This is a genomic window from Micromonospora sp. C28ISP2-4 (assembly GCF_030519385.1).
Classification (GTDB): Bacteria; Actinomycetota; Actinomycetes; order Mycobacteriales; family Micromonosporaceae; genus Micromonospora; species Micromonospora tulbaghiae.
The window spans coordinates 113,972-342,676 of the sequence record NZ_JAUMKG010000007.1 but is presented as its reverse complement, the minus strand read 5'-3'; the positions used below and the strand labels follow the sequence as shown (position 1 = coordinate 342,676).

210 protein-coding genes, 1 tRNA gene and 2 pseudogenes (2 of these 213 only partly in view) are annotated in these 228,705 nt (G+C 73.8%); 67 read left to right on the top strand and 146 right to left on the bottom strand.

Translation table 11 applies throughout. The features are described 5' to 3' along the window. From polA to Q3W68_RS25015, 11 genes are all read right to left on the bottom strand, one after another. Positions 1-2,163, bottom strand: partial view of a DNA polymerase I gene (gene polA, locus Q3W68_RS25065; RefSeq protein ID WP_302907784.1) — the 5' portion only. It extends 537 nt beyond the left edge of the window; 2,163 of the gene's 2,700 nt are visible here — the first part of the coding sequence; its start codon is at positions 2,161-2,163; the stop codon falls past the left edge of the window. Between the two features lie 72 nt (positions 2,164-2,235). Further along, positions 2,236-3,039, bottom strand: a complete 804-nt coding sequence (locus tag Q3W68_RS25060; RefSeq protein WP_302907783.1) for an amino acid ABC transporter ATP-binding protein — start codon at positions 3,037-3,039, stop codon at positions 2,236-2,238. Then, positions 3,036-4,007 carry an amino acid ABC transporter permease gene (locus tag Q3W68_RS25055; protein WP_302907782.1) on the bottom strand — a complete coding sequence of 324 codons (972 nt, stop codon included), beginning with the start codon at positions 4,005-4,007 and terminating at the stop codon, positions 3,036-3,038. The genes Q3W68_RS25060 and Q3W68_RS25055 overlap by 4 nt, the downstream gene beginning before the upstream one ends. Before the next feature lie 2 nt (positions 4,008-4,009). Next, entirely contained in the window at positions 4,010-4,921 is a 912-nt protein-coding gene (locus Q3W68_RS25050; RefSeq protein WP_302907781.1) for an ABC transporter substrate-binding protein, read from the bottom strand. 32 nt (positions 4,922-4,953) lie between these two features. Beyond that, the gene (locus Q3W68_RS25045) at positions 4,954-5,664 is read right to left on the bottom strand and encodes an ABC transporter ATP-binding protein (protein WP_302907780.1); all 711 of its coding nucleotides are present in this window, start codon (positions 5,662-5,664) and stop codon (positions 4,954-4,956) included. After that, positions 5,654-6,418: an ABC transporter ATP-binding protein gene (locus tag Q3W68_RS25040; RefSeq protein ID WP_176722847.1), complete on the bottom strand. Its 765-nt coding sequence runs from the start codon at positions 6,416-6,418 to the stop codon at positions 5,654-5,656. Before Q3W68_RS25040 ends, Q3W68_RS25045 begins: the two co-directional genes overlap by 11 nt. A gap of 73 nt (positions 6,419-6,491) precedes the next feature. Then, entirely contained in the window at positions 6,492-7,631 is a 1,140-nt protein-coding gene (locus Q3W68_RS25035; protein ID WP_302907779.1) for a branched-chain amino acid ABC transporter permease, read from the bottom strand. Further along, entirely contained in the window at positions 7,628-8,578 is a 951-nt protein-coding gene (locus Q3W68_RS25030; protein ID WP_091420555.1) for a branched-chain amino acid ABC transporter permease, read from the bottom strand. The genes Q3W68_RS25035 and Q3W68_RS25030 overlap by 4 nt, the downstream gene beginning before the upstream one ends. A gap of 105 nt (positions 8,579-8,683) precedes the next feature. Further along, positions 8,684-9,844 carry a branched-chain amino acid ABC transporter substrate-binding protein gene (locus tag Q3W68_RS25025; protein ID WP_302907778.1) on the bottom strand — a complete coding sequence of 387 codons (1,161 nt, stop codon included), beginning with the start codon at positions 9,842-9,844 and terminating at the stop codon, positions 8,684-8,686. 257 nt (positions 9,845-10,101) lie between these two features. Beyond that, the gene (locus Q3W68_RS25020; RefSeq protein WP_302907777.1) at positions 10,102-11,310 is read right to left on the bottom strand and encodes a hypothetical protein; all 1,209 of its coding nucleotides are present in this window, start codon (positions 11,308-11,310) and stop codon (positions 10,102-10,104) included. A gap of 39 nt (positions 11,311-11,349) precedes the next feature. Beyond that, a complete protein-coding gene (locus Q3W68_RS25015) occupies positions 11,350-11,970 on the bottom strand; it encodes an ANTAR domain-containing response regulator (RefSeq protein WP_013287522.1) in 621 nt (206 codons plus the stop codon). Between the two features lie 104 nt (positions 11,971-12,074). Here Q3W68_RS25015 and Q3W68_RS25010 point away from each other — a divergent pair. Together Q3W68_RS25010 and Q3W68_RS25005 are read left to right on the top strand one after the other, a co-directional pair. Continuing rightward, a tRNA-Leu gene (locus Q3W68_RS25010) sits at positions 12,075-12,148 on the top strand. Between the two features lie 35 nt (positions 12,149-12,183). Then, positions 12,184-12,933: a transcriptional regulator gene (locus Q3W68_RS25005; protein WP_302907776.1), complete on the top strand. Its 750-nt coding sequence runs from the start codon at positions 12,184-12,186 to the stop codon at positions 12,931-12,933. Between the two features lie 36 nt (positions 12,934-12,969). Here the strand turns inward: Q3W68_RS25005 and Q3W68_RS25000 are convergent, their stop codons facing one another. Beyond that, complete coding sequence (locus Q3W68_RS25000) at positions 12,970-14,145, bottom strand: PLP-dependent aspartate aminotransferase family protein (RefSeq protein ID WP_302907774.1); 1,176 nt, start codon at positions 14,143-14,145, stop codon at positions 12,970-12,972. A gap of 83 nt (positions 14,146-14,228) precedes the next feature. On the opposite strand from Q3W68_RS25000, the gene Q3W68_RS24995 reads away from it, so the two are divergent. After that, entirely contained in the window at positions 14,229-14,708 is a 480-nt protein-coding gene (locus tag Q3W68_RS24995; RefSeq protein WP_047894721.1) for an Lrp/AsnC family transcriptional regulator, read from the top strand. A 34-nt stretch (positions 14,709-14,742) separates the two neighbouring features. Further along, a complete protein-coding gene (locus Q3W68_RS24990) occupies positions 14,743-15,765 on the top strand; it encodes an LLM class flavin-dependent oxidoreductase (RefSeq protein WP_135241225.1) in 1,023 nt (340 codons plus the stop codon). A 167-nt stretch (positions 15,766-15,932) separates the two neighbouring features. Here the strand turns inward: Q3W68_RS24990 and Q3W68_RS24985 are convergent, their stop codons facing one another. The 6 genes from Q3W68_RS24985 to Q3W68_RS24960 form a co-directional block, all read right to left on the bottom strand. Then, complete coding sequence (locus Q3W68_RS24985; RefSeq protein WP_302907773.1) at positions 15,933-18,203, bottom strand: cellulose binding domain-containing protein; 2,271 nt, start codon at positions 18,201-18,203, stop codon at positions 15,933-15,935. 207 nt (positions 18,204-18,410) lie between these two features. Then, positions 18,411-19,433: a sulfite exporter TauE/SafE family protein gene (locus Q3W68_RS24980; RefSeq protein ID WP_302907772.1), complete on the bottom strand. Its 1,023-nt coding sequence runs from the start codon at positions 19,431-19,433 to the stop codon at positions 18,411-18,413. A 132-nt stretch (positions 19,434-19,565) separates the two neighbouring features. Beyond that, entirely contained in the window at positions 19,566-20,033 is a 468-nt protein-coding gene (locus Q3W68_RS24975; RefSeq protein ID WP_269704961.1) for an Rrf2 family transcriptional regulator, read from the bottom strand. Between the two features lie 71 nt (positions 20,034-20,104). Further along, a complete protein-coding gene (locus tag Q3W68_RS24970; protein ID WP_302907938.1) occupies positions 20,105-20,974 on the bottom strand; it encodes an acyl-CoA thioesterase II in 870 nt (289 codons plus the stop codon). A 64-nt stretch (positions 20,975-21,038) separates the two neighbouring features. Continuing rightward, positions 21,039-22,487, bottom strand: coding sequence for a pyruvate kinase (gene pyk, locus Q3W68_RS24965; RefSeq protein WP_302907771.1), 1,449 nt, complete (start codon positions 22,485-22,487; stop codon positions 21,039-21,041). Positions 22,488-22,765: 278 nt separating this feature from the next. Next, positions 22,766-23,131, bottom strand: a complete 366-nt coding sequence (locus Q3W68_RS24960) for a YciI family protein (RefSeq protein ID WP_013287532.1) — start codon at positions 23,129-23,131, stop codon at positions 22,766-22,768. A 164-nt stretch (positions 23,132-23,295) separates the two neighbouring features. On the opposite strand from Q3W68_RS24960, the gene Q3W68_RS24955 reads away from it, so the two are divergent. Both Q3W68_RS24955 and Q3W68_RS24950 read left to right on the top strand, forming a co-directional pair. Continuing rightward, the gene (locus tag Q3W68_RS24955) at positions 23,296-24,162 is read left to right on the top strand and encodes an aldo/keto reductase (RefSeq protein ID WP_302907770.1); all 867 of its coding nucleotides are present in this window, start codon (positions 23,296-23,298) and stop codon (positions 24,160-24,162) included. A 91-nt stretch (positions 24,163-24,253) separates the two neighbouring features. Continuing rightward, positions 24,254-25,846, top strand: coding sequence for a GMC family oxidoreductase (locus Q3W68_RS24950; protein ID WP_302907769.1), 1,593 nt, complete (start codon positions 24,254-24,256; stop codon positions 25,844-25,846). Positions 25,847-25,903: 57 nt separating this feature from the next. Here the strand turns inward: Q3W68_RS24950 and Q3W68_RS24945 are convergent, their stop codons facing one another. From Q3W68_RS24945 to Q3W68_RS24930, 4 genes are all read right to left on the bottom strand, one after another. Further along, the gene (locus Q3W68_RS24945) at positions 25,904-26,707 is read right to left on the bottom strand and encodes an alpha/beta fold hydrolase (RefSeq protein WP_302907768.1); all 804 of its coding nucleotides are present in this window, start codon (positions 26,705-26,707) and stop codon (positions 25,904-25,906) included. 165 nt (positions 26,708-26,872) lie between these two features. Further along, positions 26,873-27,136: a DUF6244 family protein gene (locus Q3W68_RS24940; protein WP_073830945.1), complete on the bottom strand. Its 264-nt coding sequence runs from the start codon at positions 27,134-27,136 to the stop codon at positions 26,873-26,875. A 153-nt stretch (positions 27,137-27,289) separates the two neighbouring features. Next, complete coding sequence (locus Q3W68_RS24935; protein ID WP_302907767.1) at positions 27,290-28,081, bottom strand: hypothetical protein; 792 nt, start codon at positions 28,079-28,081, stop codon at positions 27,290-27,292. After that, positions 28,078-30,594: an FtsK/SpoIIIE domain-containing protein gene (locus Q3W68_RS24930; protein ID WP_302907766.1), complete on the bottom strand. Its 2,517-nt coding sequence runs from the start codon at positions 30,592-30,594 to the stop codon at positions 28,078-28,080. Before Q3W68_RS24930 ends, Q3W68_RS24935 begins: the two co-directional genes overlap by 4 nt. A gap of 183 nt (positions 30,595-30,777) precedes the next feature. On the opposite strand from Q3W68_RS24930, the gene Q3W68_RS24925 reads away from it, so the two are divergent. Continuing rightward, positions 30,778-32,190: an alkaline phosphatase PhoX gene (locus tag Q3W68_RS24925; protein WP_302907765.1), complete on the top strand. Its 1,413-nt coding sequence runs from the start codon at positions 30,778-30,780 to the stop codon at positions 32,188-32,190. Between the two features lie 56 nt (positions 32,191-32,246). Here Q3W68_RS24925 and Q3W68_RS24920 read toward each other — a convergent pair whose 3' ends face one another. The 3 genes from Q3W68_RS24920 to Q3W68_RS24910 all read right to left on the bottom strand — a co-directional run bounded on the left by Q3W68_RS24920 (position 32,247) and on the right by Q3W68_RS24910 (position 33,640). Continuing rightward, on the bottom strand, positions 32,247-32,648 hold the full coding sequence (locus Q3W68_RS24920) for a hypothetical protein (RefSeq protein WP_121686179.1): 402 nt from the start codon (positions 32,646-32,648) through the stop codon (positions 32,247-32,249). Continuing rightward, positions 32,645-32,956, bottom strand: coding sequence for a hypothetical protein (locus Q3W68_RS24915; RefSeq protein ID WP_302907764.1), 312 nt, complete (start codon positions 32,954-32,956; stop codon positions 32,645-32,647). Before Q3W68_RS24915 ends, Q3W68_RS24920 begins: the two co-directional genes overlap by 4 nt. A gap of 90 nt (positions 32,957-33,046) precedes the next feature. After that, the gene (locus Q3W68_RS24910) at positions 33,047-33,640 is read right to left on the bottom strand and encodes a TetR/AcrR family transcriptional regulator (RefSeq protein WP_302907763.1); all 594 of its coding nucleotides are present in this window, start codon (positions 33,638-33,640) and stop codon (positions 33,047-33,049) included. 184 nt (positions 33,641-33,824) lie between these two features. On the opposite strand from Q3W68_RS24910, the gene Q3W68_RS24905 reads away from it, so the two are divergent. Continuing rightward, a complete protein-coding gene (locus Q3W68_RS24905; RefSeq protein WP_302907762.1) occupies positions 33,825-35,285 on the top strand; it encodes an MFS transporter in 1,461 nt (486 codons plus the stop codon). Positions 35,286-35,351: 66 nt separating this feature from the next. On the opposite strand, the gene Q3W68_RS24900 is transcribed toward Q3W68_RS24905, so the two are convergent. After that, positions 35,352-36,134, bottom strand: coding sequence for an SGNH/GDSL hydrolase family protein (locus Q3W68_RS24900; protein ID WP_302907761.1), 783 nt, complete (start codon positions 36,132-36,134; stop codon positions 35,352-35,354). Positions 36,135-36,331: 197 nt separating this feature from the next. Here Q3W68_RS24900 and Q3W68_RS24895 point away from each other — a divergent pair, with 197 nt between their 5' ends. Further along, positions 36,332-37,867 (top strand): M1 family metallopeptidase, encoded by a 1,536-nt coding sequence (locus Q3W68_RS24895; RefSeq protein ID WP_302907759.1) that lies wholly within the window; start codon positions 36,332-36,334, stop codon positions 37,865-37,867. 141 nt (positions 37,868-38,008) lie between these two features. Here Q3W68_RS24895 and Q3W68_RS24890 read toward each other — a convergent pair whose 3' ends face one another. After that, entirely contained in the window at positions 38,009-39,514 is a 1,506-nt protein-coding gene (locus tag Q3W68_RS24890; RefSeq protein ID WP_302907758.1) for a glutamate synthase subunit beta, read from the bottom strand. Next, a complete protein-coding gene (gltB, locus tag Q3W68_RS24885; protein ID WP_302907757.1) occupies positions 39,507-44,165 on the bottom strand; it encodes a glutamate synthase large subunit in 4,659 nt (1,552 codons plus the stop codon). The genes Q3W68_RS24890 and gltB overlap by 8 nt, the downstream gene beginning before the upstream one ends. Before the next feature lie 145 nt (positions 44,166-44,310). Here gltB and Q3W68_RS24880 point away from each other — a divergent pair, with 145 nt between their 5' ends. After that, complete coding sequence (locus Q3W68_RS24880) at positions 44,311-45,153, top strand: GNAT family N-acetyltransferase (protein ID WP_302907756.1); 843 nt, start codon at positions 44,311-44,313, stop codon at positions 45,151-45,153. 60 nt (positions 45,154-45,213) lie between these two features. Here the strand turns inward: Q3W68_RS24880 and Q3W68_RS24875 are convergent, their stop codons facing one another. The 5 genes from Q3W68_RS24875 to trpC all read right to left on the bottom strand — a co-directional run bounded on the left by Q3W68_RS24875 (position 45,214) and on the right by trpC (position 50,624). Continuing rightward, positions 45,214-46,401: an NAD(P)/FAD-dependent oxidoreductase gene (locus Q3W68_RS24875; RefSeq protein ID WP_302907755.1), complete on the bottom strand. Its 1,188-nt coding sequence runs from the start codon at positions 46,399-46,401 to the stop codon at positions 45,214-45,216. 11 nt (positions 46,402-46,412) lie between these two features. Continuing rightward, the gene (gene lgt, locus Q3W68_RS24870; protein ID WP_302907754.1) at positions 46,413-47,651 is read right to left on the bottom strand and encodes a prolipoprotein diacylglyceryl transferase; all 1,239 of its coding nucleotides are present in this window, start codon (positions 47,649-47,651) and stop codon (positions 46,413-46,415) included. Between the two features lie 100 nt (positions 47,652-47,751). Then, a complete protein-coding gene (gene trpA, locus Q3W68_RS24865; RefSeq protein WP_302907753.1) occupies positions 47,752-48,555 on the bottom strand; it encodes a tryptophan synthase subunit alpha in 804 nt (267 codons plus the stop codon). Between the two features lie 4 nt (positions 48,556-48,559). Beyond that, positions 48,560-49,786 (bottom strand): tryptophan synthase subunit beta, encoded by a 1,227-nt coding sequence (trpB, locus tag Q3W68_RS24860; protein WP_302907752.1) that lies wholly within the window; start codon positions 49,784-49,786, stop codon positions 48,560-48,562. A 34-nt stretch (positions 49,787-49,820) separates the two neighbouring features. After that, complete coding sequence (gene trpC, locus Q3W68_RS24855; RefSeq protein WP_030271968.1) at positions 49,821-50,624, bottom strand: indole-3-glycerol phosphate synthase TrpC; 804 nt, start codon at positions 50,622-50,624, stop codon at positions 49,821-49,823. A 443-nt stretch (positions 50,625-51,067) separates the two neighbouring features. Between trpC and Q3W68_RS24850 the strand changes: the two genes are divergently transcribed. Beyond that, positions 51,068-51,343, top strand: coding sequence for a hypothetical protein (locus tag Q3W68_RS24850; protein WP_302907751.1), 276 nt, complete (start codon positions 51,068-51,070; stop codon positions 51,341-51,343). Here Q3W68_RS24850 and Q3W68_RS24845 read toward each other — a convergent pair. The 5 genes and pseudogenes from Q3W68_RS24845 to Q3W68_RS24825 all read right to left on the bottom strand — a co-directional run bounded on the left by Q3W68_RS24845 (position 51,336) and on the right by Q3W68_RS24825 (position 55,224). After that, positions 51,336-51,893, bottom strand: coding sequence for a Trp biosynthesis-associated membrane protein (locus Q3W68_RS24845; RefSeq protein WP_302907750.1), 558 nt, complete (start codon positions 51,891-51,893; stop codon positions 51,336-51,338). The genes Q3W68_RS24850 and Q3W68_RS24845 overlap by 8 nt on opposite strands. After that, positions 51,890-53,443, bottom strand: a complete 1,554-nt coding sequence (locus tag Q3W68_RS24840) for an anthranilate synthase component I (protein ID WP_302907749.1) — start codon at positions 53,441-53,443, stop codon at positions 51,890-51,892. Before Q3W68_RS24840 ends, Q3W68_RS24845 begins: the two co-directional genes overlap by 4 nt. After that, entirely contained in the window at positions 53,440-53,853 is a 414-nt protein-coding gene (hisI, locus tag Q3W68_RS24835) for a phosphoribosyl-AMP cyclohydrolase (RefSeq protein ID WP_302907937.1), read from the bottom strand. Before hisI ends, Q3W68_RS24840 begins: the two co-directional genes overlap by 4 nt. Positions 53,854-54,033: 180 nt before the next feature. Continuing rightward, positions 54,034-54,684 (bottom strand): annotated as a pseudogene (locus tag Q3W68_RS24830) (phosphoribosyl-AMP cyclohydrolase); the annotation flags it as partial. A gap of 150 nt (positions 54,685-54,834) precedes the next feature. Then, complete coding sequence (locus Q3W68_RS24825) at positions 54,835-55,224, bottom strand: MerR family transcriptional regulator (RefSeq protein ID WP_013287558.1); 390 nt, start codon at positions 55,222-55,224, stop codon at positions 54,835-54,837. A gap of 111 nt (positions 55,225-55,335) precedes the next feature. Here Q3W68_RS24825 and Q3W68_RS24820 point away from each other — a divergent pair, with 111 nt between their 5' ends. Genes Q3W68_RS24820 through Q3W68_RS24810 form a run of 3 tightly spaced genes read left to right on the top strand, consistent with a single transcriptional unit; the run spans position 55,336 to position 57,403 of the window. Then, positions 55,336-56,058 (top strand): ABC transporter ATP-binding protein, encoded by a 723-nt coding sequence (locus Q3W68_RS24820; RefSeq protein WP_302907748.1) that lies wholly within the window; start codon positions 55,336-55,338, stop codon positions 56,056-56,058. Next, on the top strand, positions 56,055-56,810 hold the full coding sequence (locus Q3W68_RS24815) for an ABC transporter permease (protein ID WP_302907747.1): 756 nt from the start codon (positions 56,055-56,057) through the stop codon (positions 56,808-56,810). The genes Q3W68_RS24820 and Q3W68_RS24815 overlap by 4 nt, the downstream gene beginning before the upstream one ends. Next, a complete protein-coding gene (locus tag Q3W68_RS24810) occupies positions 56,807-57,403 on the top strand; it encodes a TetR family transcriptional regulator (protein WP_302907746.1) in 597 nt (198 codons plus the stop codon). Before Q3W68_RS24815 ends, Q3W68_RS24810 begins: the two co-directional genes overlap by 4 nt. A gap of 51 nt (positions 57,404-57,454) precedes the next feature. Here Q3W68_RS24810 and Q3W68_RS24805 read toward each other — a convergent pair whose 3' ends face one another. Next, complete coding sequence (locus Q3W68_RS24805) at positions 57,455-58,186, bottom strand: DUF2470 domain-containing protein (protein ID WP_302907745.1); 732 nt, start codon at positions 58,184-58,186, stop codon at positions 57,455-57,457. Between the two features lie 67 nt (positions 58,187-58,253). On the opposite strand from Q3W68_RS24805, the gene rpsD reads away from it, so the two are divergent. Continuing rightward, positions 58,254-58,862 carry a 30S ribosomal protein S4 gene (gene rpsD, locus Q3W68_RS24800; protein ID WP_302907744.1) on the top strand — a complete coding sequence of 203 codons (609 nt, stop codon included), beginning with the start codon at positions 58,254-58,256 and terminating at the stop codon, positions 58,860-58,862. 4 nt (positions 58,863-58,866) lie between these two features. Here the strand turns inward: rpsD and Q3W68_RS24795 are convergent, their stop codons facing one another. Both Q3W68_RS24795 and Q3W68_RS24790 read right to left on the bottom strand, forming a co-directional pair. Continuing rightward, entirely contained in the window at positions 58,867-60,648 is a 1,782-nt protein-coding gene (locus tag Q3W68_RS24795) for an ABC transporter ATP-binding protein (protein WP_302907743.1), read from the bottom strand. Beyond that, positions 60,645-62,495: an ABC transporter ATP-binding protein gene (locus tag Q3W68_RS24790; RefSeq protein ID WP_302907742.1), complete on the bottom strand. Its 1,851-nt coding sequence runs from the start codon at positions 62,493-62,495 to the stop codon at positions 60,645-60,647. Before Q3W68_RS24790 ends, Q3W68_RS24795 begins: the two co-directional genes overlap by 4 nt. Positions 62,496-62,712: 217 nt before the next feature. Here Q3W68_RS24790 and Q3W68_RS24785 point away from each other — a divergent pair, with 217 nt between their 5' ends. The 3 genes from Q3W68_RS24785 to Q3W68_RS24775 all read left to right on the top strand — a co-directional run bounded on the left by Q3W68_RS24785 (position 62,713) and on the right by Q3W68_RS24775 (position 66,387). Then, positions 62,713-63,342, top strand: coding sequence for a TIGR03085 family metal-binding protein (locus Q3W68_RS24785; RefSeq protein ID WP_302907741.1), 630 nt, complete (start codon positions 62,713-62,715; stop codon positions 63,340-63,342). Between the two features lie 129 nt (positions 63,343-63,471). Continuing rightward, positions 63,472-64,422: a terpene synthase gene (locus Q3W68_RS24780; protein WP_302907740.1), complete on the top strand. Its 951-nt coding sequence runs from the start codon at positions 63,472-63,474 to the stop codon at positions 64,420-64,422. A gap of 138 nt (positions 64,423-64,560) precedes the next feature. Further along, complete coding sequence (locus Q3W68_RS24775; RefSeq protein ID WP_302907739.1) at positions 64,561-66,387, top strand: long-chain fatty acid--CoA ligase; 1,827 nt, start codon at positions 64,561-64,563, stop codon at positions 66,385-66,387. Positions 66,388-66,445: 58 nt separating this feature from the next. Here the strand turns inward: Q3W68_RS24775 and Q3W68_RS24770 are convergent, their stop codons facing one another. Together Q3W68_RS24770 and Q3W68_RS24765 are read right to left on the bottom strand one after the other, a co-directional pair. Then, complete coding sequence (locus tag Q3W68_RS24770) at positions 66,446-67,753, bottom strand: low temperature requirement protein A (RefSeq protein WP_302907738.1); 1,308 nt, start codon at positions 67,751-67,753, stop codon at positions 66,446-66,448. A 78-nt stretch (positions 67,754-67,831) separates the two neighbouring features. Next, positions 67,832-69,283 (bottom strand): PLP-dependent aminotransferase family protein, encoded by a 1,452-nt coding sequence (locus Q3W68_RS24765; protein WP_302907737.1) that lies wholly within the window; start codon positions 69,281-69,283, stop codon positions 67,832-67,834. A gap of 59 nt (positions 69,284-69,342) precedes the next feature. On the opposite strand from Q3W68_RS24765, the gene Q3W68_RS24760 reads away from it, so the two are divergent. Continuing rightward, positions 69,343-69,978, top strand: coding sequence for a YitT family protein (locus Q3W68_RS24760; protein WP_302907736.1), 636 nt, complete (start codon positions 69,343-69,345; stop codon positions 69,976-69,978). Positions 69,979-70,094: 116 nt separating this feature from the next. After that, complete coding sequence (locus Q3W68_RS24755) at positions 70,095-70,556, top strand: hypothetical protein (RefSeq protein ID WP_091420710.1); 462 nt, start codon at positions 70,095-70,097, stop codon at positions 70,554-70,556. 8 nt (positions 70,557-70,564) lie between these two features. Here the strand turns inward: Q3W68_RS24755 and hisF are convergent, their stop codons facing one another. From hisF to hisD, 12 genes are all read right to left on the bottom strand, one after another. Then, positions 70,565-71,332: an imidazole glycerol phosphate synthase subunit HisF gene (hisF, locus tag Q3W68_RS24750; protein WP_302907735.1), complete on the bottom strand. Its 768-nt coding sequence runs from the start codon at positions 71,330-71,332 to the stop codon at positions 70,565-70,567. Between the two features lie 85 nt (positions 71,333-71,417). Next, positions 71,418-72,425, bottom strand: coding sequence for an NADP-dependent oxidoreductase (locus Q3W68_RS24745; RefSeq protein ID WP_302907936.1), 1,008 nt, complete (start codon positions 72,423-72,425; stop codon positions 71,418-71,420). A gap of 5 nt (positions 72,426-72,430) precedes the next feature. After that, positions 72,431-72,856, bottom strand: coding sequence for an organic hydroperoxide resistance protein (locus Q3W68_RS24740; protein WP_302907734.1), 426 nt, complete (start codon positions 72,854-72,856; stop codon positions 72,431-72,433). A gap of 1 nt (position 72,857) precedes the next feature. Beyond that, positions 72,858-73,304: a MarR family winged helix-turn-helix transcriptional regulator gene (locus tag Q3W68_RS24735; protein WP_302907733.1), complete on the bottom strand. Its 447-nt coding sequence runs from the start codon at positions 73,302-73,304 to the stop codon at positions 72,858-72,860. Between the two features lie 83 nt (positions 73,305-73,387). Next, a complete protein-coding gene (locus Q3W68_RS24730; protein WP_302907732.1) occupies positions 73,388-73,786 on the bottom strand; it encodes a RidA family protein in 399 nt (132 codons plus the stop codon). Between the two features lie 14 nt (positions 73,787-73,800). Beyond that, a complete protein-coding gene (gene priA, locus Q3W68_RS24725) occupies positions 73,801-74,529 on the bottom strand; it encodes a bifunctional 1-(5-phosphoribosyl)-5-((5-phosphoribosylamino)methylideneamino)imidazole-4-carboxamide isomerase/phosphoribosylanthranilate isomerase PriA (RefSeq protein WP_302907730.1) in 729 nt (242 codons plus the stop codon). Between the two features lie 19 nt (positions 74,530-74,548). Continuing rightward, entirely contained in the window at positions 74,549-74,869 is a 321-nt protein-coding gene (locus tag Q3W68_RS24720) for a hypothetical protein (protein ID WP_013475800.1), read from the bottom strand. Positions 74,870-74,915: 46 nt separating this feature from the next. After that, complete coding sequence (gene hisH / locus Q3W68_RS24715) at positions 74,916-75,536, bottom strand: imidazole glycerol phosphate synthase subunit HisH (RefSeq protein WP_302907729.1); 621 nt, start codon at positions 75,534-75,536, stop codon at positions 74,916-74,918. Beyond that, the gene (locus Q3W68_RS24710; protein ID WP_216936508.1) at positions 75,536-75,697 is read right to left on the bottom strand and encodes a hypothetical protein; all 162 of its coding nucleotides are present in this window, start codon (positions 75,695-75,697) and stop codon (positions 75,536-75,538) included. Before Q3W68_RS24710 ends, hisH begins: the two co-directional genes overlap by 1 nt. A 5-nt stretch (positions 75,698-75,702) precedes the next feature. After that, on the bottom strand, positions 75,703-76,314 hold the full coding sequence (gene hisB, locus Q3W68_RS24705; protein ID WP_043329493.1) for an imidazoleglycerol-phosphate dehydratase HisB: 612 nt from the start codon (positions 76,312-76,314) through the stop codon (positions 75,703-75,705). Further along, the gene (locus Q3W68_RS24700; protein ID WP_302907728.1) at positions 76,311-77,384 is read right to left on the bottom strand and encodes a histidinol-phosphate transaminase; all 1,074 of its coding nucleotides are present in this window, start codon (positions 77,382-77,384) and stop codon (positions 76,311-76,313) included. Before Q3W68_RS24700 ends, hisB begins: the two co-directional genes overlap by 4 nt. After that, positions 77,381-78,706: a histidinol dehydrogenase gene (hisD, locus tag Q3W68_RS24695; protein WP_302907727.1), complete on the bottom strand. Its 1,326-nt coding sequence runs from the start codon at positions 78,704-78,706 to the stop codon at positions 77,381-77,383. The genes Q3W68_RS24700 and hisD overlap by 4 nt, the downstream gene beginning before the upstream one ends. 108 nt (positions 78,707-78,814) lie before the next feature. Between hisD and Q3W68_RS24690 the strand changes: the two genes are divergently transcribed. Continuing rightward, positions 78,815-79,519: an LON peptidase substrate-binding domain-containing protein gene (locus Q3W68_RS24690; protein ID WP_302907726.1), complete on the top strand. Its 705-nt coding sequence runs from the start codon at positions 78,815-78,817 to the stop codon at positions 79,517-79,519. Here Q3W68_RS24690 and Q3W68_RS24685 read toward each other — a convergent pair. The 25 genes from Q3W68_RS24685 to mraZ all read right to left on the bottom strand — a co-directional run bounded on the left by Q3W68_RS24685 (position 79,485) and on the right by mraZ (position 105,842). Next, on the bottom strand, positions 79,485-80,354 hold the full coding sequence (locus tag Q3W68_RS24685; RefSeq protein ID WP_302907725.1) for a DUF2567 domain-containing protein: 870 nt from the start codon (positions 80,352-80,354) through the stop codon (positions 79,485-79,487). The genes Q3W68_RS24690 and Q3W68_RS24685 overlap by 35 nt on opposite strands. A gap of 48 nt (positions 80,355-80,402) precedes the next feature. Then, positions 80,403-81,950, bottom strand: coding sequence for an ATPase (locus Q3W68_RS24680; RefSeq protein ID WP_302907724.1), 1,548 nt, complete (start codon positions 81,948-81,950; stop codon positions 80,403-80,405). A 140-nt stretch (positions 81,951-82,090) separates the two neighbouring features. Further along, positions 82,091-82,939, bottom strand: coding sequence for a hypothetical protein (locus tag Q3W68_RS24675; protein WP_302907723.1), 849 nt, complete (start codon positions 82,937-82,939; stop codon positions 82,091-82,093). A gap of 2 nt (positions 82,940-82,941) precedes the next feature. After that, positions 82,942-83,886, bottom strand: coding sequence for an RluA family pseudouridine synthase (locus Q3W68_RS24670; protein WP_302907722.1), 945 nt, complete (start codon positions 83,884-83,886; stop codon positions 82,942-82,944). Then, positions 83,883-84,488 carry a signal peptidase II gene (gene lspA / locus Q3W68_RS24665; protein WP_302907721.1) on the bottom strand — a complete coding sequence of 202 codons (606 nt, stop codon included), beginning with the start codon at positions 84,486-84,488 and terminating at the stop codon, positions 83,883-83,885. Before lspA ends, Q3W68_RS24670 begins: the two co-directional genes overlap by 4 nt. Positions 84,489-84,554: 66 nt before the next feature. Beyond that, positions 84,555-84,974 carry a TraR/DksA C4-type zinc finger protein gene (locus tag Q3W68_RS24660; protein ID WP_302907720.1) on the bottom strand — a complete coding sequence of 140 codons (420 nt, stop codon included), beginning with the start codon at positions 84,972-84,974 and terminating at the stop codon, positions 84,555-84,557. A gap of 225 nt (positions 84,975-85,199) precedes the next feature. Next, a complete protein-coding gene (locus tag Q3W68_RS24655; protein WP_302907719.1) occupies positions 85,200-86,705 on the bottom strand; it encodes a potassium/proton antiporter in 1,506 nt (501 codons plus the stop codon). A gap of 22 nt (positions 86,706-86,727) precedes the next feature. Further along, complete coding sequence (locus tag Q3W68_RS24650) at positions 86,728-87,036, bottom strand: DUF167 domain-containing protein (RefSeq protein WP_302907718.1); 309 nt, start codon at positions 87,034-87,036, stop codon at positions 86,728-86,730. Positions 87,037-87,038: 2 nt separating this feature from the next. Then, positions 87,039-87,821, bottom strand: coding sequence for a hypothetical protein (locus tag Q3W68_RS24645; RefSeq protein ID WP_302907717.1), 783 nt, complete (start codon positions 87,819-87,821; stop codon positions 87,039-87,041). 72 nt (positions 87,822-87,893) lie between these two features. Further along, positions 87,894-88,697, bottom strand: a complete 804-nt coding sequence (locus tag Q3W68_RS24640) for a DivIVA domain-containing protein (RefSeq protein WP_302907716.1) — start codon at positions 88,695-88,697, stop codon at positions 87,894-87,896. Positions 88,698-88,738: 41 nt separating this feature from the next. After that, complete coding sequence (locus Q3W68_RS24635) at positions 88,739-89,044, bottom strand: YggT family protein (RefSeq protein ID WP_013287596.1); 306 nt, start codon at positions 89,042-89,044, stop codon at positions 88,739-88,741. Positions 89,045-89,072: 28 nt separating this feature from the next. After that, a complete protein-coding gene (locus Q3W68_RS24630; RefSeq protein WP_302907715.1) occupies positions 89,073-89,774 on the bottom strand; it encodes a cell division protein SepF in 702 nt (233 codons plus the stop codon). 193 nt (positions 89,775-89,967) lie between these two features. Beyond that, complete coding sequence (locus tag Q3W68_RS24625; protein WP_302907714.1) at positions 89,968-90,714, bottom strand: YggS family pyridoxal phosphate-dependent enzyme; 747 nt, start codon at positions 90,712-90,714, stop codon at positions 89,968-89,970. A gap of 9 nt (positions 90,715-90,723) precedes the next feature. Beyond that, positions 90,724-91,839 carry a cell division protein FtsZ gene (gene ftsZ / locus Q3W68_RS24620; RefSeq protein ID WP_030500246.1) on the bottom strand — a complete coding sequence of 372 codons (1,116 nt, stop codon included), beginning with the start codon at positions 91,837-91,839 and terminating at the stop codon, positions 90,724-90,726. Between the two features lie 228 nt (positions 91,840-92,067). Then, on the bottom strand, positions 92,068-92,886 hold the full coding sequence (locus tag Q3W68_RS24615) for a cell division protein FtsQ/DivIB (RefSeq protein ID WP_302907713.1): 819 nt from the start codon (positions 92,884-92,886) through the stop codon (positions 92,068-92,070). Further along, the gene (murC, locus tag Q3W68_RS24610; protein WP_302907712.1) at positions 92,883-94,364 is read right to left on the bottom strand and encodes a UDP-N-acetylmuramate--L-alanine ligase; all 1,482 of its coding nucleotides are present in this window, start codon (positions 94,362-94,364) and stop codon (positions 92,883-92,885) included. The genes Q3W68_RS24615 and murC overlap by 4 nt, the downstream gene beginning before the upstream one ends. Positions 94,365-94,395: 31 nt before the next feature. Further along, entirely contained in the window at positions 94,396-95,502 is a 1,107-nt protein-coding gene (gene murG, locus Q3W68_RS24605; protein WP_302907711.1) for an undecaprenyldiphospho-muramoylpentapeptide beta-N-acetylglucosaminyltransferase, read from the bottom strand. Further along, entirely contained in the window at positions 95,502-96,917 is a 1,416-nt protein-coding gene (locus Q3W68_RS24600) for an FtsW/RodA/SpoVE family cell cycle protein (RefSeq protein ID WP_302907934.1), read from the bottom strand. The genes murG and Q3W68_RS24600 overlap by 1 nt, the downstream gene beginning before the upstream one ends. Before the next feature lie 239 nt (positions 96,918-97,156). Then, positions 97,157-98,284 carry a phospho-N-acetylmuramoyl-pentapeptide-transferase gene (gene mraY / locus Q3W68_RS24595; protein WP_091331122.1) on the bottom strand — a complete coding sequence of 376 codons (1,128 nt, stop codon included), beginning with the start codon at positions 98,282-98,284 and terminating at the stop codon, positions 97,157-97,159. After that, positions 98,281-99,690, bottom strand: a complete 1,410-nt coding sequence (gene murF / locus Q3W68_RS24590) for a UDP-N-acetylmuramoyl-tripeptide--D-alanyl-D-alanine ligase (protein ID WP_302907710.1) — start codon at positions 99,688-99,690, stop codon at positions 98,281-98,283. Before murF ends, mraY begins: the two co-directional genes overlap by 4 nt. After that, the gene (locus Q3W68_RS24585; protein ID WP_302907709.1) at positions 99,687-101,249 is read right to left on the bottom strand and encodes a UDP-N-acetylmuramoyl-L-alanyl-D-glutamate--2,6-diaminopimelate ligase; all 1,563 of its coding nucleotides are present in this window, start codon (positions 101,247-101,249) and stop codon (positions 99,687-99,689) included. Before Q3W68_RS24585 ends, murF begins: the two co-directional genes overlap by 4 nt. A 52-nt stretch (positions 101,250-101,301) precedes the next feature. Continuing rightward, entirely contained in the window at positions 101,302-103,515 is a 2,214-nt protein-coding gene (locus Q3W68_RS24580) for a penicillin-binding protein 2 (protein WP_302907708.1), read from the bottom strand. Positions 103,516-103,518: 3 nt separating this feature from the next. Then, positions 103,519-104,100: a hypothetical protein gene (locus Q3W68_RS24575; protein WP_302907707.1), complete on the bottom strand. Its 582-nt coding sequence runs from the start codon at positions 104,098-104,100 to the stop codon at positions 103,519-103,521. Continuing rightward, positions 104,097-105,206 (bottom strand): 16S rRNA (cytosine(1402)-N(4))-methyltransferase RsmH, encoded by a 1,110-nt coding sequence (gene rsmH, locus Q3W68_RS24570; RefSeq protein ID WP_114921323.1) that lies wholly within the window; start codon positions 105,204-105,206, stop codon positions 104,097-104,099. The genes Q3W68_RS24575 and rsmH overlap by 4 nt, the downstream gene beginning before the upstream one ends. 204 nt (positions 105,207-105,410) lie before the next feature. Continuing rightward, complete coding sequence (mraZ, locus tag Q3W68_RS24565) at positions 105,411-105,842, bottom strand: division/cell wall cluster transcriptional repressor MraZ (protein ID WP_013287610.1); 432 nt, start codon at positions 105,840-105,842, stop codon at positions 105,411-105,413. Between the two features lie 355 nt (positions 105,843-106,197). Here mraZ and Q3W68_RS24560 point away from each other — a divergent pair, with 355 nt between their 5' ends. The 3 genes from Q3W68_RS24560 to Q3W68_RS24550 are packed head-to-tail and all read left to right on the top strand — an operon-like array spanning position 106,198 to position 108,870. After that, positions 106,198-107,445: a MurT ligase domain-containing protein gene (locus tag Q3W68_RS24560; RefSeq protein WP_128138608.1), complete on the top strand. Its 1,248-nt coding sequence runs from the start codon at positions 106,198-106,200 to the stop codon at positions 107,443-107,445. Then, entirely contained in the window at positions 107,435-108,157 is a 723-nt protein-coding gene (locus tag Q3W68_RS24555; protein WP_302907706.1) for a type 1 glutamine amidotransferase, read from the top strand. Before Q3W68_RS24560 ends, Q3W68_RS24555 begins: the two co-directional genes overlap by 11 nt. Then, positions 108,154-108,870 (top strand): TVP38/TMEM64 family protein, encoded by a 717-nt coding sequence (locus Q3W68_RS24550; RefSeq protein WP_302907705.1) that lies wholly within the window; start codon positions 108,154-108,156, stop codon positions 108,868-108,870. Before Q3W68_RS24555 ends, Q3W68_RS24550 begins: the two co-directional genes overlap by 4 nt. A 45-nt stretch (positions 108,871-108,915) precedes the next feature. Here the strand turns inward: Q3W68_RS24550 and leuS are convergent, their stop codons facing one another. Continuing rightward, positions 108,916-111,756, bottom strand: coding sequence for a leucine--tRNA ligase (gene leuS, locus Q3W68_RS24545; RefSeq protein ID WP_302907704.1), 2,841 nt, complete (start codon positions 111,754-111,756; stop codon positions 108,916-108,918). Between the two features lie 398 nt (positions 111,757-112,154). Between leuS and Q3W68_RS24540 the strand changes: the two genes are divergently transcribed. The 3 genes from Q3W68_RS24540 to Q3W68_RS24530 are packed head-to-tail and all read left to right on the top strand — an operon-like array spanning position 112,155 to position 116,992. Next, positions 112,155-113,210, top strand: coding sequence for a MoxR family ATPase (locus Q3W68_RS24540; protein WP_013287615.1), 1,056 nt, complete (start codon positions 112,155-112,157; stop codon positions 113,208-113,210). A 1-nt stretch (position 113,211) separates the two neighbouring features. Then, on the top strand, positions 113,212-114,510 hold the full coding sequence (locus Q3W68_RS24535) for a DUF58 domain-containing protein (RefSeq protein ID WP_302907703.1): 1,299 nt from the start codon (positions 113,212-113,214) through the stop codon (positions 114,508-114,510). Positions 114,511-114,526: 16 nt separating this feature from the next. After that, positions 114,527-116,992, top strand: a complete 2,466-nt coding sequence (locus Q3W68_RS24530; RefSeq protein ID WP_302907702.1) for a DUF3488 and transglutaminase-like domain-containing protein — start codon at positions 114,527-114,529, stop codon at positions 116,990-116,992. Positions 116,993-117,682: 690 nt separating this feature from the next. Here the strand turns inward: Q3W68_RS24530 and Q3W68_RS24525 are convergent. From Q3W68_RS24525 to Q3W68_RS24485, 9 genes are all read right to left on the bottom strand, one after another. Further along, positions 117,683-118,084, bottom strand: a complete 402-nt coding sequence (locus tag Q3W68_RS24525; RefSeq protein WP_128139017.1) for a DUF3040 domain-containing protein — start codon at positions 118,082-118,084, stop codon at positions 117,683-117,685. A 115-nt stretch (positions 118,085-118,199) separates the two neighbouring features. Further along, positions 118,200-119,459: a DNA polymerase IV gene (locus Q3W68_RS24520; RefSeq protein WP_302907701.1), complete on the bottom strand. Its 1,260-nt coding sequence runs from the start codon at positions 119,457-119,459 to the stop codon at positions 118,200-118,202. A gap of 190 nt (positions 119,460-119,649) precedes the next feature. After that, the gene (locus Q3W68_RS24515; protein ID WP_302907700.1) at positions 119,650-120,813 is read right to left on the bottom strand and encodes an alkaline phosphatase family protein; all 1,164 of its coding nucleotides are present in this window, start codon (positions 120,811-120,813) and stop codon (positions 119,650-119,652) included. Beyond that, positions 120,810-121,541: a methyltransferase domain-containing protein gene (locus Q3W68_RS24510; protein ID WP_302907699.1), complete on the bottom strand. Its 732-nt coding sequence runs from the start codon at positions 121,539-121,541 to the stop codon at positions 120,810-120,812. Before Q3W68_RS24510 ends, Q3W68_RS24515 begins: the two co-directional genes overlap by 4 nt. Positions 121,542-121,572: 31 nt before the next feature. Then, positions 121,573-121,752, bottom strand: coding sequence for a hypothetical protein (locus Q3W68_RS24505; protein ID WP_091420839.1), 180 nt, complete (start codon positions 121,750-121,752; stop codon positions 121,573-121,575). A 96-nt stretch (positions 121,753-121,848) separates the two neighbouring features. Beyond that, a complete protein-coding gene (locus Q3W68_RS24500) occupies positions 121,849-125,199 on the bottom strand; it encodes an error-prone DNA polymerase (RefSeq protein ID WP_302907698.1) in 3,351 nt (1,116 codons plus the stop codon). Positions 125,200-125,292: 93 nt separating this feature from the next. Beyond that, entirely contained in the window at positions 125,293-127,071 is a 1,779-nt protein-coding gene (locus tag Q3W68_RS24495) for a DNA polymerase Y family protein (RefSeq protein ID WP_302907697.1), read from the bottom strand. Further along, positions 127,068-127,829: a hypothetical protein gene (locus tag Q3W68_RS24490; RefSeq protein WP_302907696.1), complete on the bottom strand. Its 762-nt coding sequence runs from the start codon at positions 127,827-127,829 to the stop codon at positions 127,068-127,070. The genes Q3W68_RS24495 and Q3W68_RS24490 overlap by 4 nt, the downstream gene beginning before the upstream one ends. A 140-nt stretch (positions 127,830-127,969) precedes the next feature. Next, the gene (locus Q3W68_RS24485) at positions 127,970-128,473 is read right to left on the bottom strand and encodes an SAV_6107 family HEPN domain-containing protein (protein ID WP_302907695.1); all 504 of its coding nucleotides are present in this window, start codon (positions 128,471-128,473) and stop codon (positions 127,970-127,972) included. A gap of 507 nt (positions 128,474-128,980) precedes the next feature. Here Q3W68_RS24485 and Q3W68_RS24480 point away from each other — a divergent pair. From Q3W68_RS24480 to Q3W68_RS24455, 6 genes are all read left to right on the top strand, one after another. Then, positions 128,981-129,469 carry a YbaK/EbsC family protein gene (locus Q3W68_RS24480; protein ID WP_302907694.1) on the top strand — a complete coding sequence of 163 codons (489 nt, stop codon included), beginning with the start codon at positions 128,981-128,983 and terminating at the stop codon, positions 129,467-129,469. Further along, on the top strand, positions 129,466-130,194 hold the full coding sequence (locus Q3W68_RS24475; protein WP_302907693.1) for a monooxygenase: 729 nt from the start codon (positions 129,466-129,468) through the stop codon (positions 130,192-130,194). Before Q3W68_RS24480 ends, Q3W68_RS24475 begins: the two co-directional genes overlap by 4 nt. After that, positions 130,191-130,745: a GNAT family N-acetyltransferase gene (locus tag Q3W68_RS24470; RefSeq protein WP_302907692.1), complete on the top strand. Its 555-nt coding sequence runs from the start codon at positions 130,191-130,193 to the stop codon at positions 130,743-130,745. The genes Q3W68_RS24475 and Q3W68_RS24470 overlap by 4 nt, the downstream gene beginning before the upstream one ends. A gap of 116 nt (positions 130,746-130,861) precedes the next feature. After that, positions 130,862-131,665: a carotenoid biosynthesis protein gene (locus Q3W68_RS24465; RefSeq protein ID WP_302907691.1), complete on the top strand. Its 804-nt coding sequence runs from the start codon at positions 130,862-130,864 to the stop codon at positions 131,663-131,665. Beyond that, positions 131,662-132,789 carry a glycosyltransferase family 2 protein gene (locus tag Q3W68_RS24460; protein WP_302907690.1) on the top strand — a complete coding sequence of 376 codons (1,128 nt, stop codon included), beginning with the start codon at positions 131,662-131,664 and terminating at the stop codon, positions 132,787-132,789. Before Q3W68_RS24465 ends, Q3W68_RS24460 begins: the two co-directional genes overlap by 4 nt. 12 nt (positions 132,790-132,801) lie before the next feature. Further along, positions 132,802-134,289: an NAD(P)/FAD-dependent oxidoreductase gene (locus Q3W68_RS24455; RefSeq protein WP_302907689.1), complete on the top strand. Its 1,488-nt coding sequence runs from the start codon at positions 132,802-132,804 to the stop codon at positions 134,287-134,289. A gap of 133 nt (positions 134,290-134,422) precedes the next feature. Here Q3W68_RS24455 and Q3W68_RS24450 read toward each other — a convergent pair whose 3' ends face one another. Together Q3W68_RS24450 and metF are read right to left on the bottom strand one after the other, a co-directional pair. Beyond that, the gene (locus tag Q3W68_RS24450; protein WP_302907688.1) at positions 134,423-135,112 is read right to left on the bottom strand and encodes a CDP-alcohol phosphatidyltransferase family protein; all 690 of its coding nucleotides are present in this window, start codon (positions 135,110-135,112) and stop codon (positions 134,423-134,425) included. 44 nt (positions 135,113-135,156) lie between these two features. Then, on the bottom strand, positions 135,157-136,074 hold the full coding sequence (gene metF / locus Q3W68_RS24445; RefSeq protein ID WP_302907687.1) for a methylenetetrahydrofolate reductase [NAD(P)H]: 918 nt from the start codon (positions 136,072-136,074) through the stop codon (positions 135,157-135,159). Between the two features lie 228 nt (positions 136,075-136,302). On the opposite strand from metF, the gene Q3W68_RS24440 reads away from it, so the two are divergent. Together Q3W68_RS24440 and Q3W68_RS24435 are read left to right on the top strand one after the other, a co-directional pair. Beyond that, positions 136,303-137,754: a helix-turn-helix transcriptional regulator gene (locus Q3W68_RS24440; protein ID WP_302907686.1), complete on the top strand. Its 1,452-nt coding sequence runs from the start codon at positions 136,303-136,305 to the stop codon at positions 137,752-137,754. A 63-nt stretch (positions 137,755-137,817) separates the two neighbouring features. Further along, positions 137,818-138,900, top strand: a complete 1,083-nt coding sequence (locus Q3W68_RS24435; protein WP_302907685.1) for a polyprenyl synthetase family protein — start codon at positions 137,818-137,820, stop codon at positions 138,898-138,900. A 126-nt stretch (positions 138,901-139,026) separates the two neighbouring features. Here the strand turns inward: Q3W68_RS24435 and Q3W68_RS24430 are convergent, their stop codons facing one another. After that, complete coding sequence (locus tag Q3W68_RS24430) at positions 139,027-139,407, bottom strand: Rv2175c family DNA-binding protein (protein ID WP_302907684.1); 381 nt, start codon at positions 139,405-139,407, stop codon at positions 139,027-139,029. Positions 139,408-139,549: 142 nt separating this feature from the next. Between Q3W68_RS24430 and Q3W68_RS24425 the strand changes: the two genes are divergently transcribed. Both Q3W68_RS24425 and Q3W68_RS24420 read left to right on the top strand, forming a co-directional pair. After that, complete coding sequence (locus tag Q3W68_RS24425) at positions 139,550-141,535, top strand: Stk1 family PASTA domain-containing Ser/Thr kinase (RefSeq protein ID WP_302907683.1); 1,986 nt, start codon at positions 139,550-139,552, stop codon at positions 141,533-141,535. Next, positions 141,532-142,401: a deoxyribonuclease IV gene (locus Q3W68_RS24420; protein ID WP_302907682.1), complete on the top strand. Its 870-nt coding sequence runs from the start codon at positions 141,532-141,534 to the stop codon at positions 142,399-142,401. Before Q3W68_RS24425 ends, Q3W68_RS24420 begins: the two co-directional genes overlap by 4 nt. Before the next feature lie 10 nt (positions 142,402-142,411). Here the strand turns inward: Q3W68_RS24420 and Q3W68_RS24415 are convergent, their stop codons facing one another. From Q3W68_RS24415 to Q3W68_RS24400, 4 genes are all read right to left on the bottom strand, one after another. Further along, positions 142,412-143,440 (bottom strand): low specificity L-threonine aldolase, encoded by a 1,029-nt coding sequence (locus Q3W68_RS24415; protein ID WP_302907681.1) that lies wholly within the window; start codon positions 143,438-143,440, stop codon positions 142,412-142,414. Then, positions 143,433-144,839: a class II 3-deoxy-7-phosphoheptulonate synthase gene (locus Q3W68_RS24410; RefSeq protein ID WP_302907680.1), complete on the bottom strand. Its 1,407-nt coding sequence runs from the start codon at positions 144,837-144,839 to the stop codon at positions 143,433-143,435. Before Q3W68_RS24410 ends, Q3W68_RS24415 begins: the two co-directional genes overlap by 8 nt. A 57-nt stretch (positions 144,840-144,896) precedes the next feature. Continuing rightward, on the bottom strand, positions 144,897-145,427 hold the full coding sequence (locus Q3W68_RS24405) for a hypothetical protein (RefSeq protein ID WP_302907679.1): 531 nt from the start codon (positions 145,425-145,427) through the stop codon (positions 144,897-144,899). Between the two features lie 173 nt (positions 145,428-145,600). Next, positions 145,601-147,235, bottom strand: a complete 1,635-nt coding sequence (locus tag Q3W68_RS24400) for a glycosyl hydrolase family 18 protein (RefSeq protein WP_302907678.1) — start codon at positions 147,233-147,235, stop codon at positions 145,601-145,603. A 143-nt stretch (positions 147,236-147,378) separates the two neighbouring features. Here Q3W68_RS24400 and Q3W68_RS24395 point away from each other — a divergent pair, with 143 nt between their 5' ends. After that, a complete protein-coding gene (locus Q3W68_RS24395; protein WP_302907677.1) occupies positions 147,379-147,867 on the top strand; it encodes a glutathione peroxidase in 489 nt (162 codons plus the stop codon). Positions 147,868-147,939: 72 nt separating this feature from the next. Here Q3W68_RS24395 and Q3W68_RS24390 read toward each other — a convergent pair whose 3' ends face one another. The 13 genes and pseudogenes from Q3W68_RS24390 to Q3W68_RS24330 all read right to left on the bottom strand — a co-directional run bounded on the left by Q3W68_RS24390 (position 147,940) and on the right by Q3W68_RS24330 (position 159,466). Then, positions 147,940-148,743 (bottom strand): SGNH/GDSL hydrolase family protein, encoded by an 804-nt coding sequence (locus tag Q3W68_RS24390; protein WP_302907676.1) that lies wholly within the window; start codon positions 148,741-148,743, stop codon positions 147,940-147,942. Positions 148,744-148,794: 51 nt separating this feature from the next. Beyond that, the gene (locus tag Q3W68_RS24385) at positions 148,795-149,367 is read right to left on the bottom strand and encodes a GNAT family N-acetyltransferase (protein WP_302907675.1); all 573 of its coding nucleotides are present in this window, start codon (positions 149,365-149,367) and stop codon (positions 148,795-148,797) included. Between the two features lie 8 nt (positions 149,368-149,375). Beyond that, a complete protein-coding gene (locus Q3W68_RS24380; protein ID WP_302907674.1) occupies positions 149,376-149,726 on the bottom strand; it encodes a DUF2203 domain-containing protein in 351 nt (116 codons plus the stop codon). A 54-nt stretch (positions 149,727-149,780) separates the two neighbouring features. Next, entirely contained in the window at positions 149,781-151,421 is a 1,641-nt protein-coding gene (locus Q3W68_RS24375) for an ammonium transporter (protein ID WP_302907672.1), read from the bottom strand. Continuing rightward, positions 151,399-152,469: an urea transporter gene (gene yut / locus Q3W68_RS24370; protein WP_302907671.1), complete on the bottom strand. Its 1,071-nt coding sequence runs from the start codon at positions 152,467-152,469 to the stop codon at positions 151,399-151,401. Before yut ends, Q3W68_RS24375 begins: the two co-directional genes overlap by 23 nt. A gap of 16 nt (positions 152,470-152,485) precedes the next feature. Next, on the bottom strand, positions 152,486-153,403 hold the full coding sequence (locus Q3W68_RS24365; RefSeq protein ID WP_302907670.1) for an urease accessory protein UreD: 918 nt from the start codon (positions 153,401-153,403) through the stop codon (positions 152,486-152,488). Next, positions 153,400-154,029, bottom strand: a complete 630-nt coding sequence (gene ureG / locus Q3W68_RS24360) for an urease accessory protein UreG (RefSeq protein WP_013287653.1) — start codon at positions 154,027-154,029, stop codon at positions 153,400-153,402. Before ureG ends, Q3W68_RS24365 begins: the two co-directional genes overlap by 4 nt. 36 nt (positions 154,030-154,065) lie before the next feature. Further along, complete coding sequence (locus Q3W68_RS24355; protein ID WP_302907669.1) at positions 154,066-154,743, bottom strand: urease accessory protein UreF; 678 nt, start codon at positions 154,741-154,743, stop codon at positions 154,066-154,068. A gap of 18 nt (positions 154,744-154,761) precedes the next feature. Beyond that, positions 154,762-155,325, bottom strand: a complete 564-nt coding sequence (gene ureE, locus Q3W68_RS24350) for an urease accessory protein UreE (RefSeq protein ID WP_013475749.1) — start codon at positions 155,323-155,325, stop codon at positions 154,762-154,764. Positions 155,326-155,384: 59 nt separating this feature from the next. Continuing rightward, entirely contained in the window at positions 155,385-157,103 is a 1,719-nt protein-coding gene (locus Q3W68_RS24345) for an urease subunit alpha (RefSeq protein ID WP_302907668.1), read from the bottom strand. A 185-nt stretch (positions 157,104-157,288) separates the two neighbouring features. Continuing rightward, positions 157,289-157,624, bottom strand: a pseudogene (locus tag Q3W68_RS24340) (urease subunit beta); the annotation flags it as partial. A 43-nt stretch (positions 157,625-157,667) separates the two neighbouring features. After that, positions 157,668-157,970 carry an urease subunit gamma gene (locus tag Q3W68_RS24335; protein WP_013287657.1) on the bottom strand — a complete coding sequence of 101 codons (303 nt, stop codon included), beginning with the start codon at positions 157,968-157,970 and terminating at the stop codon, positions 157,668-157,670. 80 nt (positions 157,971-158,050) lie between these two features. After that, positions 158,051-159,466, bottom strand: a complete 1,416-nt coding sequence (locus tag Q3W68_RS24330) for a sugar porter family MFS transporter (protein WP_302907666.1) — start codon at positions 159,464-159,466, stop codon at positions 158,051-158,053. A gap of 139 nt (positions 159,467-159,605) precedes the next feature. On the opposite strand from Q3W68_RS24330, the gene Q3W68_RS24325 reads away from it, so the two are divergent. Beyond that, entirely contained in the window at positions 159,606-160,328 is a 723-nt protein-coding gene (locus Q3W68_RS24325; RefSeq protein ID WP_302907665.1) for a YoaK family protein, read from the top strand. A gap of 3 nt (positions 160,329-160,331) precedes the next feature. Here the strand turns inward: Q3W68_RS24325 and proC are convergent, their stop codons facing one another. The 4 genes from proC to Q3W68_RS24305 all read right to left on the bottom strand — a co-directional run bounded on the left by proC (position 160,332) and on the right by Q3W68_RS24305 (position 163,503). Then, positions 160,332-161,150, bottom strand: coding sequence for a pyrroline-5-carboxylate reductase (gene proC, locus Q3W68_RS24320; RefSeq protein ID WP_302907664.1), 819 nt, complete (start codon positions 161,148-161,150; stop codon positions 160,332-160,334). A gap of 80 nt (positions 161,151-161,230) precedes the next feature. Next, positions 161,231-162,259: a 6-phosphofructokinase gene (locus Q3W68_RS24315; protein WP_030273929.1), complete on the bottom strand. Its 1,029-nt coding sequence runs from the start codon at positions 162,257-162,259 to the stop codon at positions 161,231-161,233. Between the two features lie 178 nt (positions 162,260-162,437). Continuing rightward, positions 162,438-162,941 (bottom strand): pyridoxamine 5'-phosphate oxidase family protein, encoded by a 504-nt coding sequence (locus Q3W68_RS24310; RefSeq protein WP_302907663.1) that lies wholly within the window; start codon positions 162,939-162,941, stop codon positions 162,438-162,440. A gap of 58 nt (positions 162,942-162,999) precedes the next feature. Continuing rightward, positions 163,000-163,503, bottom strand: coding sequence for a polyadenylate-specific 3'-exoribonuclease AS (locus Q3W68_RS24305; protein WP_120568783.1), 504 nt, complete (start codon positions 163,501-163,503; stop codon positions 163,000-163,002). A gap of 247 nt (positions 163,504-163,750) precedes the next feature. Between Q3W68_RS24305 and Q3W68_RS24300 the strand changes: the two genes are divergently transcribed. Next, positions 163,751-164,443 carry a Crp/Fnr family transcriptional regulator gene (locus Q3W68_RS24300; protein ID WP_013287664.1) on the top strand — a complete coding sequence of 231 codons (693 nt, stop codon included), beginning with the start codon at positions 163,751-163,753 and terminating at the stop codon, positions 164,441-164,443. A 68-nt stretch (positions 164,444-164,511) separates the two neighbouring features. Here the strand turns inward: Q3W68_RS24300 and Q3W68_RS24295 are convergent, their stop codons facing one another. Beyond that, positions 164,512-164,667: a hypothetical protein gene (locus Q3W68_RS24295; protein ID WP_302907662.1), complete on the bottom strand. Its 156-nt coding sequence runs from the start codon at positions 164,665-164,667 to the stop codon at positions 164,512-164,514. A gap of 210 nt (positions 164,668-164,877) precedes the next feature. Between Q3W68_RS24295 and Q3W68_RS24290 the strand changes: the two genes are divergently transcribed. After that, a complete protein-coding gene (locus Q3W68_RS24290) occupies positions 164,878-166,098 on the top strand; it encodes an MFS transporter (protein WP_302907661.1) in 1,221 nt (406 codons plus the stop codon). A 51-nt stretch (positions 166,099-166,149) separates the two neighbouring features. On the opposite strand, the gene Q3W68_RS24285 is transcribed toward Q3W68_RS24290, so the two are convergent. Then, complete coding sequence (locus Q3W68_RS24285; RefSeq protein WP_013287665.1) at positions 166,150-166,392, bottom strand: hypothetical protein; 243 nt, start codon at positions 166,390-166,392, stop codon at positions 166,150-166,152. A 139-nt stretch (positions 166,393-166,531) separates the two neighbouring features. Here Q3W68_RS24285 and Q3W68_RS24280 point away from each other — a divergent pair, with 139 nt between their 5' ends. Next, positions 166,532-169,999 carry an adenylate/guanylate cyclase domain-containing protein gene (locus Q3W68_RS24280; protein ID WP_302907933.1) on the top strand — a complete coding sequence of 1,156 codons (3,468 nt, stop codon included), beginning with the start codon at positions 166,532-166,534 and terminating at the stop codon, positions 169,997-169,999. A 3-nt stretch (positions 170,000-170,002) separates the two neighbouring features. On the opposite strand, the gene Q3W68_RS24275 is transcribed toward Q3W68_RS24280, so the two are convergent. Further along, positions 170,003-170,698: a 1-acyl-sn-glycerol-3-phosphate acyltransferase gene (locus Q3W68_RS24275; protein ID WP_302907660.1), complete on the bottom strand. Its 696-nt coding sequence runs from the start codon at positions 170,696-170,698 to the stop codon at positions 170,003-170,005. Positions 170,699-170,884: 186 nt separating this feature from the next. Between Q3W68_RS24275 and Q3W68_RS24270 the strand changes: the two genes are divergently transcribed. Both Q3W68_RS24270 and Q3W68_RS24265 read left to right on the top strand, forming a co-directional pair. Beyond that, positions 170,885-171,724, top strand: coding sequence for a DUF308 domain-containing protein (locus Q3W68_RS24270; RefSeq protein WP_302907659.1), 840 nt, complete (start codon positions 170,885-170,887; stop codon positions 171,722-171,724). A gap of 173 nt (positions 171,725-171,897) precedes the next feature. Then, the gene (locus Q3W68_RS24265) at positions 171,898-173,316 is read left to right on the top strand and encodes a trehalose-6-phosphate synthase (RefSeq protein ID WP_302907658.1); all 1,419 of its coding nucleotides are present in this window, start codon (positions 171,898-171,900) and stop codon (positions 173,314-173,316) included. A 15-nt stretch (positions 173,317-173,331) separates the two neighbouring features. Here the strand turns inward: Q3W68_RS24265 and Q3W68_RS24260 are convergent, their stop codons facing one another. From Q3W68_RS24260 to Q3W68_RS24235, 6 genes are all read right to left on the bottom strand, one after another. After that, a complete protein-coding gene (locus Q3W68_RS24260; RefSeq protein WP_302907657.1) occupies positions 173,332-174,156 on the bottom strand; it encodes an alpha/beta hydrolase in 825 nt (274 codons plus the stop codon). Between the two features lie 55 nt (positions 174,157-174,211). Next, positions 174,212-175,621: an NAD(P)/FAD-dependent oxidoreductase gene (locus Q3W68_RS24255; protein WP_302907656.1), complete on the bottom strand. Its 1,410-nt coding sequence runs from the start codon at positions 175,619-175,621 to the stop codon at positions 174,212-174,214. A gap of 541 nt (positions 175,622-176,162) precedes the next feature. Next, positions 176,163-176,861 carry an endonuclease/exonuclease/phosphatase family protein gene (locus tag Q3W68_RS24250; protein WP_302907655.1) on the bottom strand — a complete coding sequence of 233 codons (699 nt, stop codon included), beginning with the start codon at positions 176,859-176,861 and terminating at the stop codon, positions 176,163-176,165. Position 176,862: 1 nt separating this feature from the next. Further along, positions 176,863-177,810 carry an ROK family glucokinase gene (locus tag Q3W68_RS24245; RefSeq protein ID WP_302907654.1) on the bottom strand — a complete coding sequence of 316 codons (948 nt, stop codon included), beginning with the start codon at positions 177,808-177,810 and terminating at the stop codon, positions 176,863-176,865. A gap of 73 nt (positions 177,811-177,883) precedes the next feature. Further along, positions 177,884-178,519, bottom strand: coding sequence for a hypothetical protein (locus Q3W68_RS24240; RefSeq protein WP_302907653.1), 636 nt, complete (start codon positions 178,517-178,519; stop codon positions 177,884-177,886). Between the two features lie 21 nt (positions 178,520-178,540). Continuing rightward, complete coding sequence (locus Q3W68_RS24235; RefSeq protein ID WP_302907652.1) at positions 178,541-179,017, bottom strand: SRPBCC family protein; 477 nt, start codon at positions 179,015-179,017, stop codon at positions 178,541-178,543. 166 nt (positions 179,018-179,183) lie between these two features. On the opposite strand from Q3W68_RS24235, the gene Q3W68_RS24230 reads away from it, so the two are divergent. From Q3W68_RS24230 to Q3W68_RS24210, 5 genes are all read left to right on the top strand, one after another. After that, positions 179,184-180,986 (top strand): long-chain fatty acid--CoA ligase, encoded by a 1,803-nt coding sequence (locus Q3W68_RS24230; protein ID WP_302907651.1) that lies wholly within the window; start codon positions 179,184-179,186, stop codon positions 180,984-180,986. 14 nt (positions 180,987-181,000) lie between these two features. After that, on the top strand, positions 181,001-182,695 hold the full coding sequence (locus Q3W68_RS24225; protein ID WP_302907650.1) for a GAF domain-containing sensor histidine kinase: 1,695 nt from the start codon (positions 181,001-181,003) through the stop codon (positions 182,693-182,695). Between the two features lie 7 nt (positions 182,696-182,702). Further along, positions 182,703-183,371, top strand: a complete 669-nt coding sequence (locus tag Q3W68_RS24220) for a response regulator transcription factor (RefSeq protein ID WP_013287678.1) — start codon at positions 182,703-182,705, stop codon at positions 183,369-183,371. A gap of 195 nt (positions 183,372-183,566) precedes the next feature. Next, positions 183,567-184,379, top strand: a complete 813-nt coding sequence (locus tag Q3W68_RS24215) for an SAM-dependent methyltransferase (RefSeq protein WP_302907649.1) — start codon at positions 183,567-183,569, stop codon at positions 184,377-184,379. Between the two features lie 76 nt (positions 184,380-184,455). Beyond that, complete coding sequence (locus Q3W68_RS24210; RefSeq protein ID WP_302907932.1) at positions 184,456-186,132, top strand: bifunctional diguanylate cyclase/phosphodiesterase; 1,677 nt, start codon at positions 184,456-184,458, stop codon at positions 186,130-186,132. Positions 186,133-186,189: 57 nt separating this feature from the next. Here the strand turns inward: Q3W68_RS24210 and Q3W68_RS24205 are convergent, their stop codons facing one another. The 4 genes from Q3W68_RS24205 to Q3W68_RS24190 all read right to left on the bottom strand — a co-directional run bounded on the left by Q3W68_RS24205 (position 186,190) and on the right by Q3W68_RS24190 (position 190,501). Beyond that, positions 186,190-187,314, bottom strand: a complete 1,125-nt coding sequence (locus tag Q3W68_RS24205; protein ID WP_302907648.1) for a glycosyltransferase family 4 protein — start codon at positions 187,312-187,314, stop codon at positions 186,190-186,192. Beyond that, positions 187,311-188,570 (bottom strand): M48 family metallopeptidase, encoded by a 1,260-nt coding sequence (locus Q3W68_RS24200; RefSeq protein WP_302907647.1) that lies wholly within the window; start codon positions 188,568-188,570, stop codon positions 187,311-187,313. The genes Q3W68_RS24205 and Q3W68_RS24200 overlap by 4 nt, the downstream gene beginning before the upstream one ends. A gap of 169 nt (positions 188,571-188,739) precedes the next feature. After that, positions 188,740-188,973, bottom strand: coding sequence for a hypothetical protein (locus Q3W68_RS24195; protein WP_302907646.1), 234 nt, complete (start codon positions 188,971-188,973; stop codon positions 188,740-188,742). A gap of 130 nt (positions 188,974-189,103) precedes the next feature. Beyond that, on the bottom strand, positions 189,104-190,501 hold the full coding sequence (locus tag Q3W68_RS24190; RefSeq protein ID WP_302907645.1) for an NYN domain-containing protein: 1,398 nt from the start codon (positions 190,499-190,501) through the stop codon (positions 189,104-189,106). 127 nt (positions 190,502-190,628) lie between these two features. Between Q3W68_RS24190 and Q3W68_RS24185 the strand changes: the two genes are divergently transcribed. The 5 genes from Q3W68_RS24185 to Q3W68_RS24165 all read left to right on the top strand — a co-directional run bounded on the left by Q3W68_RS24185 (position 190,629) and on the right by Q3W68_RS24165 (position 196,080). Continuing rightward, positions 190,629-192,383 carry a DEDD exonuclease domain-containing protein gene (locus tag Q3W68_RS24185; RefSeq protein ID WP_302907644.1) on the top strand — a complete coding sequence of 585 codons (1,755 nt, stop codon included), beginning with the start codon at positions 190,629-190,631 and terminating at the stop codon, positions 192,381-192,383. A 130-nt stretch (positions 192,384-192,513) separates the two neighbouring features. Then, entirely contained in the window at positions 192,514-194,301 is a 1,788-nt protein-coding gene (locus Q3W68_RS24180) for a bifunctional (p)ppGpp synthetase/guanosine-3',5'-bis(diphosphate) 3'-pyrophosphohydrolase (protein ID WP_302907643.1), read from the top strand. 39 nt (positions 194,302-194,340) lie between these two features. After that, on the top strand, positions 194,341-194,868 hold the full coding sequence (locus Q3W68_RS24175; protein WP_302907642.1) for an NUDIX hydrolase: 528 nt from the start codon (positions 194,341-194,343) through the stop codon (positions 194,866-194,868). After that, complete coding sequence (locus Q3W68_RS24170) at positions 194,865-195,740, top strand: NTP transferase domain-containing protein (protein WP_302907641.1); 876 nt, start codon at positions 194,865-194,867, stop codon at positions 195,738-195,740. Before Q3W68_RS24175 ends, Q3W68_RS24170 begins: the two co-directional genes overlap by 4 nt. A 52-nt stretch (positions 195,741-195,792) precedes the next feature. Further along, positions 195,793-196,080 (top strand): Lrp/AsnC family transcriptional regulator, encoded by a 288-nt coding sequence (locus Q3W68_RS24165; protein WP_302907640.1) that lies wholly within the window; start codon positions 195,793-195,795, stop codon positions 196,078-196,080. A gap of 61 nt (positions 196,081-196,141) precedes the next feature. Here Q3W68_RS24165 and Q3W68_RS24160 read toward each other — a convergent pair whose 3' ends face one another. From Q3W68_RS24160 to Q3W68_RS24140, 5 genes are all read right to left on the bottom strand, one after another. Next, entirely contained in the window at positions 196,142-196,810 is a 669-nt protein-coding gene (locus Q3W68_RS24160) for a DUF4142 domain-containing protein (protein WP_302907639.1), read from the bottom strand. Positions 196,811-197,020: 210 nt separating this feature from the next. Beyond that, positions 197,021-198,652 (bottom strand): cytochrome b N-terminal domain-containing protein, encoded by a 1,632-nt coding sequence (locus tag Q3W68_RS24155; RefSeq protein ID WP_302907638.1) that lies wholly within the window; start codon positions 198,650-198,652, stop codon positions 197,021-197,023. Further along, on the bottom strand, positions 198,649-199,737 hold the full coding sequence (locus tag Q3W68_RS24150; RefSeq protein WP_302907637.1) for a ubiquinol-cytochrome c reductase iron-sulfur subunit: 1,089 nt from the start codon (positions 199,735-199,737) through the stop codon (positions 198,649-198,651). Before Q3W68_RS24150 ends, Q3W68_RS24155 begins: the two co-directional genes overlap by 4 nt. Before the next feature lie 67 nt (positions 199,738-199,804). Beyond that, positions 199,805-200,638 (bottom strand): cytochrome c, encoded by an 834-nt coding sequence (locus Q3W68_RS24145; RefSeq protein WP_302907636.1) that lies wholly within the window; start codon positions 200,636-200,638, stop codon positions 199,805-199,807. Between the two features lie 72 nt (positions 200,639-200,710). Next, positions 200,711-201,310, bottom strand: a complete 600-nt coding sequence (locus tag Q3W68_RS24140; RefSeq protein ID WP_302907635.1) for a heme-copper oxidase subunit III — start codon at positions 201,308-201,310, stop codon at positions 200,711-200,713. Positions 201,311-201,436: 126 nt separating this feature from the next. On the opposite strand from Q3W68_RS24140, the gene Q3W68_RS24135 reads away from it, so the two are divergent. The 4 genes from Q3W68_RS24135 (at position 201,437) to Q3W68_RS24120 (ending at position 204,382) form a co-directional block, all read left to right on the top strand. Next, positions 201,437-202,372 carry a cytochrome c oxidase assembly protein gene (locus tag Q3W68_RS24135; protein WP_302907931.1) on the top strand — a complete coding sequence of 312 codons (936 nt, stop codon included), beginning with the start codon at positions 201,437-201,439 and terminating at the stop codon, positions 202,370-202,372. Between the two features lie 103 nt (positions 202,373-202,475). Then, a complete protein-coding gene (locus Q3W68_RS24130; protein ID WP_302907634.1) occupies positions 202,476-202,874 on the top strand; it encodes a hypothetical protein in 399 nt (132 codons plus the stop codon). Between the two features lie 80 nt (positions 202,875-202,954). Then, positions 202,955-204,001 carry an anthranilate phosphoribosyltransferase gene (gene trpD, locus Q3W68_RS24125; RefSeq protein WP_302907633.1) on the top strand — a complete coding sequence of 349 codons (1,047 nt, stop codon included), beginning with the start codon at positions 202,955-202,957 and terminating at the stop codon, positions 203,999-204,001. Between the two features lie 174 nt (positions 204,002-204,175). Further along, positions 204,176-204,382 carry a hypothetical protein gene (locus tag Q3W68_RS24120; protein ID WP_302907632.1) on the top strand — a complete coding sequence of 69 codons (207 nt, stop codon included), beginning with the start codon at positions 204,176-204,178 and terminating at the stop codon, positions 204,380-204,382. Positions 204,383-205,155: 773 nt separating this feature from the next. Here Q3W68_RS24120 and Q3W68_RS24115 read toward each other — a convergent pair. After that, a complete protein-coding gene (locus Q3W68_RS24115; RefSeq protein ID WP_302907631.1) occupies positions 205,156-205,584 on the bottom strand; it encodes a cytochrome c oxidase subunit 4 in 429 nt (142 codons plus the stop codon). A gap of 10 nt (positions 205,585-205,594) precedes the next feature. Further along, a complete protein-coding gene (coxB, locus tag Q3W68_RS24110) occupies positions 205,595-206,566 on the bottom strand; it encodes a cytochrome c oxidase subunit II (RefSeq protein WP_302907630.1) in 972 nt (323 codons plus the stop codon). 171 nt (positions 206,567-206,737) lie between these two features. On the opposite strand from coxB, the gene Q3W68_RS24105 reads away from it, so the two are divergent. Continuing rightward, entirely contained in the window at positions 206,738-207,889 is a 1,152-nt protein-coding gene (locus tag Q3W68_RS24105) for a cysteine desulfurase family protein (protein ID WP_302907629.1), read from the top strand. Then, the gene (locus Q3W68_RS24100) at positions 207,886-208,113 is read left to right on the top strand and encodes a sulfurtransferase TusA family protein (RefSeq protein WP_210897134.1); all 228 of its coding nucleotides are present in this window, start codon (positions 207,886-207,888) and stop codon (positions 208,111-208,113) included. Before Q3W68_RS24105 ends, Q3W68_RS24100 begins: the two co-directional genes overlap by 4 nt. 62 nt (positions 208,114-208,175) lie before the next feature. Here the strand turns inward: Q3W68_RS24100 and Q3W68_RS24095 are convergent, their stop codons facing one another. The 4 genes from Q3W68_RS24095 to Q3W68_RS24080 form a co-directional block, all read right to left on the bottom strand. Then, positions 208,176-208,721, bottom strand: coding sequence for an ATP-binding protein (locus tag Q3W68_RS24095; RefSeq protein ID WP_302907628.1), 546 nt, complete (start codon positions 208,719-208,721; stop codon positions 208,176-208,178). Further along, entirely contained in the window at positions 208,718-209,692 is a 975-nt protein-coding gene (locus Q3W68_RS24090; RefSeq protein WP_302907627.1) for a carbohydrate kinase family protein, read from the bottom strand. The genes Q3W68_RS24095 and Q3W68_RS24090 overlap by 4 nt, the downstream gene beginning before the upstream one ends. A 177-nt stretch (positions 209,693-209,869) precedes the next feature. After that, entirely contained in the window at positions 209,870-210,238 is a 369-nt protein-coding gene (gene erpA / locus Q3W68_RS24085) for an iron-sulfur cluster insertion protein ErpA (protein WP_282310691.1), read from the bottom strand. 140 nt (positions 210,239-210,378) lie between these two features. Next, positions 210,379-211,539, bottom strand: coding sequence for a glycerate kinase (locus Q3W68_RS24080; RefSeq protein WP_302907626.1), 1,161 nt, complete (start codon positions 211,537-211,539; stop codon positions 210,379-210,381). A gap of 43 nt (positions 211,540-211,582) precedes the next feature. Here Q3W68_RS24080 and nadA point away from each other — a divergent pair, with 43 nt between their 5' ends. The 3 genes from nadA to Q3W68_RS24065 all read left to right on the top strand — a co-directional run bounded on the left by nadA (position 211,583) and on the right by Q3W68_RS24065 (position 215,013). Beyond that, complete coding sequence (gene nadA, locus Q3W68_RS24075; protein ID WP_302907625.1) at positions 211,583-212,758, top strand: quinolinate synthase NadA; 1,176 nt, start codon at positions 211,583-211,585, stop codon at positions 212,756-212,758. A gap of 214 nt (positions 212,759-212,972) precedes the next feature. Further along, positions 212,973-214,328: a UDP-N-acetylglucosamine 1-carboxyvinyltransferase gene (gene murA / locus Q3W68_RS24070; RefSeq protein WP_120568748.1), complete on the top strand. Its 1,356-nt coding sequence runs from the start codon at positions 212,973-212,975 to the stop codon at positions 214,326-214,328. A gap of 79 nt (positions 214,329-214,407) precedes the next feature. After that, positions 214,408-215,013, top strand: a complete 606-nt coding sequence (locus tag Q3W68_RS24065; protein ID WP_302907623.1) for a DUF3043 domain-containing protein — start codon at positions 214,408-214,410, stop codon at positions 215,011-215,013. A 94-nt stretch (positions 215,014-215,107) separates the two neighbouring features. Here Q3W68_RS24065 and Q3W68_RS24060 read toward each other — a convergent pair whose 3' ends face one another. Beyond that, positions 215,108-215,416 carry an AzlD domain-containing protein gene (locus Q3W68_RS24060; protein ID WP_210897148.1) on the bottom strand — a complete coding sequence of 103 codons (309 nt, stop codon included), beginning with the start codon at positions 215,414-215,416 and terminating at the stop codon, positions 215,108-215,110. Then, positions 215,410-216,273 (bottom strand): AzlC family ABC transporter permease, encoded by an 864-nt coding sequence (locus tag Q3W68_RS24055; protein WP_302907622.1) that lies wholly within the window; start codon positions 216,271-216,273, stop codon positions 215,410-215,412. Before Q3W68_RS24055 ends, Q3W68_RS24060 begins: the two co-directional genes overlap by 7 nt. A gap of 67 nt (positions 216,274-216,340) precedes the next feature. On the opposite strand from Q3W68_RS24055, the gene Q3W68_RS24050 reads away from it, so the two are divergent. Further along, complete coding sequence (locus Q3W68_RS24050; protein ID WP_302907621.1) at positions 216,341-216,901, top strand: helix-turn-helix domain-containing protein; 561 nt, start codon at positions 216,341-216,343, stop codon at positions 216,899-216,901. Here the strand turns inward: Q3W68_RS24050 and Q3W68_RS24045 are convergent. The 4 genes from Q3W68_RS24045 to Q3W68_RS24030 form a co-directional block, all read right to left on the bottom strand. Next, on the bottom strand, positions 216,885-217,862 hold the full coding sequence (locus Q3W68_RS24045) for an ATP-binding cassette domain-containing protein (protein WP_302907620.1): 978 nt from the start codon (positions 217,860-217,862) through the stop codon (positions 216,885-216,887). The two genes, Q3W68_RS24050 and Q3W68_RS24045, sit on opposite strands and share 17 nt — an antisense overlap. Beyond that, positions 217,859-218,668 carry an ABC transporter permease gene (locus tag Q3W68_RS24040; RefSeq protein ID WP_302907619.1) on the bottom strand — a complete coding sequence of 270 codons (810 nt, stop codon included), beginning with the start codon at positions 218,666-218,668 and terminating at the stop codon, positions 217,859-217,861. The genes Q3W68_RS24045 and Q3W68_RS24040 overlap by 4 nt, the downstream gene beginning before the upstream one ends. 19 nt (positions 218,669-218,687) lie before the next feature. Beyond that, positions 218,688-219,539, bottom strand: a complete 852-nt coding sequence (locus Q3W68_RS24035; protein WP_368045765.1) for an ABC transporter permease — start codon at positions 219,537-219,539, stop codon at positions 218,688-218,690. 1,194 nt (positions 219,540-220,733) lie between these two features. Then, positions 220,734-221,447, bottom strand: a complete 714-nt coding sequence (locus Q3W68_RS24030) for a hypothetical protein (RefSeq protein ID WP_302907617.1) — start codon at positions 221,445-221,447, stop codon at positions 220,734-220,736. Between the two features lie 2,703 nt (positions 221,448-224,150). Here Q3W68_RS24030 and Q3W68_RS24025 point away from each other — a divergent pair. Next, positions 224,151-226,076 (top strand): WG repeat-containing protein, encoded by a 1,926-nt coding sequence (locus Q3W68_RS24025; RefSeq protein ID WP_302907616.1) that lies wholly within the window; start codon positions 224,151-224,153, stop codon positions 226,074-226,076. 70 nt (positions 226,077-226,146) lie between these two features. Then, positions 226,147-227,145: an aldo/keto reductase family protein gene (locus tag Q3W68_RS24020; protein WP_302907615.1), complete on the top strand. Its 999-nt coding sequence runs from the start codon at positions 226,147-226,149 to the stop codon at positions 227,143-227,145. A gap of 52 nt (positions 227,146-227,197) precedes the next feature. Here the strand turns inward: Q3W68_RS24020 and Q3W68_RS24015 are convergent, their stop codons facing one another. Next, positions 227,198-227,992 carry a site-2 protease family protein gene (locus tag Q3W68_RS24015; RefSeq protein WP_071098270.1) on the bottom strand — a complete coding sequence of 265 codons (795 nt, stop codon included), beginning with the start codon at positions 227,990-227,992 and terminating at the stop codon, positions 227,198-227,200. Then, a complete protein-coding gene (locus Q3W68_RS24010; protein WP_121682909.1) occupies positions 227,989-228,189 on the bottom strand; it encodes a hypothetical protein in 201 nt (66 codons plus the stop codon). The genes Q3W68_RS24015 and Q3W68_RS24010 overlap by 4 nt, the downstream gene beginning before the upstream one ends. A 266-nt stretch (positions 228,190-228,455) precedes the next feature. Here Q3W68_RS24010 and Q3W68_RS24005 point away from each other — a divergent pair, with 266 nt between their 5' ends. Then, on the top strand, positions 228,456-228,705 hold the 5' portion of the coding sequence (locus tag Q3W68_RS24005; RefSeq protein WP_302907614.1) for a bifunctional adenosylcobinamide kinase/adenosylcobinamide-phosphate guanylyltransferase. 1,772 nt of this gene lie beyond the right edge of the window; only the first 250 of its 2,022 coding nucleotides appear in the window; its start codon is at positions 228,456-228,458; its stop codon lies off the right edge, out of view.

Below are 228,705 nucleotides of genomic sequence, written 5' to 3'. Positions count from 1 at the left end.
GGCGGTGACGTCACCGACCTCGACTGTGAAGACCGACGACGCGGTGGCGGCGTGGAAGTCGTGCCCGGAGTTGAACGCCTCGATCAGCGCGTCGTCCGAGGACAGGTGCGCCATGATCCGCATCTCGATCTGGCTGTAGTCGGCGGTGAGCAGGCACTCGTAGCCCTCGCCGACGACGAACGCGCGCCGGATCCGCCGCCCCTCCTCGGTGCGGATCGGGATGTTCTGCAGGTTCGGCTCGGTCGAGGACAGCCGCCCGGTCGCCGCCACGGTCTGGTTGAACGTGGTGTGGATCCGGCCGTCGTCGGAGACCGACTTGAGCAGACCGTCGACAGTCGACTTGAGCTTCGCCACGTCCCGATGGCGCAGCAGGTGGTGCAGCAGCGGGTGCTCGGTCTGGGCGTAGAGCCACTGGAGCGCGTCGGCGTCGGTGGTGTAGCCGGTCTTGATCCGCTTGGTCTTGGGCAGGCCCAGCTCGGTGAAGAGGATCTCCTGCAGCTGCTTCGGCGAGCCGAGGTTGAACTCCCGGCCGACCACCTCGTACGCGCTCTGGGCGGCGGCCTTCACCTCGGCGGCGAAGTGCGCCTCCAGCTCGGAGAGGTAGTCGGTGTCGGCGGCGATGCCGGTGCGCTCCATGGTGGCGAGCACCCGCATCAGCGGCAGCTCCACGCCGGCCATCAGCCGGGCCGACTGCTCGCCGTCGCGGGACAGCTCGGCGTCGATCGCGTCGGCCAGGTCGAGCGTGGCGCGGGCCTGGAGCATGAGGTTCTGCTCGGCCACGCCCTCGTCGCCGAGCCCGTCGAGCGTGAGCTGACCGGTCTCCGGCGCGTCGACGCGCAGCTCCCGGTGCAGGTAGCGCAGCGCCAGGTCGGTCAGGTCGTAGGAGCGCTGGTCGGGGCGGGCCAGGTAGGCGGCGATCTGCGTGTCGCGGGCGATGCCCTGCAGCTCCCAGCCGTGCGCGGCGAACGCCAGCACCGCCGGCTTGCTGTCGTGCAGCACCTTCGGGCGCTCGGCGTCGGCGAGCCACCCGGCCAGCGCGCTCTCGTCGTCGGCGCCCAGGGCGCTCGGGTCGAACCAGGCGCCCGCGCCGGCGGCGGTGGCCAGCGCCATCGCGGTCACGGTGGCGGTGTGCCGGCGGTTGGGGCCGGTGTCGAGCGTGACCGCCAGGCCCACCGGGGCACCCGCCGGGGCGTGCGTGTCGAGCCAGCCCGCGAGCGCGCCCGGCTCGGTGAGCACCTCGCCGGCCAGGTCGAAGCCCGCCTCGGCCTCCGGCTCGACGGCTTCCAGGTATTGGTAGAGCCGGTCACGAAGGATGCGGAACTGGAGCGTGTCGAAGACCTGGTGCACCGCTTCGCGGTCCCACCCCTGCCAGCGGGCGTCCTCGGGGCGGACCGGCAGTTCCAGGTCGGAGACCAGGCAGTTGATCTCGTAGTTGCGGATCACGTCGGCCAGCCGCTCGCGCAGGCTGTCGCCGGCCTTGCCCTTGATCTCGTCGGCGCGCGCCACCACGCCCTCGACGCCGCCGTACAGGTTGATCCACTTGGCTGCGGTCTTCGGGCCGACGCCGGGCACGCCGGGCAGGTTGTCGCTGGTCTCGCCGACCAGCGCGGCCAGGTCGCGGTAGCGGTCCGGGGTGACGCCGTACTTCGCCTCGACCGCGGCCGGGTCCATCCGGGCCAGGTCGGAGACGCCCTTACGCGGGTAGAGGACCGTGACCCGCTCGCCGACGAGCTGGAACGCATCCCGGTCGCCGGTGGTGATCAGCACGTCCATGCCCTGGTCGCGGGCCTGGCAGGCGAGCGTGGCGATGACGTCGTCGGCCTCGTAGCCCTCCTTCTCGACCACCGGCACACGCAGCGCGGCGAGGACCTCCTTGACCAGGCTGACCTGGCCCTTGAAGTCGGTGGGGGTCTCGCTGCGGCCGGCCTTGTACTCGGCGTACTTGTCGGTGCGGAAGGAGCGGCGGGAGACGTCGAACGCCACGACGATGTGCGTCGGCTGCTCGTCGCGCAGCACGTTGATCAGCATCGAGGTGAAGCCGTACACGGCGTTCGTCGGCTGCCCCGTGGTGGTGGAGAAGTTCTCCACAGGCAGGGCGAAGAAAGCCCGGTATGCCAGGGAATGTCCGTCGACGAGGAGCAGGCGCGGCGTCGTAGCTGTCACGGCTGCGACTCTAGTCCGTACGCCCGACAACTCCGGCCTCCGGTGCGGCGCGCGCCGCACCGGAGGCCGAGGTCAGAGAACCTTGGCCAGGAACGCCTTGGTCCGCTCGTGCTTCGGCGCCGAGATCACCTCGCGCGGGTCGCCCTGCTCGACCACCACGCCGCCGTCCATGAACACGAGATGGTCGCCCACCTCGCGGGCGAAGCCGATCTCGTGGGTCACCACGATCATCGTCATGCCGTCGCGGGCCAGGTCCTTCATCGTGTCCAGCACCTCGCCCACCAGCTCCGGGTCGAGCGCGCTGGTCGGCTCGTCGAACAGCATCAGCTTCGGCCGCATGGCCAGCGCCCGGGCGATCGCCACCCGCTGCTGCTGGCCGCCGGAGAGCTGACCGGGGTACGCACCGAGCTTGTCGCCCAGACCCACCCGGTCCAGCAGTTGCGCGGCGTGCTCGCGGGCCTGCGCCTTCTTGGCCTGGCGCAGCAGCACCGGCGCCTCCATGACGTTCTGCAGCACCGTCATGTGCGGGAACAGGTTGAACCGCTGGAACACCATGCCGATGGCGCGGCGCTGGGCGGCCACGTCCCTGTCGCGCATCTCGTACAGCTTGCCGCCGCGCTCCCGGTAACCGATCAGGTCGCCGTCCACCCGGATCCGGCCGGCGTCGATCTTCTCCAGGTGGTTGATGCAGCGCAGGAACGTCGACTTGCCGGAGCCGGAGGGCCCGAGCAGGCAGCACACCTCGCCGGAGCGGACCTCCAGGTCGATGCCCTTGAGCACCTCCAGCGGCCCGAACGACTTGTGCACCTGCTCGGCCCGCACCATCAGCCCGGACTCGGCGGCCGGCGTCTGCGGGGAAGCGGTCATGTCCGTCATTGCGCCGTCCCACTCGTGGTGCTGCCGCTCTCGGCGGCGAGCCCTCGTAGCCGCTGCCGAGCCCGTCCGCTGCGTCCGAACCCCTTGGAGTAGTGCCGCTCCAGGTAGTACTGCCCCACCAGCAGGACGCTGGTCAGGAGCAGGTACCACAGCGTCGCGGCGACGTACATCGGGAAGGGCTGGAAGGTCCGCGAACCGACGGCCTTGAGCTGGAAGAACAGCTCCATCGACACCGGCACGAAGGCCACCAGCGAGGTGTCCTTGAGCATCGCGATGGTCTCGTTGCCGGTCGGCGGGATGATCACCCGCATCGCCTGCGGCAGCACGATCCGCCGCAGGATCTGCGCCCGGCTCATGCCCAGCGCCTGAGCCGCCTCGGTCTGCCCCTCGTCCACCGACTGGATGCCGGCCCGGACGATCTCCGCCATGTACGCGGCCTCGGACAGGCCCAGCGCCAGCATGCCGGCGACGAAGCCGGTCAGGATGTCGACCGCGCTGAAGCCGAACAGCCGGGCCTCGAAGTCGTGCAGTCCGAACAGGGCGCCGATCTGCCGGTCGAAGGGCAGACCGAACTCCAGCCGCGACCAGAGGATGCCGAGGTTGCCGAAGAGGATCGCCAGCACCAGCCGCGGCACCGCCCGGAAGAACCAGGTGTACACCCAGGCCACGCCCCGCAGCACCGGGTTCGGCGACAGCCGCATGATCGCGATGACGATGCCCAGGCCGATGCCGATCACCATCGACGTGATCAGCAGCAGGATGGTGCCGCGAAGTCCCTCGATGATCGGCGGACGGAACATCTCGTCCACCATGAACGACCACTGGAACGCCGAGTTCGTGACCAGCATGTGCACGAACATCGCGACCAGCACGGCGATGACCGCCACGCCGACCCAGCGCCCCGGGTGCCGCACGGGCACGGCCTTGATCGGTTCAGGCCGTGCCCGTTCGGATGTGTCGGCCGACATGGTCAGACCGACGGGTTCAGTTCAGCGTTGGTGATGGCGCCGCCCTCGACACCCCACTTGCTGAGCGCCGCCTTGTAGCTGCCGTCGGCGATGACCGCCTGCACGGCCTCCTTGAGCACCTCGGCGAACGCCTGCTGGTCCTTGTTCACCGCATAGCCGTACGGCGCCGACTCGTAGATGTCGCCGAGCACCTCCAGCTGGCCGTTGCTCTGCTTCACCGCGTACGCCCCGACCGGGGAGTCGGCCAGCATGGCGTCGTTCTTTCCGCTGCCCACGGCGGCGGTGGCGTCGCTCTGCGCCTGGTACTGGTCGATCTTGATGGCCGGCTTGCCGGCGTCGGTGCACTTCTTCGACCGGGCGGTGATGTCGTCGAGCTGGACCGTGCCGACCTGCACGGCGATCTTCTTGCCGCAGGCGTTCTCCGGGTCGACCCCGGCCGGGTTGCCCTTCTTGGTCGCCCACTGGGTGCCGGCCGAGTAGTAGCTCACCATGTTGACCGTCTTGAGCCGGTCGGGGTTGATGGTGAACGACGAGACGCCGACCTCGTACTTGCCCGAACCCACACCGGGCAGGATCGCGTCGAACGGCGCCGACTCGTACTCGGCCTTGAGGCCGAGCTTCTGCGCCACCGCGTTGAACAGCTCCACGTCGAAGCCGACAACGGTCTTGCCGTCCTGGTCGAGGAACTCGGCCGGGGCGTACGTCGAGTCGGTGCCGACCTTGATCACGCCGTCGGCCTTGATGGCGTCCGGCACCTTCGCAGCGAGGTTGGAGTCGGCCGTGGCGGACACCGACGGGCCGGAGCCCGGCTCGGCCGAGTTCTCCTTCTCGCCGCACGCGGCGAGGGAGAGCAGCAGGACGGCCGCACCGGCGACGCCGAGCGCCGCCCGCCGTCCGGGGTTGGGGTGGAACATGGCTGTACTCCTTATTGCGAGGGGTCGGCCGGTCAGGCCACGCCGAGGTAGGCCTCTTTGACCGAGGGGTCGTGCAGCAGGTCCGCGCCGGTGCCGCTCTTGACGATCCGGCCGGTCTCCAGCACGTACGCCCGGTGGGCGCGCGCCAGCGCCTGCTGGGCGTTCTGCTCCACCAGCAGGATGGTGGTGCCCTGCTGGTTGATCTCCGTGATGATCGTGAAGATCTGCTGGATCAGCATCGGCGCGAGACCCATCGACGGCTCGTCGAGCAGCAGCAGCTTCGGCCGGCTCATCAGCGCCCGGCCGACCGCGAGCATCTGCTGCTCACCGCCGGAGAGCGTGCCGCCGGGCTGCTTGCGCCGCTCGGCCAGCCGCGGGAACAACTCCAGCACCCGGGCCAGGTCCTGCGCGATGCCGGCCTTGTCCCGCCGGGTGTACGCCCCCATGTCGAGGTTCTCCAGCACCGACATGCCGGGGAAGATGCCCCGGCCCTCGGGTGCCTGGCACAGCCCGCGCCGGACCCGCAGGTCGGCCCGGAGCTTGGTGATGTCCTCACCGGCGAACTTGATCGTGCCGGAGGCGACCGGCCGGATGCCGGAGATCGCCCGCATGGTGGTGGACTTGCCGGCGCCGTTCGCGCCGATCAGCGCGACGATCTCCCCCTCGTCCACGGTCAGGCTGATGCCGTGCAGCGCCTGGATCCGCCCGTAGAGCAGGCTCACGTCCTCGATCTCAAGCAGCATCGTCCGGCACCCCCAGGTACGCCGCGACCACCTTCGGGTTGTCCCGCACCTCGGCGGGCAGCCCTTCGGCGATCTTCTTTCCGAACTCCAGGACCACGATCCGGTCGGTCACACCCATCACCAGGCGCATGTCGTGCTCGATCAGCAGCACCGTCACGCCCTGGTCCCGGATCTGCCGGATGAGCTGGAGCAGCTCCTCCTTCTCCGCCGGGTTGAAGCCGGCGGCCGGCTCGTCCAGGCAGAGCAGCTTCGGATCGGTGGCCAGCGCGCGGGCGATCTCCAACCGCCGCTGCTCGCCGTAGGACAGGTTGCGGGCGAACTCGTGCATCCGGTTGCTGATGCCGACGAACTCCAGCAGGCGCTCGGCCTTCTCCCGGCCCTCGCGCTCCTCCTTCCAGTGCCGCGGCAGGCGCAGCAGGGCGGAGATCACGCTGGTCTTGTGGTGCGCGTCCGCGCCGACCTGGACGTTCTCCAGCGCGGTCATCTCCGGGAAGAGACGGATGTTCTGGAACGTACGGGCCATGCCCATCCGGGTGATCTGGTGGCGCTTCTTGCCACTGATCTTCTGGCCCAGGAACCGGATCTGTCCCTCGGTGGGCTGGTAGATGCCGGTCATCGCGTTGAAGCAGGTGGTCTTGCCGGCGCCGTTCGGGCCGATCAGACCGAGGATCTCGCCCTTGTAGAGGGTGAAGTCCACGTCGTTGAGGGCCACCACGCCGCCGAAGCGCAGCGTGACGTGGTCGACCTCAAGCAACGGCTCCCGCTTGTCGACCGCCTCGACGGCGGGGGCCGCCGCCTGGACCGGAACCTTCGGGTTCTGCTCGGTGTCACTCACCGACGATCACCTCCTTGCGGCGGTCCTTGAACTCCGCCGCTCGTCGCCGGTTCGGGATCAGGCCCTGCGGCCGGAAGATCATCATCACCACGAGCACCAGGCCGAAGAAGAGGAACCGGTACTCGTACAGCTCGATGCCGAACAGCTCGATGCCACGGAACCGCTCGATCATGTACGCCACCAGGCCGCCGCCGACGATCGCGCCGACGATGTTGCCCGAGCCGCCGAAGATGACAGCGGCCAGGATGATGATCGAGTTGAGCAGCTCGAAGTTCTGCGAGTTGACGAAGTTCTGCTTACCGGCGAACAGCGCGCCGGCCAGGCCGGCGATGGCCGCGCCGGAGGCGAACGCCCACAGCTTGAACTTGAACGTCGGCACGCCCATGAGCTGGGCGGCGTCCTCGTCCTCGCGGATCGAGATCCAGGCCCGGCCGACCCGGCTGTGGGTCAGGTTCCGCACCCCGATCACCACCAGGATGATCAGCGTGAGCACCAACCAGTAGTACGGGCGGGCGTCGAGCACGCCGAACCACGGCCGGCCGTCGGCGTACTGGCCGGGCGGGTGCGGGATCTGGTTGAAGCCGCGCTGTCCCTTGAGGAACTCGGAGCTGACCGCCGCGATCCGGATCATCTCGGCGAAGCCGAGCGTCACCAGCGCCAGGTAGTCGCCGCGCAGACGCAGCGTCGGCGTACCGAGCATGACGCCGGAGACCATGGTCAGGCCGATCGCGATCGGCACCACCACCAGCCACGGCCACAGCGTCTTGAGGTCACTGCTCGGCGAGGTCAGCACCGCGACCGTGTACGCGCCGACGGCGAAGAAGCCGAAGTAGCCGAGGTCGAGCAGGCCGGCGAAGCCGACCACGATGTTGAGGCCGACCGCCAGCAGCACGTAGATCGAGACCGTGAACATCACCTGGGTGAAGTTCGCTCCCGGGGTCGGGATCGGCCCGAGGTACTGGTAGAACTCCTTGTTCGGCAGCGCGTAGAAGAACGCGATGACCGCGCCCAGCAGCACCCAGCGAACCCAGCGCGGCGCGTGGTGCCAGCGCTCCGAGATCGCGTGCCGGCCCTGCCGCAGCTTGTCCGCCGCCGTCTCCCGCCGCTCCGGCGGGTCGATGGTGGTCGTCATGCGCGTGCCCTCCCCAGTGATTCGCCGAGCAGACCGGTCGGCCGGAACATCAGCAGGACGACCAGCACCGCGAACGCGGCGAAGTCCTTCCACTGACTGCCGAACAGGCCCGCGGCGTAGTTCTCCACGACGCCGAGCAGCAACCCGCCGACGAGCGCGCCGCGCAGGTTGCCGATACCGCCGAGCACCGCCGCGGTGAACGCCTTGAGGCCCAGCAGGAAGCCGACGCTGTAGGTGAGCGTCTGGATCCGCACGTCGTAGAGCAGGCCCGCGACGCCGGCCATGGTGCCACCGGCGATGAAGACCATCAGGATGATGCGGTCCTTGTTGACGCCCATCAGCGCCGCCGTGTTGGCGTCCTGGGCCACCGCCCGGATGCCGCGGCCGGTACGGCTGCGGTTGATGAACTGGTCCAGCGCGAACATCATCACCAGCGCGGAACCGATCGTGAGCAGCTGCACCGCGTCGATCGGCACCCCGGCGATGTGGAACAGCGGTTCCGAGCTGACCAGGATGGGCGCGCCCTCCGGCCGGCGCCGGGTGTAGACGCCGAACGCCTCGGAGATGGCGATCGAGGCGCCGATGGCGGTGATGAGGAACGCCAGCGGCGGCGCGTTGCGCTTGCGCAGCGGCCGGTACGCCACCCGTTCGATCACAGTCGCGGTGCCCGCCGAGGCGATGGCCGCCACGATCATCGCGACCAGCAGGTAGAACAGGATCGAGCCGATGCCGCTGACCTGCGAGTTCTGGTCGAGTCCGAAGCCGTTCCAGGTCCAGATCGCGGCGAACGCGCCGGCGATGAAGACCTCGGAGTGGGCGAAGTTGATGAGCCTTAGCACGCCGTACACGAGCGTGTAGCCGAGCGCGACCAGGGCGTAGATGGCGCCCTGCGTCAAGCCGGTCGTGGTGAGTTCCCCGAAGTTGGAGAACAATCCGTCGAAGTCCAAGGGAGGGACGCTCCGTCGCTCAAGAGAAAAAGAGGGTGCGGCCGGGAGCCAGCTCCCGGCCGCACCCGCGATCACTACTCAATCGCCAGTCCAGCGATCGAACGCTCAGGACTTGGGGATCTCCTGGTCCGGGACGACCTTGCCGCCCTGCACCTTGAACGCCCAGACCTTGACCTGCGCCGGGTCGAGCTCGCCGCCCTCGACGAACTTGTAGCTGGCGGCAACGCCCTCGCCGCTGTAGCCCTTCACGAACTCCAGCAGGTCGGCGCGGGTGCTCTTGCCGGCCTTGATGCCAGCGAGCAGGATGTTCGCCGCGTCGAAGGCGGTGTCGCTGTAGGTGCCCGGCTCGGTGCCGTTGAGCGCCTTGAAGTCGGCGGCGAAGGTGCCGCGCGCCTCGGTGGACGGAGCGCAGGGGCAGGTGAGGATGGTGCCCTCGGCGGCGGCCGCACCGGCGGAGGTGATGTACGCGCCGTCGTTCACGCCGTCACCGGCGACCAGCGGGGCGGTGACACCGGCAGCGGTGAGCTGCTTACGGATCAGGCCGGCCTCCTGGTAGTAGCCGCCGTAGAAGACCGCCTTCACGTTGGCGGCCTTGACCTTGGTGACCACACCGGAGAACTCGGTCTGCTTGCCCTCGCCCTGGACCTTGTCGCTGCCCACGACCGAGGCGCCGAGAACCTTCTTGACCTCGTCGGCCAGGCCGGCGCCGTACGCGGACTGGTCGTCGATGACGTAGACCCGGTCGGCCTTCATCACGTTCTTGATGTAGTTACCGGCGGCGGGGCCCTGGCTCAGGTCGTTGCCGACCGCGCGGAAGAACGTCTTCCAGCCCTGCTCGGCGAGGCTGGGACGGGTCGCGGAGGGGGTGATGGTGACCAGGCCGGCCTCGTTGAACAGCGGGCCGGCGGCCTCGGACTCGCCCGAGTAGGCCGGACCCACGACGCCCAGGATCTTGGTGTCGTCGATCGCCTTCTGGGCCAGACCCGGCGCCTGGTCCGGGCTGCCCTGCGAGTCGAGCTCGGCAAGCTCCACCTTGCAGTCCGGGTTCTCCTTGTTGTACTTGTCGACGGCCAGCTTGACGCCGTTCTTCTCGTTGATGCCCAGCGCGGCCGAGCTACCGGTCAGCGCGCCGAAGAAAGCGATCTTGCTCCCGCAGGCGCTGCCCCCGGAACCCTCATCGTCGCTGCCGCTGGAACAAGCGGTGCCACCGGCGACGAGCGCCAGCATGGCGACCCCGCCGATCACGCGTGCGAGCTTCTGCCTCAAGGCCCGAACCCTCCTCCGTCCATGATCCGAACCACCCGCCGCTGATTGGCCCTTGCGGGGTGGACGAACCAAGACCGTCGTCGCCGGTCTGGGCCGGGACGTTATCCCACCGTGAGCGGTGGCGTAAGACCTGGAAAGCGGGGTTGACCGAACCGTTACACGCCGTGGCGGATTCAAGCCCATCGGCGTAAGAACCGAAGGCAGGCAAAGGCTTTCACCGACTATTCGGTGGTAACGGGCCATTCGTCCACCACCCGCTACCGATCGATCTCCGGAACCACCCCCCACCAGGCCTGGGACCTCACTCCACCGTCGGTGACCGCGAGCAGCACCTCGCCGTGGACGGCCACCACCATCGCGGTGTCGCCCCCGTCCGGCATCGACACCGGCGTGATCACCGGACGCCACGAGACACCGCTGTCGCGAGACGTCCAGAGCCCCCGTTGCGCCCCGTCCCCCGTCACCGCGACCAGCCGCCGACCCGACGCCGCGAGCGAGTCCACCGACAGCACCCCGGGTCCAGCCGCACCGAACCCGCCGACCCGCTGCCACACGTCCGCCGGCCCGGACGGCTGCGGGCCACAGCCGGCGCACGCGCGCCACACCGCGAAACCGTCGCCCACCGGACCCACCGCCACCGGCCCGCCGTCGAGCTGCGCCACCCGCTCCGCCGCCCCTCCCGCGCCCTCCGGCACCGGCAACACCGCCCGCCGCCACACCCGGCCGTCGGCGGACGACCAGGCCAGCGGCATCCGGGCCGCACCTCCGGGCGGCAGCAGCGACCCGACGGCCACCCACCCGGACCCCACAGCGGCGACGTCGTACGCCGCCGTCCGGCCCCGGCCGTCGCCGGCCAGCCCCGGGACCGCCTCGCGCAGGACGAACCCCTCGGCGTCCGGCGACGTCCACACCGCCGCACCCTCGGCCCGCGCCCCGGCGATCAGCCAGCCGCCCGGCCCCGCCGCCAGTCGCGACGCGCTCACCGCTCGCGGACCGCCGAACAGCTCGAACGACGCCGGCACCTCGCGCAACGGCCCGCCCGGCCGCCACACCCACGTTCCGGTACGCGGATTGCCGTGCACACCGCCGGCCTTCGCGCCCAGCGCCGCCATGCCGTCGTCCCGGCAGGCGACCGCGTAGAGCACATGCTGACGGCCGTAGAACGTCCGCGCCCGCACCGGAATCGGTGCCCAGGTCGCGCCGTCCGAACTGAACCAGGCCGCCGGCCGGGTCTCCCCCGCCTGGTCGACGAGCCCGCCCACCGCGTACCACCGGTCGGGGCAGCGCGCGACGTCGCGCGGCACCGGACGCCCTGTGGCGCCGACCGGAGGGGGCAGCTCCGCGACCCGCCAGTCCGGACGCACCGGAACCGGCTCGGCAGGCGGATCCGGGGCGTCACGGCAGGCCGCGAGCAGCAGCACGGCGGCCACAGCGACGAGCACCGGCCGGACGCGCACGGAGAACATGCATCCGATCCTATCGATCGGACGCCTCCCCCAGGGTGGTCAGGACGCGGGCTGCTCCACCTCGCCGCCGGCGGTCTCGGCGAGGATCCGCTCGGCGACCTCCTTCATGGTCATCCGGTGGTCCATCGCGGTGCGCTGGATCCACTTGAACGCCTGCGGCTCGGTCATCCCGTACGTGGTCATCAGCGCGCCCTTGGCGCGCTCGACGGTCTTGCGGATCTCCAGCCGGTCGGTGAGGCCGGCGACCTCCGACTCCAGCGCGGCGATCTCGGAGTAGCGGGACAGCGCGATCTCCACCGCCGGCACCAGGTCGCTCTTCTGGAACGGCTTGACCAGGTACGCCATCGCGCCCGCCGCCCGCGCCCGCTCCACCAGGTCACGCTGGCTGAACGCGGTCAGGATGATCACCGGGGCGATGCGCGCGCCGGCGATCCGCTCGGCGGCGGCCAGCCCGTCCATGATCGGCATCTTGATGTCGAGGATGACCAGATCCGGCTTGAGTTCCTCGGCGAGTTTGACGGCAGTCTCGCCGTCACCGGCCTCGCCGACCACCTCGTAGCCCTCTTCGACGAGCATCTCGGCCAGGTCCAGCCGGATGAGCGCCTCGTCCTCGGCGATCAGAACGCGCTTGCGCTCGGCGTCCGCCTGCATCTCGCCCACGAGCCACTCCCACCGGTTCGAGCCCGACACCCGCCCTGCCGGGTGTCGCCGCCCCTAGCGTAGTGGGTAACCTATGGCACGACGCGAGAGCGTCGCGCGAGCCTGTCCCCGTATTCCAACCGGTAGAGAAACGGAGCTCAAACCTCCGACAGTGTGGGTTCGAATCCCACCGGGGACACCGAAACTGTCGTACGCCCGTTCGAAGATGTCCTCGTGCACCCACCCGAGATTCGCGCTCGCGCACGTCAGGCCTTCCTGTCCGGGGCGACCGTCGCGGAGGCGGCCCGCGCCGTCGGCCTCAACTACCGCACCGTCTGGCACTGGTGCCGAGACCGCCCGACCGCCGCCGTTCTGGGCACCGCACTCCGGTGTTTCCGCTGCCGCGACGATGTCCGCGTTCCGACAGATCCGACGGCGTACGCCTACCTCCTCGGTCTTTATCTGGGCGACGGGCATCTCGTGACCAGAGCGCGGGTGCCGGTGCTCCGAATCTCCTGCAGTGACAGCTGGCCCGGTCTGATCGAGGCATGCGACGACGCCATGCGACGAGTCCTGGCGGACAAGGTGCAGCGCGTGCGGCATCCGGGGTGCGTCAGCGTGCAGAGCTACGGCAAGCACTGGCCCTGCCTGCTCCCGCAGCACGGCCCTGGCAAGAAGCACCAGCGCCCGATCGTCCTGACCGACTGGCAGCGCCCCGTCGTCGAGGCCCAGGCGGGCGACTTCCTGCGCGGTCTCTTCCACTCCGACGGGTGCCGCTTCGCCAACCGGGTCGTTGTCCGGGGCAAGGAGTACGTCTATCCCCGTTACATGTTCAACAACGAGTCGGCCGACATCATGGGCCTCTGCCAGCAGGCCCTCGATCGGCTCGGCATCGCCTGGCGGATGAACCGCCGCAACTCCCTCTCGGTGGCCCGCCGGGAAGCCGTAGCCGCCCTCGACCGGCACGTCGGCCCGAAGTCGTGACCGGACGACACCGCGGACGGGGGCGACCGGCCGCCGTCAGATCCGCGCCAGCGCCCGGGCGAGATCCGCCCGCAGGTCCTCCGGGTCCTCCAGGCCGACCGAGACGCGCAGCAGCCCGCCGCACGGCTTGGCGTCGCCCTCGACCGGCCGGTGGGTGAGCGAGGCCGGGTGCTGGATCAGCGTGTCGACGCCGCCGAGCGACACGGCGTGCGTGATCAGCTCGCAGGCGCCGGCGACCTCGGCCGCGGCGGGCGCGCCGCCGCGTACCTCGAAGGCGAGCAGGCTGCCCGTGCCGGACATCTGACGGCCGACCAGCCCGGCCGGGTCGTGCAGCGACGGGTGGTGGACGCGCTCGACGGCGGGGTGGCCGGCGAGCCAGGCGGCGAGCTTCTCCGCGCCGGCCTGCTGGGCGCGGACCCGCAGCGGGAGGGTCTGGATGCCGCGGTGCAGCAGGTACGCGCCGAGCGGGTGCAGGACGGCGCCGGTCACGGCGCGCACCTGGCGCAGCCGGGCGGCCCACTCGGGTCCGCAGGCGACGACGCCGGCGAGCACGTCGCCGTGGCCGCCGATGCTCTTGGTGGCGCTGTGCAGCACGAGCGCGGCGCCGTGGCGGGCGGGCTGCTGGAGCACCGGGGTGGCGACCGTGTTGTCGACGAGCAGCGGGACGTCACCGGCGGCGTCGGCGAGCGCGGCGATGTCGACCAGGTCGAGGCTGGGGTTGGCCGGCGTCTCGACCACGACCAGGGCGGTGTCGGGGCGGATCGCGGCGGCCACGTCGGCGGGCGCGGCCCAGGTGACTGTGGTGCCCAGCAGGCCGGTGGCGAGGACGTGGTCGGTGCCGCCGTAGAGGGGCCGGACGGCGACGACGTGGCGCTTGCCGTCGCGGGTGGCGGCGAGCAGGGTGGCGGTGAGCGCGGCCATGCCGCTGGCGAACGCGACGGCCTCGGCGGTGCCTTCGAGCTCGGCGAGCGCGGTCTCGAACCGGGCCACAGTGGGGTTCCAGAGGCGCTGGTAGACGGCGCTGCCGCCGGCCGGGAGCGTGCCGCCGGTGGCGAGCGTCTCGTAGTCGTCACCGCCGCCGGCGACCGAGGGCAGCGGGTTGGTGGTGGAGAGATCGATGGGCGGGACGTGGACGCCGAGCCCGGCGAGGTCGGCGCGCCCGGCGTGTACGGCTGCGGTGTCCACGGAAGTCATGCCGGAAGCGTCGAACATGACGACACTGTGAGGCAATAGCACCGAACAAGATTCTGGCAATCACGCTTTCCCCCGGCGGTGATTCGGTGGAGGATGGTCGCATGCCTGCCGCACCGAATGATGTACGGCCGTTCGCCGGCCTGGACGACACCGACCGCGCGATCCTCACCGAGCTGGCGGCCGACGGCCGGCTGCCGAACAACGCGCTCGCCGAGCGGGTCGGGGTGGCGCCGTCGACGTGCCTGACGCGTACGCGGGCGCTGCGCGAGTGCGGGGCGATCCGGGGGTTCCACGCCGAGGTGGACCCGGCGGCGGTGGGTCTGCCGTTGCAGGCGCTGGTCTCGGTGCGGCTGACCGCGCACGAGCGGGCGGCTGTGGACGCGTTCCGGGCCCGGTCGGTGCGGCTGCCAGGGGTGGTGTCGGTGTTCCACGTGGCGGGCGCGGAGGACTACGTGCTGCACGTCCGGGCCGCCTCCGGCGACGCGCTGCGGGACTTCGTCCTCGACCATCTCGCAGTGGATCCGGCGGTGCAGCACACGCAGACCAGCCTGATCTTCGAGCAGGCCCGGGGTATGGGGTAGCGCACCCGGCGGAACAATTCCGGCACGTCGCCTGTTGCACCACGCTGTGATCGACGTACCCATGTCTGTTCTTGACCTTGCCCCGGTGGCAGCGACCGGCAGTGCCGGCGAGGCGCTGCGGTACACCACGGAGCTGGCCCGCCGCACCGAGGAGCTGGGCTACCGCCGGTTCTGGGTGGCCGAGCACCACAACATGCCCGCCATCGCGAGTTCCGCGCCGGCGGTGCTGCTCGCGCACCTGGCGGCGAACACCAGCACGATCCGGCTCGGCTCGGGCGGGGTGATGCTGCCCAACCACGCGCCGCTGGTGGTGGCCGAGCAGTTCGGCACGCTGGAGGCGCTGCACCCGGGGCGGATCGACCTGGGTATCGGCCGGGCGCCGGGCACCGACCAGGTGACTGCGCTGGCGCTGCGCCGCACCATGGAGGGCCTGTCCGCCGAGCACTTCCCGCGTGAGCTGGCCGACCTGATGAACTACTTCTCCGGCGCGGAGCCGGGCCCGATCACCGCGACGCCGGGCCGCGGCCAGTCGCCGCAGGTGTGGCTACTCGGGTCCAGCGGGTTCAGCGCGCAGCTCGCCGGTCTGCTCGGGCTGCCGTTCTCGTTCGCGCACCACTTCAGTTCGCAGAACACGATTCCGGCGTTGCAGCTCTACCGGCAGAACTTCCGGCCGTCGCAGTGGCTGGACCGGCCGTACGCGATGGTGGCTGTGAACGCGGTCTGCGCGGAGACCGACGAGCGGGCTGAATGGCTGGCCGGGCCGTCCGGGCTGTCGTTCCTGAAGCTGCGGTCGGGCCGGCCGGAGCCGCTGGTCACGCCGGAGGAGGCGGCGGCGTACCCGTACTCGGAGTTCGAGCGGGAGTTCGTCGCCCAGCGCCGCGACGGCCAGGCGACCGGCTCGCCGGAGACGGTGGCCCGGCAGCTCGGCGAACTGCTGGAGCGCACCGGCGCGGACGAGTTGATGCTCACCACGATGGTCTACGACGTGGCCGACCGGGTCCGCTCGTTCGAGCTGATCGCCGAGAAGGTGGCGGGCGGTCTGCGCCGGGAGGGCTGAAACACGCTCTTCATAGCCACGTCACCGCACCGTCGCGCAGGACGCATAACTTAGTCCCCGGTGGTGGTACGGCATTCCCGGTCGGGACGGGTCGGGAATGCTGCGGTGTGGTGCACCGGGTCGCCGGCGGAGCGGATTCCGCGGCCGGCGACCCGGTGCCTGCCGTTTCAGCGCAGGTAGATGTTCGGCGCGGGCGGGGTGCTCATGCCGTCGCCGAGGAAGAAGCCGGGGTGCGGCGGCTGGTTGTAGGCGGTGTTCTGCCAGGCCACCGCCACCCGGTACTGCGGGTCGTGCATCAGCGTCGGCAGGCGCAGGCCGGTGGTCACAGGCGTGCTGTAGATCCGTAGCGCGGTGCCGTCGGAGGTGCGCCAGACGACCTCCTCGCGCCAGTCGCCGAGCAGGTCGGCCGAGAGCGCCGGGGTGGACTTGGTGCCGTTGTTCGAGGCGACGCCACTGCCGGTGAGCAGCCGCGTCTCGCCGCCGGTGCCGTACTTGTCGATCTTCGTGGCGTCGAGCAGCTCCCGGACCGGGTCGCCGTCCCACCAGATCAGGAAGTTCGCCGACGACGGTTTGCGCCCGACGTTCTGCCCCCTGGTGTTGAGCAGCCCGTCGACAGCCGACGACCAGGACTCCGCACCCGGGCTGCCGGCCCAGACGTCGGCGGAGACGCCCCGGCCGTTGTCGCCGCTGGGCGCGGTCTGCCAGATGATCTGCCCGGTGCGCGCGTCGGCCATCCAGGAGCTGGGCTTGCTGCCGTCCTCGTCGACCTTGAACACCTCCAGGCCCGAGCGGGCGGGGTCGAGGTCGCCGACGTGCAGGGCGTCGCCGTGGCCGTTGCCGGTGGAGTACAGCAGCCGGCCGTTGTCGTCGATGGTGGCGGCGCCGTACACGATCTCCTGGCGGCCGTCGTTGTCGACGTCGGCCACGGAGAGCTGGTGGTTGCCCTGGCCGGCGGCGGCGCCGTTGCCGGAGGCGTTCGAGTCGAACGTCCAGCGCTTGCGCAGCGTGCCGTCGCGGAAGTCCCAGGCCGCGACGACGGCCCGGGTGTAGTAGCCGCGCGCCATGATCAGTGAGGGCCGCTGCCCGTCCAGGTACGCGGTGCCGGCCAGGAACCGGTCGACCCGGTTGCCGTACGAGTCACCCCAGGAGGAGACGGTGCCGCGCGGCGGGTCGTAGTCGACAGTGGACACCGCTGCGCCGGTGCGGCCGTCGAACATGGTCAGGTACTCCGGACCGGCGAGCACGTAGCCGCTGGAGTTGCGGTGGTCGGCCGAGCCGTTGCCGATCACCTGGCCGGTGCCGGAGCGGGTGCCGTCGGCGGTCTTCATGGCCACCTCGGCGTCACCGTCGCCGTCGTAGTCGTACACCTGGAACTGGGTGTAGTGGGCGCCGGCGCGGATGTTGCGGCCGAGGTCGATGCGCCACAGCCGGGTGCCGGTCAGCGTGTACGCGTCGACGTAGACGTTGCCGGTGTAGCCGGACTGGGAGTTGTCCTTGGCGTTCGACGGATCCCACTTGAGCACGAACTCGTAGCGGCCGTCGCCGTCGAGGTCACCGACGCTCGCGTCGTTCGCGGAGTAGCTGTACCCCTCCCCGGACGGGGTGGTGCCGCCGGGCGGCGGCTGGATCGGCACGTCCAGGTAACCGTTGGCGAACTGGAGCGCCGGGGCGGACGCCGCCTGCTCGGCGCCGTCCACCACGGCCCGCACGGTGTACGCCGACCCGGCCGCCGCGCCGCTGTCCAGGTACGCGGTGGCGCCGGTGATGGGGCTGCCGTTGACCTTGGTGCCGCCCCGGTAGAGGTTGAACGCCACACCGGTGGTCTCGGTGCCGAGCAGCCGCCAGGAGACCAGGTTCCCGCTGCCGGAGCGGACACTGATCAGCCCTCGGTCGAGGTCCTCCATCTGCTTCGCACCGGCCGGCGGGGTGGTCGGCGGTGGCGTCGTGGTGGGCGGTGGCGTGCTGGGCGGCGGTGTCGACGGTGGCGGTGTCGACGGCGGCGGGGTGGTGGACGGCGCGCCGGTGCAGGTGGTGCCGTTGAGCGTGAACGCGGCCGGGACCGGGTTCGCCGCGTTGTTCCACGATCCGTTGAAGCCGAAGTTCGCGGTGCCGCCGGTGCCGAGGGCCGCGTTGTAGCCGGCGTCGCGGGCGCTCACCTGCGTGCCGGACTGGCTGACCGTGGCGTTCCACGCCTGGACGACCTGCTGGCCGGCGGCGAAGCTCCAGCCGAGGGTCCAGCCGTTGACCGGGTCGCCGAGGTTGGTCACTGTCACGTCGGCGCCGAAACCGCCGCTCCACTGGTTGGTGATCCGGTAGTCGACCCGGCAGGCGGCGGCCGCCGCCGCGGCGGTCATCGTGGTGAGCGCGCCGGCCGACAGGGTGACCGCCGAGGCCGCGGCGAGCAGCGCGATCCGGCGGCGAGGGGTGGTGGGGTGCACGGGAATGCCTTTCGCGGAGGTCAGGCACGCGACGAGGGCCGGTCTGCCCGGACCGGCGGCTACGTGCAGTGACGCGACGGCGACGTCAACACATCGACGTCGGTGATTCGGCTCCGCGCTCCGTCAGCCTAGGTCACCCCCGGCACGCCCACAAGCGCCGGGCTCAGCGAGCACGGCGCGCGGGTGCGGCCCGGGAAGCCTGGAGGTTCAGCTTTCGACGGCGGCGGCGAGCTTCCGCGACTCGGCGGCCTCGGACTCCCCCGGCGCCCCGGACTCACCCGGCTTGGCGAACTCCCCCGACTCCGCCGACGCGGCCGGCTCTCCCGCCGGAGCAGGGCCGGCGGCGAGGGCCGCGTCGACTGTGGCGCGGGCCCGGCGGGTACGGCGCAGCGCGCGCACCGCCAGCCCGACGGCGACCAGCCAGGCGGCGCCGAGCAGCGCGTACACCAGCACCGGCACAGAGCCGCCCACACCGCCGGCGCTCAGCAGCGTGCGGGCGTTGGTCAGCACGATCACGCCGCCGATCACGGCGCCGAGCAGCTGGGCGGGGACGATCCGGACCAGCCACGCCGCGATGGGCGCGGCGATCAGGCCACCGACCAGGAGCGCGGCCACAGTGGGCAGCAGGAAGCCCTCGGAGCCCAGGCCGATGAGGAAGCCGACGCTGGCCGCGCCGGCCACCACGAACTCGGAGGTGTCCACCGAGCCGATGACCTTGCGGGGTTCCATCCGGCCGGAGACCAGCAGCGCCGGGGTGGCGACCGGTCCCCAGCCACCGCCGCCGGTGGCGTCGACGAAGCCGGCGACCAGACCGAGCGGGGCGAGGAAGCGGCTGCGCAGCCGGCCGGCGGCGCGGTTGGCGCGCAACGGCCGAGAGAACCGCACCAGCAGGTACGCGCCGAGCGTGAACAGGATGGCGGCCATCCACGGCGCCGCCGCCTCGGTGGAGATCGAACTGAGGAACGTGGCCCCGGCGAACGCGCCGATCGCGCCGGGCAGCGCGATCCGGCCGACCACCTTCCAGTCGACGTTGCCGAAACGCCAGTGCGAGACGCCCGCGGCGAGCGTGGTGCCGATCTCGGCCAGGTGCACCGAGGCGGACGCGGCGGCCGGCGCCACGCCGGCGAACAGGAGAAGCGTCGAGGAGGTCAGCCCGTACGCCATGCCGAGCGCGCCGTCGACGAGTTGCGCGGCGAGCCCGACGAGGGCGAGGACCAGCAGCTTGCGCACGAGCGCCCCCTGACTTTTCGGTATCTCCTATCAACTTGGTCGACAATGCGGCACGGAGGCACCCCGGGTCAAGTCCTCCATCCGGTTGGTAGGAGACGCCGGACGGTGTGCCGGGGTGTGCGGAAGCTGCCGTCAGCTCCAGGCGCGCGGGTCGGCGGCCAGCTCGTTGACCCGGCCGGGCAGCGCGCCGGCGGCCACGTCGGCGATGGTGACCAGTTCGAGGATCTCCCGCTCGCTGGCCCGCAGCGCGATCCAGACGTCCTGCAACGCGCGGGCCGCGCCCTGGTAGCCGAGCTGCTCCGGCCGCTGCCCGCGTACGTGGGCGAGCGGACCGTCGATCACGCGGATCACCTCGGCCAGGGAGATCTCCCCGGCCGGCCGGGCCAGCCAGTAGCCGCCCTCGGGGCCACGCTGGGCGTGCACGATGCCGCCCCGGCGCAGTTGCAGCAGGATGCTCTCCAGGAACTTCGGCGGGATGTCCTGCGCGCGGGCGATCTGCTCGGCGGTCACCGGGCGGCTCCGCTCGGCGGTCCCGTCCGCGACGGAGGCCAGCTCGGCGGCCGCGCGAAGGGCATAGTCGACCCGAGCGGAGAGACGCATACGGCCAGGTTAGTCCGCTGTGGCGGGGACCTGTCGCCCGACCCGCGCCCGGACGATCACCGGCCGGGCGGTCAGCCGCCGACGCGCCGCAGCAGCCCTTCCTGGACGGCGCTGGCGATGTGCCGCCCGTCCGTGGTGAACATCCGGCCGGTGGCCAGACCACGGGCGCCGGATGCGGACGGGCTCCAGCAGTCGTACAGGAACCACTCGTCGGCGCGGAACGACCTGTGGAACCACAGCGCGTGGTCGAGGCTCGCGCCCACCACGCCGCCCGGCCCCCACACCTCGCCGTGCACCGAGAGCACCGAGTCCAGCAGCGTCAGGTCGGAGGCGTACGTGAGGGCGCACGCGTGCAGCAGCGGATCGTCCGGCAGCTTGCCGTCCAGGCGCATCCACACCCGCTGGTGTGGTTCGGCCGGGCGGTCGCCGGGGCGGACCCAGCCGGGCTCGCCGACGTACCGCACGTCGATCGGGCGCGGGATCATCCCCCAGATGCCGAGCCGCTCCGGGTAGCGGGAGAGCCGGTCGGTCATGGTCGGCACGTCGTCCGGGCCGGGCACGTCCGGCGGGAGCGGGGCGTGGTGGTCCAGCCCCTCCTCCTGGCGCTGGAACGACGCCGACATGAAGAAGATCGGCTTGTCGTGCTGCAGCGCCACCGAGCGGCGCACCGAGAAGGACCGGCCGTCGCGGACGTTCTCCACCTGGTACTCGATCGGCTCGGCCGGGTCGCCGGGGCGCACGAAGTAGCCGTGCAGGGAGTGCACGGACCGCTCCGCGTCGACGGTGCGGCCGGCCGCGACCAGGGCCTGGCCGGCGACCTGCCCGCCGTAGACCCGCTGCGGGCCCACCTGCGGGCTCATCCCCCGGAAGGTCATCTCCCCGGTACGGGCGAGGTCGAGCACCTCCAGCAGCTGGTCGACCGCCGCCTGCCCGGTGGCCACACCGCTCACTGTGTCACCTTCGTTCGCGACTGCGGGGCTCGCAAACCCGGCTCACTCCTCGCGCTCACTGGAGGGCTCGCGCCGAAGCGGCGTCGACCAGCGAACCCAGCTGGTGCACGCGCAGCGTGTTGGTGGAGCCGGGGGTGCCGGGCGGGCTGCCCGCCACGATCACCACGTAGTCGCCCGGGTTGGCCCGGTTGAGGCCGAGCAGCGCCTGATCGACCTGGCGGAACATGTCGTCGGTGTGCTGGACGAACGGCATCAGGAACGTCTCCACGCCCCAGGACAGCGCGAGCTGGTTGCGCACCTCCGGCACCGGCGTGAAGGCCAGCAGCGGCAGGTCGCAGTGCAGCCGGGCCAGCCGCTTGACGGTGTCACCGGTCTGCGAGAACGCCACCATGGCCTTGGCGCCGATGGCCCGGGCGATGGAGGAGGCGGCGACGGTGAGCGCGCCGCCGTGCGTACGCGGGTCGTGCTGCAACCGGGGCACGGCGATCGAGCCGGCCTCGGTGGTGGTGACGATCTTCGCCATGGTGCTGACGGTGAGCACCGGGTACTTGCCGACGCTGGTCTCGCCGGAGAGCATCACCGCGTCCGCGCCGTCGAGCACCGCGTTCGCCACGTCGGAGGCCTCGGCGCGGGTCGGGCGGGAGTTCTCGATCATCGAGTCGAGCATCTGGGTGGCCACGATGACCGGCTTGGCGTTCTCCCGGCACAGCTGCACGGCACGCTTCTGCACCAGCGGCACCTGGTCCAGCGGCAGCTCGACGCCGAGGTCGCCGCGGGCGACCATGACCCCGTCGAAGGAGAGCACGATCGCCTCCAGGTGGTCGACCGCCTCCGGCTTCTCCACCTTGGCCAGGACCGGGCGGCGCACGCCCTCCTCGTCCATGATCGAGTGGACGAGCTTGATGTCCTCCGGCGAGCGGACGAAGGAGAGCGCGACCAGGTCGACACCGAGGCCGAGGGCGAAGCGCAGGTCCTCCGCGTCCTTGTCTGACAGGGCCGGGACGCTCACCGCGACGTTCGGCAGCGAGACGCCCTTGTTGTTGGAGACCGGTCCGCCCTCGGTGACCAGGCACCGGATGTCGTTGCCGGTGACGTCGCTGACCTCGACCGCGACCCGGCCGTCGTCGATCAGCAGCCGGTCGCCCGGCTTCACCTCCTGCGGCAGCTTGCGGTAGGTGCAGGAGACCCGCTCCTTGGTGCCCACCACCTCGTCGCCGGTGATCACGACCGAGTCGCCGGTGCGCCACTCGTGCGGGCCGTCGGCGAACTTGCCCAGGCGGATCTTGGGCCCCTGGAGGTCGGCGAGCACGGCGACCGGGCGGCCCGCCGCCTCGGCCGCCTCCCGGACCAGCCGGTAGACCGACTCGTGGTCGGCGTGACTGCCGTGGCTGAAGTTGAGCCTCGCCACGTTCATGCCCGCTTCGACGAGTCCGCGGATACGCTCCGGGGACGCGGTTGCGGGGCCGAGAGTACAGACGATCTTCGCGCGGCGTGTCACGCCCATCAGGCTAGTCTCTCCTCCGGATCGGCCTCCCGGCCGACCCCTTGCGAGCTGCGGAACAGTTGTCCAACGACGCGCGTCAACCGCGTGGGCGGGCGGTAGGCGTACCGCACCGGAACGTCGTGTGGCGGGCATCGGCGACCGCGCGGTGAGAAATCGTACCGCTCCCCGTCACGGACCGGCCGGGGGCACTGTGGGACCGCCGCGCCCGGCCGGCGGGCCGCGGGCCGGCACCGGGTACGCGGCAGCGCGCGGGGTCGTCGCAGGGGTGCGCGGGAGCCTCAGCTCTCCGTCTTGACCAGCGGGAACTCCAGCGAGCCGGCCGGGCAGAGGAAGGTGAGCACCTCGACCCGGTAGAGCCCGGCCTGCACCGCCGGGTCGGCCTCCATCACGCTGCGGACGTCGTCCACCGAGCCGGTCCGGGCCAGGCCGAAACCGATCGGCGGGTCGGGTTCCCGGGCCGGGCCGTCGACGGACCCGTCCACGAGCACGATGCCGCGCCGTTGCAGCGCCCGCATGTGCTGGAGGTGCTCGGCCTGCAGCCGCTGCACGGTCTCGTCGGGCAGGGCCCGCCCCGAGGGCCCCGGGTAGAGCACGATGCACTCGTACGTGTCCAGCGCGAAGTCGAGCCGTGGCGTCGCGGCCATGCGCACCTCCTGACCACCGTCCCGCCCAGCCTCCCACGGCGGCCCGGTGCGCCGGGGCCGCTCGCCGCAACTACCGGTGCTTCGCCGCCCCGATTCGGGGCATGTCCAGGTGTCGGGGCGCAGCACGGCCCCGCGAGGCACGAACGAGCACAGGAGGACCGCGAATGGCCACCAGCACCCAGCCCGCGAAGGCGTCGGGCAGCTACCGGATCGGTGGCGACCTGCCGGTCGACCGCCTCGGCTACGGGGCGATGCAGCTCACCGGCCCCGGCGTGTGGGGCGACCCGAAGGATCCGGCCGAGGCGGTGCGGGTGCTGCGCCGCGCGTACGAGCTGGGGGTCACGTTCATCGACACCGCCGACTCGTACGGGCCGTTCGTCAGCGAGCTGCTGATCCGCGAGGCGCTGCACCCGTACGCCGACGACCTGGTCATCGCGACGAAGGCCGGGCTGACCCGCTCCGGCCCGGACGACTGGCGGCCGGTGGGGCGCCCGGAGTACCTGCGCCAGCAGTGCGAGCTGAGCCTGCGTCACCTGGGCCTGGACTGCATCCCGCTCTACCAGCTGCACCGCATCGACGCGAAGGTGCCGCTGGCCGACCAGTTGGGCGAGCTGGCGCTGCTGCGGCAGGAGGGCAAGATCCGGCACATCGGGTTGTCCCAGGTCAGCGTCGAGGAGATCGAGGCGGCCCGGGCGCTCGCGCCGATCGTGTCCGTGCAGAACCTCTACAACCTGGCCGACCGCAGCGCGGAGGACGTGCTGGAGCACTGCGAGCACCACGACCTGGCGTTCATCCCGTGGTTCCCGATCGCCACCGGCAACCTGGCCCGGCCCGGCGGCCCGCTCGACGCGATCTCGACAGCGCACGGCGCCAGCCCGGCGCAGCTCGCGCTGGCCTGGCTGCTGCGCCGCTCGCCGGTGATGCTGCCGATCCCAGGCACGTCGTCGGTGGCGCACCTGGAGGAGAACGTGGCGGCGGCCGAGGTGCAGCTGACCGACGACGAGTTCGAGGCGCTGGCGAAGGCCGCCTGAGCCGGCCGACGCACCTCCGCCGACCGGCCCCTTTCGCGGAACGTGACCGGGCAACTACTGTCGGAGGGATTCTCATGAGTGGGGGTCCCCTGTGGAGGAATTCGACTACGTCGTGGTGGGGGCCGGCGCGGCGGGATGCGTGCTGGCCAACCGGCTCACCGAGGATCCGGGGACGCGGGTGCTGCTGCTGGAGGCGGGCGGCTGGGACCGCAGCCCGTACGTGCGGGTGCCGAAGGCGTTCTCCCGGCTGATGGACGACCGGCGCACCGCCTGGCACTACCCGGCCACCACCGGGCCGGGCCGCCAGGAGATCTGGCAGCGCGGGCGGATGATCGGCGGCTCGACGTCGGTCAACGGCATGATCTGGAGCCGCGGCGCGGCGCGGGACTGGGACGCCCTCGCACCGCTGGGCTGGGGCTGGTCGGTCATGGGCCGGGTGTTCCCGCAGTTGGAGGACCATCCGCTCGGGCCCGCGCCGCACCGGGGCACGGGCGGCCCGGTGCGGCTGTCCATCGCCACCGGCACCGACCCCCTGGCGGAGGAGATGGTCGCGACCGGCGCCGAGCTGGGCTGGCGCCACGCCGACGACCTGGACGCCCACGACGACGAACGGATCGGCTACCCCACCGCCACCATCCACGCCGGACGCCGCGTCAGCGCCGCCGACGCGTTCCTGCACCCGGTGCGGCGCCGGCCCAACCTGACAGTGGAGGTCGGCGCCGTCGTCCTTCGGGTGCTCGTCGAGGGCGGCCGGGCGGTCGGCGTACGGGTGGCACGCGACGGCGGGGAGGTCGAGTACCGGGCAGCAGGCGAGGTCATCCTCGCCGCGGGCGCCCTCGCCACCCCGCACCTGTTGCAGGTCTCCGGCATCGGGCCGGCGGACACGCTGCGCGCGGCGGGGGTGCCGGTGCTGCTGGACCGGCCCCGGGTCGGCGCGGGACTGCGCGAGCACCGCTCGATGGTGCTGCAGTACCGCCTCACCGAGCCCGGCGGCCACAACATGACCATCGGCAGCCCGCTCGGGCAGGCCCGGGCGACGCTGCGCTGGCTGCTCACCCGGGGCGGCCCGCTCGCCCTGCCGGTGCTCGACGTGGCGGCCCACCTCAAGTCCCGCCCGGAGCTGGAACGTCCGGACGCGCACCTGCTGATGGCGCCGTTCTCGGCCGCCCCGCCGCGCCCCGGCAAGGCCCTCGAACTGGAACGGGAGCCGGGCGTGATGTGCCTGGGCACCGTCACGCGGCCGGACAGCGAGGGCAGCCTGGCGATCACCGACGCGGACCCGCGTACGCCGCCGGCCATCGTGGCGAACTACCTCGCCACCGAGCACGACCGGCGGGTGGCGGCGGACCTGTTCCGCCGGATGCGGGAGTTCTTCGGCACCGGTCCGATCGCGAAGCGGATCCGGGCCGAGACGGTGCCCGGGACGGCGGCCACCACCGACGCGGAGATCGTCGAGGCGGCAGTGGCGCGCGGCTACTGCGGCTATCACGCGATCGGCACCTGCGCGATGGGCGCCGGCGACGAGCACGTGGTCGATCCGCGGTTGCGGGTACGCGGCGTGGACGGGCTGCGGGTGGTCGACGCGTCGGTGCTGCCGGTGATGGTGGCCGGCTGGACCAGCGCCCCGGTGACCGCGCTGGCCTGGCGGGCCGCCGACCTGATCACGGGACGGGCCGCGGACTGAGCGACGGCCCGGCCGGACGTGCCCGGGCCCGCCGTCACGCGGGCCCGGGCACGTGTGTCAGACAGCGAGGCAGCTCGGCTGGACCGGGGCGCCGGCGAGCACCTGGCGCACCGCCGTGTACGTGGTGCCGTCCAGCACCAGCCCCAGATGGCCGACCACCCGCAGCGGACACCACGCCTGCACCAGGATGTTCGTCGCGCCGTCGGCGAGGACGGCGTTGGCCACCGGCCGGACCAGCTCGTCCTGCCAGGTGCGCACCGTGGCCCAGCGCACGGGGCCGGGCGTGTCGTCCCCGGCGTTGAGGTCGGCCAGGAAGCTCGACCCGATGGTCATCTGCTGGCAGGCGATCACCCCGGCGCAGCTGCCCAGCCCGAGGACGGCGACCAGGTTCGCGACGTACGTGCCGTACTGCGGGCTGCCCAGGCTGACGTACTGGTCGACGACGGCCGCGCCGCCGAGGTACTTGACGTACCAGCGGCTGACCAGGCCACCCTCGGAGTGGCCGACCAGGTCGACCCGGGCCGCGCCGGTGGCGGCGCGCACCCGGTCCACGTAGGACGACAACGCCCGGGCGGACTCGCGGATGTCGCCGAGGCCGAGGTTCGGCAACTGGAAGATCGAGACCCGGTAGCCGTCGGCGCGCAGCCGCCCGGCGATCGGCTCGTACGCGATGGAGATTCCACTCAGGCCACCGACCACGATCACCGGGTCGGCGGCCGCGGCGGCGGCCCGTTCCGCGGCGGTGGCGACGGTGGCCGTGTCCGACGGGGCGGCGGGTTCCGCGGCGGCGGCCTGAGCGGCGGCCGGGACGAGCAGGACGGTGGCGGCGGTGGTGGCGGCCAGGATCGTTCGGAGCAGCATGGGCTGCACCTCCGGGGGGAGGCATCCGGGCGGGCCCGGGGGGACGGGTGGGATCCGATCGATCGTGGACACGATGATGCGTGTCCGATTTCACACACGTCAATGGAAAGTTACGCAGCGGTAGCCCTTGTCGCGCCCTCCGCGCAAACCGGCATGCCGACCGGCTCAGTTGCCCAGCGCCTGGACCTTCGCGATGGTCTCCTGCACGTGCTGCCGGGCCGGCTCCCCGCCCTGCGCGGCCTGCGCCAGCGCCTGCCGGTAGGAGTCGATGGCGCCGATCAGCGGGCCCGCAGTGGCCCCCTCCAGCGCCCCCGCCACCAGCGCCCGCGCCTCGGCCGCGTCCTGCGCGGCAGCTGCGGTGCGCGCCTTGGCCTCGTCCAGCTTCTGTGCCGCCGCCGCCAGCCTGGCGATGATCTCCGCCGCGCTCACACACCCTCCCCCAGCTCACCGACCCCGCGCGAAGCCTACCGCCCCCTCCCACCCCCCACCTTCGCGATCTTGCACTTCCCGCCCGCCCGAAAGCCACAATTGCCGCATCGCAGGGGCCGAAAGTCCATGATCGACGGCGCGGTGAGGGCAGGGTCAGCGCAGGAGGCGGAACAGGAGCAGGTAGAGGCAGAAGAAGGACGGGGAGACCAGCGCGCAGATCACGAAACCCAGCGGCACGTAGCGCCCGGGCGGCGGCGCGTCGCCCTCCACCGCCGGGCGGCCCCAGCGGGCGAGCACGACCTGACCGGCCACGAAGGACATCAACGGCACACCCGCGCAGGACAACGCCGCCACCAGGTCCAGCCCGGTCACCGGCAGCGACGAACCCACTATCGCGATCAGCATCAGCAGCGAGCCGACCAGCGCGCAGCCCGCGTACACCACCACCGCCCGCGCCGGCGCGGACCAGGTCGGCAGCAGCACCGGCGTGCGGGCCAGCGCGTCGGCCTGCTGCCCGTACCCGTCGGCCTCCTCGGCGAGCCGCCCCGCCGCCGCAAGCTCCGCCGCCGGGTCGCCGGCCCGCGGCGCCGGAACACCCCCCGAGGGGTACGCCCCGACGTCCGGCCGCCCCGGCGCGTCGGCTGCGCCGCCGGTCACCCCGTCCCCCGGTCCGGGCGCGGGACCCGGCGCTCCCCCACCGGCCACCGTCACCGGTGCCGGTGCCGGTGTCGGCGCCTCCGCCGGGACCGAGGTCATCGGCACGCCGATCGCCTGCCCGAGCCGGTCGAGGTGCTGCCCCTGGGCGGCGAGCCGCTGCCCGAGCGTGTCGACGGCGGTCTGGAGGTTACGGCGGCGCTCCGCCTCGGCCGCGATCTCCCGCTCACCGCCGCGCTGCCGGGTGGACAGCTCCCGCAGCAGCGCCGCGTACTCGTCGAATCCACTCATGCGCTGTCCCCCCCGGCCGCGAACGGCACGATCAGCGCGGTGCGGTGCTCGTGCCGGTCGACGAGCAGGGCGCGCCCGTCGCGCGGGACGTAGGCGAGGTCGTGCACGCCGAGGTGCAGGCCCAGGTCGGCGGCGGCAACGTTCAGCGCGACGAGCGCGGTCACGTCGTCGCGGTGCCCGCTGCCGCCGAGGTCGTCGGCGAGCCGGCGCAGCCCGCGCCACCAGCCGAGCACGTGCACACCGTGCGACGGGCCCTGGCGCAGCACGGCGCGCAGGTCGTCGTACCCGGATCGGAACGTCGCCGGGTCGGAGGCGGCGAGCGCCGTGGCGGCGGCGTCCATCCCGAACACCACCAGGTACGTGCGCCCGGCGGCCGGGGCGTCGCCGGTTGCGGCCTCGGCGAGCTGGGCGCGCAGCGCGCCGGCGTCGAGGCGCCGGACCGGGTGCCCGGCGGCGGCGAGCGTCATGGCCAGGTCGTCGGCGGCGTCGGTGGTGCCGGGCGCGAGCGGCGCGAACAGGAACCGGGCGGTGCCGGGTGTGTGCTGGCGGGCCAGGGACAGGGTGGCCGACCGGAGCACGTCCGCGCCGGCCGCCACGGTGCCGACCACCGCGAGGTGCCGGCCCGGGCCGGCGTCGAGCGCGAACCCGGCCGGGCTGCCGGGAACGTCGACCATGCGGCCGACGAGCGCGTACGGCGGGTCGGTGCCGGGCGTCAGCGCCGTCCACCCGGGATCGTCGGTGAGCCGGGGCGTCTCGTGTCCCCGGAAGACGGCAGGTGGGCGCGACCCGGCCGGGCGGGCCGCGTGCAGTTCGTGGCGCAGGGCGGTGAGGTCGGCCGAGGCGGCGTGCGCGTCGGGGAACCGCACCTCGACGTCCGAGCCGGGCGCGCCCGCGCCGGTGTTCACCACTGCGGTGCCGACCGTGAGGCCGCGTGCGGCGTCGTTGCGCGGGTCCAGCACGGCGTCGCCGCCTGGTAGCGCGATCCGCAGCGGGAACTGCCCGAAGATGGCCTCGGCCCGGCCGTAGAGCGCCTCGATGCCGGTGGTGCTCTGGCTCGCCAGCACCAGGTGCAGGCCGTACGAGCGGCCCTTGCGGGCCAGCTCCTCGATCAGGTCGACCGCCTGGCGGGCCAGCGCGTCGTTACCGGCGAACAGCACATGGAACTCGTCGACGACTGTGACGATCCGGGGCGGCCGGGCGTTCGGCGGCAGGTCGGCCAGGCGGCTGACCCCGTGCCGTTTGAGCAGGTCGGCGCGGCGGCCCAGTTCGGCGCGCAGCTCGCGCAGCACCGCCACGCCGTACTCGCGGTCGGACTCGATGCCCACCGCGTCGGCGTGCGGCAGCCAGGACGGGTCGCGGTCGGTGGGCACGAACTCGGTGAAGCTGACGCCTTCCTTGAAGTCGAGCAGCATCAGCCGCAGCTCGGCCGGGGAGTAGCGGGCGGCCAGCCCGTAGAGCACGTCGAGCAGCAGGACGGTCTTGCCGGCGCCGGTCCGCCCGCCGATCAGCCAGTGCGGGGTGGCGTCGTCGAACGCCACGCTCAGCGGCCGGCGGCCGGCCCGGCCGAGCACGGTACGCAGCCCGGAGGCGGCGGACCCGGCCCAGCGCTGCGCGGGCAGCAGGTCGGCGAACGTGACGCCGTCCTGGCCGGCGGCCTCGGCGTACCGGCGGGCCAGCGCGGTCACGGTGGCGTGCGACGGGTCGCCGTCGAGCACCACGGGCGCGGCCAGCCCGCTGCCGTCGGTGCTGAACGGGCGCCCGGGCGGGTCGCCGACGAGCGTGTACCGCTCGGTGACGCGCAGCTGGGTGGTGGCGCCCAGCGGCGGCGCGGCGGACGGCCCGACCGGTGGGTGGCCGGCCAGCAGCACGCAGACCGCAGCGGCCGGGCCGGCGTGGGTGAGCGCGGCCAGGCGGGCGAGTTCCCGGGGCGGCGGCGCGGACGCGGCGACCACCACCAGCAGGTCGCGGTCCTCCGGCGCTGATCGCTGGGCGGTACGCGCGTGCCGCTCGGCCAGGTCGAGCAGGGCCGTCGTCTCCGCCTCGGTGGTCGCCGTCGCGGCGAGCACCCCGGCGTCGTGCAGCGGGCGCAGCGGCAGGAACGCCGCGCCGAAGGCGGCCTGGTCGATGCCGGCCACCCGGATCGCACCGGCCGGCGCGGCGGTCAGCAGCCGTACCACCACCGCCCGCAGCAGTTCGCCGACGCGCGGGTCGCGGGCGTCCGCGTCGACAGCCAGGTGCGCGCCCGCGCCCACCGGCACGAGCACCGGGAACGCGCCGTCGACTGTGGTCGCCGCGCCGAGGCGTACCGGAACGGGGTGGGTCGCGACGCGGGCCGTGCCGGGCACCGCGGCGGCCAGCTCACCGCCGAGGCGGGCCAGCCGCGCGACCAGCTCGGGGCTGCCCACGGGCGCCGGGCCCGCGGCGCCCAGCAGCCGCCGGGCCGCCTCCCAGTGCCGCACCGCCCGTCGATGCCGATCGACCGCCTGCCGGTACGCCGCCGCGAGTCTGCCCACCGTCCGCCCTCCGACGTTTGCGATCGAGGGGAACCCTAACGGACGCGCGCCGCACCGGCACGGGGCGCTCCGCACCGGGGATTCGCCCACTGTTCACCCGGGGCCGGACGGGTGCGCCGCCCGCTGTTCCCCCGGCCCGGCTTGCCTTCCCCCAGGCAACCGTGCGCACAGGAAGGCGACGACGTGACCACCTCACCTCTTTCCCGGCGGTCCCTGCTGCGCGGCGGCGCGGCCGGCGGACTCGGCATCGTGGTGGCCGGCAGCCTGGAGGCCATCGCCGGCCCGGCCGCCGCCCGGCCCGCGTGCCGTCCCGCCGTCGGCTACGGCGACCTGGCGCCGGACCCGGCGGGCCTGCTGGCGCTGCCGCCCGGCTTCTCGTACACAGTCGTCGCGCAGGCGGGCGCGACGCTGCTGGAGTCCGGGCAGCCCACCCCCAGCGACGCCGACGGCACCGGCTGCTTCCGCGGCCCGCACGGCTCGGTGCTGGTGAACAACCACGAGATCGGCGGCGACGAGCCGTACCCGGTGCCGGCGCTGCCGGGCCTCACCTACGACCCGGGCGCCCGCGGCGGCACCACCACCATCGAGGTGGACCGGCACGGGCGGCGGCTGCGCGAATACGTCAGCGTGGCCGGCACGCTCGACAACTGCGCCGGTGGCATCACCCCGTGGGGCACGTGGCTGACCTGCGAGGAGACCGAGCAGCGGGCCGGCGGGCGGTATCTGAAGGACCACGGGTACGTCTTCGAGGTCGACCCGCACGACAGGTCCGCCAACACCGACCCGGTGCCGCTGGCGTTCCTCGGCCGGTACTCGCACGAGGCGGTGGCCGTCGACCCGTACACCCATTCGATCTACCTGACCGAGGACGCGAGCGGGCCGAACGGCCTGTACTTCCGGTGGACGCCGCCGCCCGGCTTCCGGGCCGGCAAGGGCGCGCTGCGGGCGCTGGCCCAGCGGCCCGACGGCGGGACCGCCGGGAGCCTCGCCGCGATGCGCTGCCTGCGCGGCGACGACCACGTGGCCGACCTGTCCGAGGCCACCACCCCCGGAACCCGCTACCGGGTCCAGTGGGTCGAGGTGCCGGACCGCGACGCCCGCACCGTGTCGGTACGCAAGCAGTTCACCGACGCCGAGGTGACCCGCAGCCGCAAGCTGGAGGGCGCCTGGTGGGGCGACGGCGGCGCGTACTTCGTGGCCAGCTACGCCCGCCGCGACGACGGCAGCGCGAACGAGCACGACGGGCAGGTGTGGTTCTACGACCCGCGCCGGCAGACGGTCACGTTGAAGACCATCTTCGGGGTGAACACCGACCCGGAGGCCGACCACGGCAACTACGACGGGCCGGACAACATCACCGTCTCGCCGTACGGCGGGGTGATCCTGGCCGAGGACGGCGAGGGCGTGTCGCACCTGGTCGGCGTCACCGAGCAGGGCAAGGCGTACCCGCTGGCCCGCAACGAACTCAACGACAGCGAGTTCACCGGGCCGACGTTCAGCGCGGACGGGAAGACGCTGTTCGCCAACATCCAGTCGCCGGGGTACGTGTTCGCGATCACCGGACCGTGGGGGCGGCCAGGCAACGGGCACCGCTGACGGGACTGCGAGCCGCCGGCGGTTCCCGGGTGGGAGCCGCCGGCCGGCACATCGGGTCAGCCGGGAAAGGCGATGACGGGAAGGTCTCCCCCGTCGCCGTAGGCCTTGCCCTCGCTGGTCAGCACACTTGCGTCATGGTCGAGAACAGCCATCACCGCTGCCGCGAGGTCGACCCGGCCCGTGATCCTGCGCCAGTAGGCCAACTCCTGCCAGTCCTCGCCCCAGGTCGGCAGAACCGCGCAGGCGGGACGTTCCAACAGCCGGTGCAGCACCGCGCGGTCGCCCGGTTCGTCGATCACCGCCAAGGCCTCGGCCACGACGACCGCCGGCACGCCGAAGCGCACCCCGTCGTGCGCGACCTCGTGCAGCGGCTCGGCCACATGCATCGAACCGGCCACGTAGCCGACCAACGCCGACCGGTCCAGCACCAGGCGGACCGGCGGTTCCTCAGTGGTCATGCCGCCGGTGCCTGACGGTCGGTCTCGCCGACCATCTCCCGTGCCGCCCGGCGCGAACGCTCCCGCAGAGCCTGGCGGCGACCGGGTGACCACTCCTGCTCCACCTGCGCGCGCTGCACCCGGGCTCGTGCACGACCCTGGGCGGAAACGGTCATCCCGCGCAGGGCGAACTCGGCATCGAGGTCCTCGGCGCGCATCCGCGCCCGCACGGCGTCGACGACGTAGGCGCTGGCGTTCGGCTCGCGTTCCAAACGCTCCGCGACGTCCGCAGGCAACGAGAACGACTTCTTGCTCACCGATCCGGTCACACCCAGGATGCTATCGGATCGCACCAGCGGAGGACTGCGACACGCGGGATCATCGCGACGGAATCTCCCAGGCGGGCATCTTCGGCCATGCTAGGCCCGCGTCGATTCCGCTCCGGTCCGCGCACGCAGGCCGTCCAGCGCGATGGCCAGGACACGGTCGCGCTGGGCCGGGTCCGGGAACTGGTACGCGGCGAGCCCGCTGATCAGCCGGATCACGTCGTCGAAGCCGGCGTCCGGCCGGGCTTCCCCGGCGGCCTGGGCGCGCCGCAGCAGCGGCTCGCCGGTCGCGTAGATCTCGGTACGGCAGCTGCGGAACACCTCGGAGTCGTGCACCAGTTCCTCGGCCAGCGCCCGCTTGGTGGCCACGTAGGCGACGAACCGGTGCAGCCAGCCGACCAGGGCGTCCCAGGGCGGCTCGTCGGCCAGGTCGTCGGCGGAGGCGCTGAGCGCGCGCACCTCCTCGACGTAGACCGCCTCGAACAGGTCCCGCCGCGTCGGGAAGTTGCGGTAGAGCGTGCCGATGCCGACGCCGGCCCGGCGGGCGATCTCCTCCAGCGACGCGCCCGCGCCGTGCTCGCCGAAGACCTCGCGGGCGGCGGCGATCAGCGCATCGTAGTTGCGGCGGGCGTCGGCCCGCTTGGGGCGGCGGGAGAAGACCTCACCGGGCACGTCGGCGTCGGTCATGACGCGCGTCACCCCTTCCGTCTTGCAACCGGAGGCAACCCTCCGCTAGGTTAGTGGAGGCAAGCCTCCGGTTACTGACCGGAGCCACCCCTCCGGATAGCGTACTCCGGACGTCCGGCCGCCACCGCCGCAGGACCGCGCGAGCGGCCACCACTCTCGTACCGAAAACGGGGAGTTCTCCCACATGATCCACTCATCCCGGCGCGGGTCGCGCCGGATCACATTCCTCGTGCTGGCCGCCGGCACCGGATTCTTCGCGATGCTCCAGTCGCTGATCACGCCGGTGCTGCCCACCATCCAGCACGACCTGCACACCTCGCCCAACACGGTGACCTGGGTGCTCACCGCGTACCTGCTCTCCGCGTCAATCTTCACGCCGATCGTCGGCCGCATCGGCGACATGGTCGGCAAGGAAAAGACGCTCGTCTTCTCGCTCGCCGCGCTGGCGCTGGGCTGCCTGCTGGCGGCAGTGGCGCCCAGCATCGGCGTGCTGATCGCCGCCCGCGTGGTGCAGGGCATCGGCGGCGCCGTCTTCCCGCTGTCGTTCGGCATCATCCGCGACGAGTTCCCGGCCGCCCGGGTCAGCTCGGCGGTGGCGTCGATCTCCGCGGTCGTGGCCGTCGGCGGCGGGCTGGGCGTGGTGCTGGCCGGCCCGATCGTGGCCACCCTGGGTTACCGGTGGCTGTTCTGGATCCCGCTGGTGGTGGTGGGGCTGACCGCGCTCGCCGCACACCGGTTCGTGCCGCGCTCGCCGGTACGCACCCCGGGCCGGATCAACTGGCTCAGCGCCGTACTCCTGTCCGGCTGGCTGGTGGCGCTGCTGCTGCCGGTCAGCAAGGGCGCCGCGTGGGGCTGGGACTCCGGCCGGGTGGTCGGGCTGCTGGCGCTGGCCGCGGTGCTCGCGGTCGCCTGGCTGGTGACCGAGGCCCGTGCCGCGAACCCGCTGATCGACCTGCGGATGATGCGCCTGCCGGCGGTCTGGACCACGAACCTCGTCGGGCTGCTCTACGGCGCCTCGATGTTCGCCGTCTACGCGTTCCTGCCGCAGTTCGCGCAGATCCCGACCAGCGCCGGTTACGGGTTCGGCGCCAGCGTCACCCAGGCCGGGCTGCTGATGCTGCCGATGCTCGTCGGCATGTTCGTGGCCGGACTGCTGGCCGGACGGCTGGAGTCCCGGTTCAGCGCCAAGGCGCAGCTGAGCACCGGCGCGGTGTTCAACGTGGCGGCCGCCGCCATGCTGACCGTCGCGCACGACACCCGCTGGCAGGTCGGAATCGCCGGTGGCCTGGTGGGCCTCGGCATCGGGCTGGCGTTCGCCTCGATGGCCAACCTGATCGTGGCGAACGTGCCGGCCGGGCAGACCGGCGCGGCGACCGGCATGAACGCCAACATCCGTACCATCGGCGGCGCGATCGGCGCGGCGCTCGCCAGTGCCGTGATCACCGCGAATCCGCAGCCGAGCGGGCTGCCCCGGGAGGCCGGTTTCACTGCGGGCTTCCTGCTGCTCACCGGCATCTCGGTGGCTGCGGCGCTGGCCGCGCTCGCCGTACCCTCCGGCCGCCGCCGGTGGCCCCGGCGGCGCATCGGCCCGGCGGTGCCGGATCTGGCGCCGGTGCCGGCCGCGGAGCTGGCCCCGGCCCGCTGAACCCAGGGGGTACGAGCAGACGGGAGCCCCGCCCGGCGCGTGCCGGGCGGGGCTCCGCCGTGCCGGTCAGCCGATCGCGGCGGTCAGCGCGGCCAGGTAGCCGTAGCGGTAGCCGTCGGCGTTCGGGTGGTACGCCTCGATGACGCCGCTGACGTCACGGATCCACGGGTCGGCGGCGCACACGCCGTGCCCGGCGAAGAACGGCCGCGCGTCGACGAAGGTTCCACCGGCGGCGGCCCGGCCGGAGATGACGCCGTTGAGCGTGTCGGCGGCCTGGTTGAGGATGGTGCGCTTGTAGCTGCTCATGGCGAGCAGTCCACAGGAGCCGGTCTCGAACAGCCGCGGGTAGCCGAGCACCACCAGCCGGGCGTTCGGGGCCCGGTTGCGGATCGCGGCGTACGTGGCGTCGAGCCGGCCCGGCAGCGTCGCGGTGGCGAACGCCTTGGACTGGTTGACCGCGCTCTCGCAGCTCGACGTGCTGCCGAAGCGGCAACTGGTCATCACGTCGGCGAAACCGGCGTCGTTGCCGCCGATGGTGATGGTGACCAGCGTGGTGCTGCTGCTGAGCTGGCCCACCTGGTTGTTCAGGACGTCGGCGGTGACCGCGCCGCCGCAGGCCGGGAACTTGAAGCTGGTGACCGAGTGGGCCGCGGCCCAGAGCGGGGCGTACGACTTCTGGCTGCGCAGGCAGCTGGACAGGTCGTACGGACCGGCGCCGACCCCGGAGGAGTAGGAGTCGCCGAGGGCGACGTAGTTGACGGTGGCCGCCCGGGCGGCACCGGGCAGGAGCACGGCGCCGAGAACGGCCGCCAGTACGGCGGCGAGCGCGGTACGGACGCGACGGGACATGACAGAGCCTCCACGGGGCAGGGGTGGTGGAGCCCGTTGACCGCGCGCGTGGCCGAGGGATCGGTGCTGTTACTGGTCGGTAATGCTATCGAAACATTCGCAAGAATTGAATAGCCGAGATCGGCCAGGTGGGACAGATATGTTCACATGTGTCGATTAGTTTGGCGGTGACGACACCCGACGGAGGGAGTCCCACCGTGCGACGCGCACTCACGGCGGCCATCGCCGCCCTCACCCTCACCGCGACCGGCACCGCAGTGACCGGCGCACCCGCCCAGGCCGTCCCCGGCGGATGGGGCCGGCCGCAACCCGCGGCGGCCACCCCGACGCCGGGCAGCCCCGGCCTGGGCGACAGCTACTTCCCCGACTACGGCAACGGCGGCTACGACGTCGGCCACTACGACATACGGCTGCGCTACGAGCCGGCCACCGACCGGCTCAGCGGCACCACGACGATCCTCGCCACCGCCACCAAGGACCTGTCCCGGCTCAACCTGGACTTCGCACTCGACGTCCAGTCGGTGCGGGTGAACGGGTGGGTCGCCGGCTTCGCCCGGGCGGGCGACCACGAGCTGGTGATCACCCCGGCGCGGCCGCTGGCGAAGGGTCAGCAGCTCACCGTCGTGGTGAAGTACGCCGGCGTGCCGTCGCAGACCACCGTCTACGGCTACACCGCCTGGACCCGTACCGCCGACGGGGCACTGGCGGTCAACGAGCCCGAGTCGGCCTGGTGGTGGTACCCGAGCAACGACCACCCGAAGGACAAGGCCACCTGGGACATCTCGGTGTCGGTGCCCACCGGCGTCGAGGTGATCAGCAACGGCGTGCAGCCGCGCGACCCGCTGCCCGAGGCCGGCAACCGCACCCGGTGGAGCTGGCGCAGCGTCAAACCCGGCGCCACGTACCAGGCGTTCCTCGCCATCGGTCAGTACGACATCGTCACCGACACCGCGCCGAACGGGCAGCCGGTGGTTAACGCGTACAGCACCACGCTCGGCGAGCGCCTGCCGGCCGCGCGGGCCAGCATCGAACGCACCGCCGAGATCGTCGACTGGGAGAGCGGGCTGTTCGGCCCGTACCCGTTCGAGGCGCAGGGCGGCGTGGCGGGACCGGTCGACGGCATCGGGTTCGCGCTGGAGACGCAGACCCGCCCGGTGTACGGGCCCGGTTTCTGGCGGCGCGGCGCCAACCCGTACGTGGTGGTGCACGAGAACGCCCACCAGTGGTTCGGCGACTCCGTGTCGGTGGCCGACTGGCGGCACATCTGGCTCAACGAGGGCTTCGCCTCGTACGCCGAGTGGCTCTGGTCGGAGGAGCAGGGCGAGGGAACCGCTCAGGAGCTGTTCGACTTCACCTACGACAGCTACCCGGCCGACTCCGAGTTCTGGCAGGTGCGTCCCGGCGACCCGGGCCCGAGCGGGATCTTCGACGACGCCGTCTACGACCGGGGCGCGATGGCGCTGCACCAGATCCGGCTCGCCGTCGGCGACGCGGCGTTCTTCCGCATCCTGCGCACCTGGACCGCCAAGCGGCAGTACGGCAACGGCACCCTCGCACAGTTCCAGGCGCTCGCCGAGCGGATCTCCGGGCGGGATCTCGACGAGGTGTTCACCACCTGGCTGTTCACGCCCGGCCGGCCCGACGTGGTCACCGCCGCGCGGACGACCGCCGCGCCGGCACAGCCCGCCTCGTGGGCGAAGATCCGGGCGGCGCACGACCTGCTCGGCCGCTGACCCCCGCCGCCGCGCGGACGACGCCCCGCGCGGACGCCGCGCCGCGCGGACGCCGCGCCGCGCGGACGCCGCGCCGGGCGGCGGCGGATGTTAAGAAGGGCCCCCTCCTCTACCTGAGGCGTTAAGAGAGGGCCCTTCCTTTCACCTGGCGGCGAGCGGCTGGCGGGCCGGGTCGACCGGGGCGGGCAGCTCGCCCACCCCACCCAGGTACGTGTGGATCGCCGCCGCGGCGGCGCGTCCCTCGGCGATCGCCCAGACGATGAGCGAAGCGCCCCGGTGCATGTCACCGGCGACGAAGACGCCGTCGGCGGCCTGCCAGTCCGGGCGGGCGTCGACCGCGCCGCGGGCGTTGCGGCTCACCCCGAACTGGGCCAGCAGGGGCTGTTCCTCGGTGCCCTCGAAGCCGATGGCGAGCAGCACCAGATCGGCCGGGATCTCCCGCTCCGAGCCGGGCAGCGGGGTGACGATGCGGCGACCGTCCACCTTCTCCACCGTCACCTCGGCGATCCGGACCGCGCGGACCTGGCCGGTGCCGTCGTCCACGAACTCCTGCACGGCGACGGCGAACACGCGCTCGCCGCCCTCCTCGTGCGCCGGGTAGTTGCGCAGCAGCCACGGCCAGGTCGGCCAAGGGTCGCGGGCCGCGTCGCGCTCGGTGGGCGGCTGCGGGTAGAGGTCGAGCTGGTGTACGCCCGCCGCGCCCTGCCGGTGCGCCACACCGAGGCAGTCAGCCGCGGTGTCGCCACCACCGATGATCACCACGTGCTTGCCGGCGGCGTCGATCGGCGTGCCGTCGGGCAGCGTCGCCAGCGCGGGCCGCCCGGCCCCGGCGGCGGCCACCACCCGGTTCGCGGCGACCAGGTGCGCCATCGCCTGGTGCACGCCGCGCAGCGCCCGGCCGGGCGTCGCCGGGGTGTCCCGGCCCTGCAACGCGCCGCAGGCCAGCAGCACCGCGTCGTGCTCGGCGCGCAACCGCTCGGCGGTCACGTCGACGCCGACCTCCACGCCCGTCCGGAAGCGCACACCCTCGGCGGTGAGCTGGGCCAGCCGCTTGTCGATGTGCTGCTTCTCCAGCTTGAAGTCCGGGATGCCGTAGCGGAGCAGGCCGCCGATCGCGTCGTCGCGCTCGTACACGGTGACCGTGTGACCGGCGCGGGCGAGCTGCTGCGCGGCGGCCAGCCCGGCCGGGCCGGACCCGACCACCGCGACCGACCGGCCGGTCGGGGCGGAGGCGGGCCGGGGCCGCAGGCCGTCGCCGGCCACCGCCGCATCGGCGATCTCCACCTCGACCTGCTTGATGGTGACCGGCTGCTGGCCGCCGAGGCCGAGCACGCAGGCCGCCTCGCACGGCGCCGGGCAGAGCCGGCCGGTGAACTCGGGGAAGTTGTTGGTTGCGTGCAGCGACTCCACAGCGGCGTCCCAGTTGCCGGTGCGGACCAGGTCGTTCCAGTCCGGGATGCGGTTGCCCAGCGGGCAGCCGTCGTGGCAGAACGGGATGCCGCAGTCCATGCACCGGGTGGCCTGCTCGCGGATCAGCTCCTCACCGGCCGGCGGGTACACCTCGCGCCAGTCGGAGATGCGCACCGGCACCGGACGGCGGGCCGGCAGCCGCCGGTCGTAGCGCAGGAAACCGTTCGGGTCAGGCACGGGCCACCTCCTGGGCGACCGCCCGGGGCGCGGGCGGTACCGGCGCGGGCGAGAGGGCGCTCATCACCGCGTCGTCGACGTCTCGGCCGGCGGCTTCGGCGGCCCGCATGATCTCCATGACCCGGCGGTAGTCCCGGGGTACCACAGCGGTGAACTCCTCCACCGCCTGCGGCCAGCGCTTGAGCAGGTCCTCGGCGACCGCCGAGTCCGTCTCGGCGAAGTGCCGCTGGACCAGCTCGTGCAGCCGGTCGCGCTCCTCGTCGCGCAGTGGCGACAGGTCGACCAGCTCGGCGTTGACCAGTCGCTGGTCGAGCCGGTGCACGAACGCGGTGCCACCGGACATGCCGGCGGCGAAGTTGCGCCCGGTCGGCCCGAGCACCACGACGGTGCCGCCGGTCATGTACTCGCACCCGTGGTCGCCGAGGCCCTCGACCACAGCCACCGCGCCGGAGTTGCGCACCGCGAACCGCTCCCCCACCCGGCCGCGCAGGAACACCTCGCCGCCGGTGGCGCCGTACAGGATGGTGTTGCCGGCGATGATCTGGTCCTCGGCGCGGCGGCCCGGCTCGGCCTCGACGCCGACGAACGGCGCGGCGGCGTCCGGCCGGACCACGATCCGCCCGCCGGACAGTCCCTTGCCGACGTAGTCGTTGGCGTCGCCGTACAGGCGCAGCGTGACCCCGCGCGGCAGGAACGCGCCGAACGACTGGCCGGCGGTGCCGCGCAGCCGGAACTCGATCGTGTCGTCGGGCAGGCCGTCGCCGCCGAAGCGGCGGGTCACCTCGCCGCCGAGCATCGCGCCGACGCTGCGGTGCTCGTTGCGGACCTCGACCTCGACCCGGACCGGGGTACGGTCGCGCAACGCCGGCCCGGCCAGCTCGATGAGCCGGTTGTCCAGCGCCGCGTCGAGGCCGTGGTCCTGGGCGCGTACGCCCCGGCGGGCCGCGCCCTCGGGCAGCTCCGGCAGGTGCAGCACACGGCTCAGGTCCAGGCCGTGGCCCTTCCAGTGGTCGATCGCGCCGGCCACGTCGAGCAGCTCGGTGTGGCCGATCGCCTCGTCGATGCTGCGGAAGCCCAGCTCGGCCAGGTAGCCCCGGACCTCCTCGGCGAGGAAGAGGAAGAAGTTCTCCACGAACTCGGGGCGGCCGGTGAAGCGCTCGCGCAGCACCGGGTTCTGGGTGGCGATGCCGACCGGACAGGTGTCCAGGTGGCACACCCGCATCATCACGCAGCCCTCGACGATCAGCGGCGCGGTGGCGAAGCCGAACTCCTCCGCGCCGAGCAGCGCCGCGACCAGCACGTCCCGGCCGGTCTTGAGCTGGCCGTCGACCTGCACCGTCACCCGGTCGCGCAGCTTGTTGAGCAGCAGCGTCTGCTGCGCCTCGGCCAGGCCCAGCTCCCACGGGGTGCCGGCGTGCTTGAGCGAGTTGAGCGGGGACGCGCCGGTGCCGCCGTCGTGCCCGGAGATCAGGATGACGTCGGCCTTGAGCTTGGCCACGCCCGCCGCGACGGTGCCCACGCCCACCTCGCTGACCAGCTTGACGTGCACCCGGGCGGCCGGGTTGACGCACTTGAGGTCGTGGACGAGCTGGGCCAGGTCCTCGATGGAGTAGATGTCGTGGTGCGGCGGCGGGGAGATCAGGCCGACGCCCGGGGTGGCGTGCCGGGTCCGGGCGATCCACGGCCAGACCTTGTTGCCGGGCAGCTGCCCGCCCTCGCCGGGCTTCGCGCCCTGCGCCATCTTGATCTGCAGGTCGTCGGCGTTGACGAGGTATTCGCTGGTCACACCGAATCGGCCGCTGGCGATCTGCTTGACCGCGGAGCGCCGGGCCGGGTCGTGCAGCCGTTCGACGTCCTCGCCGCCCTCGCCGGTGTTGGACTTGCCGCCGAGCCGGTTCATCGCGATGGCGAGCGTCTCGTGCGCCTCCGCCGAGATCGACCCGTACGACATGGCGCCGGTGGCGAAACGCTTGACGATCTCGCTCGCCGGCTCGACCTCGTCCAGCGGCACCGCCGGGCGTACGCCGGTGCGCAGCGTGAACAGCCCGCGCAGCGAGCCCGCCTGCGCGGCCAGCTCGTCGACCTTGGCGGTGTACTGCCGGAACACGTCGTACTGGCGGCTGCGGGTGGCGTGCTGGAGCAGGAAGACGGTCTCCGGGTTGAACAGGTGCAGCTCACCCTCGCGGCGCCACTGGTACTCGCCGCCGACCTCCAGCCGGTCGCTGGCCTGCGCGCCGGGCGCCGGCCAGGCCCGGGCGTGCCGGGCCGCCACCTCGGCGTGGATCTCGGCCAGCCCGATGCCGCCGATGGTGCTCGGCGTGCCCCGGAAGTACCTGTCGACCAGGCGGGTGTCCAGGCCGACGGCCTCGAACACCTGCGCGCCGCAGTACGAGGACACGGTCGAGATGCCCATCTTGGACATGATCTTCAGGACGCCCTTGCCGAGCGCCTTCACGTAGTTGCGGACGGCCTTCAGCCGGTCGACGCCGGTCAGCGCGCCGGTGGAGATCATGTCCTCCACCGACTCGAAGGCCAGGTACGGGTTGACCGCCGCCGCGCCGTACCCGATCAGCACCGCTGCGTGGTGCACCTCGCGGCAGTCGCCGGACTCGACGACCAGCGCCACCTGGGTCCGGGTCTGCTCGCGGACCAGGTGCTGGTGCACCGCCGCGGTGAGCAGCAGCGACGGGATCGGGGCCAGGTCGGCGTTGGAGTCCCGGTCGGAGAGCACCAGGATGCGCACGCCGTCCTCGATCGCCTCGGAGACGTGCCGGCAGATCTCGGTCAGCCGGGCCTTGATGCCGGCGCCGCCGTCGCGGATCCGGTACAGGCCGGAGACCCGGACCGCCTTGAAGCCGGGCAGGTCGCCGTCCTCGTCGATGGAGAGGATCTTGGCCAGCTCGTCGTTGTCGATCACCGGGTACGGCAGCACGATCTGCCGGCAGCTCGCCGGGCCCGGGTCGAGCAGGTTGCCCTCCGGGCCGATGGTGGACGCCAGGCTGGTCACCAACTCCTCCCGGATGGCGTCCAGCGGCGGGTTGGTGACCTGGGCGAAGAGCTGATGGAAGTAGTCGTAGAGCAGCCGCGGCCGGGTGGACAGCGGGGAGATCGGGGTGTCCGTGCCCATCGAGCCGATCGGCTCCGCGCCGCTGCGGGCCATCGGGCCGAGCAGGATCTTCAGCTCCTCCTCGGTGTAGCCGAACGTCTGCTGACGGCGGCGTACCGAGTCGTGGGTGTAGACGATGTGCTTGCGCGGCGGCAGGTCGTCCAGCTCGATCAGGCCGGCGTGCAGCCACTCCTGGTACGGCTGCTCGGCGGCCAGCTCGGTCTTGATCTCGTCGTCGGAGACGATCCGGCCGTTGACGGTGTCGACGAGGAACATCTTGCCGGGCTGGAGCCGGCCCTTGGCGACCACTGTGGCCGGATCGAGGTCGAGCACGCCCGCCTCGCTGCCGAGCACCACCAGGCCGTCGGCGGTGTGCCACCAGCGGCCCGGGCGCAGGCCGTTGCGGTCCAGCACCGCGCCGACGATCTCGCCGTCGGTGAACGCGACCGACGCCGGGCCGTCCCACGGCTCCATCAGGCTGGCGTGGAAGCGGTAGAACGCGCGCTTGTCGGCGCGCATGTCGGGGTCGTTCTCCCACGCCTCGGGGATCATCATGAGCACCGCGTGCGGCAGGCTCCGCCCGGCCAGGTGCAGCAGTTCGAGCACCTCGTCGAAGTTGGCCGAGTCCGACGCCGCCGGGGTGCAGACCGGGAAGACCCGGCGGATGTTGCCGGGGATGCTCGGGCTGCGCAGCAGCGCCTCGCGGGCCTGCATCCAGTTGCGGTTGCCGCGGATCGTGTTGATCTCGCCGTTGTGCGCGATGAACCGGTACGGGTGCGCCAGCGGCCAGGAGGGGAACGTGTTCGTGGAGAAACGCGAGTGCACCAGCGCGATGGCGCTGACCACCCGCTCGTCGGTCAGCTCCGGGTAGAACGCGGGAAGCTGGTCCGGGGTGAGCATGCCCTTCCAGACCATGGTCCGGCCGGACAGCGACGGGAAGTACGCCGGTACGCCCCGCTCGGCGGTCTCCCGCTCGACCTGCTTGCGCAGGCAGAACGCCACCCGGTCCAGGTCGAGCCCGGTCAGCGGGGAGCCGGCCGGGCCGTCCGGCGAGCCGGTCAGCCGGTGTGCGGCCACGAACAGCTGCCGTACCCGGGGCATCGCCGCCAGCGCGGTCTCACCCAGGCCGGACGGGTCGGTCGGCACCTCCCGCCAGCCGAGCACGTCGGCGCCCTCGACCAGCGCGTACTTGTCGACGACCTGGCGGGCACGGGCCTCGGCCGCGTCGTCGTCGGGCAGGAACACCAGGCCGGTGGCGTACTGACCGGCCGGGGGCAGCGCGAAGTCGACGGTGGCGCGCAGGAACGCGTCCGGCACCTGGATCATGATGCCGGCGCCGTCCCCGGTGTTGTGCTCCGCGCCCCGGGCGCCCCGGTGGTCCAGCCGGCACAGTGCCCCGAGGCCGTTCGCGACGACCTGGTGCGAGCGCCGGCCGTGCAGGTCGGCCACGAAGGCCACGCCGCAGGCGTCGTGCTCGTACGCGGGGTCGTAGAGCCCGGCCGCCTGTGGGGCCGACTGCGGGCTGTGAGGGTACGGAAAGGCCACCGGGCCTCCTGTCGTCACTCAGGATGGATCATGATGGGGACGACGTCGGCCCTCTGCGGTTTATTGAGTCTACGTTAGGGCTTCCGGCGCAAGGCCAGTTCAGATTGATCACACTTCCAGATGCTGGGACGTGTAGTCTCGCGCGGTGGATCTCGCACGCGATGACGTACTCGACCGGTTGGAGCGGTTCTACGACGCGGTGCCCCGCGACGGGGCCCGGACCGAGGAGTACGGCGCCCTGGTGCTGTTCGTCCGGGACGGCGCCGGATGGCCGTTCTACGCCCGGCCCCGGCTCGACGCCGACGAGGCGCCCACGCTCGCCGACGTCACAGCCGTCCGCGCCCGACAGCGGGAGCTGGGCCTGCCGGAGGCGTTCGAGTGGGTGCACGAGCGCCAGCCGGACCTGCTGGCGGTGGCCCGCTCGGCCGGGCTCAGCGTGCTGGAGGCGCCGCTGATGCTGCTGGAGCCGGAGCGGCTGCCCGACCCGGGGACGTTCAGCGACGTACCGGTGCGGGTGCTGGACCCCGCCCAGCCGGGCTTCGCGGCGGACATCGCGCTGCGGCGGGCCGTCGCGGCGGTCGGCTTCGCCAACGGCGGCACCGCGCGCGGCGACGCCGGACCGGCCGATCGGGACGCCGCCCTCGCCCAGCTGGACGTGGCCGCGCTGGAGGAGGAGGCGACCCGGGTCGCCGACGGGCGGCGCATCTCGGTGCTCGCCGGCACGCCCGACGAGGGCGCGCTCGCCAGCGGGATGGCGATGCGGGTCGACGACGTGGCGGAGATCGCCGGCGTGGCCACCCTGCCGTCCGCCCGGCAGCGCGGGCTGGGCGCGGCGGTGACCGCCACCCTCGCGCGGGAACTGCGCGCCGCCGGCACCGACCTGATCTTCCTGAGCGCCGGCAGCGAAGACATCGCCCGCGTCTACCTGCGGGTCGGGTTCCGCCGGGTGGGCACCGCCTGCATCGCCGAGCCCGCCGCCGTCATCTGAGCACCGGCCGGGCCGTCGCCCCGGGCGAGGACTGCGCCGCCGAGAGTGGCGGCGGGACGGTCAGGACGGCGGCTGCCAGGCGGCCGCCGCCGCGGCGGCCGTGTTGCGCAGTCGCGGGCTGATCGTGCCCAGGGCCGCGTCCCGGGCGCGCAGCGCCAGCCGGCCCCGGGCCTGGAGGACCGCCGACATCCGCCGGGTCTGCCGGACCATCGTGGCCGCGCGGGGGCGGCGCAACCTGTCGTACGCGGTCACCGCGTCCGGCAGTCGCGACTCCCGCAGCAGCCCGGCCAGCGTCGCCGCGTCCTCGAACGCCAGGCAGGCGCCCTGCCCGAGGTGCGGCGGCATGGCGTGCGCGGCGTCGCCGAGCAGCACCACGCCCCCCGGGCCGGCCGGGAAGCCGTACGCCTTCGGCAGCGGGCGCAGCTCGCGGATCTCCTGCTGGACGACGTCCTCCGGGTCGGTCGCCTCCAGCAGCGTGCCGATCGGCGCGGGCCAGCCCGCGAACCAGCGTTTGAGCAGCGCGAGCTGGATCTCCGGCGGCTCGGGCCGGGGCGCGCCGGCGGCGGTGGCGACCCAGTAGACGCCGCCCCGGCGGGACGCGCCCGCGGTGCCCCGCTCGCCGAGTGAGGCGGCCAGGAAGCGGTACCCGGCGCCGAGCGTCTCGCCGTGCACCGGCTGGTCGTCCGGCAACTGCGGGGCCCGGTACCAGGGGATGACCGCTCGCCAGGCCGCGCACCCGGAGCTGACCACAGCCGTCTCCGGTGCGAGGTGCCGGCGGATCTCGCTGTCCGTCCCGTCGGCGGCCACCACCAGGTCCGCCTCGTAGGTGTGCCGGCCGTCGCCCACCGCCGGACGATCGCCGGACGCCGCGCGCACCGTCCGGACGGTCACGCCGGTACGCAACTCGACCCGGTCGCCCAGGCCGGCGATCAGCGCGTCGTGCAGGTCCTCCCGGTGCACCACCACCGGCATCCGCTCGGCCGGCGTGGACCGGGCCTGCACCAGCCAGTGCCCGTCCGGCCGGCGGACGCCGCCGTCGGGCAGCGGCGTGGCGATCGCGTCCAGCCCGTCGCCCAGCCCGAGGGCGCGCAGCGCGCGTACCCCGTTGGGCCAGAGCACCACGGCGGTCGCCTCCGGGCGGACCCGGTCGGCGCGTTCCAGCAGCGTGACCTGCCAGCCCGACCGGGCCAGCGCACCGGCCGCCGCCATTCCGCCGAGGCCGGCGCCGACCACCACCGCGCTGCGCATGACTCCCCCGCTCAGCTGTCCCGGTCCGCCGGGCGGCCGCCGCTGTCGGCCCGGCCGGCGTTCGTACGCTCGGCGTCCGCCCGCTCCGGTTCCGTGTCGTCGCCGTCCGCGTCCGCGCGGCCGGCGGCGTCATCGCCCTCGGCGGCGGGGTCGGTGCTCGCGCGTGCGGCCCCGTCCGCGTCGTCCGTGGCGTCGTCGGCCCCGGTGGCGGCTTCCGGCCGCTCGGCGTCGGCCGGGGGCAGCACACCGGTCTCCCGGTACGCGTCGAACTGCTCCTCGGACACCACGCGGTAGCCCTCGGGCGCGACCGGCCGCGCGGCGGCCTCCCGGGCGGACAGGTCGACCTGGGACACGTCGCCGGCCGGGCCCGCAGCGGGAGCCGGCTCGCCCACCGGCACGAGGTATTCGCGGGGACCGCGGACCCGGATGAAGTAGGCCAGCGCGCCGAGGAAGACGAGCGCGGCGGTCCAGACGTTGAGGCGTACGCCGAGGATCAGGTTCGCCTCGTCGGTGCGCATCAGCTCGATCCAGAACCGGCCCGCCGTGTAGCCCATCACGTAGAGCGCGAACGCCCGGCCACGACCGAGCCGCAGCTTGCGGTCGAGGAACAGCACCAGCGCGGCGACGCCGATGTTCCAGAGCGCCTCGTAGAGGAACGCCGGGTGGTAGAGCCCGGGCTGGAGCACCGGGTTGCCGGCGTCGTCGCGCAGCGCGTGCCCCGGGTTGTCCGGGTCCATCACGTGCACTTCCAGGCCCCACGGCAGCGTGGTCCGTCCGCCGTACAGCTCGTTGTTGAACCAGTTGCCCAGGCGGCCGACGGCCTGCGCCAGGGGCAGCCCCGGTGCCAGCGCGTCGGCGACGACCGCGAACGGGATGCCGAGCTGACGGGCGGCGAGCCACGCGCCGACCGCGCCACCGGCCACCGCGCCCCAGATGCCGAGGCCGCCCTCCCAGATGTAGAGCGCCTTGATCGGCTCACCGCCGGCGCCGAAGTATTTCTCCGGCGAGGTGATCACGTGGTAGATCCGCGCGCCGATGATGCCCGCGGGCACGGCCCAGACGGCGATGTCGAGCACCGCCCCCGGCGCCACACCGCGGCGGCGCAGCCGGTACTCGGTGACCACGCAGGCCACCACGATGCCGAGGATGATGCAGAGCGCGTACGCCCGGATCGGAACCGGACCGAGCTGCCAGACGGCGGTGCTGGGGCTGGGCATGGCCGCCAGTGGGGTCATCGGGGCGAGGGTCACGGGTGCACACGGTACCGGTGCGGACCGTGTGTGCGGCACCCCGGGCCGCCTGCCGCGCGGGTCGGATGACCGTGTCGTACCAAGATCTCGGGAGGACCCGTCAGCGGGCGGGGTTGCGGACTCCCTCGGCCAGTTCGGCGCTGAGCTTGCGCAGGGCGGTCAGACCGGTGGCCTGGTCCGGGGCGTCCAGCACGCAGCGGACCAGCGCGCTGCCCACGATCACCGCGTCGGCGTACCCGGCGACGACGGCGGCCTGCGCGCCGGTGCCCACGCCCAGCCCGACACCGACCGGGAGGTCGGTGACCTCACGCAGCCGCGAGACCAGGACCGGGGCGGCCTCCGAGGTCTGGGCCCGGGCGCCGGTGACGCCCATGATCGCTGTGGCGTAGACGAACCCGCGGCAGTGCTCGACGGTCATCCGCAGCCGCGCGTCGGTCGAGGACGGGGACACCAGGAAGGTGCGGTCCAGGCCGTGCGCGTCGGAGGCGGCCAGCCACTCGGCGGCCTCGTCGGGGATCAGGTCCGGCGTGATCAGGCCGGTGCCACCGGCGGCGGCCATGTCGCGGGCGAACGCGTCGACGCCGTACTGCTCGATGGGGTTCCAGTAGGTCATGGTGACCACGCTGGCCCCGGTCGCGGCGACCGCCTCGACGACGCGCAGCGCGTCCGCGACGCGGACACCGCCCGCGAGCGCGATGTCGCTGGCCTTCTGGATGACCGGGCCGTCCATCACCGGGTCGGAGTACGGGATCTCCACCTCGATGACGTCCACGCCGGCCTCGACCATGGCCTTCATGGCGGCGATGCTGCCCTCCACGGTCGGGAAGCCGGCAGGCATGCAGCCGACCAGCACCGCCCGCCCGTCCGCCCGCGCCTTGTCGAAGGCGACCCCGATGCGGCTCACGCTGTCACTCCTTGTCGAGGATGCCGAAGTACGCGCCGGCGGTGTGCACGTCCTTGTCGCCCCGCCCGGACAGGTTGACCACGATCACCGGCTCCCGGCCCAGCTCCTCGGCGAGCCGGGGGGCGATCGCGCGGGCGCCGGCGAGCGCGTGCGCGCTCTCGATCGCCGGGATCACGCCCTCGGTGCGGCAGAGCAGCTCGAACGCGGCCATCGCGTCGGCGTCGTCGACCGGCAGGTAGGTGGCCCGGCCGGTGTCGTGCAGCCAGGCGTGCTCCGGGCCGACGCCCGGGTAGTCCAGGCCGGCCGAGATCGAGTGCGACTCGATGGTCTGCCCGTCGGCGTCCTGCAGGACGTACGTGCGGGTGCCGTGCAGCACGCCGGACGAGCCGCCGGTGATGCTGGCGGCGTGCCGGCCGGTGCCGACGCCCTCGCCGCCGGCCTCGAAGCCGTAGAGCCGGACCCCGGTGTCCGGCACGAACGCGTGGAAGATGCCGAGCGCGTTGGAGCCGCCGCCGACGCAGGCCGCGACCGCGTCCGGCAGCGCGCCGGTCAGGTCCAGGCACTGCCGGCGGGCCTCCACGCCGATGCCGCGCACGAAGTCGCGGACCATCTCCGGGAACGGGTGCGGGCCGGCGGCGGTGCCGATCAGGTAGTGGGTGTCCTCGACGTTGGCGACCCAGTCCCGCATCGCCTCGTTCATCGCGTCCTTGAGCGTGCGCGAGCCGGCGGTCACCGGGACGACGGTGGCGCCGAGCATCCGCATCCGCGCCACGTTCAGCGCCTGCCGCTCGGTGTCCACCTGGCCCATGTAGACGACGCATTCCAGGTCGAACAGCGCGGCGGCGGTGGCGGTGGCGACGCCGTGCTGGCCGGCGCCGGTCTCCGCGATGACCCGCCGCTTGCCCATCCGCTTGGTGAGCAGCGCCTGGCCCAGCACGTTGCGGACCTTGTGGGCGCCGGTGTGGTTCAGGTCCTCCCGCTTGAGCAGGACCCGCGCGCCGATCTGCGCGGAGAACCGCCGGGCCTCGTAGAGCAGCGAGGACGTGCCGGCGTAGTCGCGCAGCAGCGCGTCGAACTCGGCGAGGAAGTCCTCGTCGCCCATCGCCTTCCGGTACGCCGCGTCCAGCTCGTCCAGCGCGGCGACCAGCGCCTCCGGGACGAACCGGCCGCCGAACCGGCCGAAGTGACCGGCGGCGTCGGGAACCTGGCCGGCTGCGGGTGCGGCGCTCATCGCGGGCGTCCTCTCGGATCGGGTGCCCGGCGGCTCAGCGCACCGGGCGGGGCGTGGCCGGGTGGTTACCGGCGTTGACCAGCTCGGCGACCGCTTCGCGCGGGCTCTTCTGGGTGACCAGGCCCTCGCCCACCAGCACGGCGTCGGCGCCGGCGGAGGCGTACCGGATCAGGTCGTGCGGACCGCGCACCCCGGACTCGGCGATCTTGACGACGCTGCTCGGCAGCCCGGGCGCGATCCGCTCGAACACCGAGCGGTCGACCTCCAGGGTACGCAGGTCGCGGGCGTTCACGCCGATCACCTGCGCACCAGCCTCCAGGGCGCGGTCCGCCTCCTCCTCGGTGTGCACCTCGACCAGTGCGGTCATGCCGAGCGACTCGATCCGCTCCAGCAGCCCGACCAGCACGTTCTGCTCCAGCGCGGCGACGATCAGCAGCACCAGGTCGGCCCCGTGCGCGCGGGCCTCGTGCACCTGGTAGCTGGAGACCACGAAGTCCTTGCGCAGCACCGGCACGTTCACCGCGGCCCGCACCGCCGCCAGGTCGTCGAGCGACCCGCCGAACCAGCGACCCTCGGTCAGCACGCTGATCGCCCGCGCGCCACCGGCGGCGTAGTCCCCGGCCAGGTCAGCCGGGTCGGCGATCTCGGCCAGCCGCCCCTTGGACGGCGACGAGCGCTTCACCTCGGCGATCACGGCCACGCCGGGGCGGCGCAGGGCCGCGTACGCGTCCAGCGGTGGCGGCGCGGCGGCGGCCAGTTCCCGGATCCGCTCCAGCGGAACCTGCTCCTGGCGCCGGGCCACGTCCTCGCGCACGCCGGCCAGGATCTCGTCGAGCACCCCTGCGGACGGCGCCGCTCCGGCGTCGTCCCCCTCCGCGTGCGCATGCTCAGCAGTCACCAACGGACTCCCCTCTCCGGGCGTCATGGGCCGATGCTAGGGGGCGCCACCTGGCGACGAGTGCCGGGGGGTATGGCGCACCTCACGACATGGGCTGTGGCATGATGGCCGACTTCCGGTGAACGCCATGTCACGCAGCGCCACCGCTGGCATCGACCGTCACCCATCCCTATCTCACCACGATCGTTCCGGTCCCGCAGGACGGGTTCCGGCGGCCGCTGTGACCAAGCTCAAGGACCTCCGGCGCTGCCCAGGTCGCCCCCGGTACGACAGCGTTGACCTGTGCTTCACGGCGGCGAAACGTCCACCCGGAAGCATCGTCGTCGGGCACACTCGACGCCGGCGGCTGCCGACCGTCGCCAACGATCTCGTGTGGGGTGACCATGAGCGCCAACGGGCCGACCCAGACCATCGGCTTGACCACCATCTCCCGTACCGTCGCCTCGCTCGCCGTCGGCGTGGTCCACACGCTGGAGCGCGCGGTGGCCGGCGACGGCCGGATGCGTACCGCGCGGGGCAACGCCTGGGAGGCGGTCTGCGCCGACCGGGCCCGCGCCGCCCAGCGCCGCGAGCTGGAGCGGCTGGTGGCCGAGCTGGCCGCCGCGCGGGCCGCGGCGCGGCAGCGGCGCGACGCCCGCGAGGCGCAGCCGGTCAGCTGACCGTCGGGTCCTCGCCCCGGTCCAGCGCGTCCCACGCGTCCCGGGTGCCGCGCTCGACCGCCGGGCGGCCGGGCTCGTCCGCCGGGGCGGACCGCCGCTCGTACCGGGCCCCCATCGCCGGCCAGCCGTCGCCGCGCAGCGCGGTGAACGCGCCGCCGGCCGCCAGGGCCAGGCCGCCGGCGAGCACCAGCGCCGGCCACTGCCGGCTCACCCCGGCCTCGGTCAGGCCGATCCCGCCGCCGACCGCCACGGCCACCCCGACGCCGGCCAGCAGCACACCCAGCAGCCGGCGCAGCCGGCCCCGGGTGGCGAGCACCGCGCCGCCGCCGGCGAGTCCCACGTACGTCAGCGCGAGCACCCAGGGCAGCAGCTCCGTGCCGGTGCGCTCGGCCCGCCCGGACGGCAGCGAACCCCGGGCGGCCACCTCCACCGACCAGGTCCGGGTCACCGCCCAGCAGGCCAGGCCCGCGCCGGCCAGGCAGAGCAGCACCGCGTACGCGAGTTCGCGCCGGCCGCGGGCCGCCGGCGCGGTGGTGCCGGGCGCGCTCACCGGGCCGCCCGCAGCGTCTCGGCGGCCGCGATGGCGGCGAGGACGGCGGCGGCCTTGCTGCGCGTCTCCTGGTCCTCGGCGGCGGGGTCGGAATCGGCCACGATCCCGGCGCCGGCCTGGACGTAGGCGCGGCCGTCGCGGATCAGCGCGGTACGGATCGCGATGGCCATGTCCAGGTCGCCGCCGAAGGCGAAGTAGCCGACGGTGCCGCCGTAGACGCCGCGCCGCACCGGCTCCAGCTCCTCGATGATCTCCATGGCCCGCACCTTGGGCGCGCCGCTCAGCGTCCCGGCCGGGAACGTCGCGGCCAGCGCGTCGAACGCGGTGCGGTCGTCGCGCAGCTCGCCGACGACAGTGGAGACGATGTGCATCACGTGGCTGTAGCGCTCGATGGTGGCGAACTCGGGCACCTCGACGGTGCCCGGGCGGCACACCCGGCCCAGGTCGTTGCGGCCCAGGTCGACGAGCATCACGTGCTCGGCGCGTTCCTTGGGGTCGGCGAGCAGTTCGGCGGCGAGTTTGGCGTCGCCGTCCGGGGAGCCGCCGCGCGGCCGGGTGCCGGCGATCGGGTGCAGCAGCGCCCGGCGCCGCCCGTCCGGGCCGGCGCTGACCTTGAGGTGCGCCTCCGGTGACGAGCCGACGATGTCGAAGCCGTCGAAGCGCAGCAGGTACATGTACGGGCTGGGGTTCGTGGTGCGCAGCACCCGGTAGACGTCGAGCGGGTCGGCGTCGGTGGGGCGCTCGAAGCGCTGGCTGAGCACGATCTGGAAGCACTCGCCGGCCCGGATCGCCTCCTTGGCCGTCTCCACCGCCTCCGGGTAGCCGCCCTCGGGGGTGCGGCTGACCACCTCGCCGACGCCGGGCCGGCCCACAGTCGAGACCATCGGCGGAATCGGCCGGGACAACGCGGTGGTCATCGCGTCGAGGCGGCCGACGGCGTGGTGGTACGCGGCCTCGACCCGCTCGGCCCGGCCGGGGTCGTCGAGCGGCGGCAGCACCGCGTTGGCGACCAGGATCGCGGAGCCCTCGTAGTGGTCGAGGACCACCAGGTCGGTGGCGAGCATCATGCCCAGCTCGGGCACGTCCAGCTCGTCCTCGGTCAGCTCGGGCAGGCGCTCGAAGCGGCGGACCAGGTCGTAGCCGAGGTAGCCGACCAGGCCGCCGGTCAGCGGCGGCATGCCACCGGCCGGATCCCAGCCCGGCCCGGCGAGCGCGGCGACCGTCTCGCGCAGCACGGTGACCGGGTCGCCGCCGGTGGGCACGCCCGCCGGTGGCGTGCCGGTCCAGCTCGCCGCGCCGTCGCGCTCGGTGAGCGTGGCGCTGCTGCGGACGCCGATGAACGAGTAGCGCGACCAGGCCGTACCGGCCGAGCCGACGCCCTGTTCGGCGGACTCCAGCAGGAACGTGCCGGGACCGCCGGCCAGCTTGCGGTAGACCCCGACCGGCGTCTCCGCGTCGGCGAGCAGCCGCCGGGTCACCGGCACGACCCGCCAGCGGGCGGCCAGGTCGGCGAAGGCGGACAGGTCCGGGCTGACCGTGCCGTCGGTCACGGGGTCGCCTCCGGGGAGCTGACCGGCAGTTCGGTGAAGAAGCAGGTGCGCTGCCCGGTGTGGCAGGCCGCGCCGACCTGCTCCACGCTGACCAGCAGCGCGTCGCCGTCGCAGTCGAGCGCCACCGAGCGCACGTACTGGTGGTTGCCCGAGGTGGCGCCCTTGACCCAGTACTCGCCGCGGCTGCGCGACCAGTAGGTGGCCCGGCCGGTGGTCAGCGTGCGGTGCAGCGCCTCGTCGTCCATCCAGGCGACCATCAGCACCTCGCCCGAGTCGTGGGCGCGGACCACGGCGGCGACCAGGCCGTCCGGGGTGCGGCGGAGCCTGGCCGCGATGGCCGGGTCGAGCCGGGACGGGCGGGCCGGGCCGGGAGTGGGTGCGCCGGTCAGCGGCGCGTCAGGGGCGGGCACGGTTGACCATTCTCCCGCACGCGGTCCGGGCACCGCCGACGTGTCCCGGGAGGCGGTCGTCACGGTCCCCAGCGCCCGGCCCAGCCGGGCGAGGTAGCGGTCCACCCGGCCGTCGACCAGCGCCTCGGCCAGGTCCGCGCCGTGGGTGGCGGCGATCTCGTCGGCGTACGGGCGGATCAGCGGGAGGATGCCGGTGACCAGCCGACCGGCGGCGGCACCGACAGCGGCCGGGTCACCGGCGCGCAGCCCGAGGCAGAGCAGCATGTCGTGGCGGTAGCCGGGCGGGGCGACCGGCAGGTCCAGCGCGGCGGTCAGGGCGGCCCGGCGGGACACCACGCGTACCGACGGGTTGGCCGGGCGCAGCACCGAGGGGCAGAGCCGGGCCAGGTCGGCCGCGGCGAGCCGGACCCCGACCGGGTCGTCGGCCACGCGGGCCGCGGCGACCTTGCCCAGCGTCGCGATCAGCTCCTCCAGGCGCGGCTCGTCGGCGGGCTGGCAGAGCACCGGCAGGTCGATCCGGCGGCGCCATTCCGGCACGGCCCACAGCAGCCGGGCGGGCGCGGTGACCGGGAGCCCGAACGCCCAGTCGGCGGGCTGGCCGAGGCGGCGCACCCAGGAGCGGACGTCGCGGGCGGCCACCGACACGTGCACGAGACGGCCGGCGAACTCGGCCAGGTACGCCCGGCGGGCCGCGTACGGCGTGCCGCGGCGGGACGTGGCCTGCCGGGCGCCCGCACCGGCGGCGCGTCCGTCGTCGGCGGCCACGAGCACGTCCACGTCCACGTCGCTGTGCTCGGTGGCGGCCCGCCGGGCATGGCTGCCGCGCAGCATGATCCCGACGACCGGCCGGTCGGCGGCCTGCCGCAGGCGGGCGGCCCAGTCGTCGAGGAAGGCGGTGTCGGGCAACTGCGCTGGACCCACGGCGTCATGGTGCCGAAATCGGATCTTCGGGCGCCGGACTCGGTGTCCGCCACCGGGCACTCAGCCGGATTCCTCCTCGGCCCGGCGGTACGCGTCGATCTTGTGTTCGAGGACCTTCAGGTCCTCCTCCAGCTCGGCCATCCGGGCCAGTACGCGGGCCCGGTGCGCCTCGAACAGCGCCCGTCGCGCGCCGAGGGTGCTGTCGCCGTGCCGGGCCAGTTCGGCGTAGCGGCGCATGTCGCGTACCGGCATCCCGGTGCGCCGCAGCCGGGTGAGCAGGAACAGCCAGTTGACGTCGGACTCGGTGTAGCGCCGGCGGCCCGACGAGTCCCGCCCGACGCGGCCCACCAGCCCCTCCTGCTCGTACCAGCGCAGCGTGTAGGTGGTCAGGCCGACCCGTTCCGCCGCCTCACCCACGGTGAGGCTCATCTCCCGCGTGCTGATGTCCACGCCGTCCAGGCTTCCAGTTCGAGCGCACTCGAAGTCAAGTCCCTCGTTGCTCCGGGGGCCAGAATTCACCTACCGTTGAGTTCAACGGGTGATGAATTGACGGAGGCGAGCATGGACGACGCGGTGTCGGTCCGCGAGCTGGTGGTCGACAGGGGCGGGCGGCGGGTGCTGCACGGCATCACCTGCGGGGTGCCCCGGGGCACCGTGACCGGGCTGCTCGGGCCCAGCGGCAGCGGCAAGACCACGCTGATGCGCGCGGTGGTCGGGGTGCAGACGGTCGGCTCCGGCACCGTCGAGGTGCTCGGCCGTCCCGCCGGCTCGGCCGACCTGCGCCGCCGGGTGGGCTACCTGACCCAGGCGCCGAGCGTCTACGCCGACCTGACGGTGCGGGAGAACGCCCGCTACTTCGCGGTGCTCCAGGGCCGGGGCCGCGCCGAGGCCGACCGCGCGGTGGCCGACGTCGGCCTGTCGAGCGCGGCCGACCAGCTCGTCGGCACGCTCTCCGGCGGCCAGCGCAGCCGCGCCTCGCTCGCCTGCGCGCTCGTCGGCGAACCGGAGCTGGTGGTCCTCGACGAACCCACTGTCGGGCAGGACCCGGTGCTGCGCGCCGACCTGTGGGCCCGGTTCCACGCCATGGCCGCTAACGGCACCACGCTGCTGGTCTCCAGCCACGTGATGGACGAGGCAGCCCGCTGCGACCGGCTTCTGCTGATCCGCGAGGGCCGGCTGGTCGCCGACGACACCCCGGCCGCGGTCCGCGCCGCCACCGGGACCGACGACCTGGAGGAGGCGTTCCTGCGCCTGATCCGCGACGCCGAGGGAGAGGCGCGATGAACGGACGGATCCTGGCCGCTACCACCGGGCGCATCCTGCGTCAGCTCCGGCACGACCGGCGGACCGTGGCGCTGCTCGTGGTGGTGCCGTCGGTGCTGCTCACGCTCGTCTACTTCATGTACGTCGACCAGCCCGCCCCGCCCGGCGCGCCGAGCACGTTCGACCGGGTGGCCCTGATCATGCTGGGCTTCTTCCCGTTCATCATCATGTTCCTGGTGACCAGCATCGCCATGCTCCGCGAGCGCACCACCGGCACGCTGGAGCGCCTGCTCACCACGCCGCTGGGCAAGCTCGACCTGCTGTTCGGGTACGGCATCGCGTTCGGCCTGGCCGGGGTGCTCCAGTCCACTGTCGCCTCGGTCGTCGCGTACCAGGTGTTCGGGCTGGAGACCGCGGGCAGCGCGTGGCTGGTCGTGCTGATCGCCGGTGTCAACGCGGTGCTCGCGGTGGCGCTCGGGCTGTTCTGCTCGGCGTTCGCCCGCACCGAGTTCCAGGCGGTCCAGTTCATGCCGGTGGTGGTGGCCCCGCAACTGCTGCTGTGCGGCCTGTTCGTGCCGCGCGACCAGATGGCCGGCTGGCTCCAGGCGGTCAGCGACGCGCTGCCGCTGTCGTACGCGGTCGAGGCGCTTCAGGAGGTCGGTGCGCACGCCGAACCGACCGGGACGATGTGGCGGGACGTGGCGATCGTGGCCGGGGCGGCGGTGGCGGCGCTGGTGCTGGCCGCCGCGACGCTGCGCCGGCGCAGCGGGTGAGCGCGCGGCGCACCGGGCGGCGGCCCGGCAGCCCGGACACCCGTGAGGCCATCCTCGCCGCGGCGCGGGAGGCGTTCGCCGAGCGCGGCTTCGACGCCGCGTCGATCCGCGCCATCGCCGCCGCGGCCGGTGTGGACCCGGCGCTCGTGCACCACTACTTCGGCGGCAAGGAGGAGCTGTTCCGGGCCGCGACGGCGTTCCCGGCCGACCCGGGGCGGCTGCTCCCGGCGGTGCTCGCCGGCGGCCCGGACGCGGCCGGCGAGCGGATGGTCCGGGTGTTCCTGGAGGTCTGGGACTCCCCCACCGGCACGGCGGCGGTGGCGCTGCTGCGGTCGGCGGTCAGCAACGACTGGACCGCGCGCCTGCTGCGCGAGTTCCTGGTCACGCAGGTGCTGCGCCGGGTGCTCGACCACCTCGACGTCGACCCGGCGCAGCGCGCGCTGCGCGGCGGGCTGGTCGCCACGCAGCTCGCCGGGCTGGCCATGATGCGGTACGTGCTCCGCCTCGACGCGGTCGCCACCGCCGACCCGGCGACGCTGGTGGCCGCCATCGGCCCGACGGTCCAGCGTTACCTCACCGGCGACATCACCTGAGCCGTCCCGGGCCGCCGCGCCGACGGCCCGCGACTGCGGGGACGGCCCGGCTCAGGCCACGGCCCGGGGGCAGAGCATGGGGTGCAGCAGACGGGACAGCTCCGCCACGTCGGCGACGGGCCGGGGGAAGGCGAGGCGGGCCCGCCGGGTCGCGCCGGGCCGCCCGTGCGCGACCAGCAGCCCGTACCTGTCGATCCGGACCACCCGGGGAATCTGGTCGCCGGGCAGGTCCAGCCGCCGCCGCAGGTAGTCGCCGACCTGCTCGGCGTGGTGGTCGGCCAGGTCGGCCAGCAGGGCGGCCTCGACCGGGTGCAGCGGGTCCGGCTCGGCCTCCGCGAACGCCTCCGGGTCGACCCGGCGCACGCGCCCGGCGCGTTCCCAGCGGGCCTCGGCCACCTCGAAGCGGTGCAGGTGGAAGCGGCTGCCCACGTCGAGCAGGTCGCCGACCGGGTCGGTGGCGGCGAAGTCGACCGCCGCGTCGCGCGCCTCGTCCCCGTCCAGCCGGGCGGCCCAGCCGGACACCCAGGCCCGGCCGAGCGAGGGCGCCCCGGCGGCCGGCGGCAGGTCGAGCACGTCGAGCACGGTGGCCACGTCGGTGTCGCCCGCCGGCGGCACGAGCGCCGCGGCGAGGTCACTGACCACGGGTACGAGCAGCAGCACCCGCCCGTCCGGGTCGATCGCGTGCCGGACCTGGTGCGGGCCGGGGTGCCGGGCCAGGTGGACGAGGGCGGGCAACCGGCCCGCGACCAGGGTTCGCACGATCTCCGCCGGGCTGGGCCGCATGATCCCGACCTCCTCAGTATAGGTTAGGCTTACCTAAGAAGCAGGCTAGACGATCGGAGACGCCCACGTGAACCACCCCCGGCCCAAGGCCCGGCTCTCCCGCGCCCTCGGCATCCCGCTGACCCGCAAGTGCGTGCGGTACTTCGAGCGGCGCCCCTACCCCCCGGGTGTGCACGGCCGGTCCCGCCGCACCACCTCCGACTACCAGGTGCGGCTGCTGGAGAAGCAGCGGCTGCGCCACCAGTACAACGTCAGCGAGGCCCAGCTGCGCCGGCTGTTCGACGAGGCCGCCCGGGGCGCCGGCAAGACCGGCGAGACGCTCGTCGCGCTGCTGGAGCGACGCCTCGACGCGGTGGTACTTCGGGCCGGGCTGGCGCGCAGCATCTACCAGGCCCGCCAGCTCGTCGCACACGGCCACATCACAGTCGACGGGCGCAAGGTCGACCGGCCGTCGTACCGGCTGCGTCCCGGCCAGGTGGTCGGCGTACGCGAGCGCAGCCGCGCGCTGCCGCCGTTCCAGCTCGCCGCCGCCGGCGCGCACGCCGACGCGCAGCCCCGGCCGTACCTGTCGGCGCAGCCGGCCGAGCTGCGCGCCACGCTGGTGCGCGACCCGGCCCGGCACGAGGTGCCGGTGGTGTGCGACGAGCAGCTGGTGGTGGAGTTCTACTCCCGCTGACCGGTCAGCGGGTCTGCTCCAGCCAGGACGCGTACAGCAGGGCGTAGACCGAGTCGGTGTCGCGGACCAGCTCCTCGTGCGGGCCGCGCTGCACGATCCGGCCCCGGTCCACCACGATCACCTCGTCCGCCGCCTGCGCGGTGGACAGCCGGTGCGCGATGGCGAGCGTGGTCCGGCCCCGGGTCACCGCGTCGAGCGTCCGTTGCAGGCGGACCTCGGTGGCCGGGTCGACAGCGCTCGTCGCCTCGTCCAGCACCAGCAGGTCCGGGTCCGCGACGTACGCCCGGGCCAGCGCCACGAGCTGCCGCTCCCCGACGCTCAGCGCCTCCCCGCGCTCGCCGACCGGCGTGTCCAGCCCGGACGGCAGCCCGTCCAGCCAGTCGGACAGGCCCAGCTCGGCGAAGGCGGCGGTGAGCCGCTCGTCGGTCAGGTCTGGGCGGGCGAAGCGGACGTTCTCCCCGACCGTGGCGTCGAACAGGAAGCCGTCCTGCGGCACCATCACCACCCGGGAGCGCAGCGAGTCGAAGCGCACCTGCCGCAGGTCGACCCCCGACAGCAGCACCGCGCCCTCGGTCGGGTCCATCAGGCGGGTGAGCAGCTTGGCGAATGTGGTCTTGCCGCTTCCGGTCTCACCCACCACCGCCACCCGGCTCTTGGCCGGGATGTCCAGCGTCACGTCGTGCAGCACCGGCGGCCCGCCCGGATAGGCGAACGTCACGCGGGCGAACCGGGCGTCCAGCGGCCCCGCCGGCAGCTCCCGCCCCTGCTCGCCGGGGTCGGCCACGTCCGGGGAGACGTCCAGCACGTCCAGCACCCGGCGCCAGCCGGCGATCGCGTTCTGCGCCTCGTTGAGCACCTCGGTGGCGATCTGCACCGGCTGGATGAAGAGCGTGACCAGGAACAGGAACGCGGTGAGCTGGCCTATCGACAGCGTGCCGTCGACGCCCAGGCTGACCCCGACCACGACGACACCGGCCAGCGCCAGCCCGGCGGCCAGCTCCCCCACCGAGCTGCCCATGATGCTGATCCGGATCGCCCGCTGCTGGGCCACCCGCTGCCCGTCGATGGCCGTGTCCAGCCGCCGCGCGGTGCGCCCGGCGATCCCGTACGCCCGGATCACCGGCGCGCCCACCACGCTCTCGCCGATCGCGCCGAGCAGCGTGCCGGTGCGCTGCCGCACCAGCCCGTACGCCCCGGCGAGGCGGCGCTGCAACTGCCGGATCACCAGCACCGCTGGTGCGAACGCGACGAGCACCACGAGCGTCAACTGCCAGGAGTACGCGAGCATGACGGCGGTGGTCACCAGCAGCTGGCCCAGGTTGACGATGAGGATCACGCCGCCCCACTGGAGGAACTGGGTGATCTGGTCGACGTCGCTGGTGACCCGGGAGACGAGCGACCCGCGCCGCTCCGACTGCTGGTGCAGCATGGACAGGTCGTGCACGTGCCGGAACGCCCGGGTGCGCACCCCGGCCAGCGCGGTCTCGCTCACCGTGAACAGCCGGCGCATCATCAGGTAGCCGCAGGCGGTGGTGACCACCAGCACCCCGGCGGTGATCGCCACGGTGAGCGAGATGACGTCCAGGTCGAGCCCGCCGACGATGCCGTGGTCGATGCCACGCTGCACCGCCACCGGCACTGCGACCCGGCCGACCATGTAGACCAGCGCCAGCGCGAGCGTGCCGGCGAGGCCGGTGCGCAGCTCCGGGGAGAGCGCCAGCCCGCGCCGCAGCGTCCGCCAGGTCGACTCGGCGGTCTCGGCGGTCTCACCCGTGGTCGTACTCACCGGTCCACCTCGATCTCCAGGCCCGAGGTCAGCGGCGCGACCTCGTCGTACGTCCGATTCTGCTCGCGTTCCTGCTCGGCCTGCTCGTACGCGGTGACCAGGTCGGCGTAGCCGGGCACGGTGGCCAGCAGCTCGGTGTGGGTGCCGCGGGCGACCACCCGGCCCTGCTCCACGTAGATCACCTCGTCGGCGAGCGCGATGGTGGCCCGGCGGTACGCCACCACCAGGATCGACGCCGGGGCGCCGCCGTCGGCGGGCGCGCGCAGCCCGGCCAGGATGGCCGCCTCGACCCGCGGGTCGACAGCGCTGGTGGCGTCGTCGAGCACCAGCAGCCGGGGTCGCCCGGCGAGCGCCCGGGCGAGCGTGAGCCGCTGGCGCTGCCCGCCGGACAGCGACGTGCCCCGTTCGCCGACCATGGTGTCCAGCCCGTCCGGCAGCGCGGCCACGAAGCCGTCCGCCTCGGCCAGCCGCAGCGCCGCCCACACCTCGTCGTCGCCGATGCCGGCGCGGTCGAGCGCGATGTTGGCCCGGACCGTGTCGTCGAAGACGAACGGCACCTGCGCCACGAGCGCCACAGTGCCGGCGAGCGACGCGGCGGTCAGCTCCCGCACGTCCACGCCGTCCAGCGTGACCCGCCCGGCCCCCGGGTCGACCAGGCGCACTGCCAGCGACGCGATCGTCGACTTGCCCGCGCCGGTGGGGCCGACCAGGGCGACCGTCTTCCCGGCCGGCACGGTGAACGTCACCTCGCCGAGCACCTGGGCGCCGGGCAGGTGCGCCTCGGCCGGCTCGTACGCGAAGTGCACGTTGTCGAAGGCGAGCGTGGCCGGCTCGCGGGTGGCCGGGTCGAGCGTCCTGGTGCCGTACGGCATCTCGCCGGTGGCGTCCAGCACCCGGCGGACGCGGTCCCATCCGGCGACGCTGCGCGGCAGTTCGGCCAGCACCCAGCCGATGGCGCGTACCGGGAAGGCCAGCACGGTGAACAGGAACGCGACGCTGACCAGCTCGGTCACGCTGATCGCGCCCTGCCGCAACCGGATCGCGCCGACCACCAGCACGGCGAGCGTGCCGAGGCTGGGCAGCGTCTCCAGCAGCGGGTCGAACACGCCGCGCAGCCGGCCGACCGAGATCAGCGCGTCGCGCAGCTCACCGGCGCGGGAGGCGAAGCGGGCCGTCTCCTGGGCCTCGCGGCCCATCGTCTTGACCACCAGCGCGCCGTCGAAGCTCTCGTGCGCGATGCCGCTGACCTCGGCCCGCAGCCGCTGCGCCCGGGCCTGCCGGGGCGCCATCCGGCGGGAGTAGACCACGTTGAGCGCGAACAGCGCGGGGAACACGGCGAGGCCGACCAGGGCCAGCGCCCAGTCGGTGAAGAACAGCGAGGCCACCGCGCCGACCAGCATCACCAGCGTGCCGACCGCGAACGGCAGCGGCGCGATCGGGTACCAGGCCGCCTCCACGTCGGAGTTGGCGTTGGAGAGCAGCGTGCCGGTGGAGTTGCGGTGGTGCCAGGCCAGCGGCAGTTCCAGGTAGCGGCGGGTGACCCGGCGACGGTAGGCGGCCTGGAGCCGGTACTGCATGTAACCGGCGCCGAGCCGGCGGCCGAAGATGCCGACCACCCGCAGCACGCTGATGCCGAACAGCGCCGTCGCAGCCAGCGCCAGCGCCCCGCCGGCCACCTCGCCGCGCTCCACGGCCGGCACGACCACGTCGCCGACCACCGCCCCGACCACGTACGCGCTGGCGATCACCAGGAGGCCGAACAACACGCTGCCGCTGACCGCGACCGCGAAGATCCGTGGCTGTTCCCGGATGGCCCGGCCGAGCACCCGTAGCCCCCTGCCGAGCACGTCCCGACTTGTCCCGCTCGCCACGCTCTCCCCCGCCGTAAGCCGCAGTTTTCTCCCCCATCCTTACCGCTCGCCGCCGGTCCCGCCGACCCGGCCCGGATATGTCCGCCGTCACGTTCCCCCCGGACCCGCGTCGTGGGTGGCCCGAAGCGGTCCGGCGACGCGGTCCCGCCGGGCGTGGCGCGCCGATCGACGGGAACGGGCCTACGATCGGGCCATGCCGCGGTACGCCCGAGTGGAGCGCGAGGCGCTCGCCGACCTGATGCTGGAACTGGGACCGGACGCACCGACTGTGAACGAGGGGTGGACCACCCGCGACCTGGCGGCGCACCTGCTGGTGCGGGAGCGCCGGCCGGACGCGGCCGGCGGCATCCTGCTGCCCCCGCTTCGCGGCTACGGCGAGTCGGTCCGCAAGCGGATCGCCGCCGGGCCGTACGCCGACCTGATCGCCCGGGTACGCCGTCCCCCGGTGTGGAGCCCGGTGAGCAACCCGCTCACCGACGAGCTGGCCAACGGGATGGAGTTCTTCATCCACCACGAGGACGTGCGGCGCGCCCGGCCGGGCTGGCACCCGCGCGACCTGCCCGCCGGGCAGCAGACGGTGCTGTGGAAGCGGGCGTCCCTGCTGGCCCGGATGGCGCTGCGGCGGTTCCCGGCCGAGGTGCTGGTGCAGGCCCCTGGGCACGGCGAGCTGCGGGCCGGTGCCGGCGGCGAACGGCTGCGGGTGGTGGGGGCGCCGGGCGAACTGGTGCTGTTCCTCACCGGACGGCAGCGGGTGGCCCGGGTCCAGGTGGACGGTCCGGCCGATCGCGCCGAGCGTCTGCGTACCGCCGAACTGGGCTTGTGACAGACGGTGTCCAGCCGGTCGGCGACCGGCAGTGGAATGTGGACACCCGGACTTAGATGACGGTTGCGTGCTCCCGTACGCTCCTGCGCACCGGCCCGACCCCGCGGGGCGGCGGACAGGGGGACGACGATGCGCGACTTCGCCCTCTCGGCACTGCACGAGCCGCCCTTTCCCTCCCGGCGTCACCCCGCCGTCGACCGGGCGGCCGCGGAGAGCGCCGCCTGGGTACGCGACTTCGGCCTGGTGGAGGACCAGGCCGGGCGCCGCCGGCTGGCCGGGGCGCACGCCGCCGAGCTGGCCGCACGCGCCTGCCCGGAGGCGTCGCCGTCCGGCCTGCGCCTGCTCACCGACCTGATCAACTGGCTGTTCGTGGTCGACGACGCCTGCGACGACGACGGGCTCGGCGCGGCGCCCACGCGGCTGGCGCCCACGCTGGCCGCGCTGCTGGCGGTGCTCGACCGGCACGGCCATCCGGAGGCGCCCGCACCCGCCGACGGCGGGCCGGTCGCCCTCGCGCTGCACGACCTGTGCCGGCGGGCCCGCGACCGGGGCCGGCCGGCCCACCTGCTGCGCCTGGTCAGCCAGTTGCGGGAGTACCTGCTGGCGCTGCTCTGGGAAGCCGCCAACCGGGAGCGCCGGCGGGTGCCGGGGGTGGCCGAGTACACGCAGATGCGCCGCCACACCGGCGGGGTCCGCCCCAGCTTCACGGTGACCGACCTGGCCCGCCCGTCCGCGCCCCGCGCCGACCAGCGGGTGGCGCCGGCGCTCACCACGCTGGACGCGCTCGCCACCGACCTGGTCTGCTGGTGCAACGACCTGTTCTCCTACGGCAAGGAGCGCGGCGCCGCCCCGGAGGCGCACAACCTGGTCACCACGATCGCGGGCGAGACCGGGCAGGACGAGTCGGCGGCGCTGCACGCGGCTGCGGGCCGGTTCAACGCGGCCCTCGCCGCGTACGCGGAGCGGGACGCGGCGCTGAGCGCCGTGGCCGACGAGGGGATGCGGGTCTTCCTGGACACCCGCCGGGACTGGATCCGGGCCACCTACGACTGGTCCCGGGCGGCCAGCCGGTACGCCTGAACGGTTCCAGCAGGCGGGACCGGTGGCGACTCCACCGATCGGGGCTAGCCGCTGGCCGGGTGCAGGCAATACCCTTCGGTAACCGCAGACCGGCGTGACCCCCGTCACGTCCCTCCACCCCTGAAGGCGGCTACAGCGATGGCTCTCGATGTACCGTACCGTTCCGTACCGGACATGTTCCTCAAGCGCGTGGCGGACTCCCCCGACCGGCACGCCTTCGCCCACCCCGCACCCGACGACTCGGGCCCGGTCTGGCTGACGTGGGAGCAGGTCGGGCAGCGCGCCAAGGCGATCGCCGCCGGGCTGCACGGGCTCGGTGTCGGCCTGGAGAACCCGGTCGCGATCCTGGCCAACACGCGCCTGGACTGGGTGCTCGCCGACTTCGGCATCATGTGCGCCGGTGGGGCCACGACCACCGTCTACCCCACCACCGAACCCGAGGACGCGGTCTACATCATCGCCGACTCCGGCTCGAAGGTGCTGTTCGCGGAGAACCCGGCCCAGGCGGCGAAGATCGCCGGCGCGGACCTGCCCGCGCTGACCCACGTGGTGCTCTTCGACGGCACGCCCGACCCGGCGGCAGCCGTCCCGCAGCTCACGCTGGCCGAGCTGGAGGAGCGCGGTGCCGCCGCGCTGAGCGCCGAGCCGGATCTGATCGACATGCTCGTCGCCGGCATCGGGCCGGACCACCTGGCCACGCTGATCTACACCTCGGGCACCACCGGCCGCCCGAAGGGCGTGGAGCTGCTGCACGGCGGCTGGTGCTGGGAGGGCGTGGCGCAGGCCGAGCTGGGTCTGCTGCGCGTCGACGACCTGCAGTACCTGTGGCTGCCGCTGTCGCACTCGTTCGGCAAGACGCTGCTCTGCGGCGCCACCCACGTCGGCCTGCCCACGTACGTCGACGGCCGGGTGGACAAGCTCGTGGACCTGCTCGGCGTGGTGCGGCCGACGCTCATGTGCGGCGCGCCCCGGGTCTTCGAGAAGGTCTACAACAAGGCGGTCACCACCGCGCAGGGCGCGGGCGGCGCCAAGGCCAAGATCTTCGCCTGGGGCGTCGGGGTCGGCAAGGAGAAGGTCGCGCTGGAGCAGGCCGGCAAGCCGGTCCCGGCCGGCCTGCGGGTGAAGTACGCGCTCGCCGAGAAGCTCGTGTTCAGCAAGCTCCAGGCCCGGCTCGGCGGCCGGATGCGGGTGCTGGTCTCCGGCGCGGCGCCGCTGAGCAAGGAGATCGCCACCTTCTTCGCCGCCGCCAACCTGCCCATCTCGGAGGGCTACGGTCTGACCGAGACCAGCGCGGGCGCGTTCGTGAACCCGCCCGACGGGCTGAAGATCGGCAGCGTGGGCCGGGCCATGGGCGACCTGGAGTGCCGGATCGACACCGACGGTGAGGTCCTGCTGCGGGGCAAGCCGGTCATGCGCGGCTACCACAACCTGCCTGAGGAGACCGCTGCCGCGTTCACCGAGGACGGATTCTTCCGCACCGGCGACATCGGCACGCTCGACGCCGACGGCTACCTGCGCATCACCGACCGGAAGAAGGACCTGGTCAAGACGTCCGGCGGCAAGTACGTCGCGCCGTCGCACATCGAGGGCATGTTCAAGGCCGTGTGCCCGTACACCTCGCAGGCAGTGGTGATCGGGCAGGCGCGCAACTACTGCACCATGCTCGTCACGCTGGACCCGGACGCGATCAAGGGCTGGGCCGCCGGCACCCCGCTGGAGGGCAGCGACTACACCACGATCGTCACCTCGCCGCAGGCGCGGGAGATGGTCGAGGGGTACGTGGCCGAGCTGAACGCGAAGCTCAACCGCTGGGAGACGATCAAGAAGGTGACGATCCTCCCCCGCGACCTGACCATCGAGGACGGCGAGGTCACGCCGTCGCTGAAGATCAGGCGCCGCAGCGTGGAGACGAACTTCGCCTCCGAGATCGACAAGATGTACGAGGGCACGCTCGCCGAGCTGTAGCCCGCGCCGCCACACGGCCGGCCGTGCCCCACCGTCCCGGGGCACGGCCGTGCGCCGTTCACAGGTGCCCTCGCCGCCACCGGCTCTGCTCGGCCTCGGCGGCGATCTGCTCCTCCAGCGCGAGTTCGCGTACCCGGCGCCGGTGGCCGTCCTCGGAACGGGTCTCCCAGATGACTCCGGCGCCGGTGAGCACCGCCAGCACGACGAGCGCGTTCAGCTCGTGCAGAAGGGCGACGGCCGGCACGGCGGCGACGAGCGCCAGCACGGTGACCAGCAACGGTATCCGCACCCGGCGCTCCGCCAGCCACCAGCACGCGGCGAGGCTGAGCAGATAGAGCCCGATCCCGCCGAACAGGATCCCGGCCCAGAAGACGCCCAGCGGAGGCCCCCAGGTGGGCGTCGCCGGCGATGTCGCCTCGGCCAGCAGGTCCTTGAGGCCGAGGGCGTAGAGGATGGTCCCGCCGATCATCGGCAGGTGCAGGAACGTGTAGGCGGTGCGGGCCAGCCGCAGCCGCGCGGCCGGGTCCCGGGCCTGGTGCAGGGCCTGTTCCAGCGCGAACGCCAGCGTGTCGAAGTACGCCCACCACAGCGCCGCCACGATCACCACGCCGAGCAGTGCGGCGACCACCACCGGGCCGGTGAGCGGCAGCCCGCGCTTCGGGCCGAGCCCGAGGGCGATGATCGACTCGCCGAGCGCGACGAGCACGATCAGCGCGTGCCGTTCCGCCCAGTGGCCGGCCGAGAGCACCACCCACCACTGCCGACCCAGGATCATCCCGGTGAGGTACTCGACGAGCAGCGCCAGCGTCCAGAGCGCCAGTTGCAGCCACACCGCGGCCCGCTCCTGCGGCAGCCGTCCGGGGAGGGTGCCGGCGATGAACAGCAGCACCGTGGCCACTGTCGGCGCCAGGAAGCGCATCCGCAGCCCCCGGCGCCGGACCGGGTCGGCGCGGTCGGCCCAGGCGAAGACGGTGAGCTGGGCGGTCCGGATCACGAAGTAGCACCCGGCGAAGACGAGTGGCCCGGGCAGCCAGCCCCCGCGGTTGGCGAACGCGCTGGGCGTGCTGAGCACGAGCAGGAACGTCGCCGCCACTGTGACGACGCCGACCAGCGGCAGCAGCCCTTGGTCGGCGCGGAACGCGTTGCCCATCCGGGCGAAGCCGGTCCACGACCACCAGAGCAACGCCAGCACCAGCAGGAAGCGGTAGAGGTTGACCGGCGTGAGGGCCGAGGCGGTGAGCGTGGTGACGCTCAGGAACGCGAAGACGAAGACCAGGTCGTAGAAGAGCTCCAGGCGGGTGGTCCGGGAGCCCGGCGCGCTGCGCCGCGCCGTCCACGACCAGCGGACTCCCCTCCCGTTCCCCACCCGGGCAGTCTGCGGGCACGGGCCGGTCGGGAGCCGTACTTCGGGCCGATCACCACCGGATCGGGCGGGCGGGCCGGGTCAGGCGATGACGCTCGGCTCACGCCACTGCGGGCGGCTGGTGCGGTCCAGGTCGTAGCGGACCGCCGCGAGGCGCCCGACCGCCTCCACCAGCTCGTCGGCGGGCAGGGTGAAGGGCAGCCGCAGGAAGCGCTCCAGCGTCCCGTCCAGGCCGAACCGGGGTCCGGGCGCCAGCCGTACGCCGACCTCCTCGGCCGCGCGCGCCAGCGCGCTGGAGATCGGGCCGTCCAGCTCGGCCCAGAGCGTGACGCCGCCGCTCGGTACGCGTACCCGCCAGTCCGGCAGCCGGTCGGCGAGCGCGGTGACCAGGGCGTCCCGCTGGGCGACGAGCTGGGCCCGGCGGGCGGCCACGATGGCCGGCGCCTCGGTGAGCAGGTGCACCGCGACGAGCTGGTCGAGCACCGGGCTGGCCATGTCGACCCCGACCCGGGCCGCGGCCAGCCGCTGCACCTGGGGCGCGGAGGCGCGTACCCAGCCGATCCGCAGCCCGCCCCAGTAGGGCTTGCTCATGCCGCCGATGCTGATCACCCGGGAGTGCCTGTCGAAGACGGCCACCGGCGGCGGCAGCGTGGTGTCGTCCAGCGGCAGGTCGACGAAGGACTCGTCGACCACCAGGTCGGTGCCGGCCGCGTGGGCCGTGCCGACGAGCCGCTCGCGCAGGTCGGCCGCCATCAGGTGACCGGTCGGGTTCTGGAACTCGGGGATCACGTACGCGAGCTTCGGCCGGGTCTGCCGGAGGCTGCCGAGCAGCAGTTCGGCGTCCCAGCCCTCGTCGGACAGGCCGTGCGTGGCGATCCGGGCCCGCCGGGCGGACAGCGCGGCCAGCGCGTTGGGGTAGGTGGGCGACTCGACGAGCACCGCGCCGCCGGGCGACAGGGCCAGCCGCAGCACCAGGTCCAAGGCGTGCTGGGTGCCGCTGGTGACCATGATCTGCTCCGGGCTGGTCGGCAGCCCGCGCTCGGTGTAGGCGCGGGCCACCGCCTCGCGCAGCTCGATGATGCCGGTCGGGTGGTAGCCGGCGCCGCCGAGGTAGCGGGGCAGGTCCTCGGCCGCGGCCCGGGCGGCGGGGACGAGCTGCGGCGGCGCGGACAGCGCGGCCACCCCGAGGTCGATCATGTCGCGGTCGTCCAGCGGCGTCCACAGCCCGGTGCTGGCCACCCGGTGCCCGCCGGGCAGCATGGTCCAGCTCCCCGCGCCCCGGCGGCTGGCCAGGTGGCCGCTCTCCCGCAGTTCCCGGTACGCGGCGGTGACTGTGGTCCGGCTGATCCGCAGCGCCTCGGCCAGCTCCCGCTCAGCCGGCAGGCGTACCCCGAGGGGCAGCCGCCCGTCGGCGAGCAGCCCGCGGACGGCGGCGGCGAGCGCGGCATAGTCGGGGCTGCGCCGACGGCCCGGCAGGGCGTGCCACTGGCCGAGGAGTCGCGCCAATTGGACGCCGCGCACCTGGCTGGTCATGGCCACACCTCCGGAATTGGCACCCTTGAGGACCGCAATTGGCCCCTAGGGTGGCATGCATGGCACAGCTTGGCAATCTCCGGCACCGGCCGGCGCGACGGCTCACCCAGCTCTACGCCGGGCTCGTCCTCTACGGCGTGAGCATGGCGTTGATGATCCGGTCGGAGCTGGGCCTGGACCCGTGGGACGTGTTCCACCAGGGGCTCGCCCGGCAGACCGGCCTGTCCTTCGGCACCGTCACGATCGCCGTCGGCGCCCTCGTGCTGCTGCTCTGGATCCCGCTGCGGCAGCGGCCCGGCCTCGGCACGGTCAGCAACGTCGTGGTGATCGGACTGGTCGTCGACGCCACCCTGACCGTGCTGCCGCCCGGGGAGAGCATGCCGACACGCGTCGCGCTGCTCGTCGCCGGGATCGTCGCCAACGGCGCCGCCACCGGCCTCTACCTCGGCGCCGGGCTCGGCCCCGGCCCGCGCGACGGGCTGATGACCGGCTTCGTGGCCCGCCACCCCCGGTTCTCGGTCCGGCTGGTCCGCACCGTCATCGAGATCACCGTGCTGGCGCTCGGCTGGCTGCTCGGCGGCACCGTCGGCCTCGGCACGGTGGCGTACGCGCTGACCATCGGCCCGCTGGCCCAGTTCTTCATCCCGGTCTTCGCGCTGCCCGCGCGCCCCGCGGCCGGCGCCTACGCTACGTGACCACGGCCGGGCCGACCGCCACGGCCCGGCCCGACCCGCAACGCGTTGAGCTGCGACGACACAGAACCGGGAAACCAGGTGTTTCCTCCGCCGTCGCCGCCGGGCATCATTCCTGCATGGGGGAGAACGGATGGCGTTGGAGCGACGCCTGGATCTTCGTCGCGCTTGTCATCGCCAGTGGCGCCGGCCGGCACCGGCGGGCCGCCGCGACACGCCGCCCCGAAGGCGTACGGCTCGCCGACGTCCTCTCCACAGCCGACCACCTCAACCAGGCCATCCCGGAGCGGCACGAGGTGGAGGGGGCGGTCCGGCGGCTCGTCGGCGCGGGCCTGGTCAGCGTCGCCGACGGCTGGTTCCGGGTCACCCCGGACGGTGAACGGCTCTGGCGCACCCGGCCCAGCGCCGGTCTCGGCACCACAGTGGACACGGTGCAGGGCGTGCTGACCCGGCGGCACCCGCCCGCCGAGTCCGAGTGGCAGCTCGACGAGGACGACCACGCCGCCGCCGTGCAGGAGTACGTGGTGCGGTCGATCCCGATGCCGCGCCGCTCCCCCGAGGGGCACTCCGGCCGGCAGTGACCGCCGCCTCAGCGCACCGGGTGCCCGGCGCCCCGCAGCGCGTCCTTGACCTCGCCGACTGTCAGTTCGCCGAAGTGGAAGACGCTGGCCGCGAGCACCGCGTCCGCCCCGGCGCCGACGGCCGGCGGGAAGTGGGCCACCTCGCCCGCGCCGCCGCTGGCGATCACCGGCACGTCGACCACCTCGCGGACCGCCTGGATCAGCGGCAGGTCGAACCCGGCCTTGGTGCCGTCGGCGTCCATCGAGTTGAGCAGGATCTCGCCCGCGCCCAGCTCGGCGCCGCGCGCCGCCCACTCGACCGCGTCCAGCCCGGTGCCCCGCCGGCCGCCGTGCGTGGTCACCTCGAAGCCGCTCGGCGTCGTGCCCTCCGGGGCGCGGCGCACGTCGAGCGAGAGCACCAGGACCTGCCGGCCGAACCGGTCGGCGATCTCGGCGATCAGCTCCGGGCGGGCGATGGCGGCGGTGTTCACGCCGACCTTGTCCGCACCGGCCCGCAGCAGCGTGTCGACGTCGGCGACCCGGCGGACGCCACCGCCCACGGTGAGCGGGATGAAGACCGACTCGGCGGTGCGCCGCACCACGTCGAGCATGGTGCCCCGGTCACTGGACGAGGCGGTGACGTCGAGGAAGGTCAGCTCGTCCGCGCCGGCCCGGTCGTACGCCGCCGCCAGCTCCACCGGGTCGCCGGCGTCGCGCAGGTCGAGGAAGTTGACCCCCTTGACCACGCGCCCGGCGTCCACGTCCAGACACGGGATGACCCGTACCGCCACCGTCATGCCCCGAGCCTAACGAACGCGCGGGCGGTGGTGACCCGCCGGTGAGGCCGGTCACCACCGCCGCGGTGGAGTGCGTTCGCGCCGGTCAGAGACGGACCAGCATCTTGCCGAGGTTCTCGCCGCGCAGCAGGCCGAGGAACGCCGCGGGAGCCTGTTCGATGCCGTCCACGATCGTCTCGTCGTACGACAGCCGGCCCTCGCGCAGCCAGCCCGCCACCTCCTGCACGAACTGCTCCCGCAGGTGACCGTGGTCACCGACGAGGAAGCCGCGCAGCGTCAGCCGCTTGCCGATCACCAGCGCCAGGTTGCGCGGCGCGGCGGGCGGCTCGGTGGCGTTGTACTGCGCGATCATGCCGCAGATGGCGGCCCGGCCGTGCAGGTTCATCGCCCCGATCGCGGCCTCCAGGTGGTCGCCGCCGACGTTGTCGAAGTACACGTCGACGCCGTCCGGGGCGGCGGCCTTGAGCTGCTTGTACACCGGGCCGTCGTGGTAGTCGAAGGCGGCGTCGAAGCCGAGCGCGGTGAGCCGCTCGACCTTCGCCGGGGAACCGGCGCTGCCGATCACCCGGCCCGCGCCGCGCAGCTTGGCGATCTGGCCGACCATGCTGCCCACCGCGCCGGCCGCGCCGGAGACGAACACGGTCTCCCCCGGCTTCATCGCCGCCACGTCGAGCAGCCCGGCGTACGCGGTCAGCCCGGTCATGCCGAGCACGCCCAGGTACGCGGTCACCGGCGCCAGGCCGGGATCGACCTTGCGCGCTCCCTTGGCGTCCACCAGCGCGTACTCGCGCCAGCCGAGCCCGTGCAGCACCGTGTCGCCGGGCTTGACGCCCCCGGCCTCGCCGGCCACCACCTCACCGATCGCGCCCCCGTCGAGCGGGGCGTCGAGCGCGAACGGCGGCACGTACGACTTGACGTCGTTCATCCGCCCGCGCATGTACGGGTCGACGGACATGAACCGGTTGCGGACCACCACCTGTCCCGGACCCGGCGTCGGCACCTCGGTCGTGACCAGGCGGAAGTTCTCCCGCGTAGGCCAGCCGTCCGGCCGGGACGCCAGGTGGATCTCCCGGTTCACCCGCGCCTCGCTCATCGTGCTCACAGGGCCGCGCGGACCGTACGCGTGACCTCGATGTTGCCCCGGGTCGCGTTGGAGTAGGGGCAGACCTGGTGGGCCGCGTCCACCAGATGCTCGGCGGCCGAACGCTCGACCGCGGGCAGGTCCACCACGAGCGTCACGGCAAGGCCGAAGCCACCGCTGCCGTTCGGGCCGATGCCCACCTCGGCCTCGACGACCGAGCCGGAGACGTCCGCCTTGGCCTTGCGGGCGACCACGCGCAGCGCGGAGTGGAAGCAGGCCGCGTAGCCGGCCGCGAAGAGCTGCTCCGGGTTGGCCGCGCCGCCGGCGCCACCCATCTCCTTCGGTACGGCGAGGTCCAGCTCGACCGTGCCGTCGGAGGTCCGGACGTGACCGTCGCGGCCGTCGCCGGTGGCGCGGGCGGAGGCGGTGTAGAGCACCTGCATGTCACTGCTCCTTCTGTCGGTGGATCGTCTCGGTGACCCGGGTGAGGATGCCGTGGAGGAAGACCAGTTCGGCCTCGGTGAGCCCGGTGGCGGTGGCCACCCGGCGCGGCACGTCACCCATCCGCTCCCGCAGGGCCCGGCCCCGGTCGGTGAGGCCCACCTCGACCCGGCGCTCGTCGGCAGCCGAGCGGGTACGCACCACCAGACCGGCCGCCTCCAGCCGCTTGAGCAGCGGGGAGAGCGTGCCGGAGTCGAGCCGGAGCGCGGCGCCGAGCTCGGAGACCGTGGGGGCGTCGTCGTCGCGCTCCCAGAGCACCAGCAGCACCAGGTACTGCGGGTAGGTCAGGCCGTGCTCGTCGAGGATGGGCCGGTAGACGTCGGTGAGGGCGCGCGACGCCGCGTAGAGCGCGAAGCACACCTGCCGGCGCAGTACCAGATCATCGGTCACGCCTTGAACCGTAGCGTGCCATCAAGTTGCGCACAACTTATCGGGGCGCGGAACGGCGCGACGGCGACAGTGCCGGGCACCGGTCAGCGCTCCGGCAGGTACGCCTCCAGCTCGACCTCGACCAGGAGATCCGGATCGATCAGCCCGGCCACCACCACCATCGTGGCGACCGGACGCACCGGGCCGAACACCGCGTTGTGCGCCCGGCCCACCTCGTCGGCGTAGATCCGGTCCGTCACGTACATCCGGGTCCGCACCACGTCCCCCGGCCCGGCGCCGACCTCGGCCAGCGCGTCCAGGCCGATCCGGATCGCCTGCGCGGTCTGCGCCGCCGCGTCACCGGCGTGCGCCACCCGCCCGTCCACTGTGGAGGTACAGCCGGCGGTGATCGCCAGTGAACCGGCCCGGACCACCCGGGAGTAGCCGTACAGGGCCTCCCACGGGCCGCCCGAGCCGAGCCGGGTCACGACCCCGGCGTCCACCGGCGGCTCCGCCGTCACGCGCCGGCCCGCAGCGTCGCCAGCGCCTCGGCGACGGTGAACGCGCCCGCGTAGAGCGCCTTGCCGGCGATCACACCCTCCACACCCACCGGCTCCAGCGTGGCCAGCGCCCGCAGGTCCTCCAGCGTGGACACACCGCCGGAGGCGATCACCGGGGCGTCGGTGCGGGCGCACACCTCGCGCAGCAGATCCAGGTTCGGTCCGCGCATGGTGCCGTCCTTGGTGATGTCGGTGACCACGTACCGCGCCGCCCCGGCGGCGTCGAGCCGGGCCAGCACCTCGTAGAGGTCACCGCCGTCGCGGGTCCAGCCGCGCGCCGACAGGGTACGGCCGCGCACGTCCAGCCCGATCGCCACCCGGTCGCCGTACTCGCCGCAGATCCGGTCGCACCACTGCGGGTCCTCCAGCGCGGCGGTGCCGATGTTGACCCGGGCCGCCCCGGTGCCGAGCGCCGCCCGCAGCGACTCGTCGTCGCGGATGCCGCCGGACAGCTCCACCTTCACGTCCAGCTTGCCGACCACCTCGGCGAGCAGCGCGGCGTTGGAGCCCCGCCCGAACGCGGCGTCCAGGTCGACCAGGTGGATCCACTCCGCGCCGTCGGACTGCCAGGCCAGAGCCGCGTCCAGCGGGTCGCCGTACGCGGTCTCGCTACCGGCGGCGCCCTGCACGAGCCGGACGGCCTGGCCGTCGGCGACGTCCACGGCGGGCAACAGGGTGAGGCTCAACGCTTCTCTCCTCGGATCCTCAACGACGGTCCAGCGCGATCACCACGACCGCGGGCAGGACCAGCAACAACAACACGACCAGCACCAGCCGCAGCGCGAGGTCGTCCACCAGATTCCAGATGGCGACCACAGCCACCACGGTGAGCACCAGGATCGTCGCCCGCTCCCGGCGGGTGTGCCGGCGCAGCCGGCCGGTACGGCCGCGCCGCAGCGACGGCGTCAGCCGGCGTACCAGGGAACGACGCCGCTCCCGGCGTGCCACCCGGCGGGCACGGACGGCGCGCGCCCGCTCCTGCTCGGCCTCGCGCGCCGCGCGGCGGCGGGCCCGCTCCTTGCTCACGCGAACACTCGCGGACGCCCCGCCCGCGTGCCCCGGACCGGTCCGGTCACAGCGTGCCGAGCCAGTTGCGCAGCAGCGCGGCACCGGCGTCGGCCGACTTCTCCGGGTGGAACTGCGCGGCCGAGAGCGGCCCCCGCTCCACCGCCGCGACGAAGTCCGTGCCGTGGTGCGCGGTGGTCACGGTCGCGCCCGCCTCCGCCAGCGCCGCCGGGTCGGTCACCCCGTAGGAGTGCACGAAGTAGAACCGGGTGTCGCCCGGCAACCCGGCGAACAGCGTCGAGCCGGCCGGCGGGCGCACGGTGTTCCAGCCCATGTGCGGCAGGCGCCGCGCGGGCAGCCGGGTCACACCGCCGGGCAGCAGCCCGAGCCCCTTCGTGACCACGCCGTGCTCCTCGCCGTGCCCGAACAGGATCTGCATGCCGACGCAGATGCCCAGCACCGGCCGCCCGGCGGCGACCCGGTCGGCGATGACCGGCCCGGCGCCCAGCGCCTCGATCCCGGCCATGCACGCGGCGAACGCGCCCACGCCCGGCACCACCAGGCCGTCGGCCGACGCGGCGGCGTCCAGGTCGTCGGTGACAGTCACCTCGGCCCCGGCCCGCGCCACCGCGCGCTCGGCCGAGCGCAGGTTGCCCGAGCCGTAGTCGAGCACCACGACCCGTGCCATCAGCTCTCCCCCGGCAGCAGCCAGAGCACCCCGGCGACGGTGGCCAGCACGGCCAGCAGGCCAGTGATCACCACAGCGGCGCGGGGCGCGCCCTGCTTGAGCAGCGACCACGTCCCGCCGACCAGCAGGCCGGCCAGGATCAACAGAAGTGTGGGCAGCACCTTCATTAGAGAGCGCCCTTCGTCGACGGCACCACACCCGCGTTACGGGGATCGAGCGCGGTGGCCTCGCGCAGCGCGCGGGAGACGGCCTTGAACTGCGCCTCGACCACGTGGTGCGCGTCCGGGTGGCCGCCGGGGCGGGCCGCGCGCAGCACGTCCACGTGCAGCGTGATCCGGGCCGACTGGCCGAACGACTCCCAGATGTGCCGGGTCATGCTCGTCGGGTAGACCGGCCCGATGTACGGGGCCAGCGCCGGCTCGTCGTGCACCACGTACGGGCGGCCGGACAGGTCGACGGCGGCGCGGACCAGCACCTCGTCCATCGGGACGGTCGCCGAGCCGTACCGCCGGATGCCGGCCTTGTCACCGAGCGCCCGGTCGAACGCGGCGCCCAGCGCGAGCGCGGTGTCCTCCATCGTGTGGTGCGCGTCGATCTCCAGGTCGCCGACGGTGTGCACGGTCAGGTCGAAGCCGCCGTGCCGGGCGATCTGGTTGAGCATGTGGTCGTAGAACCCGACGCCGGTGGAGATGTCGGCCTGGCCGGTGCCGTCGAGGTCGATCTCGACGAGCACCTTCGTCTCGTTTGTGACCCGCTCGATCCGGGCGATCCGGCTCATGAAACTCTCTCCATCGCGGTGAGGAAGGCGTCGGTCTCGGTCGGGGTGCCGGCGGTGACGCGCAGCCAGCCGGGCAGGCCGACGTCGCGCACCAGCACGCCGGCATCGAGCAGGGTACGCCAGGCCACCGCCTGGTCCCCCTCGACGGCGAACAGCACGAAGTTGGCGTCGCTGTCGGCCACCCGGTGGCCCCGCGCGCGCAGCTCGGCGACGATCCGGTCGCGCTGCTGCATGATCGCGGCCACGGTGCCGAGCAGGGCGTCCCGGTGCGCCAGCGCCGCGCGGGCCGCGGCCTGGGTGAGCGCGGACAGGTGGTACGGCAGCCGGACCAGCTGCACCGCGTCCACCACCGCCGGGTCGGCGGCCAGGTAGCCGAGCCGCCCGCCGGCGAACCCGAACGCCTTGCTCATGGTGCGGGTCACCACCAGCCGCGGGTGGCCGGGCAGCACGGCGAGCGCGCTGACAGTGCCGGGCCGGGCGAACTCGGCGTACGCCTCGTCCACGACCACCATGCCGGGCGCCTCGTCCAGCACCGCGGCGACCACGGCCGGGTCGAGCGCGGTGCCGGTCGGGTTGTTCGGCGAGCAGAGGAACACCACGTCCGGCCGGTGCTCGCGCACCTGGGCCACCGCCTCGCCGGCGGTGAGCCCGAAGTCCGCGCCGCGCCGGGCGGGCACCCACCGGGTGCCGGTGCCGAGGGCCAGAAGCGGGTGCATCGAGTACGCGGGCGTGAAGCCGAGCGCGGTGCGCCCGGGACCGCCGAAGGCCTGGAGCAGCTGCTGCTGGATCTCGTTGGAGCCGTTCGCCGCCCACACGTGGTCGGCGGTGAGCCCGTGGCCGAGGTAGGCGGCCAGGTCGGCGCGCAGCGCCACGGCGTCCCGGTCCGGGTAGCGGTTGAGGTCGCGCAGCTCGGCGGCGACCGCCTTGCCGATCGCCTCGACCACCGGCTCGGGCACCGGGTAGGAGTTCTCGTTCGTGTTCAGCCGCACCGGCACGTCGAGCTGCGGCGCCCCGTACGGCGTCCGCCCGCGCAGGTCGTCGCGGATCGGCAGGTCGTCGAGCGTGGTCACGACGCGCCGCCCTCGGGGAACCGGACGCTGACGGCCTGGCCGTGCGCGGGCAGGTCCTCCACCGTCGCCAGCGTGACCACGTGCGGCGCCACCTCGCGCAGCGCCTCCTGCGTGTACTCGACCAGGTGGACGCCGCGCAGGAAGGACTGCACGGACAGGCCGGAGGAGTGCCGGGCGCAGCCGCCGGTGGGCAGCACGTGGTTGGAGCCCGCGCAGTAGTCGCCGAGCGACACCGGCGACCAGGCGCCCACGAAGACCGCACCGGCGTTGCGGACCCGCAGCGCCCACTCGCGGGCGTTCTCGGTCTGGATCTCCAGGTGCTCGGCCGCGTACGCGTCGACCACCCGCAGGCCCGCCTCCAGGTCGTCGACCAGGACCACGCCGCTCTGCTCGCCGCGCAGCGCGGTGCCGATCCGCTCGGCGTGCTTGGCCGCCGGCGCCTGCCGGGCCAGCTCCGCGTCGACCGCGTCGGCCAGCGCGGTGGACGGGGTGACCAGCACGCTCGCGGCGAGCGGGTCGTGCTCGGCCTGGCTGATCAGGTCGGCGGCCACGTGCGCCGGGTCGGCGGTGTCGTCGGCCAGGATCGCGATCTCGGTCGGGCCGGCCTCGGCGTCGATGCCGACCACGCCGCGCAGCAGCCGCTTCGCCGCGGTGACCCAGATGTTGCCCGGGCCGGTGATCATGTCGACCGGCTCGCAGCGCTCGTCGCCGGCCGGGTCGACGCCCGCGCCGTACGCCAGCATGGCCACCGCCTGGGCGCCGCCGACCGCGTACACCTCGTCCACGCCGAGCAACGCGCAGGCGGCGAGGACCCGCCGGTCGGGCAGCCCGTCGTTGTCCTTCTGCGGCGGGCTCACCACCACCAGGGAGCGCACCCCGGCCGCCTGGGCCGGGACCACGTTCATCACCACCGTCGACGGGTACATGGCCAGGCCGCCGGGGACGTAGAGGCCGACCCGGTCGACCGGCACCCACCGCTCGGTCACCGTGCCGCCCGGCACCACAGTCGTGGTGTGGTCGGTGCGGCGCTGGTCGGCGTGGACCTTGCGGGCCCGGGTGATCGACTCCAGCAGCGCGGCGCGTACCTGCGGGTCCAGCTCGCCCTCGGCGGCGCGGATCGTCTCGACCGGCACCCGCAGCCGCTCCGGGGAGACGCCGTCGAACCGTTCGCTGGCCTCCCGGATCGCCGGGTACCCATGGTCCCGGACCGCCTCCACGAGCGGGCGGATCCGCTCGACCGCCACTGAGACGTCGAGCTGGGCACGGGGCAGCAGGCGGCGCGGGTCACGGGCCCCGCCGCGCAGGTCGATCCGATTCAGCACGCCTGCGAGTCTAGGCCGCCGCCGGTGTCACCGGCCGGGCCCGCCCGCACGCCGGGACGGTGAGCCGGGACACGCGCGGGCGGGCGCGTTGGCGATACGCTCGATCACGTGAGCGCACGGCTGCCGGTGTTCCCGCTCGGGACCGTCCTCTTCCCCGGGCTGGTCCTTCCGCTGCACATCTTCGAGGAGCGCTACAAGGCGCTGGTACGCCACCTCGTGGGGCTGCCCGAGGGCGCGCCGCGCGAGTTCGGCGTGGTGGCGATCCAGGCCGGCTGGGAGGTCGCGCCGGCCGGGCCGCCGGGGCGTTCCGGGCCGTCCGGTAGCGACGTGACACTGCACGAGGTCGGCTGCACAGCCGAGCTGCGGCAGGTCACCGAGCTGGCCGACGGCGGCTTCGACATCGTCACCGTCGGGCGGCGGCGGTTCCGGGTCGCCGAGGTCGACGACTCCGCCGAGCCGTACCTGACCGCCGAGGTGGAGTGGCTGCCGGAGCCGGACGGCCCGGACGAGGTGTCCGACCTGCTGGCGGCCCGGGTGATCTCGGTGTTCCGGCAGTATCTGGGCCTGATCCGCCCGGACCAGCAGGAGATCACCGAGCAGCTGCCGGAGGATCCGACGGTCCTGTCGCACCTGGTCGCCGCGACCGCCGCGCTGACCGTCGCCGACCGGCAGCGGCTGCTCGCCGTCGACGACACCGCCGGCCGGCTGCGCGCCGAGCTGCGCCTGCTCAACCGGGAGACGGCGTTGCTGCGGCAGGTGCGCGCGGTGCCGGTGCCGCTCAGCGAGCTGGCTGGTCCCCCGGCGCCGAACTGAACCCGGGCGGTGGCGGCCAGGCCGCGTCGGGATCCGGCTCCGGCCGCAGCGACGGCCACCGCGACCAGCCCGCCAGCAGCGTGTACGTGACCGCCGCGCCGAACGCGGCGAGCAGCAGATTGCCGTGCGGCAACGGCAGCGGGCCGTACCAGTCGACGCCACCGGCGCGCAGGTCGACGGGCTTGGTGAAGGCGGTGCCCGGCGGCGCGGTCTCCACCAGCCGCTGGAACGTCGACAGCCCGATGCGGCGGCCGACCTGCCAGGCCACCACCGCCGCGCCGAGACCGCCGAGCGTCACCGCGAGCAGGCCGGCCGGGCCGCGCCGGCGGCGCAGCAGCACCCACAGGGCGACCGCGGCGAGCACGCCGAAGCCGAGCGTCAGGAGGCTGAACCAGCCGTCCGCGGCGATCGGCTGCTCCGGCTGCGTGGTCGCGTAGACCGCGCCCGCCGGGGTCTGCCGCACCGGGGTGGCGGGCGCCGCCCAGGCCCACAGCAGCCCCAGCGGGACGCCGAGCGCGGTGAGCAGTGCGACCACGCCGAGGGTGGTGAGCAGCGGGCGGCGGGACCGGGTGGCGCCGGCACCGGGTAGCTCCGCCACCACGCCCGGGTATCCGGCGAGCGGATCGGCGCCGGGCGCGGTGACCGGCGTGCCGGCGGGCACCGGCAGGCCACCGGGCCAGCCGGGCGGCTGCTCGCGCTCGGGCCACGCGCCGCCGGGACGCGAGGCGTCGCCTGGCCGCGAGGTGTCGCCTGGCCGCGGGGCGTCGCCGGTACGCGCGTCGGTGCCGTCGGTGCGCTCGCGCGCCCGCTGGGGCTCAGGGGTGTCCGGACTCACCCGTTGATCCTCTCAGGCCCGGGCACGGCGCGGGGCGGTGGTCGGCGCTCAGCGCGCGAACGGTTCCAGCATCACCGCTGCCGCCTTGAGCCAGGCGTTGCGGGTCTCGGCCTGGAGCTGGTGGTACTCGATCGAGGAGCCGGTCTCCAGCGCCGGGTCGTAGGGCACCACGGCGACCGCGCGGGTGCGGGTGGCGAAGTGCCGCTCCAGGTCGTCCTGCAACGAGGTACGCCCCGGCGTGGGGCAGGAGATCAGCGTGACCGCGTTGTCGGCCAGCTCGCCCATGCCCACCTCGTGCAGCAGGTCGAGCATCCAGTCCGCGCTGAACGCCGCGTCCTCGCGCGGCACGGTGGTCACCACGAGCTGGTCGGCGGCCTGCATGACGGTGCGCCAGTTCGGGCTCTCCACGTTGTTGCCGGTGTCCACGCAGACCACCTCGTGGGTGCGGCGCAGCAGCTCCAGCACCCGCTTGACGGTGAACTGGTCGAGCCGCTGGGCGAAGCGCGGGCTCTCCTCGCCGGCCAGCACGTCGTACGAGCCGTCGGAGGCGTGCCGCAGGTAGTCGTCGAGGTGCGACAGCAGCGTGTTGCCCTCGAGGATCTCGATCTGCGCCAGGTCGTGGACCAGGTGGCGGATCGTGCGGGCGTGCCGGGCGCTGCCGGCCCGCAGACCGAGCGTGCCGCGTAGTTCGTTGTCGTCCCAGGCGAGCACGCCGCGCCCGCGTACGCTGCCCACCGTCGCGGCGGCGAGCACCGTCGCTGTGGTCTTGTGCACCCCGCCCTTGGGGTTGGCGAAGGCGAGCACCCTCGGGGTGCCCAGCTCGCGGCGCAGCACGCTGGTCGCCCGTTCCAGCTCCGGGTCCGGTTCCGGGGCGCGCCACTGCACCTGGGCCGCGTCGACCCGGCCGGAGCGGCCCTCGATCGGGCGGCGGGGCGCGGGCACCACCGGCTCCGCGACGGGCGGTGTGTCCGGCCGGTAGCGGCCCCGGTCGAGCAGCGCGTAGCGGGACTCGGCCGGCGGCGGCGCGGGGCGGTAGCCGCCGTCGAGAAGGGAGTACCGGGACTCGGCCGGCGCCTCGGCCCGGCCGCGCGGCTCCGGGCGGGCCGGCTCGGGCCGCCAGGACGGTTCCGGGCGCGGCTCGGCGGTGAAGGGCTGCTCGGGGGCGAGCGACGGGTCGGGCGCGAACGACGGTTCGGCGCGCCAGGACGGGTCGGGCGGGTAGGGCTGCCCGGCGCGCCAGGACGGCTCGGGGTCGCTGCGGTACGCCGGCTCGGCGCGGTAGGCCGGTTCGCCGTCGTGCCGGGGATCGGCGCGGAAGGCCGGGTCGACCCGGAACGTGGCCTCGGCCCGGTAACCGGGCTCGGCGCCGTACGACCCGTCGGGGGCGCGGCCGACGGCGGTGGCGCGGCCGGTCCACCCGGTGCCCGCGCCGCGGCGGGGCAGCGGGTCGGGCGGCGGCGCCGGTGGCTCCTCGACGTGCCGGTCGGCGTCGGCGTGCTCCGCGCCGCGACCGCCGAGCCGGGCCCGGTCGAGCAGCGCCCGCCACCGCGGTGCCGGCTCGCCCTGCCGACCCCAGCCGGTCTCGCTGCCGTCCAAGGATTCGCCCTCCCCCAGCCCATCGATCTCCGCCTGACAGGCTACGAACGAAACCCTATTCGGACCACTCCCCGCGCCGCACATCGCCCGGTGGCCCGCCGCACCATGGGATCGGCCCGGTCGCCGCCTGCCCCGACGTCTCAGGAGGTGGGAGCGGGATTGGGCGGCCCGGAGCCGGCGACGGACGCGGGGGCGGTCGGTGAAGGTCCGCTCACCGTCCGTGCGGCTTCCGACGAATCGCCCATTCCGCCTGCCTGGGCCGGCCCGGTGTCGGCCGGCGGCCGGACCACGTCACGCTGCTCGGGCAGCGGCGGGGTGAACACGGTCCGGTCCAGACGGGTCACCTCCGGCGCCGGGTCCACCACCCGCACGCCCGGACGATCGGCGAGCGCGCGCAGGGTGTCCGGCCCGGCGCTGACCACCGCGGCGTAGACGCAGGCGCAACCCGCCCGGTACGCCTCCGCCTCGCGGGCGGCGATCTCGGCGCCGCTGTCGTACACCCGGCGCAGCTCCGGATCGGCGGTGGTCGCGGCGGCGCGGGACCGGTAGTCCGCGGCCTCCCGGTCCTTGCGCGTCGCGACGCCGGCCATCCCGGCCACCACGTCCCGCGGAAGGCTCAGTGCCGGGATCCGGACGATCTCGGTCTGCCGGCCGGGCAGCGGCACCCGCGCCACCACCGCCGAGACCCGCGTGCCGTCCAGCGCGGCGGCGGTCCGTGCCGGGGTCAGGTACCCGCCGAACGACACCAGCGCGTAGCCGTCGGGCGCGTCGAGGCGGGCCAGCTCGTCGCCGGCGGCGCGCAGGTACGCCGGGATGCTCGCGCCGTCGGTCACGCCCACCCGGGTCACCTCGCCCACGGTGCGGTCGCTCACCGGGCCGTCCCGCCGCTGCGCCGCCGCCACCACCAGCACCACTAGCGCGCAGGCCAGCGCGAGCCAGGTCAGCGCGGCGGACCGGGACCGGCGTGGCGGCACGGCGTCGTCGCTCATGGTCAGTCGCGCAGGATCTCCAGCGCCCGGGCCAGGTCGTCCGGGTACTCGCTGACGAACGTCACCTCGCCGCCGGTGCCCGGGTGCGCGAAGCTCAGCGAGCGGGCGTGCAGCCACTGCCGGGACAGCCCGAGACGGGCCGACAGCGTCGGGTCCGCGCCGTAGGTCAGGTCGCCCACGCAGGGGTGCCGCATGCTGGAGAAGTGCACCCGGATCTGGTGCGTACGCCCGGTCTCCAGCCGCACGTCGAGCAGGCTGGCGGCGGGGAACGCCTCGAGCGTGTCGTAGTGGGTGATGCTCGGCTTGCCGCCGGAGACCACGGCCCAGCGGTAGTCGTGGTTCGGGTGCCTGTCGATCGGCGCGTCGATGGTGCCGCGCAGCGGATCCGGGTGGCCCTGCACCACGGCGTGGTAGCGCTTCTCCACCTCGCGGTACTTGAACGCCCGCTTCAGCGCGGTGTAAGCGCGCTCGCTCTTGGCCACCGCCATGATCCCGGTGGTGCCCACGTCGAGCCGGTGCACCACACCCTGCCGCTCGGCGGCGCCGCTGGTGGAGATCCGGTGACCGATGCCGGCCAGCCCGCCGATCACCGTCGGGCCGGTCCAGCCCGGGCTCGGGTGCGCCGCCACCCCGACCGGCTTGTCGACCACCACGATGTCGTCGTCGGCGTACACCACGGTCAGACCGGGCACCGCCTGCGGCACCACAGTCGGCGGCGCGGCCGGCGCGGGCAACGTGACCTCCAGCCACGAACCCGCCTTGACCTTGTGCGAGTTGGGCCGGGCCACGCCGTCGACGAGCGCGTCGCCGGCGTCGATCAGGCCGGCGGCGGCGGTGCGGGAGAGCCCGAACAGGCGGGACACGGCCTGGTCCAGGCGCATGCCGTCGAGGCCGTCGGGCACGGGCAGGGAACGGGTGTCGCCGCCGGCGGCGAATGCGGAGGTCACGCGCTCTCCCGCTGCTCGGCCGGGGCGGCGGCGTCGTCGCGCTTCTCGTCGCGCAGCCGGGAGCCGTCGCGCTGCCGGCCGGTCAACTCCAGGAAGACCGCGAGCACCACGCCGCACACCAGCGAGCTGTCGGCCAGGTTGAACACCGGCCAGACCTGGCCGTACGGGTCGAACAGGCTGATCATGTCGACCACGTGGCCGACGAAGTGCCCGGGCGCGCGGAAGATCCGGTCGATCAGGTTCCCGAGCGCGCCGCCCAGCACCAGGCCCAGCGAAACCGCCCACGGCAGCGAGCGCAGCCGAAGCGCCATCCAGGTGATCCACCCGATCACCACGAACGTGATGATCGGGAAGACCCAGGTGTGGTCGGAGCCGATGCTCCAGGCCGCGCCGCTGTTGCGGGTGAGGCTGAGGTAGACCGCGCCGCCGAGCAGCGACACCGGCTCCCGGCCGGTCAGCTCGGCGAGCGCGAGCTGCTTCGTGCCGAGGTCCGCCAGCAGCGAGAACAGGGACACGCCGAGCAGCAGGCCGACGGCCTTGCGGCGGGGCGCGCCGGTGCCCGACTCGGTGGTGCCGGCCCCGGCGGGCGGTGCTGCGGTCATCTGCTCCCCATCGACGTTCGCGACGGTGTGGTCACCGTCTGCCGTACGGCCGCCGGGGAGCGGTGATCAGCGCCGCTCCTCCAGCTGCTTGCACGTCACGCAGAGGGTGGCCGACGGGAACGCGGCGAGCCGCTCCACCGGGATCGGGTTGCCGCACCGCTCGCACCAGCCGTAGCCACCCTCGTCGAGGCGCTCCAGCGCGCGCTCGACCTGCGTGATCCGTTCCTTGATGCTGTTGGCGAGAGAGATCTCCTGCTCCCGCTCGAACGTCTTGGTGCCCGTGTCGGCCTGGTCGTCCCCGGCCGAGTCGGTCAGCCGCTCGCGCTGCAGCTCGGTGATCTCGCTCAGCGTCTGATCGTACTCGGCGTTGAGCTCGTCCCGCCGTGCCGCCAGGGCGGCCCGGATCTTCTCGGTCTCCGCCGCGCTGCGGGTGGCCTTCGCCACCGGTTTGCGACCGGCGGTCCTGGTGTCGGCTGGCTTCGCCATCGTCAGCTCCCTCAGCCGCGTGGAGCGGCGGTCAGCGGTGCATGGGCGGGGACGCCGGCGTCGGCGTCGTCCGCGTACGGAAGGGTGCACGGCGAGCGGGCCCGCCGTGCACTCCGGAGGTTGGCAAGAATACGGAACGTACAGGCGTCCGACAACGTGCCGCACCGTCGTCCCACGTATCCGCCCCGGACTGCCATCAATCGGGGCAAAAGGAACGGTAGCAGATCAGCGGGCCGGCTCCTCGCCGTACTCCCCGAACCACCTCGCCAGCCGGCCCCGGCGGCTCACCGCCCGCAGCCGCCGCTCGGTCTCGTCCCGGACGCCGGCCGTGGCGACGATGAGCAGGCTGTCCCCGACCTTGAGCCGGGTGTCGGCGCCCGGCACGAAACCGGCGCCGTCGCGCAGCACGAGCGTCACCGCGGCGCCGACCGGCAGCCGCAGCTCGTCCACGTGCACCCCGGCCAGCCGCGAACCGGCCGGCACCTCCAGCTGGAGCAGGTCGGCGCGCATCCGTTCCAGCGGGGCGGTCTCCAGCAGGATCTCGCTCGCCTCGGCCGGCGCGGTCACACCCAGCCGGCGGGCCGCCGGCGCCAGCGTCCCGGCCTGGAGCAACGTGAAGATCACCACCAGGACGAAGACGGCGTCGAACAGGCGATCAGCCCCCGGCACGTGCAGCGACAGCGGGATGGTCGCCAGCACGACCGGCACCGCGCCGCGCAGCCCGGCCCAGGACAGGAACAGCTGCTCGCGCAGGTTCACCCGGAACGGCAACGCGGAGACCGCCACCGACAGCGGCCGGGCGAGCAGCAGCAGCGCCAGCCCGGTGATCACGGCCGGCAGCACCGCCGCGTCCAGCCGGCTCGGCGAGACCAGCAGGCCGAGCAGCACGAACAGGCCGATCTGGGCCAGCCAGGCCAACCCGTCGGCGAAGCCGAGGATGGCCTGCCGGTGCGGCAGCCGCGAGTTGCCGAGCAGGACGCCCGCGACGTACACGGCGAGGAAGCCCGAGGCGTGCAGCACCGAGCCGGCCGCGTACGCCAGCACGGTGAAGCCGACCACCGCGATCGGGTACAGGCCGGCCGACGGCAGCGCGGCCCGGCGCAGCGCGTACCGGCCCGCCAGCCCGGCGGCGACCCCGACCGCCGCGCCGGTGCTCAGCTCGTAGCCGAGCAGCAGCACCTCGTACCACCAGGGGTGTGCGGCCCCGGCCCCGGCGCGGGACAGCAGCAGCACCAGCAGCACGACCGGGGCGTCGTTCACCCCGGACTCGGCCTCCAGCGCGGCCACCAGCCGGGGCGGCAGGCGCAACCGGCGCAGCGTGGCGAACACGGCCGCGGCGTCGGTGGAGGAGAGCACCGCGCCGTAGAGCAGGGACAGCCGCCAGTCCAGGCCGAGCAGCAGGTGCACCACCACGCCGACGACCACGATGCTGACCACGACGCCGACCGTGGACAGCGCCGCGGCCAGGCCCAGCACCGGCCGCAACGTGCTCCACCGCGCGGTCAGGCCGCCCTCCGCGATGATCACGATGAGCGCGCAGAAGCCGAGCACCCGGGTCAGCTCGACGTCGTCGAACCGGATGCCCAGGCCGGCCTCGCCGAGCAGCACGCCGAGCGCCAGGTAGACCAGCAGACTCGGTACGCCGAGCCGGGTGGAGAACCGCACCGCGCCCACCGCGACAAGCAGCACGGCGGCGCCCACGAGCAGCGCGACGTCGAGCCCCGGGGTCATCGCCGGCCGGCCCGACCGGACCTCACGCCGTGCTGCCGTCGCGCAGCCGGCGCAGCACCTCGGACAGCCCGTCGTGCGGCCGCTCGACCAGGAACAGCTTGTCGCGGCTGGCCGCCCCGGAGCGCAGCGACACGGTCGCCGGCCGGACGCCGAGCGCGTCGGCGAGCGCGCGCCGGGCCGCCTCGGTGGCGCGGCCGTCCACAGCGGGCGCGTGCACCGCGACGACGAGCGCGGGACCGTACGGCCCGTCGAACCGCCCGCCCACCCGGGCGCGGGCCGCCCCGGGCTTCACCCGCACCGCGACGGTGAGTGTGTCGTCCGCGATCGTCATGGTCAGCGCGGCCGGGCCTCGGCGAGCAGGGTGGTGGCGGCGGCGCAGTGCGCGCACGGGGTGAAGCCGAGCGCGACCGCCTCGGCGACGGGCAGCGGTTCGTCCTCCCGGCCCACCAGGTGCGGGCAGTCGGGCAGGTGGAAGCGGGGGTGGCCGTCGACCACCAGGACCTCGTCGGACAGCCGGACCAGCCGGGCGACCTCACCGGCGGAGAGGAACTCGGACGGCGGGTCGCCGTCGAACGCCTCGCCCGGTGCGGGTGAGGTGGGCCGCGCGGTCTCCGGCATCCGCGGGCCGGGCGGCGAGTAGGGCGCCGCGTCCGGGACCACCGGATCCGGCGCGGTGTACGGCGCGGCGACGGGCTCGGCGTCGGACGCGGGTGCGTGCGGCCGCGCGGCGGCCGGCTCGTACGGCCCGGCGTCGAACGGCTCGGCCGGCGGCGAGTACGCGGCCGGCGGCGGGGCGTCGTCCGGCTCGGTCACCGGCGACCCGGGCGGTTGCCGCCACCCGGATCCGCCGGCGCCGACGGTGGACCTGTGGTGCGGGACCGGGCTCACCGGTTCGTCCGGGGACGGGACGGTGTGCGCGGTCCGCATGCGCGGCCCGGTCTCCCGGCCGGCCGCGGCCCGCGTCGCGGCGGCCTGGCGGGCGAACGCGACGAAGGCGACGGCGGACAGCAGGCTGGCCGCGATCGAGACGATGAGCAGAAGGCTGGATCCGCCGGCGAGGCCGGCGATCAGCAGCACGACCGCGACGAGGATGAGCAGGATGCTGGCGGCTACCACGGCTCACCCCCGGCCGCGTCGTGTCGGTCTGGGCGGTCGGTGGCCGTCACGGGGCCGGCCACCGACGCGGGATCAGCGGCCGGACTCGAGCGAGCCCGAGCGGCCCCCGCCGTAGGAGCCGGCGAGGCCGGCCGCGGCGAGACCGTTGCTGCCGGTGGCACGGTTGCCCTCGGTGCGGTTCATCTCCACCTCGAGACCCTGGCCGCGACCGTCGAGATCACGCAGCTGGCTCTCCAGGTACGCCTTGAGGCGGGTGCGGTACTCACGCTCGAACTGCTTGAGCTCCTCGATGTGCTTCTGCAGCGCGGTGCGCTTGGCGTCCAGGCCGCCCATGGCCTCCTGGTGCCGCTGGCGGGCGTCCCGCTCCAGGGCGTCGGCCTTGGCGCGGGCCTCGCGGGTGACCTCCTCGGCCTTGGAACGGGCCTCGGAGAGCAGCTGGTCGGCCTCGCGACGGGCGTCGGAGACGTGGTCGTCGGCGGTCCGCTGGGCCATCATGAGCACCCGCAGCGCCTGCTGCTCGCCGTCACCGGTCACGCCGGCCGGGCCGCCCTGCGCGCGGACCTGCTCCAGCTCGGCCTGCATCGCGCGGGCCGCCTGCTCGGCGGCTGCCTTGTCGCGCTGCACGCGGTCGAGCTGAGCCTTGACGTCGTTGAGCTCCGCCGCGAGGCGGGCGTCACCGCCGGGGCCGGCGGGAGCGCCACCCCGACCGCCGCGCTCCACCTGGGCGCGCAGCTCGTTGTTCTCCTCGATCAGACGGGCCAGCTCGCGCTCGACCTCGTCCAGGAAGGCGTCGACCTCCTCCTCGTCATACCCCCGCTTGCCGATCGGCGGCTTTTTGAAGGCGACGTTGTGGACGTCGGCCGGGGTCAGCGGCATCGAAACTCCTCGGGTCAGTTGCGGCCGCGAAAGCGCTCTGGTCAGGCAAACGCGAAGATCAGGCGCCTAAACACGAACTCCATCAGCACGAACAGGATAACCAGGAGCACAAGGGAGGCCAGGTCGATGCTCACGGTACCAATTCGCAGTGGTGGGATCACACGCCTCAACGCTCGCAGGGGCGGATCAGTGACGCTCCACACGACTTCCAGTCCCGCCGACGCTCCCCGTCCCGGTTGCCAGCGGCGACCATAAGCCAGCACCGCCCCAAGAACAAATCGCGCCAAAAGGACAATTAGGAAGATGTACAGCAGCAGGTAGAGCACCTGGAACAGGATCGACAACACGGCAGGCGACGTCCCTCGGTCGTGCGGCTCAGCTCAGGCTGAAGAAGCCGCCCTCAGCGATCTTGGCCTTGTCCTCCGCGGTGACCTGGACGTTGGCCGGTGAGAGCAGGAACACCCGGTTGGTCACGCGCTCGATCGTACCGCGCAGACCGAACGCGAGCCCGGCGGCGAAGTCGACGAGCCGGCGGGCGTCCGCCTCGTCCATCTCGGTGAGATTGATGATCACCGGCACGCCGTCGCGGAAGTGCTCGCCGATGGTCCGCGCCTCGCGGTACGTGGTCGGGTGCAGCGTGGTGATCTGGTAGCGCTGCTCGTCCTCCGGCGCCACGCGCTCCCGCTCGCGGGGCTGGGCCTGCGGCGCGAGCGCGAGGTTGTCCCGGGTGTGGTAGCTCAGGGCGCCCGACGTGTCGCCGGCCGAGGACCGGGTGATCGACCGCACGCTGGACCGCTCGGCCCGCTCCGGGCGCTCGGACTCGGCCCGGTCGGCGTCGACGGCGCGGCTGGAGGCGCGCTCGGACAGCCGGCCCCGGTCGCCGAGCCGGCTCCGCGTCGTCGGCGGCTCCTCGGTCTCGTCGTCGTCCTCGTCGGCGAACTCCTCGGCGTACCGGCTCGACCGGTAGCGCGACGAGTCCCGGTAGCCACCCTTGTCGTAGCCACCGTCCTCGTACGCCCGCTCGTCGTCCTCCTCGACGAGACCGAGCCAGACCCCCGCCTTGCGCAGTGCACCCATCCCCGCGCCCTTCCGTCCGCCGTGCGGCACGCGCCCCCGTGCCGTGTCGCTTGATCACGAGTGGACGATCATGCCCACCGGACCGGATCGGCAATCCCCTGACGCGCGGTTCGCGGTCCGCCCGTCACGGCCCCCGGCTACGGGAACGCCGTCCTGAACAACACTGATGTAATTTGCTTCCGTCGTGGTGAGGCTACCGCAGCGCAGGGCGCATTCCGAGCAACGCGCTGCCGACACGGACATGTGTCGCGCCGTGCCCGATCGCGCTCTCCAGGTCTCCGCTCATCCCGGCGGACAGCACCGTCGCGCCCGGATGGTCGGCCCGAAGCCGCGCCGCCACCTCGGCCAGCCGGGCGAACGCCCGGTCCGGCTCCCAGCCCAGCGGCGCCACCGCCATCAGACCCGCCAGCCGCAGCCCGTCGGCGCCGGCCACCGCCGCGGCCACCGGGTCGAGCCCCCGCTGCGGATCGGCCGCGCCCGGCAGCGCCCCGCCCCGGTCCCGGTCGCCGTCGATGCTCACCTGCACCAGCACGTCCAGCGGCCGGTCCCGGACCGCACCGGCGGCGGCGTCCAGCGCCGCGGCCAGCCGGACGCTGTCCACCGACTGGACCACGTCGGCGTACCGGACCACCGAACGGGCCTTGTTGCGCTGCAACTGGCCGATGAAGTGCCAGCGCGGCGCGGTCCCGGCGGCGGACACCGCCTCCGCCTTCGGCGCCGCCTCCTGGTCGCGGTTCTCCCCGACGTCGGTCACGCCGAGCCCGGCCAGCGCGACCACGTCCGCCGCCGGGTAGGTCTTGGTCACCGCGACCAGGGTGACCTCGTCGCGCTGCCGGCCGGCCGCCGCACAGGCGTCGGCGATGCGGGCCCGGACCCGGGCCAGGCCGGCCGCGAGTTCGGCGCGCCGCTCGGGCCGCACCGCCGTCTGTGACTCCGTCATCGGCGCCGCTCAGGAACCGTTCTTGAGGAAGTCGGGCACGTCGACGTCGTCGAAGAGCACCCGGCGCGACGGCTGCTGCGGCGCCGGCATGGTGGCCGGCGGGCTCACCGGCGCGTTCGGCTGGGCCGGCGGGTTCTGGTTGCTCTTGCGCGGCGGCTCCACCGCCTTGTACGCCGGCGCGCCCCCGTCGAAGCCCGCCGCGATCACCGTGACCCGCACCTCGTCGCCGAGCGCGTCGTCGATGACCGCGCCGAAGATGATGTTCGCGTCCGGGTGGGCCGCGTCGGTGACCAGCTGCGCCGCGTCGTTGATCTCGAACAGGCCGAGGTCCGATCCGCCGGCGATGGACAGCAGCACGCCGCGCGCACCGTCCATGCTCTGCTCCAGCAGCGGGCTGGAGATGGCCGCCTCGGCCGCCTCGACGGCGCGGTTCTCGCCCCGGGCGCTGCCGATGCCCATGAGCGCGCTGCCGGCGCCGCTCATCACGCTCTTCACGTCGGCGAAGTCCAGGTTGATCAGGCCCGGCGTGGTGATCAGGTCGGTGATGCCCTGGACACCGGAGAGGAGCACCTGGTCCGCGGTGCGGAACGCGTCCATCATGGAGATGTTGCGGTCGCCGAGCGCGAGCAGCCGGTCGTTCGGGATCACGATGAGCGTGTCGCACTGGTTGCGCAGCTCCTCGATGCCCGCCTCGGCCTGGACCTGCCGGCGCTTGCCCTCGAACGAGAACGGCCGGGTCACCACGCCGATGGTGAGCGCGCCGAGCTTGCGGGCGATGTTCGCCACCACCGGCGCGCCGCCGGTGCCGGTGCCGCCGCCCTCGCCGCAGGTCACGAACACCATGTCGGCGCCCTTGAGGACCTCTTCGATCTCGTCGCGGTGGTCCTCGGCGGCGTTCTTGCCGACGTCCGGGTTGGCGCCCGCGCCCAGTCCCCGGGTCAGCTCCCGGCCCACGTCGAGCTTGACGTCGGCGTCGCTCATCAGCAGCGCCTGCGCGTCGGTGTTGATCGCGATGAACTCGACGCCCTTGAGCCCAACCTCGATCATCCGGTTGACGGCGTTTACGCCGCCGCCCCCGATGCCGACGACCTTGATGACCGCCAGGTAGTTGTGCGGAGGTGTCATCTCCGGTCCTTTCCCTTCGAGATTGGCATGGGCCGACCCCACACGGCTTGGCCGGATCAGCGGCCTCCGACGGCTGAACCCTCACCCTCTACTAGAGGCTTAGAGTTATGTCAACCACTGATCTCTTCGGGGCAACGTATGCGCCGCCGCGCCAGGAGCCAAGGACCCGTTCCGGCGTGTCGCCGACCGAGCGACAGGGGACACATCGCCCGCTCGCTGAGCCGTGGGTCACTCGAACGTGACCACGTCCGGCGCGCTGACGTCGATCCGGTCCGCCTTGCGGCTCAGCAACGCGGTCGCCACGGTGGACTTGTCGGTGCCGCGGGAGGCGTCGCCCCAGAACACCTGACGCTCGCCGCGCAGCACCAGCGTGATCCGGGCCAGCCCGGCCACGTCCACCGCGACCAGCTCCGCGCGCAGCTTCTCCCCCAGCGCGGCGAGCACCGCCAGCCCGGCCCGCGTACCCGGGTCGTCGGGACCGGGCCGGGCCACCTGGACCAGCGGCAACCCGTCCGGCGCCCGGTCCAGGCGCTGGAACACCACGCCCGAGGCGTCGACGACCACGAAGCCCTCACCCTGCGGCACCGCCGCCACCGGGGTGCGCTCCTGCACCCGGATCACGAGCGTGTCCGGCCACTGGCGCTCCACGGTGGCGCGGGCCACCGGCGGCAGCGTGCCGACCTTGCGCGCGGTCGCGTCCAGGTCCACCCGGGCCAGCGGCGCGTTGTCCGGCACCGCGGCGGCGTCGCGGATCTGCACCGGGGTGACCAGCCGCGCGCCGACCACCCGTACCTCGCGCACGCCGAACAGGCCGGTGCCCAGCACCGTCCACGCGACCAGGCCCGCGACGGCGAGCACCGCGGCGGCGACCGCCCACGGCAGCGCGGCCCGCATCCGCCGCTGCCGGGCCCGGGCCATGAACCGGCGGGTCGACGGCGGCACGGCGTCCGTGTTCGCCCGCACGAGCTGCCAGCGCCGGGCCGGGCTGCGCCGCCCGCCGCCGCCGTCCGGTCCGGGGGTACGGCCGCGGGCCGGACCGGGACTCATCCGGCCGGGGTCGCCGCGCCGTCCGGGTCGACGCCGGCGCCGAGCCCCGTGCCCCCGGCCGAGCGGGCGAGCAGGGCGTCGAGCAACTGGTCACCCATCAGCGAGATCGGCGGCGCGCCCATCGTCACCACCACGTCGCCGGTCCCCGCCCGCCGGGCCACCTCGGCCGGCACGTCGTCCCACGCCTCGACGAAAACCTTGCGCTCGGCCGGCAGCGGCACCTCCTGGATCAGCGCGGCCGAGCCCTCGCCGGGGCGGCGCGTCTCGCCGGGGCCGAAGACCTCCAGCAGCACCACCTCGTCGGCGATGCCGAGCGCGGCGGCGATCTCCGCCTGGTTGTCGCGGGTGCGGTAGAGCCGGTACGGCTGGAACACCACGATCAGCCGGCCGTCGCCGGCCACCTCACGCAGCGTCTGCAACGCCAGCGTCATCGAGGTCGGGTGGTAGGCGTACTCGTCGTAGACCAGCACGCCGTCCGCCGCGCCCTTGCGCTCGAAGCGGCGCCGCACGCCCGGGAACGCGCCGAGCGCGGCCTCCGCCGCGGCCACCGGCAGTTCCAGCAGGTACGCGGCGAGCACCGCGGCGGCGCTGTTGAGCGCCATGTGCCGGCCCGGTACGGGCAGCCGGATCTCACCGAGCGGCCGGCCCTCGACCTCGGCCTGGTAGCGCACCCCGTGCGCGGAGGACACGACCTCGCTCATCCGCAGGTCCGCGTCGGCGGACTCGCCGTACGTCCAGACCCGGCGGCCCTCGGCGCGCAGCGTCTCGGCCAGCCGGCGCCCGCCCGCGTCGTCGGCGCAGGTGACCACGAAGCCGGCCGGGTCGGTGAGCCGGGCGAACTCGGCGAACGCCGCCTCCAGGGTGGCCAGGTCGCCATAGGTGTTGAGGTGGTCCGCCTCGATGTTCGTGATGATCGACACGAACGGCCGGTAGATGAGGAACGAGCGGTCGCTCTCGTCCGCCTCGACCACGAAGTGCTCGCCGGTGCCGTGGTGCGCGCCGGAACCCACCTCGGAGATCTCGCCGCCGATCACGAACGACGGGTCGGTGCCGGCCTGCTGGAGCACCATGGTGACCATCGAGGTGGTGGACGTCTTGCCGTGGGTGCCGGCGACCGCCACCGTGCGGCGGCCGGTCATCGCGGCGGCCAGCGCCTCGGAGCGGTGCAGCACCCGCAGACCCCGGCGGCGCGCCTCGACCATCTCCAGGTGGTCCTGCGGGATGGCCGAGGAGTAGACGACCGTGTCCACCCCGTCGAGGTTGGACGCCTCGTGGCTGGAGTGGATGGTGCCGCCGAGCGCCCGCAGGCCGGCCAGCGACGGCCACTCCCGCAGCTCGCTGCCGGAGACCGGCAGGCCCCGGGTCAGGAAGAGCCGGGCCAGCCCGGCCATCCCGACGCCGCCCACCCCGATCAGGTGGATCCGGCCCAGGTCCTCCGCCGTCATGGTGCCGGCGGGCGTGAACTGCGCGGTGTTCATCAGACGTACCTTCCCGTCGCGGCGCGCCGCATCAGCGGGCCACCGCCTCGTAGACGAAGTTCAGCAACGCCACGTCGCCGTCCCGGCGGCCGTACGAGGCCGCGGCGGCGCTCATCGCGTACAACCGCTGCGGGTCCCGGATCAGCGGGATCACCGTCCGCTCCACCCAGGCCGGGGTCATCTCGGCGTCGTCGACCAGCAGGCCGCCGCCCGCCTCCACCACCGGCAGCGCGTTGCGCTTCTGCTCCTGGTTGCTGTGCGGGTAGGGCACGTAGACGGTGGGCAGGCCGATCGCGGCCACCTCGGCGCAGGTCATCGCGCCGCCCCGGGCCAGCATCAGGTCGGCCGCGGCGTAACCCAGCTCCATCTCGGACAGGTACGGCAGCGTGACGTACGGCACCGGCAGGTCGGTGGGCACGGAGACCGGCTCGTTGCGGGCGCCGATGACGTGCAGCACCTGCACGCCGTTGCGGGCCAGCTCCTTCGCCGCGCCGGAGACGGCCAGGTTGATCGAGCGGGCGCCCTGCGAGCCGCCGGCGACGAACAGCACCGGCAGGTCGGGACGGAGTCCGAAGTGGGCGCGGGCGGCGTCGCGCAGCGCGGCCCGGTCCAGCCCGGCGATGCCCCGGCGCAGCGGCACGCCCACCACGCGGGCGTCGCGCAGCGCCTCGGCCTGGGCCGGCTGGTGCGGGAAGCCCACTGCGACGTTCTTGGTGAACTTCATGCCGAGCCGGTTCGCCACGCCCGGCGGCACGTTCACCTCGTGGATGACGATGGGCAGCTCCCGCCGCCACGCGGCCAGGTAACCGGGCACCGAGACGTACCCGCCGAAGCCGACCACGGCGTCGGCCTGGACCTCGTCGATCACCTTGCCCGCCGCGCGCGCCGCCTTCCACATCCGGTCCGGGGTACGCACCAGGCTCATGTTGACCGACCGGGGAAGCTGGTAGGCCGGGATCTGCCGCAGGTCGTAGCCGGCTGGCGGGATCAGCTCGTTCTCCAGCCCCTTCGGTGTGCCCAGACAGGTGATCCGGACGCTCGGGTCGTGTCGGCGCAGGCAGTCGGCGAAGGCGAGCAGCGGGTAGATGTGCCCGCCCGTACCCCCTCCGCAGAGCACCACCGAACGCAGCGGACCCATCAGCGTCTCCTCTCGCTCGCCGCGCCGGAGCGCGCCCGGTCGGACCGGGCGCGCTCGGGCGCGGCCTGGTCGTCCTGCCGCCGCTGCCGGGACCGGGGCACGGACCCTCGGTCGGCCGGGGGCGGCGCCGGCTTACGGCGCCGGCCGGGAAGCGGCGGCAACGGGGCCCACACTAGTCGGACCCATCGGGCGGGCGGACGGGCATGCAGCGCTCGCGCCGCGTCCGGCTCGGCGCGGGCGAACGAGGCGAGCATGCCGATCGCGGCGAGCGTCACCACCAGGGCGCTGCCGCCGTCGGAGATGAACGGCAGCGGTACGCCGGTCAGCGGCAGCAGGCCGGTGACGCCACCGATGTTGATGACGGCCTGGCCGACCAGCCAGGCGGTCACGCCGGCGGCGGCGAGCCGGCGGAACGGGTCCTCGACCCGGCGGGCGATCCGCATGCCGGTGTACGCGAGCACGGCGAACAGCGTCAGGACCACTGTGCAGCCGACCACGCCCAGTTCCTCGGCGACGATGGCGAAGATGAAGTCGTTGTGCGCCTCGGGCAGGTAGTTCCACTTCAGCGAGCTCTGGCCGAGGCCGACGCCGAACCAGCCGCCGTTGCCGATCGCGTAGCGGGCCTGCACGAGCTGGTAGCAGTAGTCCAGCTTCTGCTCGAAGCAGGTCTTCGGGTCCGGCGGGTCGAGCCACATGGTGAGGCGGCCGAGCCGGTAGTTGTCCGCGTCCCGGGAGCCGGAGCCGGCGCCGAGCGAGGCGGCGGCCACCAGCAGGCCGATGCCGGCCAGGCCGATCGCGGAGAGCGCGGCGAAGACCCGGCCCCGCACGCCGGCCGCCCAGAGCAGCCCGACCACGAGCGCCAGCAGGCAGAGCATGCTGCCCAGGTCGTTGAAGCCGACCAGCACGAACAGCAGGCCCACCACCGGGAACAGCGGCGTGGCCAGTTCCTTCCACCAGCCCAGCGCCGCGCCCTTGCGGGCCAGCACGTGCGCCGCCCACAGCACCAGCGCGAACTTCGCCACCTCGACCGGTTGCAGCGAGATCGGCCCCAGGGAGAGCGAGAGGAGTTCGGCCCGCAGCGGCCCGATCGACGTCACCCCGAACAGCGAGTTCAGGGCGACGAACAGGTTGAGCGTGAGCAGCAGCGCCACCGCCACGCCGAGCGCCGGGCGGCTCACCGCCCGGAACGTGCGCGCGGGGAGCCGCTGGCAGGCCCAGAACGCGCCGATGCCGATCACCGCGAACACGGCCTGCTTGGTCAGCGACGCGGAGGCGTCGCCGCCCTCGGCGAAGTCCTTCACGCTCGTGGCGGAGAAGACCATGGTGAGGCCGATCAGCAGCAGCAGGCCGGCGCTGGACAGCAGCAGGTAGTACGAGGCCAGCGGCCGGGCCAGCAGGCCGCGCAGCGCGGCCAGCCCACCGGCCGGATCCCAGCGCGCCCCGGGCGGGTCGGCCGGAGGCGTGGCAGCCGGGGCACGGCGGGCCGGCGGGTCGATGGTCACCTGGATGTCTCGTCCCTCCCCCACAGGCCCATCATTGCCGCTCGACCCGCCCGCCCGTGGCGCAACCGCCCGGTCGGCGTGTCGGATCTGAAGGAAGGGCCCCTTATTAACAGACGTCTGTTAATAAGGGGCCCTTCCTTACACCCGGGGCGTCAGCTCACCGCGGCGAGGAACTCGCTGTAGAACAGGCCCAGCGCGATGGCCACGCCGATACCGGCGATGATCCAGAACCGGACCACGATGTTGACCTCGCTCCACCCGGCCAGCTCGAAGTGGTGCTGCAACGGCGACATCCGGAACACGCGCTTGCCGGTGGTGCGGAAGGAGATGATCTGGATGACCACGGACATCGTGATGATCACGAACAGGCCGCCCAGGATCGGCAGCAGCAGGATCGTCCGGGTCGACATGGCCATGCCGGCGATCAGGCCGCCCAGCCCGAGCGCGCCGGTGTCGCCCATGAAGATCCGCGCCGGGGAGGTGTTCCACCACAGGAAGCCCACGCAGGCACCGGCCGCCGCGCCGGCGATCAGCGCGATCTCCAGCGGGTCGCGCACCGTGTAGCAGTACGACTCGGTGTAGTTCGGGTCGGCGCACCAGTGCCGGTACTGCCAGAACGCGATCAGCGCGTACGCCGCGAGCACCATCACCGAGGCGCCGGTGGCCAGGCCGTCCAGTCCGTCGGTGAGGTTGACGCCGTTGGTGGCCGCCATGACCACCATGATGATGACGATCACCGCGCCGATCTTGCCGATCTCCAGCGCCGGGATGTCCCGGATGAAGCTCAGCGTGGTGCTGCCCACCGTCTCGGTGTTCGTCGCGTTGCCGCCGGCGTCGGTCATGCTCGACGGGAAGTAGACGGCCACCGCGCCGAACACGGCTCCGACCAGGATCTGCCCGGCCAGCTTGCCCCGCTTGTTGAGGCCGCCGCTGTGCCGCTTGCGGACCTTCAGGAAGTCGTCGATGAAGCCGACCGCGCCGGAGAACACCATCAGCCCCAGCAGCACCAGCGCCGTGATGGTCGGTTCGACCTGGGCGATCTGCGCGTCCGGCAGCGTGGTCAGGGCAAGGTGCCCGGCGACGTACGCGATGACCGTGGCCAGGATGAAGACCACGCCGCCCATCGTCGGCGTGCCCTTCTTGCCCTCGTTGCTGGCGAGCCCGAGGTTCGACCGGATCGGCTGGCCGGCCTTCAGCCGGGCGAACACCTTGATCGCGATCGGGGTGCAGAACAGCGAGATCAGGAACGCGACCCCGATGGCGACGATGACCGCCCTCATGCGGCGCCGCCCTCCGTCGCACCCTCCCGGGCGTCCGCGCGCAGCGCGTCGGCCACCTCCCAGGTCCGGTACCGGGAGCCCTTCACCAGCACCACGTCTCCCGGACGCAGCTCGCTCCGCAGCACCTCGACGGCCGCCGCCTGATCGGTGAGCAGCACCGACTCTCCTCCCCAGTTACCTACCGCTGTCGCGCCCTCGTGGATCGGCGCCGCCGGCTCGCCCACCACGAGCAGCCGGTCCACTCCCAGTTCGGCCGCGAGCCGGCCGACCTGCTGATGCCCCTCCCGTTCGAAGTCACCCAGCTCGGCCATGTAGCCGAGCACCGCGACGGTACGCCCGTCGCCGCGCATGCTGGCCAACGCCCGCAGCGCCACGCCGGTGGAGGCCGGGTTGGCGTTGTACGAGTCGTCGATCACGGTCACCCCGTCGGGACGCTCGAAGACGTCCATCCGGCGGGTGGAGACCAGGCCCAGCTCGTTCAGCGCCGCCGCCAGGTCGGGCAGCGGCAGGCCCAGCTCCCGGCCGACAGCCGCGGCGGCGAGCGAGTTGGAGACCTGGTGCCGGCCGGTCAGCCCGAGCCGTACCGGCGCGCTGCCCTCCGGGGTGACCAGGGTGTACGAGGGCCGTCCCCGGCCGTCGAGCGTCACGTCCACGGCGCGCACGTCGGCGCGCTCCGACTCGCCGTAGCGCACCACCCGGGCCCGGGTACGCGACGCCATCGCGTCGACCCGCGGGTCGTCGGCGTTGAGCACCGCCAGCCCGTCTTCGGGCAGCGCCTCGACCAGCTCGCCCTTGGCGAGCGCGATGGTCTCCACCGAGCCGAACTCGCCCAGGTGCGCCACGCCCACGTTCAGCACCACGGAGATCCGCGGCGGGACGACCTCGCACAGGTAGCGGACGTGCCCGACGCCGCGGGCGCCCTTCTCCATCACCAGGTAGCGGGTCTCCGGCGTGGCCTGCAACGCGGTGTACGGGTGCCCCAGCTCGTTGTTGAACGAGCCGGGCGGCGCCACCGTCGGGCCGAGCCGCACCGCGACCTGGGCGATCAGGTCCTTGGTGGTGGTCTTGCCGGACGAGCCGGTCAGTCCGATCACCGTCAGCCCGGGCAGCCGGTCCACCACGGCGCGGGCCAGCCGGCCCATCGCGTCGAGCGCGTCGCCGACGAGCACCATCGGCACGCCCGGCACCTCCCGGGTGCCGAGCACCGCGACCGCGCCGGCGGAGATCGCGCCGGCCGCGTAGTCGTGGCCGTCGACCCGCTCGCCGGGGAAGGCGACGAACAGCCCGCCCGGGCTCACCTTGCGGGAGTCGAACTCGACGGTGCCGGTGACCCGGGCGTCCGGGTCGGCGCCGGTGAGCCGGCCGTCGACGGCGGCGGCCACCTCGGCCAGCGTCAGCGGGATCACCGCTGACCCACCAGGTCGCCGAAGCGAGCGCGCAGCGCCGCCGCCAGCTCCACCCGGTCGTCGAACGGCAGCACCTCGCCGCCGATCTCCTGGCCGCGTTCCTGGCCCTTACCAAGCACCGCCACCACGTCACCCGGTTCGGCCACCCGGACCGCCTCCTCGATCGCCGCCCGCCGCCCGGGCACCTCGATGACACGGGCCGGGGTCGCGGCGGCGTACGCGCCGGCCAGCACCTCGGCCCGGATCGCGGCCGGGTCCTCGGTCCGCGGGTTGTCGTCGGTCACCAGCACCACGTCGGCGCCGCGCGCGGCCACGCCGCCCATCACCGGTCGCTTGCCCCGGTCCCGGTCGCCGCCGGCGCCCAGCACACAGATCAGCCGGCCGCCGGTCAGGTCGCGCAGCGCGGTGAGCACCGCCTCGATCGCGTTCGCCTTGTGCGCGTAGTCGACCACCCCGCGTACCGGGGCGTCGCCGCTGACGAGTTGCAGCCGGCCGGGCACGCCGCCGCAGGCGGCCACGCCGCGCGCCGCCGTCTCCGGGTCCACTCCGGCGGCGACCAGCAGGGCGACCGCCAGCAGCGCGTTCGCGACGTTGTGCCGGCCGGGCAGCGCCACGCCGGTGGGCAGCGTCAGGCCGTCCGGCCCGCGCAGCGTGAAGCGCTGCGCGTAGCCCTCCCCGTCGACGCCGTCGGCCCACCAGGTCGCGTCCGGGTCGCCGGCCGCCGAGTAGGTGACGGTGCCCGGCTTGTACAGCGGGCGCAGCGCCGGGTCGTCGTGGTTGAGCACCTCGACCCGGCAGCGGCCGTCGAACAGCTTGGCCTTGGCCGCGAAGTAGTCCGCCTCGTCGGCGTGGAAGTCGAGGTGGTCGGAGCCGAAGTTGGTGTAGCCGCCGACGTCGAACCGGACGCCGCCGACCCGGCCCATGGCGAGGGCGTGGCTGGACACCTCCATGACCACGGTGTCCACCCCGTGCTCGCGGGCCACCGCGAGCATGGCGTGCAGGTCGGTGGCCTCCGGGGTGGTCCGGACGCTGTCGATCACCAGGTCGCCGAGGCGGGTCTCCACGGTGCCGATCAGCCCGGTGACGTGCCCGGCGGCCCGCAGCCCCGACTCGACCAGGTAGCTGGTGGAGGTCTTGCCGGCGGTGCCGGTCACCCCGATCACTGTGAGTCCGGCGGTCGGGTCGCCGTAGACGGTCGCGGCCACCCCGCCGAGCGCGTCGCGCGGGTCGTCGACGACGAGCGCGGGCAGGCCGGTCCCGGCTGCGAGCGCCGCGCCGGCCGGGTCGGTCAGCAGGGCCACCGCGCCCGCCTCGGCGGCGGCGGCGGCGAACTCCGCGCCGTGGCGCCGGGCGCCGGGCAGGGCGGCGTACAGGTCGCCGGGGCGTACCTCCTGGGAGGCGTGGGTCACGCCGGTGACGGCCAGTTCGGCGGCCTCCTCCGGCGGGGTCGCCCCCACGCGGGCGGCGAGGTCGCCGAGCCGTACGGGACGCACGGTTGTGGGACGTGGATTGCCGGGCACGGCGTCAGACCCTACCCGGTCGTCCGGTTCCGACCGCACAGCCGCCCCGGTGGTTCGTCGCCACTCACCGATGATGTCCCGCCGCCCCCGCTCAGCGCGGAAAGACCTCGAACTTCGGGGACTTGTTGGTGAGCGAAGGCGGCACCCGGTAGTGACGGAGAGTGAAGCCCATCATCTCCCGGAACGCGGGCGCGGCGACCGCGCCGCCCCCGCCGCCGGGGCTCCACACGAACACCGCGACCACGTACCTGGGGTTCTCCGCCGGGGCCATCCCGATGAACGAGCCGACCTCGCCGGGCTGCTGCTTGCCGCCGTCGTAGCGCAGGCCGGTGCCGGTCTTGCCGGCCACCCGGTAGCCGGGCACGGCCGCGGCCAGGCCGGTCCCCTGGCCGTCCGGCCCGTCGACGGTGGTGACCGCCTCCATCATCTGCCGCAGTGCCGCCGCATTGGCCGGGCTGAGCACCGAACGGGTGGTGGGCGCCGCGGCGGGGCTGCGCTCACCGTCCGCGCCGATGGTCTCCTTGACCAGGTGCGGCTGCACGTACGTGCCGTTGTTGGCGATGGTGGCGTACGCGGCGGCCATCTGCAGCGGCGTGGCGTCCACGCTGTGCCCGATCGGCACCGACCCGTACGCCGAGCCGCTCCACTGGTCCGGCGGCAGCAGCCGGCCCGCGGCCTCGCCGGGCATGCCCTCACCGGTCGCCTGGCCCAGCCCGAACCGCTTCTGGTAGTCGAACAGCCGGTCCTTGCCCAGCTTCTCGGCGATCTCGATGGTGCCGACGTTGGACGAGAAGGCGAGCATGCCGGGGATGCTCATGGTGCGGCCGTCGGCCGGATGGGTGTCGCGGAACGTGATGCCGCCCCGCTCGATCGTGTTGGCGACCGGGAACGCGGTGTCCGGCGTGATCACGCCCTCCTGGAGCGCCGCGCCGTAGGTGATCGCCTTGTGGATCGAGCCGGGGTCGACCACGAACGTGGTGGCCGCGTCGTCGCGGTCCGACGGCGAGGTGACCTTGGTGGGGTTGGCCGCGTCGTACGTCGGCTGGCTGGCCTGCGCCAGCACCTCGCCGCTCGGCACCTCGATGATCACCGCGGCGCCGACGCTGCCCTTCACCTTGGCCGTCTGCTTCGCCAGGATCCGCTGCGTCATGAACTGGAGGTCCCGGTCGACGGTGAGCTTCAGCGAGCTGCCCGGCTGCGGCTGGGTGGTGCGGCTGTAGCCGCCCGGGATGGGCGCGGCCAGGTCACCGAGGCCCACCTCGTAGGTCCGCTTGCCGGCCTGCCCGCGCAGCACGTCGTCGTACTTGGCCTCCAGCCCCTCCAGGCCGTTCATGTCCTGGCTGACGAAGCCGATGAGGTTGGCGGCCAGGTCGCCGCCGGGCACCTCGCGCCGCTCGTCGCGGTGCACGTTGATGCCGGCCAGGTCGAGCGCCATGATCCGCTTGGCGGTCGCGATCTCCACGCCGCGGGCCAGGTAGACGAACTGCAGCGGGGTGTCGGTGCCGGGCAGGGTGCGCTTGCGCATCTTCTCGGCCAGGTCGGACACGGGCACGCCGAGCAGCGGGGAGAGCAGGCGCGCGGTGGCGAACCGGTCCTTGACCCGGGTCGGGTCGGCGAACACGTACCGGGCCTCGACGCTGTGCGCCAGCGGCTCGCCGCCGCGGTCGAGGATCGCGCCGCGCGGGGCGGGCAGCTCCACCACGGCGAGCCGGTTGGGCAGGCCGCCGTCGGCGTACGCCGGGGTGTCCACGGTCTGGAGGTAGACCAGCCGCACGCCGATGCTGGCGAACAACGCCAGCGCCAGCACGGTGCCGAGCCGCAGCCGCCGCCGCGGGTCGCCGAGTCGCGGCGGCCGGCGCGGCTTGCGTACCGGCCGGCGGGGCTGCGCGGCCGGACGGCGCGGCTGGGACCGGCGGCGCGGTGGTGGCGCGTCCTCGTCGTCGTCGAACGGTTCCCGCACCGGCCGGGACGAGACGGTCCGCACCACGCCGGCCCGGCCGCCCGCGGCGGTGGACCGGCGGCCGGATCGGGCGCCGTCGGTCGCGGGCTCACGCGTGCCGGCGCGCCCGGCCCGGCCGCCGTCGAGCACCTGCAACGCGGGCCGGAACGGGTCGCCGGACCGGTTGCTGCGGGGGGTACGCCGTTGCTCGGCGCCGCCGCCCTCGCGCACGGTCCGCCCGCGCGGCGTGTACGCCCGGGCGTCGGAGATCCCGCCGAGACCCGGCTCGCGCGGCTCCGACCCCCGCGACGATCCGCGCCGGGAGCCCGTGGCGTCCCGGCGCGGATCCTCCGATCTCGGCGGCACCGCTCAGCCTCCGTTGCCCTGCTGGCTGGTGACCGACGGGGCGCCCTGGGCGGGGTGCGGCACCCCGATGGTCTGCCCGTCCGGCAGCCGGATGTAGGCCGGGTCCTCGGACTCGACCAGGCCCAGCTTGCGGGCGTTCGCGGTCAGGTTGCCGGGCGCCTTCTGCTCGGCGATCTCCTTCTTCAGCTCCTGCTCGTCCACGTCGAGCTTGGCCTGCTGCTGCTGGAGCTTCTCCAGCTTGAAGGCGTTCTCGTTGATCTTGGTGTTGACGGCCAGGATGCCCAGCACCCCACCGACGACGAGCACCAGGATCAGTGCGACGAAGGGTGCCCGGGGCACCCGGATCGGCGCCGGCGGGGCGACCCGCAGGCGCGGCACCGGCGTGCCGGTGACCCGGGTCCGCTCGGCCGGCCGCAGGGCGGCGCTGCCCTGCGTCGGGAACTCGCGCGCCCCCCGGGCGCGAGTGGCCTCCCGGCGGTCGGTCGCCGTCGTGTCTCGCGTGGTGCGCTGCGCCGCGGTCCGGCCCCCCGACCGCGGTGCGCGCTGCCCGACGGCTCCCCGGCCGTCGCGCTTCTCGACGTTCATGTCCCCTCCCCCTCCTCGTCCGTCCCGTTCGCGTCCCCCGGGGCCGACGCGGGGTCCTTGCCGGACCCCGGTGACCCCGTCCCCGGTTGGTGCATCGCCTTCACCCGGCGGCGGTACCGTTCGCGGTCGGTACGCCCCTGCCGGGCCGCCTCCGGGTCGAGCCGTTCCGCGGCCCGCAGCCGCACCGAGGCGGCACGCGGGTTCGCGGCCACCTCCGCCTCCCCGGGCAGCTCGGCGCCCCGGCTCAACAGCCGGAACGTCGGGCCGGACCCGGGCAGCTCGACCGGGAGGTCGACCGGGCCCTTACTGCGGACCCGGTCGGCGAGCGCCTGCTTGGTGAGCCGGTCCTCCAGCGAGTGGTAGGACAGGACCACCATGCGGCCGCCCACTGTGAGCTTGTCCAGAGCAGCCGGCAGCGCCGTCTCCAGCGCTGCCAGTTCTCTGTTTACCTCGATCCGTAAAGCCTGAAACGTTCTCTTTGCCGGGTGTCCACCGGTTCGTCGGGCCGGTGCCGGAATGGCGTCCCGCACCAGCTCGGCCAGCCGGGCCGACGACGTGATCCGGGCGCGCTCCCGTTCCCGGATGATCGCCGAGGCGATCTTCCCGGCGAACTTCTCCTCGCCGTACACCCGCAGCAGGCGGGCCAGGTCCGGGTGGGAGTAGGTGTTGACCACCTCCTCGGCGGTCACCCCCCGGGTCTGGTCCATCCGCATGTCCAGCGGCGCGTCCTGCGCGTACGCGAACCCGCGGTCGGGCGCGTCCAGTTGCAGGGACGAGACGCCGAGGTCGAACAGCACCCCGTCGATCGCCGGGTAACCGAGCCGGTCGAGCACCTCGGGCAGCTCGTCGTAGACGGCGTGCTCCAGGTGGATCCGGTCGGCGAACCGGGCCAGGCGGACCCGCGCGTGGGCGAGCGCCTCGGTGTCCCGGTCCAGGCCGATCAGCACCGTGTCCGGATGCGCCGAGAGCACCGCCTCGGCGTGTCCGGCCAGGCCGAGCGTGGCGTCGACGTGGACGGTGCGACCGGGCCGGCCCAGTGCGGGGGCCAGCAGCTCGAGACACCGCTCGAGCAGCACCGGCACGTGCGTGCCGCGTAGCTCCCCCATCTCGACCCCCACCCCGTTCGCCAACCGTTCCGTCACGTGTCCGTCGTCGCCACGACGCCTCGCCATACCGCCAGATCCCCATCCGCTCCCGCCCGCCGGAGGCCGCGGCCCTCCGTGTCGGATCGTGCGCCTGGCACCGGGGAAGGGGTGCCAGGAACTCGAAAGCGGCTGGAGATCTCGCAGTACGTCGGGCGCCGTCACGCCCTACAGACCGCCGGGCAGCACCCCCTCCTCGATGTCGGCGAAGTCGTCTTCGCTCTCCGCGAGGTAGGCCTCCCAGGCCGCCTTGTCCCAGATCTCCACCCGGGTGCTCGCTCCGATCACGACCAGATCCCGGTCCAGTGCCGCGTACGACCGCAGGTGGCCGGGAATCGTGACCCGCCCCTGCTTGTCCGGCACCTCGTCGTGCGCGCTGGCGAAGAAGACCCGGCTGTAGGCCCGGGCCGCCTTGCTCGTCATCGGCTGCGCGCGCAACTGGTCGGCGATCCGCTGGAACTCGGGCATCGGGAAGACGTAGAGGCAGCGCTCCTGCCCTTTGGTGATCACGACACCCCCCGCCAGTTCGTCCCGGAACTTCGCCGGAAGGATCAACCGGCCTTTGTCGTCCAGGCGCGGAGTGTGGGTGCCGAGGAACATCGGCCCAACCCCCTCGCCCTGAGCGGCGTTCGCGGCGCCGCTGACCCCCCGGGCCGGTGTGGCCCTCCCGGCCTCACCATCGCGCCCCACTCTACTCCACTTCCCTCCACCTGCAACCAGAATCGCCCGCGTGGCGTGGCGTTTCCGCGCGCAAAACCGCACGTCAACGCGGGTGGGGCGGAGTGGAGGGGGTGGGGCGCGCCCCACACCGTCCGCTACCCGACATCGACCGCCGCCGTCCGGCCCCGCGCGCTCCGGCCGTCCGCCGGGCCCTCCCCGGCCGAACGGTTCGCCGTCGGCGGCGATCTGGCGGAGGTGGTGGTCCGGTAACCTCGCTCGGGTGACGGACGCGAAGATGCCCTTGCGGGCAAAGGTGGCCAGCTCCGTGTCGCGCACCGCCGCGGCGCTGTCGCGGGCCGCGGGTCGTGGCGACGGCTCCGTGATCGGCGGCTGGATCGGCCTCAAGATCGACCCGGACCTGCTCGCCCATCTCTCGGCCGGGCGCGCCATCGCCCTGGTGTCCGGCACCAACGGCAAGACCACCACCACCCGGCTCACCACCGCCGCGGTCGGCGTGCTGGGCCGGGTCGCCACCAACTCCTTCGGCGCGAACATGCCCACCGGCCACACCTCGGCGCTCGCGAAGGCCGGCAGCACGCCGTACGCGGTGCTGGAGGTGGACGAGCACTACCTCGCCCAGGTGCTGGAGGCGACCGAGCCGCACGTGGTGGCGCTGCTCAACCTCTCCCGCGACCAGCTCGACCGCGCCAAGGAGGTCGCCATGATGGCGCAGCTCTGGCGTGCCGCCCTGGTCCGGCACCCACGCGTACGGGTGGTCGCCAACGCCGACGACCCGATGGTGGTGTGGGCGGCCTGCCCGCCGGCCGACCCGGCCCAGGGTCACGTGCCGCCGCACGTCACCTGGTTCAGCGCCGGGCAGCGCTGGCACGACGACTCCTGGGTCTGCCCCGAGTGCGGCTCCACCATCCAGCGCTCCGGCGAGCAGTGGTGGTGCACCGGCTGCCCGCTGCGCCGCCCCGAGCCGAACTGGACGGTCGAGGACGACGGCGTGCTCGACCCCACCGGGGCCTGGCACAAGATCCAGCTCCAGCTCCCCGGCAAGGTCAACCTCGGCAACGCGGCCACCGCCCTGGCCGTCGCCGCCGAGTTCGGCGTACGCCCGGTGGACGCGGTGTCCCGGCTCGGCACCGTGACCTCGGTGGCCGGCCGCTACGCCCAGGTGGACCGCGACGGGCGCAACATCCGGCTGCTGCTGGCGAAGAACCCGGCGAGCTGGCTGGAGGCGTTCGACATGGCCGACGTCGCGCCGACACTGCTGTCCATCAACGCCCGCGACCCCGACGGGCTGGACACCTCCTGGCTGTTCGACGTGGACTTCTCCCCGCTGACCGGCCGGCAGGTGCTGATCACCGGCGACCGGGCGTACGACCTGGCGGTGCGGCTGGAGGTAAACGGCGTGCCGTTCCAGCACGTACGCAGCTTCGACGAGGCCGTCCGCGCCGTGCCGCCGGGCCGGCTGGAGGTCATCGCCAACTACACCGCCTTCCAGGACATCCGAGCGGAGCTGGACCGTGTCAACTGAGAGCCTGCGCATCGTCTGGATCTATCCCGACCTGCTGTCCACGTACGGCGACCGGGGCAACGCGCTGATCCTGGCCCGCCGGGCCCAGCTGCGCGGCATGCCGGTCGAGGTGCTGGAGGTCCGCTCCGACCAGCGGCTGCCCGCCACCGCCGACATCTACCTGATCGGCGGCGGCGAGGACGGCCCGCAGGCGCTCGGCGCCCAGCGTCTGATCGCCGACGGCGGCCTGCACCGGGCGGTGGCCCAGGGTTCGGTGGTGTTCGGCGTCTGCGCCGGCTACCAGCTCCTCGGCACCTCCTTCTTCGCCAAGGGCACCCGGTGCGCCGGCCTGGAGCTGCTCGACCTCTCCTCCGACCGCGGCCCCACCCGGGCGGTGGGCGAGCTGGCCGGCGAGGTCGACCCGCGGCTGGGCATCCCGCACCTGTCCGGGTTCGAGAACCACGGCGGCCGCACCCACCTCGGCCCCGGCGTGTCCCCGCTGGCCCGGGTCACCACCGGCGTCGGCAACGACGGTGCCACCGAGGGCGCGTGGCGGGGCAAGCTGCTCGGCACCTACTCGCACGGCCCGGCGCTGGCGCGCAACCCCGACCTGGCGGACCTGCTGCTGCGCTGGGCGACCGGCATCCACCAGCTCCCGCCGCTCGACGACACCTGGGCCGACCGCCTCCGCTCCGAGCGCCGCTCCGCGGTGGCCGCCGCACCGAGGCCGTGACCGACGCCGCCCGGCCGGGGCGGCGACCGGTGGCCCGCCGGCTCGCCGGGTTGCTGCGGCAGCCCTCGGCGCGACGGTTCGGGCTGCTCCTGGTGCTGCTCGCCGGGTTCGGCGTGACGCTGCTGGTGGTGCCCCGGCCGGACCCGGCCGACCTGCCCCGGCTCGCCGACTCGCTCGGCGGCTACGGCCCGCCCGCGGCTGTGGTCTGCGGCGCGCTGCTGCTGGTGGCGCTGGTGCCACGGACGTTCGTCACGCTGGCCGCGGGCGCGATCTTCGGCCCGGTGCAGGGCGCCGCCTACGCGCTGGGCGCGGCACTGCTAGCGGCGGCCATCGGCTTCACGGTGGGCCGGATGCTCGGCCGCGACTTCGTCGCCGAGCGGGTACGCGGCCGGCTGGCCCGCCTCGACGGCTGGTTCGCCCGGCAGAGCGTCTTCGGCGTGATCACCGTACGGCTGCTGCCGATCGCCGGGTTCGGGTTGGTCAGCTACGGCTACGGCACGACCGCCGCCCGGGTGCTGCCGTTCCTGGCCGGCAGCGTGATCGCCTCCGCGCCCACCGCCATCGGCTACGCGGCGATCGGCGCGGCCGTGACCACGCCCGGTTCGATCAACTGGTACGCGGCGGCGCCGGCGAGCCTCGGCCTGATCGCCAGCGTGCTGATCATCCACCGCTGGTGGCGGGCCGAACGGCGGCGCCCGGCCGAACTGACATGACCGGCCGGTGGGCGTGTCCCCGATGTGGACACGCCCACCGGCGGGTCAGGCGACGACCGAGACCATCCGGCCCTTCACCACGATCACCTTGCGCGGCTCCTTGCCGGCCAGCGCGCCGGCGACCGCCTCCAGCGCCGCCGCGCGGACGGTCTCCTCGGTCGCGTCGGCCGGCACCTCGACCCGGCCCCGGACCTTCCCGTTGACCTGCACCGGGTACGTGACCGACTCGGCCACCAGCAGGGCCGGGTCGGCGACCGGGAAGTCCGCGTACGCCAGCGAGGTGTCGTGGCCCAGCTTGCGCCACAGCTCCTCGGCCATGTGCGGGGCGAACGGGGCGACCATCAGCACCAGCGGCTCGGCCACCTCACGCGGGGTACGCGCCAGCCGGGTCAGGCCGTTGGTCAGCTCGATCAGCTTGGCGATGGCGGTGTTGAACCGGATCCCGTCCATGTCGGCGCGGACCCCGTCGATCACCTTGTGCAGCAGCCGCCGGGTCGCCTCGTCGGCCGGCTCGTCGGTGACCCGCAGCTCACCGGTCTGCTCGTCGACGACGGTGCGCCAGACCCGCTGCAGGAACCGGTACGAGCCGACCACGGCCCGGGTCTCCCACGGGCGGGACACCTCCAGCGGGCCCATCGACATCTCGTACACCCGGAACGTGTCCGCGCCGTACGCCGCGCACATGTCGTCCGGGGTGACGACGTTCTTCAGCGACTTGCCCATCTTGCCGTACTCGCGCCGGACCTCGGTCTCGCCGTGGAACCAGCGGCCGTCGACCTCGACGACCTCCTCGGCGGGCACGTAGGCGCCGCGCGGGTCGACGAACGCGTACGCCTGGATCATGCCCTGGTTGAACAGGCGGCGGAACGGCTCGAACGACGAGACGTGGCCCAGGTCGTACAGCACCTTGTGCCAGAACCGGGCGTACAGCAGGTGCAGCACGGCGTGCTCGGCGCCGCCGACGTACAGGTCGGTGCCACCGCAGTCGCCGTCGCGGCGCGGCCCCATCCAGTACGCCTCGTTCTCCGGGTCGGCGAAGCGCTGCGAGTCGGTCGGGTCCAGGTAGCGCAGCTCGTACCAGCAGGAGCCGGCCCACTGCGGCATCACGTTGGTCTCGCGGGTGTAGCGCTTGGGCCCGTCGCCCAGGTCCAGCTCGACCTCGACCCAGTCGCGCCGCCGCGACAGCGGGGTCTCCGGGTTGCTGTCGGCGTCCTCCGGGTCGAACGTCTTCGGCGAGAAGTCCTCCACCTCGGGCAGCTCGACCGGCAGCATCGACTCGGGCAGTGCGATCGGCGCGCCGGACTCGTCGTACACGATCGGGAACGGCTCGCCCCAGTAGCGCTGCCGGGAGAACAGCCAGTCGCGCAGCCGCCAGGTGACCGCCCCGGCGCCGTGCCCGTTGGCCTCCAGCCACTCGTTGATCCGGGCCTTGGCGTCGGCCACGCCCAGGCCGTCCAGGTCGATGCCGCGCTCCGGCGCGGCGCTGTTGATCGCCGGGCCGTCACCGGTGTACGCCTTGCCGTCGAAGCCCTCCGGCGGCTGCACGGTCCGCACGATCGGCAGCTCGAAGACCTCGGCGAAGTCCCAGTCCCGCTCGTCCTGGGCGGGCACGGCCATGATCGCGCCGGTGCCGTACCCGGCCAGCACGTAGTCGGCGATGAAGATGGGGATCTGCCCGCCGGTCACCGGGTTGGTGGCGTAGGCGCCGACGAAGACGCCGGTCTTCTCCTTGCTGTCCGCCTGCCGCTCCATGTCCGTCTTGGCCGCGGCGGCCTTCCGGTACGCCTCGACGGCCTCACGCGGGCTCGCGTGCCCACCGGTCCAGGCGTCCTTCGTCCCCTCCGGCCAGGCGGCCGGCGTCAGCACGTCGACCAGTTCGTGCTCGGGCGCCAGCACCATGTAGGTGGCGCCGAAGACGGTGTCCGGCCGGGTCGTGAACACCCGTACCGGGGCCGCGTCGGTCGGGAAGTCGATGTGCGCGCCGGTCGACCGGCCGATCCAGTTGCGCTGCTGCAGCTTGATCGGCTCCGGCCAGTCCAGTGTGTCCAGGTCCTCCAGCAGCCGGTCCCCATACGCGGTGATCCGCATCATCCACTGCTTCAGGTTGCGCTTGAAGACCGGGAAGTTGCCGCGCTCGGAACGGCCGTCGGCGGTGACCTCCTCGTTGGCCAGCACTGTGCCCAGGCCCGGGCACCAGTTCACCGGCGCCTCCGAGACGTACGCCAGCCGGTGGTCGTCGACGATGCGCCGCCGCTCCCCCACGGACAGCTCGGCCCACGGACGCCCGTCCGGGGTGGCGCGGGTGCCGCCCTCGAACTCGGCGATCAGCTCGGCGATCGGCCGGGCCTTCTTCGCCTCGGCGTCGTACCAGGAGTTGAAGACCTGCAGGAAGATCCACTGCGTCCAGCGGTAGAAGTCGGTGTCGATGGTCGCCACCGAACGCCGCTCGTCGTGGCCCAGACCCAGCCGGCGCAGCTGCGCCCGGTACCGCTCGATGTTCGCCAGGGTGGTGGTCCGGGGATGGGTGCCGGTCTGCACCGCGTACTGCTCGGCGGGCAGGCCGAACGCGTCGAAGCCCATCGCGTGCAGCACGTTGCGCCCGGCCATCCGCTGGTAGCGGGCGTAGCAGTCGGTGCCGATGTAGCCCAGCGGATGGCCGACGTGCAGGCCGGCGCCGGACGGGTACGGGAACATGTCCAGCACGTACAGCTTCTCGGCGCCCGCCCGCGGGTGGCCCGGGTCGGCCAGCGGACCGGCCGGGTTCGGCGCGTGGAAGGTGCCCTCCCGCGCCCAGGTGTCCTGCCAGCGGTGCTCGATCTCGTCGGCCAGGGCGGCGGTGTACCGGAACGGGGGGATGTCGGTCGCCGGTGCGGCTGCCTCACTCATGGCGTCTCCTCGGCGCGGATCGATTCGAAAGAAATTGTGGGCGGTCTGCTGCGGGCACAAAAAAGCCCCTCGCGCAGGAGGGGCGGCCGTGCTGTCGCGCGTTCAGCGCATCAACACGGCTCGGTAAGAAGCAGGAAGAACCCGGCCATGCAGGCAGTGTACCTCGCACCCCGCGTCGGCTGCGCGCGCGTTCCGCCCTCGCCGGCCGGTCCCCCGGTCCGGCGAATATTCCGGGCGTAACCGACCGACCACCTGCGGGAGTCGGCGATAACGACAAACATGGTTAGCCTGAGAGACCAATGAGATTTCTGCGGCAGACGAGGCTCGGCGTCGCGAACCCAACGGCGGGTCCAGGTGCTCTATAAAGAGCTGCCGTCCAGGCGACGAGGAGGAGGCCCGTGACACAACAGACCTGGGACGAGGTGGGCGGTCTGCTGCCGCACGACGAGTTCCGCGCCGCCAGCGAGGCCATCGTGGCCAACATCGAGCAGGTCATCGAGGGCAAGACGGCCACCGTCCGGCTCGCCCTGGCGGTGCTGCTGGCCGAGGGTCATCTGCTCATCGAGGATGTGCCGGGTGTCGGCAAGACCAAGCTCGCCAAGGCGATGGCACGTTCCATCGACTGTTCGGTCCGGCGGATCCAGTTCACCCCCGACCTGCTTCCCAGCGACGTCACCGGCGTCAGCGTCTACAACCAGGAGACACACGACTTCGAGTTCCGCCCCGGCGCGGTCTTCGCCAACCTGGTGGTCGGCGACGAGATCAACCGGGCCTCGCCGAAGACCCAGTCGGCGCTGCTGGAGTGCATGGAGGAGCGGCAGGTCACCGTCGACGGGGTCACCTACCAGTTGCAGACGCCGTTCATGGTGATCGCGACGCAGAACCCGATCGAGATGGAGGGCACCTACCCGCTGCCCGAGGCACAGCGGGACCGGTTCACCGCCCGCATCGCCATGGGCTACCCGGACCCGCGCGCGGAGCTGGCCATGCTCGACGGGCACGGCGCCACCGACCCGCTGCCGGGGCTGCGGCCGGTCTCCGACGCGGCCACCGTGCGCCGGCTGATCGGCCACGTCCGGCAGGTGCACGTCGCCGACGCCGTCAAGCAGTACGCGATCGACCTGGTCACCGCCACCCGGGAGGCCCCCGACCTGCGGCTCGGCGCGTCCCCGCGGGCCACGCTCCAGCTGCTGCGCACCGCCCGCGCGGTGGCCGCCCTGGAGGGCCGCGACTACGTCCTGCCGGACGACCTCCAGGTGCTCGCGGTGCCGGTCCTGGCGCACCGGATCATCCCGACCGCCGACGCCCAGCTCGCCCGGCGTACCACCGACGCGATCGTCTCCGAGCTGGTGCACCGCCTGCCGCTCCCGCACGACCGGCAGCGGTCGCCGTACGACACCCGGCCCGGCGGCGGCAACAACGGCCGCGGGCCGTACGAGCCGCGGAGGCCGTGACGTGCGTGACGGCCTGCGTGGGCTGACCACCCGCGGCCGCTCCTTCCTGGCGGCCGCGGTGGCCGCGGCGATCTCCGCCGGCATCCTGGGCGAGAAGGACCTGCTCCGGGTGGCGGTCCTGCTCGCCGTGCTGCCGCTGCTGGCCGCCGCGTACGTCGGGCGCAGCCGGTACAAGCTGGCCTGCAACCGGTCGCTGGAACCGCACCGGGTGCCGGTCGGGGCCAGCTCCCGGGTGGTGCTGCGGCTGCAGAACCTGTCCCGGCTGCCCACCGGCACGCTGCTGCTGGAGGACCGCCTGCCGTACGCGCTGGGCAGCCGGCCCCGGGTGGTGCTGGAGCGGCTCGGCGCGCACCAGGCCAGCTCCGTGGCGTACACGGTCCGCGCGGACGTGCGCGGCCGCTACGAGGTGGGGCCGCTGGTGATCCGGCTGACCGACCCGTTCGGCCTGTGCGAGCTGACCCGGTCGTTCCCCAGCACCGACCACCTCACTGTGATCCCGCAGGTCACCCCGCTGCCTGCGGTGCGGCTACCAGGTGAGTACGCCGGCAGCGGCGACAGCCGGGCCCGCTCGGTGGCGGTGCACGGCGAGGACGACGCCGCCACCCGGGAGTACCGGATGGGCGACGACCTGCGCCGGGTGCACTGGAAGTCCACCGCACGCACCGGTGAGCTGATGGTGCGGCGCGAGGAGCAGCCGTGGGAGAGCCGCGCGACGGTGGTGCTCGACACCCGCGCCGCCGGGCACCGGGGCGAGGGCCCGACGGCCAGCTTCGAGTGGGCGGTCTCGGCCGCCGCCAGCATCGCCGTGCACCTGCGCGAGGCCGGCTACAAGCTGCGGCTGGTCACCGGCAACGGCGCCGACGTCGGGGCCACCGAGGCCGGCGGTGAGGGACTGCTGCTCGACCACCTCGCCGACGTGCACCTGGACCGGCGCGGCGAGATCACCACGCTGGTGCAGCAGGTCCGGCAGCGCGCCGACGGCGGTCTGATCATCGCGCTGCTCGGCACGCTCGGCAGCGCCGAGGCGGAGCTGCTGGCCGGGCTGCGTGGCAACGGGGCCACCTGTGTGGCGTTCCTGCTCGACAGCAACACCTGGCTCAACCTCCCGCCGAACGCCCGGACCGAGGCGGAGCGGGCGCACGGCGCCGCCGCGCTCGCGCTGCTGCAGAGCGGCTGGCGGGTCATCGGGGTGGAGCACGGCACCCGACTGCCGATGCTGTGGCCGCAGGCCGGGCGGGGCTCCCAGGGCTTCGCGCTGCGGGCGGCCATGGCCGAGACGGTGGCCGGCGGACGGCGATGACCGGAAGGATGGTCCTGTGACCGCGCACCGCAACATCGGGTTCGTCGCCGCGGCGGCGACGCTGCTGGCGGCGGCCCCGCTGTCGGCGATCTTCGAACGCTGGACGTGGCTGATCCAGGCCGCCGTCGTGGTCGCCGTGGTGGCCGGCTCGGCCGCGTTGAGCCGCCTGGGCCGGATGCCGCTGTGGGGGCAGGTGCTGGCCATGCTGGCCGGGCTGACCCTGGGCCTGACGTGGGTCTTCCCCGGCGGCACCGAACTGCTCGCGTTCGTGCCGACACCGGCCACGTTCGGGCACTTCGGCGACCTGCTCCAGACGTCGTTGCAGGACATGCGCTCGTACGGCGTGAAGGTGCCGGACGTCGACTCCCTGCTGTTCCTCGCGGTGCTCGGCATCGGCGCGGTCGCTGTGGTGGTCGACGTGCTCGCGGTCGGTCTGCGCCGGCCCGCGCTGGCCGGCCTGCCGATGCTCGCCATCTACTCGGTGCCGGTCGCGGTGTACGTGGACAGCGTCCCGGCCACCCCGTTCGTGGTGGGCGCCGCCGGTTACCTCTGGCTGCTGGTCACCGACAACGTCGACCGGGTACGCCGGTTCGGCCGCCGCTTCACCGGCGAGGGGCGCGACGTGGACGTCTGGGAGGCGTCCCCGCTGGCGGCGGCCGGACGGCGGCTCGCAGTGGTCGGCGTGATCGTGGCGGTGGCGCTGCCGCTCGCAGTGCCCGGGATGACCGGCGGGCTGCTGAACACCGTCGGCGCCGGGCCCGGCGAGGGCAACGGACGGCCGGGTCAGGGCGGCAGCTCCGGCCGGGTCGACCTGTTCGCGGCGCTCAGCGGCCAGCTCAACCAGAGCGAGGTAGTCGACCTGGTCAAGGTCAGCACCAACGAGACGACCCCGTTCTACCTGCGCCTGGGCGTGGTCGACGACCTGCGGCCCAGCGGCTTCCAGGCACGTGTGCCCACCGGGCGGCCGATCACCCGCCCGCTGCCCGACCCGGGGGAACGCGCGCCGCGCGGCGTCGACCAGCAGCGCTACCGCGCCACCGTCGAGGTGACGAAGAACCTGAACATGCCGTTGATGCCGGTCTACGCCGAGCCGGTCAAGACCGACGACCTCAACGGCAACTGGCTGTACGACCCGAACCAGCAGGTCGTCTTCTCCAACCGCGACAACGCCCGCGGCAAGAGCTACTCGTTCGACTACGTCCGGTCCACCTTCAGCCCGGCGGCGCTGCGCGCGGCCCCGTCGCTGCCCTCGGACAGCCCGGTGATGCGGCAGCAGACCGAGCGGCCGTCCGTCCCGGCCGTCGAGGAACTGGTCGCGGAGCTGGTCAAGGGCAAGTCGAACGACTACGACAAGGTCCGGGCGATCTACGACTACTTCTCCGTGGAGAACGGCTTCACCTACTCGCTGTCCACCCGCAACGGCAGCAGCGGGGAGGACATCACCGACTTCCTCGCCACCAAGGTCGGCTACTGCCAGCAGTACGCCGCGGCGATGGCCTGGCTGGTCCGGGCCGCCGGCATCCCGGCCCGGGTCGCCGTCGGTTTCACCAACGGCAGCAAGGCCGACGGCGGCACGTACGTGCTGACCAACCGCAACCTGCACGCCTGGACCGAGGTCAACTTCAGCGGGATCGGCTGGGTGCCGTTCGACGCGACCCCGGCGGCGGCCGTGACGGGTTCGGTCCGCTCCGCGTGGGCGCCGGACATCGACGCCCCCGAGGAGGCCACCCCGTCGACCGGCAGCACCAGCGCTCCCGACGCGGCCGGCCCGTCGGCCGGCCCGAACGAGGCGGACCGGCTGGACAAGGACACCGACCAGGGCCTGACCCTGAACCAGGGCGGGCCCGCCGAGGAGAGCCCGGTCTGGCCGTGGTGGCTGGGCGGTGCGCTGGTGCTGCTGGCGCTGCTCGCCGTACCGGCACTGCGCCGCTCCGCCCTGCGCCGCCGCCGGCGCGTCCGGACGGTCGCGCCTGTGGCCACCGCGCTGCCGGTGCCGGGCCAGCGCGGCGAGACACGGCAGGTAGTGGTCGGCGTGGACGCCGAGGCGGCCCGCACCGACGCGCACGCCGCCTGGGACGAGCTGCTCGACACGCTCGTGGACTTCCACGTCCGGGTGGACCGCACCGAGACCCCACGGGCCACCGCCGAGCGGCTGGCGCGGGAGGCGCTCGCCGAGCGCGGGGACGCCGCGACCGGGGTACGCCTGCTCGGCCGCGCCGAGGAACGAGCCCGCTACGCCCGTGACCCGCTGACCGACGCGGAGTTGCAGCCCGCGCTGCGCACGGTCCGGGGCGCGCTGGCGGCGGGGGCTGATCGCCGCACCCGGCTGCTGGCCGCGCTGCTGCCCCCGTCGGTGCTGCAGCGCTGGCGTACCGGTCTGGCCGAGCGGTCGGCCCGGGTGGTGACCACGAGTGGTGAGGTCCGGCAGCGGTTGACGCGCTGGAGCCCGCGCCGCCTCCTGGCCCACCGCCCCGCCCGCTGACCCATCCACCTCCTGCCCTCTCGCGGTGATCAAGGAGTTTGTGTCCGGTTCCAGCCCTGCTGACGACACAAACTCCTTGATCACCGCTTCCGGGCCGCTGCCTCGGTGCGCTCCCGGCCCGATGCGCGATCTTGGTACGAATGGTCCGCGTAAGGGGCGCTTTCCTTCCAAGATCGACGACCTCTCCCGCGATACGCGCGGCGAATCCCGCCTGCCGGGCGACGCATGGGGTGATCGGACGGGCTGGGCCACCTCGCCCCGGCGATCTTGCAGTTTGTGCCCGGGTGAACGGGACAATTCGGGGCACTGCTCGGGCCGAAAGTGCAAGATCGCGCGGGGAGGGTGGGTGGGTTCGCGCGGAGGCTCGCCGTGGCGCTGGGGCTCGGGGGGGCTCTGCCGCGACCTGGGCGCGGTGCACATGCTCACGGGCGGGGCACCTGCGGCACGACGTCCACCATCTCGATGGGCACCCATGATGCTTCAGCAGGCCGGCAGCTGCGGGCGGTGTGCTGGGGAGGTGGACCGCGGCTCGCGCCGAACGGCGGCGCGGTAAATCGATCTTGGGCACGACTGAACGAGCGCCCTCGCCCGCGTGCCCCGGCGACCCGCGGCACGGAGCCCCGGCGGCGCTCGCCGACCTGTTACGGAGGCGCCGCCGGTTTCCCGCCCCGGTTCAGGGGCGGGACGCGGTCAGCGGTGGCCCTCCGGGCGCTGCCGCCAGCGGTCCTCCATCCGGTCGAGGAAGGAGCCCCGACGGCCACCACCACTGCGGCCACGGGGACGACGCCGGCTCGTTGTGCCGCCGACCACGTGCAGGTCGGGCGACTGGGATCGGCGGTGCGACTGCACCGCGTAGCCCAACGAGGCCAGCATGACGACGAAACCCGCCACGGCCACCGCAGGAATCTTGATCACGGCACCGTAGATCAACAGGGCCAGACCAGCGACGACCACGCCGGCAGCGACGAGCACGCGACGCCGCGCGTGGAAACGCGGGTCGCTGGCGCGCACGGCCGAGGCGAACTTGGGGTCCTCGGCAAGCGACCGCTCGATCTGCTCGAACAGCCGCTGCTCGTGCTCCGAGAGCGGCACGGCACTCCTCCCCGGTCACGTTGGTCGGCCCGGTCGGGCCGACAGACCGTGGCAGCCAACCGGCTGCTTACCCGCAAGTCTACGAGGGCCCCCGCGCGTCGGAAAGCGGGACGACCTACGGCCGGGCCGGTTTTTCGACTTGTCGTGTATCACGACGGCCGAGAAGACTGGCCGGACCTATGACGGACCGCCCGAATCGGGCAGCCGCGGCGTCGGCCGCCGCCTCCGCCTCGCGCCAGCCGCGCTCGGGCGCACCCAGGGTGAGCTGCTGCGGGGTCTCCCCCGCGGGGGCGAGACCTTCCATCCGGACACCGACCAGCCGAACCGGCTCGGCCGGGGCCAGCGCACCCCACAGCGCCCAGGCCGTGTCGAACATCTCCCGGGCGGTGTCGGTGGGCACGGCGAGCGTGCGGGAGCGGCTGATCGTCCGGAAGTCGGCGAAGCGGACCTTGAGCGACACGGTACGGCCCACCTGTCCGGCCGCCCGCAGCCGAGCGCCGGCCTTGTCGGCGAGGGCGAGCAGGGACCGCCGGATCTCGTCCGGGTCGCTCACGTCGGTGTCGAACGTGACCTCCGCGCCGATCGACTTCTCCACCTGCTCGGGTGTGACCGCGCGCGGGTCACGCCCCCAGGCCAGCTCGTGCAGGTGGGCGGCGGACGCCTCGCCCACCGCCCGGCGCAGCAGGCCGGCCGGCGCCTCGGCGAGGTCGCGCACGGTACGCAGGCCGAGGCGGCGCAGCGCGTCCGCGGAGCGCTCCCCCACCCCCCACAGGGCGGACACCGGTAGCGGGTGCAGGAACTCCAGCACCCGGTCGGCCGGGACCACCAGCAGGCCGTCGGGTTTGGCCCGGGTGGAGCCGAGCTTGGCCACGAACTTGCTCGGCCCCACCCCGACCGAGCAGGTCAGTCGCTGTTCCTCGGCGACCCGGCGGCGGATCAGCGCGGCGATGTCGGCGGGCCGGCCGAACAGGCGGCGGGCGCCCGCCACGTCGAGGAACGCCTCGTCCAGCGACAGCGGCTCGACCAGCGGGGTGACGTCCCGGAAGATCCGCATGACCGCCCGCGAGGCCTCGGTGTAGGCGGCGAAGTCGGGCGGGAGGTAGATCGCGCCGGGGCACAGTGCCCGGGCCCGGGCGGTGGGCATCGCGCTGCGGACGCCGTACGGCCGGGCTTCGTAGCTGGCGGAGCTGACCACGCCGCGCGGCCCGACGCCGCCCACCACCACCGGGCGGCCGCGCAGCTCGGGGCGGCGGCGGACCTCCACCGAGGCGTAGAACGCGTCCATGTCGACGTGCAGGACGGTGCAGCCGGTGTCGTCGGCGTCCGGCCCGAAGCGCGGGTCACCGCCTCGGGGCAACGACTGGCTACGGCCCATGTTCAGCAGGCTAGCCCGCCGGTCCGACAACCCCACCGCCCAGCCCACGGCGACGGCCCGGACGAGCCGGCGCAGCCCCGCCGCCGACCGGTGGCGCCGGATCGAGGCCCAGGCCCGCAGCCACCGCCCGCCGACCCCGGACGAGGCGGGCCAGCCAAGGCCCCGGCGCAGGGGCGCGGACGAACCGGAGTCAGCCCCGGACCACCAGCAGCGGAATGGTCATCTCGGCGGCGGTGTCCGCGCCGTGGTACGCCACCAGCCGCGACGCCATCGGCGGCTCCGAGCGGGTGGCGACCACCGCGTACGTGTCCCGGCAGACCACCACGACGTCGCCGATCCGGGTCAGGTGTGCCTCGGGCACCGGCCCGAACCAGCCGGTCGCCACCGCCTCGGCCCGGGTCAGCACGTGCGCGGCCGGGCCCAGCACCGCCGTCCAGGCGGCCACGACGTCGGCCTCGGCGCCCGGCTCGACGTGCAGGTAGCGGACCCGGGGCTCGCCTGCGACCACCCGCACCCCGGCCCGCAGGCGGGGGTCGGCGTCCAGGTCGATCCGGTGCGCGGCAGGCACGTCGAGCTGGCCGTGGTCGGCGGTGACCAGCAGCGCGGCGTCCGGCGGCAGCCCGTCGACCAGCCGGGCGAGCAGCGTGTCCACGTCGGCGGCAGCGGTCCGCCAGGGTGCGGAGTCCACGCCGCTGAGGTGCCCGTGCCGGTCCAGGTCGGGGTGGTAGCCGGAGACGAGTGCGGGCCCGTCCCCGGCGGCCAGCGCCGCCAGCATCCGGTCGGCGAGCGCGTCGACGCCTGCCGCGCCCCGGTAGTCGCCGCCCCGGTTGGCGGCGAGGGTCAGGCCGCTGCCGGCGAACTCGGGACGGCTGACCACTGTCACAGCGACCCCGGCGGCACGCGCCCGCTGGTACCAGGTGGGCACCGGCTGCCAGCTCGCCGGGTCCGGGTCGCCGGCCCAGTCGACGTGGTTGAGCACCCGGCCGGTGCCGGGCACCCGGACCGTGAAGCCGAGTACGCCGTGCGCGCCGGACGGGGTGCCGGTGCCGAGGCTGACCAGGCTGGTCGGCGTGGTGGACGGGAAGCCGGTGGTGAGCGGCCGGCCGGCGGTGGCGGCCAGGCCGGCGAGCGTCGGTGCGTACGGGGCGGCGGTGGGGATCTGGTACCAGCCGAGGCCGTCGACGAGCAGCACCGCGATCCGGCGTACCCCGGTCAGGCGCGGGGCCAGGCCGAGCCGGTCGGCCGCGCCCGGTACGCCGAGCAGCGCCAGCGCGCTGGGCAGCACGTCGGTCAGGGCGCCGCCGTCGTAGCGCGGCGCCACCCGGTCCAGCGGACCGGGAGCCGGGCCGGTCATGCCGGGCGGCGGGCGAACAGGTGCAGCTGGGCGGCGAGATCGCGGTACGGGGACCGGGCGGCCAGCGCGCGCTCCAGTTCCACCAGGGCGGCCTGCTGTCCGTCGGCCACGGCGGCCGGGAGCAGGTCGGCGAGCACCCGTACCCCGTGGATCTCCTCCACGGCGAGGCCGGCGGCGGTGAGCAGCGCGGTCGCGTCGGCGGCGTCGTAGCGGCGGCGCAGCGTGTCCCGGCCGCCGGTGGTGCCGTGCGGGTCGGCGGCGAGTGCGGAGGCGGCGTCCAGTTGCCCGTTCATCGCCCGGCCGAACACGGCGGCGGCCCGGCCGGCGACGAGCACGCTCGCCGCACCAGCCGGACGCAGCGCGGTGACCAGCGCGGACATCACCGGTTCCGGGTCGTCGACCACTTCGAGGACCGAGTGGCAGAGCACCAGGTCCACGGTGGCCGGTTCGACGAGCCCGGTGAGCGCGTCGGCGTCGCCCTGCGTCGCGCGTACCCGATCGGCGACCCCGGCCTCGGCGGCCCGGCGGGTCAGCGCGGCGAGCGCGTCGGGGCTGGCATCGACGACTGTGACCCGGTGACCGGCCTCGGCGAGCGGGACGGCGAAGCCGCCGGTCCCGCCGCCGACGTCGAGCACGGAGAGTCGTTCGCCGGCCCGCCGGTCCAGCTCGGCCCGGAGCACCGACCAGATGACGGCGGTGCGGGGGGTGAGGGTTCGGATCTGCTCCACGCGCCGAGCCTAGTCACCCCCCGGCCTGGGTTCAGGACTCGCCGCCGCCGGCGGGGTCGTCCTCGGCGCGGGAGCGCTGGTTGTTGGCCACCGGGCCGTCGGTCACCTGGTATTCCCGCGGCTCGGCCTCGTGGGTGGGCGCCCAGTCGGCGCCGAGGCGGGTCCGTCGGGCGTTCGCTACGCCACCGGCGTACGTGCGGTGAAAGGTCATTTGTTCATCCCCCATACCCCGGGTGGGCCACTCTGCCCACCCGCGTCGGGAGTCTCCCGCCTCCGGCTCACGGAAACCGTAATGTGGATCACTCCATCAACGGAAATCCCTGGATGCCGGTGTGACGGGGGGCTCGATCGCGTCCAGCCGGTCCGCGGTGAGGTTCGTGACGCCCTCGTGCCGCTGCAGCCGGCCCCGCACCACAAGTGCTCCACTGGTGCGGGCGATTCGACGGTATCTCTGCCACAGCCCCGGGGAGCAAGTGACATTGAGCATCCCGGTCTCGTCCTCCAGGTTGAGGAACGTGACGCCGCCGGCGGTCGCCGGGCGCTGCCGGTGGGTGACGATCCCGCCGACCCGGATCCGCTGCCCTGGCGGCACCTGGCCGAGGCGGGCGATCGGCACCGCGCCCAGTTCGTCGAGCCGGTCCCGGATGAACCGGGCCGGGTGGCTCTCCGGGGACAGGCCGGTGGCCCAGACGTCGGCGACCAGGCGGTCCACCGCAGCCATGCCGGGCAGGGTGGGAGGGTCCGCGCCGGTCACCGTGCCGGGCAGCCGGCCGGGCCGGTCCTGGGCCGCCGCGCCGGCGGCCCAGAGGGCCTGCCGCCGGGTCAGCCCGAAACAGGCGAAGGCGTCGGCGGTGGCCAGCGCCTCCAGCTGCGCGGCGGTGAGACCGACGCGGCGGGCCAGGTCCGGCATGTCCCGGTACGGCCCGTGCGCGGCGCGTTCCGCCTCGATCCGCTCGGCCACGTCCTCGCCGAGGGTACGGACGCTGCCCAGCCCGAGCCGTACCGCCGGGCCGCCCAGCCCCCAGGCGTGCGGCGGCTCGCCCGGCACGCTGCCCCACCGGGTCTGCGGCGTGGACTCCAGCACCGCCTTGGCGCCGCTGGCGTTGATGTCCGGCCGGCGTACCTCCACGCCGTGCCGGCGGGCGTCGTCGGCGAGCGTCTGCGGCGAGTAGAAGCCCATCGGCTGGGCGTTGAGCAGCGCGGCCAGGAACGGACCGGGGTGGTAGCGCTTGAGCCACGAGCTGGCGTACACCAGGTAGGCGAAGCTCATCGCGTGGCTCTCCGGGAAGCCGTAGCTGGCGAACGCGGTGAGCTTGCGGTAGACGTCGTCGGCCAGCTCGCCGGTGATGCCCCGCTCGGCCATCCCGGCGTAGAGCCGGTCGGCGATCTGCGCCATCCGCTCCACCGAGCGCTTCGCCCCCATGGCCCGGCGCAGCTGGTCGGCGCCGGCCGCATCGAACCCGGCCAGGTCGATGGCGAGCTGCATGAGCTGCTCCTGGAACAGCGGTACGCCGAGCGTCTTCTCCAGCGCGTTGCGCATCAGCGGGTGCGCGTACGTGACCGGTTCCTGGCCGTTCTTGCGCCTGATGTACGGGTGCACCGAGCCGCCCTGGATCGGGCCGGGCCGGATCAGCGCCACCTCCACCACCAGGTCGTAGAACTCGCGCGGCTTGAGCCGGGGCAGCGTGGCCATCTGGGCGCGGCTCTCGACCTGGAACACGCCCACCGAGTCGGCCCGGCAGAGCATGTCGTAGACCTCGGGGTCGTCCAGGTCCATGTCGCCCAGGTCGAGGCTGGAGCCGATCAGGTCGTAGCCGTAGTGCAGCGCCGAGAGCATGCCGAGGCCGAGCAGGTCGAACTTGACCAGGCCGACGGCGGCGCAGTCGTCCTTGTCCCACTGGAGCACGCTGCGGCCGGGCATCCGGCCCCACTCCACCGGGCACACCTCGATCACCGGCCGGTCGCAGATCACCATGCCGCCGGAGTGGATGCCCAGGTGCCGGGGGAACGTCTGCAGCTCGTTGGCGTACGCGACCACCTGCTCCGGGATGTCCGCCACGTCGACCGCGGCGACCGAGCCCCACCTGTCGATCTGCTTGCTCCAGGCGTCCTGCTGGCCGGGCGAGAAACCGAATGCCTTGGCCACGTCCCGCACCGCCGACCGGGGCCGGTACGAGATGACGTTGGCGACCTGGGCGGTGTGCTCCCGGCCGTAGCGGGCGTAGACGTGCTGGATCACCTCCTCCCGGCGGTCGGACTCGATGTCCACGTCGATGTCGGGCGGGCCGTCGCGCTCCGGGGCGAGGAACCGTTCGAACAGCAGCCGGTGCCGGACCGCGTCCACGTTTGTGATGCGCAGCGCGTAGCAGACCGCCGAGTTGGCCGCCGACCCCCGGCCCTGGCAGTAGATGTCCTGCGCGCGGCAGAACGCGACGATGTCGTAGACCACCAGGAAGTAGCCGGGAAACCCGAGGTCCTCGATCATCCGCAGCTCGTGTTCCAGCTGCGCGTACGCCTCCGGGTGCGCCTCGGGCGGGCCGTAGCGCTCGCGGGCGCCGTCCATGGTCAGCCGGCGCAGCCAGCTCATCTCGGTGTGCCCGGGCGGCACCGGGTACGCCGGCAGCTTCGGCGCCACGAGCTGCAGGTCGAAGGCGAGTTCCGCGCCGTATTCGGCGGCCCGCGCCACCGCGCCCGGGTACGCGGCGAACCGCGCCGCCATCTCCGCGCCGCTGCGCAGGTGGGCGGTGGCCGCGGCGGGCAGCCAGCCGTCGATCTCGTCGAGGCTGCGCCGGGCCCGCACCGCCGCCACTGTGGTGGCCAGCCGCCGCCGCCCGGGGGTGGCGTAGTGCACGTTGTTGGTGGCCACGGTGGGCAGCCCGGCCGCGGCGGCCAGCTCGGCGAGCGCGTCGTTGCGGTCGGCGTCGACCGGGTGGCCGTGGTCGGTCAGCTCCACCGCCACCGTCTCCGCGCCGAACAGCGCGGTGAGCCGGTCCAGCTCCCGGGCCGCCGCGTCGACGCCCTCGGTGAGCAGCGCCGCGGGCACGTGCCCCTTCCGGCAGCCGGTGAGCACCAGCACGTGGTCGCGCAGCTCCGCGGCGATCTCCTCCAGCTCGCCGTAGACCGGGCGGCCCTTCTCCCCGCCGCGCAGCTGGGCGCGGGAGATGCTGGCGGCCAGGCGCGCGTACCCCTCGTGGCCGTGCGCGAGCACCAGCAGGTGCCGGCCGAGCGGGTCGGGTTCGCCGTTCTGCGGGCCGGGCAGCCCGAGGGACAGCTCCGCGCCGAAGATCGTCGGCAGCCGCAGCGCGCGGGCCGCCTCGGCGAAGCGCACCACGCCGTAGAAGCCGTCGTGGTCGGTGACGGCGAGCGCGGTCAGCCCCAGCCGGGCCGCCTCCTCGGCCAGTTCCTCCGGGTGGCTGGCGCCGTCGAGGAAGCTGAAGTTGGAGTGCGCGTGCAGCTCCGCGTACGGCACCACGCCGTCCGGGCGGTCCAGCTCCGGCGGCCGGTATTCCTGGCGTTTGCGGCTCCACGCCGGGGAGTCGCCGCCGTCGGCGTCGACCGCGAGCGGGTCGACCACGTGCAGGTGCCGCTCGCCCTTGGCCCGTCCGGAGAGCACCTGCTCCAGCTTCGACCACGGCATCTTCGGGTTGTGGAAGCTCACCGGCGCCCGCCTCGCCCCGCACCCGGCCGCCCGAGATCTTGGTACGGAACGGCCCCCCGAGGGGCGCTTTCGTACCAAGATCTTTCCCGGCGCTCAGTCATAGATCGCCTCCACCAGCCACTGCCCGCTCTCGACCGCGAGCAGCAGGGCGGCCCCGTCGGCCAGGCACACCTGGAACCGCGCCCGGCGGCGCGCCTCGGCCGGCGCCCACCAGCGTTCGTCCACCGGCCACGGGCCGGCCCAGCCGGTGATCTCGGCCGGGCGGCCGTCGCCGACTGTCAGCCGGGCCGGCGCCGCGCTGACCGCCAGCCGGGCGCTCACCACGACCGGCTCCCCGGCGGCGTCACGCACGTCGGCGGGCAGCGGGGTGGTCAGCACCACGGCCGGTGACGGTGGCGGAATCCGCCCCGGCCACGGCGGCTCCGCCACCGCCCGGCCCCGGCCGGCCCGCCGCCGCGAACCACCCCCAGCGGGTACGACGACCGAGGCGGACGCGGCACCCGGAGCGGACCCGGCGGCCGGGACGAGCGACGCGGCCGGGGACGACGGCACTGCCGGAGCTCGGGACGGCGACGCGACCGGAGCCGGAGCCGGGGACGCCGGGACCGGGGGCGCTGCCGCAGGCGGCAGGGGTGGCGGGCCCGGGCGTGCGGGCACCCGCTCGTCGCCCCACGGCACGAGGCGCACCTGGTCGGCCGGGGAACGCCCACCGCCGAGCACCGCGGTGACCACCGCCTCGGGGCCGAGGATGCCCTGTACCCGGCTCAACGCGCGGTGCGCCCGCTCCCGTTCCTCACCGGTCTCCCCCCACAGCCCGGGTTGCAGGCCCGCCTGGGCGAGCACCCCGTCGGGCACCAGTCGCAGCCGGACGATCCCGGCGGTGGGCCGGGCCGGACGCGCCCCGCCCCGGCCGTTGCTGCCGGAGAGCCAACCGTCGAGCTGCCAGCGGACCCGGTCGGCGATGGCCGCGGCGGTGAGCAGGCCGTCGTGCCGCCAGACCCGGTGCAGCTCCTGGCCGTGCGCGGTGACCGCCTCGATGCCGAGGCGGGTGCAGGCCAGCCCGTACCCGGCCAGCCGCTCGTGCAGCCGCTCGGCGAGCGTGCGGGCGGCGAACGCGGCGGCGTCGACCCGGTCGACCGGCTCGTCGTAGTCGGCGGTGACTGTGAGATCGGCGGGTGGCTGCCGGACCGCGAGCGGGCGGTCGTCCCGGCCGCCGGCGAGCCGGTGCGCCAGCGCCCCGTCGAAGCCGAACCGGGCCAGCACGTCCCCGGCCGGCAGCGCCGCGAACTCGCCGAGGGTGCGGACGCCGAGCCGGCGCAGCAGGTCGGCCAGGGCGGGCCGGCCGAGCGCCTCGACCGGCCGGGCGGCCAGGAACTCGCGGGTGCCGCCGGGGGCCACGATCCGCCCCTCCCGGGCGGCCAGCCCGGCCGCGAACACCCCGTCGGCGATGCCGACCTGACTCTCCACCGCGCAGCTCTGCGCGACGTGCTCCACGATCCGCTCGGCCGCCGCCTCCTCGCCGCCGAGGTAGCGGCTCGGCCCCCGGGCCGCTGTGGCGCAGGCGCCGGGCCGGATCACCTCGACGCCGGCGACCACCTCCTCCACGGCGGCCACCACCGGCTCGAACGCGCGCACGTCCCGGCCGGGGTCGTGGTCGACCACCGTCAGGTGCGGGCAGCGCCCCTGCGCCTCGCGGCGGCGCAGTCCGCGCCGGATCCCCTCGGCGCGGGCCCGCTCGGAGCAGGCGATGACCCGGTTGGCGTGCAGCACCACGACCGGGTCGGTGGCGGGCACCCCGTCGACGATCTCGGCGGCAAGGACCGGCCAGTCCGGGCACCAGAGCAGCAGCGTCCGCTGCGGTGCGCCGCTCACGCCGGACCGGCCGCGGCGAGCGTACGGGCGGGTGGGGCGACCACGCGCAGCCGGCGCGACAGCGCGGCGGGCGGTGCGCCGAGCCCGGCCGAGCCGGGGATCACCCGGGTCAGCTCGTCGCCGGGCAGCCACACCTTGATCTCCTTGGGGCGGGCGGCGGCGCCCCGGCCCCGGGCCGAGACGGTCACCTCGCGGCGGCGCAGCCGGCCGCGGCCGGGGCCGAGCCCCTGCCAGACGCCCCGGACCACCTGGAGCGTGACGTCCGCGCCGTCCCACCGGCCGTACGGGACGAGCACGCTTCCGCGCTGCCGGGCGCGGGCGGCCAGCCGGGTGGCGACCGAGGCGGAGACGGTGGCCGGCACGGCTGTGACCACCACGTCGACCCCGTCGATGAGCGCGGCGACCACTGTGGGCCACTCCGGCCCGGGGTCGGGCACCAGGGCCAGCCGGTCCAGGGCGATGCCCGCCTCGGCCGCCGCGCCGGCCCCGAACGTGGGTACGCCGACCACGGCGCACCACGAGCCGGCCCGGGACGCCTCGGCGAGCAGCGCGAGGATCAGCGAGGTGGCGCCGCTGCGCCGGGGCTGGCCGGCGCCGACCGCGACGGTGCTGCCGCGCCGCAGGCCGCGGTTGGGCAGCAGCCCGGTCAGCTCGGCCCGGACGGGAAGCACCCGGTGGCCGCCGGCCGGGTCGGGCGCGCTCGCCGGCCGGACCAGATCGGCCAGGGCGGCGGAACCGACCACCATGCGGCCCGCCATCGGACCAACCCCCCGTCGTGTTTCGCCACGGGCCTCACCCGTGGATGGTGCTGTGGATCGTGTCGTGCGCGGCACGCGTGTGCCGTGGGTGCGGCGCCCGGCCACCCGGGGTCCCGCCGGTGGTGGCCGGGCGCCACGAATCAGGCGGCGGCTGCTCCGGGCCGGGGCGGGGAGTCGGAGGCGCCGAGCCGCAGCGGGCGGGGCAGGCCGTCGAGCGCCGGCTGGTGGGCCAGGCCGAGCGCGGTCTCCACCACCGTCACGAACTCCTCGGCGGCGCGCAGCAGGTCGTCGGCCTCCCGGGCGGTGACCACGCGGGGGATGCCGGCCTCGGCGGCGGCCCGCTTGCTCGCGCCGGCGGCGAAGTAGGCGGCCCACTCGTCCAGCTCGGGGGCGACGGTGGCGAGCAGCACCCAGACGCTGGTGATCCGGTGCCGCTTGGTGGGCGCGGGGCGGGCCCGGGCGGCGAGCACGGCGGCGGCGGCGCGCAGCGCCGCGAGGTGGGCGGCGGCGTACCGGAGGCCGTCGGGACGGGTGCGTGCGGCCTCGGCCAGCCCGTCGCGGGCCACCGCGAGCAACTGGGCGGGGGTGCGGTGCGGCAGCACGTGCGCGGGCACCGTGGGCGCCTGGGCCGGACTGGTCGGCATGGGTCTCTCCTCCGCGTGTGGCCGGGGCGGGCGGTCGTGCGACGGGGAACGTCGCCCGGTCGCCCGGAGCGGTCGGTGCGGAGGAAGACGCACCTTGGTGGCGGCCGGCCGGATGTGGACGCTTCCCCACACCCACACCCGGCCGGCGTGCCGGCGGGTCCGTCGCCCGCCGCCCGGGGGTCGTGGGCGGCGGGCGACGACCTGCCTGACGGGCCCGGACTCGCGACTGTCCGAGACCCGGTGCGGCCCGCGGTGCCGCACCTCCCGGAAGCCGGTGCCGCGAAACACCGCTTCCGGAGCGTTCGACGAGTGTGCGACCGGCTCGGACGGGCCGGGCCAGCCGGGGAGCTGAACCGCTTGCCTTTCAAACCGAATCGAACACTCGTTCTAACTACCCTGACAGTACACCTCCCCCCCGACGAAAACGCAACGTGTGACGCGCCGGGGACGCACGGGAGGGCGACGGCCCCCGGCGGGGGCGTACCGGGGTGGGGGAAGAATGGGTGCATGCAGCCACACCCGAACGTGCAGGCGGTGCAGCGCGCGCTCGACGACGCGGGCGCGCGGAACGGATCGGGCGAGGCCAGCCTCGTCCGACTGCTGCCCGAGGCGGTGCACACCGCGGCCGCGGCGGCCGAGGCGCTCGGCGTCGCCGTCGGCGCCATCGCGAACTCCTTGATCTTCGACGCGGACGACGCGCCGCTGCTGGTGCTCACCTCCGGCGCGCACCGGGTGGACACCGCCGGGCTGGCCGCCACGCTGGGCGTGACCCACCTGCGCCGGGCCAGCCCCGAGTTCGTCAAGCGGCACACCGGGCAGGTGATCGGCGGCGTCGCCCCGGTCGGCCACCCCGCGCCGCTGCGCACCGTCGTCGACACCGCCCTGGCCGGGTACGACGAGGTGTGGGCGGCCGGCGGCGTGCCCCGGGCGGTGTTCCCCACCACGTACGCGGAACTGCTGCGGATCACCGCCGGCACCCCGGCCGAGGTGGCGTGAACCCCGGACTCGTCACGCTGCACGTGTGGCGTGTGCCCCGGCGGGCCGTACCCGGTGTGCTGACCCGGATGGCCACCCACCCGGCACGGCTGCGCCGGCTGCCCGGCGTCCGCTTCGCCAAGCTGCTCGGCACCGGGACCGGCACCGGCTTCGGCCCCGCCGACGCCGACCTGACCCGGTGGGCCGCGCTCGTCGTGTGGGACTCCCCCGCCGACGCGGCCGGCTTCGACGCCTCCCCGGTCGCCCGCTCCTGGGCCCGGATCGCCCGCGCCGCGGTACGGGTGGACCTGCGCCCGCTGACCAGCCGCGGCCAGTGGTCCGGCCGGGAGCCGTTCGGCGCGCCCTCGGGCGGGCGGGTCACCGGGCCGGTGCTGGCGCTGACCCGGGCCCGGCTGCGGGCCCGCCGGGCGGCCACGTTCTGGCGGGCGATCCCGCCGGTCGCCGCCGCCCTGCACACCGCGCCCGGCCTGCTCGCCCGGTTCGGCGTCGGCGAGGCGCCGCTGGGCTGGCAGGGCACTGTGAGCGTGTGGCGCGACCCGGCGGACCTGGTCGCGTTCGCGTACCGTTCCCCGGAGCACCGCGCCGCGATCACCCGCACCCCCACCGAGGGCTGGTACGCGGAGGAACTGTTCGCGCGGTTCGCGGTGGGCGACGTGGTCGGCGACCGTACGGTGCTCGGCTGGGCCGCCGAGGGCGGCCCGGAGACAGCGAGAGGGTACGCATGAGGCTGGTGCGGTGGACGCCGGACGACCTGGTCCGGCGGCTGGACGACGTGGTGGCCGTCTACGGCGAGGCGATGGGTTACCGGCCCGACCTGCTGGAGGCCCGCCGCGGCTACATCGCCACCCACGTACGACGGCCCGGCTTCCGCGCCGTCGCCAGCCTGACCAGCGAGGGCCACCTGGCCGGTTTCGGGTACGGCTACCGGGGCGCCACCGGGCAGTGGTGGCACGACCAGGTGCACCGGGCGCTGGACGCGCAGGCCCGGCAGCGCTGGCTGACCCACCCGTTCGAGGTGGTGGAGCTGCACGTCCGCCCGCCCGCGCAGGGGCACGGCCTGGGCGCCCGCCAGTTGCGCGCGCTGCTCGCCGTGGCCGAGGGCGACACCACGCTGCTGTCCACACCGGAGGCCGACGAGGAGAAGTCCCGGGCCTGGCGGCTGTACCGCCGGTTCGGCTTCGTCGACGTCCTGCGCCACTTCCACTTCCCCGGCGACGAGCGGCCGTTCGGCGTGCTCGGCCGGGACCTGCCGCTGCCCCCGCCGGACGCCCCGTGAGCGCGAGGAGTGAGCCGGGCCTGCGAGCCCCGCAGTCGCGAACGAAAGGCGGCCCCGTGAGCGCGAGGAGTGAGCCGGGCCTGCGAGCCCCGCAGTCGCGAACGAAAGGCGGCACAGTGAGGGCCCGGCTGCCCTGGGCGCTGCTGGCCGTGTTGGTGCTCGCCCAGATCTGCTACCCGCTCACCGGCGGCGCGACCCGGGCCGGGCTCACGGTGGCCACAGTGGTGCTCGGCTGGCTGCTCTCGGTCGGCCACGCGCTGCTCACCCGGGGCGTCCGTGTCGCCGCCGCGCTGGTCGCGGTCGTCACCGGCGGCGGGTTCGCGGTGGAGGCGATCGGCGTGGCCACCGGGTTCCCGTTCGGCAGCTACGACTACTCCGGGGAACTGGGCCCGAAGCTGGCCGGGGTGCCGCTGATCATCCCGCTCGCCTGGACCTGGATGGCCTGGCCGGCCTGGCTCACCGCGGTCCGGCTGGTCCGCTCCCGCATCGCGCGGATCGCGCTCTCGGCGGTGGGGCTGGCCGCCTGGGACCTGTTCCTCGACCCGCAGATGGTGGCCGAGGGCTACTGGACCTGGCTCGACGCCACCCCGGCGCTGCCCGGGCTACCGGGCATCCCGGTCAGCAACTACCTGGGCTGGCTGGGCTTCGCGGTACTGCTCGCAGTCGCGCTGCGCCCGCTCGCCGGGCCGTCGGTGGACCGGGTCGACGGCCGGGACGCCCCGATGTTCGCGCTCTACCTCTGGACGTACGCCTCCAGCGTGCTGGCGCACGCGGTGTTCCTGCGGCTGCCCGCGTCGGCGCTGTGGGGCGCGGCCGGGATGGCGGTGGCGGCGGTGCCGCTGGCGGTGACGCTGTGGCGGGCCCGCCGGGACCGGGCCGCCGCGCCGGAACCGGCACCGCGCGTCGACGCCCCGGCATGATCCCCACCCTCGCGCTGGCCGTGGCGGTCGCCGCGCTCACCGGGCACACGCTCGTCAACGCGTACGCCTGGCTGCGCCGCCCCACCGCCGGCCCGGCCGAGTTGACCGAGCCGGTGGCGGTGCTGCTGCCGTTGCGCGACGAGGCCGAGCGGGTCACCCCCTGCCTGCGTGCGCTGCTGGCCCAGCGCGGCGTGCCGGACCTGCGGATCGTGGTGCTCGACGACGGATCCACCGACGGCACCGCCGACGTGGTCCGCGCGGTGGCCGGTGACGATCCCCGCGTCACGCTGCTCACCGGCGTCGCCCCGCCGCCCGGCTGGCTGGGCAAGCCGCACGCCTGCTGGCAGCTCGCCACCCGCACCGGCCCGGAACCGACAGTGCTGGCCTTCGTCGACGCCGACGTGGTGCTCACCCCGTACGCGGTGGCGGCGGCGGTGACCGAGTTGCGCGCGGCGGACGCGGCGCTGCTGTCGCCGTACCCCCGGATCGTGGTGCGGACGGCGGCCGACCGGCTGGTGCAGCCGTTGCTGCAGTGGTTGTGGCTGACGTTCCTGCCGCTGCGCGCGATGGAACGCTCGCGGCGGCCCTCGCTGGCCGCGGCGGGCGGGCAGTTCCTGGTCGTGGACCGGGCCGGCTACCTGCGGGCCGGCGGGCACGCGGCGGTGGCCGACAGGGTGCTGGAGGACATCGAGCTGGCCCGGGCGGTGAAGCGGGCCGGCGGGCGGATCGCGCTGGCCGACGGGTCCCGGCTGGCGTCCTGCCGGATGTACGACACCTGGCCGCAGCTGCGCGACGGCTACACCAAGTCGCTGTGGGCGACGTTCGGGCACCCCACCGCCGCGGCGGCCGTGCTGGCGCTGCTGTTCGCGCTCTACGTCGCGCCGCCGCTGCTGGCCGTCGGGGCGCTGCTCGCCGGCGCGCCGGCGGTGGCCGCCGTGGCGTTCCTGGTCTACCTGGCCGGTGTCGCCGGGCGGGTGGTCAGCGCCCGCGCCACCGGCGGACGGGCGTGGCCCGACGCGCTGGGCCACCCCGTGTCGGTCGTGGTCCTCGGTTGGCTGACCGTCCGGTCGTACCATCTGCGGAAGCGACGCCGGCTCACCTGGCGGGGTCGCCCGGTCACCTAGGAGGGGCACGCCATGGCGCGCATCGTGGTCATCGGCGCCGGGGTGGGCGGGCTCGCCACCGCCGCCCGGCTCGCGGTCACCGGGCACGAGGTCACCGTCCTCGAACGGGCCGGCACGGTCGGGGGCAAGCTCGGCCGGTACGCCCACCACACCCCGGAGGGGGTGTGGCACTTCGACACCGGCCCGAGCCTGTTCACCCTGCCGCAGGTCTTCCACGACCTGTTCGAGGCGACCGGGGCGAAACTCGACGAATACCTCGACCTGGTCCCGCTGGACCCGATCGTGCGGCACGTCTTCCCCGGCGGCGGGCCCGTGCTCGACTCCTGCGCCGACCCGGACGAGTTCGCCGCCCGGATCGGCGCCGCGTTCGGCGACCGGTCCGCCGCCGACTGGCGCGGGTTGTGGCGCCGCGCCGACCGGGTGTGGGCGGCCTCGCACCGGGACATCCTGCGCCGTACCGTCGACTCGCCCCGCGACCTGGCGGCGCTGGCGTGGCGGCTGGGCGACCTGGCCGCCATCGGCCCCGGCCGCAGCCTGCGCGGGCTGGGCCGCCGCCACCTGTCCGACCCGCGGATGCGGATGCTGCTGGACCGGTACGCCACGTACACCGGCGCCGACCCGCGCCGCGCCCCGGCCGCGCTCGTCGCCGTCCCCTACGCCGAGCTGGCGTACGGCGGCTGGTACCTGCGCGGCGGGCTGGGCACGCTGGCCGACGCGCTGCTGTCGCGCTGCCTGGACCTGGGCGTGGTGGTGCGCACCGACGCCACTGTCACCCGGATCGACGCCGCGGGCGGGCGGGTGCACGGGGTACGCGTGGCCGGGTCGGCCGCGCCGGTACCGGCCGACGTGGTGGTCGCCAACGTGGACGCGCTCACCGTCTACCGGGACCTGCTGCCCGACCCGCGCCGGCTGGCCGCGCTCACCGACCGCAGCCTGGCCGGGTTCGTGCTGCTGCTGGGCGTACGCGGCGACTCCGGGCTGGCCCACCACACCGTCTTCTTCCCCCGCGACTACGACGCCGAGTTCGACGCCGTGTTCGGTGACCCGGGTCGCGGGGTGCGGGCCCGCCCGGCGCCCGACCCGACCGTGTTCGTCACCGCCGCCGACGACCCGGCGGTCCGCCCGGACGGCCACGAGGCGTGGTTCGTGCTGGTCAACGCGCCCCGGCACGGCACCGCCGCGAGCACCGTGAACTGGCGGCGGCCCGGCCTGGCCGAGGCGTACGCGGACCGGATCCTCGACGTGCTGGCCGAACGCGGGGCCGACGTGCGGGACCGGCTGGTGTTCCGGGAGATCCGTACCCCGGCCGACCTGGACGCGGCCACCGGCGCGCCGGGCGGGGCGATCTACGGCACTGCGGGCGGGCTGCTTCGCCCGGCCAACCGGGGCCCGGCGGCCGGGCTCTGGCTGGTCGGCGGCTCCAGCCACCCGGGCGGCGGCCTGCCCATGGTGACGCTGTCCGCGGAGATCGTCGCCGAGGCGGTCGGCCCGGCCTGGTGAGGGTGTAAGGAAGGGCCCCTTATTAACGCCTCCGGTAGAGGAAGGGTCCCTTGTTAACGCGCGCTGCCCCGCCGCGCACCCGTGCGGCGGGCCGCGCGGGCGCGGCAGGGCTGCGCGGGGGCGGGCGCGGCGGTCAGCCGGCGTCGACCAGGGCGCGGCGGACGGCGGAGAGCAACTGGCCGAGGCCGAACCCGGCGAGCAGCACCCAGACCGTGGTGGCCATGGTGATGGTGCCGGCGGGCAGGTCGGCGTCGATCAGGCCGGTGAGCCCGGCGACCAGCAGCCCGACCAGCGCGACGCAGACCCGGGTCGGCCGCTCCCCCACAGTCACCGCGCCGATCTCGCGCATCCCGGCCGACACCGCGCGCGCCCGCACGTACTCGTGCAGCCAGGACAGGCCACCGGCCGCCACCACCAGCGCGCCCGGCGCACCGAGCAGCCAGAACGCGACCAGCCAGGCCACCTCGCCGAGCCGGTCGGCGACCGAGTCGTACACGTACCCCAGGCGGGTCGTGCGGCCGGTGGCCACCGCCACCGCGCCGTCGACGCTGTCGGCCACGGCCGCCAGCAGCACGAACACCGCGCCCAGGAACGGCCCGTTGCCGGGGCGCTCCACGAACAGGGGTACGCAGAAGCAGAGCAGCACCCCGAACACGGTCACCGGGGTCGGGCCGACGCGCAGCCGGCCCAGCACGTAGCCCACGTGGTAGGCGAAGCGCAGCCAGGCGCGCACCACCGGCGCGGCGGTACGCGGATCGAAGCCGCCGTGCAGCCGCGCCCACGCGGTCGCGTACTGGTCCCAGTTCAGCTGTGTGCCCACCACGGATCAACCGTAGAAGCACGGCGCGGGTGTCGTGTGGCGGGTGGTCACACCCGTGCGGCGGCGCGCAGCCGCTGCCACACCTCGCGGGTCGCGGTGGACCGGTTGAGCGTGATGAAGTGGATCCCCGGCACACCCTCGTCGAGCAGCTTCTCGCACATCTCGCTCGCCTGCTCGACGCCGAGGCGGCGTACCGCCTCCGGGTCGTCGGCCACCCGCTCGAACCGCTCCGCCAGCGCGGGCGGGAACGGCGCGCCGGACAGCTGCACCGACCGTTCGATGGTGCCGATCTGGGTCACCGGCATCACCCCGGCCAGGATCGGCGTGTCGCAGCCGGCGGCGGCCACCCGGTCGCGCAGGCGCAGGTAGTCGTCGGCGTCGAAGAACATCTGGGTGATCGCGAACTCCGCGCCGGCCCGGCACTTGCGGACGAAGTGCGCGGTGTCGCTGTCCACGTCCGGTGAGCGCGGGTGCTTGTACGGGAAGGCGGCCACGCCGACGCTGAAGTCGCCGCTGTCGCGGACCAGCCGGACCAGGTCCTCGGCGTACCGGACGCCCTCGGGGTGGGCGATCCACTCGCCGCCCGGGTCGCCCGGCGGGTCACCCCGCACGGCCAGCACGTTGCGCACCCCGACCGAGGCCAGCCGGCCGATCACGTGCCGCAGCTCGGCCACCGAGTGGTTCACGGCGGTCAGGTGCGCCATCGGCAGCAGCGTGGTCTCGGTGGCGATCCGCTCGGTCACCGCCACTGTGGTGTCGCGCGTCGAGCCGCCCGCGCCGTAGGTGATCGACACGAACGAGGGACGCAGCGACTCCAGCTCACGGATGGCCTGCCAGAGCAGCTTCTCCCCGGCCTGGGTCTTCGGCGGGAAGAACTCGAAGGAGAACGTGGGGCGGCCGTCACGGATCAGCTCCCCGATGGCCGGCTGGGGATTGGGAAGGACCGAGGGAAGACCGAGCGCCACGGACCGACTGTAACCGGGACGGCACGCCGCACCGGGAATCTTCCCAGCCCGCGAACACCTGCCCCGGCGCGACGTCGTACCCCGGGGGTAGAAAGACGGCAGCGCGGTGGGGCGGCCGACGGCCGGTCCCGGGGGCCCGCGCGGGGGTCGCCACGACGGCGACGCGCCGGCGCCACCACCTGGCCGGGCGTCCGCGTCGCCATCCGCGCCGTCGCCCCGGAGGTTCCGATGATCCCGTCCCCGCCGCCCGGCCCGCGCCTGCTCGGGCCGCTGCTGGCCGAGTTGCGGGCCGCCCGTGGCTGGAGCCAGCAGCGGATGGCCGCCGAGCTGTGCGCCGCCTCCGGCGTGCCCACGCTGACCCGGAACGAGGTGTCCCGCTGGGAACGTCAGCTGCGGCTTCCCGGCGACTTCTGGTCCGCCTGGCTGGCGGCGGTCCTGGGGGTGCCGGGCGAGCTGCTCGCCGAGGCCGCCGCCCGCAGCCGCCGGCTGGGCGTGGCGCCCGCCGCTGTCGACCCGGCCGGATCCCGCGCCCGGCTGGCCCTGCTCACGCTCGCGTACCGCTGGGCCGCCGACCCGGGCGGCCGCACCCTGACCGGCCCGTTCGCCGCCGCACCGCCGCCGCTGGCCGGCCGGCCCGGGCGGGACGACGAGCACCCGGCCGTCCGCCACGGCCCGCGCACGCCCGTCGGCGACGAGCCCTGGTCGCTCGGCGTCCACGTCCCGAGCGGGCGGGGCGAGTCCGCCGGTGGCGGTTCCGGTCGCGGTCACCCGGCGGACGGGGTGACGCTCGCCACGCTGCGGCGCTGGGACGACCTGCTCGGCGGCGGCGACCTCGCCGGGCACGGCGCCCGCCGGCTGCGGCGGGCGGTCCGCGGCTACCGGCGCGCCGGGCCCGCCGGCCGGCGGGCGATGCTGCCCGCGCTCGCCGAGTCGGCGCAGCTCGCCGGCTGGCTGGCCGCCGACGCGGGCGACCTCGGCGGGGGCCTGGTCGCGTACCGGCTGGCGCTGCGGGCGGCGGTGGCCGCCGGGCAGCCGCCGCTGGCCGGGTACGTGCTCGCGTCGGCCAGTCACCTGCTGGCCGACGCCGGCGACGCGGCCGGCGCGCTGGTCCTGGCCCGGATCGGGTACGCCGCAGGCCGCGCCGGCGCCTCACCCGGCCTGCGGGCGCTGCTGCTGCACCGGGTGGCGCTCGCCGCCGCGCTTGCCGGGCGTCCCCGCGCCGCCGGGCAGGCGCTGGCCGGGGCGGACCGGGCCGGCACGCCGGAGCCCGGCTGGGAGCCGCCCTGGCTCTACTGGCTCGACGCGGCCGAACTGGCGGCGATGACCGGGCGCACGCTCGTCGCGCTGGGCCGTCCGGCCGCCGCCGTGCCGCTGCTGACACCCGTGGTGGGCGCGCGGGGCCGCCCGCGCCGGTCGGCCGTGTACGGCGGCTGGCTGGCCCGCGGGCACCTGGGCCTGGGCGCGGTGCCCGAGGCGTGCGCGGTGGCCGGCGAGGCGCTGCTCGACGCGGTCCGCTCCGGTTCTTCCCGGGCCGTCGGCCAGCTCACCGCGTTCCGTCGCGGCCTGGCGCACGCACCGCCCGGTCCGGCCACCCGGGGGTACGCGCGAGCGCTCACCGCGGCCCGCCCGTACCTGCCGTCCGGCGTGCCGCGCCACCTGCGCGACCGTCCGTCCAGGTGAGCCACGAGGCACGCCGGGACGCTGGACACGACGAGAACGGGTGTGACCCGCTAGCGTCGTGGCGTGACCCACGCTGCTCCCGTATCCCCCGTCGATCGCGCCGGCCTGCGCCAGCGGATCGACAAGGCGCTGACCGAGTTCCTCGCCGGCCAGCGCGGCTGGCTGACCGCTGTCGACGACGGCCTGCTGCCCGTCGCCGAGGCGATCGAGGCGTTCGTGCTGGGCGGCGGCAAGCGGCTGCGCCCGGCGTTCGGCTACTGGGGTTACCGGGGCGCCGGCGGGGTCGACTCGGACCAGGTCGTCGCCACCCTTGCCGCGCTGGAGTTCGTGCAGGCCAGCGCCCTGATCCACGACGACCTGATGGACCGGTCGGACACCCGGCGCGGCGAACCGGCGATGCACAGGCGGTTCGCCGCCCGGCACCGCGCGGCCGGCTGGGGCGGCGACGCGGACTCCTTCGGCGACGCCGCGGCGATCCTGCTGGGCGACCTGTGCCTGGTCTGGTCCGACGAGCTGCTGCACTCCTCCGGTCTGCCGCCGGCCACCGTCGCCCGGGCCCGGCCGGTCTTCGACGAGATGCGCACCGAGGTGACCGTCGGGCAGTACCTGGACGTGCTGACCCAGGCCACCGGTGACACCTCGCTGGATCGTGCCGCCAAGGTGGCCCGGTACAAGTCGGCGAAGTACACGGTCGAGCGCCCGCTGCTGCTCGGCGCCGCGCTGGCCGGGGCGCCGCCCGAGGTGCACGCCGCCTACTCGGCGTACGGGCTGCCGCTGGGTGAGGCGTTCCAGCTGCGCGACGACGTGCTGGGGGTGTTCGGCGACCCGGAGCGCACCGGCAAGCCGGCCGGTGACGACCTGCGCGAGGGCAAGCGGACGTACCTGGTGGCGGCGGCCCTGGAGACGCTCGACCCGGCCGGCCGGGAGGCGCTGCTGGCCGGGCTCGGCGTACCGGACCTGGACGCGACCGGGGTGGACCGGCTGCGCGAGCTGATCACCACCAGCGGGGCGCTGGATCGGGCCGAGCGGCACATCACGGCGCTCACCGAGAGCGCCCTGGCCGCGCTCACCGCTGTCGACCTGGACACCGAGGCCCGCCAGGCCCTGGTCGACCTGGCCATAGCCGCCACCCGCCGCCCCGCCTGACGCCTCCCCTTCCCCCCACGCCCGCCCCCCGAAGCGGTCGATCATGAAGTTGGCGGCAGTTTCGGAGATCGACTTCGCCGCCAACTTCATGATCGACGGGTTTCCGGGCGGGGTGGGGGGTGGGGGCTAGAAGGCGACGGCCTGGGCTCGGCGTTTGACCTCTCGGGCCAGGTCGCCGCCGAGGGCGACGGCGGGGGTACCGGGAAGACTGGGGTCCTCCCGGTAGAGCCAGCGCAGCGCCTCCTCGTCGTCGTACCCGGCGTCAGCGAGCAGGTTGAGCACGCCGGGCAGGTGCTTGAGCACGGTGCGGTTGGCCACCAGGTCGGCCGGGATCCGGCGGACACCGTCGCGGCGCACCGCGATCAGCTCGCGGTCGCGGATCATCTGGTGCACCTTGCTGATCGACAGCTCCAGGCGCTCGGCCACGTCGGGCAGCGTCAGCCAGCCGGCCGGGTCGGCCGGTCCGGCCAGGTCGGGGCCGGTCTCGGCGGGTACGGAATCGGTCACCCGACCACCCTGCCACGTGCCCGCCGGACCCCGTGCACGGCACCCCGCACCGCCGCCGGGAGCGCGGCGGTCCCCCCGTGTCGCAACCCGGCGGTAGCATCCTGTTCTACCTTCATCCTTCCGACACATAGACTGCCTGCCGATGGACACACAGGTCGCCGACACGTTGCTGGGCTCGCTGATCGAGGGGCGCTACCGCATTCGCGGTCGCGTCGCCCGAGGCGGCATGGCGACCGTGTACACCGCCACCGACGAGCGCCTGGAGCGCACCGTGGCGGTCAAGATCATTCACCCGACCCAGGCGCCGCAGGCCAAGGCCCGGATGGCCGGCTTCGTCGAACGCTTCACCGACGAGGCGAAGACCATCGCCCGGCTCACCCACCCGAACGTGGTGGCGGTCTACGACCAGGGCATCCACGCCGGCCTGCCGTACCTGGTGATGGAGTACGTCCGCGGCCGCACGCTGCGCGACGTGCTCGCCGAGCGCCGCCGGCTGAACCCGGACGAGGCTCTCGCGATCACCGAGCAGATGCTCGCCGCGCTCGCCGCCGCGCACCGGGCGGGCCTGGTGCACCGCGACGTCAAGCCGGAGAACGTGCTGGTCGCCGAGGTCCCCACCGGCGGCAGCCGCAACCTGGTCGACAGCGTGGTCAAGGTGGCCGACTTCGGGCTGGCCCGGGCCGTCGAGGCCAGCGCCGAGGACGAGAACGGCAACCAGCTCATGGCGACTGTGGCGTACGTGGCGCCGGAGCTCGTCACCCAGGGCCACGCGGACCCGCGCACCGACGTCTACTCCGCCGGCATCGTGCTGTTCGAGATGCTCACCGGCCGGGTGCCCTACGACGGCGACCGTCCGGTGGAGGTCGCGTGGCAGCACGTCGACCGGGACGTACCGGCGCCGTCGACGCTGGTGCCGGCGCTGCCACCGGCTCTCGACGCGCTCGTCGCCCGGGCCACCCGGCGCGATCCGGCGGGCCGCCCGGCCGACGCCGCGGCGCTGCTGAGCGAGGTGCAGGCCGTCCGCGAGCAGCTGGGCAACCCGCACGCGCACACCACCGTGCTGCCGCAGCTCAGCGACGACACCGCGGTCCTGAGTCAGCCGACCCAGATGGTGGCCGCGCTCCAGCCGGTCGAGCGGCCCGCGTGGGCCCGGCTGCCGGAGGGCGGCGCCGCGCAGCGCCCGCACCGGCGGCGCGCCGTCGAGGACGACGGTCCGGGGACCGGGTTCGCCGCCCTGCGTACCCGGATCATGGGATCGCCGCGCGGCCGGCTGGCCGTCGCCGCGGCGGTCGTGGTGCTCGGCCTGGTCGCCGCGGTGGGTGGCTGGTGGTTCGGCGTGGGCCGCTACACGGTCGCGCCGCAGCTCGTGAGCCTGACCAAGGCCGACGCGGAGGCGCAGGCCCAGCGCGGCGGTTTCACGCTGAAGTACACCACCCCGCGCCACGACGAGCAGGTCCCCAAGGACACGGTGCTCGGGCAGTCTCCCGGCTCTGCCGCGCGCATCGTCAAGGGCGGCACGATCACGCTGACCCTGTCGCTCGGTCCGGAGCGGCTGCCGGTGCCGGACGTGGTCGGCAAGGACTACGCGCTGGCCCAGACCGAGCTGGAGGGCGCCAACCTGGTCCCGGTCAAGGGCTCCTCCCGGTACGACGACACGCTGCCGGAGGGTGTGGTGCTGGCCACCGACCCGAAGGTGGGCACAGTGGTCAAGCCCGGGGCGAAGGTGACTGTGATCCTCAGCAAGGGTCGCGCCCCGGTGACGGTGCCCGACCTGGTCGGCAAGAGCCTCGCCGAGGCGCGCACGATCCTCGCGCAGCTCGGGCTGAGGCCGGTGGAGAACGTCAAGGACTCCGACAAGCCGAAGGACGAGATCCTCGGTCAGAGCCCGGCCGACGGCACCGGCGTGGAGAAGGGCGCCCAGGTCAAGCTGGAGATCAGCAAGGGCCCGCCGCAGGTGGCCGTCCCCCGGGTGATCGACATGCCCTGCCAGCAGGCCAAGCAGACGCTGGAGAGCCAGGGCTTCCCGGTCAACGTCCAGCTCAATCCGAACGGCATCGCCCGGCTGCAGAACCCGGCCGAGAACACGCCGGTGCCGCCGGGTACGACGGTCACGGTGACGTGCCTGTGAGCGCATGTGACGGGCGCCGGCGGGTGGGGTCGCACACCCCCACCTCCGGCGGTCTGGCCCGGGCGGCCCTGCCGTACGCGGACGCCGCCGAGTCCGAGGTGGTGCAGGTCTACGTCTCGAACTCACGCGGCTGGGCGCTGCCGGCCGGTGACCCGGCGCAGGACGCGTTGTTCCGCGACGGGTGCGGCGAGCGCGGGCTGCCCGTGTTCATCCACGCGTCGCTGCTGGTCAACCTCGGCTCCCCCACCCCGGCGACTGTGACCCGGTCCGCGGAGACGCTGGCCCACGCGCTGCGGCGGGGCCGGGCGATCGGCGCCGAGGGCGTGGTGTTCCACGCCGGCAGCTCGGTCGACGCCGGTCACGACGAGGCAGCCCTGCGGCAGGTCCGGGAGACGCTGCTCCCGCTGCTCGACGAGACCGCGGCCACCGGCGGGCCGATGCTGCTGGTCGAGCCGAGCGCCGGGGGCGGGCGGTCACTGGCGTCGCGGGTCGAGCACCTCGGCCCCTACCTGGACGCGGTCGACCGGCACCCGATGCTCGGGGTCTGCTTCGACACCTGTCACGCCTGGGCGGCCGGTCACGACCTGGCCGCCGAGGGTGGCATGACCGCCACCCTCGACACGCTGGTCGCCACCGTGGGCGCGGACCGGCTGCGGCTGGTGCACGCGAACGACTCGAAGGACCTGTGCGGCTCCACCCGGGACCGGCACGAGAACATCGGCAAGGGCACCATCGGCGAGCCGGCGTTCGCCGAGCTGATGCGCCATCCGGCGACCGCCGGCGTGCCCGTGCTGGTGGAGACCCCCACGGAGAAGCACATCGGCCACGCCGCCGACATAGCCACCCTGAAGCGCCTCCACCCCTGACCCCCGAGGGTCAGGCGCGCAGGGCGGTGTTCAGAATGGCGGCGGCGCGGTCGATCTGCGCGTCGGTGACGTCCAGGTGGGTGACCAGCCGGGCGGTACGCGGGCCGAGCACCGAGATCAGCAGCCCCTCCGCGCGTGCGGCCGCCGCCAGCGCGTGCGCGTCCAGCGGGTGCTTGGTCAGGTCCAGCGGCACGATGTTGGTCCGTACCACCGCCGCGAGCACCCCGTGCGGGGCGACCGCCTCGGCCAGCTTGGCCGCCTTGGCGTGGTCGTCGGCGAGCCGCTCGACGTGGTGCGCCAGCGCGTACCGGCCCGCGGCGGCGAGGATGCCCACCTGCCGCATGCCGCCACCCATCCGCTTGCGCAGGAACCGCGCCCGGGCGATCTTCTCGGCGCTGCCCACCACCAGCGAGCCGACCGGCGCGCCGAGGCCCTTGGAGAGGCAGACCGACAGCGTGTCGAACAGCACGCCGTACTCGGCCAACGGCACCCCGTCGGCCACGTGCGCGTGCCAGATCCGCGCGCCGTCGCAGTGCAGGGCCACCCCGTGCTCGTCGGCGACCTCGCGCATCCGGCGCAGCGTCGGCAGCGGGATCACCCCGCCGCCGCCCCGGTTGTGGGTCTGCTCCACGGCGATCGCCCGGGTGGGCACCGCGAAGTAGCCGTCCGGCCGGATCATCCCGGCGACCACGTCGGGGTCCAGCTCCGCGCCCACCGCGGGCCAGGTCCGCGAGGAGATCCCGCCGTACGCGGCGGCGGCACCGACCTCGTACGTGACCACGTGCGCGTCGGCGTCGCAGAGCAGCTCGTCGCCGGGCGGTACGTGCAACTGGAGCGCGATCTGGTTGGCCATCGAGCCGCTCGGGGCGAACAGCGCCGCCTCGTGACCGAACAGCGCGGCGACCTCGGCCTCCAGCGCGGTGACAGTCGGGTCCTCGCCGTAGACGTCGTCGCCCACTTCGGCGGCGGCCATCGCCTCCCGCATCCCCGGCGTCGGCCGGGTCACGGTGTCCGTCCGCAGATCGATGACCTCAGCCACGGAGCATCTCCGCCACCAGGAACGCCAACTCCAGCGACTGCTGGGTGTTCAGCCGGGGGTCGCAGGCCGTCTCGTACCGGTCGGGCAGGTCGAGGTCCTCGATGCCCTGGGCACCGCCGAGGCACTCGGTGACGTCCTCGCCGGTCAGCTCGACGTGCAGGCCACCCGGGTGGGTGTCCAGGCCGCGGTGCACCTCGAAGTAGCCGAGCACCTCGTCGACGATCCGGTCGAAGTGCCGGGTCTTGTAGCCGTTGGAGGACTCGTGCGTGTTGCCGTGCATCGGGTCGCACTGCCAGACGACCTTCGCGCCGGCGGCGGTGACCTTGGCGACGATCGGTGGCAGCGCGTCCCGGACCCGGTGGTTGCCCATCCGGCTGATCAGCGTGAGCCGGCCGGGGATGTTGTCCGGGTTGAGCTTCTCGCAGAGCTCGATCGCCTCGTCCGGGGTCGTCGTCGGGCCGAGCTTGACGCCGATCGGGTTGGCGATGCGGGAGATGAAGTCGATGTGCGCGCCGTCGATCTGCCGGGTCCGCTCACCGATCCAGAGGAAGTGCCCGGACAGCCCGTACGCCTTGCCGTTGGAGATCCGGGTCAGCGCCCGGTCGTACTCCAGCGCCAGCGCCTCGTGCGAGCAGTGCAGCGTAACGGTGCGCAGCGCCTCGTCGTCGGTCATCCCGCAGGCCCGGATGAAGGCCAGCGCCCGGTCGATCTCGCGGGCGATCGCGTCGTAGCGCTCGCCGGCCGGGGACTGCCGGACGAAGTCCTTGTTCCAGTCGTGCACGGCGTGCAGGTCGGCCAGCCCGCCGGCCAGGTACGCCCGGAGCATGTTCATGGCGGCGGCCGAGTTGGCGTACGCCCGGATCATGCGCTGCGGGTCGGCGACCCGCGCCTCCGGCGTGGCCTCCAGGGAATTGATCATGTCGCCGCGGTAGGCGGGCAGCCCACGGGCGTCGGTCGGCAGGGACCGGGGCTTGGTGTACTGGCCGGCGACCCGGGCGACCTTGACCACCGGCAGCGACGCGCCGTAGGTGAGCACGATGGCCATCTGGAGCAGCGTGCGGGCGTTGGCGAGCAGGTGGCTCTCGGTGTTGTCGGCGAAGGTCTCCGCGCAGTCACCGCCCTGGAGCAGGAACGCCTTGCCCTCGCAGACCAGCGCGAGCCGCTGCCGCAACTGGTCGACCTCGTAGGGCGCGACCACCGAGGGCACCGTGTCCAGCACCCGGCAGACCTCGGCGACCTGGGCCGGGTCGTCCCAGGGCGGGGTCTGCGCGCGCGGCAGCTCCCGCCAGCGGTCGAGGCCGAGGGCCGCGTCCTCGGCGGAGTCGGCGGTCGGGCGGCTGGTCTGCAGACCAGGGCTGCCCACGGCGGGGTGACTCAGCTGATGCCACTCATGGCGCATGAAGGAAAGCGTACGGCGACCGTCGCGATCACTCGCCGCCGAGGGGGATGGTTCCGGTCACTGGGAGGAAACCGGCGAGGGCGCCGTCGCCGGCGGCGGCGGCTCCGCCGGGTCGGCGGTCGGCTCGGCCGCGCGCTCGCCGGGCGCCTCGCCGGAGATGCACCAGTCCGCGCCGTTGCGGGTGACGGTGAACAGCAGCGATCGGGCGGCCTTGCGCGAGCCGGCGGCAACAGTGATCGAGGCGCTGACCTCCTGGCCGTTCGGGCCGGGGCGGACCTGGGTGATGGTCGCCTCGGGCACCGTGAAGTGGTCGGCGAAGTCGCCGTTCGGGCCGGTGGCGGCGGAGTCGAAGGCGGCGTGCATGGGCGCGCAGAGCTGGCTGCGGCCGGCGGCGGCGTCGCGGGCGGTCAGCGCGTCCAGGTACGCCTGCACGCGTTCCCGGCTCTTGGCCGCCGCCTCCTCGGCCGGTGCCTTCCCGCTGGGCGGGGTGTCGCCACCCTGGCCGCCCGAGCCGCAGGCGGCCAGGGCCGCCGGCAGGAGCGCGAGGAGGGCGAGCCCGGCGAACCGGCCCCGGTGGCTGCGACCCATCTGTCCTCCCGTCGCGTGGACTCGTCGAGCGGCGAGTGTGCCACACCCGGCCCGAGTGGCCGGGTGACTCCCCATCCTGACCCGGATCGGCGCGATCGGCCAGGACGGCACGCGGGCGGGGAGGGGCCGGTGCGGCCCCTCCCCGCCGGGTGGGTGGTGCGTCGGCCCTCGGCTCAGCCGAGACCGCCCTTGATGGCGCCGATCAGCTCACCGTTGCTGGTGTCACCGGAGAGCTCCCAGAAGAACGCGCCACCGAGGCCCTGGCTGTTGGCGTAGCTCATCTTCCCGCCGATGGTCGACGGCGTGTCGTAGCTCCACCAGTTGCTGCCGCACTTGGCGTACGCCGTGCCGGCGACGGTGCCGGTGGCCGGGCAGCTGTTCTTGAGCACCTTGTAGTCCTCGATGCCCGCCTCGTAGGTGCCCGGGGCCGCGCCGGTGGCGCTGCCGCCGGGTGCGGCCTGGGTCACGCCGGTCCAGCCGCGTCCGTAGAAGCCGACGCCGAGCAGCAGCTTGCTGGACGGTACGCCCTTGGACTTGAGTTTCTGGATCGCCGCGTCCGACCAGAAGCCCTGCTGCGGGATGCCCGCGTAGGAGTAGAGCGGCGAGTGCGGCGCGGTCGGTCCCTGGGCGTTGAAGGCGCCGAAGTAGTCGTACGTCATCGGCATCAGCCAGTTGAGGTTGTTCGCGGCGCCGGCGTAGTCGGTGGCGTCGATCTTGCCGCCGTTGCTGCCGTCGGCGGTGATCGCCGCGGTGACCAGGAAGCTGGAGCCGAACTTGCTCCGCAGCGCCGAGATCACGTTCTTGAACGCGTTCGGGCCGCTGCTGTCGCACTGGAGGCCGCAGGCGTTCGGGTACTCCCAGTCGATGTCGATGCCGTCGAAGACGTCCGCCCAGCGCGGGTCCTTGACCAGGGAGTAGCAGGAGTCGGCGAACGCGGCCGGGTTCTGCGCGGCCTGGGTGAAGCCGCCGGACCAGGTCCAGCCGCCGAAGGACCAGAGCACCTTCAGGTTCGGGTACATCTTCTTCAGCTTGCGCAGCTGGTTGAAGCTGCCGCGCAGCGGCTGGTCCCAGGTGTCGGCGACGCCGTCGACGCTGTCCGCCGCGGTGTACGCCTTCTCGTAGTCGGCGTAGCTGTCCCCGATGCTGCACCGGCCGCCGGTGGTGTTGCCGAAGGCGTACAGGATGTGGGTCAGCTTCGCGGCCGAGCCGCTCGTGTGGATGTTCTTGACGTGGTAGTTGCGGGCGTAGACACCCCACTCGGCGAAGTAGCCGACGACCTTCTTGCCGCCGGGCGGCGGCGTGGTGGGCGGCTGCGTGGTCGGCGGGGCGGTCGTCGGCGGCGCCGTGGTGGGCGGCGCGGTGGTCGGCGGCGCCGTGGTCGGCGCGGTGGTCGTCGGCGTGCCGCCGCCGGTGCAGGAGCCGCCGTTGATCGTGCAGCTCACCGGCGCCTTGTACGCGCCGGTGCCGTTGTAGCCCCAGCTGAAGCTGGCGCCGGGGGCGAGCGTCGCGGCCCAGCTCTTGTTGACCGCCACGTAGCGGTCACCGCTGCGGGTGATGTCGGCGTCCCAGGAGCTGCTGATCGAGGTGCCGGAGGGCAGCGTGAACTCGATGCGCCAGCCGTTGACGGTGGAGCTGGTGCCGTTGGTGACTGTCACCCGCCCCTCGTGGCCGGTACCCCAGTCCTGCACCTTTGCGAACGTGGCGGTGACGCTGCCGGCGGCCGACGCGGTGGTCATGGGCACCGCGGCGACCGCGAGCGCGACCACGGCGCCGGCGGCCCACAGGGCCCGGCGGAGCGATCTCTTCATACGGCGTCCCTCCAATAGTTAGGAAACTTTCCAAATTGATTGCTGAGACGCTACTCACGCCGTCACCACTTCGTCAAGATGTCGATGCATCGATTTCACGGGTGGCGCGGGACGGTGGGCGCGAGGGCCCGTAGCCTCGTCCCATGACCGTCTTCGACGTCCAGATCGACGCCCTCACCGGCGGCCCGGCCGACCTCGGCCGCTACCGCGGCCGCGCCCTGCTCGTGGTCAATGTGGCCTCCCGTTGCGGCCTCACCCCGCAGTACGCGGGCCTTCAGGAACTCGCCGACACGTACGCCGGACGCGGGCTGACGGTGCTCGGGGTGCCGTGCAACCAGTTCGCCGGCCAGGAGCCGGGCAGCGCCGCCGAGATCGAGGAGTTCTGCCAGGTCAACTACGGCGTGACGTTCCCGCTGACGGAGAAGGTGGACGTCAACGGCCCGGACCGGCACCCGCTCTACGCGGAACTGGTGTCCACGCCGGACGCCGAGGGGCACACCGGAGACGTGCGCTGGAATTTCGAGAAGTTCCTCGTCGCGCCGGACGGCTCGGTGGCCGCCCGGTTCGGTCCGCAGGTCACGCCCGAGGACAGCGAGCTGCGCGCGGCGATCGAGAAGGTCCTGCCGGCCTGACGGCCGCACCCGTCGCCGGGCACGGCGAAGCGGCACGCCCCCGCGGGAGGCGTGCCGCTGCCGTGGATCGGGTCAGCCGGCGGCGGCCCGGAAGACCGGGTAGTAGCCGCCGGACTGCCCGGCCGCCGTCGGGTGGTACGACTTGCTCAGGCTCAGCACGTTCAGCGCGTGCAGCCACTTCGTCCCGTAGCTGCACAGCTGGTGGCCGACGAAGATGGAGCGGACGTCGGCGAATTTGAAGCCGGCCGAGACGGCGGCCGTGCGGGTGATGTCGTCGAGCAGGTTGATGCCCTCGTTGATCTTCGCCCGGGACGTCGCACTGAGCCCGACGCAGGTGGTGCCGAGCTGGTAGAAGACCGGGTAGCCGACCACCACGACGCGGGCCGAGGGCGAGCGGCTCTTGATGCCGTTGTAGACGTTGGCGAGGCGACCCGGCATCGAGGTCCGGGCCACGTTCATGGCGGACTGCACGGCCGCCACGCACTGGGTCTCCCCCTGGAGCACGCAGGTGCTCATGATGTTGGCGAAGCCGACGTCGTTGCCGCCCACCGTGACGCTGACCAGCGTCGTGGTGGAGGAGAGCGCGGAGAGCTGACTGTTGATGACGTCCGCCGTGGTGGCGCCGGAGCAGGCGACCGAACGGTACGACGCGGGCTTGATGTTGGTGTTGTAGAGCGCCGGATAGGCGTTCGTGCTGCGTAGACAGTTACCGCTCTCGGAGGTGTAGCTGTCGGCGCCGACGCCGGAGGCGTACGAGTCACCGAGCGCGACGTAGCGGTCGGACGGGGACGCCTGGGCGGGGGCGGCCAGAGACAGAGTGACCCCGACCGAGGCGGCCAGGGTCAGGGCGAGGGTGGCAAGACGGGATCTCCGCACGTCGCACTCCTGGGGGCGTGAAGTGGTGGTGAGAGATAGATATCAATAAGATCACGGGGCATGGAAGATCACCGATTTGGGGTCCGGCGCGCATAGCGACTTACGCCTACAAATCGTTGCCGGTTTCGCGAGCGGGATGAAGGATTGTTGCGGCGGGAACGTCAGCCGCATCGCCGGGTCGGCGGTCTCCCGGAAGCCCAGGGCACGGTAGAGCGGCCGGCCGGCCGCCGAGGCCCGCAGATCGACCCGGCGTACGCCCCGGTCCCGGAACCAGGCCAGCAGAGCGGTGAGGCAGGCCCGACTGTGGCCGCGCCGGCGGTACGCCGGGTCGGTGCTGACGTTGAAGACGTACCCGACCAGGCCGCTCGGATCGTCCGGACCGCCGAGCCGACGCTCCAGAGTGCCCACCGCGCAGGCCGCCAGCGACGCGCCGTCCGGCGCGTCGACCACGAAGGCGGCGAGCCACGGATCCGGCTCGGCCAACCAGGTCCGCAGATTGGCCCGGGCGACGTCCTGCCAGCGGCCCGGCGGCGTCGGCACGCCGCTCATGCCGGCGAGCATCAGCCCGCGCAGCCGGACCAGCTCGTCGGCGTCGGACGGCACCGCCCGGCGCGCGTCACCCACGGGCCGGCTCAGACCGGACGGCGGCCGGCGAAACCACACTCGACCCGGTGGTACCACCGGATGTCGGTGTCCCCCTCCAGCCAGCACCAGAGCACCGCCCGGCCGTCGCGCTCACCGGGGAAGTCGAGCAGCACCGGGGCGATCCCCTTGACCGCGATGTCGTGCTGGTGGAACTCGTCCACCACGAGATGCAGGCGCGCCTCCAGCGCCTTCACCTCGGCGAGCCCGCCGAGCACGCTGACGCCGTGGTCGGCCAGATCGACCCGCAGCTCGGCCAGGTCGGCCCGCAGCCGGATCAGCTCGTCGACGCGCGGCCGCAGCGTGGCCACCAGGTGTCGCGCCTGGGCGAGAGTGAACACCGGGCCAGTATGCGGCACCGGACGGACACCGCCGAGCGCGACGCCGGGGCATCGTCAGGATTGGACGCGTTCCGCCTCCTGCACGAACGTGTCGGCCCTCCGCGCCCCCATCCGGTCCAGCTCGTCCAGCACCGCCCCCACCCCGTCCGCGCCCACCAGCACGGTGACGCGCAGCCGGGCGGCGAGGGGCTGGTCCTGCCAGTAGCCGCGCGGCAGCAGGCTCGCCTGCGGTGTCGTCGTCGCCACGGCGGCGTCGCTGACGATGACCGAGATCGCGCCCGCGCGCAGCAGCGCGTCGCGCAGGTCGGCGCTGTTCGCCGCCGGGTCCGGTTCCAGCAGCGCGGTGACCACCCGTACCCGCTGCCCGGGCGGCACGGACGGTTCGTCGGCCGGTGCCGTACCGGTACGGTGGCGGGGCGCGCCCGGCGCGGTCAGGCTGGTCACCCCGCCAAGGTGGTACGCGTCGGCGCCCTGTTGCGCCTGGTCCAGGCGTTCCTGGTCGGCGGGCGGAACACGCAGGCCGATGAGTGCCTGCACCCCGGCGGCGATCAGCCAGGTCAGGACGAAGGAGAACGCGACGACGCTGACCACGCCGACGAGCTGGCGCCACAGCAGGCCGCCTCCGCCGCCGAGGAACAGCCCGTCGGCGCCGAGCGGGTTGACCCCGCGGTTGCCGAACAGGCCGAGCAGGAGCGTGCCGAGCATGCCGCCGACGAAGTGCACGGCGAGCACGTCGAGCGCGTCGTCGAGGCGCAGCAGGTACTTCAGCTTCAGCGCGAAGTGGCAGACCAGGCCGGCCAGCGCGCCGATCGCGACGGCCGACGCCGCGTTGACGTACCCGGCGGTCGGGGTGACTGTGGCCAGGCCCGCCACCGCGCCGGAGACCGCGCCCACGACGGTGCTGTGGCCGTCGGTGACGCGTTCCAGCGCCAGCCAGACGAGCATCGCCGCGGCGGCGGCCAGGTGCGTGTTGAGGACGGCCTGTGCGGCCAGGCCGTTGGCCTGGAGGCCGTCGCCGCCGTTGAAGCCGAACCAGCCGAACCAGAGGATGCCGGCGCCGACGATGGTCAGCGGGATCGAGTTCGGTGGCGCGGCGGTGTGCGGCCAGTCCCGGCGTCGGCCGACGACCAGCAGGACGGCGAGGACGGCGGCGCCGGCGCTGGCGTGCACGACCAGTCCGCCGGCCCAGTCCTGGGTGCCGAACTTCGCCAGCCATCCGCCGGGGTGCCAGAGCCAGTGCGCGATCGGCGCGTAGACCACTATCGACCAGACCGCGAGGAACAGCACCCACCCGCCGAAGCGCAGCCGGCCCGCTGTGGCGCCGGTGACCAGCGCCGGTGTGATCACCGCGAACATCATCTGGAACAGCACGAACGCCAGTGTCGGGATGGTTATCCGGCCATCGACGACGTGCAGGTTGGGCGCGGGCGGCACCTTCAGGTCGGTGAGCCCGAACAGTTCCAGGTTGCCGAACAGCCCGCTGCCGGCGTCGTCGCCGAAGGCGATGGTGTAGCCGACGAGCACCCAGGTCAGGCTGACCACGCCCAGCGCGATCATGTTCTGCTGCAGCATCGCCAGGACGTTGCGGGTGCGGACCATGCCGCCGTAGAACGCGGCGAGTCCCGGCGTCATGAACAGGACGAGGCCGGCGCAGACGAGCACCCAGGCGGTGTCACCCGCGTTCGGAGCGGACACGGTTTCCCTCCTTCTCTCGCAGGTGGACGGAGTCGCGGACGGTGTGCAGGACGGTGTCCTTGACCCGTTCGTGGTTGGGCACCGGCGCGAAGTGCCGGTCGGGCAGCAGCAACAGCCAGGTGGCGATGTTGAACGGGCCGGTCAGCACCGGGATGCCCAGCGGCGTGAGCATGGTGGTCAGCGCCATCTGCACGACAAGCGTCAGCGCGATGCCGAACAGCGTGTAGACGGTCACCAGCGCGCCGGGGCGGTGCGCCACGGCGCCCACCACGATGGCGGTCAGCACCGCGTTGAAGGCGAACAGCCCCTTGTCCAGCGACGCGCCGTCGGCGCCGAACCAGAGCGCCAGCAGTGTCGCGCCGACGGCGCCGATCACCGCGTACAGCGCCGACCACCGGGAGTTGACCAGCAGGGCGACGAGGATCAGCAGGCCGGTGACCCAGCTCTCGATCAGGTAGATCTGGGACACGCCCTTGAAGAACGTCGGAACGAGGCCCCAGTCGAACGTGCCGCCGGCCGACGACCCCTCGCCCGGGAACTTCGGCGTCAGCTTCGTCAGCACGGTGAACCTGTCGAACTGGTACGCCGCCATCAGCAGGAACCAGGTCGTGAGCACGAACGGGAACGTGTAGGCGGTCAGGTTCCAGCGCTTGAAGACGGCGTTGAGGGCGAGCGTGACCACCACCGTGCCGATCGCGCCGAGCACGAGGTAGAGCCACATCAGCGGGCGCTGGTCGAGGAACGTGGGCACCGCCAGCCCGGTCAGCAGCGGGCTGAAGCCGAACAGGCCCTTGCGCCAGCTGGACATGTCGACCCGTAGCGCCAGCGCGGTAGCGGTGCCCACGACCAGGCCGAGCACGCCGCCGCCGAACACCCGTGGCGTCCCGTTCTCGAACGCGCCCCAGGCGAGCGCGATCAGGATGAGCAGGCCGCTCAGCGGATTGTTCTGGAGCACCACCTGCGCGGCGCCGCGCAGGCAGGCGTCGACGAACCCGGCCGCCGGGTTCCGGTCGGCCAGGTGGCGCCAGCCACGTCCGATGTCGGCCATCTCGCTGCCCTCCGGGTCAACGCCAGCTGAAGACCGGCGGGAAGGTGCAGCCGGTCACCTCTTCGCGGGCGGCCACGCAGAACGCGCGTACCGCGGCGCGGACCGGCTCGGTCTCCTGTCCGAGCACCTTGAACACCAGGCCGGCGTCGTTCGGCAGCCGGCTGACGGCGGTGGCCAGCGGTGTCCGCTCGTCCCACACCGGTGTCGCGGTGCGTTCGAAGACCCTCGCCGCCCGGTCCGGGTCGGTGAGCAGCACGACGTTGCCGAAGACGTGGAAGCGGTCCATCATCCCGATCCGCGACACCGGGAAGCGGCCGGGCGTGATCACGAACTTCTCCACGAACAGCGGGCGTCCGTCGGGCCGCTGCGCCCGCAGCGTGGTGGAGAACAGGTCGTACGCGAAGATCTCACCGTCGCGGTAGTACTTGCGGCCGGGCTGGAGCACCTCGGCGTACAACATTGTCGCGGTCTCCGGCAGCCGGACCACCGTGTCGGAGACGAACCGGCTGCGCCGGAACGGGATCACCGGCTCGGGCAGGAACTCCAGGTAGGCGTCGTCGGCCAGGGTGAAGCGCTGGGTCTGGGTGCCGTAGTTGGCGTCCATCTCCTGGATCTTGGTGGCGGCCTGGGTGACCAGGTGTGCCTGCGCGCCCGGCCCCAGGTCGACGTCCATCCGCAGCCGGTCGCCCTGGAGCACGCCGCCGGAGGTGGTGAGGATCATGACGCAGGGCAGGCCCGGCATCTCCTCGTCCCAGTACAGCGCGCGCTGCACCAGCAGCGGGGACTGCCGGAAGACGTCGCGCAGGATGGTCCGGTCCTCGCGCCGCTCGAACCCCAGCCGGAGGATGCCCACCTTGCCGTTCGCGGCGGCCGGCAGCTGCGCCGGCTGGTCCTGGTACGGCGCGAGTTCCCGGACGGAGTCCAGAGTGGTCATGCGAGGACTTCGGCGTCGAAGAGCGCGTTACGGCGGACCAGGTCCACCAGGTCGTCGATGCCCTCGCCGGTCTTGCAGTTGGTGAACACGAACGGCTTGCCGCCGCGCATCAGCTCGGCGTCGCGGGCCATCACGTCCAGGTCGGCGTCGACGTACGGGGCCAGATCGGTCTTGTTGATCACGAGGATGTCGGACTTGGAGATGCCCGGGCCGTTCTTGCGCGGGATCTTGTCGCCGGCCGCCACGTCGATCACGTAGATGAAGTAGTCGACGAGCGCGGGGCTGAAGGTGAGCGTGAGGTTGTCACCGCCGCTCTCGATGAGCACGACGTCGCTGTCCGGGAACCGCGCCTCCATGTCCTCCACCGCGGCGAGGTTCATGCTGGGGTCCTCGCGTACCGCCGTGTGCGGGCAGGCTCCGGTCTCCACGCCGACGATGCGTTCCTCCACCAGCACACCGGTCAGGGCGCGGCGGACGTGCTTGGCGTCCTCGGTGGTGACCACGTCGTTGGTGATGACCAGGATGCGCAGGCCCTGCTCGACCAGGCGGGGCACGACGGCCTCGATGATGGCCGTCTTGCCGCTGCCCACCGGGCCGCCGACGCCGATCCGACTCGCTGATTTCATTGTTGAGAAAGCCCTTCAGGTGATGAGCGGGAGCGCTCAGCTCATGAACATCCGTACGTGTGCGTGCTGGTGCGCGCCGGCCAGCACGTCGAGGTGCGGCGCGAAGCTCTGCATGTCGTCGAGCCCGGCGGTCCGCACCTCCTCGTAGTCCTCGCCGACCCGCTCGTTGACCGCGAAGAGGATCGACTGGGTGTCGAGGTGGTCCACCCGCATCAGCCGGACCGCCGCGCCGAGCACCATGGAGGCCGCGCCGTACTGGTGGGCGGCGAACGCGTCCGCCTCGCCCACGCCGAGTTCGGCGAAGAGCACGCCGAGCGCGACCGGGTAGGTGACCGGGACGCCGGCGCCGCTCTCCGCGACCCGCTTGCGCAGCAGGGACTCCCCCACCACCCGTTCGGCGGCCTCGGCCAGCTTGCGCCCCATGCGGACGGTCATGGTCCGCGTCTCCTCATTGATCTTGCGCAGGTGTACGGCCTCGTCGGCCGCCCGGATGCGGTCGAGGTCGCCGGCGCGGGCGGCGCGGTGCGCCACGAGCAGCGCCACCCCGTCACCGGTGGCGGCGGCGCGCGTGACCGTCCGCACGAACTCCTGCAACGTCGTCCGGTCGTGCACCGCGCCCTGCTCGACCGCCGTCTCCAACCCGTTGGAGAAGGAGAAGGCGCCGACCGGGAAGACCGAGTCGCCGAACTGGAGCAGCTTCAGGGCCTCGGTCACAGTGGCCACCCCGGCCCCTCAGTTCAGGTCGGCGGGCAGGTGCGTGTGCGGGGTCGAGTCGGCCCCGCCGAACAGGCGCCGCGACTCGTGCGGGGCCAGGTACGCGATGATCTCGGTGCCCGGGATGAACTCGTGGGTGAGGCCGGTGAACGCGTGGGTCCGCATCACCGAGTCCATGACCTTGCGGTCCACGGTGAGCGGGACGTACATCTTGGTGCCCTTCACCACCGCCGGCCAGTGCTGGTTGCCGATCGCGTGGCCCAGCTCGACGGCCGAGCGGATCACCATGTCCAGCGACTCGCCGTGCAGCGTGTCGAGGTGCACCACCATCACCTCGCCGAGCGCGATCCGGGCCACCACAGCGGTCGCTGTGGCGTCGTCCCAGGCCAGCACGTCGCCGTCACGCAGCCGTACGCCGCGCGCCAGGGACAGCGCCAGTTCGGTGCCGAGGCTGGTGGTCCGGCGCAGCCGGCTCTTCTGGGCGTCCCACTGGTCGAGGACCAGGTCGTCGACCTTGGCCTCCCGGAGCCGCTCGGTCCAGGCCGGCTCGTTCACGTTGCCGAGTACGGTTTCGACGAGCATGTGTTCTCCTTTCACGCGACCCCGCCGCCGGCCCGGCCGGGAGCGGGCACCGCGCCGGGTCAGCTGAAGAAGTAGAGCTGGCTGAGGGGGAGGTTCTTGGCCGCCGGCACCGTCGCGTGCACGCCGTCCATCTTCACGGCGAAGGTCTCCGGGTCGACCTCCAGTTTCGGCAGGCGGTCGTTGCGCACCATGTCCCGCTTGGTCAGGTTGCGGCACCGGTAGACCGGCATGACCCGCCGTTGCAGGCCCAGTTGCTCGCCGATGCCGCACTCGTGCGCGGCCTTCGACACGAAGGTCACGCAGTTCCTGGCGAGCTGGGATCCGGACGCGCCGAACGCCTCCCGGTAGTAGACCGGCTGCGGCGTGGGCAGTGAGGCGTTCGGGTCGCCCATGATCGACCACGCGATCATCCCGCCCTTGAGCACCATCTTCGGCTTGACGCCGAAGAAGGCCGGTTCCCAGAGGACGAGGTCGGCGAGCTTGCCCGGGGCGACCGAGCCGATGATGTGCGAGACGCCCTGGGTGATCGCCGGATTGATGGTCATCTTCGCGACGTAGCGGAGCACGCGGAAGTTGTCGTTGGCGTCGGAGTCCTCGGCCAGCTTGCCGCGGACGTTCTTCATCTGGCCGGCGAGCTGGATCGTGCGCAACCAGGTCTCGCCGATGCGGCCCATGGCCTGGGAGTCGCTCTGCATCATCGAGATGACGCCCTCGTCGAGCAGGACGTCCTCGGCGGAGATGGTCTCGGTGCGGATCCGGCTCTCCACGAACGCGACGTCCGAGGGCACCTTCGGGTTGAAGTTGTGGCAGACCATGATCATGTCGTACAGCTCGGACTGGCTGTTGATGCCGTACGGCACCGTGGGCGTGGTCGACGCGGGCAGCACGTTCATCAGGCCGGCGAGCTTGATGATGTCCGGCGCGTGCCCGCCGCCGGCGCCCTCGGTGTGGAAGCTGTGGACGGTCCGTCCCTCGAAGGCGGCAACAGAGTCCTCGATGTAGCCGCTCTCGTTGAGCGTGTCCGTGTGCACGCTGACCTGCACGTCGTACTCGTCCGCGACAGCCAGGCAGGTGCGCAGCACCGCGGGCGGCGCACCCCAGTCCTCATGGATCTTGAAGCTGGGCACCCCGGCCAGGATCTGCTCCACCAGCGGGGCACGGCCGCTGCTGTTGCCCTTCCCCAGGATGCCGACGTTGATCGGCACGCTCTCGAAGGCCCGCATCATGTTGTGGATGTTCCACGGGCCGGGCGTGATGGTGACGCCGTTGCTGCTGTCGGTGGGGCCGGTGCCGCCGCCCCAGAGGGTGGTGACGCCGTTGCTCAGCGCCGCGTACGCCTGCGACGGCGTGAGCAGGTGGACGTGCGCGTCGATGCCGCCGGCGGTCAGGATCAGGTGCTCACCGGAGATCGCGTCGGTGCCCGGCCCGGTCACCAGGCCCGGGGTCACCCCGTCCATCACGTTCGGGTTGCCGGCCTTGCCGATCCCGACGATCATGCCGTCCTTGATCCCGACATCCGCCTTGACCACGCCGAGCAGCGCGTCCAGCACGGTGACGTTGGTGATCACCAGGTCCACCACGCCCTCGGCGCTGGTGGCCTCGCTGGCGCTGCCCATGCCGTCCCGTAGCGTCTTGCCACCGCCGTACATGACCTCGTCACCGAGGACCCGCAGGTCCTTCTCGATCTCGATGTAGAGGTCGGTGTCACCCAGCCGGATCTGGTCGCCCGTGGTCGGGCCGTACATTCCGGCGTATTCCTGCCGTGAGATCTGACTCATGCGTTATCGCTCCAGCTCTGGCGCGTCTGAGAGTGGCCGGGCTACTTGCCCTTGCCCTTGCCTTGGTCCTGGCCCTTGCCCTGGTCCTGCTGCTGCGACGTGGTCTTGAAGCCGCGCGTCTGGGCCTGGTGGAGCGCCTCTTCCCGGTCCGGCCGGTAGCCGGGGATCGGCCCGTCCCCGGTCCAGCCCTGGACCAGGCCGTTGAAGCCGTACACCCGCTGGGAACCGCCGTACGGGACGAGCTGGACGGTCTTGCGGTCGCCGGGCTCGAACCGGATCGAGGTGGTGGCCGGGATGTTCAGCCGCTTGCCGAACGCCGCCGGGCGGTCGAACTCCAGGAAGCGGTTGGCCTCGAAGAAGTGGAAGTGGGAACCGACCTGGATGGGCCGGTCACCGGTGTTGTGCACGACCACCTCGGTCACCGGCCGCCCGGCGTTGAGTTCCAGAGGTTGGTCGCTGAGCTTGTAGCCGCCGATGGGCCGAAGGTGCTTGGAGTTCGGTCCCGGGTGTTGCTTCGCCATGTCGCCCCCGCTCTGCCGGAGACCACGGCCTCCGGGCGCTGCTCTACTGGATGGGTGAGTGGACGGTGATCAGCCGCGACCCGTCGGTGAAGACCGCTTCGACCTGGAGCATCGGGATCATGTCCGCCACGCCGGGGATCACGTCGTCGGCCGTGAGCACGTGGCTCGCGTCGTTCATGACCTCCTCGACGGTCTTGCCCTCGCGCGCGCCTTCGAGCGCCGCGGCGCAGATCACCGCCACCGCCTCGGGGTGGTTGAGCTTGACCCCGCGCGCCTTGCGGGCGTTGGCCACCATCGCCAGCGAGTGAATCGTCAGCTTGTCGAATTCCTTCGGCGTGAGATGCACGTCGCGATCCCTTCACGTACTTTCGGCTATTCCGTCACATTAGGAGGGGTTTGCTGAGAAAGCAGGCTTTCAGCAAGATCTCAGGACTCGGCGTGCGCCCGCTTGCGCCGGTCGTAGCCGGCGACCCACATCTGCTGGATCTGCTCCAGGGTCCGGCCCCTGGTCTCCGGCAGGTAGCGCCGGACGAACAGGAAGCCGAGCACGCACAGGCCGGCGAACAGCGCGAACACACCCGAGCGGCCGAGCGCGTCGAGCAGGCTCAGGAAGAACTGCGTGATCAGGTACTCCGTACCCCAGTGGGTCGCCGACGCGATCGCCACGCACCGGCCGCGGATCGGACCGGGATAGATCTCGTTGATCACGGTCCACGCCGCCGGGCCGATGGACACCGCATAGAACGCGACGAAGAAGATCACGCCGACCAGCAGGAACAGGCCCGCTGTGGTGAGCCGGCCGTCGCCGCGCCCGGCGCCCGTACCCAGGAAGCTGACGCTGACCACGGCGAGCGAGACCGCCATCCCGGCCAGGCCTACCAGCAGCAGCGGCCGGCGGCCGACGCGGTCGAGCAGGCCCACCGCGACGAGCGCGAACGCCGCGTCCACCGCGCCGATCGCCCAGGTGGTCGCGGAGAGCTGCGCCTCCGGGGTACGGAAACCGGCCGCCGCGAAGATCGAGTCGGCGTAGTAGATGATGCCGTTGATCCCTGTCGTCTGCTGGAACAACGCCAGCCCCACGCCCAGCGCGAGCGGACGCCGCCACTGCGGGGACAGCAGTTCCCGCCAGCTCGCCTTCCGGCCGTGCAGGCTCTTCTCGACCTCGCCGAGGCGCTGCTCCACCCGGCGCTCGGGGACGGTCCGGCACAGCGACTCCCGGGCGCGGCGCCGGTCGCCCCGCTTGAGGTACCAGACCGCCGAGTCGGGCACCACCACGGTGACCAGGATCAGTCCCACACCCAGCACGACCGCGGCGCCGAGCAGGTACCGCCACGACTCGCCGCCGGTGAACAGCTCGTCCGCCAGGTAGCCGATGAAGATCGCGAAGGTGGTCGAGAACTGGTAGACCGCGAGCAGGCCACCACGGATGCGTTCCGGCGCCGCCTCGGCCGCGAACATCGGCCCGGCGACCGAGGCCACGCCGATGCCCACCCCGAGGAGCAGCCGCGCGCCGAGCAGGGCGCCGATGGCCGGGGCCGCCGCCTGCACGATCGTGCCGACGACGTACGCGCCGGCGGCGACCCACAGCGCGCCCCGCCGGCCGATCCGGTCGGCGAGGTGACCGCCGGCGAGCGCACCGGCCAGCGCGCCGAGCGTCACCCAGCTCGCCGCCACCTCCACCTCGAAGGTGTCCACGTCGAACGTGCGCCGGATGTCGTGCAGCGCACCGCTGATGACGCCCTGGTTGTAGCCGAAGAAGGCGCCGGAGAGGACGACGATCGACACGATCGCGACGAGGTTGTGCCGCGGCGGCCGGCCGGTCGCGCGTCCGCTCGCCGCCATGTCACCCCGTCCACCGGCGACCGCCCACCGAAACGGCCGAATACCTACATATGGGACATATAGTAGGTTCGCCGCAGCGGTCCGACAGGCAAACTCCCGGACACCGCCGGGGCCGCTCCTGCACACGGACGGGGGAAGGGTGAACCAGTCGGCGCCGTACGGCCCCACTGACTCCTACCGCGAGTTCCGCCATCCGCTCCCGGCGCTCGTGCTCGCCGTCGTCACCGCCGGCGCGCTGGACGCCTTCGCGTTCCTGCGGTACGGCGCGTTCGTCGCCAACCAGTCCGGCAACGCCATCTTCCTCGGCATGGGACCGGCCGGCGGGCATCCCACGTGGCCGGTCTCCGCGGCCTCGATCGTCGCGTTCGCCACCACCGCCGGACTGGTGAGCCTGCTCCGCCGCCGGACCCGCCCGACGGCGGCGCCACTTGTGGACATCGCCGTCACCGAGGCCGCCATGGTCGTCTGGGCGGTGCTCAACGTGGTGCTCGCGTACGGCCGGGACGGCACGGCGTCCCGGGTGCTGCTCGCCGCGGCCGGCGCGATCGCCATGGGCAGCCTGACCACTGTGGCGACCCGCACCGCGGGCATCGCGACGCCGATCACCTACCAGTCGGACACCACGACGAAGACCGGTGAACGGGCCGCCCGCTGGCTGTTCGGCCCCACTGCCGGCCGAGGCCGCGCCCGGCGGGGCACCCTGCTCGGGCTGCTCGCCCTGGTCAGCTACAGCGTCGGCGGCGCGGTCGGCACGCTCGCCCAGCACCGGCCCCGCTGGGTGCCGCTGTGGGGGTCGCTCGCCCTGGCCGTACTGATCCTGCTGCTCCGCCGGCACCGGCGGCCGGCACCGCGTTCCGGCTGACCGTCAGTCGGCCTGGGCGGCGAGTTCCCGGGCGCGGTCCCGGGCCGCCTCCAGCGCCGCCAGCATGGCCGCGCGGACGCCGTGGTTCTCCAGCTCGCGGATCGCGGAGATGGTGGTGCCCGCGGGCGAGGTGACCGCCTCGCGCAGCTTCACCGGGTGTTCGCCGGAGTCGCGCAGCATCACCGCCGAGCCGATCGCGGTCTGCACGATCAGCTCGTGCGCCACCTGACGGGGCAGGCCGAGCAGGATGCCCGCGTCGATCATCGCCTCGACCAGCAGGTAGAAGTAGGCCGGGCCGGAGCCGGAGAGCGCGGTGACCGCGTCCTGCTGCGACTCGGGCACCCGCACGGTCGAGCCGAGCGGGGAGAACATCTCCTCCGCCAGGGCCAGGTGCTCGCCGGTGGCGTACGCGCCCGCCGAGATCGCGCTCATCGCCTCGTCGACCAGCGCCGGGGTGTTCGTCATGACCCGCACCACAGGGGTGCCCTCGGGCAGCCGGCGGTTGAAGAAGGCGGTCGGCAGGCCGGCGCACAGCGAGATGACCAGCTTGTCGGCCGGGACCTTCGGGCCGATCTCGTCCAGCAGCGCGGCGGCGTCCTGGGGCTTGACCGACACGGCAAGCACCTCGGCCTCGGTCACGGCGGTGAGGTTGTCCACCACCCGTACGCCGTAGCGGTCGGCCAGCTCCCGCGCCCGCGCCGGCCGGCGCGCGGTGGCCAGCAGCCGCTCCACCGGCCAGCCGGAACGCAGCAGCCCGGAGAGCATCAGCTCACCGATCTTGCCGGCGCCGATCACCGCGACCGTGTGCACCTGGCGTGCCATCAGCCGTACCCCTTCCCGGGTTCACGTGGGCAGGGCGTGGCGGGCCGGATCGCCGGCCCGCCACGCCCGTGCGCCGTCGATCAGCTGCCGAAGAAGACCTCGGCCTCGGCGTACCGCTCCAGCGGCACGGTCTTCAGCTCGCGGGTGGCGTCGGCGAGCGGGACCCGGACGATGTCAGTGCTCTGCATCGCGACCATCTTGCCCCAGTCGCCCTCGTGCGCGGCGTCGATCGCGTGGAGGCCGAGCCGGGTCGCCAGCACCCGGTCGAACGCGGTCGGGGTGCCGCCGCGCTGGATGTGGCCGAGCACCACGGTGCGGGCCTCCTTGCCGGTCTTCGCCTCCAGCTGCTCGGCCAGCCACTGGCCGATGCCGCCGAGACGGACGTGACCGAAGGCGTCCAGCTCCTGGTTGTGCAGGACCATCTGGCCGTCGAGCGGCTGGGCGCCCTCGGCGACCACGACGATCGGGGCGTACTGGTGCTGGAAGCGCTTCTCGACGTAGCCGGCGACCTGCTCGACGTCGAACTGCCGCTCCGGCAGCAGGATCACGTTGGCGCCACCGGCGAGGCCGGCGTGCAGCGCGATCCAGCCGGCGTGCCGGCCCATGACCTCGACCACGAGCGTGCGGTGGTGGCTCTCCGCGGTGGTGTGCAGACGGTCGATCGCCTCCATGGCGATGTTGACGGCGGTGTCGAAGCCGAACGTGTAGTCGGTCGCACCGAGGTCGTTGTCGATCGTCTTCGGCACACCGATGACGTTGACGCCCAGCTCGTGCAGCTTGGTGGCGACGCCGAGCGTGTCCTCGCCGCCGATCGCGATCAGCGCGTCCACACCCTGGGCGGCCAGGTTGTCCTTGATCCGCTCCACGCCGTTCTCGATCTTGAACGGGTTGGTGCGGGACGAGCCGAGGATGGTGCCGCCGCGGGGCAGGATGCCGCGCACCTCGGCGATGCCGAGCGGCTTGGTCAGGCCCTCGAGCGGGCCCTTCCAGCCGTCGCGGAAGCCCACGAACTCGTGACCGTAGGTGGCGACGCCCTTGCGGACCACCGCCCGAATCACCGCGTTGAGACCTGGGCAGTCGCCGCCGCCGGTGAGCACGCCGATACGCATGATCTGCTCATCCTCCTGGAGCATCAGGTGAAGCCCGGATAAGCCCCAGGATATGTGTCAGATCAGACCATCGGCGCCGTTGCCGGCCCGGGGCGGGCCGTCACTGCGCACTGTAGTCGGCGCAGGTGTACGCCGACACCGCACCCCGGGCCGTTCCGGACGGCGGACGGGCTACCCGTCAGTAGCTGACCTCGTGGTTCTCCCCCGCCTTCGGCGGCTTGCCGGTCACCGCCGCCTTGGCGAAGCCGAGCAGGTTGACCACGGTGCTGCCGGGCGAGTCCCAGTACTCAGCCGACCCGGCGTGCACCTTGATCAACGTGATCCCCGGCGTGTCCAGCCCGTCCGGGAACCACGCCTTCAGCACCGGGCTCCACAACTCCTTCGCCCGCTCGGGGTCCCACTCCTCGGTGGCGGTGCCGGCGACCGACACCCAGGCGTGGTGGCGCTGGTCGGAGAAACCGACGTTCACCTGCGGATTGACCCGGATCTGCCGCACCTTCGCCGAGTCGGCGTACGCGAAGAACCACAGATCGCCGTCGAACTCCGCCTCCTGCAACCCCATCGGGCGGCTGACCAGACGCCCGTCCACGCCGGTGGTGGTGAGCAGGCAGATCCGGGCGTCCCGGATCAGCTCGGTGACCCGGCGGCGGGCGTCCGCGGCGTTTGTCGGCTCATGGCTCATGGGGCACTCCTGTCTCGGATCGGCGTAGATGCCGCTCCCGTGCCCTGGGCGGAACCGGTCAAACCTCCCGCGCCGTCATCGCCCGCCAGCGCGCCAGGTTGTGCCGCGCGTCGACCAGCGCGTCGTGCCGGTCGGCCTCGGCGTCCGGCAGCCGGGGGCGGCCCCGGTCGTCCCAGAGCTGGCGCAGCTCCTTGGTGAAGCGGGGGATCTCCCGGGGCAACGCCGGCATCGCGCCCCAGAGCTGGGCCAGCACGACGTGGTCGTACGCGGCGTACCAGGCCCACAGCTCCAACTGCTCGCCCGGCCGGTCCCGCACCGGCTCCATCAGGAACTCGTGCAGGTCGTCGCGGATGCGCTCCCGGGAGCGCCAGGCCCGGTCGGCCGGCGAGGGGAGCTTGTCCAGCACGTTGCGCCGCACCCAGGGCACCGCCCGGGAGTCGTCGAACTCGGTGGAGACCGCGTAGAACTCGCGGCCGTACTCGTCGACGACGCCGATCGACACCAGGTCGACGATGCGGCCGTCCTCGATGAATTCGCAGTCGTAGAAATAGCGGTAAACCATCGCCCTCATCCTCGCCCATCACCGTTACGGGCCGGTCGCCGGGGCGTCCGCCGAGGTCGGCGGGCGTGCCGGCGGCGGCCGGGCATGGTCACGGAAGTGTTTCCGGGGGTGTACAGCACGCGACGAGAGCGTCATGATCTGATGTGTACCGCCGTCGGGCGCCGAACCGGTTGAGCTGCCTCGTACCGGGAATGACAGCTTCACCCGGTGTGCGAGTCGTGACTTCTGACCGGGGAGGGGTTGAGCCGTGGAGTCTCGCCTGCCGGAGCCGGGTGACGCGCTCACGGGTGTGGAGATGTTCGCCGGGCTTGAGCCGGAGGTCCGGCAGCGTGTCATCGCCGCCGCCGTACCGCGCACGTACCGCAAGGGCCAGCTGCTGTTCGTCGAGAACGACCCCGGCGAGTCGCTGATCGTGCTGCGCCGCGGCGCGGTGGCGGTGTTCCGCACCGCACCGACCGGCGAGCGCGCGGTGCTGTCGGTGATCCGACCCCCGGACGTGCTCGGCGAGGTGTCCCTGTTGGACGCCTCCACCCGCTCGGCGTCGGCCGAGGCGATCGAGGACTGCGCCGCGCTCGCGCTGTCCCGGCCCGCGTTCATGGAGCTGGTGCACTCCAACCCGCGCATCCTGGACGCGGTGATGCGCTCGCTGGGCCAGCTGATCCGCCGGCTCACCGAGCAGAACGCCGACCACGTCTTCCTCGACCTGCCCGGCCGGGTGGCAAAGACGCTGGTCCGGCTGGCCGGCGAGAGCCAGGCCCCGATGATCACGATCGAGCTGAACCAGAGCCAGCTCGCCGAGATGGCCGGCGGCTCCCGGCAGAGCGTCAACCAGGCCATCGGCTCGTTCGCCAGCCGCGGCTGGCTGCGTACCGAGGGACGCCGCATCGTGGTCACCGACGTGGCCGCGCTGCGCCGCCGGGCCGGCATGAACGACCGCTAGCGTCGCCTCCGCATCGCAAACGGCAGCGCCGGCCACCCCGAGGGTTGGCCGGCGCTGCCGTTTGCGGTTCAGCGGGTCGGGCCGGCCCAGCTCTGCCCCGACGCGGCGGTGAAGCCCGGGCCGGCCCAGAAGCCCGGACCCGCCCAGAAACCGGGGCCCGCCCAGAAGCCGGGGCCGGCCCAGGCGGTCGTGGTGGTCGCGGTGGTGGCGGTCGTGTTGGTCATCGTTCCTCCCGGAGATCGTCGGTCCGTCGGTGGCGCCGTGCACGGGACAGACGTTACGAGGAGAACCAGCCGGACAAAATAGACAAATCTCTATGAATCGCTGGCTGAAGAGTGGTTGTCCACGCCTCGGACCCGCTGCCAAGGTTGCCCGGCGCGCCCCTGGCCCGGTGCCCCACCGGGCAGACCGACCGCAGCGAGGAGTTGACGGGCATGTCACTGATCCGCGGCAATATCGCCTTCCGTCGTTACTGGTCCGCCCGGCTCGTCTCCTATCTGGGCGATCAGCTGGCCCGGACCGCGCTGCTCATCGCCGCCTATGACGCGTACGGCGGCACCGCGGTGGCACTGCTGCTGCTGGCGACCACCGCGCCGAGGCTGCTGGGGCCGTTGCTGGGCGCACTCGCCGACCGGTTCGACCAACGCCGGCTGATGGTGGGCTGCGACCTGATCCAGGCCCTGCTCTACCTGGCCGTGGCGCTGCTGATGCCGCCGCTGCCGGTGCTGCTCGCGGCGGTCACCGCTGCGACAGTGGCCGCCACGGCCTTCACCCCTGCCGGTCGCGGCCTGCTGCCCCGCCTGGTCGGACAGGACCGGCTGCCGGCCGCGAACGCCCAGCTGGCGGTCGGCATGAACATCGGTTTCGCCACCGGACCGGCCCTCGGCGGACTGATGCTGGCCACCGTCGGCCTCGGTCCCACGCTGGTGGCCGACGCGGCCACCTTCGTGCTGTCCGCGCTGCTGATCCGGGGCGTACGGCGGCTGTCGGCACCCGCCACGCCGGCCGCCGCGCGGGAGCCGTTCCGCCGGGTGCTCGGTGCCGGCATGCGCGTGGTCCGGCACAGTCAGGTGGTCAGGGCGGTCTCGGTCGGCTTCCTGGTGCTGGTGACGTTCGCGGCGCTGGACAACCTGGCGCTGGTGCCCCTCGGCCGCACCGCGCTGGCGGCCGACGAGGTGATGATCGGCCTTCTCGGCACCGCCTACGGTGTGGGCATGGTGCTCGGGCCGGTGCTGCTGACCAGGGCCGGCGGACGCACCCGGATGCAGTTCGTGCTCTACGGCGCGGTGCTCGCGCTCGGCCTCGGAACGCTGTTCACCGGCGTGAGCCCGGTGATCGGCGTGGCGCTGGTCGGCCAGGCGCTGGCCGGAGCCGGCGCGGGCTGGCACCACGTCGCGGCCGACACGCTTATCCAGCAGCACGTGCCCGCCGAACGACTGGGCGTGGTCTTCGGGACCGTCTACATGTTCCCGTACGGGGCGGAGGTGCTGGCCTATCTCGCCGGGGCGTCCCTGCTCGGGCTGATCGGGCCCCGGTGGCTGCTCGTCGTGTCGGGAATCGGCATCCTGGCCACGCTGGCGCTCGTCGTACCGATGCTGACCCGCGCGCTCGGTGAGCGCACCCGGCGGCGGGCGGCGGTGGCGGCGGTGGCCTGAGCCGACCGGCACGGTGGAGCCGGCGGTCGTCCCGCCGGCTCCACCGCCGCGTCAGTCGTTCGTGGTGTCGGCCGGGGGCGAGCTGGGGCCCGGGCCGATCTTCGACGGGTCGGTCTTCTTCGGCGGGGTCGTCGTGGTGGTCGTGGTCTCGGTCGATCCGCTACCCGCGGGCTGCTCCACCATGCCTTTTTCCTCCAGTTCGGCGAGGGTGACAGCGTCCACGTCGACCGTGTCACCGACGGCCCACACCGTCCCCCGTGGATCGGTCCATGAGGCGGACAGCCGGACGTGCACGGCAATCTCCCTGTCGACGGGACTTCCTGCTAGGGGAGACTAGACCCGGCCGAACAGCCGTGACGTCCCGCCGACCCGTCGGGTACCCGACTGCACGGCCGCGCGGGACACTGGGGACCTCACGCGTACGGAGCCGGACATCGACCTCACCTGTGGACACTGCGCCCGCACCGCCGGGCCGGACGACCGTTTCTGCGGCGGGTGCGGCCGTCCGCTGGCGGCGGCCTGCCCGTCCTGCGGCCACGCCAACGACACCGGCGCCAACTTCTGCACCAACTGCGGTCAGCCGCTGCGCGACCACGCGGTCACCGTGCAGGAGGACCGCCGCCAGGTGAGCGTGCTCTTCATCGACATCGTCGACTTCACGACGTACGCCGAGCGGGCCGACCCGGAACAGGCCCGCGGCCTGCAACAGGCCTACTTCGCCACGGTGCGCCGGCTGGTGCACCAGTACGGCGGCGTGGTGGAGAAGTACATCGGCGACGCCGTCATGGCGTTGTTCGGCGCGCCGGTGGCCACCGACAACGACGCGCTGCGCTGCGTACGCGCCGGGCTGGAGCTGCAACGCAGCCTGGCCCGGCAGCCGGCCGGACCGCACCCGCCGCTCGGTTTCCGGGTCGGCATCGCCACCGGCGAGGCCCTGGTCGACCTGGCCGCGGCACGCGACGGCGGCCAGGCGTTCGTCACCGGCGACGTGGTGAACACCGCCAGCCGGTTGCAGGGGCTGGCCCCGGTCGGCGGCGTGGTGGTCGACGAGAGCACCTGGGCGGCCACCCGGCGCGAGATGGAGTACGACGACCAGCCACCTGTGACGTTGCGCGGCCGGTCCTCGGTGAGCCGGATCTGGCTGGCCGTACGGGCGCGGCCCCGGCGCGACGGGCAGACCGCCGAGCTGACTCCGATGGTCGACCGGGACCACGAGCGGGGCCTGCTGGTCAGCGCGTTGCACCGCACGCTGACCGAGCGCACCTCGCAGCTGCTCACCGTCTTCGGCCCGGCCGGCGTGGGCAAGAGCCGGCTGCTGCGCGAGCTGGCCCGGCACGCCGCCAGCCTGCCCGGCACCCGGGTCACCTGGCTGACCGGCCAGTGCCCGCCGTTCGGCGAGAACGTCACCTACGCCGCGCTGGCCGACATCGTCCGGAGCTGGGCCGGCCTGACCGGCGCCGACGACCCGGCCACCATCCGCGACCGGCTGCGCGAGCGGCTGGGCCACCTCGCCGACCCGCACGCGGCACGGCTGGCCGAGGCGCTGGGCCCGCTCGTCGGCGTCTCCGGCGAACGGCTCACCTCGGCCGAGACCGAGGCGGCGTGGCGGCGCTTCCTGCTCACCCTGGCCGCGACCGGTCCCACTGTGCTCGTCTTCGAGGACATGCACTGGGCCGACGAGGCGATGCTGTCCTTCGTCGAGCAGCTCGGCGCGGCGGCCCGCAACGTGCCGCTGCTCGTCGTGGCGACCGCCCGGCCGGAGCTGCGCGAGCGGCACCCGGCCTGGACCGGCACGATCAGCGGGGCGATGTCCATCTCGGTGCCGCCGATGCACGACGGGGACATCGACACGCTCTACTCGCTGCTGCTCGGCCAGGCCACGTTGCCGCAGGACGCGCGCGCGCCGCTGATCGAGTTCGCCGACGGCAACCCGCTCTACGCCCAGGAGTACGCGCGGATGCTGCTCGACGGCGGCCTCGCCGAGCGGACCGCCGCGCTCGCACTCGTCGACCCGGTCGGGGGCGCCGGGATGCCGCGTACCGTGCAGGCGGTCATCGCCAACCGGCTGGACCTGCTCGACCCGGCCGACCGAGCGGTGCTCCAGGCCGCCTCGGTGGTCGGGGTGCAGTTCTGGGCGGCGCCGGTGGCGCTGGCGCTCGGCCGCCCGGCGGAGTGGGTCGAGCGCGCGCTGCACCGCCTCCAGCGCCGCGACCTGGTCTACGAGCTGCCCGTCTCGGCCATGCCCGGCCAGGCGGAGTACCGGTTCCGGCACGTGCTGGTCCGGGACGTCTGCTACCAGCGGCTGCCCCGGGCCGAGCGGGTCGCCCGGCACCAGCGCACCGCCGACTGGCTGGAGCAGCTCGCCGACGGCCGGCAGCACGACCTGGCCGAGGTGCTGGCCAACCACCGCTGGGCGGCACACGAGATCGCCCGTACGGTCGGGCTGGACCAGACCCCGCACGCCGCGGCGACCCGGTCCGCGCTGCACCGGGCCGCACGCCGGGCGTACGACCTGCACGCGCTGGAGACGGCGGCCACGCTGGTGGAGCGCGCGCTGAGCGTGGAGTGCGGTCCGGACCCGGCGCTCGAGCTGTTCCAGGCGGAGCTGGCGTTCTACCGGGACCGGGACGGCTTCCTCGACGGCGGCGGGACCGCGCTGCTCACCACGCTGGCCGACCGGCTCGCCGACGCCGGCGACCGCCCCGGTGCGGCGAAGGCGTGGCGGCTGCTGGCCACGGCGGCCTTCGCCCGGGCCGACCGCTCGGAGCTGATGCGCTGCCTGGACCGGGCGATCGGGCTGCACGCCACGCTGCCGGACAGCGAGGACAAGGTGGGCGTGCTGCTGGAGCTGGCCCGGGCGCACATGCTCGACGCGGAGACCGAGCCGGCGTGCGTGGCCGCCCGCACCGCCGCCGAGCTGGCCGAGCGGCTGGGGCTGCGCGAGGCCCGGGCGAACGCGCGCATCACGCTCGCGGTGGTCCGCTACCAGGCCGGCGCCGAGGAGGCGTACGCGGAACTGGCCGAGGTCACCGAGGAGTGCCGGGTGGAACGGCTGACCAGCCGCCGCCGCGCGGTGCACAACCTGGCCTGGGTGCTCCAGGAGGAGGGCGACCTGACCGGCTCGGCCCGGCTGGTCGACGAGCAGCGCTCGCTGGACCTGGCCGGCGAGCACGCCCTGACCGTGAGCTTCAGCGACCAGTGGACCCGGTCGTACTACAGCGGGGACTGGACGGCGGCGCTGCGGATGGCCGAGGGCTCGACCCGGCGCCCGACCGACGAGTGGGACATGCACGTCGTGGCCGTGTCCGGCTGGATCCGGGCGCTCGGCGACGACCCGGTCGGCCCGGGCGCCGGTGCGGACCTGGTGGACCAGGCACTCGTCGCGGCCCGGCGCAGCGGATTCCAGCGCGTGCTGCGCTCCACGCTGGCGCACGCCGCGCTCTGCCGCGCGGTGCAGGGCCGCCGGGACGAGGCGGTGGCGCTGCTGACGGAGCTGGACGAGGACTGGCGGCAGACCACGATGATCCCGTTCGCCGAGTGGGTGCCGGCTGTCGGTCACGTCGCGGCGCTGCTCGGCGGCGACGCCGCGGTGCTGGTGCGCGACCTGCTGGCCCACGCGCCACGGGTGACCCGCTGGGCGCGGGAGGCCGGGCGGTCGGCGGAGGCGGCGCTGGCCCGGGGCGACGGGGACGCCGCGCGGGCGGGCCGGCTGCTCACCGCCGCGGCCGAGGGGTACGCGGAGATGACCGACGTCACCGACCAGATGATCGCGTCCGCGCTGGCGGTCGGGCCGCTGACCGAGGCGGACCCGCCGGCCGCCGCGGCGACACTGGCCCGGGTACGCGCGTTCGCCGCCCGGCACGCCGCCGGCGGGCTGCTGCGGATCGCCGGGGCGGGCTGAGGGTCAGGCCGGGACGGGCTGCCGTGCCGCGGCGCTCTTGGCCTTCTGGGCGTACGTGTCGACGTACTCGCGACCGGACAGCTCCATCAGCTCGTACATGATCTCGTCGGTGACCGCCCGCTCGACGAACCGGTCACCGGCCATCCCGGCGTAGCGGGAGAAGTCCAGCGGCGGCCCGAAGCGGATCTGCACCCGGCCCAGGTTCGGGATGATCTGGCCGGTGGGCTGGATGGCGTCGGAGTTGAGCATGGCCATCGGGACGACCGGGGCGCCGCTCTCGAGCGCCAGCCGCGCCACGCCGGTCTTGCCCCGGTAGAGCCGGCCGTCCGGCGAGCGGGTGCCCTCCGGGTAGATGCCGGCGATGCCACCGGCACGCAGCACCGAGAGCTGGGTGTCGAGGGCGGCCCGGGCGGCCCGCCCGCCGGAGCGGTCCACCGGGATGGTGCCGGAGCCGACGAAGAACATCTTGGTGAGCCGGCCCTTGAGTCCCTTACCGGTGAAGTATTCGGCTTTCGCGATGAAGGTGACTTTTCGCTTGACGATCAGCGGCGTGAAGATCGAATCCGAGAAGGAGAGGTGGTTGCTGGCCAGGATCACCGGGCCGGTGGCCGGGACGTGCTCCAGTCCCTCGACCTGCGGGCGGAAGATCAACCTCAGCAGTGGGCCGAGAACGACGTACTTCAGCAGCCAGTACAGCACCGGCGTCCTTCCCGTGTCGGTGGCGGCGGACGGGTCGCCGCATGGCCCCGCGGGCGCAGGCAGCGCCCGCGGGAGTCCGGGAAGAGGGTACGAACGACGAGCGGCACGCCACAACGCACTCCCGGAACCGGGTGCCGACGTGTCACGATTCAGGGCACGGGCAGGGAACGGCGAAGGGGGTGTCCGGTGTCAGGGGGCGGGCCCCGTCGGGGACGACGGGACAACGGGCTCGACGCGGCCGAGTACGCGGTCGCGGGCGACGTCGATCCACGCGTCGGCGAGCACCTGCTCGACGTGCTCGCCGCCGGTGGCATCGCGGCCTACCTCCAGCCCTCGGCCGACCTGAACCCGGTGACCCGCACCACCACCGTCCCGGCCCGCCCGGTCGACCGGCTGTACGTCGACAGGTCGCACCTGACCACCGCCCGCGACTACCTGACCCAGCTCGCCGACGAGGGCGGGGGCGACCCGCCGCGCGCCGACGAGCCGGACATCGAGGCCGAGTGGGCGAAGATCGTAGCCGGTTTCCACACCGCCCCGAGCGCCGGCAGCCACCCCTGGCCCGCCGCCGAGGACGTGGACGACCCGCCCGCACCCGGCACCGCCACGGGCGGCCGGGCCGAGGAGCCGGCCGGCCCGACCGCCACCGACGTGCGCCGCCTGCCGTACGCCGCCGACGTCTCCGGCGTCTCGCTCAGCCGGGACCGGCACGACGAGCCGTCGCTGCTCGACGGCCTGGACACGTTCGGCGCGAACCTGCCCGACGAGGCCTCCGACGAGGAGCACTACACCCCGCCCCCGCCGCCCCCGCTGCCCCGCTTCTCCAAGTACGCGGTGCTCGGCGTGGCCTGCATCGTGCTCGGCTTCCTGCTGTTCCTGTCCCCCACTGTGGTGTCGCTCGTCGACCCGTCGGTGGTCACCCTGCTCGGCTTCACCGGCATCCTGGCCGGTTTCGTGATGCTGATCTGGCGGCTGCGCCCGGGCGACCGGGACGACCACGATCCGGACGACGGCGCCGTCGTCTGACACCGCATCCCGGGTGCCGCCCGGATGCCGGGACGCCGCCCGCCCTGGGCCGGGGCGTAACAAGCGTGTAACTTACAGTCAGTAGGAATAGGCTGAACGTCACGTCCCGCACCGGCTGTCCGGCTTGCGTCTCCTTCCGGGTCGCCGGTCCCCTGCTGAGCGGATTGCCCGAGATGCGACAGAGCCCCCTCGTGGTGGTGGCCAACCGCCTCCCCATCGACGACAGCGTGGCGCCGGACGGCGCCTTCGAGTGGCGCCGCAGCCCCGGCGGCCTGGTGAGCGCCCTGCACCCGCTGCTGCGGCACACACCCGCCACCTGGGTGGGCTGGGCCGGCGGCACCGGTCCCGCGCCCGAGCTGCCGGACGTGGACGGCGTCCGGATGCACACGGTGCCGCTGAGCGCCGAGGACGTCCGCGACCACTACGAGGGCTTCGCCAACGCCACCCTCTGGCCGCTCTACCACGACGCCGTCGAGCAGCCGGAGTACCACCGCCGCTGGTGGGAGGCGTACCAGCGGGTCAACCAGCGGTTCGCCGAGGCCGCCGCCCGGGTGGCCGAGCCGGGCGGCCTGGTCTGGGTGCAGGACTACCACCTCCAGCTGGTGCCGGGCCTGCTCCGCGAGCTGCGCCCGGACCTGCGGATCGGGTTCTTCCTGCACGTGCCGTTCCCGCCGCCGGAACTGTTCATGCAGCTGCCCCGCCGGGCCGAGCTGCTGCGCGGCATGCTCGGCGCCGACCTGGTCGGCTTCCAGCGGGCCCAGGCCGCGCACAACTTCGCCCAGCTCGCCACCAAGGTGCTCGGCCTGCCGGCCACCGACCGGCGGATCGGCGTGGACGGCCGGGTGGTGCGCATCGGCGCCTTCCCGGTCGCCATCGACACCGCCGAGATGTCCGCGCTCGCCGCCCGTCCCGAGGTCGCCGAGCGGGCGCGCCGGCTGCGGCAGGATCTCGGCCGGCCCGAGCAGGTGATCCTCAGCGTCGACCGGATGGACTACACGAAGGGCATCGAGCAGCGCCTCAAGGCGTACCGGGAGCTGCTCGCCAACGGCGACATCAAGGTCCGCGACACGGTGCTGGTCCAGGTGGCGGTGCCCAGCCGCGACCGGGTGGCGCAGTACCAGATCCTGCGCGACCGGGTGGAGCACCAGGTCGGCCGGATCAACGGCGAGTTCGGCCGGGTCGGCGAACCGGCGATCCACTACCTCACCCAGCCGTTCGACCGCGCCGAACTGGTGGCGCTCTACCGGGTCGCGGACGTGATGGCGGTGACGCCGCTGCGCGACGGCATGAACCTGGTCGCCAAGGAGTACGTGGCGGCCCGGGTCGACGGCACCGGCGCGCTGCTGCTCAGCGAGTTCGCCGGCGCCGCCTCCGAGCTGGAGCAGGCGTACCTGGTCAACCCGCATGACCTCGACGGCCTCAAGCAGGGGTTGCTGGCCGCGCTGCGCGCCGGCCCGGAGGACGTCGCCACCCGGATGCGCGCGATGCGCGAACACCTGGCCCACAACGACATCCACGCCTGGGCGGCATCCTACCTCAGCGCGCTGGAGGAGAGCGGAACGCTGGTCGGCCGCCGCCCCGCCACCCGGTGACCGGCGGCCGGGCACTCACCCGAGGGCGGGCGCCGGGTCCTTGTCCAGCCAGTCCAGGATCGCGTCGATCGGCTCGCGCCAGCGTGCGTCCAGCATCAGGTCGTGCCCCATGCCGGGGAACAGCAGCGGAGCCGAGGCGTACCGCCGGGCGGCCCGGGTCAGCGCCGTGGCCGGCAGTACCCGGTCGTCCGGGCTGCCGAGCACCAGCACCGGTGGGCGGCCCACCGCCGGCTCCGGCGACCGGCCGGTCAGCAGCTGCCACTGCGCCCGCCGCCCGGCCCGGCCCAGCCGGGCCAGGTGCCGCCGCGCGTCGGCGTCCGGCAGCTCCCGGCTGAACAACTGCCGCCGGTTGAGCCGCAGCCCGGCGCCGAAGGCCGCCGGAACCGTGCCGACCGGGTTGCGCCGCAACGCCGTCCCGAACGTCCCCCAGCCGCCGAGCACCGGCGCCACCAGCACCGCGGCCCGCGCCGGGTAGCGGGCCATCGCGTGCGCCACGACCCGGGCGCCGGCGCCGTGCCCCACCAGCACCGCCTGCCGCGGCAGGCTCGCCGCCACCTGCGTCACGTCATGGGTGTACGACCGCAGCGTCGCCTCCGGCGCCGGCTCACTGCCGCCGTGCCCGCGCAGGCTCAGCGCGTACGCCGGGAAGCCGCGACCGGCGGCGTGCCCCAGCCAGTGCTCGGCGAACGCCCACGCGCCGTGCCCGAACCCGGGCACGAACAGCAGCGGCGGCTTCGCCTCCTCGCGCTCCGGTACGGCGGCGAGCACCTCCCGGCGGGCGGGCCGCTCGGGCCGGGCCCACTCCCAGGACCGGACCACCCGCACCCGCTCGGCCGTCACCGTGCCTGCCTTGCGTTCGCGACTGCGGGACTCCGCTGCGCTGCGTTCCTCGCGCTCACCTGGTGCCCTCCTCCAGCTCGTGCAGCGCCCGCTGGAGCGCCCGCAGGTAGTCGGCGTGCCCGACCTCGAACCAGTGCCGGGTGCTGTCCTTGACCTTCGCCGAGTACCGCTCGCCGAGGCCGGCGCGGACCTTGCGGTCGAACGCGGCGGCCCGCTCCGGCCGGGTGGCGCGCAGCGTGAGCAGGCGCGCGAACAGCACGCTCTGCCAGTGCGAGATCGGGAAGATGCCGGAGTCAGGCTGAACCAGGCCGACCACGGCGAGCGTGGGATGACCGGCGGTGAACGCGTTGAGCCACAGCCGGGGCCGCCCGGAGCCGTCCTCGTCGCCGAGCACCCGGCCCTTGAGGAACTCGAAGCGCGGCAGGTAGCCGGTGGCGAAGACGACCAGCTCCGGGTCGATGCGCCGACCGTCGGTCAGCTCCACCGCCCGGTCGTCGAACCGGGCCACGTCCGGCACCGGGGTGATCTCGCCGTGGCCGACGTAGTAGACGAGCTGGCTGTTGGCGATCGGGTGCGTCTCGTAGACGCGGTGGTCCGGCTTCGGCATGCCGAACCGGGTCAGGTCGCCGACGGTCAACCGCAGCGTCCAGTGGTAGAGCCACTGCCGTACGCGCAACGGCACCCGCAGTGCCAGCAGCGTGTCGTTCACCTGGTCGGCGGGGCGGCCGAGGACGTACTTCGGGGCGTACCAGTAGCCGCGGCGGGTCGAGTGCCAGCAGTGCGACGCCTGCTGCGCCGCCTCGACAGCGATGTCGCAGCCGGTGTTGCCGGCCCCGACCACGAGCACCCGCTTGCCGCGCAACTGCGCCGGGTCCTTGTAGGACGAGGCGTGCATGACCTCGCCGCGGAACTCCTCCAGCCCTTCGTAGCGGGGCAGCTTGGGCGACCAGTTGTGGCCGTTGGCGAGCACCACTGCCGCGTACCGGGAGGTGCGCTCCGGGCCGTAGCCGCCGGTGCTGCGCGTGGTCACGTCCCAGCGGTCCCCCTCGACCGGCTCGACGCGGACCACCTCGGTGCCGAACCAGACGTGCTGGCGCAGGTCGAAGTGGTCGGCGTACCGCTCGAAGTAGGACAGCAGCTGGCTGTGGTGCGGGTAGTCCGGCCAGTCGTCCGGCATCGGGAAGTCGGGGAACTGGGTGAACGGCCGGGACGAGATCAGGTGGGTGCTGCCGTACACCGGGCTGCGGTCGTGCCGCCAGTTCCAGGCGCCGCCGACGCCGGTCTCCCGCTCGTAGCAGTCGACGCCGAAGCCCGCTTCGCGCAGGTTCTTCACCGCGGTCAGGCCGCTGGCGCCGGCGCCGATGACGCAGACCGTGTCGCCCCGGTCGGAGACCGGGCGGTCGTCGCGCACCGGGACGTCCGTCCGGTCCGGGTCGGGGCGGCCGGGGTCGGTGGAGGAGGACACCGCGAATTCTCCTTTGTGCGGCACGCGTGCCGGGTCGGAGCGAAATCCTGCCGAGAATGCCCGCCGTTGTCCAGCCACCCGATCCGGCACCGCCCACCCGCCCGGCTCCCCTGACACAGCGTCACCACCGGGTCGATCACCGAGCGTGAGTGGACCGGCCGCGCGGAAGGCGTACCCTCTTTCGCCCTTTGCTCTGCAGCCACGGACGCAGCACCGCCGTGAGCTGCGCCGATGTCGCGCGGCCGTCCGGCCGGGACGCGGCCTGCCGGTCACGGCGGGTAGCTGGTGCGTATGTGGCGGCAGAGCAAAGGCGGCGAAGCGCTGGTCCTGTCGGCCGCCGGGCACCTGACGGTGCGCCACTGCCAGCGGTCCGGCCGCTGCGCAAGCGCGGGCGGGCGCGCGGCACGGGCGGACGCGCGGCACGGGCGGACGCGCGGCACGGGCGGACGTGCGGCGCAGGCGGACGCGCAGCATGAGTGCGGCCCGGCGGTCGGCGCGGGCGGACCGCCGGGCACGAGTGCGGCCCGGCGGTCCGTGCCGGTCAGGCGGTGGGCAGCAGCAGGTCGACCAGGACCGGGAAGTGGTCGCTGGCGCGGCGGGCGGCCGGCGTGTCCACCACGTCGTAGTCGACCACCGTGATCCGCGGGTCGACGAACAGCGCGTCGATGCGGCGGCGCGGGTCGGCGCAGGAGAACGTGAGCCGGTCCGCCCGGTCGGCGGCGAGCGCCGTGTCGGTGAGCCCTTCGGCGAGCGTCTGCCAGGCCGGCCCGTCCGGGCCCTCGTTGATGTCCGCGCCGGCCACCACCGGCAGCGTGGACGCGGCCAGCTCCCGCTTGAACGCCGCCGCCTGCGCCGGCCGCTCGGCCGGGTCGGTGGACAGGTGCGAGCCGGCCAGCAGCACGTCGACGCCGCCGACCCGGCACTGCGCGTACGCGGCGCCGCGCATGTGCCGTCCCGGCGTCAGCGGGTACCGCTGGCACCTGGTGTCGACGACGCGCACCCGCAGGCTGGTCAGCAGCACGTTGCCCAGCGACGGCAGGCCACCGGCCGCCACGACCATGCCGAACGACTCGGCCAGCGCGGCGCACTTCTGCCGCCACCGGAACCGGCGCGGTCCCTCCTGGACGATCACCACGTCCGGTGCCGCCGTCCGGACCACCTCGGCCAGCGCGGCGGTGTCGTCGCGCTGGCTGTGGATGTTGTAGGACAGGACCCGCAGCGGCACACCCGCATCCGTCATGTCAGATCCGCCGGGCCAGGTCGGCGGCGCCGATCACGCCCGCGGTGTTGCCCAGCTCGGCCGGGCGCACCTCGGCGACGGGCAGGCGGCTGCGCTGGGCGAGCGCGTCGGCGAACGACCGCCGGGTCGGGCCGAGCAGCAGGTCACCGGCGTCGATCACGCCGCCGCCCACCACCAGCACCTGCGGGTCGAGGATCTGCGCCATGTCGGCGAGGCTGGTGCCGAGCCAGCGGCCGACCTGGGCGAAAGCCTCGGTGGAGACCGGGTCGCCGCCCTTCGCCGCGGCGGTCACCATCGGGCCGGTGATCGTCTCGGCCTCGCCCCCGGCCAGCTCCAGCAACGCGGTCGCCCGGTGCGGCTCCTGCCGGGCGGCGGCGCGGGCGAAGCGGACCAGGGCGCTGCCGCTGGCGTACTGCTCGATGCAGCCCAGCCGGCCGCACCCGCACTGGTGGCCGTCCGGCACGGTGAGCATGTGGCCCAGCTCGGCCGCGATGCCGTTGGCGCCGCGGACCAGGTCACCGCCGAGCACGATGCCGCCGCCGACACCGGTGCCGATGGTGAACATGACCATCGAGTCGTCGGCGTCGCGGGCCGCGCCGTAGCGGAACTCCGCCCAGGCGGCCACGTTCCCGTCGTTCTCCACGATCACCGGCAGCCCGGTGGCGTCGCCGACGTACGTGCGCAGCGGCTCGTCCCGCCAGGCCAGGTTCGGGGCGAACAGCACGGTGGAGCGGGAGGCGTCGATCCAGCCGGCCGCGCCGATGCCGACCGCCTCGACGGCGTGCCCGGCGGCCAGTTCGGTGACCACCTCGATGATGACGTCGCGGGTCTTGGCCACGTCGTCGGCGGGGGTGTCCCGTCGCGTCTGCACGAGTACCTTGCCGGCGTCGTCCACGACACCGCCGGCCACCTTCGTGCCACCGACGTCGACTCCGATGGTCAGCGTCACCGCTGCCACTCCCCTCTGCTGTGCTGCCCGGGGACCGGCCGAACCGGCCGTACGGTCCCGGGATGTCCGGTGGTCAGGCCCCGTCGCCTGGTGCGTCCGCGCCCACCTCTCCGGACGCCCGCGAGGCGGGCACCACGGGACGGCCGGCCGGTGACCGGCTCGTGCCCGGCTCCGGCGGCCCGGCGGCGTCGGCGGTGGCGCCCGAATCGGCCGCGCCCTCCCCCCGGGTGGCGGCGGACCACACGTCCTGCTCGGGTGCCGGCTGAGAATCATGCCCGGTACGGGTCGCCTCGCGCCACACGTGGTCCCCGGATCCGGCCGGCGCGGCGGCGCCGTCGTCGGCGGGGCGCTCCGGCTCGGCCGGGGTGAACGCGCGCAGTAGGCTGGCCACCCCGGCCGCCAGGTCCCCGGCGCCGGTGGCGAGCCGCTCGGCGAACTCCGGACTCGGGTCGCGCAACGCGGCGATACCGCGACACACGGGGCAGACACAGCATTCCGGCGAGCCGGTGGCGAAACCGGCGGGCGCGGGAGTCTTCGGAGCGGGGCCGGCGCCGGGCGGGGTGTGACCGAGGACACCGGAGAGGATCCCACCGAGCGGACCCCAGGCACCGGAGCCGGGTGCGGCGGCGGCCATCTTCGCGCCGGCGAGCAGTGTGGCGACGAGGCGCTCGGCCTCTTCCCGGGCCGAACCCGGATCAGTGGTGCCCATGGGTCGGCTCCTCCAGCGTGACTACCGGGACGACGGTCGGGTCTCCTGCTCGGCACCGGGTGCTTCTACCCGGCGCTTGAGCTGCTTCAACGCCGCGTCCATGATCATCTTCTCGGCCTTGCGGCGGAACATGCCGAGCATCGCCACGGACAGCTCCACCTCGAGCGTGTACGTCACGGTGGTCGTCCCGTCGGGATTGCCCACCAGGTCGTACGACCCGCGCTGGGAACGCTGCATCTTCGACGGGGCGACCAGGTGCCACTCGATCCGGGAGATGTCCTCGGCGTACTCGTAGGCCAGCACGTACTCGTCGGCCAGCACGCCCGCGTCGAGCGTGAACCGGACCTGGCTGGCGTAGCCGTCCTCGTACTCCTCGATCACCTCGGCCCGGCGTACCGCCTCGGCCCACTCGGGATAACTCGGGAAGTCGCAGATGACGGCCGCCACCCGGTCCGGTGACGCGCCGACGATGATCGACTGGGTGGAGGAGTCCGCCATGTGGGGAGGCTACCCGGCCGCCTACCGGCCGGTCCCGCTCCACCCGCCGGACGGCGTCCCACCAGCCGGGCGGGCAACCTCCCTGGTCGACCCCCCGGGGTGTGCGGGTAGGTTTCGACAGAGCCGACCAGGCCGGCCCCCGCCGGTAGAGCACGAGGGAGTGCAGGTGCGCGAGTTCTCCGTCCCGCCGATCGTCACCGTCGGCGACGCGGCCAACCTGACCGACCCGGTCTGGGAAAACGCCGAGGTCGCCCCGGACACCGTGCAGTTCGTCCGCCCCGGCGCGGGGACGGACGCGCGCGAGGAGGTCACCTGCCGCCAGTTCCGCGACGAGGTGGTGGCGGTGGCGCAGGGCCTGATCGCCGCGGGCGTCTCCCCCGGCGACCGGGTCGGCCTGATGAGCCGCACCCGCTACGAGTGGACGCTGTTCGACTACGCGATCTGGGCGGCCGGCGCGGTGACCGTGCCGATCTACGAGACCTCCAGCGCCGAGCAGGCCGCCTGGATCCTCCGCGACTCCGGCGCCGTCGCGGTGGTGGTGGAGAGCACCGCGCACGCCACCCTGGTCGCCGGCGTCCGGGACCGGCTGCCCGAGCTGCGCGAGGTCTGGCAGATCGAGATGGGCGCGGTCGACGACCTGGTCGCCGCCGGCGCGTCGGTGGACCGCGCCGAGGTGGAGACCCGCCGTTCGCTGTCGAAGGCCGACGACGTCGCCACGATCATCTACACCAGCGGCACCACCGGCCGGCCCAAGGGCTGCGTGCTGACCCACCGCAACATCTACACCGACATCGCCAACGCGGTGCCGGTGCTGCCGAACCTGTTCCGCCAGGGCGCCTCCACCCTGCTGTTCCTGCCGCTCGCGCACGCCTTCGCCCGGCTCATCCAGGTCGGCGTGGTGCACGCCCGGGCCACCATGGCCCACTGCGCGGACACCAAGAACCTGGTCGCCGAGCTCCAGGACTTCAAGCCGACGTTCGTGCTCTCCGTACCCCGGGTCTTCGAGAAGGTCTACAACGGCGCACGGCAGAAGGCCGAGGCCGAGGGGAAGGGCAAGATCTTCGACCGCGCGGAGAAGGTCGCCATCGCGTGGAGCGAGGCGCAGGAGCTGCCCGGCGGTCCCGGCCTGGGCCTGCGCGCGCAGCACGCCCTCTTCGACAAGCTGGTCTACCGCAAGCTGCGGGCGGCGATGGGCGGCCGGTGCCGCGACGCCATCTCCGGCGGCGCGCCGCTCGGCGCGCGGCTCGGGCACTTCTTCCGCGGCGTCGGGGTGACCATCTGCGAGGGCTACGGCCTCACCGAGACCTCGCCGGCCGCCGCCGCCAACCTGCCCACCGGCACCCGGATGGGCACCGTCGGCCGCCCGCTGCCCGGCGTCACCATCCGGATCGACGACGACGGCGAGGTCCTGATCGCCGGCGACATCGTCTTCCAGGGGTACTGGCACAACGACGCGGCGACCGCCGAGGCGATCACCACCGACGGCTGGTTCCGCACCGGCGACCTCGGGCAGCTCGACGAGGACGGCTACCTGAGCATCACCGGCCGGAAGAAGGAGATCATCGTGACCGCCGGCGGCAAGAACGTCGCCCCGGCGGTGCTGGAGGACCAGGTACGGGCGCACCCGCTGATCAGCCAGTGCGTGGTGGTCGGCGACCGGCAGCCGTTCATCGCCGCGCTGGTCACCATCGACGAGGAGGCGCTGCCGAAGTGGCTGGCCGGGCAGGGGCGCCCGGAGACCACGAGCATCGCCGAGCTGCGCGAGGACGCGGCGCTGCGCGCCGAGGTGCAGTCCGCGATCGACCAGGCCAACCAGGCGGTCTCCAAGGCCGAGGCGATCAAGGTGTTCCGGATCCTGCCGCAGGACTTCACCGAGACCACCGGTGAGCTGACCCCGTCGCTCAAGGTCAAGCGTCAGGTCGTGCACAAGACGTACGCCTCGGAGATCGCCGAGATCTACCGGGGCTGACTACCATCCGTCACGTGCCCGCCTCCACATCCCGCCAGCCGTCGACGCAGCCCCTCGCGGCGGCGGCTCGCGCGGTCCTCCTCGCGCTGGTCGCCGCCCTCACGCTGTTCGCCACCCGCGACGCCACCCAGCTCTGGTGGATCGCGCTGCTGGGCGTCGCCGGCCTGCCCGCCGTGCTCGCCCCCCAACACCGGCTGCTCGCCCCGATCAGCCGCTTCGCCGAGGTGGTGGTGCTCGGGCTGGCCGCCAGCCAGGTCGCCGCCGACACCCACCTGTCCGGCGTGACCGGCGGGCTGGGCGCCTCGGCGGTGCTGCCGTACCTCGCCGTGCCGGTCACCGTGACCGCGCTGCGCCGCCGCTTCCGCGAGGGCGCCGCGCTGCTCGCCGTGGCGGCGGCGACGCTGCTGGCCAGCGCCGCGTTCACGCAGGTCGACGGCGGGCCGCAGCTCGGCCAGGTCGGCTACCTCGCGGTCTGTGCCCAGTGGCTGATCCTGGCCGGTCTCGGCCTCTACACCGCGGGCACGCTCCAGCGCGTCATGCGGGTGCGGGGCGAGGGCAAACCCCAGCCGTACGCCGAGGCGACCCGCCTGCTCACCCAGCTCCGTACGGTCGCCCGGCAGCTGCCCGGCGCCACCCTGGACCCGGGCGGCATCTCCGAGCACCTGCTGGAGGAGCTACGGGTGGTCGCAAAGACCGACCGGGGCGCGGTGCTGTCCGCCAGCGGCGGCGGCCGGCTCGTGGTGCTCGCGCAGATCGGCGCGGACCGGGTCGACTGGGAGACCACGCTCGACGCCGACTCGGCCATCGCCGACGCCTGGGCCACCCAGCAGCCGACCGTCTCGGCCCGCTCGCAGGCGCGGTCCCGGCACTCCGGTGAGGTCTCCGCGCTGATCGTCCCGCTGGTGGCGGGCGTACGCACGGTCGGCCTGGTGGTGATCGAGGCGGACACCACCGCCGCGTACCCGCCGCCGGTGGTGTCCCGGGTGACGGCGCTGACCGGCCCGGCGGCGCTGCGGCTGGAGGCCGCGCTGCTCTTCGACGAGGTGCGCTCGCTGGCGACGAACGAGGAACGGCAGCGGCTGGCCCGGGAGATCCACGACGGGGTCGCCCAGGAGCTGGTGATGGTCGGGTACGGCATCGACAACGCGCTGGCCACCGTGCACGAGGACGCGGACGAGACCGCCGACTCGCTGCGTACGCTGCGCCAGGAGGTCACCCGGGTGATCACCGAGCTGCGGCTGAGCCTGTTCGAGCTGCGCAGCGAGGTGGACCGGCACGGTGGCCTGGCCGCCGCCATCGCCGAGTACGCCCGCACCGTCGGCGCCTCCGGCGGCCTGCGGGTGCACCTGTCGCTGGACGAGTCCACCGCCCGGCTGCCGGCCGCCACCGAGGCCGAGTTGCTGCGCATCGCGCAGGAGGCGGTGACCAACGCGCGCAAGCACGCCGGCGCGTCGAACCTGTGGGTCACGTGCGAGGTGGATCCCCCGTACACCCGAATCGAAGTGTCGGATGACGGTCACGGCATCGGTGACCAGCGCCCGGACGGGCACTATGGCCTTGCGATCATGGCCGAGAGGGCGGAACGTATCCGAGGCCGGTTGGAGATCAGGCCGCGGCAGCCGAGTGGGACGACTGTGGCGGTGGTGCTCGGTTCGTCGCCCCGGCGCGATAAGGTGCGCGGCAGCGCCGCAGCAGCAGAAGGGGAGTAACCCGAGGATGACCAGCAGTCCGACACCGGCCACCCGTACCAAGGTTCTCCTGGTCGACGACCACGACCTCATCCGCAAGGGGCTGCGTCACGCGTTCGAGCGCGACCGCCAGTTCGAGGTCGTGGGCGAGGCGGCGACCGCGGCGGAGGGCGTGCGCCAGGCCGGCGCGCTCCAGCCCGACGTGGTGATCATGGACCTCCGCCTGCCCGACGGCAGCGGCCTGGAGGCCACCCGTGCCCTGCGTAAGTCCAGCGCGTCGATGGGCATCGTCGTGCTGACCATGTACGCCGGCGACGACCAGCTCTTCGGCGCACTGGAGGCGGGCGCGAGCGCGTTCGTGCCGAAGACCGCCCCGGCCGACGAGGTGGTGGCCGCCGCCCGGCACGCCGCCTCCTCCCCCAGCGCGTTCACCGCGGCCGACCTGGCCGAGGCCATGAAGCGCCGGCTCGCGCCGTCCGGCCCGCAGCTGTCCCCCCGTGAGGGCCAGGTGCTGCGGCTGCTCGCCGACGGCATGAGCGTGGCCGGCATCGCCAAGCAGCTGTTCGTCAGCGAGTCGACCGCCAAGACCCACATCTCCAAGCTCTACGAGAAGCTGGGCGCGGCCAACCGGGCGCAGGCCCTGATGACCGCGCTGCGGCTGGGGCTGCTGGAGGCCCCCGACGCCCCGAAGTTCTGAAGGCGAACCGCCGCGAGAGGCCCCGTCCACACGGACGCGGGCCTCTCGGCGTTCCCGGCCACGGCGTGGTCGCGTACGGTGAACGGCCGGACGCATAGCGACGGTGGTCTTTGCACCGCGACGGCGGAGGGGCAGAATACCCGGTGATCCGCGCGGCGGTGACGACCGCGTGTCGCCGACACCGAGGGGCAGCACATGCAGCGGCCGGACTGGGCACCCGAGACGATCGACATCGAGCGCCCCAGCGTCGCCCGCATGTACGACTACTACCTCGGCGGCTCCCACAACTTCGCCGCCGACCGGGCGGCCGCCCGCGCGATGGTCGAGGCGGTGCCGGAGGCGCCGCTGATGGCCCAGGCCAACCGCGCGTTCCTGCGCCGGGCGGTGCAGTACCTCGCCCGGGCGGGCGTCCGCCAGTTCCTGGACATCGGCTCCGGCATCCCCACCGTCGGAAACGTGCACGAGATCGCCCAGCGGATCGATCCGGAGTCACGGGTGGTCTACGTCGACGTGGACCCGGTGGCGGTGGCGCACAGCCAGGAGATCCTGGCCGGCAACGAGCGCGCCACGGTGCTCCAGGAGGACCTGCGCAACCCGGAGGCGATCCTGGCCCACCCGGAGGTCACCCGGCTGCTGGACTTCTCCCGGCCGGTCGCCGTGATGATCGTGGCGGTGCTGCACTTCGTCCCGGACGCCGACCGCCCCGAGGAGATCCTCCGGACGCTGCGCGGGGCCCTGGCGCCCGGCAGTCACCTGGTGCTCTCCCAGGCCAGCGACGACGGCCGCGCCGGTACCGGCGAGCGGGCCGAGGCGGAGCGGGTCTACCGGCGTACCGACAGCCAGCTCTGGATCCGCAGCCGGGCCGAGATGATCGCGCTGTTCGACGGCTTCGAGCTGGTCGACCCGGGCGTGGTGTGGGTGCCGCAGTGGCGGCCGGACTCCCCCGACCAGGCGGAGAACGCCGAACGGGCCGTCTTCATGGGCGGGGTCGGGCGGCTCGGTGGGTGACGACGCGACCCGCTGCCGGCCCGGCGTGTTCGCCCGGGCCTGGGCCAAGGCGGTGTCCGGCACCAGCTACCTGCCGATGACCGAGTCGCAGCTGGAGGAGATGCTGCAACGGCTCACCGAGCGGCTGGCCCAGGCGCTGCGCGCGGAGCCGTTCGACCTGCGGATCGGCCAGCAGGTCGGCGCGGAGCTGGTGCAGGCGCACATCGCGTCCGCGGAAGGGCTGGGCCGCACCGTCGAGGTGATCCAGCTGCGCCTGGTCCGCGACCTCGACCTGGTCGTCGACGACGTCGAGGACCGGATGGCGCGGCTGCTCGCCACCGTCGCCACCGGGTACGCCCGCGCCCTGCGCGACCGCACGCTCGACGAGCAGGAGTCCATCCGCCGGGCCGCCATGATGGCCCGCGCGCAGGCGGAACGGGCGCTGCGCGACAGCGAGGCCCGGTTCCGGCACCAGGCCACCCACGACCCGCTCACCGGCCTGCCGAACCGCACGCTGTTCACCGAACGGCTCACCGCCGCGATCACCGCGCCGGGCCGGGGCGCGGACCGGGTCGGTGTGTGCTTCCTCGACCTGGACCGGTTCAAGGTGGTCAACGACTCCCTCGGCCACCAGGTCGGCGACTCCCTGCTGGTGACGGTGGCCCGGCGCCTGCACGCCGCGCTCGGCGAGCACCTGGTGGCGCGGCTCGGTGGCGACGAGTTCGTGATCCTGGTCGAGCGCACCGCCGGCACCGACGACGCGGTGAAGGTCGCCGAGGCGGCGCTCGCGGCGGTACGCGAGCCCGCGCTCGTCGACGGCCACGAGCTGACCGTGTCCGCGAGTATCGGCATCGTGGAACGCCCGGTAGCGGGCACCTCGCCGATGGACCTGATGCGCGCGGCCGACAGCACTCTGCACTGGGCCAAGGCCGCCGGCGGGGCCCGCTGGTCGCTGTTCGACGCCGACCGCAACCGCCGCGACCTGGCCCGGTACGCGCTGTCCGCGGCGATCCCCGCCGCGCTGGACCGGGGCGAGTTCTACCTCGACTACCAGCCGCTGACGTCGTTGCGCGACGGGCGGGTGCTCGGCATGGAGGCGCTGGTGCGCTGGCGCCACCCGGAGCTGGGTGTGCTGCGGCCGGACAGCTTCATCCCGCTGGCCGAGGAGACCGGGTTGATCGTCCGGCTGGGCAGCTGGGTGCTGGCCGAGGCGTGCCGCGAGGCGGGCACCTGGCCGGGTACGGACGGCGACGCGCCGTTCGTCAGCGTCAACCTCGCCGTCCGGCAGTTGCACCGCACCGACCTGGTGACCGAGGTACGCGGCGTGCTCGGGCGCACCGGCCTCCCGCCGCACCGCCTGCAACTGGAGATCACCGAGAGCACCATGATGAGCACTGTGGTCGAGCCGGTGCGCGCGCTGCGGGTGCTCGGTGACCTCGGTGTCCGGGTCGCCATCGACGACTTCGGCACCGGTTACTGCAACCTCGCGTACCTGCGGGACCTGCCGGTCGACGAACTGAAGGTGGCGGGCGAGTTCGTGACCGGCCTGCGCGCGCCGGGCAGCGGCACCGACGAGCGGATCCTCGCCTCGCTCGTGTCGCTGGCGCACGCCCTGGGCCTCACAGTCACCGCCGAGGGCGTGGAGACGGCCGACCAGGCCGACCGGCTGCGCGCGATCGGCTGTGACGCCGGGCAGGGCTGGCACTTCGGCCGCCCCGGTCCGGCCGCGCCGCACCTGGAGCGGGTGCCCGCCCACGTCGACGCGGCTCCCTGAGCCCGGCCGGCCCGCGGCCTCCTGAGCCCGGCCGGGCCGCGGCCGCTCGGCCCGCGGTCAGGCGGCCAGCAGGGCGGCCATCCGCTGCGCCTGCGTCTCCCAGCGCCACTCCCGCTCCACCCAGGCGCGGCCGGCGGCGCCGAACTGCCGGGCCAGGTCCCGGTCGGCGAGCAGCGTCGCCACCCGGTCGGCGAGCTGGGCCACGTCCCGGCCCCCGACCACGTACCCGGTCTCCCCCTCGCGGACCGCGTCCGGCGCGCCGCCGGAGTCACCGGCCACCACCGGCAGCCCGGTCGCGCTCGCCTCCAGGTAGACGATCCCGAGGCCCTCCACGTCCAGCCCGCGGTTGCGGGTGCGGCACGGCATCGCGTAGACGTCACCGGCCGCGTAGTGGGCGGGCAGCTCGGCCGAGGGCACCGAGCCGGTGAAGACCACGTCGCGTTCCAGCCCGGTCTGCCGGGCCAGCTTCTCCAGCGTCGAGCGGTACGGGCCGCCGCCGACCACGAGCAGCGCGGCGTCGGGCACCCGGCGGCGGATCTCCGGCAGTGCGCGGATCAGCATGTCCTGGCCCTTGCGGGGCACCAGCCGCGACACGCACACCACCACCGGCCGGTCGGCCAGCCCGAGCCGCGACCGGACCCGCCCGCCGTCGACCTCCGGGTGGTAGGTGTCCACGTCCACGCCGGGCGCGAGCCGCCGCAGCTCGGTCAGCCCGTCCAGCACGCGGGCCAGCCGCGCCCGGGTGTACTCGCCGAGGTAGGTGGTCACGTCCACGCCCCGGCCGATCCGGCGCAGCGCCGACCGGGCGCCGGGGAGCGCCGCCCAGCCGACCTCGTGCCCGTGGGTCAGCGCCACCGCGCGGCGGATCCCGGCCCGCCGCCGCAGGCCCGCGGCGAGCAGCCCCAGCGGGGCCGCCGCGCCGAACCACACGGTGTCGCAGTCGTACGCGCGCGCCAGCCGCGCCGCCCGCCGGGCGATCAGCGGGGTGGGCAGCAGCACCCGGGTCCGCTCCCGGACCACCTCGAACGGCTGGTCGGCGTCGAACTTCTCCGCCCCGCGCCAGCTCGACGCGTACACCACCACCGAGCCGGGCTGCTGGCGCACCGCGAGGTTGTGCACGAACGACTGGATGCCGCCGGGGCGCGGCGGGAAGTCGTTGGTGATCAGCAAGGTACGGCTCATCGGCCGGACTCCCTGGCGTAGGCGCGGGCGGCGGCCATCCGCTCCACGGTGGACGGATGGGTCGCCGACCAGAGGCGCTCCCAGCGCGGCGGGTCGGGGTCGGCCAGGTTGACCCCGGCGAGCCGGCGCTGCATCGCCTCGAACGTCGCCGGGTCGCCGGTGAGCGCCAGCGCGTGGGCGTCGGCGCGGGCCTCGATCCGGCGGGAGACGAGCGCCTGTGCCGGGGTGGCGAGCAGGCCGGCGACCGTGACCAGCGCGATCAGCAGCGGGAACGCCCGAGGCTGGGCGATCGAGTCGACGCCCGCCAGCCGCAGCAGCGGCGTCCACGAGCCGATCAGGTAGAGCGCCACCACGGCGGCGGCGGCGCCGAGCGCGCCGAGCACCGTGCCGGTCCACACGTCCCGGTCCTTGGCGTGCCCCAGCTCGTGGGCGACGACACTGGTCACCTCGGCCGGTTCCGCCTCGCGCAGCAGCGTGTCGTAGACGACCACCCGCCGCGTCGGGCCGAGCCCGGAGACGTACGCGTTCACCGCGCTGGTACGCCGGGACGCGTCGGCGACGAGCACGTCGCGCACCGGTACGCCGTCCCGCGCGGCCATCGCGGTCAGCTCGCTGCGCAGCGGACCCGGCTCCATCGGGGTGAACCGGTTGAAGACCGGCTCGACCAGCACCGGCAGCACGAACGACAGCACCACCACCAGGGCCGCCGCGCCGGCCGCGCCGAACGCCCACCACCAGCGCGGCGCGAGCCGGACCACCGTGTAGAAGCCGAGCAGGACCAGCGCGCCGATCACCGCGCTGACCGCGTACGACTTGAGCAGGTCGACCGCCCAGCCGCCCCAGCTCTGGGTGCTCAGTCCGTAGCGGACCAGCACGGTGCGGCGCCAGGCCGCGAACGGCAGCGTGAGCAGGTCGGCGAGGAACATGACGGCCAGCCCGCCGAGCACGGCCTGCGCGATCCAGTGCCCGCCGAAGGGCCGGCCGACCAGTTCGACCAGGCGCCCGCCCAGCGGGGTCAGCCCGAGCAGCACCGCCACCACCAGCCCGACCGCCAGCGCCGACCAGGCCGCCGGGCGCAGCGCGCCGTGGAACGCCCGGCCCCGGGTCACCTGCTCGGCCGGGAGGTCACGCAGCGCCGCGAGCTGGTCGGCGCGGGGCGCGGGCGGCCGGCTCCACGGCACCAGCAGCGCCACCGCCACGAGCAGCGCGACCACCAGGCCGCCCAGGGTCAGCAGCGCCCAGGCGCGCGGGGTCACCGGCCCGCCCCGCCGTCGTGCCCCGTCCGCGTCATGCCGCCCCCTCCCGCCGTGACCGCCCATCCTATTGCCCGGCCCTCGGTCGGGACCGCCGTGCCCGGCGCCCGACCCGGCAGGGTCAGTGGTCGTCCTCAGCGCACCGGGCGGCGCCTGGCCGGCAGCAGGCGCGTCAGGCGATCCGGCGACGGGCGGGATGCCGGGGTGCCGGGGCGCGTGTCGGCGCGGGCACCGCGACGGGCGCGGGTGGCAGCACCTCCACCTCGAATCCGGCCCGCGCGAACACCTCGATCGCCCGGTGCTCGGCCGGGCCCAGGTCGGCCGGGTCGGAGTCGAGCAGTGCGGTCACCAGGCAGCCGGAGCAGCCGGCGCCGCGGTTGCCGCAGGTGTCGCAGTCGATCAGCATCAACGCCTCCTGACGGGTCGCCGGTGGCGGTCGGGGAAGGAGCCACCACCGTCGGTCATCACGACGCTAACGCTCGGGTATGACAGAACCGGACAACGAGGCAGCACCCGCCGCGAAAACGATCATCCGGTCAGGAACGGGCCAGGCGCCGCAGCAGCGAGTCGGCGCCCAGCGGGTACGCGCCGTGCCGGCGTACCCCGTCGGCGACCTCGCGGTCGGAGGAGACGACGACCACCGGCCGCCCGGCCGGCTCGGCGCGGACCAGCCGGCGGATCAGCTCGTCGGCGGTCTCGCCCTTGCGGGAGAACAGCACCCGCACGCCGCGCGGCGCCGGCGGCAGGCCGTGGATCCGCTCGGCGCCGTCGAAGACGACGGTGACCTCGTCCCCGGTCTGCGCGGCGATCCCGCCGAGCCCGGTGATCAGCCGCTTGCGCTGCTGCTCCAGCGACATCTCGCCGAAGCCGCGCTTGGTCACGTTGTAGCCGTCCACCACCAGATGCGCCCGTGGCAGCGCGAGCAGCTGGTCGAGGCGGGCCGGGTCGTCGGTGTCGCGGGCGCGCGTCGACGGGCCGGCCGGCGCGGCGCCCGGCTGCTCGGCGAACGCGTCGGCGACGAAGTCGGCCGGGAGCTTGTCCACCGGGTCCAGCGCCAGCTCGCGGCGCAGCCCCACGGCGGCCTGGCCGATCGTCTCCAGCAGCAGCCACAGCCGCGCGTCGTCGACCGAGCGGGCCTCCTTGGCGCTGGCCCGGGCCACCCCGGCGGCGGCCTCCGCCTCGGCCAGCCGGGCCCGGGCGCGGCGCAGCTCGGCGTCCGCGTCGGCGGCGGCGCGGGCCGCCCGCCCCCGCTCGGTGGCGAGCATCTCGGTGGCCTTGCGCTCGCGGGCCTGGGTCTCCCGGAGGGTACGGGTCAGCTGGCGGGCCTCCTCGCGGAGCTGACCCAGTTCCTCCCGGACCCGGGCCAGCTCGTCGCGCAGCTTCTCCGCCTCGACCCGGGCCACCGCCCGGTCGTGCTCGGCGCGGGCGGCCCGCTGCTCGGCCTCGCGTACCAGCTCGGCCACGACCGCGCTGTCGGCCTCGGCGCGTACCGCCTCGCCGCTGGCGTCGATGAGTTCCCGCCAGCCCCGGGGCCGGGCCAGGTAGGCCAGGGCGGCCACCTCGACCGGGTCGGCGGCGGCCGGCGCGGTGCCCTCGACCACCGCCGCGCCCAGGTCGCCGGCGTCGGCGAGCACCCGGGCGGTGATCCGCTGCCGGAACAGCGGGTCGGCGGTGAGCTGGGCGGCGATCGCGGGCGCGCCGAGGCGGGCGCGGCGGTTCGGGGCGAACTTGGCGACCCGGCGCAGCGGCACCGGCACCTCGTCGGCGGGCAGGCCGGGCAGCACGGCGGCGGTCAGCGTGACGATCCGCTGCCGGACCGGCTCGGGCAGCACGGGCTCGGGCTCGACCGCGGGCGGCGCGTCCCCATCGGCGGGCACGCCGACCACCGGCTCCTCCACGGAGGAGTGGTCGTCGTGCGGCTCGATGAGGGGCATGAGGCAAGTCTCCCACCCCGAACGGGCCCACCGCCCGGTGAGTGAGCCGATCTCTCATCGTACCCCCGTGGTATCTCCTGGGGCCGCAGTGACAGGAGTGTCGGACCGTGCCGCTAGCGTCCCGCGGGTGACACGAGCGGAGTACGTCCAGGAGTCGCTGGCCGGCCTGGACCCGGCGGGCAGCGGTGTCGACCCGGCGCTGCCGCTCTACGCGACCACCTTCGTCGTGGTCGACCTGGAGACCACCGGCGGTGCGCCGGACGGCGGCGGGATCACCGAGATCGGCGCGGTGAAGGTCCGCGGCGGCGAGGAGCTGGGCGTGCTCGCCACGCTCGTCAACCCGGGCGTGCCGATCCCCCCGTTCATCACCGTGCTCACCGGCATCACCCAGGCCATGCTGCTGCCCGCCCCGCCGATCGAGCAGGTGCTGCCCAGCTTCCTGGAGTTCATCTCCGACGCCGTGCTCGTCGCCCACAACGCGCCGTACGACGTGGGTTTCCTCAAGGCCGCCTGCGCGAAGCACGGCTACCGCTGGCCCAACCCCCGGGTGCTGGACACGGCCGCGCTGGCCCGCCGTGTGCTCACCCGCGACGAGGTGCCCAACCGCAAGCTGGGCACGCTCGCCGCCTACTTCCGCACCGCGACCCAGCCCACCCACCGGGCGCTGGACGACGCGAAGGCCACCGTCGACGTGTTGCACGGGCTGATCGGCCGCCTCGGCGGGCACCGGGTCGACACGGTCGGCGAGGCGATCGAGTTCGCCCGCGCGGTCACACCCACCCAGCGCCGCAAGAGGCACCTCGCCGACGGGCTGCCCAAGGTACCGGGCGTCTACATCTTCCGGGCCGCCGACGACCGGCCGCTCTACGTCGGCACGTCCGGCGACATCGCCACCCGGGTCCGCAGCTACTTCACGGCCGCGGAGAAGCGGGCCCGGATCTCCGAGATGCTCGCCGCCGCCGAGCGCGTCGAGGCGGTCGAGTGCGCCCACTCGCTGGAGGCGGAGGTCCGGGAGCTGCGGCTGATCGCGGCGCACGCGCCGCCGTACAACCGCCGGTCGAAGTATCCGGAGCGCCAGGTGTGGCTGAAGCTCACCGACGAGGCGTACCCCCGGTTGTCGATCGTGCGGGCCCTCGCGCCCACCGATACGGCCTACCTGGGGCCGTTCCGGTCCCGGCAGGCGGCGGAGCTGGCCGCCGCCGGTTTCCACGACGCGGTGCCGCTGCGTCAGTGCACGCACCGGCTCTCCCGGCGCACCACCATGCCGGCCTGCGCGCTGGCCGAACTGGGCCGCTGCCCGGCGCCCTGCGAGCACAGGATCACCCCCGAGGAGTACGACGACCGCGCGGCGACGCCGTTCCGCACCGCCACCAGCGACGACCCCGCAGTGGTGGTGGACGCGCTGCTCGCCCGCATCGAGGTGCTGTCGGCCGCCGAGCGGTACGAGGAAGCGGCAGTGGTACGCGGCCGGCTCGTCGCGGTGCTGCGCGCGGCGGTCCGGATGCAGCGGCTGGCCGCACTGACCGGCATCGCCGAGCTGGCCGCCGCCCGGCCGGCCGCCCGGGGCGGCTGGGAGCTGGCGCTGATCCGGCACGGCCGGCTCGCCGGCGCCGGGGTGTCCCCGCCGGGTGTCCACCCGCGACCCACGATCGCCGCGATCCGGGCCACCGCCGAGACGGTGCTGCCCGGGCACGGTCCGGTGCCGGCCGCGACCGCCGAGGAGACCGAGCGGATCCTGTCCTGGTTGGAACGACCGGAGACCCGGCTGGTCGAGTCGACCGACGGCTGGGCGTCCCCGGTGGCCGGCGCGGGGCGTTTCCGCGACCTGCTGACGAAGGCGGAGAACGGCGGATCCGCCAAACTCTCGACCGAACGCTCATGACCAACTGACCGATCGGACTACCTCGACTCCCTTAGTCTGTTAAAGGAGTGCAGACCTGCCCGATTCGCGGGCTCTGCTCCCGGCCGCCGGTTCCCGGTGGCCGAGGGCCGGGGTGAGGGAGGTGTCCCAGGTGGACGTCGACGCCGGACACGGCGCCGCCCTGGGTGGCGCGCTCCCGACCCAGGGCGAGTTACCGCTCACCCGCCGCCTGCGTTCCCTGCTCACCTGGCCGACCGCCGACGGCGACCCGGTCACCGCACTGGTCCGGGCCCACCGCGGCATCCACGCGAACGCCGACGCCTCGGTGCTGCGCCGGGCCTACACGATCGCCGAGAACATGCACCGCGGCCAGTTCCGCAAGAGCGGCGAGCCGTACATCACCCACCCGCTGGCGGTGGCGCAGATCTGCGCCGACCTCGGTATGGACACCATCACGCTGGTCGCCGCGCTGCTGCACGACACGGTGGAGGACACCCGCTACACGCTTCAGGCCCTCCAGGAGGACTTCGGCCGTGAGGTCGCCCACCTGGTCGACGGCGTGACCAAGTTCGACAAGGCGTTCTACGGCAAGGCCGCCGAGGCGGAGACCGTCCGCAAGATGATCGTGGCGGCCGGCAAGGACGTCCGGGTGCTGGTGATCAAGCTGGCCGACCGGCTGCACAACATGCGTACGCTCGGCGTCCGCTCGGCCGCCTCCCGGGAGCGGATCGCCCGCAAGACCCAGGAGGTGCTGGTCCCACTCTGCGACCGGCTGGGCATCCAGACGCTCAAACGCGAGCTGGACGACGTGGTGCTGCTGCACCTGCGGCCGGAGGAGCACGCGCGGATCGCCCGGTTCGTGCACGACCGGCCCGGCTGGGACGCCTACCTCGCCGACGTCGTGGCCCGCACCCGGGTGGCGCTGCGCCGCAACCGGGTCGACGCCGACGTCTCCCCCCGCCCCCGGCACCTCTACTCGATCTGGAAGGACACCGTCGCCGGCGATCACGCCGCCCCGTACGACCTGCCCCGCATCGCGATCGTGGTGGACGGTCCGGCGACCGACTGCTACGCCGCGCTGGGCGCCGTGCACGGGCTCTGGCGGCCGGTGCCGGGCCGGTTCAAGGACTTCATCGCCTCCCCGAAGAACAACCTCTACCGGTCCCTGCACACGAGCGTCTGCGGCCCGCAGGACCGCACCGTCGAGGTGCTGATCCGCACCACCGAGATGCACCGCTCCGCGGAGTACGGCGTGGCCGCCCACTACCGCTTCCCCCGGGCCGCGGGCCGGGCCGCCGACCGGGCGGACGAGCTGGCCTGGCTGCGCCGGGTGCTCGACTGGGAGCAGGAGACCGTCGACCCGACCCAGTTCATGGAGTCGCTGCGCTGCGACCTGTCCGAGGCGCAGATCCAGGTGGTGGCCGACGGGCGGCAGGTGGTGCTGCCCGCCGGGGCGACCCCCGTCGACCTCGCGTACGAGCTGGGCACCGAGCGCGGCGACCACTGTCTGGCCGCGCGGATCAACGGCCGGCTGGCGCCGCTCTCCTCGGAACTGGAGGAGGGCGACGTGGTGGAGATCTTCACCGAGAACGACGCGGAGAGCGGCTTCGAGGCGGACGTGGCCCCGCGCGGCCCGCGCCGGGAGTGGCTGGGCTTCGTGAAGTCCCCGCACGCCCAGATGCAGATCAACCGCTGGTTCGCCGAGCACACCGAGCCGGGCATCTCGATCGCCGACAAGGTCCGACTCGGCCGGGCCTCGATCGGCCTGGCCCTGCGCAAGCACAACCGTGGCCTGGCCAGCGACCTGCCGCTGCTGCGGCTGTCCGAGGAACTGGGCTACCCCGACCTGGAGACGCTGCTGGTGGCGGTCTTCGACCGCACCGTCGAGCCGGACACCGTGGTCCAGCAGTTGATCGATCTGGTCGACCACCGGCAGTAGACCGAGCCGGCCCGCGCCGGGACCACTAGCCTGGACGGCATGATCCCCCGCGCGCGTGCCACCGGACGGGCCTTCGGCTACAAGCTCTTCTACCGGCTGCCGGTCCCGCTGCGGCGGTGGCTCGTCCGGCTGGCCGTACCGAAGTACATCGTCGGCGCGGTCACGCTGCTCCGGGACGCGGAGGCCACCGGCGTGGGCCGGATCCTGCTGCTGCGCCAGCCGCCCGGCTACAGCTGGACGCTGCCCGCCGGGCTGCTGCAACGCGGCGAGGCCCCGGTGGTGGGCGCGGCCCGCGAGCTGTACGAGGAGTCCGGCGTCCGCCTGTCCCCCGACGTGCTGCGCCCGGCGGTGCCGAACGCGGTGGTGCACGCCAAGGGCTGGGTCGACGTGGTCTTCGAGGCGGAGGTGCCGGCGTCGACCACCGAGCTGAAGGTGGACGGTGCCGAGGTCATCGAGGCCGCCTTCCATCCGCTCGACGACCTGCCCCGGCTCAGCCGCGCCACCGCCAACCTGCTCGGGTACTACGGCATCGGCCCGCGCGCCGGCGAGAACCGACCGGCCACGTGAACGCCCCGTACGCGGGCACTCCGGCCGCGGGTGTCGAGGTGTGCGCGGTGGTGCTGGCCGCGGGCGAGGGCACCCGGCTGCGCCCGCTCACCGAGCGGGTGCCGAAGGCGCTCTGCCCGGTCGGGAACGTCCCGCTGCTGGACCGGGCGCTGGCCCGGCTGGCCGGGCTCGGCCTGACCGGCCCGCGGCGGGTCGCGGTGAACGCCTGCTACCTGGGCGACCAGGTGGTCGCGCGGGTGGGCGGACGGGCCCACCTGTCGGTCGAGCCAGACGCTCCGCTGGGCACCGCCGGGGGCGTGGGCCGGCTGCGGGACTGGATCGACGGCCGGGGCGTGCTCGTGGGCAACGCCGACGCGTACCTCGCCGACCCGCAGGCTCCGCCCGGCCCGGACATCGCCGCGCTGCTGGACGGGTGGGACGGGCACGGCGTACGCCTGCTCGGCCGGCCCGCGGACGACCCGGACGCGCCCGGCACCTTCGACGGCCACGAGTTCGTGGGTTTCTCGCTGCTGCCCTGGCGGCTGGTCCGGGACCTGCCCGCCACGTTCGGTGACCTGGTGCGGGCGGTGTGGCGGCCGGCGGAGGCGGCCGGGGCGCTCACCGTGGTGCCCTACCGGGGTACGTTCTACGACACCGGCACCCCGGCCGACTACCTGGCCGCCAACCTGCACGCGGCCGGACCGGACGGGCTGGTGGACCCGGCCGCGACGGTGGACGGCCGGGTCACCGGCTCGGTGGTCGGCGCCGGCGCACGGGTGCACGGCGACGTCGACCGGTCAGTGGTGTGGCCGGGCGCGACCGTCGCGGCCGGGGAACGCCTGCGTGAGGTGATCCGGGCCGGGGACGACCTGACCGTCCCGGCGGCGCGGTGAGGGGCGCGGGCTCTAGCATGGGCCTCGTCGCCGACGAACGGAGAACCGTCCCGTGATCACCGCGATCGTGCTGATCGACTGCGCCACCGACTCCATCCCCGAGGTGGCCGAGACCCTGGCCAACCTGCCCGGCGTCAGCGAGGTCTACTCGGTGGCCGGGCACGTCGACCTGATCGCCATGGTGCGGGTCCGGGAGTTCGAGCAGATCGCCCAGGTCATCGCCGGCAGCATCTCGAAGGTGCCGGGCGTACTCAACACCGAGTCGCACATCGCGTTCCGCGCCTACTCGCAGCACGACCTCGAGTCGGCGTTCGCGATCGGGCTGGCGAACGCCGACTGACACGAGCCGGTGGCCGGCCCGCCCTCGCGGGCGGACCGGCCACCGTCGGCCGTGCGGTGCGTCAGCTCTGGCCGGGCACCGGGGTCTCCGTGGTGCCCGGAGCGGGCTCCTCGGTCTCGGTGCCGCCCGGAGCCGGCGACTCGGTGCCACCCGGGGACGTGGTGCCGCCCGGGCTGGGCGTGCCGCTGGCGCTGGTCTGCGGAACCGGGACGCCCAGGGTCTGGGCCAGGGCCACGAGCGCGTCGTAGTGCGCCTGGAGGACCGGCAGCGCGTCCTGGGCGATCTGCACCACCGACTGGTCCGAGCCCTGCGAGATCTCGGTCTGGGTGGCCTGGATCGCCTGGACGTGACCGGCGAGCTGCGCGGTCACCCACGCCTTGTCGAACTCGGCGCCGTTGAGGTTGTTCAGCTTGTCCAGGACCTTCTGCTGGTCGGCGGTCGGGTCGGCCGGCAACTGCACGTTGAGCTGCTGCGCGGTCGACTGCACCGTCTGGTCGAGCTGGGTGTGGTCCGTCACGAACATCTTGCCCAGGTCCTTGACCTGCTGGTTCTGGCCCTTCTGCTGGGCCAGGTTACCGGCGGTGATCTCGAACAGGTTGACCTGGTGCACCGCCTGCAGGTACTGCGTGTCCTGCGTCGACGGCTGCGCCGCAGCCTGCGACGCGGCGGCGGGCGCCAGCCCCACGACCACCAGCGCGGCCAGCAGGCCCAGGCGTTTGATTCCCAACATTCGTTCCTCCCCCATGAGACGTCGGACCGCACGGATACCCGGCTGACCGGGGTTATTCCTGCGATTCCACCCGTCCGTGTCGGGGGCGACGGGCCTCGGCGCACCGGGCGGTCGGCGTAGGTGGGAGGCAACGGGACGGCAGGGGCGGAAACGGCAGCGGCGCCCGCCGGGTGATCCGGCGGGCGCCACTGTCAGTCGTACCGGGGAAGGTCAGCGACGGCTGTCGCCGCTGCCGATCTCCTCCCGCTCCGGCCGGGCCTCGACCGGCGGGTGCCCCGGCGAGACCGGCGCCTCGGCCGGCCGCTCGATCGGGTAGAAGAAGCCCCGGATCGCCGGGCCGAGGGCACCGAGCCGGTTCATCTTCTTCGGCACCACCCAGCCGACGTAGTCCAGCGCCGGCGGGTGACCGTCGTGGCCCTCGGCCGAGGTGAGCGGCTGGTGGACCTCGACGAACCGGCCGTCGGGCAGCCGCTTGATGATGCCGGTCTCCACGCCGTGGGCCAGCACCTCCCGGTCGTGCTGCTGCAGACCCAGGCAGATCCGGTACGTGATGTAGTACGCGATCGGCGGCACGATCAGCAGGCCGATCCGGCCGGCCCAGGTCATCGCGTTCAGGCTGATCTGGAACTTGTCGGCGATGACGTCGTTGGCGCCGGAGAGCGTCAGCACGATGTAGAAGGCGACGGCCATGGCGCCCACGGCGGTCCGGGCCGGGACGTCCCGGGGCCGCTGGAGCAGGTTGTGGTGCTTGTAGTCCTTGAGGCGGCGTGCCTCCAGGAACGGATACATCGTCGACAGGCCGACCAGGATTCCGGGTAGCACCACCGTCGGCCAGAACAGCGGTGGAATCACGTACCCGTCGCCGATCGGGATGCTGATCTCCCAGCCCGGCATCAGTCGGGTCGAGCCGTCGAGGAACATGACGTACCAGTCGGGCTGGCTGGCCGCCGACACCACCCACGCCTCGTACGGGCCGAACAGCCAGATCGGGTTGATCTGGAACAGACCACCCATCAGCGCGATCACGCCGAAGACGACCATGAAGAAGCCGCCTTGCTTGAGCGCGTAGCGCGGGAACATCCGCTCGCCGACCACGTTCTCGTTGGTCCGGCCGGGGCCGGGCCACTGGGTGTGCTTCTGCTTGAACACCAGGCCGAGGTGCACGCTGATCAGCGCCACCAGCAGGCCCGGGATGAGCAGCACGTGGGCGATGAAGAAGCGGCTGATGATGATGGTGCCGGGGAACTCCCCGCCGAAGATCGACGAGCTGACCCAGGAGCCGATCACCGGGATCGACAGGATGATCGCCGAGGCAATCCGCAGACCGGTGCCGGACAGTCCGTCGTCCGGCAGCGAGTAGCCGGTGAAGCCGGCCAGGAAGCCGACCCAGAACAGCAGCGAGCCGATGATCCAGTTGGTCTCACGCGGCTTGCGGAACGCGCCGGTGAAGAAGACCCGTAGCATGTGGACCACGATCGCGGCCATGAACAGCAGGGCCGACCAGTGGTGCATCTGCCGCATGATCAGACCGCCCCGGACATCGAACGAGATGTCCAGGCTGGAGGCGTATGCGGCCGACATCGGGGTGCCACGCAGCGGGGCGTAGCTGCCGTTGTAGACGACCTCGGTCATCGTCGGCTCGAAGAAGAACGTCAGGAAGACGCCGGTCAGCAGCAGGACGACGAACGAGAACAGCGCGATCTCGCCCAGCAGGAACGACCAGTGGTCGGGGAAGACCTTGTTCAGCAGCTTGCGCAGGGGCGTCGCCACCTGGAAGCGGTCGTCCACCGCCCGCGCGCTCTTGGCCGGCAGCGCGGCCGCATCAAACTTTCGGCGCTTCATGGCCGCTCCCAGAAGTCGGGACCGATGGTCTCGGTGTAGTCGGACTTCGCCACGAAGAAGCCCTCCTCGTCCACCTCGATCGGCAGCTGCGGCAGCGGCCGGTTCGCCGGGCCGAAGATCGGCTTGGCGTTGTCGGTGATGAGGAACTGGGACTGGTGGCAGGGGCAGAGCAGGCGGTTGGTCTGCTGCTCGTAGAGGCTGGCCGGGCAGCCGGCGTGCGTACAGATCTTGGAGTACGCGACGTAGTTGCCCCACATGTAGTCGCCGCGGCCCTTGCGCTCGTTCGCGGCGCGCGACTTCTGCGCGTCGTCCTCCCGCAGGTGGATGAGCAGCGTGGGCGAGTCGGCGTGCTTGTTGCTCACGCCGCCCTCGATGCCCGGGAACACGGTGAGCTGGCCGCCGACGCTGACGTCGGAGGGGCGGATCGGGCGACCGTCCTCACGGATCAGCCGGATCTTCTGGCCGCCCTCGGCCGGCTGGAAGCCGGTGGTGAACATCTGGTTGTTCTTGTGCGGCTGCTCGATCAGGCCACCGATCAGCGGCGCGGCGGCCACCGCGCCCACCGGCGCCAGGCCGGCGAGCAGGGAGATGCCGAGCAGCGGACGGCGGCGTACGCCCATCTCGTCGGCCAGGTAGAGCATGGTCTCGCCGGTGATCTTGCGATCCTCCGGGGAACCCGGCTGGTCGTGCCGGTCCTGGATCGAGACCTCCTTGGGCAGCAGCTTCTTGCCCCAGGTCAGGATGCCGAAACCGATGCCCAGCAGCGCCAGGCCGAGGGTCAGGCCCAGCAGCGGCGTGTAGAGCTTGTCGCCGCCGCCACCCGGCTTCCACTGCCACGGCCACCAGATGTAGACCACCAGGAAGGCGGTCGCGAAGACGCCGGTCAGCAGGAACATCAGGGCGACCGTACGGGTCAGCCGGCGCTCGGCCTTGCTGCCCGGGACCACCTGCGGCTCGTAGTGGACGATCTCGATGTCGTCCCGCCGGGCGCCCTCGAGGACGATGTCGAACCGGGAGAGCCGGGGGTCGTTCACGTCGAGCGGCTCCGGGCCCTGCTGGGCCTGGTGCTCGGTGTGGGTGCTCATGCCGTCACCTCGCTACGGGTGACGCCGGGGGCCGGCGCCACAGCACTGGAAGCATTGATCCGTCCGGTCACGACTTGCCCGCGATCCACAGGCTCGCGAAGACCAGCGCGACGATGCCGACCAGGAAGATCGCGAGACCCTCGGTCGACGGGCCGTACCGGCCCAGGTTGAAGCCGCCCGGGTCGCCGTCGTGCTTCAGCGTCTCCTGGATGTAGGCGATGATGTCCGCCTTCTCCTCGGGCGTGATCTGGTTGTCGCCGAACACCGGCATGTTCTGCGGACCGCTCAGCATCGCCGCGTAGATCTGCCGGTCGCTGGCCGGGCGCAGGCTGGGCGCGTACTTGCCGGAGGACAGCGCGCCGCCGCCACCGCCGAAGGCGTGGCACTGCGAGCAGTTGATCCGGAACAGCTCACCACCGGTGGACAGGTTGGCGCCCTCACGCAGGTCGCCGTTCGGCACCTCCGGGCCGCCACCGAGCTCCTGGATGTACTGCGCGAGCTGGCGCACCTGCTCGTCGGTGAACTGCGGCGGCTTGCGCATGGCCTGGGCCTCCTGCCGGGCCATCGGCATGCGACCGCTGCTGACCTGGAACTCGACCGAGGCCGCCCCGACGCCGATCAGGCTCGGACCGCGGCCCTCGACGCCCTGCGCGTTGCGACCGTGACAGGTCACACAGCTCACGTCGAACAGCGCCTTGCCCTCGTTGCCTGCGGCGGTCAACGGAGGGTTGTCCTGCGCCTGCACGCCGGGGGCGAAGACGGTGTAGGCACCGCCGGCCAGCATCAGCGCGGCGAACAGCCGGACCGCGGCACCCAGCCGGCGGCGGCCCCTGCTGCGCGCTACCGGCCGCCCGCGCAGCCGCGCGAGCAGACCGCGTCGGCGGTCGTTGTCAGAAGTCATGACCTGTGTCCTTAACCGGTTGGACCTTGTCTCAGGGGACGGAGCAGCGGCGCGGTTCGTGACGCGCCAAGATCACTGGAGCCAGTAGATCATGAGGTAGAGCGCGATCCACACGACGTCCACGAAGTGCCAGTAGTAGGACACGACGATCGCCGAGGTCGCCTGGGCGGGGGTGAACCGGCCCATGGTGGTGCGGATCATGAAGATCACGAAGGCGATGAGGCCGCCGGTCACGTGCAGACCGTGGAAGCCGGTGGTGAGGTAGAACATCGACCCGTAACCGTCTTCGTTGATCTTCACACCCTCGTGCACCAGGGTCCGGTACTCGTTCAGCTGACCGAGCACGAAGATCAGACCCATCACGAAGGTGATCGTGAACCACCGGCGCAGAGCGTGGACGTCACCGCGCTCGGCCGCGAACACGCCGATCTGGCAGGTGATCGAGGAGAGCACCAGGATCACCGTGAACGTGGTCGCGTACGGGATGTTCAGCACCTCGGTGTGCTTCTCCCACTGCTCCGGCGCCGCCGCGCGGATGGAGAAGTACATCGCGAACAGCGCCGCGAAGAACATGAGTTCGCTGGAGAGCCACACGATCGTCCCGACGCTGACCATGTTGGGTCGGGTCAGGGAGTGGATCCGGCTCTTGTCAATGGCTGGGGCCGCAGTCACGCGGTCATTATTGCCCCTGACCGGGACCGACGATCAGCGGGGTGCCAAACCAGGCCCGTCCGTGGCCCGATAGTGGAGGTCCGCTTCGCCTGACCTACCCTGAAAAGCGTGCTGCACGTCGATCAGATCCGCGCCGTCACCTCGGCTGTTCCGGCGACGCTGGCGGCGGGGGGCGAGGGCGCCCCGCCGCCGTTCACCGTGACCCGGGTGTTCACCGAGACCCGGCTGGACAGCTGGCTCACGCTGGGCATCGTCCTGGCCGCCGGCCTCTACCTCTACGGGGTGCACCGGCTGCGGCTGCGCGGCGACCGCTGGCCGGTCATCCGTACCGTGTCGTTCCTCGGCCCCGGCCTCGGCGGCATCGCCCTGGTCACGCTCACCGGCCTCGGCGCGTACGACACCGCCCTGCTCTCGGTGCACATGGTGCAGCACATGGTGCTGTCGATGATCGCGCCGATCTTCCTGGCGCTCGGCGCCCCGGTGACGCTGGCGTTGCGCACGCTGCCGGTACGCCCGCGCAAGCGGCTGCTCGCGATCGTGCACAGCAAGGTGATCCGGATCTACAGCTTCCCGCTTGTGGCGTTCGCCATCTTCGTGGTGAACCCGTTCGCGCTGTACTTCACCGACCTCTACGAGTTCACCCTGCGCCACGAGTGGGCGCACGAACTCGTCCACGCGCACTTCATCGCCACCGGCTGCGTCTTCTTCTGGCCGCTGCTCGGCCTGGACCCGCTGCCCGGCCGCTGGCCGTACCCGGGACGCGCGCTGCTCATGCTGCTCTCGGTGCCGTTCCACACCGTCCTCGGCCTGACCATCATGCAGAGCACCACGCTGTTCGGCGGCGACTGGTACCCGTCGCTCAACCTGTCCTGGTCCGACCCCTGGAACGACCAGGTGGTGGCCGGCGGCGTCCTGTGGGCCGGCGGCGAGTTCGTCAGCGTCACGATGCTCGCCGTCCTGGTCGTCCAGTGGGTGAAGCAGTCCGAGCGCGAGGCCCGCCGGCTCGACCGCGAGCTGGACCGCCAGGAGGCCCGCGAGCGCGCCGCCGGGGCGAGCGCCTGACGGCCGTTCCGGGGTACGCCCCGAGCCGCCCGGGCGGGGCGACAGGCCGGATGTGACGCCCGCTACGATCAGCGGGCAGCTACGAGGTGGGAGCCACGTCACGATGAGCGATCGTCTTTGCACCGTCCTGCTCTACAGCGACGACCCGAAGGTCCGCGACCGGATGCGGCTCGCCGTGGGCACCCGGCCGGCGCCCGGCATCGAGATCGAGTTCGTCGAGGCCGACGACTACAACGCCTGCGTCCGGCTGGTCGACGACTACGAGATCGACCTGCTCCTGCTCGACGGCGAGGCGTCCCCGGGCGGCGGCATCGGCATCGCCCGCCAGATCAAGGACGACCGGGACGACGCGCCGCCCACCTGCGTGGTGCTGGCCCGCGCCGCCGACCGCTGGCTGGCCGCGTACGCCGAGGTCGACGCCACGCTGACCCACCCGCTGGACCCGGTGGTCGCCGGCAGCACCGTGGCGGAGCTGCTGCGCCGCACCCACGCCGCGGCCTGATCCCCCGGCCTTCGCGCGCCACGGCGACGCGGCCGTGGCGCGCCCCAACCGCTTTCCTCACGCCGCTCGGGAGGCCCGCCATGGGCGAACGGACCTGGCCGCTTCTGCTCAACGCGCTGCTGCGCGGCGAGGAGCTCTCCACCGCCGACACCGCGTGGGCGATGGGCGAGATCATGGCCGGCTCGGCCACCCCGGCGCAGATCGCCGGGTTCGCCGTGGCGCTGCGCACCAAGGGTGAGACCCCCGCCGAGCTGGGCGGTCTGGTCGAGGCCATGCTGACCCGCGCGGTGCCGGTGCACCTGCCCGAGGACGTACGCGCGACCGCGCTGGACGTGGTCGGCACCGGCGGCGACCTCGCGCACACGGTGAACATCTCCACCATGGCGGCGCTGGTGGTCGCCGGGGCCGGGGTCCGCGTGGTCAAGCACGGCAACCGGGCCGCCTCCTCCTCCTGCGGCACCGCCGACGTGCTGGAGCAGCTCGGCGTACCCCTCGACCTGGCGCCCGAGCAGGTGGCCCGCTGCGTCACCGAGGCCGGCATCGGGTTCTGCTTCGCCGCCCGCTTCCACCCCGGCATGCGCCACACCGGGCCGGTCCGGCGCGAGATCGGCGTACCCACCGCGTTCAACTTCCTCGGCCCGCTGACCAACCCGGCGCGGCCCCGCGCGGGCGCTGTGGGCTGCTTCGACAAGCGGATGGCCCCGGTGATGGCCGCCGTCTTCGCGGCCCGGGGCGACTCGGCGATCGTGATACGCGGCGAGGACGGCCTGGACGAGTTCAGCACCGGCGCCCCCACCCGGGTCTGGGTGGCCCAGCAGGGCACCGTCACGGAGGCCGTGCTGGACGCGACGGAGCTCGGCGTACCCCGGGCCACCCTGGCCGACCTGCGCGGCGGGGATGCGGTCTACAACGCCGGCGTGGTCCGGCGGCTGCTGGCGGGCGAGACCGGCCCGGTGCGGGACGCGGTGCTGGTAAACGCCGCTGTGGCACTGGCCACCCAGGGCCCGCTCGACGGCGACCTGTACGAGGTGCTCCGGGCCAACCTGGACCGGGCCGCCGAGGCGGTCGACTCCGGTGCCGCCGCCGCAGCGCTGGAGCGCTGGCTGGAGGTGGCGCGCGCCGCCTGACGGCGGCCTGGCGCGGTTCTTGTCGTACCCGCGTGCCAAACTACACGGGAGTTATTTTCCGTTTTCGGTCTGCCCGTTTCCGGTCTTCCCGGTTTCGGTCTGTCCGTTTCGGTCTTTGGTCCGCCGGCCGGCGCCTCCCGCCTCGGCCGGTGCCCGGAGCGAGAGGAGCCACCCGTGTCTGACCGCGAGCTGCACTGCGACGCCTGCGAGGGCGTCGTGCTGTTCGAGGCGCCGCCGTGCGGTGACGGGCACGGCGCCGACTGCCCTGAGTTGATCTGCACCGGTTGCGGCGCGGCAGTGGTGATCGCCACGTTCGCGTTCCGCCCGACGCGCCTGTCCGGCCGCCGCACTCGCCGCCCGTCCCACCCCCAGGCCGCCTGACCTCCACTCCCTTTCGGCGCCCGTCTTCGCCCTTCCCGCGCCGCACCGCGCCCTTCCCGCGCCGGGCCATTCCTGCGCACTACGCCTCCCCTGTGCCGCACGCCTTCCGCGCCGCGCTCCTTCTGCACCCTTGCCGCCGCGCCTGTCCGCGCCTCTTTACGCCTCCGCGCTGCGTGCGGCCGCCATCCTTCCATCGCCGCCACGCCCGGCAGCCCAACCGTCCGCCGCTCGTGATCAAGGAGTTGGTGTCCCCCGCGGTCGTTCAGGCGCACACAAACTCCTTGATCACCCCCGGGGTGACCGGAGGTGGTGGCGCTCCCCGGGGCGGTGATCAAGGGGTTTGTGTCACCGGCGGTGCGCGAAATTGCCCCAAACTCCTTGATCAACGAGGCAGCGCGGGTGCCGGGAGCGGATCGGACTGCGGTTCCGTCGACCGGGCCAAGCCGCGCCACGAGATCTTGGAAGGAAACGGCCCTCATGGGGGCCGTTTCCTTCAAGATCTCTTGCGGTCCTGGTAAGTGGAACGGTGCTCTCGGCGAATGGAACAGTCCAGCATGAGCCGGTGGTGGGCGTCAGAGGTGAGCGTGAGAGCGCCAGGCTGCCGCGTCGCGCGGCGATCATGAGGTTGGCGGGGACAAAAGGGACCGCGCGCGCCGCTAACTTCATGATCGACGCGGCGAGACCCAGGGCGAGGGCGGGAGGGCGGGAGGAGGGGGAACGGCCACAGGCCCGCGGCCCCGGGTAGGGGGCGCGGGCCTGCGGGGTGCTTCGGGTCAGTGCTCGGCGGTGCGGCGGGTGCCCGAGTAGTACTCGAACAGCAGCCCGCAGGTGGCGAACACGACCGCCACCAGGCCCAGCCCCAGCAGCCAGAACTGCCAGAACACCAGGCCGAGACCGGCGATCGCGGCGGCCAGCGCCAGACCGAACGGCCAGTAGCTGCCCGGGCTGAAGAAGCCGACCTCACCGGCGCCGTCGGCGATCTCGCCGTCCGGCCGGTCCTCGGGACGCAGGTCGATACGGCGGGAGACGAACCAGAAGAAGCCGCCGCACATCGCGCAGAGCAGGAAGGACAGCAGCAGCGCCACGGTGCCGATCCACTCGACGCGGCCGTCGCTGTCGGCGTACGTCCAGGCGCCGTAGAGGATCGTCGCGCCGAGGAGGAACGTGGCGATGGTCAGGAAGATCTTCCACTCGGTCTTCATGCCGGACCCCTCAGCTTCCCGCGCCGGCCGTCGCGTCGGACGGGTTGAAGTTGTTCACGTCGCGCCGGGTGTCGAACGGCTTGGTCTCGGTGGCGTACTCCGGCTCACCGATCGCGCCGAGCGCCTCCTGGGTCGACTTGCCGGCCTTCTTGGCCGCCAGGAACTGGTCGTACTTCTCCGGCGAGACGACGCGCAGCTCGAAGTTCATGAAGGCGTGGTAGCTGCCGCACAGCTCGGCGCAGCGGCCGACGAACGCGCCCTCCTGGTCGATGCTGGAGACCTCGAACGTGTTGCGCACGTTGCCCGGCATGACGTCCCGCTTGAACAGCAGCTCCGGCACCCAGAACGAGTGGATGACGTCGCGGCTGGTCTCCTCGAAGCGGATCGAGCGGCCGCTGGGCAGCACCAGCACCGGGATGACCTCGCTGGTGCCGAGCACCGAGGCGACGGTGTTGGCGTCGCGGCCCTGGCCGTCGCGGTAGTTGAACTGCCAGTTCCACTTGAACGCCACGACCTCGACCGTGACGTCCGGGTTCTTCGACTCCTTGTTCACGTCGGTCTGCACGACCGCCGTGTAGTAGAAGAGCACGGAGACCACGAGGATCGGCGCGATGGTGTAGAGGAACTCCATCGGCAGGTTGTAGCGGGTCTGCACCGGCAGCTCGTTGCCGCGCTTGCGGTAGCGGACCACGCACCAGAAGATCAGGCCCCACACGAACACACCGACGGCGAGCGCCGCGATGCAGGACGCGATCCACAGGTCGTACATGCGGTGCGACTCGGGCGTGATGCCGCCCTGCGGCCAGCCGAACCCGCCGAACGTCTTGCCGACGTCACAGCCGGTGAGCGAGACCAGCAGCGCCGCCGCGCCGAGACCGAGCCCGGCGATTCGACCAGCACCACGCCGCCGGCGTCCACCGGCCCCCGGGGAAGCGCTGTGCCGTACGGCCGAGCGCCGTACCTCCGAACTCCTTGCGACCACCTGGTCCTGCCTCCCTAGCGCGCCGCGGCGGTTGTTCTCCCTGACACCGACGGCAAAGGCGTCACCGACGGTCGCAGATTACTCGACCATGACCGGCCAGGCCGTCTTGGGGTCGCTGTCCACCCCCATCGGGGGGATCTTGGGCGTAACCGGGCGATAGCGTGGAGCGTCATGAGCGTCTCCCCGGTCTACCTGGACGCCGCCAGCGCGGCGCCGCTGCATCCGGTCGCGCGGCAGGCGATGCTGGCCGCCCTGGACGACGGCTGGGCCGATCCGGCCCGGCTGTACGCGCCGGCCCGCCGGGCCCGCCAGCTTCTCGACGCCGCGCGGGAGGCCGCCGCGCAGACGCTCGGCGTCCGCGCCGACGAGCTGTCCTTCACCCCCAGCGGTACGGCGGCAGCGCACGCCGCCGTGCTCGGTGGCCTGGCCGGGCGGCGGCGGGCCGGGGCGACGCTGGTGCACTCGGCGATCGAGCACTCGGCGGTGCTGCACGCCGCGCAGCGGCACACGGCCGCCGGCGGCGCGGCGGTGTCCGTACCCGTGGACCGGTCGGGCCGGCTGGACCTGGACGCGTGGGCGGCGGCGGTGGCCGCGCCCGGCGTGGCCCTCGCGGCGCTGATCGGGGCCAGTCACGAGGTGGGCACGGTGCAGCCGGTGCCCGCGGCGGCGGAGCTGTGCGCCGAGGCGGGCGTGCCGCTGTACGTGGACGCGGCGCAGCTGGCCGGCCGGGCGCCGCTGCCGTCGGGCTGGTCGGTGCTGACCGCCAGCGCGCACAAGTGGGGCGGGCCGCCCGGCGTCGGGCTGCTGGTGGTGCGCAAGGGCACCCGCTGGGAGTCGCCGTTCCCGGCCGACGAACGGGAGTCGGGGCGTACCCCGGGGGTGGTGAACCTGCCGGCGGTGGTCGCGGCGGCGGCGAGCCTGCGCGCGGCGGCGGCCGACGCGGCGGCGGAGGCGGCCCGGCTGGGTCCGCTGGTGGACCGGATCCGGGCGCGGGTGGCGGCCGAGGTGCCGGACGTGGAGGTGGTCGGCGACCCGGTGGACCGGTTGCCGCACCTGGTGACGTTCTCCTGCCTGTACGTCGACGGCGAGGCGTTGCTGCACGCGCTGGACCGGCGCGGGTTCGCGGTGTCCTCCGGTTCGTCGTGCACGTCGTCGACGTTGCGTCCGTCACACGTGCTGGAGGCGATGGGGGTGCTGTCGCACGGCAACGTGCGGGTGTCGCTGCACCGGGAGACCACCGAGGCGGACGTGGAGCGGTTCCTGGACGAGCTGCCCGGGATCGTGGCGGAGCTGCGGGCCGAGGCGGGGGTGACGGACCTGTGAGCGCGACGAGCGAGCCGGACGAGGTGCTGGACTGCCGGGGTCAGCGCTGCCCGCTACCAGTGATCAATCTCGCCCGGCTGGTGCCCGGCCTGCCGGCCGGCGCCGTGGTGCGGGTGCTCGCCGACGACCCGGCGGCGGCGGTGGACATCCCGGCGTGGTGCCGGATGCGCGGCCACGAGTTCCTCGCCGCGCACGAGGGCCCCGCCTACGACGTCCGGGTGTGAGGAAGGGCCCCTTCTTAACGCCTCGGGTAGAGGAAGGGCCCCCTGTTAACACCGGCCGACCGTCAGCGCAGGTACGCGAGGATGCCCGGCAGCGGGTCGCCCGCCACGGCGGTGTCGACCACCAGGCGCGGGCCGATCAGCGGCTCGTACTCGGCCCGGCGGCGCAGCGTCTGCTCCCAGGTGGGGTGTTCCTCGGGCGGGCGGGCCTCGACCCGGCGGCGGTGCTCCGCCTCGTCGCCGCAGTGCACCTCGATCACCCGCAGCGGCACGCCGGCCCGTTCGGCCACGTCGTGCCAGAGGCCCCGGGCGCTGGCGACCGGGTTCACCGCGTCGACCACCACGCTGAGCCCCAGGCCGAGCTGCACCTCGGCCAGCCCGGCGACCGCGCCGTACGCGGCCATCCCGGGCACGTCGCCGGTGAGGCCGTAGCGGTGCAGGGCCCGCTCGACCGGGTCGACCGGCAGGACCGGGGCGCGCAGGGCGGCGCCGACCCGGGCGGCGAGCGTGGTCTTGCCCACGCCCGGCAGCCCGGCGAACGCGACGAGCACCGGCTGGCCGGGGCCGGGGCGGGCCACCTCCGGGTCCACCCCGCCGGCCGGGACGGTCACAGCAGGTGCGGCCGGACGTCCTCGGCGGCCGCGTCACCGTACGACTCGGCGAGTCGCTTCACGAACAGGTCGCGGCGGACCTCGTACTCCTGGCCGCCGAAGTTCTCCAGCACGAGTGTGGCCAGCAGGCAGCCGACCTGGGCCGCCCGCTCCAGGCCGACGCCCCAGTCGAGCGCGGCGAAGAAACCGGCCCGGAAGCCGTCGCCGACACCGGTCGGGTCGACCGCCTGGATCTCCCGCGCGATCGGCACCCGAATCGTGCCGATCTCCCGGCCGGCGATCTCCACGCCCTGCTTGCCCAGCGTGGTGACCCGCACCTTGACCCGGTCGAGCAGCTGCTCGTCGGTCAGGCCGGCCTTGCTCTGCAGCAGAGACTTCTCGTACTCGTTGGTCATCAGGTAGTCGGCGCGGTCGACCAGGCCGAGCACGTCCTCGCCGTCCATCCGGGCGAGCTGCTGCGACGGGTCGGCGACGAAGGAGTAGCCGCGGTCCCGGCACTCGCCGGAGTGCCGGATCATCGCGGCCGGGTCGTTGGCGCTGACCAGCACCAGGTCCAGACCGCCGAGGCGCTGAGCCACCGGGGCCAGCTCGATGTTGCGGGCCTCGCTCATCGCCCCGGCGTAGAAGGAGGCGATCTGGCACATGTCGGTATCGGTGGTGCAGACGAAGCGTGCCGTGTGGGCGACCTCGCTGACGTGCACCGAGTCGCAGTCGACGCCGTGGCGCTCCAGCCAGGAGCGGTAGTCGGCGAAGTCGGCGCCGACCGCGCCGAGCAGGACCGGGCGCAGCCCGAGCTGAGCCATGCCGAAGGCGATGTTCGCCGCGGTGCCGCCGCGCCGGAGCACCAGTTCGTCGACGAGGAAGGACAGCGAGACCTTGTCGAGCTGGTCGGCGATGAGCTGGTCGGCGAATCGGCCGGGGAAGCTCATCAGGTGGTCGGTCGCGATCGAGCCGGTCACGGCGATCTTCATGTCAACCCTCGGGGTCGGGAGCACGGCGCGGTCAGCCTACCGGCCCCCGGACCGGCCGGACGGCGGTCGGTCGCCAACCGGTCGATCAGCGCACATCCGGGCGTCACACCCAGGGGGTACGACGAAGCGGCGGGCCACCCACTCGGGGGGCCCGCCGCTTCCGGTCGGTCCGTCGACTCAGCTGAAGGAGTCGCCGCAGGCGCAGGAGTTGCCCGCGTTCGGGTTGTCGATGGTGAAGCCCTGGGCGTCGATCCGGTCGGCGAAGTCGATGGTGGCGCCGGCCAGGTAGGGGGCGCTCATCCGGTCGACGACGACCTCGACACCGTCGTAGTCGGTGACGACGTCACCGTCGAGCGAGCGCTCGTCGAAGAACAGCTGGTACCGCAGGCCGGAGCAGCCACCCGGCTGCACGGCGACCCGGAGCCGCAGGTCGTCGCGGCCCTCCTGCTCGATCAGGGCCTTGACCTTCTGCGCCGCGACGTCGGTGAGGACGACGGTGCTGGGGGCCTTGGCCTCGGTCGACTCGGTCTGCGCTGGCGTGGTCACGTGGAAGTCTCCCTGCGCGGTATGAGGTCCGGACGTCCTGGCCAACGCCGCACGTCCGCCAGTGATTCCCGGTGTGGTCCGTCTTTCGATCGTACGCCGCCTCCGGCGTCACCACCCGGCGGCGTGACCAGCGGAACCGGTCAACGGCTCCACTGCCGCGCCAGGCGGGCGCCGAGCGCGCGCAGGCCCTCGGCCGGACGGGTCATCGCGGCGTCCACTCCCCCGTGCTCCTCGCCGCCGAAGTGCTCCACGAGGCTGTGCGCCTCGGTGACGCCGGCCGCTGCCGCCTCCCGCCGCCCGGTGCTCACCCGTCCCGCCAGCACCACGCAGGGCACGCCCCGGTCCCGGGCGGCCCCGGCCACCCCGGCGACCACCTTGCCGCGCAGGGACTGGTGGTCGAACGAGCCCTCACCGGTGATCACCAGATCGGCGTCGTCGAGCGCGGCGTCCAGCCCCACCGCGCGGGTGACCAGCCCGATGCCGGACTCGCACCGGCCGCCCAGCGCCAGCACCGCCGCACCCAGGCCACCTGCCGCGCCGCCGCCCGGCAGCGCGCCGAGCCCGGACGGGCACCCGGGCAGCCGCTGCGTCAGCACCTCCGCCCAGCGGGTCAGCGCGGCGTCCAGCAGCAGCACGTCGCCCCGGTCGGCGCCCTTCTGCGGGCCGAAGACGCTGCTCGCCCCGTGCAGTCCGAGCAGCGGGCTGTCCACGTCGGTGGCGGCGACGAGCGCCGCGCCGCGCAGCCGGGGCTCGCCGTCGAGCGCGGCCACCTCGGCGAGCGCCGCGCCGCCGTACGGCAGGGCCCGGCCGGGGCCGTCCAGCGGCGTGACGCCCAGCGGGACGAGCATCCCGGCGCCGCCGTCGTTGGTGGCCGAGCCGCCCAGCCCCACCACCACCGTCCGCGCGCCCGCCTCGACAGCGGCGGCCACGAGCAGCCCCAGCCCGTACGAGGTGGTCGCCTTCGGGTCGCGCTCGGCGGCGGTGAGCAGGTGCAGCCCGCACGCCTGCGCGCTCTCCAGGTACGCGGTGCCGTCGTCGGTGAGCAGGATCTCACCGGCGGCCGGACGGCCCAGCGGGTCGACGGTGGGCACCGGCACCCGGCGCCCGCCCAGCGCCCCGGCGAGCACGTCCACGAACCCCGGCCCGCCGTCGGCGAGGGGCCGGACCAGCAGCTCGTCGCCGGGGGCGACGTCACGCCAGCCGTCGGCCACCGCGGCGGCCACGTCGGGGGCCGGCAGCGTGCCGGCGAACTTGTCCGGACAGAGCAGCACGCGCATGCGCAGCAGTGTGGCAGGCCACATCGGGGACGGCTGCGCGGTGGTCGCGCTGTGGGACCATGGGGGCGTGACTTCGACCTGGGTTGAGCCGTCCAACACCGCTACGGCGCTGCTGCTCCTCGGCCGCGGCAGCGACCCCGCCACCGAGCGTGGCGTGGAGTGTCCGGGTGATCTCCCCGCGCCGAGCGACCCCGACCTGGTGGCCCGCGCCGCCGCCGCGAAGGCGGCGCTGGGCACGAAGGTGTTCGTCCTGGGCCACCACTACCAGCGCGACGAGGTGATCCAGTTCGCCGACGTGACGGGCGACTCGTTCAAGCTGGCCCGGGAGGCGGCCGCCCGCCCGGACGCGGAGTACATCGTCTTCTGCGGCGTGCACTTCATGGCCGAGAGCGCGGACATCCTCACCTCGGACGCGCAGAAGGTGATCCTGCCCGACCTCGCCGCCGGCTGCTCGATGGCCGACATGGCGGTGCTGTCGCAGGTCGAGGCCGCGTGGGACACGCTCACCGACCTGGGCATCGCGGCCGAGACCGTCCCGGTGACGTACATGAACTCCTCGGCCGACATCAAGGGCTTCGTCGGCCGCAACGGCGGCGTGGTCTGCACCTCGTCGAACGCCAAGCGGGCCCTGGACTGGGCCTTCGAGCAGGGCCGCAAGGTGCTGTTCCTGCCCGACCAGCACCTCGGCCGCAACACCGCGGTGCTGGAGATGGGCTTCTCGCTCGACGACTGCGTGCTCTACGACCCGCACAAGCCGGGCGGCGGGCTGACCCCGGAGCAGCTGCGCGACGCGAAGATGATCCTGTGGCGGGGGCACTGCTCGGTGCACGGCCGTTTCACGCTCGACAGCGTCAACGACGTACGCGAGCGGGTGCCGGGCGTGAACGTGCTGGTGCACCCGGAGTGCCGCCACGAGGTGGTGAACGCCGCCGACCTGGTCGGCTCGACCGAGTTCATCATCAAGACCATCGAGGCGGCCCCGGCCGGCTCGGCGTGGGCGGTGGGCACCGAGCTGAACCTGGTACGCCGGCTCGCGCTGGCCCACCCGGACAAGCAGATCATGTTCCTCGACCGGGCGGTCTGCTACTGCTCGACGATGAACCGGATCGACCTGCCGCACCTGGTCTGGGCGCTGGAGGAGCTGGTCGCCGGGCGCGTGGTCAACCAGATCACAGTCGACCCGGAGACCGCCCGACACGCCCGGTCGGCGCTGGACCAGATGCTCGCCCTTCCGGGAGCCTGATCACCGTCGGTGACCCCGCTGGCACGGAAACGCACCGGACACCCCGGTTCGTGCCCTCGCTGGCGATGTGACCGATTCCATTCCCGTCACGGAGGGCTATGCTGCCGGGGCGACGACACACGCGGCCCGTTTTCCCATGACCGCGTTCCGGGTAGCGATGAACTTCGTGCACCCATCACTAGACACGGCAGTACCCAACGCGCTGGAGGTTGCGTTGACCGACGACGTCCTGGTCGTACACGGAGGCACTCCGCTTGAAGGGCGGATCCGCGTGCGCGGCGCGAAGAACCTGGTGTCCAAGGCGATGGTGGCCGCCCTGCTGGGCGACACACCCAGCCGGCTGTTCGACGTGCCGCGCATCCGTGACGTCGAGGTGGTCCGCGGTCTGCTCGGCCTGCACGGCGTCAAGGTCAGCGACGGCGACGAGGAGGGCGAGCTCGTCTTCGACCCCACCAACGTCGAGAGCGCCAGCACCGACCAGATCAACGTGCACGCCGGGTCCAGCCGGATCCCGATCCTGTTCTGCGGCCCGCTGCTGCACCGGCTCGGCCACGCCTTCATCCCCGACCTGGGCGGCTGCCACATCGGCCCGCGCCCGATCGACTTCCACCTCCAGGCGCTGCGCGAGTTCGGCGCCACCGTCGAGAAGACCCCGGAGGGCCTGCACCTGTCCGCGCCGAACGGGCTGCACGGCACGAAGTTCGCGCTGCCGTACCCGAGCGTGGGCGCCACCGAGCAGGTGCTGCTCACCGCGGTGATGGCCGAGGGCGTCACCGAGCTGCGCAACGCGGCGGTCGAGCCGGAGATCATCGACCTCATCTGCGTGCTGCAGAAGATGGGCGCGATCATCAAGGTGCACACCGACCGGGTGATCGAGATCCAGGGCGTCAAGAAGCTGCACGGCTACACGCACCGGCCCATCCCGGACCGGATCGAGGCGGCCAGCTGGGCGGCGGCGGCGCTGGCGACCCGCGGTCACGTCGAGGTGCTGGGCGCCCAGCAGGCCGACATGATGACCTTCCTGAACATCTTCCGGTCGGTCGGCGGCGAGTACGAGGTCACCGACCTGCGCCCGCCGCGCGGCGGCAGCCCGGGCCAGGAGGGCGGCATCCGGTTCTGGCACCCGGGCGGCGAGCTGAACGCGGTGGCGCTGGAGACCGACGTGCACCCCGGTTTCATGACCGACTGGCAGCAGCCGCTTGTGGTCGCGCTCACCCAGGCCCGGGGCCTGTCGATCGTCCACGAGACGGTCTACGAGCAGCGGCTCGGCTACACCGAGGCGCTGAACACGATGGGCGCCAACATCCAGGTCTACCGGGACTGCCTCGGCGGCACCCCGTGCCGCTTCGGCCGGCGCAACTTCAAGCACTCCGCGGTGATCGCCGGGCCGAGCAAGCTGCACGCGGCCGACCTGGTCATCCCGGACCTGCGGGCCGGGTTCAGCCACCTGATCGCGGCGCTCGCCGCCGAGGGCACCTCCCGGGTGTACGGCGTGGACCTGATCAACCGCGGCTACGAGGACTTCGAGGCCAAGCTGGCCGACCTCGGCGCGCACGTCGAGCGTCCCTGACCGTCCCGTTCACTCGACCGGCCGCGCCCGGTGCACCCGTGATGTGCACCGGGCGCGGCCGGTTGGCTACCCTTGCCGCGTGCCGTCGCTGTTTCGCCGCAAGCCCGCCGACCTCGTCGAGGAGTCCGTCACCACTGTGACGACCGACGAGGAGTCCGCCGCCCGCCCCCGGGGCTACACGCCCAGCAAGAAGGAACTGGGGCAGGTCACGCCGAAGCGTCCGGTCGCCGGTCGCCGGCCGACCGCGCCGGCCAGGCCGCTGACCAAGGAGGAGGCCCGCGCGCAGCGCCGCGCCGCCCGCGCCGAGGCCGCCGCCGAGTTCCGCCGCGAGGGCGGCCCGCGTGACCGGGGCCCGGAGCGGCTGCTGGCCCGCAACGTTGTCGACTCCCGGCGGACGATCGGCACCTGGTTCTTCGGCGGCGCGCTGATCGTGCTGTTCGGCTCCAACCAGGCCATGCCGCCGATCGTGCGGCTGCTGTCGAACGTGCTCTGGGGCGCGCTGGCGCTCGGCGTGCTGATCGACTCGGTGCTGATCTCCCGGAAGATCAAGCGGCTGGTCCGCGAGCGCTTCCCGAAGAGCACCGAGAAGCTCGGCTCGCTCTACTTCTACGCGATCATGCGGTCGATCACGTTCCGCCGGATGCGGGCGCCCGCGCCCCGGGTGAACATCGGCGACAAGGTCTGACCGGACGTACCCGGAACCGGCCCCTTCCCGCTCCGGCGGTGAGGGGCCGTTCTCGTGCGGGAAGCGGCCGACGTCTTGCGGGGAGCGGCCGCGTTCAGGCCACGCCGAGCAGGCGCAGCAGCGCGGTGGTGGCCGCCGCCGCGACCACCACCAGGACGAACGGCGCCCGGCGCCAGGCGAGCACCAGGCCGACCAGCACACCGGCGGGCCGGGCGTACCCGGCGAAGCCACCGGCCTCGGTCAGCGCCGCGGTGGCGGCGAGCGCGGCCAGCAGCGTGGCCGCGCCGACCGGCAGCAGGTGCCGGGCCCATTCGGGCAGGTCCAGCCGGTCCCGCAGCAGCACTCCGGCGACGCGGAAGCCGTAGGTGCCGGCGGCCAGGGCGAGGATGACGGCGATCAGCACGAGCCCTCCCCGGCATTCACTCGCCGCCTGGCCCCACCGTCGTCCACCGGCGCGGCACCGGTCGGCACGGCGCCGGTCCCGGCCGGCGCGGCACCGGAACCGGCCGGCACGGCTACCGCGTCGCCGTCGCGCACGCGGCCGGGGTCACCACCCGGCGCGGCGTCCGGGTCGCCCGGCGCGGTGGCCGAGCGACGGCGGGCCAGCAACGGGAGGGCCAGCGCGGTCAGGGCGAGCAGCACCGGCAGCCCGGCCGGCAGCAGTGGGGTCGCCAGTACGGCGAGGCCGGCGCCGAGGAGAGCCACCCGGCGGGTCTCCCGGTCGCGCAGGCTGGGCAGCAGCAGGGCGGCCAGCCCGGCCGGGAACGCGGCGTCGAGTCCCAGGGCGGCCGGGTCGCCGGCCGCGCCGCCGGCGAGCACGCCGAGCGCGGTGCCGGCGTTCCAGGCCAGGAACAGCAGCACCCCGGCGAGCCAGAACGCCCGGCGCCGCTGCGGCCCGGCCGGGCGGGCCAGCGCGAACGCCGTCGCCTCGTCGGTCATCAGGTGGCTGCCGAGCAGCCGCTGGGCGCGCCGGGTGCCGAGCGCACCGCCGAGGGCCAGGCCGAACGGCAGGTGCCGGGCGTTGAGGAGCAGGCCGGCGAGGACCGCCGCGAGCGGGCTGCCGGCCGCGACGAGCCCGACGGCCATGAACTGGGCGCCACCGGCGTAGACGACAGCGGACATGGCGAGCGTGGCCCAGACGGGCAGGCCGGCGGCCACCGCCACGGCGCCGAACGACGCGCCCACGGCGAGCATCGCCGCGCCGATGGCGGCGACGTCGCGGAGGACCCGGGCGTCGCCCGTTCGGTATGCCGTACGCATGTCCATTATCCTGAACGCGAGAACGCTGGTTCGTCAAACCGAACAAACCGACCGTTGGAGCGAACAGATGGCGATCGACCCGGCTCCCCCACTCGCCACCATCGCCGCGGCGCTGCGCCGCGAGCGCGAGCGGGCGGGCCTGTCGCTCACCGAACTGGCCCGCCGCGCCGGGATCGCCAAGTCCACCCTGTCCCAGCTGGAGTCCGGGTCCGGCAACCCCAGCGTGGAGACGCTCTGGGCACTCGGCGTGGCGCTCGGCGTACCGTTCAGCCGCCTCGTCGAGCCGCCCACCGCCGCCGTCCGGGTGGTACGGGCCGGGCAGGGCCCCCGGATCCGCTCCGAGCACGCCGACTTCTCCGCCACCCTGCTCGCCGCCGGAGCACCGCACGTCCGGCGGGACGTCTACGTGATGGAGCTGGAACCCGGCGCGGTACGCGTCGCCGAGGCGCACACCCCGCGCAGCGTCGAGCACGTCGTGGTCGCCGCCGGGCGGATGCGCGTCGGCCCCGAGACCGACCTGGTCGAGCTGGAGCCGGGCGACTACGCCACCTTCCCGGGCGACACCCCGCACCGGTACGAGGCGCTGGCCCCGGGCACCTTCGCCGTGCTCGTCATGGAGCACCCGTGACCGCAGACGGCGCCCGGTAGAGCCGGGTCACCACCTCCTCGATGTCCGGCTCCACGATCGAGATGTCCCGCAGCGTGGCCAGGCCGGCCAGCTCGGCCACCACCTCTGCGACGCTTGCCCGTTCCAGGGCGAAGACCAGCCGCCGCCCGTCCGCCTCCACCCGCTGCACCGGGGCGCCGGGCAGCACCGGCGGCTCGGGCAGCGCCGCGTCCAGCTCGGCGACCACCATCCGGCGCGAGCCGTACCGGCGGTGCAGCTCGGCGATCGACCCGTCGTGCACCACCCGCCCGTGGTCGATCACCACGAGCCGCCGGCACAACCGCTCGATGTCGGCCAGGTCGTGCGTGGTGAGCACGAGCGTGGTGTCCCCGGCCCGGCCCAGCTCGGCCAGGAAGCCGCGTACCGCCTGCTTGCTGACCACGTCCAGGCCGATCGTCGGCTCGTCCAGGAACAGCACCTCCGGGCCGTGCAGCAGCGCCGCGGTCAGCTCGCCGCGCATCCGCTGCCCCAGCGAGAGCTGCCGGACCGGGGTGTCCAGGAACCCGTCCAGGTCGAGCAGGTCGCGGCAGCGGGCAAGCCGGGCGGCGTGCTCGCCGGACGGCACCCGGTAGACGTGCCGCAGCAGGTCGAACGAGTCCCGCAGCGGCAGGTCCCACCAGAGCTGCGAGCGCTGCCCGAACACCACCCCGATGCGCAGCGCCAGCCGGGTCCGGTCGGCCACCGGGCGCAGCCCGCACACCCGGGCCCGCCCGGACGACGGCGTCAGCACGCCGGTGAGCATCTTCAGCGTGGTCGACTTCCCGGCGCCGTTCGGGCCGATGTAGCCGAGCATCTCGCCGCGCTCCACCCGCAGGTCGACCCCGTCGACGGCGGTCACCGTCCGCTTCTCCCGCCGCAGCGGCCCAGCCTTCACCCGTACCGTGAACTCCTTGCGCAGCCCGTCCATCTCGATGACGCTCATGACCCCGTACTCCGGTAGTGACGGATCCCGACGCGCCAGGCCACGGCGGCCAGCGCCGCGGCGACCACCGCGACGCCCGGCGCGGCCCAGCCCGTCCACTGCGGCAGGCCGAGCGGGTCGGCGCGGCCCAGCAGCGCCAGCGCCGGGTGGTAGCTGACAAAGGCGAACCCCATGCCGTACGCGAACAGCGCACGGAACCAGCCGCCGTACACGGTGACCGGGTACGAGGTGAAGTCGCGCCCGCCGTAGGTGACCGCGTTCGCGAGCTCGCCCGAGTCGACCCAGTAGAACGACACGGTGGCGGTCAGCACGAAGACCGAGCCGAAGAAGACCACGGCGGCCAGCGGGGCGACCACGGCCAGCGCGACCCGGCCGGGCGTCCAGTCGATGCCGGCCGAGACGAGCGCGAACAGCAGCACTGCCAGCCCGAACACGGCCCGGGACAGCTTGCGCAGCGGCAGGTCCATCAGCAGCAGTTGCGGCAGCGCACCGAGCGGGCGTACCAGCACGGCGTCGAAGAGGCCGGTGCGCACGTACCGGGGAAGCCGTTCGATGTTGCCGACCAGCAGGTCGGCGGTGGCGAAGCCGCACGACGACAGCCCGACCACGACGAGCGTCTCGCGCAGCGTGAAGCCGCCCAGCTCCCGCGTCACGCCGAAGATCACCAGGACGGTGACCACGTCGAACACGGTGGCGCCCACGTTGCCGACCAGGTCCACCACGAACGAGGTGCGGTACGCCGCCTGCGAGCGCGCCTGCGCACCGAGCAGCGCCCGGTACGCGCGCAGTGCAGCCGGGTCAGCCACCCTGGACGCGCTCGCGCGCTCAGCCACCCTGGACCACCAGACGGCGCTCGGCACGGCGCTGCACCAGCCGGCACAGCGCCAGCAGCAGCACCGCCCAGCCGGCCTGCACCGCGACCAGCGTGAGCCCGACGGACATCGGCTCCCGCTCGACGAGCACGTCCAGCGGCACCTGGAGGATGCTGGGGAACGGGGTGGCGTACCGCAGCACCGCCTCCAGCGGGCCGGGCAGGAAGCCCAGCGGGAAGTAGAGCCCGGCCAGCACGCCGGAGCCGAGCGTCCACAGGATCATCGGGCCCCGGACGTCCTGCAGCCAGTACGCGGTGGCGTTCACCAGGTAGCGGCAGCCGAAGCAGACCACCACCGCGAGCAGCGCGGAGAGCAGGAACAGCGGCACCGTGGCCCAGTGCCGGGGCACGTACACCGCGAAGAAGAAGGGGCCGACCACCAGCGGCGGCACCAGCCGTACCAGCGACGCGAACCCGGCCCGGCCCAGGTCGGTGGCGAGGTAACTGGTCACCGGATGCACCGGCCGCAGCAGGTCGGCGGCCACCTCGCCGGTACGGATCCGGTCCGCCAGTTCGGTCCATCCCCAGATGGCGATCACCGCCAGCAGCCCCTGACCGGCCCAGACGAACGTGGCGAGCTGTGCCCGGTCGTAGCCGGCCACCGTGCCCGCCGCGCCTGCCGCCGCGAGGAAGATGTAGCAGCGCAGGAAACCGAACACGGTGTTGGTGCACAACCCCGCCACGGCGGCCTGCCGGTAGGTCGCGTGCCGCCGGAACCCGGCCGCCGCGATCGCGCCGAATGTCCGAAACCATGGGGTAACGTGTGCGCCGGTGGGTGGTGCCACAGTGGCGGTGACCGAGCCCACGCCGTTACCCTCCTTCCGCAGCCACGACGTGCTGGACCGGGCGACTGTACCGGCACGTGCGGCGCCCCAGCGCGAGAATTTCCAATGAGGTGACACCGCCGTGAGCGAGCGACGCGAGCCGGCCCCGGGGCCGTCCCGCGCGAGCGGCGGGAGGGGTTGCCGATGAGTGGCTGGGGCAGCTGGCGCGAGCCGGCCGAACCGGCCTGGGCCGCCGAGCCCACCCATGAGTGGCAGCCGCAGTTCCCCGGGCAACGCTACCCGGGCGACATCGGCATCGAGAACCTGACACCGCGCCCGCGCGCCGTGGTCGGCCGGGCCGAGGTGCGCCCGGTCAGCCCCGCGCCGGACGTGGACACGTACCCGGTGAGCCCCGCCGGTTCCCGGCCCCCGGCCCACGAGGGCGGGCACCCGGTGAGTCCGGCGGGCCCCCGCGACGCCTACCCGGTCAGTCCGGCCGACGGCTATCCGGTCAGTCCGGCCGGCCCGCGTGCCGGTGAGCCCGTCAGCCCGGCCGGCCCGCACGGCGCATACCCGACCAGCCCGGCCGGCCCGCACGGCGCCTACCCGATCAGCCCGGCCGCCCCACGCGAGGCGTACCCGATCAGCCCCGCGTTCCCGCCCGGCGTGCATCCGACCAGCCCCGCCGGGCCACACGGCGCGCACCCGGACGGAACGGCAGGCCCACGCGGCGGGCATCCGGACGGACCGCCGGGGCCACGTGGCGGGCATCCAGCCGGGTCTGCCGGGCCACGCGACACGTACCTGGACGGGCCGGCCGCCTCGCGCGGGGCGTACCCGATGGGTTCCGCCGGTCCCGGCGGACAGCGCCCCGGTGGGCCGGGCGAGCGGCGCGGGCATCCCGACGGCCCCGGCGCGGACGGCCGCCGGGATCCCCTGCCCGGGCGGGACGGCGGCGAGCGCCGACCGGCCGGCCGCTCCGGTCCGCAGCCGGAGCGGCTCGACCAACGCTGGGTACACCCCGATGGTGCACCGCGCCGGGCCGCCCAGCCGGGCTGGATGCCGGAGCCGAACGAGACCCTGCACCCGGGCCCGCGCCGGCCCGACCGCCCGGCGGACGGCAGGCGCGCCCCGGCCGACGGTCGTCCGGCGGTTTCCGGCGAGCGATGGGGGACGCCACGCGACGCTCGCCAGGACCACTCCCCCGGCGGGCGTCGTGGTCCCTTCCCCGACCCGTCACCGAACGATCCCGGCCGTGGCCGGCGCGGCCCCGGCGTCGACCGGCGCGACGACGCCGTGCCGCCTGTGGAACGGAGCGCGGCCGGCTGGAGCGACCCGGCTCGGCGGGAACCGGGCTGGGGCGAGCCCAGCCGGCGTGATCCCGGCTGGGGCGGGCCGGGCCACGACGGACGGCGTGAACCCGGCCGTGACGGCTGGCGGGAGCCCGGCCCACGCCCACCGGCGGACCGGCGCGAACCGGCAGGTGGCCGGTGGGACGACCGCGCGCCGGGCCGCGAGGCCGCCGCGTACCCGGACACCCAGCGCCGGGCACCCGAGAACGGTCGACCCGCGCAGCAGGGCGAGCCCGAGCGGTACGGCGCACAGCGACACCGTCCGGTCGACCCGCAAGCCGCTGCCCCTGTGAGGCCGGGCGCCGACCAGCGTTGGCAGCGTCCGCCGACCGACCGGCCCCGCCCGCACCAGGGCGAGTGGCCCATCGTCGAGCCGCGCCCCCGGCCGGAACCCGACGCGCACCGGCCCGACGAGCGGCACCGCCCGCCCGTGGATCGGCAGGTACCGTCCCGGCACCCGATGCCGCCCGCCGACGGCCCGCGACTCGACGCGCGCCGTCCCGAGCAGGACGGTTCCGTCCACCCGGACCCGCGCGATGCCCGGCCCACCGGCCCGGGCAACCAGCCCGACGGCACCGGTCCGCGTACGCAGCCCCACGCCACCCGGCCGCCCACCGCCCCGTCCCGCCCGGACACCGCCCCGTCCCGTCCCGAGGCCGGCCGAGTGCAGCCGGAGCAGGACCGTCGCCAGCCGGACGACGCCGCCGCGCGTCCCGATTCCCGGCCGCTGCAGTGGCCGGTACGGCCCGACGAGCGTCCAGCGTCCCCGGACCGGACCGCTGCACGCTCCGACGAGTTCCGTCCGGCACCCCCGGACCGGGCGGCTGCACGCTCGGACGGCTCCCGGACGGCATCGCCGCATCCGACGGCCGCACGCCCGGACGAATCCCGGACGCCATCCCCGGACCAGACCGCCGCACGCTCGGACGAGTTCAGGACGGCGCGGCTGGACGAGCGCCGGACGCCGCCGGGGACGGCGCGGCCCGGACAGTGGCCGGCTGCTCATCCGGTCCGGGGCGCCGGCAGCCGGGACACGGCCCCGGCCGAGTCGGCCGACCGCCCGCGTGCCGACGACCGTCCCCGTCCCGCCCCGGCAGCGCCGGATCCGCTGTCGGCGCCGCGCGCGTCAGTGCGCCCCGGCACCGGTTCGCCGCCGGCCGGCAATGCCCCGCTGCGGCCCGTCCAGCCTGTTGAGGCGGACGAGCAGCAGCGGATGCCGGCATCGGGCCCGGGCGACGCGCCTTCCGGTCGCCCCTCCGGCGTACCAGCGAGCCCGGCAGCCGGCACGCCTTCGGCTTCCACGCCCGGCGTGCCCGCTTCCACGAGCCCGGCGACGAGCCCACCCCTCTCGGGCATGCCGGATTCCCGCAGGCCCGACTCCGGCGCACCCTTCTCCGGCCCGCCCGTCTCGGGCATGCCGCCTGCCGGCGCACCGGTCTCCGGTCCGGCTACGCCGGTCGTCGGCACGCCCAGCAACGGTGCGCAGGCTCCGGTCGACATCGGACGGACGGAGCGAAGCGAGGAGTCCACCCGCCCCACGCCGTCGCGGGGACGGACGGAGGAACGTCAGGTCCCGCCTCCGTCCGATCCGGTCCCGCCGACCCACGCCGCGTCGGTCCGTCCCGCGCCGCCCGCCTATCCCGGCCCCGCTCCTGGACGGCCGACCGCGCCGATCCAACCGGCGGAGCAACCCGCCAGTCCGGTAGCACAGGCCGGGCAGCGGGCTGTCGTCGAGCCGCAGGCGGGTGCACCCGGCCGCCAAGGGGCCGACACGGGCGCCGGACCCGTGCCAGCCACCGGCACCCGACCCGTCTCGGGCACGGATGTCGACCGTCGCGACGCCGGTGCCGACGCCGGTGCCGACGCCGGTGCTGCCGCTGGCGCCGGTGCTGCCGCTGGGGCCGGTGCCGGTGCCGGCGCCGGCGCGACGTCCCGGACGAGCACCCGACCGACGCCGGACACGGACGCCAGCCGTCCCGGAGCCGATGCGGCCGCCCGGCCCACCCAGGGCACGGACCGTCCCGGAGCCGACGCGACCGCCCAGCCCACCCAGGGCACGGACCGTCCCGAAGCCGACGCGGTCGCCCCACCCACCCAGGGCACGGACCGTCCCGGAGCCGACGCGGCCACCCGGCCCACCCAGGGTGCGGACCGTCCCGAAGCCGACGCGACCGCCAACCGCAGCGACGAGCCGTCGGAGAACCGCCGCTCGGCGGAGAAGACACCTCCGCCCTCCCCCGGTGCCGAGGCATGGTTCCGGCCAGCCCAGTCCCAGCGCGCGGGAACCCCGGGTCCGCCGGAGATCTTGGACGATTTCGGCCCCTCTGGGGGCCCTTTCGTACCAAGATCTCTGGCCGACGACGACTCGATCGAGCGGGCGGGGGGCGGCCGCAGTGTGGTGCCGTCCGTGGGGGCTTCGGCGGCTTCCCCCGGCGCACCGCTGCCGACCATGCGCACCGTCGACGACGAACCGCCATCCGTGGTCGAGGCTCCGGAGGCCGCGGTGGAGACGCCGCGCGTGACGGAGACGCCGCGCGTGACGGAGACGCCGCGCGTGACGGAGACGCCGCGCGTGACGGCGGTGCCTGGCTCGACGGAGGCACCGGGCTCTACTGAGGTGCCGGGCTCGACGGCGGCGCCGGGACTCGGGGCCGCAGTGCCGCCAGCAGATGCTCCCGCGTCGGGATCGAGCGCCGGTCCGGCACGAACGTCCACTGGCGACACGGCCGCGCCGCTCCCCGACACCGCACCGTCCCCGGCAACCGCACCGTTCCCCGCCACCCCACCGGGCGACGCCGTCCTGCCGCTCCCGGCCGCCCCCTCAACCGGCGACTCCGCCCCGCCGGCCGACTCCGCCCCGCCACTCGACGGCGGCATCACGAGCGGCACGACAGCCATGAAGAACGGCGGCATCACGAGCGGCACGACGGGCATGAAGAACGGCGGCATCACGAGCGGCACGACGGCCGTGTCGAACGCCGGCGCCGCCCCCACCACGGACTCGAACGCACCCGCACCCGCCAGCTCCGGCGAACAGGCAAGCACCGTCGACAAGCCGCCGGCCCCAGCACCGGCAGCCACACCGACACCGACCCCAGCACCGGCAACGGCGACGACACCAGCACCGGCACCGGCACCGGTCGTCACCGCACCCGCCGACGCCGCATCAGCCGATGCGGCAACGACCACCGGCTCACCGGCCGCATCCGGGGAGACGCCGATCGTTCCGGCGGTCGAGCGGACGACGGCAGAGGCGAGCAGCCCCGACAGGGCGGCCGCTGATCCCGTACCGCAGCTCGCGGTGGCGGCGGCACCCGGCCTGCCCCGCCCCGGTCCGGAGCGCTCTCCGAACGGTGTCGCCTCCCCCGGCACCGCCGATGTCAGTCAGGACGGCGCGGCACCGCAGACCACCGCCGACGAGACGGCACGGGAGATCATCGCCGGGGACACGGCCGAGGAACCGACGACGATCGAGCGCACCGCCGGCGCCGACCGCACCGGTTCCACACCGCCCGCTCCCCGGCAGGCCGGCACTACTGACGGTGCCGAGCAGTCCGACACCACGGCCGCGCAGCCTGCGCCCACCGCTGACGGGATCGCCGCCGCCGACAGCACGTCCGCCGGGCACGTCGGCACCCCGACCGGCACCGAGGGCAGCGGCACCGAACCGGCCGGACAGCAGCACGCCGGCAGCCCGGCCGACACCCAGCACAGCGACACCGATCACAGCGACACCGTCGGCGACGGACCGGGGCGCGCCGACGACCACCAGCATGCGCAACAGGGACAGGCGCAGACCAACACCGACGGCGTACCGGAACCGACCGGCGCCGACGACGCGCAGGATCGGCGTACCCCGGAAGAAGCCGGAACCGGCGACGACGCGGAACCGGCGGCGGACGCCGAGCCGCCGCCTCCGGTGGACCCGGAGGCAGCGCTCGCCGCGGTCGGCTGGGAGCTGGATCCGCGTACGCTGCGCGAGCAGGCCCCGGACCCGGCGCAGTTGCGGGTGATCCGGGACGGGCTGACGGGCAAGCTGGACACCACACTCGACAACCGCAGCCGGGCCCGGCTGCTCGGCCTGCGCGCGGTGGCGTCCCGGATCCTCGGTGACCTGGACGACGCGCTCGGGGACGCGCGGCTGGCCGTCACGTACGCGGAGGCCACGGGCGAGTTCCGGCGGACCGCGCTGGCCCGCGCGCGTCTCGCCGAGGCGCTGCGGTGGCGGGGTGACCACGCGGAGGCGGACCGGCTCTTCGCCGAGGCCAACTCGCCGGAGCTGCCGGACCGGCTGCGCGCGCTGCTGCACGAGCACGCCGGACGGTGCTGCTACGACCAGGGCCGGCTGACCGAGGCGTGCCTGCACTTCGAGCGGGCGCTGGACCTGCGCCACGGCGAGGACGCGCAGCTCAACGCCCGGGTCGAGGTAGCGCTGGACGCGGTCGCGGAGCGGGCCGCCGTGGACGGTTTCGGTCCGCCGCCGCGCCGGCCCGAGGAGGTGCTCGGCGCCCCGCGCCTGCCGGTGGCGACGTTCGACGAGGAGCAGCAGCTCTGGGGGTACGCGGACGCCGACGGCGAGATGGTCATCGCGCACCGGTACGCCGAGGCGCAGCCGTTCCACGAGGGACTGGCCTGGGTGCGGCGGCCGGAGGCGTCCCGGTGGGCGCTCATCGACACGTCCGGCGCGGCGCTGATCGAGGCGAACAACGGCTACCGGTCGGTGGTGCCCTTCTCGGAGGGCCTGTCCTGGGTGTCGATGGACGGCAAGGGCCGGTGGATGGCCGTCGACCGGATGAACATCGTGAAGATCCCGCCCGGGTACGAGGAGGCCCGGCCGTTCCGCAACGGCCTGGCGGCGGTACGGCAGAACGGCGGCTGGGGCGCTGTGGACCTCACCGGCGAGGTGGTGGTGCCGACCCGCTACCACCGTCTCGGCACGCCGCTCGCGGACGGGCGGGAGGTCGACGGGTTCACCGCCGACGGACTGGCGGTGGTCGAGCTGGCCGGCCGCCGGGGCGTGGTGGACCGGGCCGGCCGGGTGGTGGTGACGCCGGCGTACCCGACGGTGGTGGTGCATCCGGTGGCGTTCCTGGTCGCCACCGAGTCGGGCCGGTGGGGCGCGCTGGACCGGCGCGGCGAGCCGCTGATCGACCCGGTGCACCCGGGCCGCGCGGCGGTGGTGGCGGAGATCGACCGGCTGCTCGCCGACGCCAGCCCGGTGCTCTGACCTGCTGCCCAGGCCGCCGGCGGGGAGCGCCGGACGGCGTCTGCGACCGGGCGGGTCTAGGGTCGGGAGCATGGAATTCCGTCACCTGGGCCGCTCCGGCCTGATGGTCAGCGAGATCTCGTACGGCAACTGGATCACCCACGGCTCGCAGGTCGAGGAGGACGCCGCTGTCGCATGCGTCCGCGCCGCCCTCGACAGCGGCATCACCACGTTCGACACCGCCGACGTGTACGCGGGCACCCGCGCCGAGTCGGTGCTCGGCCGCGCGCTCAAGGGCGAGCGTCGCGAAGGGCTGGAGATCTTCACAAAGGTCTACTGGCCGACCGGTCCCGGCCGCAACGACAGGGGCCTGTCCCGCAAGCACATCATGGAGTCGATCGACGGCTCGCTGCGCCGCCTCCAGACCGACCACGTGGACCTCTACCAGGCCCACCGCTACGACTACAGCACGCCGCTGGAGGAGACGATGGAGGCCTTCGCCGACGTCGTACGCTCCGGCAAGGCGCACTACATCGGCGTCTCCGAGTGGAAGGCGTCCCAGCTGCGCGAGGCGCACGCGCTCGCCCGGGAGCTGCGCATCCCGCTGATCTCGAACCAGCCGCAGTACTCGATGCTGTGGCGGGTCATCGAGACCGAGGTGATCCCCACCAGCGAGGAGCTGGGCGTCGGCCAGATCGTCTGGTCGCCGATGGCCCAGGGTGTGCTGTCCGGCAAGTACCTGCCGGGTCAGCCGCCGCCCGCCGGCTCCCGCGCCACCGACGAGAAGTCCGGCGCCGGGTTCATCGCCCGGTTCATGACCGACGACGTGCTGACCCGGGTGCAGCGGCTCAAGCCGCTGGCGGAGCAGGCCGGGCTGACCATGGCGCAGCTCGCCGTGGCCTGGGTGCTCCAGAACCCGAACGTGTCCTCGGCGATCGTCGGCGCGTCCCGGCCGGAGCAGGTGCACGACAACGTGAAGGCGGCGGGCGTGAAGCTCGACGCCGGCCTGCTCAAGGCGATCGACGAGATCGTCGAGCCGGTCACCGAGCGCGACCCGGCGAAGACCGAGAGCCCGGCTCAGCGCCCGTGACGTCGCGTCGTTCCCGGGCCGGCTCGCACCGGCCCGGGAACGACCGGGCCGGCTACTCCCAGAAGCGGATCAGGGCGTAGCCGATCTGGTACAGCTCGCGCGGCAGGCCGAGCGCGTCGCCGACGGCGAAGACCGCGCCGAAGAACGCCCGGTTGATCTGCGGGCTCCACAGCAGCGCGAACAGCAGGATGAAGCCGTACGGGGCGAACAGGTCGTACATCCGCCGGTAGGCGGGGCTGAGCCAGGGCTGGAGCATGTTGCCGCCGTCCAGGCCCGGCACCGGCAGCAGGTTGAGCACGCTGGCGGTGAGCTGGAGGAACGCGAGCAGCCCGACGCCGGCCCAGAACTCCAGCGGCCCGCCCAGCTCCGGCCCCCACGCCACTGCTGCCACCAGCACCAGCGTGAACAACACGTTCGTGGCCGGCCCGGCCAGGCTGACGAGCGTGTGCCGCAGCCGGCCGGGGATGGCGTGCCGGTCCACCCAGACCGCGCCGCCGGGCAGGCCGATGCCGCCGAGCAGCACCACGACCACCGGCAGCACGATCGACAGCAGCGGGCTGGTGTACTTCAGCGGGTTGAGCGTGAGATAGCCCCGGTGCGCGATGTCCCGGTCACCGGACCGGTACGCGACCACGGCGTGCGCGTACTCGTGCAGGCACAGCGAGACCAGCCAGCCGGAGACGACGAAGAGGAACACGTCGAAGCCGACGTTGCCGTACCGGTTCCAGGTCATCACCCCGGAGGCGACGAAGAGCGCCACCAGGGCCAGGAAGATCGGGCTCGGCCGGAACGCCGCCCGGGGCACGCCGAGGATCAGCGGCTCGCCGGGGCGGTCGTAGCCGGTCATTCGGCCGGGGGTTGCAGGCTCATCCGGTAGTCCACCCGGTCGTCCTCGACCAGCACGACTGTGGTGACGCCGGATGCCGCGAGCTCCCGCCAGGCCTGGCCGATCCACGACTCGGCGTCCGCCTGGCTCGTGAACGATTCGGCGGGTCCGTCGACCGCGTCGCCGTTCGTGCCCTCGTACCGCCAGCTCCACGCCATGCCGCGTCTCCCCTCGCCGCCGTCGTCCCGTGGGACGCCAAACCTCCGCAAGCCTAGTCGGCCCCGCCGACGACGGCCCGCCGCCACATGGATCATGCCCACCCCGCCGCCGGACCGCACCCGCGATCTTGCGATTGCCGCCCCGGCAGAGCGGTCATTCCCGGCATCCCGGGGGCCGCAAGTGCAAGATCGCCGCGGCGAGGGGGGCGGGGGAACGGGGAGGGGCGAGCTGCCCGGAACGCGGGCGGGCGAACTAAGGTACGGGCATGTCCGTTGACGGGTGGCACACCCTCCTGGTGCTCGGCGGTATCCGCTCCGGCAAGTCCGAGTTCGCCGAGTCACTGGTCGCCGACGCGCCCACGGTCCGGTACGTGGCCACCGCCCCCGCCGGGGATCCGGAGGACACCGAGTGGGCGACCCGCCTCGCGGCGCACCGCGCCCGCCGGCCGGGGAGCTGGAGCACCGAGGAGACCGCTGCGGACCCGGGCCGGCTGGTCGAGGTCATCGCCGCCGCCG

Bases quoted from the DNA above. Each gene is read 5' to 3' on its own strand.
- Q3W68_RS24850 (WP_302907751.1), top strand. From the start codon at position 51,068: ATGAGCGCCAACGGGCCGACCCAGACCATCGGCTTGACCACCATCTCC.
- Q3W68_RS24020 (WP_302907615.1), top strand. From the start codon at position 226,147: ATGGAATTCCGTCACCTGGGCCGCTCCGGCCTGATGGTCAGCGAGATC.
- Q3W68_RS24250 (WP_302907655.1), bottom strand. From the start codon at position 176,861: ATGACGGATGCGGGTGTGCCGCTGCGGGTCCTGTCCTACAACATCCAC.
- Q3W68_RS24655 (WP_302907719.1), bottom strand. From the start codon at position 86,705: ATGACCCCGGGGCTCGACGTCGCGCTGCTCGTGGGCGCCGCCGTGCTG.
- Q3W68_RS24480 (WP_302907694.1), top strand. From the start codon at position 128,981: ATGCAGCCACACCCGAACGTGCAGGCGGTGCAGCGCGCGCTCGACGAC.
- Q3W68_RS24205 (WP_302907648.1), bottom strand. From the start codon at position 187,314: ATGAGCCGTACCTTGCTGATCACCAACGACTTCCCGCCGCGCCCCGGC.
- Q3W68_RS24290 (WP_302907661.1), top strand. From the start codon at position 164,878: ATGTCACTGATCCGCGGCAATATCGCCTTCCGTCGTTACTGGTCCGCC.
- Q3W68_RS24155 (WP_302907638.1), bottom strand. From the start codon at position 198,652: ATGAAGCGCCGAAAGTTTGATGCGGCCGCGCTGCCGGCCAAGAGCGCG.
- yut (WP_302907671.1), bottom strand. From the start codon at position 152,469: ATGGCCGACATCGGACGTGGCTGGCGCCACCTGGCCGACCGGAACCCG.
- lspA (WP_302907721.1), bottom strand. From the start codon at position 84,488: ATGACCGCAGCACCGCCCGCCGGGGCCGGCACCACCGAGTCGGGCACC.
- Q3W68_RS24485 (WP_302907695.1), bottom strand. From the start codon at position 128,473: ATGCCGACCAGTCCGGCCCAGGCGCCCACGGTGCCCGCGCACGTGCTG.
- Q3W68_RS24055 (WP_302907622.1), bottom strand. From the start codon at position 216,273: ATGCGTACGGCATACCGAACGGGCGACGCCCGGGTCCTCCGCGACGTC.
- Q3W68_RS24660 (WP_302907720.1), bottom strand. From the start codon at position 84,974: ATGGCGAAGCCAGCCGACACCAGGACCGCCGGTCGCAAACCGGTGGCG.
- Q3W68_RS24675 (WP_302907723.1), bottom strand. From the start codon at position 82,939: ATGAGCGACGACGCCGTGCCGCCACGCCGGTCCCGGTCCGCCGCGCTG.
- Q3W68_RS24130 (WP_302907634.1), top strand. From the start codon at position 202,476: ATGAGCGATCGTCTTTGCACCGTCCTGCTCTACAGCGACGACCCGAAG.
- pyk (WP_302907771.1), bottom strand. From the start codon at position 22,487: ATGGGCGTGACACGCCGCGCGAAGATCGTCTGTACTCTCGGCCCCGCA.
- mraY (WP_091331122.1), bottom strand. From the start codon at position 98,284: ATGAGGGCGGTCATCGTCGCCATCGGGGTCGCGTTCCTGATCTCGCTG.
- Q3W68_RS24745 (WP_302907936.1), bottom strand. From the start codon at position 72,425: ATGAGCGAGGCGCGGGTGAACCGGGAGATCCACCTGGCGTCCCGGCCG.
- Q3W68_RS24345 (WP_302907668.1), bottom strand. From the start codon at position 157,103: ATGAGTCAGATCTCACGGCAGGAATACGCCGGAATGTACGGCCCGACC.
- Q3W68_RS24105 (WP_302907629.1), top strand. From the start codon at position 206,738: ATGAGCGTCTCCCCGGTCTACCTGGACGCCGCCAGCGCGGCGCCGCTG.
- Q3W68_RS24365 (WP_302907670.1), bottom strand. From the start codon at position 153,403: ATGACCACTCTGGACTCCGTCCGGGAACTCGCGCCGTACCAGGACCAG.
- Q3W68_RS25060 (WP_302907783.1), bottom strand. From the start codon at position 3,039: ATGACGGACATGACCGCTTCCCCGCAGACGCCGGCCGCCGAGTCCGGG.
- Q3W68_RS24740 (WP_302907734.1), bottom strand. From the start codon at position 72,856: ATGCAGGTGCTCTACACCGCCTCCGCCCGCGCCACCGGCGACGGCCGC.
- Q3W68_RS24820 (WP_302907748.1), top strand. From the start codon at position 55,336: ATGGACGACGCGGTGTCGGTCCGCGAGCTGGTGGTCGACAGGGGCGGG.
- Q3W68_RS24295 (WP_302907662.1), bottom strand. From the start codon at position 164,667: ATGACCAACACGACCGCCACCACCGCGACCACCACGACCGCCTGGGCC.
- Q3W68_RS24575 (WP_302907707.1), bottom strand. From the start codon at position 104,100: ATGAACGTCGAGAAGCGCGACGGCCGGGGAGCCGTCGGGCAGCGCGCA.
- Q3W68_RS24780 (WP_302907740.1), top strand. From the start codon at position 63,472: ATGCGCGACTTCGCCCTCTCGGCACTGCACGAGCCGCCCTTTCCCTCC.
- Q3W68_RS24505 (WP_091420839.1), bottom strand. From the start codon at position 121,752: ATGACCTTTCACCGCACGTACGCCGGTGGCGTAGCGAACGCCCGACGG.
- Q3W68_RS24145 (WP_302907636.1), bottom strand. From the start codon at position 200,638: ATGACTTCTGACAACGACCGCCGACGCGGTCTGCTCGCGCGGCTGCGC.
- Q3W68_RS24220 (WP_013287678.1), top strand. From the start codon at position 182,703: ATGACCAGCAGTCCGACACCGGCCACCCGTACCAAGGTTCTCCTGGTC.
- Q3W68_RS24190 (WP_302907645.1), bottom strand. From the start codon at position 190,501: ATGCCCCTCATCGAGCCGCACGACGACCACTCCTCCGTGGAGGAGCCG.
- Q3W68_RS24945 (WP_302907768.1), bottom strand. From the start codon at position 26,707: ATGCTGCTCCGAACGATCCTGGCCGCCACCACCGCCGCCACCGTCCTG.
- Q3W68_RS24305 (WP_120568783.1), bottom strand. From the start codon at position 163,503: ATGGTTTACCGCTATTTCTACGACTGCGAATTCATCGAGGACGGCCGC.
- Q3W68_RS25000 (WP_302907774.1), bottom strand. From the start codon at position 14,145: ATGTTCGACGCTTCCGGCATGACTTCCGTGGACACCGCAGCCGTACAC.
- hisB (WP_043329493.1), bottom strand. From the start codon at position 76,314: ATGAGCCGGATCGCCCGGATCGAGCGGGTCACAAACGAGACGAAGGTG.
- Q3W68_RS24520 (WP_302907701.1), bottom strand. From the start codon at position 119,459: ATGGGCCGTAGCCAGTCGTTGCCCCGAGGCGGTGACCCGCGCTTCGGG.
- trpD (WP_302907633.1), top strand. From the start codon at position 202,955: ATGGGCGAACGGACCTGGCCGCTTCTGCTCAACGCGCTGCTGCGCGGC.
- rsmH (WP_114921323.1), bottom strand. From the start codon at position 105,206: ATGGGGGAGCTACGCGGCACGCACGTGCCGGTGCTGCTCGAGCGGTGT.
- Q3W68_RS24910 (WP_302907763.1), bottom strand. From the start codon at position 33,640: ATGACCGACGCCGACGTGCCCGGTGAGGTCTTCTCCCGCCGCCCCAAG.
- leuS (WP_302907704.1), bottom strand. From the start codon at position 111,756: ATGAGTGAGGCAGCCGCACCGGCGACCGACATCCCCCCGTTCCGGTAC.
- Q3W68_RS24490 (WP_302907696.1), bottom strand. From the start codon at position 127,829: ATGGCGGGCCGCATGGTGGTCGGTTCCGCCGCCCTGGCCGATCTGGTC.
- Q3W68_RS24920 (WP_121686179.1), bottom strand. From the start codon at position 32,648: ATGACCACTGAGGAACCGCCGGTCCGCCTGGTGCTGGACCGGTCGGCG.
- Q3W68_RS24045 (WP_302907620.1), bottom strand. From the start codon at position 217,862: ATGAGCGTCATCGAGATGGACGGGCTGCGCAAGGAGTTCACGGTACGG.
- Q3W68_RS24395 (WP_302907677.1), top strand. From the start codon at position 147,379: ATGACCGTCTTCGACGTCCAGATCGACGCCCTCACCGGCGGCCCGGCC.
- Q3W68_RS24440 (WP_302907686.1), top strand. From the start codon at position 136,303: ATGATCCCGTCCCCGCCGCCCGGCCCGCGCCTGCTCGGGCCGCTGCTG.
- Q3W68_RS24765 (WP_302907737.1), bottom strand. From the start codon at position 69,283: ATGACCAGCCAGGTGCGCGGCGTCCAATTGGCGCGACTCCTCGGCCAG.
- Q3W68_RS24235 (WP_302907652.1), bottom strand. From the start codon at position 179,017: ATGGCGGACTCCTCCACCCAGTCGATCATCGTCGGCGCGTCACCGGAC.
- Q3W68_RS24630 (WP_302907715.1), bottom strand. From the start codon at position 89,774: ATGGGTGCACTGCGCAAGGCGGGGGTCTGGCTCGGTCTCGTCGAGGAG.
- Q3W68_RS24160 (WP_302907639.1), bottom strand. From the start codon at position 196,810: ATGTTGGGAATCAAACGCCTGGGCCTGCTGGCCGCGCTGGTGGTCGTG.
- Q3W68_RS25035 (WP_302907779.1), bottom strand. From the start codon at position 7,631: ATGACGACCACCATCGACCCGCCGGAGCGGCGGGAGACGGCGGCGGAC.
- murG (WP_302907711.1), bottom strand. From the start codon at position 95,502: ATGGGTCCGCTGCGTTCGGTGGTGCTCTGCGGAGGGGGTACGGGCGGG.
- Q3W68_RS24760 (WP_302907736.1), top strand. From the start codon at position 69,343: ATGGCACAGCTTGGCAATCTCCGGCACCGGCCGGCGCGACGGCTCACC.
- Q3W68_RS25055 (WP_302907782.1), bottom strand. From the start codon at position 4,007: ATGTCGGCCGACACATCCGAACGGGCACGGCCTGAACCGATCAAGGCC.
- ftsZ (WP_030500246.1), bottom strand. From the start codon at position 91,839: ATGACACCTCCGCACAACTACCTGGCGGTCATCAAGGTCGTCGGCATC.
- Q3W68_RS24615 (WP_302907713.1), bottom strand. From the start codon at position 92,886: ATGAGTCCCGGTCCGGCCCGCGGCCGTACCCCCGGACCGGACGGCGGC.
- murC (WP_302907712.1), bottom strand. From the start codon at position 94,364: ATGAACACCGCGCAGTTCACGCCCGCCGGCACCATGACGGCGGAGGAC.
- proC (WP_302907664.1), bottom strand. From the start codon at position 161,150: ATGGCACGCCAGGTGCACACGGTCGCGGTGATCGGCGCCGGCAAGATC.
- Q3W68_RS24265 (WP_302907658.1), top strand. From the start codon at position 171,898: ATGCGACAGAGCCCCCTCGTGGTGGTGGCCAACCGCCTCCCCATCGAC.
- Q3W68_RS24775 (WP_302907739.1), top strand. From the start codon at position 64,561: ATGGCTCTCGATGTACCGTACCGTTCCGTACCGGACATGTTCCTCAAG.
- Q3W68_RS24515 (WP_302907700.1), bottom strand. From the start codon at position 120,813: ATGACCGGCCCGGCTCCCGGTCCGCTGGACCGGGTGGCGCCGCGCTAC.
- Q3W68_RS24995 (WP_047894721.1), top strand. From the start codon at position 14,229: ATGCCTGCCGCACCGAATGATGTACGGCCGTTCGCCGGCCTGGACGAC.
- trpB (WP_302907752.1), bottom strand. From the start codon at position 49,786: ATGAGCGCCGCACCCGCAGCCGGCCAGGTTCCCGACGCCGCCGGTCAC.
- Q3W68_RS24650 (WP_302907718.1), bottom strand. From the start codon at position 87,036: ATGACGATCGCGGACGACACACTCACCGTCGCGGTGCGGGTGAAGCCC.
- Q3W68_RS24080 (WP_302907626.1), bottom strand. From the start codon at position 211,539: ATGTGGCCTGCCACACTGCTGCGCATGCGCGTGCTGCTCTGTCCGGAC.
- Q3W68_RS24315 (WP_030273929.1), bottom strand. From the start codon at position 162,259: ATGCGTATCGGCGTGCTCACCGGCGGCGGCGACTGCCCAGGTCTCAAC.
- Q3W68_RS24900 (WP_302907761.1), bottom strand. From the start codon at position 36,134: ATGTCCCGTCGCGTCCGTACCGCGCTCGCCGCCGTACTGGCGGCCGTT.
- Q3W68_RS24625 (WP_302907714.1), bottom strand. From the start codon at position 90,714: ATGACGGAGTCACAGACGGCGGTGCGGCCCGAGCGGCGCGCCGAACTC.
- Q3W68_RS24470 (WP_302907692.1), top strand. From the start codon at position 130,191: ATGAGGCTGGTGCGGTGGACGCCGGACGACCTGGTCCGGCGGCTGGAC.
- Q3W68_RS24815 (WP_302907747.1), top strand. From the start codon at position 56,055: ATGAACGGACGGATCCTGGCCGCTACCACCGGGCGCATCCTGCGTCAG.
- Q3W68_RS24115 (WP_302907631.1), bottom strand. From the start codon at position 205,584: ATGAAGACCGAGTGGAAGATCTTCCTGACCATCGCCACGTTCCTCCTC.
- Q3W68_RS24975 (WP_269704961.1), bottom strand. From the start codon at position 20,033: ATGCGTCTCTCCGCTCGGGTCGACTATGCCCTTCGCGCGGCCGCCGAG.
- Q3W68_RS25020 (WP_302907777.1), bottom strand. From the start codon at position 11,310: ATGTTCTCCGTGCGCGTCCGGCCGGTGCTCGTCGCTGTGGCCGCCGTG.
- Q3W68_RS24405 (WP_302907679.1), bottom strand. From the start codon at position 145,427: ATGGGTCGCAGCCACCGGGGCCGGTTCGCCGGGCTCGCCCTCCTCGCG.
- Q3W68_RS24310 (WP_302907663.1), bottom strand. From the start codon at position 162,941: ATGAGCCATGAGCCGACAAACGCCGCGGACGCCCGCCGCCGGGTCACC.
- ureG (WP_013287653.1), bottom strand. From the start codon at position 154,029: ATGAAATCAGCGAGTCGGATCGGCGTCGGCGGCCCGGTGGGCAGCGGC.
- Q3W68_RS25050 (WP_302907781.1), bottom strand. From the start codon at position 4,921: ATGTTCCACCCCAACCCCGGACGGCGGGCGGCGCTCGGCGTCGCCGGT.
- Q3W68_RS24400 (WP_302907678.1), bottom strand. From the start codon at position 147,235: ATGAAGAGATCGCTCCGCCGGGCCCTGTGGGCCGCCGGCGCCGTGGTC.
- Q3W68_RS24785 (WP_302907741.1), top strand. From the start codon at position 62,713: ATGCCGCGGTACGCCCGAGTGGAGCGCGAGGCGCTCGCCGACCTGATG.
- Q3W68_RS24560 (WP_128138608.1), top strand. From the start codon at position 106,198: ATGCCCTTGCGGGCAAAGGTGGCCAGCTCCGTGTCGCGCACCGCCGCG.
- Q3W68_RS24755 (WP_091420710.1), top strand. From the start codon at position 70,095: ATGGGGGAGAACGGATGGCGTTGGAGCGACGCCTGGATCTTCGTCGCG.
- Q3W68_RS24460 (WP_302907690.1), top strand. From the start codon at position 131,662: ATGATCCCCACCCTCGCGCTGGCCGTGGCGGTCGCCGCGCTCACCGGG.
- Q3W68_RS24090 (WP_302907627.1), bottom strand. From the start codon at position 209,692: ATGAAGATCGCCGTGACCGGCTCGATCGCGACCGACCACCTGATGAGC.
- Q3W68_RS24935 (WP_302907767.1), bottom strand. From the start codon at position 28,081: ATGAGTGGATTCGACGAGTACGCGGCGCTGCTGCGGGAGCTGTCCACC.
- Q3W68_RS24195 (WP_302907646.1), bottom strand. From the start codon at position 188,973: ATGCTGATCGACTGCGACACCTGCGGCAACCGCGGCGCCGGCTGCTCC.
- ureE (WP_013475749.1), bottom strand. From the start codon at position 155,325: ATGCTCGTCGAAACCGTACTCGGCAACGTGAACGAGCCGGCCTGGACC.
- Q3W68_RS24425 (WP_302907683.1), top strand. From the start codon at position 139,550: ATGGACACACAGGTCGCCGACACGTTGCTGGGCTCGCTGATCGAGGGG.
- Q3W68_RS24050 (WP_302907621.1), top strand. From the start codon at position 216,341: ATGGCGATCGACCCGGCTCCCCCACTCGCCACCATCGCCGCGGCGCTG.
- Q3W68_RS24905 (WP_302907762.1), top strand. From the start codon at position 33,825: ATGATCCACTCATCCCGGCGCGGGTCGCGCCGGATCACATTCCTCGTG.
- Q3W68_RS25045 (WP_302907780.1), bottom strand. From the start codon at position 5,664: ATGCTGCTTGAGATCGAGGACGTGAGCCTGCTCTACGGGCGGATCCAG.
- hisH (WP_302907729.1), bottom strand. From the start codon at position 75,536: ATGGCACGGGTCGTGGTGCTCGACTACGGCTCGGGCAACCTGCGCTCG.
- Q3W68_RS24210 (WP_302907932.1), top strand. From the start codon at position 184,456: ATGACCGAGTCGCAGCTGGAGGAGATGCTGCAACGGCTCACCGAGCGG.
- Q3W68_RS24955 (WP_302907770.1), top strand. From the start codon at position 23,296: ATGGCCACCAGCACCCAGCCCGCGAAGGCGTCGGGCAGCTACCGGATC.
- Q3W68_RS24640 (WP_302907716.1), bottom strand. From the start codon at position 88,697: ATGCCGCTGACCCCGGCCGACGTCCACAACGTCGCCTTCAAAAAGCCG.
- mraZ (WP_013287610.1), bottom strand. From the start codon at position 105,842: ATGTTCCTCGGCACCCACACTCCGCGCCTGGACGACAAAGGCCGGTTG.
- Q3W68_RS24015 (WP_071098270.1), bottom strand. From the start codon at position 227,992: ATGACCGGCTACGACCGCCCCGGCGAGCCGCTGATCCTCGGCGTGCCC.
- Q3W68_RS24875 (WP_302907755.1), bottom strand. From the start codon at position 46,401: ATGCGCAGCGCGGTGGTGGTCGGCGCCGGCCTCGGCGGAATGGCGGCG.
- Q3W68_RS24240 (WP_302907653.1), bottom strand. From the start codon at position 178,519: ATGGGCACCACTGATCCGGGTTCGGCCCGGGAAGAGGCCGAGCGCCTC.
- hisF (WP_302907735.1), bottom strand. From the start codon at position 71,332: ATGACGGTGGCGGTACGGGTCATCCCGTGTCTGGACGTGGACGCCGGG.
- Q3W68_RS24010 (WP_121682909.1), bottom strand. From the start codon at position 228,189: ATGGCGTGGAGCTGGCGGTACGAGGGCACGAACGGCGACGCGGTCGAC.
- Q3W68_RS24410 (WP_302907680.1), bottom strand. From the start codon at position 144,839: ATGCGCCATGAGTGGCATCAGCTGAGTCACCCCGCCGTGGGCAGCCCT.
- Q3W68_RS24150 (WP_302907637.1), bottom strand. From the start codon at position 199,737: ATGAGCACCCACACCGAGCACCAGGCCCAGCAGGGCCCGGAGCCGCTC.
- Q3W68_RS24960 (WP_013287532.1), bottom strand. From the start codon at position 23,131: ATGGCCGCGACGCCACGGCTCGACTTCGCGCTGGACACGTACGAGTGC.
- Q3W68_RS24455 (WP_302907689.1), top strand. From the start codon at position 132,802: ATGGCGCGCATCGTGGTCATCGGCGCCGGGGTGGGCGGGCTCGCCACC.
- Q3W68_RS24175 (WP_302907642.1), top strand. From the start codon at position 194,341: ATGATCCCCCGCGCGCGTGCCACCGGACGGGCCTTCGGCTACAAGCTC.
- Q3W68_RS24215 (WP_302907649.1), top strand. From the start codon at position 183,567: ATGCAGCGGCCGGACTGGGCACCCGAGACGATCGACATCGAGCGCCCC.
- Q3W68_RS24330 (WP_302907666.1), bottom strand. From the start codon at position 159,466: ATGGCGGCGAGCGGACGCGCGACCGGCCGGCCGCCGCGGCACAACCTC.
- Q3W68_RS24805 (WP_302907745.1), bottom strand. From the start codon at position 58,186: ATGCGGCCCAGCCCGGCGGAGATCGTGCGAACCCTGGTCGCGGGCCGG.